Source organism: Myxococcus sp. MISCRS1, assembly GCF_026626605.1.
Lineage (GTDB): Bacteria > Myxococcota > Myxococcia > Myxococcales > Myxococcaceae > Myxococcus > Myxococcus fulvus.
Map to the genome: position 1 here is coordinate 6422735 of NZ_JAPNKB010000001.1, position 229099 is coordinate 6651833.

A 229099-nucleotide genomic window follows, 5' to 3' on the forward strand; every position below is an offset into this window, starting at 1 on the left:
CGCGCCCGTTGGACGTGGGGTGGACCTGGACGAAGATCTTCGACCAGCTCGCCCCGCTGTCCAGGTTGCCCTCGATGCGCCAGGTGGTGTGGACGTAGAGCGGGTCGACGCTCGGGAGCAGCTCGTACTTCTGCTCCGCCAGCAGCTGGCGCGTCGCCTCCAGCAGCGCGTCGGGCGGCAGCTTGTAGACGGCGTTCGCGCTGGTGGTCTCCAGCAACTGCTGTCGAGGGTCCCGGGTGACGGCGCAGCCGCTGGCCCCCACGAGGAGCCAGGCCGTCACCCACGTCGAGAGGCGTGGGCGCATGAGGATGTGTCCGGAGGTGGCCCCGTACGTGGAGTGACGTGAAGCACGGTCCGACGCCCGGGGCGATGGCGTGGGCTTCACGTGCTGGAACGCACGGGGCGTGGTCCCCATATCGCCAGGGCCCGGGAACGGATTTGGCATCCACCCCGCAGGGGCGCAGACTTGGCTCCACCGTGCTCCGATTCCTCGTGCCGTTGTTCGTGCTGCTCCTCGCCCGCGACGCCTTCGCCCAGTGCCTGGGGGACGGCGTGCAGGTCTTCCCCACGCCGGGCGCCATCGTCCCCATCAACAGCCGCTTCCTCCTGGAGGGCGTGGGCACGGCCCGCGAGCCGGTGGTGGCGCTGGTGGGCAAGAAGCTGCGGCTGGTGGCGGACGGCCACGAGGCGGAGGTGAAGGCGCAGCGCGGTTGGGAGAGCAGCCTGGGCCGGGCCACCATCATCCTCAAGGTGGTGGGCAAGCTGGAGGCGGACAAGCGCTACACGCTGCGCATCGACGAGGCGCTGCCCAACGTGGCGCTGCTCAACGGCCGCGGCGGCGCGGTGCTGCCCGAGTGGCACACCGGCAAGGGCGCCGACACCCAGCCGCCGCGCTGGCTCAAGCGCCCCGCCGTCTCCGAGGGCTTCCTGCGTCGCACCGCCCAGGGCACCGCCCGCTTCGTGCGCTTGAACCTGTCCCTGCGCGAGGAGAGCCCCGCCTACCTGGTGGTCAAGCTGGAGCCCCGGCGCCCGGGCCCCAGCGTGCAGCAGTACGTGGTGCCGGTGACGAACAACGCGGCCTTCATCGGCCATGAGGCGTGCAGCGGGACGTTCGCCATGGAGGACGGCCGCAGCTACCGCGCCCGCATCGAGGCGTTCGATGCCGCCGGGCACAACGCGCCCCCCGTTCCTCCTGTGGACTTCGAGGCGCCGGCCGACTACTCCGCGCAGTGAGTGGGCATCGCCGGGAGCCGAGCATGACGAAGGTGGACGTGGAGAGTCTCAAGGAGCGGATGGCCGCCTTCACCCAGTCCCTGCAGGATGAAATCTGTCAGGCGCTGGAGACGCTGGATGGCTCGGCCCGCTTCCGCGAGGACCCGTGGCAGCGCCCCGGCGGCGGCGGCGGGCGCACCCGCGTGCTGGAGGACGGCGCCGTGCTGGAGAAGGCGGGCGTCAACACCTCGGTGGTCTTCGGCGAGCTGGAGGACCAGTTCGCCAAGAAGCTCCAGGGCGAGGGGCGCAGCTTCTGGGCCGGCGGCATCTCCCTGGTGCTCCACCCGCGCAACCCCCACGTGCCCACCGTGCACGCCAACTACCGCTTCATCCACCAGGGCGGCAAGGCGTGGTTCGGCGGCGGCGCGGACCTGACGCCGTACTACCTCTACGAAGAGGACGCGGCGCACTTCCACCGCGTGCACAAGGCCGCGTGCGACAAGCACGACGCCGCCTACTACCCGCGCTTCAAGGCGGCGTGCGACCAGTACTTCTTCCTGCGCCACCGCGACGAGACGCGCGGCGTGGGCGGCGTCTTCTTCGAGAACATGGGGGGGGAGCTGGAGCGCGAGTTCGACTTCGTGCGCGACTGCGGCCGGGCCTTCGTGGACGCGTACCTGCCCATCGCCCAGAAGCGCAAGGACACGCCCTACACCCCCGAGCAGCGCGTCTGGCAGGAGGTGCGGCGCGGCCGGTACGTGGAGTTCAACCTCGTGTACGACCGGGGCACCGTCTTCGGCCTGGAGACGCGCGGGCGCACCGAGTCCATCCTCATGTCCCTGCCGCCCCAGACGCGCTGGCGCTACGACTTCCACCCGGAGCCCGGCACCTGGGAGGCCCGGCTGGTGGACGTGCTGCGCAGCCCGCGCGACTGGGCCGCGTGGACGAAGGAGGGCTGAGCGCCATGGCGAAGACACCCGCACCGAGCGGTATGGGCAGGAAGTGGCCCTTCGCCGTCGTCGGGCTCGTGCTCGCGACCGGGGCCGCCTTCGTGTTCGCGTACCGGCTGTCGCCCGCGCCCGCCGAGTCGCTGACGGACCGCGAGGCGCGCCTCAACGTGCTGGCCTTGTGTGACGCGGTGCAGGCCTACCGCGACGAGCACGGCAACTACCAGCTCGCCGGGCCCACGCCGCGGGAGGTGCCCCGGGGCGGCCGCGCGGTGCCCTTCCCGGAGGACGAGGCCTTCCACCGGCTGGGCTTCGAGCCCCAGGACGGCGTGCGCTTCCAGTACGAGGTGGTGCTGCAGGAGAGCCCCGTGGGCGAGCCGGAGGTGTCGTGCCTGGCGCGCGGCGACTTCGACGCGGACGGGCTCAACTCCGTCTACCGCGTGCGCCTGGACTCCAATGGCATGACGACGCCCATCGAGGTCGAGCGCGAGGGCGAGTAGCCCCCGGGCGCAACCCGCCCCGCTCCTGGCGCGAGAATCCGGGAGATGGGCCACGTCGGAGACATCCGGGCGCCTCGCGAGGGCCCCCGCTCGGGCAGGGGAGGTGGGCGCCCGGGCTCGGGGACACCACCCGCCGGCCTGCCTGTGCTCCCTGGGGACGGCGTGGCGCACGGCACCGAGCCTGGCCGCCCGCCGCGCGCGTCGGTGGCGGACACTTCGTTCAACCCCCGGAACGGTCCTCCGGAGCGACCCGCGCTAGGCTCCGACCCTCTCGAGCAGCCGCCGTCCCACTCCACGGCCGATGAGGAACCCGCCATGTCTTCTTCCTCGCGCGTCCCCTCTGCCTTCGCCCGGCTGGCCCAGCACATCCTCAAGTCGCCGGCGGGCCCCATCCCCCGCGTGGGCCCCAAGGCGCCGGAGCGCGGCGGCCTCCCGGGGGGCAACAAGGACGGCTTCAAGAGCCAGGTGCCCACCACGGGCCAGCCGACGCTGGGGGGCCAGGAGCGCGCCCCGCTGCGCAAGGTGGCGGAGCTGGTGCCCCCTGGACTGGAGAAGCTGGTGGGCAAGCAGGAGCTGGGCGTGCGCTTCGGCTCGGACGCGGCGCTCCTGTCCGCGCACCTGCAGCCCTCGGGCATGTCCGGCTCCGAGCGCGCCACCCGGCTGTGGGCCTTCTTTGCCGCGTACGCGGAGACGGCCGCCGCCCAGCCGCCCCAGAAGGAGGGCCAGGAGGCCTTCCGGGAGTCGCTGGAGGGCCACGGCTTCGCGGAGCTGCGCGACGCGAACACGGGGAAGGACGGCGTGACGCAGGGGCTGTGGGTGCTGGAGGCCCGCACGCCCGACGAGGCCCGCGAGCGCGTGGCCAGCGTCCGGCTGGAGCCGCCCCCGGAGGTCCGCCACTCGGAGGCCGCGGTGCGCGCCGAGGGGACCGTCGACCCGGGGCTCGCGGCCCAGGCCCGGGGCCCGGACTCGCTGCGAGGCGCGCCCGCGCCCATCGCGATGCGGCCGGCGGAGTCCCATGAGCGGGACGAGGGCGAGCCGGACGACGAGGGCCTCCCGCGCCGCACGACGAACAAGAAGCTGGGCGCGATGATGCTCTGGAACGTGCTGCACCGCTTCCGCGACGACGCCGAGGACGGCTCGGTGGCGCAGGGGCAGTGGGACCGGGTGGCCTTCGGGGCGGTGCTGGCCCTGGTGGGAATCGCGCTCGTCGTGCTGGCGCTCGTCAGCCTCTAGGGCGGGCGAGGGGGACTCTTCCGGTCCGCGTGCGAAAAGTCTCGGCCCCCGCCGGCTTGTGGTACGTTGCCGCACCCATTGGCAACCGACGACCTCACACTCGTCAAGCGCGTCCGGAGCGGCGACCAACGCGCCTTCAAGCTCCTCGTCGAGCGTTACCAGCGCAAGGTGTACGCAGTCGCGCTCGGCATGCTCAAGGACAAGGAGGAGGCGATGGACGTCTCCCAGGAGGCGTTCGTCAAGGTCTACAAGTACCTGGACCACTTCAAGGGCGACTCGTCCTTCTACACGTGGCTCTACCGCATCACCGTGAACATCTGCATCGACGTGCTGCGAAAGCGAGGCGGTGGAGGCGAGGCGGTGGAGTTCGACGAGAGCCAGGCCATGGACCTGTCCGAGGCGCGCATCGGCGCTTTGGGCAGCCGCCTGGGCACCAACCCCCAGAAGAGCGCGCTGAGGCGGGAGCTGGCGGAGAAGATTCAGGAGGCCCTGAGCACGGTGCCGGAGAAGCACCGCGCCATCCTGCTGCTCCGGGAGATCGAAGGCATGTCCTACGAGGACCTGGCCCGCACGCTCGATATTCCCAAGGGCACCGTGATGAGCCGGCTGTTCCATGCCCGGGCCAAGGTCCAGAAAATCCTGAGTGAATACCTGGAGTTGGACGAAGCGAAGAGCGGCGTGGGGAACGAATGAAGGGCCCTCGAATATCTGAGGGGACCCGGCGTCACAGCCACAGCATTCGCAGCTTCCACCACCGAGCAGGGTGAAGGTTATGGCCGGAAATCCCGCATGTGAGCGTTTCGTCCCCATGCTCTCTCCGTACGTCGACGGAGAGCTGACGCCCGCGGAGCGGGTGAACGTGGAGCGGCATCTCACCGCCTGCCGAGACTGCACCGGGCGCGCGGCGGACCTGCGCGCCGAGTCGGGCCTTCTCCGGGTCGGTCTGGACATGGCGGTGGACGACGTCGACTTCAAGGACTTCGCCCAGAAGGTCATGGCGCGGGTGACGCCGGAGAAGCCGCCCCTGTTGGAGCGGCTCAAGCTGGCCCTGTCGGAGATGTTCCTCTACCAGCGCACGGCGATGGTCTCCTCGCTGGCCACCGCGGCGGTGCTGGTGGCGGTGGGCCTGCCGCTGCTGCTCAGCGACAGGGCCCCGGTGGGCTACGGCGCCGAGCGCATGACGGTGAAGTCCATCCAGCCCTACCAGGACGCGCGCGTGGCGCCCGTGGTGATGGAGACGGACAATGGTGGCACCATCATCTGGCTGGTCGACGAGGAGACGCAGGACGACCCGTCCCAGGAGGATGAGGAGCAGGGCGAGGACATTGGGGGCGGCCTTCGTGGCGGCAAGGGAGTAAAACCCCTGGGCAAGCCGAAGTCGGAAGTGGAGCGGCCCTCGGGAGGTCCCCTGTGATGAGACACATGTCGTCCGGCCGGGTGTTGCTGGCCGTGCTGGGCCTGGGCGTGCTCATGCCGCTGGTGAGCCAGGCCCAGGAGGAGCAGAAGGTCCGCGTCCAGGTGGAGGTGGTGCTCGCCTCCAAGAAGGGCACGGAGGTGGACCCTCCGGAGCTGGCGAAGATGAAGGAGCAGTTCCAGAAGCAGAACTTCAACTTCACCTCCTTCAAGCGGCTGTCCAACGACACGCTGGACGTCACCGCGAAGCAGTCCACCGAGGTGAAGCTGCCCAACGGCAGCAACGCGTCGCTGCAACTGGTGGGCATGAAGGACGGCACCGCCACCGTGCGCGTGGCCATCCCCCGCCAGCCCACGCTGGACGTGGAGCTGGGCCGTCAGGGCGCCGTCTACCAGAAGGCCGGCAAGCACGTGGGCGGAGAGCTCATCCTGGTGCTCTCCCCGCCCTCGAAGTAACCCCGGGCCGGCCGCGTCACGCTTTGGCCGGCCAAGGTCTTCTCGGGACTTCAGGCGGCCCGGTCCACCGCGAGCGCCACGTCGCTGAAGTCCGTCTCGTCCACCTCGAAGGGCTCCTCGACGCGCGAGGGCGCCGGGGCCACCGTCGCCTGGCGGGGCTCGGCCTGGTCGGCGCGCTCGTGCTCCAGGTGGATGCGCAGCCCGTCGAACATGGTGTCGAACGCGCGGTAGACGCGGTCCACCATGGCCAGGGCATCGCGGCGCACCTCGGGCTCCAGCACCATGGCCTCCAGCTCCGCCGCCAGCTCCTGCTCGAACATGGCGTGCTGCGCCTCGGCCTGCATGTGGTGGTCGGAGAAGTACTTGAGCCGCTCATCGGCGCCCTGCGCCGCGCTGACGATGGCGGTGCGGCTGAAGAACACGTGGCTGGTGGACTCCAGCGCCCACAAGAGGACGATGCGCAGCCGGTCGTCCACCGGCCGGTACACCTCGCTGATGATGGCGTAGGCGGCGTCGCGCGTCTTCGCGTGCGCCTTGCCGTAGAGCGCGCCGATGCTCAGCGAGCCCCCGGTGAGTTGGGCGATGTCGTCCTCGAACCACTGGTCATGGCCGCCCTCCTCCGCGTGGTGGCGCGTGGCGAGCATCTTGAGATGAGCGTCCTGGATGAAGTGCGCGTTGAGGCGCAGCACGTCCTGGAACGTCATCACCCAGAACGTCAGGCGCGGCGCGAACGCCATCACCTGCTCAATCGGGCGGTCCTGCTTCAGGTCCGAGAAGAAGGGGTGTGAGGCGAACCGCTCCTCGCACACCGCGATGTGTTGGAGCACGGCCTTCATGGATGTCCCTCCCAGATGCGGATGCTTGGACTCCGCTCGGCCCTGGCGGAGTGTCTTGTCGAAGCGCCCAGGCCCACGCAGGGGAGATGTGTGGGCTTGGAGGCCAGCGGTGTGCGCTACCAACTGATGTTGTACGTACAGGCCCCATCTCCCCGGCGACGGCAACTCTTGGGGTCATGTTCAATACGCACCCAAAGAGAATCCTTGGGGCGGAATTTGTCCGTGATGGCCTCCAGGAGGCCGTAGTCCAGGTCGCACGGATAGGGATTGTCGCAGCGCATCCTCGCGTTGCGCTTGTCCACGGGCTCGAAGTGGTAGCCGCCGATGTTGCCCTTGCCGCGGTGGTTCATGCCGTAGGCCATGTTCACGCCGCGCAGCCCCTTCTCCAGCGTGTCGATGTCCGGCGGGAAGTGCGCGCTGTCCGGAATCTTCCGGCCAATCGTTCGCACAGTGCTGGGGCCAATCTTGTCGAACACCAGGCTGAAGGACTTCAGCAGCGCGGACATCGGGTACCAGGTCTTGGCCTCCAGCGGGGTGATGCCATTCTCCGCGAGGATGCGCAGCGCCCGCGCCTGGGCCAGCTCCATCCCGTTGACGATGGCGAGGATGGACTGACCGATGACCTCGATGCCCTGGTAGGACGCGAAGGCCGGCGGGGTGGGATGGACGGAGGGGGTCTTCAATTCCATACGTGGCTGACCTCGCGATTCGATGCCACGCATTGAACCGGGTTTCGCGGGTATTTTCAAATTGACTGATATGTTCAAACTTTTCCGTTGCCGTGGATGTTTTGGATTGGGGCGGGGCTGACCCATGTCTCACTGTCTCGTGTCTGATTCCAGACAGTCATGTGTGGCGTGGGACGTGGGGGTGGGTGTGCCCATGCGGGGCTGGGAACATTGGGTGCGGAGATCGCCGCACGGACTGAAAAAATGGCAGTCCTTCCAGCCCTCCGGGAGGGGGCGAGTGGTGCAAACCCGCGAGAGGACAGGGGGACGGGGCTCGGCACGTGGGTTGCTCAAGGGCAGGGGGCAGTCGGGCGGCGGCGGTGGCGGCGGGAAGACGCGGTAACCCTCATCCTTGGAGAAGAACCATGGCGAAGACTCAGCGGCGTGGAGCGGTCATCCGGAAGGCTCGGCAGGTCAAGGCGACGACGGCCCGTGCGGTGTCGGGGGCTGGCAAGAGCGCTCGCAAGGTGCAGGTGACGCTGGGGGACCTCATCGCGGCCGCGTTCGACACGGTGGGCGGCGAGGTGAAGAAGGTGAAGCAGGTGATGTCCTCGCAGGACATGGTGCTGGCCACCGGCAAGCACATCGTCTTCGTGGGCTGAAGGCCGAGGCCTTGGCGGTGAGGGCGCCACGAGCGCGTGGCGCCAGGGGAGGGCGGCGAGGGGGTTGGGTGTGTGAAGCGCATCATCATTCCCGGACGCAACTGCTGGACGGTGGAGGAGACGAGCGACGCGGGCGTTCTCGTGGATGGACGCGCCTACTACCGTGAGCTGTACCGGGCCGCGAAGAAGGCCCGGCGCTACATCGCGATGACGGGCTGGCAGTTCGACAGCGACGTGTCGCTCCTGAGAGGCGAGGACCTGGAGGAGGCGCGCGGCGGCGAGGTCCGCCTGCTGCCCATGCTGGACGCGCTGTGTCGGGCCAACCCCGAGCTGCACGTGTACATCCTCGCGTGGGACTTCAGCCTGCTGCTCGCGATGGAGCGCGAGTGGATGCAGCACCTGCTGTTCAACTGGACGACGAACGAGCGCGTGCGCTTCCGCTTCGACCCGTCCAGTCCCTTGTATGGCGCGCACCACCAGAAGCTGGTGGTCATCGACGGTGTGCAGGCCTTCAGCGGCGGCATGGATGTCTGTGATTGTCGTTGGGACGACCGCGACCACCGGCTGAGCTCGTCGCTGCGCTGCGACAGCGGCAGGGACCCGCATGGGCCCTACCACGACGTGCAGGCCGTGTTCACCGGACCGGTGGTGGGCCGGCTGACGGAGCTGTTCGAGGCGAGATGGGCGCACTCGGGCGGCGGCGAGCTGCACCTGCCGACGGTGGCGCGCGACGACGTGACGTTCAGCTCGAGCGTGCCGGCGCCGCCGGGGCCGGTGGCCATCAGCCGCACGTTCGGCAAGACGCTGCTGCCGCCCCAGGAGGCCGTGCAGGAGGTGCGCGCGCTGTTCCTGGACGCCATCGAGGCGGCCGACCGGTTCATCTACATCGAGAACCAGTACTTCTCCTCCCGCGCCATCTTCCAGGCGCTGGTGCGCCGCTTCCGCGAGTCCGGGCGTCCACCCATCCAGGTGGTGCTGGTGTTGCCCAAGCAGCCCGAGGCGCTGCGCGAGCAACTGGCCATGGGCATCGCGCAGGTGCGGCTGCTGCGCGCGCTGGAGCGGGTGGCGCGCGAGACGGGCAACACCTTCCGCGTGTACTGCTCGGCGGCGCGCGACGAGCAGACGGGCGAGGACGTCTATACCTACATCCACTCGAAGGTGATGGTGGTGGACGACCGCTTCCTCACGCTGGGCTCGGCCAACACCACCAACCGCAGCCTGGGGTTGGACTCGGAGCTGAACCTGAGCTGGGAGGCGGAGGCCGACGGCGACGCGGTGTCGCGCGCCATCCGCCGCGTGCGGGTGTCGTTGATGGCCGAGCACGCGGGGCTGTCCGGCGCGGAGACGCTGGCGCCGCTGATGCGCGCGGACGCGGGGCTGGTGGACTGGCTGGACGCGGTGGCGAGCGCGGGGCTGCACCGGCTGCGCCCGCACCCCATGGAGACGGTGTTCGACCAGAGCCCGCTGCTCAAGTCGCTGGAGCCCGAGGACCTGGTCATCGACCCGGAGGACTCCGTGCTGGACGAGTCCCTCTTCGAGGCGCTGCGCGGCGGCGAGGACGGGCTGTTCGCCTCCGGCATCCGCCTGCTGTCGCGCTGGCTGGTGGGCGCGGCCGAGGAGCGGCCCCACCGGGCCATCCTCCCCGCGGACGCGGACTCCGAGGGGGGCGGCCAGTACGGCGGAGGGTGACGCACCCGTCACTCCCGGGGTGTCACCCGTCGGGTGGGTGTGCCGAGGCTCGGCAGTGTCACCCACACCCGGGCGGCGGCCGGGCGCTTCGCGGGAGGGCGGGGCCGGGTAGACTCGGGAGACGATGACTGGCGCCCCCCTCCTCGTCCTGTTCGCCCTCGTTACCCACCAGAGCTCCACCATCTCCGAGGAGGGGCCCTCGGATGAGAGCTCCATCTCCTCCGGCCAGCAGACGCCCGTGTCCAAGGCGCGCCTGGACGAGCCCGCGCCCCCGGGCAGCCGCAAGGGCGGTGACGGCTTCGGCTTCGGCGGGCAGCTGGAGGTGGGCGGGCTGAGCCTGCCGTCCGGCACACCGGGGGGCGGGCAGGACCTGTTCATCCGCGTCTACCCGTCGCTGGGGCTGACGAAGGGAGACTCCTTCGTGCTGCGGCTGGGGGCGAACCTCCGGATGCGCATGGTGGACGAGGAGCCGAAGCAGGCGGACGGGGACTACGGCGCGCGCCTGCGCCGCGAGGACTGGGATGAGCTGAGCGACATGGGGCAGGTGGTGCGCATGCTGCGCATCGGCCAGGAGGGCCGGCCGTTCTTCCTGCGCGTGGAGCCCTTCGTCGAGGAGTCGCTGGGCCGGGGCTACCTGATGGGCCGCTACAGCAACGTGCTGTCGCCCGACTACCACCCGGCCGGCGGCTCGCTGACGGTGGTGAAGGGGCCGGTGCGCGCGGAGGTCATCGCGAGCGACGTGCTCGCCGCGCGCATCTTCGCCGCGGAGGTGATGTTGGACCTGGGCCGCGCGGCCAGCGACGACGCGAACCGCTTCGACCGCTACCTGCTCCGCCTGTCCGCCGCGCACGACGCGGGCAAGGCCGGCGGCGAGTCCCCCAACATGACGCTCACCTCGCTGGGCGGCGACATCGCGCTGTACAAGGGCGAGCGGCTGCGCGCGTGGGCGCTCCTGGGCGGCGGCGCGCGCTTCGCCGAGTCGCACTCTCCGGCGGTGGGCGGCCTGTTGGGCGTGGCCTTCGAGGGGCAGCTGGCCAGCGGCACGCAGCTGAGCGTGACGGTGCAGGGCCGCCGTCAGGGCGGGCGCTTCCGCTTCGGCATGTTCGGCCCGGACTACGAGCTGGGGCGCTTCTCCGGCACGGGCCTGGCGGAGCAGCCCATCGCGGAGGAGGTGCTGCCCACGGGCTTCTCCGGCTACCTGGAGGCCTCCATCGCCAAGGGCAGCGCGGACACCACGCTGCTGCTGGGCAGCGTGGCCGCGCAGTACCACGGCTTCGGCCGCACGGACCTGGACGTGTCCGCGGGCTTCGAGCTTCCCGGCGGGCGCACCCGCGTGCTGGGCCGCGCGGTGCTGACGGCGCTGGGAGACCGGCCGCGCTACTCGGTGGGCGCGGAGGTGCGCCAGCGCCTGGTGAACCACCTGTATGCCTGGGGCTCCGGCGGCACGGTGCACTTCCCCCAGGCGGACAACGTGCTGGTGCGCGGCGTGACGGTGGGCGCGGGCGTGGGTGTGGACTTCCAGCGCTGAAGCGCGCGCGTGCCTCAGGGGGCCAGCGGCAGGGTGAAGTGGAAGGTGGAGCCGTGGCCCACGCGGGTGTCCACCCAGATGTGGCCGCCGTGGCGCTCGACGATGTCGCGGCAGATGTAGAGCCCCAGGCCCAGCCCGCCGAAGCCGGAGATGGGCGCGTTGCGCGCGCGGAAGAAGCGCTGGAACAGGTGCTCGCGCTGGTCCTCGGGGATGCCGATGCCGGAGTCGCGCACGGACACGTGGGCGCAGCTCCCGTCGCGCTCCAGCTTCAGCCGCACGCAGCCCCCGGTGGGGCTGTACTTGAAGGCGTTCTCCAGCAGGTTCGACAGCACCTGCGCGAGCCTGCCCCGGTCCCCCAGCACGACGAGCGGCTCGGGCGGGACCACGCGCTCCAGGGTGTGCTGTCCCGTGAGCGGGCGCGTCTCCGCGAGCACCTCGTCGATGAGCGCCTGGAGCTCCACGGTGCCCCGGTGCAGCTCCAGCCTTCCCGCCTCGATGCGCGTGGCGTCCAGCAGGTCGTGGATGAGCAGCGACAGGCGCGACACCTGGGAGAGCGCCTTGTCCACGTGGTGGGGCTTGGGGGCGTGGCCCTGGGTGGCCTGCTGCTTCATCATCTGCAGGTGCAGCTTGAGCGGCGTCAGCGGCGTCTTCAGCTCGTGGGCGGCGATGGACAGGAAGTCGTCGCGGACGCGGATGGCCTCCTGGGCCTCCTTGAGCAGCCGCTCGCGCTCCTGTCGGGCGCGGTGCTCCTCGGTCACCTCCACGACGACGGCGCCCAGGCCGACGATGCCCGCGCTGGGCGTGCTCACCGGGTAGTAGCTGACGCGCCAGTGGCGCAATTCCTCCGGCGTCGCGGGCACGTTGCCGGACATCTCCATGTCGCTCATGGGGATGCCCGTCTCCATCACCTGGAGCATCAGCGGCGCGAAGTGCGGCGCCATGAGCGGGTTGGCCTCCCACACGGTCCGCCCCAGCTCCCACTCGCGCGAGTGGCCGTGCAGTGACGCGAGCGCGGTGTTGATGCGCAGGTAGCGCAGGTCCCGGCCGATGAACGCGAGCCCCACGGGCGCGTGGTCGAGGAAGGTGTCGAGCAGCGCGAAGGACTCCTCGGTCCGCTCGCGCGCGTTCTGCTCCGCGACCAGCAGCCGCTCCCGCTCCACCTTCGCGCGGCGCTCCTGCGTCACGTCCCGGTAGCTCCACACCCGGCCGATGACGGCGTCGCCCATCCGCTGTGGCAGCGACGTGCCCTCCAGCACGCGGCCGTCCTTCATCTCGATGACGTCCACGTGGACGGCGTCGGAGGGGATGTACTGCTCCTGGATGCTGGTGAGGAACGCCTCCGGGTCCATCGTCTGGGGCGCTGCGTGGCGGAGGGCCGCCTCCGCGATGCGCGGGCGCAGCAGCGCGTCGCTCAGGTCCCACATGTCCTGGAAGCGCTTGTTGAAGGCGATGATGCGCCGCTCCGCGTCCACCACGATGACGCCGTCCGCGATGGAGTCGAACGTCGCGCGCAGCACGGAGTGGGTGTGCTCCAGGCGCTCGCGCGCGCGGCGCTGCTCGGTGACATCCACCAGCAACCCGCGCAGCCTCACCGGCTGGCCCTCCTCCGCGGTGGCGGTGACCTGCGTCCGCATCCACACGGCCTGGTCGCTGTCGGTCATCATGCGGAACTCCAGCTCGTGGGTGCGCCCCTGGCGCAGCGCGCCCAGGCAGGTGGCCATGACGCGGCTCCAATCCTCCGGATGGACATGGCGCGCCCAGAAGTCGGGCTCGCTCACCCAGCGCCGCGCTTGCAGCCCCAGCAGCCGCTCCGCCTGGTTGCTGACGAAGGTGAAGCGGAACTCCGCGTCCGCCTCCCACACGATGCCGTCGATGCTGTCGATGAGGCTCTCGTAGTGCTCGCGCACGTGCTCCGCGCTCGGGGCGGCGTGCGCTGTTCGCGGGGCCTGGCGCGGCTGGAGCCGGGCGCATGCGCCCACGAGCGAGCCGTCGTCCCCGTACACGGGGAGCACCACGGCGAAGAGACGCTGTCCCTGCCCGCTGCCCTCACCCAGCCCTTGCTCGCCCGCCAGCGCTGCCCGCACGGCGGTAAAGAGCCAGGGCATGCGCGCGAGGACCTCGCGGCAGGAGCGGCCCTGCTCTCCACCGCCCTCCCAGCCGGCCGCCAGCGCGAGCACCGGGTCCATCCAGATGACGCCTCCCTGGGCGTCGACGACGAGCGCGGCGCGCAGGTCGCGGCCCACCTGGAGCAGCCGCTCGTGGGGCGTCACGGGGCGCGAGGCGGCCTGGGCACCCGGGCCCGCCTGCCATCGTCGCATGTCGCCCTTCGCCATGCGCTCCACCTTCCGTGCCCATGTCGCCTGCTCCCGTCCCGGACCTGGGAGGGCGCTGTTTCAAACATGGGACGCGCTCCGGGCCCGCGAAAGGGCGCCGCTCCCCTGGAGCCTCGCGCTTGACTACGTTTGTAGTCACGCGTACCTTCTTCGTGACTACAGTTGTCGTCACGGGATGCGCCATGAAGAAGCCGGTGGGTGAGCAGGAGCTGTCGGTGCTGCGGTACGTGGCCGAGCATGGGCCGGCCACGGTGGGCGAGGTGGCGGAGCGCTTCGGCGAGGCGCAGGGCCTGGCGCGCTCCACCATCCTGACGGTGATGGAGCGGCTGCGGCAGAAGGGGTACCTCACGCGGCGCAAGGTGGACGGCGTGTTCCAGTACGCCTCGCCGGTGCCGGAGGGGGAGCTGCTGCGGGGCGTGGTGGACGACTTCGTGCAGAGGACGTTGTCCGGCTCGCTGTCGCCGTTCGCCGCGTATCTGTCGGAGGCGGAGGATGTCTCCGACGCGGAGCTGGCGCAGCTGCAGGACGTGGTGGCTCGGCTTCGCTCGAAGAAGAAGAAGGACTAGCCCATGCGAACGGAATGGCTCGTGGATGTGGCCGCGTGGCTGTCGTCATGGCCGGAGGGACTGTGGCGCGCGTCGTGGCAGGGCGCGCTGTGCGCGGGGCTGGTGTGGGCGCTGACGCGGCTGTGGACGCGGATGCCGGCCGCGGTGCGCGCGGGGCTGTGGTGGCTGGTGGCGCTCAAGTTCGTGGTGTCGCTGGTGGGGCCTCATCCGCTGTCGCTGCCGGTGTTGCCCGCGTCGCTCTCGTTCCTGGGCGGCGCGTCGGCGGAGCCGGTGGCCTCGCTGGCGCAGGTCGAGCCCTCGACGCCGGTGGTGCATGGGGCGTACGTGGAGGCGCCGGTGTACCGCGGGGTGGGCACGCGGGAGGTGCACGTGGAGAAGCGCGAGGTCGCGTCGGAGGGGCTCGTCGTGTCGCCGGTCGCGCCTCGCGGTGAGGTGGCGGGGTGGACGCGGGTGCTGGCGTCCCATGGGAAGGCGCTCCTCTTGTGGGCGGTGCTCGCGGCGTGGCTCGGGGGCGTGGTGTGGCGGGTGCGGGCGCAGGCTCGCAACTGGGTGACGATGGCGCGGCTGCGTCGGGATGCGCGGTGCTTGAATCATCCGGACCTGGAGGAGGAGGTCCGCGAGCTGGCCGCCAGCGCGGGGCTGCGGCGCGTGCCGGCGCTGCTCGTGTCGGACCAGGTGACGAGCCCGCTGGCCACGGGGTTGTGGAAGCCCGTGGTGGTGCTGCCGACGAAGGCGGTGCGACGGCTGCCGCTGGCGGGGCTGCGCATGGCGCTGGCGCACGAGGTGGCGCACCTGAAGCGCGGCGACTTGTGGCTCGGCTGGGTGCCGGCGCTCACGGAGGCGCTGCTGTTCTTCCATCCGCTCGCGCGGCGCGCGGTGAAGGAATACGCGCTGGCTCGCGAGGAGGCGTGTGACGCGGAGGCCCTGCGTCTCACCGGCGCGGAGCCCGCGGATTACGGCGAGCTGCTGCTCGCCTTCGGGGTCGCCCGTCCCCATGGAAGCGCCGCGGCGCTCGGCGCCTCGGACCACGTTCACGCGTTGCACAGGAGGTTGAGCATGCTGGAGCACGTCGACATCGGTTCCTCCCATTCCCGTCGCTGGTTGAAGGTGACGCTGTCCGTGCTGGGCCTCGTGGCCCTGGTGCCCTTCCAGGTCGTCGCCCGGCCGGAAGGACAGGACACGTCGAAGGCACCGGCGCCCGCCGCCGCGCCTTCTCCGGCGCCCGCCGCCGAGACGCCGGCCTCGCCGTCCCAGAAGCAGGGCACGACGCGCACCGGCGTGATGCCCGCGCCGACGCCGGCCTCGCCCGCCGCTCCGCGAACGCCGGTGTCGCCCACGGCCCCGGCTGCAGTGACGCCGCCGACGCTCGTGACGCCGCTGACGCCCTCGATGCGCGTGATGCCGCCGACGCCGCCGACGCCGATGATGGGGAGCGCGCCGCGTCCTCCCACGCCGCCGACGCCGATGATGGCCATGGCGGGTGGGCCCCCGGCGCCGAAGCCGCCGCGTCCTCCCGAGCCGCTCGATGACGACTCCGGCTACGTGCTGCTGTCCGGCGACAGCGCGACGATGAACGGCAGCATGGTGGACCTGCAGCTCGCCAAGATGTTCAAGGACAAGAAGGGCGGCGAGCTGCTCTACGTCCGCCGCAAGGGCGAGACCTTCCTCATCCGCGACGCGGCCACGCTGAAGACGGTGCGCGAGGCGCTCAACGACGTGCGGACCGCGGGCGAGGCGCAGGGCAAGGTCGGCGAGCGCCAGGGCGCGCTGGGCCGCGAGCAGGGCGCGCTCGGCATGAAGCAGGGCGCGCTGGGCATCAAGCAGAGCGAGCTCGGCCTGCGGCACGCGGAGCTGGCCCACAAGCGCGCCGGGCTGCGCTTCGAGTCGAACCGCGCGGACGCCCTGCCCGAGGCCGAGCGGGAGCGCCGCCAGGCGGAGCTCGACAAGCAGGAGGTGGAGCTGGACAAGCAGATCGACGCGCTCGACGAGCAGCAGGAAGCGTTGAGCCGTGAGCAGGAGGCGCTCGGCCGCGAGCAGGAGAAGCTCGGCGAGCGTCAGGAAGCGCTCGGTCGCGAACAGGAGAAGGTCAGCGAGAAGGCCGAAGCCCTGCGACGCGAGGCCGAGCGCAAGGTCCAGTCCCTCATCGACGAGGCCCTGAGGAAGGGCCTGGGCCAGCCGCTGCCCACCTGATGACGGTTGCCGGCGGGCACCTGGGACGCGGGGATGAGCGCTCCTCTACCGTGAGAGGAGCCACCCGTCCTCTCACAGGAGGCCCCGTCCGATGAGTCTCGCCGCAAGTCCGCAGGGAACCCCCGCCGGAGCGCTCGAGTCCGCCATCCAGCGCGTGAAGTCGGGCTCGCTCTCCTGGGTGAAGCTCACGCTGCCGGAGCGAATCTCCCTCCTGGAGGAGCTGGGGCGGGGCTATGTCGCCATCGCGGAGCCGAGCGTGCGCGCGGCGTGCGAGGCGAAGGGCATCAAACCCGACAGTCCGCTGGCCGGTGAGGAGTGGCTGTCGGGCCCCATGGTGGTGGTGCGCAACCTGCGCCTGTTGGCCGCCTCGCTCCGGGACATCCAGCACCACGGGGTCCCCCGCATCCCCGCCTCCCGCCTGCGCACGCTCGAGGACGGGAGGCTCGCGGCGCGCATCTTCCCCATGGACTCGCTGGAGGGGATGTTGCTGCCGCGCAACGAGGGCGAGGTCCACTTCCAGCCCGGCGTCACCGCCGCCAACCTGCGCGAGCACCAGGCCGCGTTCTACCGGGAGCCGCACGGCGGCCGGCTGTGCGCGGTGTTGGGCGCGGGCAACGTCAACTCCATCCCCCCGGCGGACTGTCTCTACAAGCTGTTCGTCGAGGGCACCGCCTGCGTGCTCAAGATGAACCCGGTGAACGCCTACCTGGGGCCCTTCCTGGAGCAGGCGTTCGCCCCGCTGGTGCGCCGGGGCTTCTTCGCGGTGGTGTACGGCGGAGCGGCGGAGGGCGCGGCGCTGGTGTCACATCCCGCGGTGGACGAGGTCCACATCACCGGCAGCGACAAGACGCATGACGCGCTGGTGTGGGGACCGCCGGGGCCCGAGTCGGACGCGCGGCGGGCCCGGAACGAGCCGCTCCTGAAGAAGCCCTTCACCAGCGAGCTGGGCAACATCTCCCCGGTGGTGGTGGTGCCGGGGCCGTACTCGGACGGCGAGCTGCGCTTCCAGGCGGACAACATCGCCGGCATGGTGGCCAACAACGCGTCCTTCAACTGCAACTCGGCGAAGCTGCTGGTACAGCCGAAGTCGTGGAGCGCGCGCTCGCGCGTGGTCGACGCGGTGGAGGCGAGCCTGGGCAAGGCGGCCGTGCGGCGCGCGTACTACCCGGGCGCGGACCAGCGCTGGCGTCAGTTCACCGAAGGCCGCGCGCACCTGCGCCAGGTGGGCCGGGCCGCGGAGGGTGAGCTGCCCTACGCGCTGATTGCCGACGTGGACCCGCTCCAGACGCAGGACCGCGCCTTCCGCCACGAGCCGTGGTGCACGGTGTTGTCGGAGACGGGGCTGGAGGGGACGGACGACCCGGTGGCCTTCCTGGCGCGCGCGGTGGCGTTCCTGAACGAGAAGGTGTGGGGCACGCTGAACGCCACGCTCATCGTGCATCCGGGCTCGCTGAAGGACGCGGAGGTCTGCCGCGCGGTGGAGCAGGCGGTGCGCGAGCTGCGCTACGGCACGGTGGCGGTGAACACGTGGCCCGCGGCGGCGTACGCGCTGGTGTCGCTGCCGTGGGGCGGGCATCCGTCCTCGACGCCGCGAGACATCCAGAGCGGGCTGGGCTGGGTGCACAACACGTTGATGCTGGAGGGGGTGGAGAAGTCGGTCCTCCGCGCGCCGCTGACGAACCTGCCGGCGCCTCCGTGGGTGCCGGGGCACCGTGGGGTGGGTGAGCTGGGACAGCGGCTGGTCCAGTTCGAGAAATCGCCCTCGTGGCTCAAGGTGCCGGGCATCGCGGCGGCGGCCCTGCGTCGCTGAGTGTCACGACCCGCTCTCCCAGCGCAGGGCGGGGGGCCTCGGGGTGTCGGGGCGCCAGCGCCGTGATAAACCCGGCGCATGTCATCGACGCATGCTCGGGAAGGCGGACGGCTGCTCCAGGTGGGGCAGCCGCAGGAGGCGGTGAAGAGTTTCCAGAAGGGGCTCGCCATCGACCCGGACGACGTGGAGTGCCTGCTGGGGCTCGTCCGGACGTACCTGAGCACGGGCGCGGCGGCGGACGCGGAGACGGCGGCGCTGCGGCTGTTGAAGGTGAAGCCGGACCACGCGGAGGGCCAGGCGCACCTGGCCATGCTGCGGGCGCAGGCGGGGAACGCCGAGGCGCTGGAGGCGCTCAAGGCGTTGGCCTCGGCGCCGACGGCGGGCTACTTCGAGCGCTTCAACCTGGGCGGGCTGCTGCTGGACCGGGGGGACCTGGAGGGCGCGAAGGCCGCGTACGAGTCCGCGCTCCAGGTGGCGCCGGGCAGCGCGCACGTGCACTTCGAGCTGGGCCGCATCGGCCTGGCGCAGGGGCAGGCGGGCGCGGCGGTGACGCACTTCCAGAAGGCGTCCGAGGCCGCGCCGCAGGAGGCGATGCCGCTGCTGATGCTGTCGCGCGCGCACGCGGCGCAGGGCTCGCTGGGGCTGGGCATCCAGGCGGGCACGCAGGCGCTGGAGAAGGCGCAGGGCGGGCTGCGGCGCGCGGTGCTGGAGGATTTGTTCAAGCTGTACCTGTCCGGGGGCAGCCCCGAGGGGGCGAAGCGCACGGCGCAGGAGCTGCGCCAGTTCGACCCGTCGCACGTCAACTACGTCTACATGCACGGCCTCGCGATGATGAGCGCGGCGCAGTTCCCGGAGGCGAAGGCGCTCTTCGAGGAGGCGCTGCGGCTGGCGCCGCGAAGCTGGCAGACGCTCCAGGCGCTGGCGCAGATGCATGGCGCGCTGGGGGAGCGCGCGGAGATGCGCCGACGGATGGAGGAGGCGGTGGCGCTGGTCCCCACGGAGCTGGGGCCCGTGAATGACCTGGCGTTGCTGCTGATGCAGGACGACCAGCACGCCGCCGCGAAGCCCCTGCTGGAGCGCGCGCTGGCGGCGCATCCCGAGGATGCGACCACGCACCTGAACATGGCGGTGGCCACGTTCCTGACGGACCGTCAGGCGTGCATCCACCACGCGCAGAAGGCGCTCGCGCTGGGCGAAGGCGTGGTGCGCGAGCAGGCCGAGCGGTTGTTGAAGGCGCTCAACGCCGGCTGAGGTGTCCGAGCGACGGGGCGCATCGGTGCCCCGTCCGCTCCGGTCCTCGATTCGTGCGCTCGCGCTGGGTGAGCGCATCGTGCGCGAGCAGAGAAGACGCTGTCCGAGGGGGCGGGGCATCGCAGTGCCTCGTCCGCTCCGGTCCTCGATTCATGCGCGGTGCCCGTGCCGCCCGGAGACGCGAGCCTCGCGATGCCGCCGGTTCAGCGCCATCGCCTCGCGCTCAGGGCCGAGCCCTTACCGTCCGAAGAGCCCCCAACGCTTGCTGGGCGCCTTGCCACCCTGGGCCCGTGACAGCCGCTCGCCCAGGATGCGGCTCATCTCCAGCGCCACGCCGGGGTTGGCCATGACGACGCTGCGGAAGTCCTCGCGGCCCACCGCGGCCAGCTCGCACGCCGTCGCGGTCACCGCGGTGGCCGTGCGCGGCTCGCCCGTGAGCAACGCCAGCTCACCGAAGAACCCCCCGGGCTTCACCGTGGCCACGGCCTGTCCACCCGTGTCCTTGAGCTGCACCTCGCCGGAGAGCACCACGTAGAAGCTCTCGCCCGCGTCACCCTGGCGGAACAGCTCCGTGCCCGCCGGCCGCTGGAGGTGCTCCGCGCCGCGCGCCACCGTCTCCAGCTCCTCCGGATTCAACGGCGCCAGGAAGTCCACCTTGCGCAGCGTGGCCGCCAGCGCCGCCGCGCCCGTGGTGCCCACCGGCTCCGCCGTGAGGAACGTCACCGCGTCCGCCAGGTGCGCCCGCCGCGCCACGAGGATGATGGTGTGCCCCGCGCGCAGCACCGTGCTCCCGTCCGGCAGCGTCGCCCGCCCCTGCGGGTCCACCATGCCGATGAACACGCACTCGCGCGGGAAGCCCTCCATCGCCCGCACCTGCGCCACCGTCTGCCCCGCCACCCGCGCGCGCAAGGGCAGCTCCAGCTCGAACAGCACCGTGTCGCCGTCACCCAGCGGCAGCGAGCCCGCCACCTGCGGGAAGTCGATGGCCGTGGTCATCTTCGCGACCACCACCTCGGCCTCGGCCACCAGCTCCTTCACGCCCGCGAGCCGGTACGCCTCGCGATAGCTGGTGTCCAGCATGCGCACCATGATGCGCGCCGGCGACATGCTGCGCACCAGCATGGCGAACGCCAGGTTCTCCGGGTCTCTCGCAAGCACGCCCGCGGCCACGTCCGCCGAGGAGATACCCGCCGCCTCCAGCACCTGGGGACTCGTCGCGTCCCCGCACACGGCCACCACGCCCACCTCGTCGAACAGGCGCGCGCAGATGCCCGCGTCCCGCTCGATGACCGTCACCGTGTGCTGCTCGGCCACCAGCCGCGCCGCCAGCACGCTGCCCACCCGGCCCCCTCCCGCGATGATGATTTTCACGACGCCTTCCTCCCGTGCTCCGCCGTCGGCTCCTCGCCGTGCGCGCCGTGCAGCATCTTCTCCAGGTTCAACGTGCGCTCATCCAGCTGCGCCAGCATGTGCTCCGCCGTCGTCTCGGGGATGAGCCCGCTCCTGCGCGCGTTCTGCAACGCCGTGCGCTCCGCGTCGATGAGCCGCCGCCGCATGGCGATGAGGTCCTTCGCGCCCTGCGCCAGATGGTGCTCGTTGAGCCGGCGCAGCTCCCGCTCCGCGCGCGCGATGCTCACCTGGTACTCGCTGCGCAGGTGCTCATACGCCGCCCGGGGCACCAGCCCCTGCTCGTGCAGCGTCGCCAGCTCCTGATGCGCCGCCCGGCTGGCGATGAGCCGGCCGCGCTGCTCGGACATGGACAGCGCCACCTCGTCCTGCTGGAACAAGCCCAACCACTTCAACGCGCGCGTGAGCGCCATGCCCTGTCCCACGAGCGACACCAGCGTCACGCCGAACGCGATGGCCACCAGCTTCTCGCGCCCCGGCGTCGTCGCCGGCAGACCCAGCGCGAGCCCGATGGAGAGCGCGCCCTTGATGTTCCCCACGATGAAGACGTGCTGCCACCGGGGCGGCACCGCCTCCGCCGGACGCGCGAGCTTGAGCAGCAGGAAGGGCAGGTAGATGGCCACCGCGCGCCCGGCGAGCACACAGCCCACCGCGATGAGCGTCTCCGGCACGTAGTCGCGCAGCGTCTGCGGCTTCGTGGTGAGCCCCACCGCGAGGAACAGGAAGGTGTTCACCCCGAAGGTGGCGTACTCCCAGAAGGAGTGGATGGCCACCTGGCTCTGCGGCGACGCCTCCCTGCGCAGGCTGACACCCACGGCGAGCCCCGCGACGACGGCGGCGATGGCGCCCGACAGGTGGAGCTGCTCGGCGACCACGAACGACGCGAGCGCCACGGCCGTCGTCACCATGATTTCGGCGAGCGGGTCCTCGGTGCGACGGATGACGAAGCCGCCGAGCATGCCCACCGCCAGCCCCACCACCGCGCCGCCCGCGGAGGCCAGCAGCACGCGCGCGGCGAGCATGGGGATGGACGGCGCCGCCGCTCCCGCCACCACGCTGGCGATGGCCGCGTAGGCCACCAGCGCGGTGCCGTCGTTGAAGAGGCTCTCCCCCTGGATGATGCCCGACAGCCGCGAGGGTACCGGCGCGCGGCGGAACGCGTAGAGGATGGAGACGGTGTCCGTCACGGCGAGCAGCGCGCCCAGCAGCAGCGCGGGCCAGATGGGCAGGTCCACCAGCACGTGCAGGAGCGAGCCCGTGGCGCCGATGGCCAGCACCATGCCCAACGTGGACAGGATGAGGATGGGCAGGGCATTGGCGCGGATGCCATTGAGGTCCGCGGTAATGCCTCCCTCGAAGAGCAGCGCCGGGAGGCAGACGAGGAACACCACCTCCGGGTTGAGGGGCGGCACGCCGGGGAGCAGGTTGCCCACCGAGATGAGCAGCCCTCCCACCACGAGCGCCACGTTGTAGGGCATGTTCGCCCGTTTGGCCGCGATGGCCAGGACGATGGCTGCCACCATCAATCCAATGACGAGGGGCATCTCCAAGTGCACGGCGCGCAGTCTTCCAGAACGCGCGAGCGCCCGTAAGGCCCCCGTGCGTCAACGCCGCAAGCGCAGGATGAGGTCCTTGCGAGGCCCGCAGTCGCCTCGGCCGTCGCAGTTGCTGGTGGTGACGTACAGGTGGCCGTCCGGCCCCATGCTCACCTCCCGCAGCCGGCCATGCGTGTCGCGCAGGTACACCTCGTGCCGGGCCACCCGGGCGGGGTTGCCCTGGTCGAACTCCACCCGGTGCAGGTGCTTTGAGCCCAACGTTCCGATGAGCAGCGAGCCCGTCCACTCGGGGATGGCGGTGCCGGTGTAGAGCGCGGCGCCGCCGGGAGGCATGGCGTCCGCGAAGGTGAGCGACGGCGTCACCCAGCCTTCGTGCACCTCGCACGAGTAGATGCCGGGCCAGCCCAGGTTGCCGCCGGGGCGCGCGAGGCTGACCTCGTCATGTCCTCGGCGCATCGTCTCGCCGCTCGGGCCGTGGTCGGTGACGTACAGCGTGGTGGCATCCTTCCAGTCCCAGCCCTGGAGGTTGCGCAGGCCGGTGAGGAAGGCAGGCGAGTGGGGGAAGGGGTTGTCCTGGGGCACCTGGCCGTCGGGGGTGAGGCGCAGGAGCTTGCCGGCGGGGTCGTTCACATCCTGGGAGCGGTCGGGTGAGCGGGCGTCGCCGGTGCCCGCGTAGAGCATGCCGTCCGGGCCGAAGCGCAGGCGTCCGCCGTCGTGGTACGTGGCGGAGGGGATGTTTCCGAAGACGACGCGGTCGAAGGTGGCGGTGGTGTGGTCCTCGGAGAGCGTCCACCGCTCGATGCGGTTCTCGTCCTGTCCGCCGGCGTCGGTGGTGACGTAGACGTAGAACTGGCGGTTCGTGGTGAAGTCCGGGTGCGCGGCGATGCCGAGCAGTCCGCCCTCCGCGGCGCGGGTGATGCGCACGGTGGCCACGGGTTGGGGTTGGAGGGCGCCGGCCTTGAGCAGGCGGATGCGGCCGGGGCGCTCGGTGACGAGCGCGTCACCGCCGGGCAGCCAGGCGATGCCCCAGGGCACCTCGAGTCCCTCGGCGACGACGTCCACGGTGATGGGGACGGTGCCATCCGGGCCCCAGTCGTCGGCGACGCGCACGCAGTCCTGGGAGTTGGCGGTGCCCTGGGACTGGCTCTTGCGGCAGGCGGAGGCCGACAGGGCGAGCACGACGAGGCTCGGGGCGAGCAGGCGAGAGACGCGCATGGGGCGATTAATGTCCGGCGGTGAGCGCTCACGCCAGCGCCGAGGGTGCTCGGGTGCGGAGGGGTGGACGGTTCATCGGGTGAGAGGGTCCCTGAGGGCAGGGCGGGCAGGCGGACGGGCTGGGGCTGCGATCACTCCTTTTTCGCGGTGGGGCGCGTGGGCACCTTCAGCGCACGGGACAACCCACCCAGGTGAAGCAAGGAGACGTCCTATGGCGCGCATCGCGTTCATCCTCGCCGACGACTTCGAGGATGCGGAGTTTCGTGTGCCCTACGACCGCGTGAAGCAGGCGGGGCACGAGGCGGTCATCATCGGCCTGGAGGCTGGCGAGCCGGTGAAGGGGAAGAAGGGGGAGGAGGTCATCACGCCGGAGAAGGCCGTGAGGAACGTGTCCTCGCGGGAGTTCGACGCGTTGGTGATTCCTGGCGGTTATTCGCCGGACCACCTGCGCATGGACATCGACATGGTGGGCTTCGTTCGGGACTTCTTCCGGGCGGACAAGCCGCTGGCGGCCATCTGCCATGCGCCGTGGATGTTCGTGGAGGCGGACATCGCGGATGGGCGGACGCTCACCTCGTGGCCGTCGTTGAAGACGGACCTCATCAACGCGGGCGCGCGCTGGGTGGACCGTGAGGTGGTGGAGGACGGCAACGTCATCACCTCGCGCAACCCGGGGGACCTGCTGGCGTTCAGCGAGGCGCTGCTGCGTCAGGTGGAGCACGGGATTGCGCAGCCACTGAAGGCCCCGCTCGCGCCCGAGGCCGTGTCGGAGCAGCCTCCGACGATGCACTGAGCCACGGACCTGGGCTCAGAGGCGTTGTGTCTGCATGAACGCGCGCAACGACTCGGCACAGGCCGCGCAGCGCTCGCGGAAGTGGGCGCTGAGCGTGAGTTCCTGGGTGAGTCGCTCCCAGTAGGCGAGGGCCCGACGGGCGGCGTCAGGCCAGACGTCCAGCGTGGTCGCGTTGGGAGGCTGGGGTGTGTACTCGCGCTCGACGAGGTTCGTGCCCACGGGCGCGAACATCATCGGCAGCATGTCGTACGCGGGTGCGAGCCGGAACCGCTTCGGTCCTTCCGTGAAGAAGGCGAGGTTGCCGAAGTGTCGGTCGGTGTTGCCAATGAGTTGGCCGAAGACGTCGAGCCACCGCGCCTGGCGCGCGTCCTCCTCGGAGATGAAGCGGGCCTCGCACAGCTTCAGCGTGGCCTGGGTCCAGGTGCCACGCACGCCGAGGTACTCATTGTCGATGGCGCCGAGTGAGAGCAGGCCGCGTCTGCCACGGAGGCCGACGCGGTCGAAGCGCTCGACTTCGAGGAAGCGATAGTCCTCCGCATCGAGCCAGCGTGTCGCCGCCGCCGCGTGCCCCGCGTCACGGATGGCTTCGAGCGCGAGGTGCTCGGTGACGAGCAGGTCCTTCCATCGGGACACTGCCGCGCCTTCGTCATTGCCCGCGAACTTCACGATGACGTGCCGGTCCTTCACGCGCGTCGCGAACTTGAGATGCTCGCCTCCCACGGAGGAGCCAGGATGTCCCTGTCCCGAGGCCCGAGCGAGCCGGGGATAGTCGTCGGGAGTGGCGTGTGTATCGGGCGTCGCGAGATACCGGTCGAGTGATTCATCGCCGAGGATGAAATCTCCGACGCAGTCCTCGCCTCGCAGCGCGAGCGCGACCAGACAGTCATCATCGGTCCAGTCCGTCACACGCTGGGGCAGGGCGAGCTCGGGACATCGCAGGGAGAAGGTCCGACCGATGTAGCCCTGGGGACTCATGTCCGCCGCGAAGGGTGGCAGTCCCTCGAACAGCTCGGATTCTCCCTTCACGCGTTCGAGCCAGTGACGTCCCTCCGCGAGCAGGTGGAGCTCTCCGTCCCGATGGATGGTACCTGTCTCGTCGATGCGATGGAGGCTCAGCCGCGTGCCGAGTGAAGGCAGTGAGCGTGTCCGCGCATAGCGCGTCGCGGGGCCTTTCCCCATGCGGCACAGCCGGTCTCCCGCGGCCGCGAGCAAGCGTGTCACCGTGGGCCGAGAGACCTGGAGCCACGTGGCGAGCTCGCTCGCCTGCGCATCGCCGCGACGGCCGAGCGCCGCGAGAAGCTGTTCCACCGTGGCCATGCCCGTGCCTCCGCATACTCCCGAAGTCCTCCTCCGTGAGCAGAAGAGTGATTCGATTCGTGAGCAGAACACAGGACGCGCGCGCGCCGCGTTCTGAGGCTTCCATCTCTTTGGAATCACGATGGAAAATGAACGGGCCGGCCCGCGATGGATGCGGAGCCGGCCCGTGGGATGAGTCGATTATTGTTCGTGGCTCAGTGGTCGCCGTACCGCTTCTCACCGGCCTCCACGCGCAGGGCCAGGCGGTTGCCGCGCGGGGGCAGGGGGCAGGTGGCGAAGCGGGTGAACGCGCAGGGCGGGTTGTAGGCGCGGTTGAAGTCGAGCACCACCTGGCCGTCCTTCGGCATGTCCGCGTACAGGAAGCGGCCCGCGCCGTACGTCGAATCGCGGTTGGTCTCGTCCGCGAAGATGACGAAGAGCTGGTTGGAGCCGTCCTCCACCGGCGTCAGGCGGTACTCCTTGCCCGCCACCGTGAAGACGAGCGTGCCCGGGGCCTTCATCTCCTCCGTGGTGCCCAGCACGTTGGGGACCTGGAGCATGCGCGGCGTCTCGGCGGGCTCGAAGCGCGCGGTGACGCGCCAGGCGTTGCTCGCGGGGTACGTGGGGATGCCGTGGAACCCCGTGCGCGCGGGCGACTGCGAGTCCTTCACCCGCACGCCCACCTTGTCGCCGCGCTGGATGACGTGGAAGTTGAGGCTGCCGAGCTTCAGCACATCCGGCGAGCCCTGCTCGTCCGTCTTCAACGCGCCGCCGGTGAAGGGCTCGCCGTTGCGCGTGAACTGCACGCCCTTCTCGGGCTGGAAGGAGACCTCCTTCCCCTTGCGCGTGAAGGTGCCGAGCTTCGGCGGCGTGCCGTCCGGGAAGTCCAGCTTGTTGTCCGGCGCGGAGCCGGCGGTCTGCGCGCCCTCCTCCAGCCAGAACAGACCCACGAGGGACAGCCAGCCGTCCTCGGACTGGAGTCGCTGGAGGCGCTGCTCGTGCCACGTGCGGGTGGCGGCGGTGATGTCTTCGGGCGTCGTGGGGGCGGGCACGTTCTTGGCGGGGGCGGCGGGTTTCGGGGTCGCGGCCTTGGGGGCCGGCGCGGCGTGAAGGGCGAGGGACAGGGCCAGGGCGATGGGCGTCATGTCAGGGGCCTCGGTGGAGGGCTGGCTGCGGACGACCTGTCTAACAGGGTGCCCTCCGCCGCGCAGGGTGGGGTTGCAGGAGCGTTGGACTCCATGCGAAGCCCGGGCTCTTCGTGGACCTCGACCTGAAGCCGGCGCCACCACCAGGTGCCTTCCGCAAGCTCGCCCTGGGGGCCTGGGGCGCGCCTCGGGACCCGACCTCCTATGCCGCACTCGAGGTGCGCATGGAGCGCGCGCTCGCGTTCCTGGAGGCGTGGCGCGAGCGGACGGGGCAGCGGCTCACCGTGACACACCTGGTGGCCAAGGCCGCCGCGGACGCGCTGCGGCTGTACCCCGAGGCCAACGTGCTCATGCGCTGGGGCAGCCCGTCCCCGCGCGTCGACGTGGGCGTGTGCGTGCTCGTGGTGCAGCCCGAGCCGTCGGGGCGCGTGGACCTGACGACGGCCACGGTGCACCGCGCGGACACGCTGTCGCTCGCGGACTTCGTGCGGGCGATGGAGGGCGTGGTGGGGCGGGTGCGCTCGCGGGAGGACGCGGTCATCGAGCGGGGCAAGCGCCGCTCGTATCGCATCCCGGGGATGTTCATGGGGTGGGCGCTGCGGCTGTTGTCCTTCGTGTGGTTCACGCTGAACGTGGACCTGCGCTGGGTGGGGATGCCGAGGGACCCGTTCGGCTCGGTGGTGGTGACGAGCCTGGGCACGCTGGGGCTCGAACGGGGCTACGTGGCGACCGTGCCGTACACGCGGGTGCCGTTGGTGCTGGCGCCGTGCTCCGTGCGGACCGAGCCGGTGGTGGAGGCGGGGGAGCTGGTGCCGGGGAAGGTGATGACGCTGACGTGTACGTGGGATGCGCGGGCGCTGGATGTGGAGGTGGTGGCGCGGGTGCTCCGGCATGTCGGGGAGGTGCTGGAGTCGCCCGAGGAGACCCTGGGGGCTGCGAGCGGGACGCAGGTGGGGTAGAACGGGGCGTCGTCACCGCTGGAGGTCTGGTCATGCCCGTGGATACGAACCGCCGTGTTGCTTCCGCTCGTCCCGTGGGACGCGCGCTCGGAGGGCAGGACCGCTACGAGAAGGAGGCCCTCGAGGGCCCCGCGGAGGGAGGTCTGGCGATGGCTCGGCGGCAGCGGCTGGCGGGCGGTCCCAACCGGGTAGAGGGGGAGAGCCCCTTCGCCGCGAAGATGCGTCAGCTCGCCGAGGGCAAGTCGTCGAAGGACGGCGGACGCTGACTCGCCTGGGGTGACGCGGTGAGAGTGTATCTGGATGACGAGCGGCCCACGCCCGAGGGCTGGGTGGCTGTCCGTTGGCCGGAAGAGGCTATCGCGTTGCTCGAGGGAGGACAGGTGGTCGAGCTCAGCCTCGACCATGACCTCGGGGATGACGAGCACGGCACCGGGTATGACGTGCTGCTGTGGCTGGAGGAAGCGGTGGCCACGCGAGGCTTCGTTCCTCCGCGAGTCCGCGTGCACTCGGCGAACAGCTCGGCGCGCCAGAAGATGGAGCTGGCGATTGTGCGCATCGAGCGGTTCGCGTGTGAGCGGTGAAGCTCCTTCGCACATGAGCTGGTGACACGAGGCGCGCAGGCCGCGCGCCGAGGCACCCGCGCGGGCAGGACGCGGACCCAGCTTATGGTTCGCGCGTGAGCGAGAGGTGCTTGCGCCGGGGCCTGACGTGAGCGCCTCCGCCGGGAATCAGCGCGAGCGCGGTGTCACCTGGATTCGGGTCGCGTCGGAGGTGCCATCCGCGATGAGGTTGTAGGCGGCCTGGACGGCGGTGCCCTGTCGCAGGCCCTGCGTCGAGATGCGCTGCCCGTTGCGGACGATGCGGGTGTTCTCGCCGACGCGCAGGTCGTAGAGGTCCCCGGTCTCCGAGTCCTTGATGACAATCCGGTCCTGGGTGGCCGAGGTCACCTGTCCGCGCATGACGACGTTCGCGACGATGGTCTTCTCGGGGTCGGCGTTCACGTCGCCGGTGTCATTGGCGGAGGCGTCCTGTCGAGGCGCGCTCGCTGGGCCCGAGCCTCCCGTGCCGTCCTGCTGCTTCCCCGAGTCATCGTCATTGGCATGTCCGCCTCGGAGCGCGTTGACCTGTCGCTGGAGTCGCAGGACATCGTTGCGAAGCATGGCGACCTCTCGGGTCAGGTCTCTCTGGCTCAGGTCCTCTCCGGACGCGGCTGCCTCCGCGCTGCCGCCTCGTGCATCGCCCGCCGCATCTCGCGGCTCGGTGCCCTGGCGCGTGGGCTCGGGGCGACCGGCGGGCACGGAGTCCTTGTTGCCAGAGCCGCCCGTTCCGTGCGCATCCGACGCATTGTTGCCTGTGTCCGTGCCGCCAGCGTTGGTGTTCGAGGTGTTGCCAGAGCCACCGGTCGCCTGCGTGGTGGTGGTCGTGCTGGAGATGTCTTCAGCGCCCGTGGACCCATAGGGAACGACGGAGAAGGTCCCGGACGGATAGGTGCCAGGTGCCTGGTTGGCGCCGACGCCCGACTGGGATTGAGAGGACGTCCCTGCGCCCGCTCCGCTGCCCGCTGATTGGGCGAGGGCGACAGGAGACAAGAGGAAGCTGAACGTCAGGGCCGCGGTGCAGAGCGCTCGTCGCATGGGTGGGGTCCTTTCCTCGTGCTCAAACTTGAGGCGAGGACGGCCAGCGACAAGCGAGCCTCACGGAGGGCTCGGCCCCGTGGCTACTCGGGGAGCGGCGTGGTGACCCGAGACTCCAGCACGCGTGTCAGCGCGGGTTGTCCACAAGTTCCCCAGTCGATGGGGCGCACCGTGAGGAACAGCGGTGCGCGGAGGGCCGTCGCCAGCGCCGTCTCATCGAGCCCCTCGCGGTCATGCAGCGTCCACAGCAGCGCATCACGGACCGCATGGAGTTGTTCCTGCTCGCACCACGGGTCCACGCGCCAGGAGAGCTGCCCCAGGGCCATGAGCAGCGCCAGGTCCTCGACGGGGAGCTGGGTCCAGCTTCGCGCGAGGAACACGGGGACGCCGCGCCTCACGCTCGACGCGTGCCAACGTGACTCGATGGCGGCGACCCGCCAGTCCGCCTCATCCCAGTGGCGCGTGAGCCAGATGGCCAGGGCGACCCGCTCGAGTCCCCGATATCGAACCGAGTCGCGAGCCTTCAACACGCGGAGCCAGCGGTCCGCCGCGTCCCGCGCGTGCTCGAAGCCCTCGGGCATGAGCCCCTCTCCGAGCGAGGGTGGGGAGAGCGCGACGCGAAGCAGCCCCTGCACCACGGTCCAGGACCACACGGGCTGCACGCGCTCCGTGTCAGGAGAGAAATCCCTCCACCACGTCACCCGCTGACGCGCGGAGGGCGTGAGCCCTTGGGTGGGCGAAGGAGGCAGCTCCGGGAGGCGCGTGAGCGCGTACCGATAGACACACTCCACCGTGGCCAGCGGCGCCACGAGGATGAGGCCCAGCAGCCACAGTCGTGCCCGCGCGGGGAGGATGCGACGCATGGCCGGCCCGCTGTGCAACGCGCGGACCAGTCCTGCCCCAATCATCCGTTGCTCCGCATGAAGCAAGCAGGCACCCGAATCCATTCCGTGATGTGCTGGGATGCACCTCGGGGGGAGTGGCCTGGAGACAGGCCGGGCGCTATGCGTAGGGCCGGGCGGCGCGAGGCAGCGAGGAGTCACCTTGAGCGGACGCGAGAGCGCGGTGACCACGGGAAGGAAGAACGCGCGTGCTCCCGCCAGGAACACCCGCGCGCGCAGCCTCAGGCCCTGGCCCCTCACCCTCGCCTCCGCCGTCTCCCTGGGCCTGCTCCTCTACGTCGCCACCACCAGCCTGCCCTACCTCGTGTCCTCCCCCACGACGGACCCGAACTTCGGCGCCCTCAACCACTGTCTCTTCAAGGCCCACCCCGAGGCCCGGCTCGGCTGGGCCGTCTCGCCCGATGCCTCCCGCGCCGCCGTCTTCGGCGCCCACTCCGTCGCCACCTGCGGCCCCGCCAACGCCACCACGCGCCATGACCTCACCGGCGCGCTCGCCATCGCCTTCGATGCGGACAACCACCTGTGGCTCTCCGCCGGAAACCGCCTCCTGCGCGAGGACGGCGCCACCCTCGTCCCCATGGGCGACTTCCAGCCCATCGCCCTTGCCGGACACGCGCACGGCATGCTCGCCCTCGATGCCTCGGGGCAGCTCGTCTCCGTCTCCTCCAACGGCTCCGTGCTCGCGCAGACCCAGGTCCCCGCCTCCACCGCCCGGCTCTCCGTGGGCGCCGGCGGCGTGCTGGCCGCCGTGCTCTCCGACGGACACCTCCGCGTCTACGACACCCGCTCCCTCTCCCACCGCCCCCTCGATGTCCCCTGTCAGGTGGAAACGATGTGGTGGCTGGACGCACCCGAGCAGTTGATGATCGGCTGTTCCCCGACCGGGGCGCCGTCGTTCTCGCTCGATGTGCGGACGGGGGAGCGGACTCCCGTGCCCGAGGGCCGCGCGTTGGCTCCTGCTCGCCGGCTCTTCGGTCGGCCGCTCTATGTCCAGGGCTGCGACGGTTTTCCCTGCACGGCGCCGCCGCCCTGACATGTTGGACAGAGGCTGTGGGTTCCGCATGTTTCACGCGCGGTATCCATCGCCCGGGCTCGAAGTTCAGTAAGCGACAAATCACCTGGAGGACCGGGGCTTTGATTCGACAAGCCCGCGAACTCACAGGAGATTCGCTCCTGCCCGTCCGCTGCGAGGTCTCGGCTCGCGGCGTTCATCCCGATCAGAAGGGTTCTCCTCGTGGACGACACCAAGGTTCCCAGCTCCAACGGCAATGGCAGGAAGCGCGCCTCGACGCGCAAGCCTCGGAGCGAAGCGGCGTCCAGCCCGCAGCTCGCGGCCAACCGCGTCGAGTCCGAGCGCACGCGCGGCCGTGCCGCCGAGGACGGCGGCAGACAGACGGGCGGCCGAGGCGGCGGCGCGAGGACGCCGGGCGCGCGCATCCGCGGGGATGACCCCATGCAGACGCTGCTCGCCGCGCTGCGGGCCGTGCAAGGCGGCGACTTCTCCGTGCGCCTGCCGGACTTCACCTCCGTGCCGGTGATGGACGACATCTCCCGCGCCTTCAACGCGGTGGTGACCCTCAACTCCGCCATGACGCACGAGATGGTGCGCGTGGCGCGAGTCGTCGGCCGCGAAGGCCGCATGGCCGAGCGCGTGTCCTTGGGCGACGGGCGCGGAGACTGGGCCACGAGCATCAACTCCATCAACGCGCTCATCGGCGACCTGGTGCAGCCGACCACGGAAGTCGCGCGCGTGCTGGTGGCCGTGGCCGAGGGCGACCTCACCCAGAAGATGGCCCTGGAAATCGACGGCCAGCCGGTGAAGGGCGAGTTCCTGCGCATCGGCACCACCGTGAACGCGATGCTCGACCAGCTCAACTCGTTCGCCGCCGAGGTGACGCGCGTCGCGCGCGAGGTCGGCAGCGATGGCAAGCTGGGCGGTCAGGCCGAGGTGAAGGGCGTCTCCGGCGTCTGGAAGGACCTCACCGACAACGTGAACCTGATGGCCAACAACCTCACGGCCCAGGTGCGCAACATCGCCGAGGTGTCCACCGCCGTCGCCAACGGCGACCTGTCCAAGAAGATCACCGTGGACGCGCGCGGCGAGGTGCTCGAGCTCAAGAGCACCATCAACACGATGGTGGACCAGCTCAACGGCTTCGCCTCCGAAGTGACGCGCGTGGCGCGCGAGGTGGGCACGGAAGGAAAGCTGGGCGGTCAGGCCGCGGTGCCCGGTGTCTCCGGCACGTGGAAGGACCTCACCGACAACGTGAACTTCATGGCGTCCAACCTCACGACGCAGGTGCGCGGCATCGTGAAGGTGGTGACGGCCGTCGCCAACGGCGACCTCACCCAGAAGCTGATGGTGCCGTCGCAGGGCGAAATCGCCGCGTTGGGCTCCACGCTCAACAACATGACGGACACGCTCAACGTCTTCGCGCAGCAGGTGACGAGCGTGGCGCGCACGGTGGGCGTCGAGGGCAAGCTGGGCGCCCAGGCCCAGGTGCCCGGCGCCGCCGGCACGTGGAAGGACCTCACCGACAACGTCAACCTGATGGCCAACAACCTCACGGCCCAGGTGCGCAACATCGCCGACGTGACGACGGCCGTCGCCAAGGGGGACCTCTCCAAGAAGATCACCGTGGACGTGAAGGGCGAGGTGATGGAGCTCAAGGACACCATCAACACGATGGTGGACCAGCTCCGCGCCTTCGCCTCCGAGGTGACGCGCGTCGCTCGCGAGGTGGGCACCGACGGCAAGCTGGGCGGACAGGCCGACGTGAAGGGCGTTGCCGGCGTGTGGAAGGACCTCACCGACAACGTGAACTCGATGGCCTCCAACCTCACCACCCAGGTGCGCAACATCGCCCTGGTGACGACGTCGGTGGCCAACGGCGACCTGTCCAAGAAGATCACCGTGGACGCGCGCGGCGAGATTCTGGAGCTCAAGAACACCATCAACACGATGGTGGACCAGCTCAACTCGTTCGCCTCCGAGGTGACGCGCGTGGCGCGCGAGGTCGGCACCCACGGCAAGCTGGGCGGTCAGGCCGAGGTGAAGGGCGTCTCCGGCACCTGGAAGGACCTCACCGACAACGTGAACGTGATGGCCGTGAACCTCACGACCCAGGTGCGCGGCATCGCCAAGGTCGTGACGGCGGTCGCCAACGGCGACCTCACGCAGCGCCTGAAGATGGAGGCCAAGGGCGAGGTCGCCGAGCTGGCCGACACCATCAACGCGATGACGCAGACCCTGTCCATCTTCGCGCAGCAGGTGACGGACGTCGCGCGCACGGTGGGCGTGGAGGGGAAGCTGGGCGCCCAGGCCGTGGTGCCGGGCGTCGCGGGCACGTGGAAGGACCTCACCAACAACGTGAACCTGCTCGCGAACAACCTCACCGACCAGGTCCGCAACATCGCCGAAGTCACCACGGCCGTCGCCAATGGTGACCTGTCCAAGAAGATCACCGTCGACGCCAAGGGCGAGGTGCTGGAGCTCAAGAGCACCATCAACACGATGGTGGACCAGCTCCGAGGCTTCGCGTCCGAGGTGACCCGCGTCGCCAAGGAGGTCGGCACCGAGGGAAAGCTGGGCGGTCAGGCCGAGGTGCGCGGGGTGTCCGGCGTCTGGAAGGACCTCACGGACAACGTGAACTTCATGGCGTCCAACCTCACCAGCCAGGTGCGCGGAATCGTCCGCGTGGTGACGGCGGTCGCCAACGGTGACCTCACCCAGAAGCTGATGATGGACGCGAAGGGCGAGATCGCCGCGCTCGCGGACACCATCAACGCGATGACGCAGACCCTGTCCATCTTCGCGCAGCAGGTGACGGACGTCGCGCGCACGGTGGGCGTGGAAGGCAAGCTGGGCGCCCAGGCCGAGGTGCCGGGCGTCGCGGGCACGTGGAAGGACCTCACCAACAACGTGAACCTGCTGGCCAACAACCTCACGGCCCAGGTGCGCAACATCGCCGAGGTGACGACGGCGGTCGCGAATGGCGACCTGTCGAAGAAGATCACCGTCGACGCGAAGGGCGAGGTGCTGGAGCTCAAGAGCACCATCAACACGATGGTGGACCAGCTCCGCGCGTTCGCCGCCGAGGTGACCCGCGTCGCCAAGGAGGTCGGCACCGAAGGAAAGCTGGGCGGACAGGCCGACGTGAAGGGCGTGTCCGGCGTGTGGAAGGACCTCACCGACAACGTGAACGTCCTCGCCGGCAACCTCACCGACCAGGTGCGAAACATCGCCAAGGTCACGACGGCCGTCGCCAATGGCGACCTGTCCCAGAAGATCACCGTCTCCGTGAAGGGCGAGGTGCTGGAGCTGAAGAACACCATCAACACGATGGTGGACCAGCTCCGCGGCTTCGCGTCGGAAGTGACTCGCGTCGCCAAGGAGGTCGGCACCGAGGGCAAGCTGGGCGGTCAGGCCGCGGTGCCCGGGGTCGCCGGCGTGTGGAAGGACCTCACCGACAACGTGAACGTGCTGGCCGGCAACCTCACCGACCAGGTGCGAAACATCGCCAAGGTCACGACGGCGGTCGCGAATGGCGACCTGTCGCAGAAGATCTCCGTCGAGGCCCGGGGCGAGATCCTCGAGCTCAAGAGCACCATCAACACGATGGTGGACCAGCTCCGCGCGTTCGCCGCCGAGGTGACCCGCGTCGCCAAGGAGGTCGGCACGGACGGCAAGCTCGGTGGTCAGGCCGCGGTGCCCGGGGTCGCCGGCACGTGGAAGGACCTCACCGACAACGTGAACTCGATGGCCTCCAACCTCACCGCGCAGGTGCGAAACATCGCGCTGGTGACCACCGCGGTGGCCAACGGAGACCTGTCCAAGAAGATCACCGTCGACGCCAAGGGTGAGATCCTCGAGCTGAAGGACACCATCAACATCATGGTGGACCAGCTCAACTCGTTCGCCTCGGAAGTGACGCGCGTCGCGCGCGAGGTCGGCACCGAAGGAAAGCTGGGCGGTCAGGCGGAAGTGCGCGGGGTGTCCGGCGTCTGGAAGGACCTCACGGACAACGTGAACTTCATGGCCCGCAACCTCACCACGCAGGTGCGCGGCATCGTCAAGGTCGTGACGGCCGTCGCCAACGGCGACCTCAAGCAGAAGCTGGTGGTCGAGGCGAAGGGCGAGGTCGCCGCGCTCGCGGAGACCATCAACAACATGACGGACACGCTGGGCACCTTCGCCGAGCAGGTGTCCACCGTGGCCCGCGAAGTGGGTGTCGAGGGGAAGCTGGGCGGTCAGGCCCGCGTGCCCGGTGTGGCCGGCACGTGGAAGGACCTCACGGACAACGTGAACTTCATGGCCTCCAACCTCACCACGCAGGTGCGCGGCATCGTGCGCGTGGTGACGGCGGTGGCGAACGGTGACCTCACCCAGAAGCTCATCGTCGACGCGAAGGGCGAGGTGGCCGCGCTCGCGGACACCATCAACAACATGACGGACACGCTGGGCACCTTCGCCGAGCAGGTGTCCACCGTGGCCCGCGAGGTCGGTATCGAAGGAAAGCTGGGCGGCCAGGCCCGCGTGCCCGGCGCTCGCGGCACGTGGCGGCAGCTGACCGACAACGTGAACCAGCTGGCCGGGACGCTGACCAGCCAGCTGCGCGCCATCTCCGACGTGGCCACCGCGGTGACGAAGGGTGACCTCACCCGCAGCATCACCGTCGTCGCCGAGGGCGAGGTCGCCGCGCTGAAGGACAACATCAATCAGATGATCGTCAACCTGCGTGAGACCACGCAGAAGAACCAGGAGCAGGACTGGCTCAAGACGAACCTGGCGAAGTTCAGCGGCATGATGCAGGGCCAGAAGAGCCTGGACGCCGTCAGCCGCCTCATCATGAGCGAGCTGACGCCGCTGGTCTCCGCCCACCACGGCGCCTTCTTCCTGATGGACACCGACTCCGGGACGCCGGTGCTCAAGCTGACCAGCACCTACGCCTACCGGGAGCGCAAGCACATCGCCAACCGCTTCCGCCTGGGCGAGGGGCTCGTCGGTCAGTGCGCCCTGGAGCGCAAGACCATCCTCCTCACCCACGTCCCGCCGGACTACATCACCATCTCCTCCGGCCTGGGTGAGTCCGCCCCGCTCAACATCATCGTCCTGCCCGTCCTCTTCGAGGGCGAGGTGAAGGCGGTCATCGAGCTGGCCTCGTTCCACACCTTCAGCGCCATCCATCAAATCTTCCTGGACCAGCTCACCGAGAGCATCGGCGTGGTCCTGAACATGATCATGGCGAACATGCGCACCGAGCAGCTCCTGCAGCAGTCGCAGGGGCTCACTCAGGAGCTGCAGAGCCAGTCGCGCGAGCTCACCCAGCAGCAGGACGCGCTCAAGCGCAGCAACAGCGAGCTGGAGGAGAAGGCGAAGCTGCTCGAGGAGCAGAACCGCCGCGTCGAGGAGAAGAACAACGAGGTCGAGCGCGCCCGCGTCAGCCTGGAGGAGAAGGCCGAGCAGCTCACCGTCATCTCCAAGTACAAGAGCGAGTTCCTGGCCAACATGAGCCACGAGCTGCGCACGCCGCTCAACAGCCTGCTCATCCTGGCCAAGCTCCTGTCGGACAACAAGGACGGCAACCTCTCCACCAAGCAGGTGGAGTACGCCAACACCATCTACGCGTCCGGCGGAGACCTGCTCAGCCTCATCAACGAAATCCTCGACCTGTCCAAGGTGGAGGCCGGCAAGATGCAGGTGGAGCCCCGGGACATCGTCCTCACGGAGCTCAACCAGTTCATCGACCGCGGCTTCCGCCCGGTGGCCGAGCAGAAGAACCTGGCCTTCACCGTGGAGGTCGCGCAGGGCACCCCGCGCGCCATCCGCACCGACCCGCAGCGGCTGCAGCAGGTGCTCAAGAACCTGCTCTCCAACGCCTTCAAGTTCACCGACGAAGGCAGCGTGAAGCTGACGGTGAAGCTGGCCGAGCCCGGCGCGCGGCTGGAGCACGAGGTGCTCAAGCGCTCGCGCTACGTCATCGCCTTCGCGGTGACGGACACGGGCATCGGCATCGCCAAGGACAAGCAGCGCCTCATCTTCGAGGCCTTCCAGCAGGCGGATGGTTCCACCGCCCGCAAGTACGGCGGCACCGGCCTGGGCCTGTCCATCAGCCGCGAAATCGCCAAGCTGCTGGGCGGCGAAATCCACGTCAGCAGCGAGCCGCGCAAGGGCAGCACCTTCACGCTGTACCTGCCGCCCGAGTACGTGGGCCCCGACGACGACGGCCTGCCGGCCCTGCCCGCCATGCCCGCGCCGCTCGAGCCCCTGATGCCCCGCGGCAGCAACGTGGTGCCGGAGGCCCCGCTGCCTCCCGCGCCGGCGCCGGTGCCTCCCGCCGTGGCGGAGAGCGGCCACGTGCTGGACGCCGCGCTGCCGCCCCCGGTGGACTCGCTCCTGCCGCCGCTCGCGGTGGAGGATGACCGCGACCACATCCGCGAGGGTGACCGCGTCCTGCTCATCATCGAGGACGACCTGAAGTTCGCCCGCATCATGGTGCAGCTGGCGCGCGAGAAGGGCTTCAAGGCCCTGGTCGCCACCCGCGGCGACACCGGCCTGTCCATGGCCAACGAGTTCCAGCCGCACGCGGTGACGCTCGACATCCAGCTGCCCGTGGTGGACGGCTGGAGCGTGCTCGACAGGCTCAAGCGCAACCCGCGCACGCGCCACATCCCCGTCCACATCATCAGCGTCATGGACAAGCACCTGGGCAACGCCCAGGGCGCGTTCGGCTACCTCACCAAGCCCGTCAGCAAGGAAGGGCTGGAGCGGGTGTTCAACCAGCTGGCGCGCTTCCTGGAGCGCAAGGAGCGCCGGCTGCTGCTCGTCGAGGACGACGACGTGCAGCGCAGCAGCCTGGTCAGCCTGCTCGCCGAGGGAGGTGACGTCGTCGTCACGGCCGTGGCCACCGGCCAGGAGGTCCTCCAGAAGCTGGAGGAGGGTGAGTACGACTGCCTGGTCATCGACCTGCTGCTGCCCGACATGGACGGCATCAAGCTGGTGGAGGAGGTCAAGACCCAGCAGCGCTTCCGGGATTTGCCCATCGTCATCTACACGGGCAAGGAGCTCACGCCCAAGGACGAGGCCCGCCTGCGCCGCTACACCGGCAGTGTCATCCTCAAGAGCGGAACGAAGAGTCCCGAACAGTTGCTCAGCGACACCGCGCTGTTCCTGCACCGGCTGGACCAGAATCTGCCTCCCCGGGCGCGGGCGGCGCTGGCCCAGCGCAACGAGGAGGAGTCCGAGCTTGTTGGCAAGAAGGTGCTCGTCGTCGATGACGACATGCGCAACATCTTCGCCCTCACCAGCGTGCTGGAGAACCACGGCATGCAGGTGGTCTTCGCGGAGAACGGGCGGGCGGCCATCGAGACGCTCGAGCAGCACCGCGACGTGGATGTCGTCCTGATGGACGTGATGATGCCGGAGATGGACGGGTACGAGACCATGCGGGCCATCCGCAAGGACCTCCGGTACGCCAGCCTCCCCATCATCGCCGTGACGGCCAAGGCGCTGAAGGACGACCGGGAGAAGTGCATGGCCGCAGGGGCCAGCGACTACCTGCCCAAGCCGGTGGATACGGACAAGCTTCTGGAGCTCATCCGTCTGTGGGTATCGGCATGACGAAGAGAGGGTCCGATTGATGGCTAGCGCACGACTCGTCTTTGCCGGGCTTTTGACCGGCGGAGGCCGCGCCTAGCCTGTCCGGCCAGTAAACGGTCGGGGCATACCTTGCTCCTATTTCAATGACGCCTAGCGAACACATCTCCGCCGAACGCCCGCAGGACAGCAGCACCCGTTCCAGGGCGAGCATCTTGATGGTGGACGACCACCCGTCCAACCTGCTGGCGCTGGAGGCCATCCTCGAGCCGTTGGGGCAGGAGCTCGTCAAGGCGACGAGCGGCGAGGAGGCGCTCAAGTTCCTCCTGCAGCGCGACTTCGCCGTCATCCTGATGGACGTGCAGATGCCGGGGCTGGATGGCTTCCAGACGGCCACGCTCATCAAGCAGCGCGAGCGCACCCGCACCATCCCCATCATCTTCCTCACCGCGCTCAGCCGCGACGCGGCCCACATCTTCAAGGGCTACGCGCACGGCGCGGTGGACTACCTGCTCAAGCCCTTCGACCCGGAAATCCTCCGCTCGAAGGTCAGCGTCTTCGTGGACCTGTTCCTCAAGGAGCAGCAAATCCAGCGGCAGGCGGCCTTGCTGCGTCAGCGCGAGCGCGAGGCGATGGAGCGGCAGAGCGAGCTGCGCTACCGGCGGCTCACCGAGTCGCTGCCGGAGGTGATGTGGGCGGCGCGCGCGGACGGCTCGTTCACGTACGCGAACCGCGCGGGGCGTGACTACACGGGCATCCACGAGGAGCAGCCGCTGTCCTTGAGCACCTTCCTGGAGTTCGTGCACCCGGTGGACCGCGAGGAGATGCGGCAGGCGTGGGAGACGGCCATCCGCTCCAGTCAGCGGGTGGAGCGCGAGTTCCGCCTGCGCCGGTTCGACGGGGTGTATCGCTGGCACCTGGCGCGCGCGGTGCCGGAGCGGGACGAGACGGGCCACGTGGTGGGATGGATTGCGGTGGCCACGGACATCGACGACAAGCGCCGCGCCGAGGAGGCGCTGGGGCGCTTCAAGATGACGCTGGACGCGACGCTGGACTGCGTCCTGATGTTCTCGCCGGACTCGCTGACGTTGACGTACGCGAACGCGGGCGCGGCGAAGCAGCTGGCGAGCACCACGGATGAGCTGGTGGGGCTGTCGGTGCTGGAGGTGGAGGGGGCGTTCGACGAGGCGGGCTTCCGCAAGCTGCTGGCGCCGCTGGTGAGTGGGACGCTGCCCAGCCAGACGTACTCCACGACGCACCGGCGGCGGGATGGCAGCGAGGTGCCGGTGGAGGTGGTGCTCCAGTTCGTGTCGGCGGCGGAGGGGCCCGGGCGGTTCATCTCCGTGGCGCGCGACATCACCGAGCGGCAGCGCGCGGAGACGGCGCTGCGGCTGGCGAGCGAGGCGAAGGACGCGTTCCTGGCGGCGGCGAGCCACGAGCTGCGCACGCCGCTGGCGGCGGCCAAGGGGCACGCGCACCTGGCGCTCCTGAAGCTGGGGGGCGAGACGGAGGCGGGGCCGGGCAAGTCGCTGAAAATCATCAACCGTCAGATTGACCGGATGGCAAAGCTGGTCGAGGACCTGCTGGACATCAGCCGGCTGCAGGCGGGCAGGTTGTCGCTGGAGCTGGAGCGGTTCGACTTCAGCCAGCTGGTGCACGAGACGCGCGACCGGATGGCGGTGCTGTCGCAGGGGCATGAAATCCAGGTGGAGACGCCGGAGCACCTGGAGGGCATCTGGGACCGCGGGCGGCTGGACCAGGTGCTGACGAACCTCTTGTCCAATGCCATCCGTTACTCGCCGGAGGGCGGGGCGGTGCTGGTGCGGCTGACGGGGGAGGGGAGCGAGGGCGTGCACCTGTCCGTGAAGGACAGCGGCGTGGGGATTCCCAAGGACAAGCAGGCGCTCATCTTCGAGCGCTTCGGCCGCGCGCACGGCAGCAAGTACGGCGGACTGGGCCTGGGGCTCACCATCAGCCAGGGCATCGTCGAGCAGCACGGCGGCCGCATCTGGGTGGAGTCCCCGGGAGTGCCGGGACAGGGCTCCACCTTCAACGTGTGGCTGCCGCGCGAGACGGAGGTGCCGGGCGTGCACCACACGCAGCCCGGCCCGCGCACGGCGAGCTGACGAGGGGCGCGAGGGCGCCCCCCTCGCGTCACAGGTTGAAGCCCACGTTGCCCACGGAGATGCTGGGTCCGAAGATGAAGGACCAGCGGCTCGAGTCGACGACGGAGCCGTCCGAGCGGCGGGTGATGTCGTCGCGGAACTCCCGCGCCACCCACGCCTGCGCGCCCACCGCGGCGCCCGGGCCGATGGGCACCCGCAAGCTCAGCCCCATCACCACCGCCAACGTCGGCGGGAACTCGATGTCGCCGGACTGGGGAATCAATCCCATGCCCATCAGCCCCATCTCGAAGCCGAGCAGCCGCTCCTGGCCTTCGTCATTCAAGAGCGCCAGGCGCGACACCACGCCGAAGTTGAGGATGAGCTGACCGCTGGGCTCCGTGGCTCGGTAGAGACCCGCCGGAATCGTCGCCGTCGTGTACAGCCGCAGCCGCCCGCCGCTGACGATGGCCGTCCACTGCGCCGACGGCAGCCCCGAGCGGTCCGCCGTGCTCAGCGCATAGCGCGACTCGTCCGCCACCAGCGACACCTGCACGAGAATCCGGTCGAACTGGCCCAGCTGCCCCGGCACCGGAATCGTGCGCGTCTCCCCCTGCGGCCGCAGCAACATGCGCTGCTCCACCTGGCTCTCCCCGCGCGCCGAACCATCCGGCTTGGTGACGCCGATGCGCAGCACCACCTCCTGCGCGCCCTGCTCGGGCTTGAGCCGCTCGCGGTGGATGACCACCCGACAGGAGTTGCGCATGGCGTAGTCGATGCGGTGCGGACGGCTGGGCTCCAGCACCCGGTCCTTGCCGTCCTTGTCCGCGCACACCAGCTCCACCACGCTCTCCACCCGGATGGGCACGCTCGCCTCGCGCACCGAGCGCTGCACCCGCTCCGTGACGACCACCAGGTCCGTGGTGGCCAGCTCCCCCGGCAGCGTGGAGAGCTGATAGCCGAAGCGCAGCGACACGAAGCCGCCCGCGGTGGGCTCGCCCTGCACGTACGTCGTCCCGTCGCGCGTCGTGACGGTGTACGCGCCCGCCACGGGGCGCGGCACGAAGCGCCCCTGCTCGCCGCTGGCCGCCACGTGCAGCTCCGCGGGCCGGTTGATGGGGATGAAGTCGATGGTGCCCTGGTCGCCCAGCTCCAGCGACGCCCTGGGCACCGGCAACGGCTGCGTCCTCGTCGTGTCCGACGCCACCACCGAGCCCTCCACCCGCGACGTCTGCGCGCTCACTGTCACTTGCTGCTCGGACGTGCCGCCGGTGCGCAGGAGCACGTAGGTGCCGTCGGAGGCCTTCACCACGCGCTCCACGCGGGCGCGCTGGTCGTTCATGGCCCAGAGCAGCTTGCGCGGGTCGTGCTGACAGGACACGTCCAGGCGGACCACCATCGCGGAGTTCTCCGCGTCGCGCAGCACCGTACCGTCCACCGCCGTCAGCGGACACGCGAGCACCGGCAGCGTCTCCACCAGCACCTGGTCCAGCGCCTCGCCGCGCGCGAAGTAGATGCGCGGCGCGAGCCTCAGCCGCAGCGTCACGCTGACGTCCACGCCCGGCACGTTGCGCAACGACACCGAGCCCTCGTTCACCTCGCAGCGCACCGGACCGCAGTCCACCGACGCCAGCGCCTCCGAGTGGCTCAGCGCCACGAAGCCCGGCCCGCGCGACACGTCCACGCCCGCAGACTGGATGAGCGGCTGGGTGAGCACCACGCGCCCGGGACGCAGACGGAAGGTCTCCGGGTCCACCACGTTGCCGGACGCATCGAACGTGGTGACGTCCTTGCCCCAGCGCCCATGCGGCGGCGTCCAGTACAGCGCCGCGTCCGTGGGCAGCCCGCGCGCCACCGGCACCGTGCAGTTGCCCGGGCCTCGCTCCACGGAGGGCGTCAGGCACACGTCCTGACCCTCCATCAACGTCGGCTCGGCCACCGTGCGCGGCGTGCCGCTCCAGGCGACGCCCACGTGCGACAGCCCCGTGCCGCGCAGCTCCACCCGGCCCTCGTCGGGGAAGAAGTTGGTGCCCGCCGCGTCCACGCGCGGGAAGGCGCCGGTGGCGATGACGGTGACGCGCTCCTCCGTCGTCTCGCACTGGCCACCCGTGGGCGCGACCTTCAGCTCGAGGATGCGCGCGTCATCCTGCTCCACGCGCGCGGGGGGCTTGAGCGAGCGTCCGTCCGGCGACAGCGTCCAGCCGGCCCTCACGGGGCCACACAGCGTGCCCTTGGCGGTGACGGGGACGCTCGGGCCTCCCTCGGGGACCTGGATGACGGGAGCGGCGGTGGACACGCCCGTCACGAGCAGGCAGGCGAGGCAGAGCGCGCGAAGGGATTCCATCCCTCCGTTAAACAGCCCGAGACACAACCCACGTCAAGCGCCGTCTGCCCTCGCCGCCCCGGGTTGACACCGCACGTGTGTCCCCCCGGGCACGGCGGGTCCGCGAACGTCGTCCCTCAGCGCTTGCGTGTCAGCAGCACCACGGCGCCAAGAATCGCGGCCATGGCCACCCACGCCAGGGGACTCAGGGATTCGCCGGCGAACACCGCGCCCAGCAGCACCGCCACCACCGGGTTGACGTACGCGTAGCTGGTGGCGAGCGAGGGGCTCGCGTGCCGCATCATGTACGCATACGCGCTGTAGCCCACCAGCGAGCCGAACGTCACCAGGTACGCGAAGGCCGCCCACGCGCGCGGCTCCGGCATCACGTCGAACGATTCGCCGCGCAACAGCCCGAAGAGCAGCATCAGCGCGCCTCCGCACAGCATCTGCGCCGCGGGCGCCATCAGCCCCGTGGGCATGGGCATGCGCCGGCCCAGCACCGAGCCCAGCGCCCAGCTCGCCGGCGACACCAGCAACACCAGCGTGGGCAGCAGGCTTCCGCCCAGCTCACCTCCCAGGTTGAGCAGCACGATGCCGCCGAAGCCCACCGCCAGCCCCCATCGCTCCAGCTTCCCGGGCCACTGTCCGAAGAGCCCACCGAACAGCGCCGACCACATGGGCAGGCTGCCCACCACCAGCGCCGCCACGCCCGAGGGCACCCACTGCTGCGCGAAGACGAGCCCGCCGTTGCCCACGCCCAGAAGCAGTGTGCCCACCACCGCGCTCGCGCCCCACTGTCGCCCGGTGGGCACGGGTGTGCCCTTGAGCCACAGCGCCGCGAACATCAGCGTCCCCGCCAGCAGGAACCGCGTCCCTGACGCGAGGAACGGCGGCATGCCTCCCTGGAGCACCCAGCGGATGGCCAGATAGGTGGACCCCCAAACGAGGTACAGCGTCACCAGGCACAAGAGGAGGCGGCCGCGCGGGGCGCTCGGGGTGGGCGTGTCCGCGAGGGAGACGGAGGTGAGGGTGGGGGCGGGAGGCGTGGACAGGGATGACGCGGCGGATGAGGCGGTCACGGTGGCGCGGCTTGTAGCGTCGGCGCACCCCGTCGGCCATGTGAGCATTGCCATACCCCACAGTCGGTCGTTCTCCCGGGCGATACAGTGCGAGTGCACGCCCGCTCGGACGCTGGCGGACGGGGCGCGGTGGGGGCCCGCTGTCGGCCGCTCGGCGGATGGGGCGTGGATTGAACCCGCGGACGCGCTTTCTTACACTTGGGTGTTGGAGCGGTGGCCGCGAGGTGGTGGGCCACGGGCTCCCAAGTGAGAGCGCCTGGATGTCCGAAGAGCTGGGTGAACGCGAGAAGGAAGTCCTGCGAGCCGTGGTGCAGGAGTACATCTCCACGGGCGGGCCGGTGGGCAGCCAGCAGCTCACCCGGCGCCCTGGGTTCGAGGTCTCCTCGGCGACCATGCGCAACGTGCTGGCCGACCTGGAGGAGCTGGGCTTCCTGGAGAAGCCGCACACGTCGGCCGGCCGGGTCCCCACGGATGCGGGCTACCGCTTCTACGTGGACACGCTCGTCAAGCTGAAGGACCCGACGCCCAGGGACCGGGAGCTCATCCACGCGGGCCTGTTCCATGAGGCGAACCTGGAGGAGATGCTGGGCGAGGCGAGCCGCATCCTCCACTCGCTGACGCGGCATGCGGGCGTGGTGGTGACGCCTCGGCCCGACTCGGCGGTGTTCCGGCGCATCGAGTTCGTCCGGCTGCGCGAGGACCGGGTGCTGGCCATCCTCGTCGGGCAGAGCGGGCAGGTGGTCAACAAGGCCATCACGGTGGACTTCCCCATCACCTCGGACGAGCTGATGCGGGCGAGCAACTTCCTGTCGGAGCTGCTGCACGAGGTGCCGCTCGAGGAGGCGCGCGAGCGCATCCGCGCGGTGATGGACCAGGAGCAGGCGCTCTACAACGCGCTGACGGCGAAGGCGCTCAAGCTGGGCGCGGCCGCCACGGACCTGCCGACGACGGAGCGCGTGCTCATCCAGGGCACCGGCTCCTTCCTGGAGCAGCCGGAGTTCGCGGACGTGGAGCGGATGCGAGCGCTGTTCAAGGCGCTCGATGAGAAGCACCGGTTGCTGTCGCTGCTGGACCGGGTGCAGCGCGCGAACGAGATGCAGATCTTCATCGGCGCGGAGAGCGACTTCTCGGCCGCGGGTGACGTGACGGTCATCGCCAGCCCCTACGGGAACCAGGAGCAGGTGCTGGGCACGGTGGGCGTCATCGGCCCGACGCGCATGGACTACCGGCGCGTGATTCCGCTGGTGAACTTCACCGCGCAGGTGCTCTCGCGCGTGCTGGAGAAGGTGTAGCCCGACGCAGGGACGGGCGCGTGCCGCGCGGCCTATTCCGCGCGGGTGGCGAACAGCTCGCGCTCCTGACCTTCGCGTCGCACCTGGAGCCGCACGGGTGAGCCCGGCGTGCCCCGTGTCCTGGCCTCCGCCTCCGCGCGGTCCCTCACCACGAGGCCATCCACGGAGACCAGCCGGTCTCCCACCACCACGCCCGCGCGCGCGGCGGGACCGTCCGGCGTCAGCCACGCGACCTCCACCGAGCCGCGCGCCTCGCTGAAGCCCGCCCCCACCGTGCCCGGCTGCGCGCGGCGCGGAGACACCGTCACGTCGCCCACGTCCGTCGTCTCGCCCGGCTTCACCTTCACCGCGCGCGTCTCCACGCGGCCCTCGAACGGCATCAGGCGCACCGTGTGCGGCCCGGGGCGCACGTCCGGGAGCTGGAAGCGCCCATCCGGACCGGTGTGCGTGTCGGGCTTCGCGGACACGGGCTGGTCCAGGAACACCGCCACGCCCGCGGCCGGTCCCCCATTGCGGGCCCACACCGCGCGCCCCGCGATTCCCGCGGCGCCCGTCCCCTCGAGCTCCACCTCCACCTCGCTCGCGCCGCCCGGCGTCAGCGCCACCTGCGCGGAGCCCGTGCGCCCGTCTCTCGCGCGCACGTGCACCTTCAGCGCCTGTCCCGGCGCGTCGAGCAGCTCGAACGTGTCACCCGTGAAGTGCCGCGTCGACGGCGCCTCCGCCTCCCAGGGCAGCTCCTCGCCGCTCGCCTCCGTCAGCGTCAACGTGAAGCCATCCGGGGGGGTACCCCCTTTCGCGACCAGTTTCCCGCGCAGGCGCGCCGCCGGCTTCAGCCGCAGCTCCACCAGACCCTGACCCTCGCTCACCGAGGGCACCCTCACCGTGCGTCCCGCGTTGTACGCCGCCAGCTCCGCGAGCGGCGGCGCGCCCTGGGGACGCGTGGGGACCTCGAACGTGCCCTCCTCGTTTGCCTGCACGCGCAGGATGAAGGGCATGTCACCGCCCTGCACCGCCGCGACGATGGCGAAGGGACTGGGGGCGCCGGAGGGCTCGCGCACCGTGCCGGAGATGCCGCGCTCCTCGAGCAGCACCAGGTCCTGCTGCACCGCGCTCCCCGCATGGACCGTGACGCTGGGGTCATCGTCCTGGAAGTAGATGAAGCGCGCGCGCGGCAGCACCGCGGTGAGCTGGTACACGCCCGCGGGCAGCTCCATCGAGTACACGCCCTGCGCGTCCGTCTCCGCGTAGCTGATGTTCGCCGCGCCGCCGCCCGTCGACGTGCGGGCCACGGCGCGCACCAGCGCGGGCTCGGACGGAGGCTTGCCGGACGCCTGCGTCACGCGGCCCTGCACCATGCCGGTGTCCGCCAGCACCAGCGTCGTCCAGACAGACCGCTTCGGCAGCAGCGTCTCCACCTTCTCCGTCCATCCCTGGACGCCCTCGCGCCGCGCGCGCACGTGCACCTGTCCGGGGACCAGCTCCCGGAACGCGAACGCGCCCCTCGCGTCGGTGTGCGTGGTGCGCGCCGCCACACCCGAGCGGCGGCCCGCGTCCAGGCGCACCTCCGCGCCCTCCACGGGCGTGCCGCGCGCGTCCTGGACGATGCCCTGCAGGCTGGCGCTCGCGGGCTCCAGCTCGAAGTCCAGCTGCGTGAAGACGCCGGTGCCGACCTCCACGTTCGCCTTCATGCCTCGCGAGAAGCCCGGCGACTGGACCACCACGTCGTAGCTGCCTGGAGGCAGTCCCAGCCGGTAGATGCCGCCACCGCCGAGCGTCGTGCGCGCGAGCTCCCCCTGGCTGTCCGCGGGGTGCACCACCAGCTCCGCGGAGCGCACCGGGAAGGCGACGTCGGTGGAGCGCACCTCGCCCGTCAGGCCACCCTCGGCGCCCAGCGTGAGGGTGAGGCCGCGCAGCGTCTGGCCGGGGCCCACGAACAACGTCCCGGGCGCGCGACCGACCGCGTCGCCACGCTGCGCGGTCAGCACCCAGTTGCCCATGCCCACTTCCAGCGCGAACCCGCCGCCCTCGCTCGAAGTCGTCTCCAGGGGCGTCAGGCCTCCCGTGGCCCGCACCCGCGCGCCAGGGGCGGGCTGCCCCTTCGCGTCCACGACATACCCCTCCAGCGTGCCCGCGCCCCACAGCCCCACCACCAGCTCCCCCTGCTGGGGGACGTGGAGGAAGAGCAGCTCGCGGCGACTGAAGCCGGGCGCCTGCGCGGTGAGCCGGTAGCGGCCGGGCGCGAGGCCTGACAGCTCGAACTGGCCACGGCCGTCGCTCGTCGCCGTGGCCGCCTCCTCCGCGAGCTCCACGGGCTGGGCCCAGGAGAAGGCCGTGCCCGGGTAGGGATGGAGCGTCACCTCGGCCAGGGGCACCGGCTCACCGCCGCCCTCCTCCACCGTGCGGCCTCGCAAAGTCACGCCCTCGGTCAGCGTCAGCTCGACCACCGTCTGGGGCAGGTCCTCCGGGCGGGTGGCCTCGCGGCGCGCGGGGGCGTGGCCCGGGGCTTGCGCCGTGACGAGATAGTCACCGGGGCGCGCGGGGAGCTGGACGGTGCCGTCCGGGCCCGTGGTCCCCTCGCTGGTGAGTCGCCACGTGGGCTCGCGGCGTTCATCGGGAGGCCGGCGGAAGGCGCGCACCTTCGCGCCCGCCAGGGGCCCCTGGGGCCCGGTGACGCGCACGAGGAAGGTGCCCTCGTCGGGCGTCACCGGCGTGTCACGCGGCGTGGCGGGCGCGGAGCTTCCAGGGGCGGGCCGCGTCGTCTCGCCGTTGAGGGGGCGAGGCGGGGTGGGCTCCTTCGCGGGGGCGGCCTCGCCCTGATGCGGGACTCGGAGCCAGAGCAGGAGCACGGCGCAGAGGGCCAGGAAGGCGGCGATGATGAAGGGACGGTGGAAACGCTGTCGCATGGCTCGTCCTCGCGGAAAGGCCAGCGTAAGCCACCCTGAAACAATTCGGAATTCAGGAGGGCGCGGGGGCGTAGACGCGCAGCGCCGCGGGGGCCACCTCGAAGCGCATGGGCGTCATCCCGATGAGCTCCCCGTCCGCGTTGATCTCCTGGGCGGGCGTGGCCTCGACGTAGAGGCGCGCGGCGCGCAGCGAGGTGACGGCGGGGTGGTCCACATGCTCTCCGCTGCGGAGCGACAGGGCCACGCGCGCCAGGGTGGCCAGGTCCTGGAGCTGGCCCAGGCCCGTGCCGTCGCGGCCCGAGCTCGCCGACGGGGCCTCGATGGCGTAGACGTGCAGCCGTCGGTCGTCCAGTCGCGCGTCCGGCGCCACCATGATGCCCGCGCCGTGGTAGCGGCCATTGCCCACCACGAGCTGGAGCACGTCCATCTCCACCTCCTGTTCGTCCGCCTTGAGCCGGATGCGGAAGGGCTTGAGGTCCATCACCTCGGCGGCGGCGGCCACGGGATAGGCGAGCACGCCGGCGCGCTGCTTGAGTCGCTTCGTCAGGCGCTTGGCGATGGCGGTGGCCAGGCCCAGGCTCGCCGCGTTGAGGAAGGGGCGACCATTGGCGAGGCCCACGTCCACGCGCGCCGCGTAGCCCCGGGCGATGACGTCGCACGCGGCCTCCACGTCGGCGGGGATTCCCAGCGAGCGCGCGAAGTCGTTGCCCGTGCCCAGCGGCAGCACGCCGAGCGTCACGTCGCGACCCAGCAGGTGGCCCACAGCGCCGCTCAGCGTCCCGTCTCCACCTCCGACGAGGATGCGGCGCGTGCCCCGCTCGAGCAGCTGTTCCAGCACGCGGCGCAGTCGTCCGCTTCTGGACAACGCATGGCTCTCCGCCAGCACGACACCCCGGGAGGCGAGGGCGCTCCTGGCGAGCGCATAGGCTTCCCGGCCCGAGCGGGACTGCGTGTTCACGACCAAAGCCGCGGGGCCCTCGTCGAGAGGCAGCCGGCGGGGAGGCTCGATGAGCGCGGGTTCCAGGGACCTTCTCCTTGTCGCGTGGTCGGCAAGATGTGCACGCCCCGTCCGCGAGGCCAGCGGGCCCCGGAGGACGAGGCTCGCGGCGAGCGCGGGGCCGGGAGCCTCCTCCTGGGGCCAGGCCCTCCATCCGGAGGGTGAAGGGCTCGGTGTGGGCCTGCGAGCCCGCCCGACACGACGGAGGACGTCATGGCTCCATGCGTGGGGCCGGGCTCCTGGGGATCTCCCGTAGGGCGGAGCCTCGGGTGGACGCAGCGGCTTCGTATCGGTGGGGCACCACGGGCCTGGCGGCCGCAGCGGGTGGACGCAGCGGCTTCGTGTCGGTGGAGGCGTTCGAGCGACCCTGTCCGCCGCACCGGGTGGTCCCCGCAGCTTCGTGCCGGTTCGGCGGCGCGCGGACGCAGCGGCTCAGCGCTCCGCGTCGTGGCCTTCGGTGATGCGCTGCTGAAGGGCTTCTCTCAGCGGTAAGGCCTCCGCGGTGCTCAGCACGCCGTCCGCGTCGGTGTCGTACGTGGTGAGCACCTCCGCGCGCCGCTTCCAGGCCGCCTCCACGCGCGCCTTGCGCAGCGTCGCGCGCTCCGATGCATCGAGCACACCATCGCGATTCACATCGTACGTCTCGAGCCGCTCCCGTCGCAGGAGCTCCCAGCGGGCGCGCCGCGTCTCTCGCACGGCCCGTCGCTCGGCCTCATCCAGGACGCCATCGCCGTTCGTGTCGTACTGCTCCAGTCGCTGCGCACGCAGGCGCTGGCAACGTGCCTCCATGGCATCCCCCAGCGCGGCGCGCTCCTCGGGCGACAGCGCGCCGTCCGCGTCCTGGTCGAAGACCCAGCGCACACGCCAGAAGGCCTGCGGTCGGACACGCCGGCCCTCGTGCACCCGTCGGGAGTCGAGGCTGTCGCGTCGCTCGCCCAGGTCCACGCGCAGCGCGCGAAGCTCTCGCCGTCCCAGCACACCATCCGCGTTCTCGTCATGGCGGGCCACGACTCGAGCGCGGTGCGCCTCGAAGTCGCACACGTCACCGGTGTCCGTGGGCTCGGTCCGCCCGTCCTCCAATTCCTCCTCCACCATGGCCTCCAGCCGTGGCGTGTCCGCGTCCACCACCGCGTCCTCGCCGAGCCCGCCCTCTTCCTCGGCGAGCGCGAGGTAGGACGCGGCCTCGCGGACATGGGGCGCGGCGGCTTCGTCCGAATCGGGGCCGCAGGCGGTCAGTCCCCACGCGAGGGCGAGGCGCAGCGTGGCGGCGAGGATGCGGGTGCGTCGGTTCATCGGATGCGCTCCGGGTGAGGGGCCGCGGTGTCCGGCCTCGCACGGCTCGAACCTCTTGGGTGGGAAGAAGTTGCCGCGCCCCTTCCCTGTGCATGGGCGGCTGCGCACCTTCCAGGCAAGGCCGGCCCTGTGCCGGTGGAGCACACAGCCCGGAGGGCGACGCATGGCACGAGGAAGCAAGGCGAAGTACACGGCGAAACAGAAGCGGATGGCCGAGCACATCGAGAAGGGCTACGAGGACAAGGGCACTTCGGAGAAGACCGCGGAGGCTCGGGCCTGGGCCACGGTGAACAAGCTCACCGGTGGCGGCATGAAGGGCGGCTCCGGCAGCAAGGCGAAGGCGGCGCGCCGTCGTCCCAAGGCCCGCGCCAACGCGCGCAAGGCCGGAAGCAAGGGAGGCCGCCGGACGGCCACCAAGCGCGCCACGTCCAGCCGGAAGTCCACCGCGCGCAAGCCCACGCGCGCTACGCGCTCCGGCAGCAAGTCCACCGCGCGCCGCACGGCCGCCAGGCGCGCCACGGCCCGTCGCTCATCCACGAGCAGCCGCTCTCGCGGCGGCACGGCGCGCAAGACCACCAGCCGTCGCGGCACCACCGCCCGGCGGACCTCGCGCGGTGGGCGCTCGCGCAAGTAGCAGTCCCCAGGTCAGGCGCCTCCATCTCGAGTGAGGCGGTGCGCCTGGCCTGTCATGCGTTTCGAGCCAGGCTCGACGAGGTGCCTGACGCGCGCCAGCGGGAGAGCAGGACCCGATGCGCCGTCCGGAGTCCGGCGGCGCATCGGCGCACGCGCTCAGCGCGGCTCTTCATCCTTGGCGGCGGGCGACGCGCCCGGCCCGTTCCACGGCCACTCCACCGAGGACTCCTCGGCCAGCCGCAGCAGCTCCCCCGCGTCCTTCACCAGCGTGCGGCAGCCCGCCGCGCGCAGGTCCTCGGCCAGGAAGCCCCCGGCCAGCACACCCACCGTGGGCAGGCCCAGCTTGCCGGCGGCGAGCGCGTCGTAGGGCGTGTCCCCCACGACCACCGCGGTGCTCACGTCCGGGCGGCCCAGCCGCGCCAGCGCGCTCTCGAAGATGTCCGGGTGGGGCTTGCTCTTGTCCACCTCGTCCTTGCTGGCCTTGGCCTCGTACAGGCCCTCGATGCCGCACAGCCGCACGTAGTGCTTGAGCTCCTCGTCCTTCGCGCTGGACGCCAGCGCCAGCCGCCGCCCCTGCTGACGCAGCCGCTGGAACAGCTCCCGCACGCGCGGGAAGGGCCGCACCTTGGGCAGGAACTCGTCCAGGAACAGCTTGGAGCGGTACTCCTCGATCTCCTTGCCGAAGCGCTCCAGCTCCTCGTCGTTGAAGAACACGGGGATGAGCTGGTCGGCGCCCTTGCCAATCTGGCTGCGCACGTGCGCGAAGGGGACATCCCGTCCGAAATGCAGGAACGAGCGTCGCCACGCCTCGGCGTGCTCGTCCACCGAGTCCACCAGCGTTCCATCCACGTCGAAGATGACGTTCTCCACCATCACTCGCCTCCCGGGCGAAAGTGGGGACGCACCTGTCGAGGGTCAACCGCCCGAGGGAGGGTTCTCCTCCGTGGCCTCCACGAGTGTCCGCGTCTTCACATCGTAGCCCTCGGGCGCCACGAGGGTGAAGGCGTCGTTGGGCGGCGGCTTCGTCAGCTCCAGCTGGATGAGCATCGTCGCGCCCACCTTGCGGCCTCCCAACCAGCGGGTCAGCCGCTTCGGCACGCACAGGCCCAGCTGGGGGTCGCAGTGCTCCTCCTCCATCCGCACCTCCGCCTCCGTCCCGTCCGGCGAGCGCGAGCGCTTGGTCAGGAAGTCGAGCTGCGGCCAGCGCAGCACGTACACCAGCTCCACTCCCTGGGCCTCGCCGCCGAGCGACAACGAGAGCTCCACGGCCTCCTCGGCGCGCGCGTGCTTCACCCGGCGCAGCGTGGCCCCGTGCGACACCAGCGGCGCGCGGAAGCCCTCGGGGATGAAGGCGCTGAAGGTCTGCGTGAGGAAGCCCGCGAGCTTCGCCGGAGGCAGCTCCGACTTGAACGTGGTGAAGCGCTTCTCCCCGTCGAGCTGCTCGAACAGGTGCGTGCCGTCCCACGAGAAGATGCGCGCGGGGGGCTCGCCCAGCGTGCCGCGCATGCGGTCCGGCGCGCGGTGCTCGAAGGTGAAGGGCACCGCGTCCTGGCCCTCGTCCTTCACAATCCCGATGATGCCGTAGCCGGACAGCTTCTGGTCACGCTCGACCAGCCGCGTCTTCACCTGCGAGGCCAGCGCCGCGACGTCGTCCGACTTCCGAGAGCAGCCCGCGAGGACGAGCACGACACAGCACACGAAGAGGCGAGGGGACATGGGGCGCGAGTGGGGCAGGAGGAGGGCTGAAAAGCAAGGAGGCCCGCCTGTCGCCAGGGGGCCTCCCGAGGTCGCCGAACCCTGAAGGGCCGGCTGCCTGACTACTTCACCGCCACGCCGGTGGCCGTGGAGGAGGTCACGCCGATGATGGTGCCGAACAGGGCGTAGATGCCGTGGCGGGGCGTGGTGCTGGCCGACTTCAGGTCGACCTTGGAGGCGCCCATGGCCTTCGCCTCGGCGATGAGGAGCTTGTTGACGACGGTGTCCAGGTCGCTCTGGACGATGTCGATGATGTGGAAGATGGCGGTCAGGCCCAGCGCGTTCGTCTGGATGACGGCCACGGCCTCACCGTTGGCGGCGATTTCGGTCCCGGAGACAACGGCGCTCTCGACGCTGGTGCAGCCGATGAGGCTGGACGCGGCAACGGCCGACAGGATGAGCTTCTTCATGGTTTTCCCCTCTAGTGAGTGTCGCTTGTCCGGTGGACGAGCACCCACGAGGGCGCACGTCCGTTTGAAAGTGACCTTCAAGCGGGCGCGGTCGTACCAGATGTCGACCCCATGTCAAGGTCCGTCCGGACACACTGTATGGCCATGGTGGATGCGCGCCCGCGTTGTAATGCGCACCTCGCCTTGCTAGCCCAGAACCCGAGGCTCCCTGAATGGACTCCGTCCCCGTCGCACGTCCCGCGCCCAGGTACTGGCTGCACCTCTTGCTGCTGCTGCTGACGGTGGCGACGACCTTCACGTCCTACCTGCTCTACTTCCACTTCCAGCGGCCGTACTCGCCCGACGAGGTCTCCACCGAGGCCGCCACGCGCGCGCTGTCGTTCAGCCTTTCTCTGCTCGCGATTCTCGGTTCTCACGAGATGGGTCACTACGTGCTGGCGCGCCTGCACCGGGTGGACACGTCGCTGCCGTACTTCATCCCGCTGCCGGTGTTGGGGGTGGGCACGCTGGGCGCGGTCATCCGCATCCGCGACCGAATCCCCCACCGCAACGCGCTGGTGGACATCGGCGCGGCGGGGCCGCTGGCGGGGCTGGTCGTCGCGCTGCCCATCCTCTACTGGGGGCTGTCTCACTCGGCGGTGGTGGACGCGCCGAAGGTCGCCTCGCAGTTCCCCGGCGAGTCCTCGCTGTGGGTGTACGGCAAGGAGCTGTTCACCTGGGTGATGGCGAAGGTGACCCACGCGCCGCCCGCGCCGGAGCAAGCCTTCCATGGCGTGCAGACCCTGTTTGGTGACAGCCTGTTGATGCAGGGGCTGACGTGGCTGGCATTGGGCCCCCTGCCGGAGGGGAAGGACGTGCTGGTGCATCCGGTGGTCATCGCGGGCTGGTTCGGTCTGCTCGTCACGTTGCTCAACCTGATGCCCATGGGGCAACTGGATGGGGGGCACCTGGCGTTCGCGGTGCTGGGGCGTCACGCGCACTGGGTGGGGCGGCTGATGGCCGCCGTGCTGCTGTTCCTCACGCTCTTCGTCACCGCGTCCTGGGGGCTGTGGCTCCTGGTGACGAGCAAGGTGGTGGGCTTCGGGCATCCGGAGGTCGTGTACCCGCAGGAGCCGCTCAGCCCCACGCGCAAGCTCATCTGCGCGCTGTGCCTGCTGGCCCTCATCGGCTGCGCGATGCCCGTGCCCCTGCGTCAGGTGGTGTCATGAAGTTCCAGTGCGAGGCGTGCGAGCGGCTCATCCCCCTGGAGTCCTACCGGCTGGAGTCCGGAGGGCTGGTGGTGTCGTGTCAGCGGTGCGGCGCGGAGAGTCGCGCTCGGGCCGCGCAGCCGCTGGCGGTGACGCCGTCGGTGGGCGGCGAGCCGCTCGCCAGCGCGAGGCCCGCGGAGGAGCCCGTGTTGGAGTCCGCCGCGCGCGCCGGTGCTCCGGCCCTGCGGGTGGTGCGGGGCGCGGTGGCCGCGGCGCCGCCGCTGGACGACGAAGCGCTCTTCGTGCCGCCGCCCGGTCACTGCCCCAAGTGTGTGTCGACGCGGCGCGAGGTGGACACGTCCTGCTCGCAGTGCGGGTTGGTGTACGCCAACTTCGTGGAGTCGGAGCACCAGCCCTCGGAGGCGCTGCGCGAGGAGTGGCGCCGGCTGGCGGGGGAGTGGGGACAGTGGGAGGCGCATGACCGGCTGCTGACCCTGGCCATGGGGCGCGGGGAGCTGGCGACGGCGGGCCGGCTGTACCGCGTGCGGCTGGCGCGGGCGCCGGACGACGCGGTGGCGCAGCGGGCGCGGGAGGAAATCGTGCGCCGCGCCACGGTGGTGGTGCCCACGGAGGTGGAGGGCGCAGGGGCGTCGCTGCTGTCGCGGCGGATGCGCGGGGTGGCCATCGCGGTGCTCTTCCTGGTGGTGCTGCTGATGTCCGCCTTCATCATCCAGCGCGTCGGCGTGCTCCTGTCCGGCGACGTGCCCTGACGAATCCTCCGGCGCGAAACGCCCCGTCGCCAGGCGGCCGGCCGTGCGGGCCGTGGCGCTCGCGGGTGGTCGGAAACGGGCTCCGGACGCGGGTGGCTGCTATCGTGTCGGGCCGCTTGCGCGAGGCTGGCCACTCCCGATGACGCTCCCCGTCTCTCCCACTCTGTCCGTCGATAGCCTGCTCGGTCCGGGGGGCGCGCTCCAGGTGGCGCTGCCGGCGTACGAGCACCGCCCGGAGCAGCTCCAGATGGCGCGCGCCGTGGAGCGGGCCTTCGCCGAGCGCAGCTACCTGTTGGCGGAGGCCGGCACGGGCACGGGCAAGACGCTCGCCTACCTGGTGCCCGCGCTCTTGTCGGGCCGGCGCGTCGTCGTGTCCACGGCGACGAAGACCTTGCAGGACCAGATCTTCTTCAAGGACCTGCCGCTGTTGCGCGAGAAGATGGGCCTCACCTTCGAGGCGGCCTACCTCAAGGGGCGCAACAACTACCTCTGCCTGCACCGCTACGAGGCGTTCTCCAAGGACCCGCAGTTCGCCACGCGCGAGGAGTCGCGCTACTGGCCCAAGCTGAAGGCCTGGGCGGAGGACACGCAGACGGGCGACCGCGGCGAGTTGGATTTGCCCGAGTCCTTCAGCGCCTGGCCCCGGCTGTCCACCACGTCCGAGACGTGCGTGGGCACGCGCTGCCCGCTGTACGAGACGTGCTTCGTCACGCGCATGCGGAAGCGCGCGGAGGGCGCGGACCTGCTGGTGGTCAACCACCACCTGTTCTTCGCGGACCTGTCCCTGCGCAGCTCCGGCAAGCGCACCGAGGGCGTGCTGCCCTTCTACGAGGCGGTCATCTTCGACGAGGCGCACGCGCTCGAGGACGCGGCGAGCGGGCACTTCGGCGTGGGTGTCTCCAACTACCGGTTGGAGGAGCTGGCGCGCGACGCGGTGGCGGCGCTGAAGGAGGAGGACTCGCGGCACGCGATGCTGCGCGCGCTGGCGGCCCGGCTGCGCACCGGCGCGGACGCCTTCTTCGCGCAGGCACCCCGCGCGCTGGGGCTGTCCGGCCACGAGGCGTCGGTGACGCTCCAGGCGGAGGGCATGGCGAAGCTCACCAGCGCGCTGGGCGGCGTGCGCGAGGGGCTGGGCGCGCTGTCCGCCTTCACCGCGGGCGAGCGCGAGCCGGAGCTGGCGGCCATCACGCGCCGCGCGGACGAACTGGAGGAGCAGCTCACCTTCCTGGAGAAGGCGGAGTCGACGGACCACGTGTACTGGGCGGAGCAGCGCGGCAAGGGCCTGTTCCTGCGCGCCAGTCCCATCGACGTGGCGAAGGAGCTGCGCGAGCGGATGTACGGCGCGCTCGACACCGTGGTGTACACGTCCGCGACGCTGGCGGCGGAGAGCCGCTTCGACTTCTTCGCCCGGCGCATGGGGCTGTACGGCGAGGACGGCCAGACGGTGACGCGCGTGCGGACGCTGGCGGTGCCCAGCCCCTTCGACTATCCGCGCCAGGCCGCGCTGTACCTGCCCACGCACCTGCCGGACCCCACCGCGCCGGGCTTCATCGAGGCGGCGGCGGAAGAAATCATCCGGCTGTGCGAGGTGACGGGCGGGCGCGCCTTCGTGCTCTTCACGTCGCTGCGCAACATGGTGCGCGCGTACGAGCTGACGGCGGGGCGGCTGCCGTATCAAGCCCTGCTGCAGGGTGAGCGTCCCAAGGCGCAGCTCCTGGAGGCGTTCCGCGACACGCCCAGCGTGCTCTTCGCGGCGCACAGCTTCTGGGAGGGCGTGGACGTGCCCGGGGACGCGCTGAGCCTGGTCATCATCGACCGGCTCCCGTTCGCCTCGCCGGGAGACCCGCTGGTGGCCGCGCGCATCAAGCAGCTGCAGTCCCGGGGTGAGGAGCCCTTCGAGCAGTACCAGCTGCCCCAGGCGGCGCTGGCCTTGCGCCAGGGCTTCGGCCGGCTGATTCGCACACAGTCCGACAAGGGCATCGTCACGATGCTGGACCGGCGCATCCGCACCAAGGCGTACGGGCAGGTGTTCCTGGACAGCCTCCCGGACGCGCGCCGGGTGGATGACCTGGTGGAGCTGAGCCGCTGGTTCAACGGCCCGGTGCGCCCCCTGCGCATCCTGCGGCCGGTGGACTGAGCGGCGGATTTTCCGGGCGGAAATGGCCCGGATAAATCGCCCGCTGCGTATGCCCCTGGCGGGGTGTGTCCCCTCCTGTCGTCCCCGCTCCCAGGGTGTTTCGTGGATTGGGCTGTCCTGCTCCGCTCGAGAGTGCTCCTGCTCGCCGCCGTGGCGGGGGTGGTGGCGTGTGAGCCCATCGTCCTGTCGCCCTGGGCCATCGCGAAGCCGCCCGACGCGGGCGCCGTGGATGACGACCCGGATGTCGATGACGCCGGAGCGGACGGCGGCGAGCCCACGCCGGGTGAGGACGCGGGGGAGGACGGCGGCGAGCCCACGCCGGGCGAGGACGGTGGCGCCGATGGCGGCCCCGGTGACGCGGGGGACGCGGGAGGTGGCGTCGGGAACGACGGCCCGGTGCTGGGAGACGGCGGCGTCGACGTGCGGATGAGCGAGTGGAGCGGGTGCGACGCGGGCTGGCAGCAGCGCACCGTGCTGCCCACGGGCACCAAGGGGTACGGCAGCTTCGCGCTCGACGCGGACGGCGACGCGTACTTCATCGAGCACACCGACGACATCCTGCGCGTGGGGACGACGAAGCCCTGGCGCACGTTCCCGAGGACGGGGTGGTTGGGGCCGCAGCCCTACGTGGTCGGCGTGCGCGTGGGTCCGACGGGAGAGGTCCACGTGGCGTTGAGCCCGCGCTACCTCGAGGGCGACACGGACGTCCCCGTCCACTTCCTGCGCTACACCGCGGGCCGGTGGGTCCACACCGTGAAGCCTGGCGGGTTGCTGTGGGACCTGGAGGTGGACTCGCGCGGACACCTGCACGCGATGTCCACGTGGATCGGCCCGGAGAACCGCCTCCTGTACACACATGGACCGCCGGACGCGCTGGTGGTCGAGGAGACGGGGCTCGTGCTCGATGACGACATCTACCGGGCGAGCCTCCAGCTGGATGCCCGGGGACACGCGCATGTGGCCTTCATCCCGAGGAAGCCCCGGGGCATCCACTACGCCACGAACGCGTCCGGCGCCTGGGTGGAGGAGCCCGTCTCCACGCAGGGGGACGATGGCTACCTCGCGCTGTCGCCCTCGGGGACGCCGTACATCGCCTGGATGGACAGCACCCACATCATGCTGGCCTCGCGGGACGCGCAGACGGGATGGACCGCGGTGTCCGTCGGCGACGAAAGGGCCTCGATGGAGGCGCTGGCCGTGAGCCCGACGGGTGTTGTGCACCTGTTGTTGACGGTGTGGGACGGCTCGCCGCTGCACCTGAGCAACGCGAGTGGTGGCTGGGTGCGGACGAGGCTCGGCCCCGAGCCCCTCGGCTTTCCTCCTTCCGCGACGGGGTCGTCGATGGAGCTGGATTCACAGGGCCGCGCGCACGTGATGCACACGTGGCTGAAGCCCGACGAGGTGAGCGGCAGGCCGCTGCGAACCATGGACTCCTATCGGCAATGTCAGTGAATGGGCCCGCCTGGGCCCCCGCGTGATTTCGGATACAGTTCCCTCTCGCTTCCTTCATCACCGACGTGGCCCTCGGGTCCGTCTCCGCTCCCCAGGTTGCTCGTGGACCGCTCGCCCTCTCTCCGACTGCGTCTCGTCCTGCTGTGTGTCTCGGTGGGGCTGTGCGCGTGTGAGCCCATCATCGACCCCAAGAAGTGGATCGGGCTCCAGGAGGACGCTGGCGGCAAGAGCCGGGACGCGGGGAGGGATGATGGCGGCGAGCCGGAGACGGGCCTCGACGCCGGAGACGACGCGGGACCTCCGCCCATGATGCGGGACGCCGGGCCGGATGCAGGGGAGGACGGCGGGCAGGGGGATGGCGGTGAGCTGCTCCCTCCGGCGGACGGCGGGGTGGATGAGGATGGCGGGACGCCGGACGCGGGAGGGTGGCCGCACAACCCGGATGGCCCCGTGCTGAGTGACGCGGGCGTCGACGCGCGCATGTCGGCCTGGAGCGCGTGCGAGCAGGGCTGGCAGAAGCGCAACCTGCTGCCCGAGGGCACCAAGGGCTACGCGCACTTCGCGCTCGACGCGGACGGTGACGCGTACCTCATCGAGTTCACCGACGACATCGTGCGGGTGCCGACGACGAAGCCCTGGCGTACGTTTCCGAGGACGGGCTTCATGGGGCCGCCGCCCTGGCCGGGTGGCATCCGAGTGGACGCCTCGGGCGAGGTCCACGTGGCCCTGAGTCCGCAGTTCGCGCAGGGCGCCACGGACGTCCCCACGCACTTCTTCCGCTACACGTCGGGCCGCTGGGTCGAGACGCGGATGGCGAGCGGTCTGGTGAAGAGCCTTGAATTGGACGCGCAAGGCCAACTCCATGCGCTGTCCACGTGGATCGGCGCGGAGCACCACCTCATGTACACGCATGGGCCTCCGGGGGCGCTCGTGGTGGAGGACACGGGCCTGCGGGCCCTGGACCGGTCTGCTTTCACCTCGCTGAAGGTGGACGGGCAAGGCAAGGCCCACCTGGTCTACGAGGGGTATCCGCAGAAGCGCCTCCACTACGCCACGAACGCCTCGGGCACCTGGGTGTCGGAGGTCGTCGCCGAGGCGTGGGGAGCCCCCTACCTTGCGCTGTCGCCCTCCGGCGTCCCGCATGTCGGATGGAGCTCGGGCGGAGGGACCTGGCTGAGCGTCCGTGACGGGCAGGGCGTCTGGTCCACGACGCTCGTCACGCAGGAGAGCACCCAGCTCGACGGGCTGAGCGTGGGGCCCGCTGAGACGGTGCACGCGGTGACGATAGGGACCGACGGTCCCCTGGATTATTGGACCCGCACGCAGGATGGCTGGGCGAAGACGACCCTCGATGCCCACGAAGGGCCGGGCACGCGCTCCTTCATGGATGCCGCCCTGGAGCTGGACGCGTGGCAGCGCGTGCACGTGATGCTCACCTCGGTGTTCGTGCCGGAGGTCGGGGCCAGGCCGCTGCGGCGCGTGGACTATTTCCGCCAGTGTCCGTGAGGCTCACGGCGCATCCCTGAGGCGCAGGCCCACGCGCGCGAGCACGGGCGGGCCCAGGGTGTCCACGCCGGCGCGGCCGGCCAGGTACTCGCGGTCGAAGAGGTTCTCCACGGCGGCGAACAGGTCCACCTTCCAGAAGAGCCGTCGACTGACGGCGGCGTCCACCACGAGCGCGCCGCCCATGCCGCGCTCGTTCAGGTCGTCCTCGAACTGGGGGCCGATGACGCGAAGCTGCACGGTGGTGGTGAACAGGCGCGGGTCCTCGAAGGTGAGGCTGGCGGCGCCGCGGTGCCTGGGGTCCTGCGCGAGCTGGCGGCCCACCAGCTCGGGTTGACCGGGGGCCTCGGTGACAGTGGGGTCCACGAAGGTGTACGCGAGCAGCGCGGTCCAGCGGCGTGACAGTCGCCAGTCGACGCTGGCCTCCACGCCGCGCACGCGGGCGCGCCCCAGGTTCTGCCGCTGTCGGCCCGCGTTGCCCGGCAGGGTGACGTTGGTGATGGGGTCCTCGAGCACGTTCCAGAAGCCGGTGACGCGCGCGGTGAGGGCCCGCAGGGGTTCGACCTCGACGCCGGCCTCGGCGCCCCACAGGCGCTCGGCGGAGAGGTCCGCGTTGGCGGCGGTGAGGACGGTGCCGACCTGGAAGGGGCGATAGAGCTCGTTGAGGGTGGGGGCTCGGAACGCGCGATAGCCGGAGGCGCGGAAGGTGACGGGGTCCCACGGGCGCACGCGCAGGCCCAGCCGTGGGCTGAGCTGGTGCTCGGTGCGGTCGTCGTACCGGGTGGTGTCCGTGGCGCCGTTGACGCGCTCCACGCGCTGCTGGCCGCGGGTGTTGCGCCACGCATCCAGGCGGAGCGCGGCGGACAGCTCCACGGCGGGGATGGGGGCGTAGAGGTCCTGCAGGAAGAGGCCGCCGCTCCACTGGGTGCCGCCGGCCTCGCGGGCGACGAGCGCCTCGGGGGCCTGGGTGGCGGGGAAGAGCTGCTCCTGCGAGGTGCCGGCCATGCGGCGGGCGTCGAGCCCCGCGGAGAGTTGATGGGCGCCGCCCGCGCTCCAGGCGGGCGCGGTCCACACGAGGGAGGCGCCCTGGTCGTTGGCGGGGACGTCCTGGGAGGCGGCGCGGACCTCGGTGGCGCGGTCCTGCGCCACGCGGGCGCGGTCCTGTTCGAAGCGGAGCGCGCGGCCGAAGAGGTCGAGGGTGAAGGTGCCGCGGGCCTCGGTCTGGAGGCGCGCGCTCGCGCCGAACTGCGCGAGCTCCACGCGGGCGGTGGTGAAGCGGGTGCCTCCGTTCTGGTTCTCGCGGAAGAGGTTGGCGCGGGCGGAGAGGGTGAGCGTGTCGGTGGGCTGGGCCTCGACGCGGCCGTTGAGCACGACGTGGTTGCTGGGCGTGTCGCCGTCGATGGCGCCGCGCTGGCCGGGGCTGACGATGCGGTAGCCGTCGCTGGTGAGCAGCTCGGTCTCCAGGGCGGCGGCGACGGGGCCCCAGCGCTGGGCGCCGCGCGCGGCGACGAGGCCGGTGCCGCGGTTGCCATAGGAGACGTCGGCGTCGAGGGCGGGGCCGGTGATGGGACGGGAGATGAGCTGCACGACGCCGCCGAGCGCGGAGCTGCCGTAGAGGGCGGAGCCGCCGCCGGGGACGACCTCGATGCGCTCCAGGCCCAGTCGTGGAAGCGAGCGCCAGAAGACCCAGCCTCCGAGCGGGTCGTTGACGGGGACACCGTCGAGGAGGACGAGCGTGCGCGCGACGCCGGAGGGCGCGAGGCCGCGCAGGTTGAGTCCCTGCGCGGTGGGGTCGGAGACGAGGCTCGGGGTCCGACGGAAGGTGGCGACGGACGGCAGCGAGCGGACCAGGGTGTCCTGGGTCAGCGTGGGGCTGCGGTCGATCTCCTCGCGAGGCAGCACCACGGTGGTGGCGGGCACGTCGCGGATGGGACGCGGCAGCCGCGTGCCCGTGACGACGGTGCGCGAGGTCGAGTCGGGTTCCGCGGGCTCAGGTGTGTCGTCGACGGGTGTCTTGCTCGTGGACGCGGGTTGCGCGACGACATGGCCAGGGAGGTGAGGACCTTCGTGCGCCGTCGGGGTCGTGCGAGTCGACGCGGCGGTGACAACGTCAAGCGGCGGGGGATTCGTCTCGGGGTCGGCGGACTGGGCCCAGGTCGCGGACGCGAGCAGCGCACCTGGAAGCAGGAGGCACCCACGGAGCTTCGACGAGGTGAGGCGAGACGACCTGCGAGGCATGTTCGGGTGGTCCCTTCCGGTGGGAGGCGAGGTGCCTCAGTATGCGCGGGGCGCGCACCGAGTCATGGCTTGACCATGGCGAGCGGTCCTGGTCCCGTGTGACTTCGTCCGATGGGCGACGCGAGGCGGAGAGAAGCACCCGATGTCCACGTCAGAAGAGACGCAGCGGGGAGGGCACGGCACGGGGGGCGTCCTGCGGATCCTCGAGGTCCGGAGACTCGACGCGCTGGACTGTGCGCTCGTCATCGAAGTGGCGGGGCTCCGCCATGAGCTGCGCGCCGAGCGCGTGGGGCAGAGCCCCTTGCTCGACATGTCGGTGGGTGACTTCTCTCCGTACCGGCTCTTCCGCGAGCTGCCGCTCAGCGCCCACCAGGTGCGGCAATTGGTTCGAGCCGCGGCCCTCGTTCACCGAGGAGAGACCCTGTCGCTGCCCTTGGAAGTCGCGGGCGAGACATCACCCGTCTGATTCACGCGGCGCGAGCCCGCGCACCGTGAGCACCGCCGTGTCCACCTCCGCGAGGATGCGGCGCGCGTGGTGCAGGAAGACCTCGCCAGCCGGCAGCAGGCGCATGCCCTGGCGCGTGCGCTCGAACAGCCGGGTGCCCAGCTCATCCTCCAGCGCGAGGATGTGCCGGCTGAGCGGCGGCTGCGTCAGGTGGAGCCGACGCGCGGCACGGCCCACGTGCTTCTCCTCGGCCACGGCGACGAAGGACTGGAGGTGCGTGATGCTCACGACCCCCACGTTATCGAGACCTCCCCCCGACGTGCACCCCCCATCCCCCGCCCCTGTTCCGAATCCAGCAGGAGGGCGACCGGCCGCCCGCTGATATCCTCGAATCCCTCATGTCGGACGGCAGGAACTGGAGCATGCGCGGGTGGATAGGGGGAACGCTCCTGATTCTGGGAGCGATGGCGCTCCTCTCATGGAAGCTGCTGGGCCCCGAGCAGTCCCAGCCCGAGGGCAACACCCGAACCCGCTCGGGCGGCACGCTCCCTCGCACCGCGCCCCCCAGGCCCCCCGCCGCCGCGGGGCTGCGCATCCAGGGCACCGTCGTGGACGCGTGGGGACAGCCCGTCACCGGCGCCCGGGTCTCCGCCTCCTGGCCCATCGAGGGCGAGACGATTTCAGCGCTGCCGTGCCCCGAGGACACGCCGCCTCCCGGGCCGGGGGACCCGGCTGAAGAGGTGGTGTCCGTCTTCCCGCGCACGCGGAGCCTGCCGTGGTGTCTGCCGTGGACGGAGGACCTCATCGTGCAGCGGCTCCTCGCGCGCGAGGGCGAGGCGCCCGTCTTCGCGCAGGCGGTGTCGGCGCAAGACGGCACCTTCGTCCTGGAGGGGCTTCCCGAGGGCCCTCAGTCGCTCTGGGTCCTCTCCGGGAGCGGCGCGACCGTGCACCCGGGCATTCCAGCAGGGAGCCGGGGTGTGCAACTGGTGCTCGAGGCGAGCACGCAGCGACAAGGAAAGGTCACGAGCGAAGGCGCACCGCTGCCCGACGTCTCCATCACCGTGGTGAGCCGCGGGCACACGCGCTTCTTCGACACGCGCACCGACAACGCGGGGCGCTTCCAGCTCGGTCCCCTGCCACGCGAAGACTATCTCGTGCTCGCGTCGAAAGAGGGCTGGTCCCCGGCGGTGACGACGGGGACCTCGGGATGGGACCTGGAGCTGCGTCCGGTGCGCGCTGTCTCCGGACGCGTGATGTCCCGCGGTGTGCCCGTGAAGGACGTGGAGGTCCGCGCCCTCAGGACCAGCGCCCCCGAGAATCCGAAGGCCACGAAGACAAGGACGGACGCCCGAGGCGCCTTCACCTTCGAGCTCTCGACGGGGCACCACACCCTCACCGCGGAGCACGAAGGTCTCTACGCCCTCACCCGACTGGACCTCGGTGCGTCCTCCCTTCGCGACGTGACGCTGGAGCTGGGCAGCGCGCTCCACGTCGAGGGCACGGTGTTCGACGACGCCTCACAGCCGCTGGAGGGCGTGAGCGTGAAGCTGGCCTCCTCGGCGCAGCAGGGCGAGCCGCTGACGGCCGTCACCGACGCGCAGGGGCGCTATCGCCTGGGCCCCGTGGAACCCGGAGCCTGGGACTTCACCCTCCGGGCGAAGGGCTGGCTCGAGCCGTCAAAGGCCGAGCAGCGCCTCGTGTCCGCGGACACGGGCACGCAGGACTTCACGCTGGCGCGCGCGTACTCCCTCACCGGACGGGTCACGGATGGGGCGGGACATCCCGTCACCCACGTCCCCGTCGGGCTCCGCTGGGTCGGGGAGGGGAGTCGTCCGGAGCAGACCGAGGACGACACCACGGACGCCGAGGGCCGCTTCACGCTGGATGCCTCCGAGCCTGGTGACTACGAGGTCGACGTCGACACACCGGACTTCCTCGACGCGCCCGTCCTCGTCAAGGTGCCAGCGCGCGACGTGCACATCATCGTGCGCGTCGGTGCGACGGTGGAGGGACACGTGGTGGATGGGCGTGGACATCCGCTCGTCGGGGGCGCCGTGGTGTTGAAGCTCTTCACGGATGAGCTCAGGCTGAACGCGACGAGGACGGATACCCAGGGGCGGTTCACGCGCCGGGGACTCGCTCCGGGACGCTACCGGGTGGTCGTGGAGCGGACGACGGACAGCGTGGACCAGCGGGCCTGGAGCGACGTGGAGGTCGCGGCCGATGCGGTGACGCGCGTGGAGCTGCGCCTCGACGAGGGGCAGACGCGAGAGGGCCTTGTCGTCGACGCCGAGGGAGCCCCCCTCGAAGGGGTCCTCGTCCGCGCCGAACCGCGCGATGCGCTGCCCCCGGGGGGGCCCGCCATCCTCAAGATGGTGGAGCGCTTCGACCGGGGCGTTCCCACCGACGCGAGCGGCCGCTTCGTGCTGCGAGGGCTTGGCCCCAGCGCGCACGCCATCACGGCCTTCAAGCCCGGCTACGCGCTGCGCCTGGATGCCGCCACGCAGGCGGTGCTCAAGACCCACGGCGGTGTCCACCGCAGCCTCATCATCCAGGACACGCTCTACGAGCCCGCGCTCCGTGTGCCCTCCGGCACGACGCCGCTGCGGCTGGTGATGGACCGCCAGGCCTGGGTCCGGGGACGCGTCGTCGGCCCCGACGGAAGTCCCCTTCGTCGCTTCATGGCGGGAGGCGAGCTGGTGGAGTCCGAGAATGGGACGTTCTCGTTCCCCCGGAATCCTCACGTCTCCTCCAGGCGGTACTTCTTCGCGGCCGAGGGACTGCGCTCCGCGGAGCGCCTCATCGACGGGGGCCCGCAGGAGCCGGACCTCGACCTGGGAGACATCAGGCTGGAGCGAGGCCGTCGTCTCCGAGGCCGCGTCGTGGATGCCCTGACGGACCAGCCGTTGGCGGGAGTCACCGTCTCCGCGCGCGCGCAGGCCACGGCTCCGGAGTCGAGGGAGCCGGAGACGCTCTCGGATGCGCAAGGCCTGTTCCTCTTCAAGGAACATGAGCTGGCGCCGGGGCCGCTCACCCTGACGCTCCGTGAGCCGGCAGGCCACCATGTGCTGCGATTGTCGGTGGGCGAGGGCCAGGATGAGGTGACGGCGAGACTGGAGCCCACGGCGCTCGTGAGCGTGACGGCGAAGGATGCCCGCGGCCGCCCCCTGGACGGCTACGTGGCGTACTTCAGTGCCCCGGATGGAGACTGGGCCACGAGTCCTCTCGAACGGGGACAGGCCTGGAAGGGTGGGCTGGCCCCGGGCACCTGGGTCGTCTCGGTGCTTCCCGCGCGGTACACGGAGCAGGAGTCCCCCACGTTCCTGCCCCAGCGCGTGGTGGTCCCCGAGCGCGGCCGGGCCTCCGTCTCCTTCCAGGCCCTGACGGCGGGTGCCACCGTGAAGCTGGTGGTGCCCTACCACGAAGACCTCAGCGTCGCGTTGGTGCCGGGAGGCGTCGCGCATCCGACGAAGGAGGAGGAGCTGGGGACGTGCATGGCCCCGGGCCTGAGCGCGCAGTGGGGGGAGGACGCGCTGTATTTCCGACACGTCCCCGCGGGCCGGGCCACGCTCCTGCTCACGAGCAAGGCGCTGCCACGCTTCCACGTCAGCGACGTGGACGTGCCCCGGGAAGGCACGCTGGTGCTCACGCCTCGACTCGATTGGGAATCGCTCGCCGACGAGGCCGAGTAGGACTCACGCCAGGCCGCTGTCACTGGGCGCCCTGGCGTGGGTTTCCACGATGGAGGCCCGGAGGGTCCGCTCGCGAGCCTCGCTCGGATGACGCGACACAGCTGGCGTCTGGGGATGTCTCTGATGCTTCCTCTCGTGGCCGCGTGCAACGGAGGAGACCCGGGTGAGGAGGACTTCGTCCCGGAGACGGCGGAGGCTTCGCAGGCGCTCGCTTGCGGCACCTCGCTGCACGGCACCATGGGGGACGGCTCTGGCTTCTCCTGGGCGGGGGCCTATACCACCGCGCGTATCGAAGCCCGGGTGAAGGCCAATGCCATCTGTCCCCAGGGTTTCTGCAACGTCGTCGAGACCCGGGGTGACTGCCGGGAGATCGACGACAGGGAGTTCTGGGCGGTCTACACCATGCAGTTCAACTGCTACACGCCCTGACGTCCGGGGACGATGCTGAAACAGCATTGGACGCTCCCGGGCGGGACAGTCACCTTGTCTCGCCATGGGAACTCCACTCTTCAAGGACGCGGAGGTCGAGCGTCTGCGGCTGGCGGGCGCGGCGGCCGCCGGCACGCTCGCCTGGGTCGCGCGGCGGCTGGCGCCGGGCATCTCCACCGAGGACATCAACCAGTGGGTGCGCGAGGACACGGCGCGGCGGGGCGGCATCCCCAGCCAGCTGGGCTACCACGGCTTCCCGGCCACGGTCTGCACCAGCCGCAACCACGTCGTCTGTCACGGCGTGCCGGACCCGAACGAGCGGCTGGCGCCCGGTGACATCATCAACGTGGATGTCACCACGAACCTGAATGGCTATCACGGGGACACCTCCGCCACGTTCTGCATTGGCGAGGTGTCCGCGGACGCGAGGCACGTGGTGGACGTGGCCCGCAGGTGTCGGGACATCGGCATCTCCGTGGTGCGCCATGGCGCGAAGCTGGGCGACATCGGCGCGGCCATCCAGGAGCTGGCGGAGAAGGAGGGGTGCAGCATCGTGCGCGAGTTCGGCGGGCACGGCATCGGCCGCTCGATGCACGGGCCTCCTCACGTCGCGCACTTCGGCAAGAAGGGCACGGGCATCACCCTGCGCTCGGGCATGGTCATCACCATCGAGCCGATGGTGAACCTGGGGCGTCCCGACATCCGCATCCTGGAGGACGAGTGGACGGTGGTGACGGTGGACGGCAGCCTCTCCGCGCAGTTCGAGCACACCGTGCTGGTGACGCGCGAGGGCTGCGAGATTCTCACGCCCAATCCGGGCCTCCCGCTCTCAGTGGGTCCGATGCCGGCGTCCGCCGGGGCGCACCCGTGAGCGGGGCTTCGACGCGTCTTCGTTGAGCAGGACGCCTGTCGAGCCCCACCAGCTGAAGGGCCTCGTCGCATGTCTTCGCGCCGGCCTCTTGCGGCTCCAGGGAGGGGAGGTGCCGGAAGGGGGACGTCAAGCTCGCGGACAACAAGCTCCACACGGTAGCGGGTGTCCGTTGAGCGAGAGGGCCGCTCCTGGTCACGGGCGACCGAAGCTTTCCCGCCAGGCGCGTTGAGGTCCCGTCGGCCATGGGGCCGGAGGGCATGTGTCGGGTGAGAGAGGATTCATCCCGTGAGGGCATGTCCTGGCATGAGCACGGGGTGTTGGAGACCGGGCGGAGGTGGCCCTGCCGCCGCGTGGCCTGGGACGGGTGCTAGCATCAGGCCCGAGGGGGGCGGATGCGCGCACGAGCAGGCTTGAGTGGAGTGATATTGGGCGCGGTGCTCGTCACCCTGGGCATCTGCGTGTCGGTGCCACCCGGGCGGCGTGAGGCGCCAGCCGCAGAGCCTCTTGCGGTGGCCACGTCCCCGTCATCCGTGACGAAGGACCCTCCGAAGGCGATGCCGGAGCCCGTGCTCCGTGTGGAGCAGGTGAAGGGCGCGGGTGGAGCGACGGTCCAGGTCGCGGGCCTCGTGCCCCCGGACTCCGCGCTGGCGCGCTTCGCGAAAGACGCGCTGGTGCCGCTGACGGCGGAGGAGCAGGCGTTGCTGCGCGAGGAGTCGGTGGATGACCTGTCCGCGCTCGTGGCGCGCACGGAGCGGGCCTTCATGGACGCCACCCCCGAGACGCGCGCACGGCTGGAGCGGCGCTACCACGCGGCACTCGACCTGGTCGCGAAGCTCTCCGCCCCCCTCGCGGAGGATGCGCGGGCACGCGAGGTGGATGCCCGCTACCGGCAGGCGCTCGCGCGGGAGCAGGAGAAGTGGCGGGAGCTCTCGCCCGAGGACCGAGCCCGGGCGCAGGACACGTTCAAGGAATGGTTCTTCCAGGGGGAGCAGACGCGATGAAGGGTTTCATGGGAGCGCTGCGCGCGGTCGTGCTGCTGGCACCGATGTTGGCGTGGGCAGGGCCGCACTACGTGGCCCCGAGGGACTGGGGCAGCTTCATCTGGCTGAGCACCTGGCTGGAGGCCGGACAGAGCTACACGTTCGAGACGCGGGAACTCTCGGGCTCGGCGCCGGACACGGTGCTGCACGTGTTGCGGGACAGGAGCGGCTGGAGCCAGGTGGCGGTGAGCGATGACTGCCTGGGCGGGACGCGCTCGTGCGTGACCTTCGTGGCGCCGGACACGGGCTACTACCGCGCCTGGGTTCGCGCCTACGCGGACGGGCGCGGCGGCACGGCGAGCGTGTACCGCAACAACGAGCGCATCCTGACGAATCAGCCCTTCGGGGGCGTGCCGGTGCTCTTCGCGTGGAATGCGAAGGACACCTTCCGGGCCTCGGCGGCCACGCCGGGAGGTGGAGACCACCTGCTCTTCCTGCTGCGCTCGAACACCGAGTACCTGCAGCACGATGACGACAGCGGCCCCAAGTACTACCCGCTCGTCACCGCGGCGAGCACGCAGAACGTGGGCACGCAGCGCGTGGTGGTGGGCCGCTTCCCCGGGAGCACGGGCACGGCGAGCTTCATCCACGACGAGGAGCTCTGGTCCACCATCTTCGACGACAATGATGATGACGAGGACGGCCTGTCGGACGCGCTGGAGCCGCTCCTCGGGCTGCAGGTCGACGAGGAGGACTCGGATGGGGATGGCATCCCGGACACGCTGGAGGTGTTCGGCAACGACGGCTTCTCCTTCTCCGAGTGGGGGAGTCCCACGAAGCGGGACATCTTCGTGGAGGTGGACTGGATGCAGCACCCGACGAACCCGTACCTCACCCGGCAGCCATACGCGGGCCTGGTGGCGGACGCGGCGGCGGTGTTCGCGCAGGACTCGGGCGGGAGCGTGCGGCTGCATGCCTTCATCGACAACCCGCTGCCGTGGAGTGAGGTGGTCTGCTACGGGAGCTGCACGGGCGGCGTGGACTTCTATTCGCTGAAGGGCAGCCACTTCTCGTCGACGAACCCGGAGCGCCGGCCGTACTTCCACTATGCGATGTGGGCGTACCGGCACACGAGCCTCAGCACGTGCTCCTCGGGCAAGGCGGAGATGCTGGGCAATGACCTCATCATCAGCATGGGCTGCTTCAGCAGCCCGAGCATCCAGGAGCAGCGAGGCACCTTCATCCACGAGCTGGGGCACAACCTGGACCTGGACCACAACGGCAACGACGTGGGGGGACAGTACAGCGTGGTGCACGACAGCGTGATGAACTACCGCTACCAGTTCACGGGCGTGAGCCACTCTGGCTGGCACTCCTACTCGTTCGGCGACAACGGCTGCGCGACGTGTGGCTCCTCGCCGAAGTACGAGTGTGTCTCCTGTCGGGACGGGTTCCTCGGATGCAGCTTCCCGGGGTGTGGCTCGTGTGACTGCGACGTGGGGGAGTGGGGCTCGCTGGAGGTCGACTTCACCGACGATGGGGACGCGGATGACGGCGCGGAGCGCGGCGTGAAGCGCTCGCTGCTCACGCGGTACGCGCCGGATGACAAGGGCGGGCCCGCGCGGTTCCAGCCTCGGGTTCCGCACGAGGAGCGCTCGGTGAGCCGCAGGCGTGAGGACGTCCGCCGCAAGCGGGAGCGATTGCTGGCGCGGGGGCGGGTGGAGGGTCGGGACTTCCACGTGTCCGCGGACGGGACGCTGCTGTACGCGGAGTGTCTCTGATGGGCCCGGACCGGAGGCCAGGCGGGACGACGAGACGCGTGCCTCGCGAGGCCCCTCGAAGTGGCTCCGCGCTCATGTTGCGCGCGGAACCGTCCGGGCGATGAAAGGGCATCCGCGATGATGAGGCGAGAGGTCGCATGTGACGGTTGGGGGCGGCCGAGGTGGCGCGCGACGTCGCGCGTGCTCGTCGCGAGTGGGGGACTGATGTTGGCGCTCGCCCACACAGCGTGCCTGTCCCGGACAGAGCCCGCGCGGTCGGACGCTGGCGAGTCGTCCACGACAGCGTCAGGTGGGTCCTCGCCTTCTTCGAACGATGGCGGTCGCGCGCCTGTCTCTCGGGAAGCGGGCGCCATGGTCATGGCGTCGCCGGAGGTCCGAACGCCCAGGGCCGCGTCGCCCGCTTGGGGCTCCTCCGCGACGACCGACTCGCATCGGGCCTGTGACAAGCTGTGGCCGGAGGCGAGGGTGGAGGTGGCCTTCAAGGAGGAGCCGGAGACGCTGGCGCTCGAGCGCAAGGGGCCTCGTTTGGAGCGTCAGTTCCAGGTGGCCCGACAGCTGCGAGGCGCCTACCGCCACGCGGACCAGTGGGCTTCGGTCCTCCAGTACGCGAAAGGCGAAGTGCACGGAGGCGTGAGCTACGGGCTCACGGTGCCGGAGGTTTTGGCGGACCTGACCGGGCGCATCTTGACGTGGGCCAGTCATCGCGAGCCCGCGAGCTGTCTGTCCGGTGATGGCGACCAACCCGCGCTCCTCGCGGGTGACACGCTCCGAGACGAACAGGGGCGCTTGCTGTTGCTCACGGTGCCGAGCGCGCCCACGACGCCGGACGGAGAGGTCCTGTTGCCTCCGGGGCTCGTGCCGGAGCTGAAGGTGCACTGGGAGCTGGCGGGCTGTGAAGCGAAGCCGGGCGAGCGGACCCGTGGCGCGAGGCTGCGCTTCGAGGGACCACGGGGACGCGACTCGGCGCCTGTCACGGTCTCCGTGGGAGAGACGAAGCAGTTGCTGTTGAAGGGCCTCCGCTACGAGGTCCGCGTGGCCAGGGCCCGCGCGGATGCCTCCGACCGCTGCGGCCAGGCCGTGTTCACGCTGTTCCGCGAGGGGCTGCGCGAGCGTCTGTAGAAGGCGCTTCGATGGGACTTCACCCCACCACGTACAGCCGGTGGGGAACGTCTCCCGTCCCGTAGGGGATGATGCGCTCGAAGCGCAGCCCCAGTCGCTCCGCCACGCGCACGGAGGGCACATTGTCGGGATGGATGATGGCGACCAGCGGAACCTCCGGCAGGTGCAGCCGCGCCTTCTCCATCGCCACCCGGCTCACCTCGGTCGCGAACCCCGAGCCCCACGTGGACGGGAAGAACCGATAGGCCAGGTTCAACACCGTCCGCCCCTCGAGCGGCTTGTGCCGCACACCCCCGACTCCCACGACGACGCCGGGCGCCTCGCGCCGCTCCACCGCCCAGTACCCCACGCCCCGCTCGGCCCAATCCCCCAGCCACCGCGACAGCAGCTCCCGCGCTTCTTCCCGCGTACTCATCGCGGCGGAGGCATCGACCAGGTTCGTCCTCGGGTCGCTGTGCAGCTCGAACATCGCCTCCACGTCGCTCTCGCGGAAGGCGCGCAGCCGCAGCCGCTCGGTGTCCACCTGCTCCAGACCGTGAATCATGCGCCCATCCTGGTTCAGGGACCTGTCGCCCACCACCGACTTCGCACGCGCACCAGGAGTCTCAGGGCGGCAGGTTCGTCAGCTTGGGGACCGGGAGGCTCGCGAGCGTGCTGGCCAGGTCCTGCTTGTGGCGGTGGAACGCCTTCAGGAAGTCGAGCGCGGGCCCGCGGGTCGCCGTGTGCATGTGTGAGGACGCCCACGAGCGCGGCTCCCCGGCACACACGTCGATGGCGTCCAGGAACGGCAGCACATCGTGAACGCCCATCAACAGTCGCACCGGGCGCCTGCCATTCATCACCACGTGGACCTGGCCATCGAAGCCCCGCCGCTTTCCCCAGCCCTGCGCGCACGCGCGCTTGAGGTATGCGTTGAACACCTTCTGTCCCTCCGGCAGGAGCAGCAGCTCGCGGAGCAACCGGGCCAACAACCCCCGCTCGGGGAGATGCCTGCGCTTCGTGCGCAAGCGCCACGCGGGCTGGTGCGCCAGCTCCGCGGTGCTCATGAAGTGCTCCTCGCGGCGAAGGTGCCCGAGCGCATGGGCGCCGATGACACCCTCCGGCACCGTGCCGCGGATCCGACTCAGGCGGGAGTCCCTCGGCTCCTCGGCGGTGCGGTGCTTCGCCCAGCGGATGAACGGGTTCACCTTGTCGGACCGGCGTCGACGGTGCACCACCCAGCCCATCTTCGACGCGGCATCCTCGTCGAGGTCGGCGCAGTCCTCGAAGAGGTCCGGCTCCAGCGCCAGCCGGGAGACGCGGACCCGGACGGCGCGCCGCGTGCTCCGGCTCTGGCTGGCCCGATACCAACGGGCCTGCTCCCTCCACTGCGAGGGCAACAGGCTGCGCGCCATCTGCAAGGACTTCTCGTCGCCGTAGAGCATGTCGCCCCTCCCGCGGGCGCGAGGGACGAAATGCCACGGCATTCCTGACACGGGCGCTACGCCTTCATCGACTCCGGCAGCACCCAGTCCGGCTTGAGCCGCTGGATGACCTTGGCCAGGTTCTCCTTGTCCTGGGCCTTCTCCAGCGCCGCGTCGGGCGTGATGACGTTGTCGCGCACCAGGCGCTCCAGGTGCATGTCCAGCGTCTGCATGCCCTGGCCCTGGCCCGCCTGCATCTTGGACGCAATCTGGAAGACCTTGCCCTCGCGAATCATCGCCGCGATGGCCGCGCCGCCCACCAGGATTTCCAGCGCCGCCACGCGGCCCTTGCCGTCCGCCGTCTTGATGAGCTGCTGGGCGACGATGCCAGCAAGGCTCTCCGCGAGCATGCCGCGCACCTGCGCCTGCTCGTCCGCGGGGAACGAGTTGATGATGCGGTCGATGGTCGCCGGCGCGCTGTTGGTGTGCACCGTGGCGAACACCAGCACGCCGAAGCTCGCCAGCTGGAGCGCCAGCTTCATCGTCTCGTTGGTGCGCAGCTCGCCGATGAGGATGACGTTGGGGTCCTCGCGGCCCGCCGAGCGGATGGCCGTGGCGAAGCTCGACGCGTGCGGGCCCACCTCGCGGTGCGTCACCTGCGCCTTCGCGGACTCGTGGACGAACTCCACCGGGTCCTCGATGGTGAGGATGTGCGCCGGGCGCGTCTGGTTGATGTGGTTCACCATGCCCGCGAGCGTGGTGGACTTGCCGCTGCCCGTCGGTCCCGTCACCAGCACCAGGCCGCTGCGGCGCTCGGCCAGCTTGCGCACGATGTCGGGCGTCTTCAGGTCGTCGAGCGTGAGCACCTTGCTCGGAATGGTGCGGAACACCGCGCCCAGGCCCGTCTGCTTGTAGAAGTAGTTCGCGCGAAAGCGCGCCTTCGTCCCGTAGCCGTAGGCGAAGTCGAGGTCCAGCTCCTCGACAATCTGTCGCTTCTGCGCCGGGTTGACGATTTCGAAGAGCAGCCCCTCCAGCTCCTGCGTCGTCAGCGCCGCCTCGCGCAGGGGCGTGAGCTCCCCGCGGATGCGGCCCATGGGGGGATAGCCGACGCTCAGGTGCAGGTCGCTGCCCTTCTGCTCCAAGAGGATGTCGAAGAACTGGGCGATGCGTGGCGTGTTCATCTCAGCCCCCCTTCCTTCCCATCAGCGAGCCCATCTTGCTGAGCAGCCGCGCGCTGTCCTGCGGCGTCTCCGGCGCGGCCACCGCCGTGCCCGGCCTGCGTCCCGTCACCACCGCCTCCAGCTCGTCCGGGTTGTCCACGAAGCCCTTGGCCACCTCCAGCTTCACCTTGCCCGCGCGCACCAGGTCCGCCATCGAGTCCTCGAAGCGGACGATGCCCAGGCTCTTGCCGCGCTGCTGCAGCGAGGGAATCTGGTACGTCTTGTTGTCGCGGATGAGGTTGCCCAGCGCGACGGAGCCCGGCAGCACCTCCGCCGCGGCCACCATGCTCTTGCCGTCCGCGCTCGCCATCAGCCGCTGGCTGACGATGAGGCGCAGGCCGCTCGACAGCGACAGGCGCACCTGCTGCTGGTCCGCGGGCGGGAACAGGTCGATGAGCCGGTCGATGGTCTTCGCCGCGCTCGGCGTGTTCATGGTGCTGATGAGCAGGTGGCCCGTCTCCGCGGCCGCCAGCGCCATGCGCACCGTCTCCGTGTCGCGCAGCTCGCCCACGACGATGACGTCAGGGTCCTCGCGGAGGCTGCCCTTGAGCGCGCTGGCGAAGGTGCGCGTGTGCGCGCCCACCTCGCGCTGGCTGATGAGCGCCTTCTTGCGCGGGTGCACGAACTCGACCGGGTCCTCCACGGTGAGGATGTGGTGGGACGTGTGGCTGTTGATGAGGTCCACCAGCGCCGCCAGGGTGCTCGTCTTGCCATGGCCGGAGGGGCCGGTGATGACGATGAGGCCCTGGTGGTGGTGCGTGGCCTTCGCGATGTCCTGGGGCAGGCCGAGCGACTCGAGCGTGGGGATGTCGCGGGCGATGACGCGGAAGGTGCCCTTGAGGCCCGTGCGGTGCCGCGAGACGTTGACGCGGAAGCGCCCCATCTCCGGCGAGTCGAGCGAGAAGTCGCAGCTGCCGTCGCGCTCCAGCACGGCGCGCAGCCGCTCCGGCACCACGGGCAGCAGCATGCCCTCCACGCGCGCGGCGTCGAGCACGCCGCCCTGGGGGACCAGGTCCCCGGCGAGGCGGAAGAGCACGGGGCGCTCGGCCACCACGTGCACGTCGCTGGCGCGCACGCTGCGGCCCTGCTCCAGCACCACCGCCAGGTCCCGGGCCCCACCCGTCAGCCGCGACGCCGCGAGGTTCCGCGCGGCCTCCTGCGTGCCCGCGCTCGAATACCCGCCCTGCGAGGGGGCATACCCGGTCGCGGTGTTCTGCGCCGCCGCACCCTGTGCGCCGTAGCCCGCCGATGCGCCCGGTGACGAGGCCTGTCCCGCGTCGTGTGCGCCGTATCCCGCCGAAGCGGGCTGCGCGCCGTAACCCGCTGAAGCGCCCGGCGACGTGGCCTGTCCCGTGGTGCCCTGCGCACCGTAACCGGCCGCCGCGCCCGGTGACGCGGCCTGCGCGCCGTGGCCCCCGGTGGCCACGTTCCTCGCAGCCGACTGTGCGCCGTACCCGGCTGCCGCGCTCGTGGCCTGTCCCGCACCTTGTGCGGCGTAGCCCGCCGAAGCGCCTTGTCCGCCGTACCCTGCCGCGCCCTGTCCCGCGCCTTGCGCGGAGGCGCCCGCCGAAGCAGCGGCTTGTCCGCCGTACCCTGCCGCGCCCTGCACGGCCGCGGCGGGAGCTCGCGCGGTCGCCGGAGCCGCCGCGGTCGATGCGGCCGGAGCCGCCGCCGTGGCGCCCGCCTCCGCCGCGCGCGACAGCCTCAGGTGCATGAGGTCGCCCCGGCGCTGGGCGGCGATGGACAGCGCGCCCAACCCGTTGGCGTTGACGGACCACTGCGACGGTGAATCCGACACGGTGGAGGCCCGGGCCACGCCCACCATGGCCTGCAGCGCGCGCACGACGTCCTCCGTCGTCACCGCCGCCGGGTCCACCGGCTCATAACCACTGCTCCCCCGAATCATCGGCGGTCGGCCCGTGGCCAGGGTCAGCTCCGTCACTCCAGGCCGCGACAGATGGCGCAACAGCTCAGCAAGGGGTCTCATGCGGAAGTCGACTCGGGCTGGGGCGAAGCGCGAAGCGCGGGGATGGTCCGCAGGATAGTCGACAACGCGTCGAATGCGCCCACCCCCCGGTCCATCCTGGCGCTTCTTCCCCCGCGCCACGCCCGCCTGCCGTCGCCACGCGCAGTGGGCCCCACACCCACCTGTCAGCGGTGGACGGAGTCGATTCGCCAGGGTGGGGGAGGGGGCTCCGGGGCCCCTGAGGGCCCGCTCGGAGCGAGGGCGGGAGGCAAGCGGCCTCCCGCCAGGTGCGCCACGGCGCGGGACTACAGCTCGCGCGACATCAGGAGCCGCAGCTTGCCGGACTTCTTGGACACCACCGTGGCCACGGTGGTGAAGCCCGCCTTGCGGTAGAAGCCCACCGCGGGCGCGTTGGACGGGTCCACGCGCAGGGCAATGGTCTTGCGGTACATGTCCCGCGCGGCCCGGAGCGCCTGCTCCAGCACCACCATCCCCAGACCCTTCTTGCGCAGCTCCGGCTTCACCACGATGTTGCGCAGGTAGGCGGCGCCGGGCACCGGGCCGTCGCGCTCCACCGTGACGTAGCCGACGATCTGGCTCTGCAGCCGGGCCACGTGGATGAAGGGCTTGAGCTGGGTCAGGGCCTTGAGGCTGTCCTCCTGCGTCTCACCCCGGCTCTTCCAGGGTTCGGAGCTGGCGCGCAGGGCCGCCACCGCCGTCATGTCCTCGTCGGTGGGCAGGGTGAACTTCACCGCCGCCATCAGGTCGTTGGGGAGGCCCACCACATCCAGCACCGGGGCTGGGGCCATCTCCACGCCCGGGTCCACCTGCTTCATCGTCATCGCCATCTCCTCCGTCGCGCTGCGATCCTAACCGCACCCCCGCCACCGGTGCACGCGGTGATTCCGCGCACATTGTCTTCTCAAGTGAGGAGTTTGCCTCCCCCTGGCACGAGAGGGTCGGATTCGGGTCAACCCCATCTTCGCCGGCGCCATTCCAGGGCAGAGGCCCCGCTTCCACGGCCGCCATCCGGCCGGCCTTCCGCGAAGCAGGCGTTCCCACTATAAAAACCCTGGTCGTCACCGGAGGGCTGGCCTCTCCTCCCCTCGACTCCGCCTGCCCGAGCACCCCTTGCAACTGAACCACGCCCAGCGCGAGCTGACGCTCAAGATCGTCTACTACGGTCCCGGACTCAGCGGGAAGACGACGAACCTGCGTCAGCTCCACGCCCGCGCGTACCCGGAGGTCCGGGGGCGGTTGCTGACGGTGGACACACACGACGACCGGACGCTGTTCTTCGATCTGCTGCCTGTCTTCTTCTCCACGTCCTCGGGCTTCAAGGTGAAGGTGAAGCTCTTCACGGTGCCCGGGCAGGTCATCCACAACGCGACCCGGCGCATCGTGCTGCAGGGGGCCGACGCGGTGGTGTTCATCGCGGACAGCCGGCACAGCGCGACGGCGGAGAACAACGCCTACTGGCGCAACCTGCAGGACAACATGAAGGAGAACGGGCTGGACCCCGCGCAGGTGCCCGTCGTCATCCAGTTCAACAAGCGGGACCTGCCCGACGCGCGCACGGACGCGGAGCTGGAGGAGGCGCGCAAGCGCGGCGGCGAGGCCGTGGTGGGCGCGGTGGCCCTCAAGGGCGAGGGCGTGCTGGAGACCTTCCACGCCGTGGCGCAGGCGGCCTACCGGCGGCTGGACGCGCGCGCGCACCTGGCGCGCAACGTGGGCCTCACCGAGGCGGAGTTCCTGTCCCAGGTCTTCGGCCGCATGGACCTGTCGGGCACCGCGCTGGCCGGGCGCTACGCCGCCGTCACCCGCGACGAGCAGGTGGGGGGCGGGCGATGAGCGGCTATCAGGGCAGCGTGCCCCCGGAGGGCTCGCGCCGCGAGTCCGTGCTCCAGCGCCGGCTGTCCCTGGGAGAGATGCTGGACCTCCCGTCGTTCTCGGAGGTGGTGAAGAGCTTCAGCGAGCTGTACCGCGTGGGCATCAAGGTGCTCGACGCGCGCGGCACCAAGCTGGCCGACGTGAAGGTGGGCCACGGCGACTTCTGCGCGTACGTCTTCTCCTTCCCGGACGGCCGCTCGCGCTGCACCGCCACCGTGGCGCGCGTGAAGGACGGCCCCGTCGTCCCGCTCAACGGCGCGCGCGTGGCCCAGGGCGACGGCGCGGAGGAGGCGGGCCTCATCGCGCTGCCGTGCTTCACCGGCCTGCGCTACCTGGTGATGCCCGTGCGCTGGGAAGGCGACTTCCTGGGCCGCGTCATCCTGGGGCCCTTCACCCCCGAGGAGCTGGGCGACTTCCCGGACACGCTCACGGACATCCCCGCGCTGGAGCTCACGCGCGCCCAGGAGCTGGTGTCCAAGGTGCGCCGCGCGCCCGAGCGCACCGTGGTGCAGGTGCTGACGCACTTCGGCCAGGTGCTCGCCGCGCTCGTCGCCAGCGGCCACCGCACCTACCTGACGACGCAGCTGCACATCGAGGCGATGCTGGAGACGCACCGCGAGCTGGAGGCGCAGAACTCGCGTCTGGCGCAGGTGAACACGCGCCTCAAGGAGCTGGACCGGCTCAAATCCACCTTCCTGGGCACGGTGAGCCACGAGCTGCGCACGCCCCTGGCGTCCATCATCGGCTACTCGGAGATGCTCGCCGAGGGCCTGGCCGGCGTGCTCAACCCCGAGCAGCTGCTCTACGTGCGCACCATCGTCGAGAAGGGCGAGTCGCTGCTCAACCTCATCTCGTCCATCCTCGACCTGAGCCAGATTGAAGCCGGCAAGCTGCGGCTGTCGGTGGGGCCGGTGGACCTGGCCAGCGTCATCCAGACGGCGGTCTCCAGCGTGCTGCCCCAGGCGCAGAGAAAGGGCGTGGAGCTGGAGGTGCGCCTGCCGCCCGTGCCCAGGCCCCGGCTGGCGGGCGACGCGGACAAGCTGCGCCAGGTGCTGGTGAACCTGCTCGCCAACGCGCTGAAGTTCACGTCGTCCGGAGGGCGGGTGTCGGTGGTGATGTCGGAGGCGGGCGTCCAGGACGCGCTGGGCCTCACCGGCTACCGCGTCTGCGTGGAGGACACCGGCGTGGGCATCCGCGAGGACCAGTTCGAGCGCATCTTCCAGAGCTTCTATCAGGTGGACGGCAGCTCCACGCGCGAGCACGGCGGCGCGGGGCTGGGCCTGGCCATCGTGAAGAGCCTGGTGGAGGGCCACGGCGGCAAGGTGTTCGTGGAGAGCGAGTTCGGGCGCGGCTCGCGCTTCACGGTGGTGCTGCCCATGCAGCCGCCCATCCCCGAGCACGGCCTGCTGGCCGCCCCCGCGCCCGTGCCCGAGCTGCCCCCGGGGCCCGACCGCTTCTGACGCGGGAGGTCGACCGGGACCGTGCCTTCCCGGGCGCGGGACGTGGCGCGTCGTGGACGTGTCACACGCAATCCCCCCGGAAGGCATCGCCCGGGCGTATTGTCCGCGCCCATGCTCACCGGACGTCCTTCCGCCGCTTCCTACGTGCTCATCGATGCGGAGAACATCGACTGGGCCGTCTCCAACGTCGTCGGCCGTAAACCCGAGTCGCAGGACCGCGTGCAGTTCGACCGTCTGGTCGCCTTCTGCGAGACGTACTTCCCCGCGCCCGTGCGCTGCGTGGTGGTGCTCAACGCGCGCGGCGAGCAGCTGCCCGACGTGATGATTGGCTTCATCCGCGCGCTGAAGTCCGCCGGCTGCGAGGTGGCGCTGCTCTACGGACGGCCGGACCAGAAGGTGGTGGACCTGGGCATCCTCAAGCTCCTGGAGACCATCCGCACCCAGCGGCCCAAGGCGGCCGTGGGTCTGGCCAGCCACGACGGCGGTGACTTCGCCGAGGCCCTCAAGCCCATGCTCGAGGAGAAGCGCCAGGTGGCCGTGCTCGGCCTGCGCGAGTACGTCAGCCAGCGCTTCCGGGACCTGGTCCCCGCGGGCCTCAAGATTGTCGACCTGGAGCTCAACGCGAAGGTGTTCCAGCGCCCGCTGCCCCGGCTCCTGCCGGTCAACGTGGACGAGTTCGACCCGATGCTGTTCGTCTAGCGCGCCGCTCCCCGCGCACCGCCGGCCGGAGCCCCACCGAGGGCCCGGCCGACTTTCCACACGCTTCGCGAGCCGCGCCCCTCGCCGTGCGCGTCGCGCTTGCGGATGGTTAACGACGGCGTTAAATATTGCCCCAGCGGTTAACGACTCGTTCGCCAAGGAGACACGCCATGAAGCCGGTTCCCGAGGGGTTCTCACGCATCAGTCCCGGGCTGTTCTACGAGGACGCGCCCAAGGCCATCGACTGGTTGGAGAAGGCCTTCGGCTTCCAGACGCGGCTGAAGGTGGAGGGCGCGCCGGGCGTCATCGTCCACTCGGAGCTGGTGTATGGCGAGGCCGTCATCCTGGTGAACTCGGTCTCCCCCAAGTTCCCGGGCCGCACGACGGGGAGCACGAGCGCGTGCTACCTGATGGTGTACGTGGATGACGTGGACGCGCACTGCGCGCGGGCCAAGGCCGCGGGCGCCCGGATCACCCAGGAGCCGAAGACCACGGACTACGGCGAGGACTACTGGACGGACCGGGGCTACGGCGCCGAGGACCTGGAGGGCCACTCCTGGTGGTTCGCCCAGCGGATGTCCTCCAAGGGCTGACGCCATGGGAGCCGCCCGTCGCCTGGATGAGACCTTCGCCGCGCTGGCCGACCCCACCCGTCGAGGGGTCATCGACCTGCTCTGCGAGGAGCCCCGGCGCGCGGGCGAGCTGGCCGCCGCCTTCGACATGTCCGCGCCCGCCATGTCCCGTCACCTGCGCGTGCTGCGCAAGACGGGGCTGGTGGAGGAGGAGGCCCTCGAGGACGACGCCCGGGTGAAGGTGTACCGGCTGCGCCCCGAGCGCTTCGGGGAGCTGCGCGCGTGGCTCGACGAGGTGGAGTCCTTCTGGAGCGACCAGCTCTCCGCCTTCAAGGCCCACGCCGAACGCACCCGCAAGAAGACCTGAGCCTCGAGGCCCCGAGATGACGACGCCGCAGACCGCCCGCGTGACGACCTTCCTCCGCCTGGAGCCCCAGGTGGCCTTCGAAATCTTCACCGAGGAGACCAACCTCTGGTGGCGCAAGGGGCCCCGCTTCCGGGGCTCCCGCTCGCCCGACAGCGTGGTGCGCTTCGAGGGCGGCGCCGGAGGCCGGCTGGTGGAGGAGGACGCCGAGGGCGTCTTCGAGATTGGCCGCGTGCTGGCGTGGGAGCCGGGCCTCCACCTGCGCTTCGAGTGGCGCGGCAGGAACTTCGCGCCCGGCGAGCTCACCGAGGTGGAGGTGCGCTTCGAGTCCGCCGAGGGCGGCACCCGCGTCGTCCTGGAGCACCGCGGCTGGGAGTCGCTGCGCCCCGACCACCCCGTGCGTCATGGCCAGGACGTCGCCGCCTTCCTCGCGATGATGGGCCTGTGGTGGGCGGGCCTCACCACCGCGCTGCGCACCGTGGCCTCCCGCCCGACGCCACGCGTTGAATGACTGTCAGCGATTAGCCCTGTCATAAAATTCCAGATGCCGCCCTCGCGGGCATGTATGCTGTTGGCGTCCGAACGTGTGGCCCCGAGCCCCGTCGCGCGCGCCTGCCCGCGGACAACCCTCTGACACATGTCTCGCGTACTCACCGGACGCGCCCTCGCGTGCGTCCGGGACGCGGGCGCGCGTGTCCGCTCGGGACCCGGCGCGTCCGCTCCTGACGCCGCGTGCGTCCCATTGGGTGCGCCTGCGCGTGCAGTCTTGACGCACCCAGGGTCAAGTCCTCACATGTCGTGGGAATTCCGTAGAGCACCCGCATGGATGGCTGGGTGGGATTTGTGGTGAATCCGATTCTGTCTTGTAAATATTTGTTGAATGCTTCATAAGGGCGCGCGTTGGACAGACGTGGTGAAACCAGTTGTGTCAATCCGAAGAGGGGGAGCATATGGACAAGCGCATCCGGCGCTCGTGTCTTGCTTTGGCATCGATTCTGGCTCTCGCCGGCTGTAGCACGCAGGAGGACGTGGTGGAGGCCGAGGCCCCACCCGCCGCGCGGCCCGCGCCGTTGCACTCCGAGCGCGGCGGCATCGGCCTCTTGCTCGCCTCCGGCGACAAGTCGGCGATGAACACGGTGACGGTCAACACGTTCCGCTCGCTCATCGTCACCGAGACGGCCATCGTCAACAACTTCTCCCTGCGCGAGGTCATGGACCAGCTCGCCGTGCAGAGCGGCGTGGCGGGGATGACGGGCCTCAAGCTCTACCGCCAGCTCTGGGACACGCAGAACCCGACGCCGGGGCAGATCAACCCGAACCAGCACTGCAACGACCAGATGTCGGGCTCGCAGTCCGTCTTCAACAGCTTCCCGTACCAGTGCCGCAACGCGGAGGGCGCCCAGGCCGGCCAGGACCCGTTCAACGTCGCGACGCAGGGCTACCGGGCGGTGGGCCTGTTCAACCGCTTCGACCTGGCGCCCGCGGACGGCTCCAACTGCGGCGAGTACCGCATCGTCTTCGCGCGCAGGTCCGGAGAGACCAACGCCGGCCAGCGCAACTTCATGATCTTCGAGGCCGTGCTGCCCAACCCCCACCAGGACGAGGGGCTGGACGGGTGCCTGCCGGTGGCGGAGTTCTGGCAGCGGCTGACGACCAACCCGGACGTGGCCTCGCGCACCCAGCAGCTGCGGGCGTTCTATCTGCAGGGCCTGCCGGGCTTCCGGCCGGTGGTGCACATCGACAACTACGGCGCGGACCCGGCGACCGTCGCGGGCCAGATTCGCACCAACCAGTTCATGCAGGCCAACTGGCTCTTGCGTGAGTTCAAGCTGCAGAAGACGTGTCTGGCCGGCACGTGCACGTCGCTGAGGGCCATCCTCTCCACGGACAAGGTGAACCCGTTCGGCCCGCTGTTCAGCCCGACGTCCACGCACGCCCGGGCCGAGGACTTCCGCTTCTTCTTCGCCAGCCAGGTGGAGGCGCTGGCGCGCAACGACGTCAACCTCTTCAACATGGACGTGCAGGACCAGTTCAACGCGGGCCAGTCCGACGCGCAGGGCACGGAGAACAACTACACCTTCCACTTCGGCAACAACGCCTCCGCGCTGCGCACGCTCATCCAGAACGAGCTCACCCGCATCGGCAGCACGCTGACGCCCAACCAGATTGTGTCCCGCGCCAAGGCGCTGTCGTGCGCGGGCTGCCACGACCTGAGCAACGGCAACAACCTGGGCGGCGGCGTGGTGTGGCCCGCCTCGCTGGGCTTCACCCACGTGAGCGAGCTGACGGAGGAGGGGCCCGAGGGCACGCGCTTCCGCATCTCCCCGGCGCTCACCAACGTCTTCCTGCCGCACAGGAAGGCCGTCCTGGAGGAGTACCTGAGCCGCCCGCGCCCGTGCCACAACGTGTGCAACCCGGGCAACCCCATCGCCACCCACTGCTCGCCGTGCGCGGCGGCGGTGTGCGAGGGCGACCCGTTCTGCTGCTCGGGCTCCTGGGACGTCATCTGCGTGGAGGCGGCGCAGGACGTCTGCGGCCTGGCCTGCAACGCGCAGTAGTCAGCGACTCCAGGTGTCCCGGCGGGCGGTCGTCGCACCCCCGCGCCCGTCGGGACGCCTGGCCGTAGCGGTCATGCGCGGGCCTTTCGGCAGACAGGCCCGCCCTGGGGGGGCAGCGGTCCACACGCAGGTCTGAGTGTCGTCGGTGTGGTTGTCGTCGGCAGTCCACTGCAGCAGAGGGGGTTACACATGAAGCCGTGCTCGCGTTTCTCGGTGCCCGTTACCGCGGCCCTGCCGCTCGTCGCGCTCGCGACGTCCGCCTGGGCTGGCCCGTTGCGCTCCCCGGACCGGGGGTTGGACGGGGCCACGCTGGTGGAGGACTCGCAGTACATGCGCCGCGTCTTCGAGGAGAAGACCCGGGGCGCCGGTGGCGAGAGCATCGCCATCGACCTGGCCGACCCGGCCCAGTACCGCTTCGTGATGAACCGCCTGCGCGGCTCCGGGAAGACGGTGGCCAACGCGCCCCGGCTCTTCGAGCGGCTGGCGCTGGCGCAGAGGAAGGCCCTGGCGCACAAGGCCGCGGGCACGCAGGCGGCGCCCCTGGCCAACAACTGGGGCTGTGACCACTTCCTCAACCTGACCCGCGGCGTCACCAGCGGCTCGGTGCGCGTCTACGAGAGCAACCCCTGGGCGGCGTGCCTCAACGGCGCCAGCTACGTGTACACGGACATCGTCGCCTTCAACGCGAACAACGCGGAGACGCAGACGACGGTGGTGGACTCGGCCTCCGGCGAGGAGTACGCGGCCGGCCAGAGCTTCGACGACGTCATCGTGCGGCCGGCCATCCCGGTGAACCAGGACCGGCAGGTCATCCTCGACTCGATGATGATCGCCATGAACGAGAACACGGGTGAGGAGGTCGTCACCTTCGTGCGCGGCCAGTCGAGCACGACGACGGGCGGCGCGGACCTGGCGCTCGAGCACCCGCGCCTGTCGGTGCCCAACAGCGGCAAGCTGAACACGGAGCTGTGCCAGATGCGCGGCGGCATCGACTGTGACTACGCCGCTGTGGGCGCCACGCTGGCGCCCTCGGGGGCCAACACCCCGACGAGCATCGCGCTGCGCAACCCCGCCGTGACGGCCTCGTGGGTGGGGGATGCCAGCAACAACTTCCCCCTGACGCGCCCGTGGGACTGGAGCCACGTCTACGTGCCCACCAAGTTCACCTTCAACGCGGGCAGCAAGAACGGCATCGCCTGCGTCATCAAGGAGATCCTCCCGGGCTCGAAGGTGCGCCTGGTCAAGCCCATCACGGGCGGCACCTGCATGAGCCAGGCGGACCTGACGCCCTTCCTCGCCGGCTCCATCAACAGCCAGACGGCGAACGTGACGCTGCTGGCGGACCTGACGCGGGAGACGTCCATCGCGGGCACGGGCGTCGAGAACTGCGCGATGCAGACCATCATCAACCAGCCGGTGGAGTACGTCATCACGGTGAGCACCAAGGTGAACTGCGGCACGGCGGCGAACACGCCGGCCTCGGTGACGGTGCGCATGCTGTCCGACTCGCGCTATCGCTATGGTGTGCAGGTGTGGAACTCCTGCATGGCGGAGGGCACGCAGGTGGTGCTGGCCGATGGCAGCGTCGTCCCGGTGGAGTCGGTGAAGCGCGGCCAGCGCATCGTGACGAACGCGAAGGGTGACACGCTCACCGTGCGCGACGTCCAGGTGGGTGGCGAGCGCGACGCGATGGTGAACCTGCGTGACGACAAGGGCCACGCGGTCAGCCTCACCGACAAGCACCCGGTCATCATGGCGGATGGCAGGCCGCTGGCGGCCGGCAAGCTGAAGGTGGCGGACCAGGTCAGCACCCGCGAGGGCGTGGCCACGCTGACCTCCGTCACGCGCGAGAAGTACACGGGCAAGGTCTACAACTTCAGCCTGGGGACGACCGAGGAGCTGGCGCGCGCGGGGAAGCACGCGAACACGATGTTCGCCAACGGCTTCCGCGTGGGTGACAACGCGATGCAGGGCGAGCTGACGGCGCCCGTGGCGGACTCGCGCGAGACGCTCGAGCGTCTGCCGGCCTCGTGGCACAAGGACTACGCCCTGGCCCCGGCGTTCGTGGCGGGGCAGCGCTAGTTCGCGGTTTCGAGGAACGAAGCACCAGCGCCCCACCGACGCAGCTTGCGCCGGTGGGGCGTTCTGGCTGGGTGGGCACGAGAGACAACCTGGTGACGACAGGAGCACGGATGCGGAACACGGTGGTGATGAGCGTGCTGGTGATGGGCCTGCTGGCCTGCGGCGACGGGCCGCCCCGGCCACCGCCACCGGGCTTCTGTCCGGAGCGTCCCGCCGCCGTGGAGCCCGGGAGGCCAGGGCAGGTGCCGCTGCGGGTGCGCTCGCCCGAGCGACTCGAGGCGTGGAGGGCCCGCGTGGGGCTCGCGCGCACGTCGTCGTCGGCGGGGGCGCGAGCGCCCGAGCGGCTCGAGGCGGGGAGCGCCCGCGTGGGGCTCGCGCGCACGTCGTCGTCGGTGGGGGCGCGAGCGCCCGAGCGGCTCGAGGCGGGGAGCGCCCGAGCGGGGCTTGCGCGCACGTCGTCGTCGGTGGGGGCGCGAGCGCCCGAGCGGCTCGAGGCGGGGAGCGCCCGAGCGGGGCTTGCGCGGGGATGGTCGTCGGGGTCGCCCGAGACGTGGCGGGCTGGCGAGGGGCGCGCGCGCGCGTTGTCTGTGGAGGCGCCCGAGCACTTCGCTTCGTGGCGAACTCACGCGGAGCTCTCGCGGGCGGGGACTTCCGAGCGGCTCGAGGCGTGGAGTGCTCGTACGGGGCTCTCGTCCGTGGCGCCATCGGCGCGGGCCGCGGTGGACCTGACGGGCCGCTCGTGGTGGGCCACGCCGTGTCTCGTGGGGACTCCGGGCCTGGAGGTGGCGACGCCCCGGGTGGCCGTGACGGAGTCCGGCCGCGCGATGGCGGTGTGGACCGAGAACGACGGACTCGACGCGTGGCTGTGGGCCAGCGAGTACACGCCGACCACGGGATGGTCTTCCGCGCGCAAGGTGGACCTCTTCCGCGAGCTCCCGGACGACGAGCTCCGGGTGCGGCAGCCGCAGGTCGTCGCCGACGGCGAGGGCCGCGTGCTGTTGATGTGGCTCCAGAGCGAGGGCTCGACGGCGACGCAGCTGTGGTCCGCGCGGCACGTGCCGGGCGAGGGATGGAGCAAGGCGGACCGCGTGCTGGCGCATCCCCTGGGAGACGCGACGCACCTGGAGCTCGCGCGCGACGCGGCGGGCGGCTTCACCGTCATCTGGACGCAGTTCGACGGCGACACGTTCAGCGAGAACGTCTGGACCACCCGCGGCTCGCCCTCGACGGGCTGGGAGCCCGCGCGCCGCATCGACACGCCCGCGCCGGGCTTCTCCCTGGCGCCTCGGGTGTCGGTGAGCTCGGACGGCCACGTGGTGGTGGGGTGGGACCGCTTCGACGAGCTGGAGGGCATCCCCGTGGCGTGGTTCAGCCGGTGGACCCCCTCCGAGGGCTGGAGCGCCGCGGAGCGCCTGAGCCCTCCAGGCGTGGACGGCTTCTACGCGGAGCCCGTGGCGGGGCCGGGCGGCACGGCGCTCGCGCTGTGGAGCGGCCTGGGCGCGGTGGAGGTGGAGCTGTGGGCGCGGCGCTTCGTGCCCGGCTCGGGCTGGTCCACGCCCGAGCGCCTGGAGGAGGTCCTCGGCAGCTCCGGCGCGGCCCAGGCCACGGCGGAGCGGGAGGGACGCACCCTGGTGGTCTGGCCCCGCGCGCGCGACGGCGTCACCCGCTTGTCCAGCCGGCCCTTCGACTTCACCCGCGGCTTCCGTCCGCGCGAGGACGTGGCCCCGCCGCCGAAGGGGCTCGTCGCCCTGGACCCGCGGGTGGTGTCGGTGAGCGCGTGGGAGTCGCTCGCCGTCTGGACCCAGGAGGTCGAGGGCGGCCGGCGCATCGCCGCCAGTCGCTACGTCCTCGGCCGAGGCTGGGGACCCGCGACCTGGCTCGACACGGAGACCTCCGCACAGACGGGCTTTGCGCACGTGGCCGTGGGCGCGAGGGGCGACGCCGTGGCCACCTGGCTGCACGGGGGCGAGGTGCCCGGCGTGGGCCTCAGCGTCTTCCAATAGACGCGCCCTTGGTCTTTGCTGTCGGACGATGCCTGGTGAGTTCGACTTCATCCGCCGCTTCCTCGGCCACTTCCCCAAGGCCCGGGTGCCGGTGGGCCCCGGGGACGACTGCGCGGTGCTCGCGCCCTCGCGCGGGGCGCTGTGCGTCACCACCGACGCCGTGGTGGAGGACGTGCACTTCACCCGCGCGTCCTTCTCCCCCGCGGACATCGGCCACAAGGCGCTCGCGGTGAACCTCTCGGACGTGGCCTCCATGGGCGCCACGCCGCGCTGGTTCGTCTGCGCGCTCGCGCTGCCCAGGGACTTCCCTCCCGCGCACCTGTCGGGCATCGCCCGGGGCATGGCGGCGCTCGCCCGCGAGCACCGCGTGGCGCTGGTGGGCGGCAACTTCACCTCCGCGCGCGAGCTGTCCATCACCATCACCGCCACCGGCGAGCTCTCCCGCCCTCCGCTCACCCGCGCGGGGGCCCGGCCCGGTGACTGGCTCTACGTGTCCGGCACGCTCGGCGACGCGAGGCTGGGGCTCGCCCACCTGCGCGCCGGGGTGAAGCGCGGCGCCAGCGTCCAACGCCAACGCCGACCCCGACCTCGCGTCGCCCTGGGCCAGCTCGCCGCGCGCTTCGCATCCGCGGCACTGGATGTTTCCGATGGTCTTGCACAGGACCTGGGTCACCTGTGCACCGCGTCCGGGGTGCGCGCGGTGGTGGAGCTGGCGAAGCTGCCGATGTCGGCCGCGGTGCGGCGGGAGCTGGGCCCCGAGGGGGCGCTGGCGGGCGGGGAGGACTACGAGCTGCTCATGGCCGTCCCCTCGGCGCGGGGGCGTGCCTTCGAGCGGGCGTGTGCTCGGGGCGGCCATCCGGTGACGCGCGTGGGGGCGCTCTCGGAGGGGGTGGGGTGGGTGATCCACGACGAGTCCGGACGCGACGTGCGCCGGCCGGGCGGGTTCGACCACTTCCGACAAGCCTCCCGGGTGGATTGACCCTGCCCGACAGCAAGGCTAAACCCAGGGCGCTTCCGCCCCTCCCCCGAAAGCATCCCGTGCGCCGTCCCCTACGTGACGACACTGCCCCCGGATTGACGCCTCGCCGCGAGCCCCTGCAGCGCCTGGTGCGCGCCGCGGTGGACGGGCGTCGTACGACCAAGGTGGTCTCCCTCCAGTCCAGCATCACCAAGGGTTACGTGGTGCTGGGACTGGCGCTCACCATCTGGATGGTCGCCTCGGAGCCGCTGGCGCAAGGGCTGGTCGAGATGCTGGGCCTGGACCAGGTGGCGGAGTGGAAGGTGGCCATCCGGATGCTCGGGGCCATCGGAATCACGGGCTTGGCCGCCTTCGCGCTGCCGTCGCTGCTGGCGCGCGTCACGCGCGTGAAGGTGCTGAGCAACTCCGCGTACGAGATTTCGCAGGGCGACCTGTCCAAGCCCGTGGCCGCCGAGGGCGGCAGCACGCGCGACGAAATCGACGAGCTGACGGGCGCCATCATCCGCATGCAGGAGAACCTGCGCGAGCTGGTGGGCAAGATCCAAGAGACGGCCAAGAGCGTGGCCGACACGGCCATCGACCTGCAGCGCTCGGCGGAGAACGTCAACGGCTCCACGGAGGAAGTGGGCTCGTCGATGAACATCATCGCGGGCGGCGCGGAGACGCAGTCGCAGCTGGTGTCCAAGGCCTCCAAGGTCATCACGGAGATGGCCAGCAGCATCCAGCGCACGACGGGCAGCGCGGAGGACGCGGCGCGCACGACGGCGGAGACGAGCAGCGCGGCGGAGGATGGCTCCAAGGCGGCGCGGCTGGCCGGCGACAAGGTGAAGAAGGTCTTCAACCGCATCGAGTCCGCCAGCCAGCAGGTGTTCGCCTTCGGCGAGAAGACGCAGGAGATCTCGAAGATCGTCGACGCCATCACCCAGGTGGCGCAGCAGACGAACCTGCTGGCGCTCAACGCGACGATTGAAGCGGCGCGCGCGGGTGAGTACGGCCGAGGCTTCGCGGTGGTGGCCGACGAGGTGCGCAAGCTGGCGGAGAGCGCGGGCCGTTCCGCCGAGCAGATCTCCAAGCTGGCGCGGGACATCTCCGGTCAGTCGACGTCCGTGGTGAGCGCCATGAAGGAGGGCATCGCGGAGCTGGCGGAGGGCCGCGAGGACCTCACCAACATCGTGCGCTCCATGGGCGCCATCACCGACACCATCCGCAAGGGCTCCGAGAAGGTGCACCTCATCTCCGAGAGCACCCGCGAGCAGCACAAGGGCAGCGAGGAGATGGTGAAGGCCATCGAGGAGATCAAGCTGGTGGCGCGCAACAACGCCGCCTCCACCGAGGCCATCCAGTCCGTCATCCAGGAGCAGACGGCCGCCGTGTCGCGGATGACGTCGCTGGCGAGCGAGCTGACCAACCTCTCCGTCGAGCTGCAGAGCGTGGTGCGCAGCTTCCGTCTGGGGCCATGAGCCAGGGCGCCACCGTCGTGTTGGGCGCCGCGGAGGCGCGGCTGCGCGAGGTGATGCTCGCCCTGCCGGACGTCACCGAGGAGTTCCCCTGGGGACACCGCACCGCGAAGGTGCGCGGGAAGATGTTCGCCATCCTCGTGCTCGACGAGGAGGGGCTGCGCGTCACGACCAAGCTGCCCACGTCCAACGAGGCGGCGCTGATGCTCCCGTTCGCCGAGCCCACGGGCTACGGCCTGGGCAAGAGCGGCTGGGTGACGGCGCGCTTCTCCCCCGGACAGGAGGTCCCGGTGGAGCTGATGGCCCTGTGGATCCAGGAGAGCTTCCGCGCCGTGGCGCCCAAGTCCCTGGGGGACGGTGCGTCCGTGGTGAAGAAGTCCGCCGCGAGCAAGACGAAGGCGGTGGGCGCGGAGTCGACGGTGTCGGGCGCGAAGTCGTCGGGCACGAAGGTGAAGCCCGCCGCCGCGAAGCTGACGACGGCGAGCGCGAAGGTGAAGTCGACGGGCGCGAAGCTGAAGCCCGCCGCCGCGAAGCCGAAGACGGTGAGCGCGAAGGCGAAGTCGACGGGCGCGAAGGTGAAGCCAGCCGCCACGAAGCCGAAGACCGCGAGCGCGAAGGTGAAGTCGTCGGACGCGAAGCTGAAGCCAGCCGCCACGAAGCCGAAGACGGTGAGCGCGAACGTGAAGTCGACGGGCGTGGAGGCGAAGGCCGTGGGGGTGAAGGCGGCACCCGCAGGCTCGAAGACCTCGGGCGCGCAGGTGAAGCGTCCTGGCAAGAAGGTGGCTGCGGCGGCAGACAAACCGTCCGCGAGGAAAGTGGCGTCCGGGGTGAAGCGGCCCCGCACGGCGCGACGCGCCACGGCGTCCCGCTCAATGCAAAGCTGATACAACACGACCTCTGTGCGGCACGTCATCTTCCGGGTGGAGAAGGAGCGCTACGGACTGCCCTTGTCGGCGGTGCGGGAGGTCGTCGTGCCTCCGGAGCGCTTCACCCGGGTGCCGCGTGCACCGGCTGCGATTACCGGGGTGATGAACCTGCGGGGCCGGGTGGTGACGGTGGTGGAGCTGCGCCAGCTGTTGGGGCTCCCGGATGGGGCCTCGCCGCCGTCCCGCGTGGTTCTTCTGGACCGCGGCCGGAGGGATCTGGGACTGTTGGTGACGGATGTGGATGGAATCGAGGCAGTCGAGCGGGTGAGCACGGCGCCGGGGAAGTCGACACCGGCCATCCGTGGCGTCGCCCGGCTGGGTGGGCTGGGAGTGACCGTGCTGGACCCGGAGGGACTGGACGCCGCGGTGGTTGCCTTGTTCACCCATTCCAAGTGAGTAGCCCCCTGGAAAGCGCGGGTGCTAGTGTGCGCGCTCCTCTAGGCTAGGCGATTCGGAGGCGGAGTTCTTCACATGGCTAAGCGGGTCCTGGTCGTCGACGATGCCATCTTCATGCGCAACATGATCAAGGACATCTTCGCGTCTGGAGGGTTCGAGGTCGTCGGCGAAGCGGCCAATGGCCTGGAGGCCGTGGAGAAGTACAAGGAGCTCAAGCCCGACCTCACGACGATGGACATCGTCATGCCGTTCAAGAGCGGCATCGAGGCGACGCGGGAGATCATCAAGCACGACAGCAGCGCGGTGGTCATCATGTGCTCCGCGCTCGGTCAGGAGAGCCTGGTGATGGAGGCCATCGAGGCGGGCGCCTCGGACTTCATCGTCAAGCCGTTCCGCGCCGAGGACGTGCTGGGTGTGGTGAAGAAGGTCCTGGGAGTGGGAGGGGCGTGAGCGACGTCGCCCGCGGGCGGTCACTCGGCGCTTTCTGAACGAGGTCGGGCATGACGATGGACATGTCCCGTTACCTGGGCCTCTTCATCTCGGAGGCCACCGAGCACCTCGAGGCGCTCGGCAGGGACCTGGTACAGCTGGAGCGCGAGGGGTCCTCGAGCGCGGTGGACTCGATGTTCCGCCACGCCCACTCCGTGAAGGGCATGGCGTCGTCGATGGGCTTCGAGCCCATCGCGATTCTGGCGCACCGGGTGGAGGACCTGGTGGACGCCGTGCGGCAGGACCGCAGCCGGCTGGACCGGGACCTGGTGGACCTGCTGCTGAGTGCCTCGGACACGCTGCTGGCGCAGGTGCGCGCCGTGGCCGAGGGCCATCCTCCGGATGAAGCCGCCCCGCTCCTGGCGCAGCTCGCCGCCCGCGTCACCACGATGACGGGCCACGCCCCCACCGCCACGCGCGTCGCCAAGGTGACCGTGCTCAAGCCGGAGGGCTCCGACGGCGGAGATTCCTCGGGCGGCTCCGGGGGCGGCACGGGCACGGCGGGTGGTGGCTCTGGCGCGAGTGGTTCGGGCGCGACGGGTGGTGATTCCGGGACGGGTGGTTCGGGCACGACTGGCGGCTCGGGCGCGACGGGTGGTGGCTCCGGCGCGAGTGGTTCGGGCGCGGGCTCGACGGGTGGCTCCGGCGCGAGTGGTTCGGGCGCGGGCTCGACGGGTGGCTCCGGCGCGAGTGGTTCGGGCGCGGGCTCGACGGGTGGCTCCGGCGCAGGCGGTGGTGGCGCCTCTGGCGCGGGCTCGACGGGTGGTTCGGGTGCGACGGGTGGTGGTTCCTCCGGCGCGGGCTCGACGGATGGTGGTGCTGGCGCGGGTGGCTCGGGCGCGACCGGCGGCCCGGGGGCGGGCAGCAGGGGCGCGACGGGCGAGTCAGGTGGTGCGGGCTCGTCTGGCGGCGCGAGTGACGGTGCAGGCTCGACGAGCGGCGTGAGCTCGACGGGCGGCAACGGTTCACCGGGTGGCACGGCCAGTGGTCCCGCGTCTGCGTCCGGTGCCGCTCCCAGCACGTCCTCCCCGTTGAACGGCTCCACGGGCACGAGCGGCGCGGACCTCGGTCCCCAGTCGCCGGTCCCCCCCCGACTGACCTCATTGGACCCGGGGGTCGGCGGTGTGCGCGAGGTGCTCGGCATCGGCGCGCCCGCATCCTCTCCGCACGGCAACGCGTCCACGGGAGCCCCGCTCGGACTCGGTGACGTGGCGTTGAACGACCTGGGCACGGCGCTCAAGGCGGCCTCCACGGCGCCGCTGCCCGGCGAGCGCCCCGAAGGCGGCACGCAGCGCTGGGCGGTGCGGCTGCGCATCTCCCCCACGTGCCAGGTGCCCGGCGTGCGCGCCTTCCTGGTGCACAAGCGGCTCACCACGCTGGGCACGCTGGTGGACCTGCGGCCCGCGCTCGAGGAGCTCAAGGCCGGTCGCATCCCGGACGGCTACATCCAGCTGGAGCTGGAGACGTCCGTGGGCGAGGCGGGCATCCAGCAGTCGCTCAAGAACGTGGCCGAGGTGGACGTCGTCTCGGTGAAGCCCGCCGTGGCGGTCCCCATCCCCGTGGTCGCCCCGGCGTCGGCGGCGGAGGCGGGGCGCGGCGTGGGCGCGGACTCCTCGTCGCGCACGGTGCGCGTGCGCACGGAGCTGCTCGACTACTTCCTCGACACCGTGGGTGAGCTGATGCTCGCCACGGCGCGCCTGCGCGAGGTGGGCAAGGTGCTGCCGGAGAACGTGCGCCCCGCGCTGGAGGAGGGCGTCTACCGGCTGCACACGCTGGTGAAGGACCTGCACGACAAGGTGATGACGGCGCGCATGACGCCGCTGTCGCTCATCACCGACCGGCTCCCCCGCGCCGCGCGCGACATCGCCCGGCGCAAGGAGCGCGAGGTCGACCTGGTCATCACCGGCGCCGAAATCGAGCTGGACCGCGCCATCCTCGACGAGCTGGCGGACCCGCTGCTGCACCTGCTGCGCAACTGCATCGACCACGGCCTGGAGTCGCCCGAGGAGCGCGTCGCCGCGAAGAAGGGCCCGCGCGGGCGCGTGCTCGTGGCGTCAAGCGCGCCAGGGACCGCGTCATCATCGAGCTGGAGGACGACGGCCGCGGAATGAACCCCGCGAAGCTGAAGTCCGCCGCGGTGGCGCGCGGCCTGCTCACCCCGGAGGCTGCCGCGCGGATGACGGACCGCGAGGCCTTCATGCTGTCGTGCCTGCCGGGCGTGTCCACGGCCAAGGACGTGACGGACATCTCCGGCCGAGGCGTGGGCATGGACGCCGTCAAGCGCGTGGTGGAGAGCGTGGGTGGCACGCTCGAAATCGACAGCGAGACGGGCCGGGGCACGCGCTTCACGCTGCGGCTGCCGCTGACGGTGGCGGTGGTGCACCTGCTGCTCGTGGAGGTGGGCGAGGAGGTCTTCGGTCTGCCCATCGCCAAGGTGGTGGGCGCCACGGAGGCGGACAGCGACGCGCTCAGCCGCAGCCGCGAGACGGCGCTCCTGCCGCATGGCAACTCGCTGCTGCCCGTGCACGCGCTGGACTCGCTCGTCGGTGTGCCGGCGCCCGGCCTGCGCGGGGTGCGGCCCTTCGTGGTGATGGAGGGGGACTCCGGACGGGTGGCGCTGGGCGTGGACCGGCTGCTCGGCCAGGAGGAAGTGGTGCTCAAGCCGCTGTCGCGCCCGCTGGACCTGTTGCCCGGCCTCTCCGGGGTGACCATCCTCGGCAGCGGCCGTCCGGTCTTCATCCTGGATGTTCCGAGGTTACTGTCCGCGTGAGCCTGCCTCTTCCCAGCGATGCGCAGCTCGATGCCCTGCGCGAGGTGGCCAACATCGGCTGCGGCCATGCGGCCAACGCGCTCTCCCGGCTCATGGGCGGACGTCAGGTGGACCTGTCCGTCCCCCGCGTGGTGCTCACCGGCCCCGAGGACGCCGCGGGGCTGTTGGGCGGCGACGCGTCCGCGGTGGCGGCCTGGCTCGCCATCACGGGCGCCTTGAGGGGCGTGCTGATGCTGGCCCTGCCGGCCTCGGATGCGCAGGCGCTGGAGACGCTGCTGCTGGGCGCGCAGGAGTGCGGGCAGGCCGAGCGCGACAGCGCGGTGTCGGAGGCGGCGAACATCGTCGCGAGCGCGTGCCTGTCCGCCATCGGCAAGCTGACGTCCTGGCGGCTGATGCCGTCGGTGCCCACGCTGCGGCGGGCGAGCGCTCGCGAGCTGGTGGGCGCGGCGGTGGGGCAGGTGGAGGGCGACCCTGGCCGCGTGGTGGTGCTGGAGGCGCGCTTCATGGCGGCGGCCACGCCCCCGGTGAGCGGGCAGCTGTTGCTGGTGCTGGAGCGCGACAGCTCCCGGGCGCTCCTGGCGCGGCTGGGCGTGTAGCCCGTTTCGGGGTACAGGGGCGCCATGGATGAGAAGGCGCTGAAGCAGCTCCTGGGGAGCGTGAAGTCGGGCCGCGTCTCGGTGGATGACGCCGTGGGCAAGCTCAAGGACCTCCCCTTCGCGGAGCTGGGGTACGCGACGCTCGACACCCACCGCAACCTGCGCTTCGGCTTCCCGGAGGTGGTGCTGGGCGAGCCCAAGACGGTGGAGCAACTGCTGGGCATCGTCGGCGCGCTGGTGGAGCGCAAGCAGACGGTGCTGGTGACGCGGCTGCAGCCGGACAAGGCGGAGGCGCTGGTGGCCCGCTTCCCCAAGGGCCTGTACCACCCGGTGGCGCGCATCTTCCATCTCAAGCAGGGCAAGGTGCGCGCGGGCCGCGTGGCCATCGTCACCGCGGGCACCAGCGACATCCCCGTGGCGGAGGAGGCCGCGGTGACGGCCGAGGCCATGGGCGCGGAGGTGCGCCGCGTCTACGACGTGGGCGTGGCGGGCATCCACCGGCTCTTGCGGCGCCGGGAGGAGATTCAGGAGTGCCACGCCGCGGTGGTGGTGGCGGGCATGGAGGGCGCGCTGGCGAGCGCGTTGGGCGGGCTCGTCGGCATCCCCATCGTCGCGGTGCCCACGTCGGTGGGCTACGGCGCCAACTTCAAGGGCGTGTCCGCGCTGCTGGCGATGGTGAACTCGTGTGCCTCCAACGTGGCGACGGTGAACATCGACAACGGCTTCGGTGGGGGCTTCTACGCCGCGCTCGTCTCGCGCACGAAGGGGCGGCGGTGAGCGGCATGCGACGCATCCTCTACCTGGAGCCGGTGGGCGGCATCGCCGGGGACATGTTCCTGGCGGCGGGCATCGACCTGGGATTGGAGCCCGCGGCGATTGAGGCGGCGCTGCGAGGGCTGAGCGTCCCGGGCTGGAAGCTGGCGGTGAGCCGCGCGGTGCGCCACGCCATCAGCGGCACGCACCTGGACGTGGTGCTGGACGCGCGCGAGGCCCATCCGCACCGCGCCTACGCGGACATCCGCCGCCTCATCGAGTCCGCGTCCACGCTGCCGCCCCGCGCGAAGGAGCGGGCGCTCGCGGTGTTCCGCGCGATTGGCGAGGCCGAGGCGAAGGTGCACGGCGTCTCCATCGACGACATCCACTTCCACGAGGTGGGCGCGGTGGACTCCATCGTCGACATCTGCGGCGCGGCGGTGGTGCTGGAGCTCTTGGGCGACCCGGAGGTCCACGCGGCGCCGCCGCCGTTGGGCAGCGGCTCCATCCGCGTGGCGCACGGCATGATGCCCATCCCCGTGCCGGCCACGCTGGAGCTCTTGCGCGATGTCCCCGTGCGCTTCGAGGGCGTGGGCGAGCTGACCACGCCCACCGGAGCGGCGCTGCTCAAGGTGCTCGCGAAGATTGGCCACCCGCCCGACTTCATTGTCGAGAAGGTGGGCTACGGCGTGGGCACGAAGGACTTCCGCGACCGGCCCAACGTGCTGCGCGCGTCGCTGGGGCGGCTGGAGGACTCGCGCACCGAGGGCCTGTGGGTGGTGGAGGCCAACCTGGACGACGCCACGCCGCAGCTCTTGGGGCACCTGGTGGAGCGGCTGCTCGCGGTGGGCGCGCTGGACGCGTGGGTGGCGCCCGTCGTGATGAAGAAGGGCCGCCCGGGCCACCTCTTGAGCGCGCTGGTGGAGGGCGGCCTGCGCGACACCACGGTGGACCTGCTCCTGCGCGAGTCCACGTCCCTGGGCGTGCGCTACCACCGCGTCGAGCGTCAGGCCCTGGCGCGCGACTGGGTGGAGGTGGAGACGCCCTGGGGCCGCGTCCGCGTGAAGCGGGGCCTGCGTGACGGCGCCGTCCTCAACGCGCATCCGGAGTTCGAGGACTGCCGCCGCGTCGCCGAGGCCGCCGGTATCCCCGTGAAGCAGGTGGTGGCCGCCGCGCTGGTGGCGCTCGGCCTGCCCTCCTGACGTGACTCACCCCGCGTCCAGATGACGGATGAACGCCGGGCCCTGGTCATGCGAAAACATTTCGAGTAGAATGTTTTCAGCAGAGGGGGAAATTACATGACTGATGCAATTCGTAGGGGTCTCGGTCCTATCATCCGCACCGTGGCGAACGCCACTGTCCAGCAGGCGGTGCCGCCCGCGATGCAGCCGGCGGCCAAGGCGGTGGTGGACTTCGCGGTGTCCTCGTTCGAGCAGGGCAAGCCCGCCCGGGCTCCGGTGGCCTTGAACGTCATGCCGCCGCCGACGGTGATTCTCAGCAGCCCCACCGTCATCCCGCCTCCCGCCACCCCCGTCACCGCCGCCCCGGTCTCCGCGAACCAGGGGGATGGGCAGGTGCAACCGGGGGACAAGCGGACGGTGACCACGGGGGATGACACGCTGAACCTCCGCCCCGAGGCGGGGACGTCCCAGAAGCCCACGGGCAGCTTCCCCTCGGGCGCGCGGCTGGAGGTGGCCACGCCGCCGGATGGCGGGTCGTCGGAGAAGAACGGCTTCATCTACGTGCGCGGGCCCGGCGGGGAGACGGGCTGGGTGAGCGCGGAGTTCACGCGGGAGCTGACGGCGGAGGAGGCCGCGCAGCCCGCCGCCACGGGTGGCATCACCACGCCGGCCGCCGCCGCGTACCAGAGCGTCTTCGTCAACCAGTTCGCCGCCGAGAAGGAGGTGGGCGGCGACGCCAGCAACGCCAACTGCGGACCTTCCTCCACGCTGACGGCGCTGCTCAACGAGGGGCTGGAGATTCCGGCCATCCCAGGCATCGAGCACAACGGCACCACGGGCGCGGACGTGCAGGCGGTGCGCTACTGGGGCAACCAGGCGGACGACACGGACAGCGACGGTGTCTACACGAAGGAGGACGGCACGCTGGCGTACTCGCTGGATGGGACCGGCAACGAGAACTCCACGTTCACCGGCTTCAAGGACGTGGAGAACGCGGTGGCCGCGGCGGGTGGGACGACGTCGAGCGTGGCCGCGAACTCGACGGCCATCATGACGGCCATCGACAACGGCAGCACCGTGGTCATCTCCGGCACCTTCGTGGAGAAGAAGCCGGCCCCGGAGGGGACGCCCGAGGCGCTGGTGAGCCCCGAGGGGAACCTCTACGTCGACAGCGACAATGACGGCGCGCCGGACCTGCGGAATGGCGTGCCCGACGAGTGGCACCAGAAGGCGGACACGTGGAAGGGCCAGCACGGCTCCACCCAGCACCTGGTCGCCGTGGTGGGCAGGACGCCCGAGGGCAACTTCATCGTCTGCGACCCCGCGCACACGAAGCCGACGGCGGCTCCCATCGAGCTGTCTCCCGCGGAGCTGGATGCCTTCATGCGCGGCAACGCCGGCGCCATCGCCGTCAACGGGGCGAGCACCCCGGAGACCGAGACCACCGGCGGGTAGTGCCCGTGTGAGCGCGACCGCTTCCTCGGTGCGAAGGGGGAGCGGTCAGCGCGAGCATCGCGAGGACCCGTGCGCACGCGGTGCCTCGCTGGCTCGACGGAGGCGCCAGCGGCGGCAGCAGTCGCGAGCGCGCTCCTTCTCCGGCTCGAAGAGGGCGGCGGTCAGCGCAGGCGCCAGCGGTGGCGCAACGCCGACCTGGGCACGAACAGCAGCACGAAGACGATGAGCAGCCACGCGCCCACCACGCGGGTGTTTCCCGTCCCGAAGCGCATCAGGCCCGCGCACACGCCGACGCAGCCCGCCACCGTGAGGCACCGCGTGAGCGTGTTGGGCAGCAGCGCCAGGAGCCCCGTGCCCACGGTGGAGTGCCGCGCGAAGATGCGCCAGCCCCGGTAGGACTGCTCCTCGGCGCGCAGCTTCTCCAAGAGATACGCGTAGCGCTCCGAGTCCGCGCGGCGCTCCTGCTCCAGCCGTTCGAGCGCGCCCTGTCGCTCCTCGCCCAGTTCACGGGCGCGCGCCTCTCGCCGCTCCGCCGCGAGCCTGGCCCGATGCTCCATTTGCTGCGGTGTCCCCAGGTCCGCGCCGCACTGCTGACAGAGCTTCGCGAAGCGACCGTTGTCGGAGTCGCAGATGGCGCAGCGCGGGAAATCCCAGGCCTCTTCCAGGCTCGCGGCGCGCGGCTCCAGCACCACGGGGGCCTCCGCCTTGAAGCGCTCCAGGTGGGCCTCGGGGACGTCGCCCTGGGGCATCGCGCCGCGCTCGGCGATGTCCTCGAAGCGGCGGCCACCGTCCTGCAACTGGGAGGGTTGCTCGCGCTTCGAGCGCTCGCTCCGGTCCTTCTCCAGGTGCAGGAAGCGCGACAGCTTGGGACTCATGGCGCCCTCTCGACCAGCGCGCCCGAGGACGAGGCCGGACGCGTGCGCCCCTTGGCCCAGTCGCGCAGGCGGCGAATCTCATCCCGCATCGTCACCGACAGCGGGAAGGTGTCCCGCAGGGTGCGCACCAGGTGCTGCTGCGCCAGCTCGGAGTTCTCCGCGAAGGCTTCATACAGACCGGCCACCACCACCTGCTCGATTTCGGCGCCGCTGAAGCCCTGGGTGAGCGTGGCCAGCTCCGCCACGTCGAAGTCCGAGGGCTCGCGCTTCCGGCGTCGCAGGTGGATGCGGAAGATGTCCTCGCGCTCGGCCTGCTCGGGCAGGTCGATGAAGAAGATCTCGTCGAAGCGGCCCTTGCGCAGCACCTCCGGGGGCAGGCCCTCGATGCGGTTGGCGGTGGCGACGACGAACACTGGCGCTGTCTTCTCCTGGAGCCACGTGAGCAGCGTGCCGAAGACGCGCGCGGACACGCCGCTGTCCGCGGTGCTCGAGGAGGCCACGCCCGACAGCCCCTTCTCGATTTCATCCACCCACAGCACCACCGGCGCCACGCCCTCGGCCACGCGGATGGCCTTGCGCAGGTTCTCCTCGGACGAGCCGATGAGCCCGCTGAAGATGCGGCCCATGTCCAGGCGCAGGAGCGGCAGGTTCCAGTGCGCGCTGATGGCCTTCGCGGTGAGGCTCTTGCCGCAGCCCTGCACGCCGAGCAGCAGCAGCCCCCGAGGCTCGGGGAGGCCGAATTGTCGGGCCCGCTCGCCGAAGGCCGCGGTGCGCTGGCTCAGCCAGGCCTTGAGGTACTCCAGGCCGCCCACGTTCCCCAGGGACTCCTCGGGGGGGTAGTACTCGAGCAGCCCGCTCTTGCGAATCACCTGGCGCTTCTCGTCCTGGATGCGCTTGATGTCCTCGGGGCCCAGCTTGCCGTCATGGGCGATGGCCTTGGCGAAGGCGTTCTCCGCCTCCGACATCGTCAGCCCGAGCGCGGCCTTGATGAGCTGGTCGGCGTGCTCGCGCGACAGCTCGATGGTCGCCTTGTTCGTGCGGCGCACCACCGCGACGATTTCCCTCAGGAGCTTGAGCAAGTCGTTGTACCCGGGCATGGGCACGTCGATGACGGAGACCTCCTTCTCCAGCTCCACGGGGATGAGCAGCGTGGGCGACAGGAGGATGAGGGTGGTGAAGGTGCTCTTGAGGAAGTGCGCCAGCTCCCGCAGGGCGCGCACCACGCCCTTCTCCTCCAGGTAGGGATGGAAGTCCTTGAGGACCACCAGCGCGGGCTCGCCCAGCTTCTCGATGGCGGCCAGCGCGTCGAGGGGGTTGCGCGTGTCGTCGGGCAGCGGCGCGGCGCGCGTGGTGCCGGAGGCGCGCAGGCCCTTGGTGATGGACCACTGGAACAGCGCCTTGCCATGCGCGCGCGCCAGCTCCGCGAGGATGGCGTCCACGCGGTGCTCCTCCCACGACACCAGGTAGAGCAGCGGGTAGCGGGCCCGCACGAGGATGTCGAGCTCCTCGAGCCACGGCTCGGCGGGACGGTGGGCGTTGGCGCTGCCAGGGGTGGGGGACGACATTCCCCCGCTACTCTAGTGGGCCCCCTCGCCAGACGAAAACGAGGGCCCCCTGCAATGGCTTGCGCCCGACAGGGGAGCGAGCGCGAGGGTGGGGGTCACCCGTGCTTGGAGGTGTGCGTCATGGGGACTCGACGCCCCTCGGAGTCGGAGCGGAGCGCCGCCGCGAGGACCTCCTGGACGAGGGCACCATCCTCCACGGTGGCGAGCCCGTCGCAAGGCGCGTGACCTCGCAGGCCGAGGAACCGGCGCGCGGTCTCCACGTGGGCCTGGGCCCAGGGTTCGAGCTGTCCGGGGTGGGGCTCGGCGCCGGGGGCGACGTCGCTCCAACCGCCGTGCTCGAAGCCTCGGATGGGGGAGATGCACCAGCCCTCGCGCGCGGGCACATAGCCCGCGGAGAAGCCCACCTCCCAGTCCTGGCCGAGCAGGCTCCAGCCTCCGTGGATGCCGGGCTCCGCGCAGGCGGCGTGGGTGAGGACGAGCACCACGCCGTTGGAGAGCCCGACGTGCAGCGCGGCGGTGTGGACGGGGCGACCGGAGAGCGTGGCCTGTACCCACAGCGGCGTCGCGTCCGTCAGCCACAGCGCGGCATCGAGGACGTGGGACAGGCCACCCCAGTCTCCCGAGGCGTCCTCGACGTTGGATTCATGGCGCGGGACGAAGCCGGTGCGCAGCGTGACGACGAGGTGCTGCACCTTGCGTCCCGAGAGCCAGGACTTCAGCGCGCGGAGGGGTGGCAGCATGCGGTAGGGGAAGTTGACGGCGCTGGGGCTCGACAGGGCACGGGCGCGGAGGACGACGCGCCGCGCGTCCTCGACGGTGCGCGTGAGGGGCTTCTCGCACAGCACCGCGCGCCCGGCTTCGAGGGCCGTGAGCAGGTGCGTCGCGTGCTGTGCATCGGGGCTCGCGACCACGACAGCGTCCACGGCGGCACACAGCTCATGGACGTCCGTGGTGGCGAGGGGAATGCCCTCATGCTCGGCCACCGCGCGCGTGGACTCCGGGGAGCGGCCGCACAGCGCCACCACCTGCGCGCCCGCCGCGCGGAACGCGCCCACGTGCATGAGTCCCCACCGGGTGCCGATGATGCCGATGCGCGTCGTCATGTGGCGCAGCCTGCCAGAGATGCCCCGCGTGCGTGCTCGCGCGCGACCCGGCGACGCCCGTTCCATCTCCGTGCCATGCTGCGCGGCGCCCGTCCTCCCCGAGTCCGGACATGACCGAGCAAAGGCCCGCCATGCAGCCCGCAGTCCCGCTCGACGCTCCCGCCGTCGACAGCGTCGCGCCGTTCTATCCGCCCGTGCGAGGGTCCCGTGAGGAGGCGCGCACCCCGCTGCTGCTCGCGGCCGTGCTCGCGCCCATCCTCATCGCCACGTTCTTCCTCAGCCCCGCCGGCAAGCTCAACTGGTTGCTGGAGGTGGGCCCCGGTCTCGCCGGCATGATGGCGCTGGCCGCCACGTTCCGCCGCTTCCCGATGTCGCGCTGGGTCTACGTCTGCGTCTTCCTGCACATCCTCGTGCTGACCTACGGCGGCTACTACACCTACGCGCTCACGCCCCTGGGAAACTGGGTGCGCGACGCGCTGGAGCTGTCCCGCAATCCCTACGACCGGCTGGGGCACTTCGTGCAGGGCTTCTTCCCCGCGTTCATCATCCGCGAGGTGCTGCTGCGCTCCACGCCGCTGCGTCGGGGCGGGTGGCTCAACTTCCTCACCGGCTCGGTGGCGCTCGCCATCAGCGCCTTCTACGAGCTGCTCGAGTGGTGGGCCGCGCTCGCGCTGGACCCGGCCGGCGGTGACGCGTTCCTCGGCACCCAGGGCGACATCTGGGATGCGCAGTGGGACATGTTCCTCGCCCTCTGCGGCGCCGTGCTGGCCATGCTCCTCTTCGGCCGCGCCCACCTGAGGAGCGTGGAGCGCCTGGTGACCCGCGCCCGCGTCACATCCACTTGAGCGAGTAGCGCTGCATCCCCATGCGAGGCGTCGTCTTCGCCTCGGTGACAATCTTCCCGAAGCCCATCAGGAAGCCCCGGAACGTCCCCAACAGCAGCGGGGCCGGCAGCCGCGAGCCGCTCTCCAGCTCCGCCGCCAGCGGCATGAAGGCCACCGTGCGCGCGCTGTCCGTCGAGGGCAGCCCCTTCACCAGTGAGCGCAGCACCGAGTCGAAGTCTCCGAACACCTTCTCCACCGAGTCGAAGCCCCTGGCCCGCGCCAGCGGCAACGTGCGCATCCCCGAGCGCTGGGCGATGGCCTCCACCGCCCGGTCTCCCAGCGACTTGTGCAGCTCGCGCATGATGTGCACGTAGTCCTCCCACGCGTACCACGTGTCGTCGCGCATGCCGTTGATGGTGCGCTGGTGCGTGGGAAAACGCGACGCCGCCGCCGTCATCGAGCCGAGGATGGCCTTGAACCAGGCGCCCTGGATTTCGCCGGACATGGAGTGCTCCCCCTGACGTGGACACACTCCACCTTCATGCCGCGCCCGGAGCCAGTCTGGGGCCTCCGCCTGCGTGCACGGCTCGACGCTCGCCGCGCGCTTCCGTCACCCGGTGGATGCTCCGCGCGTGCGCCGGATGACAGCCGCCCTCACGCCGGCAGCCGCACCTGCACCCGCGTGTGCCCCGGCGCGGAGAGCACGCGCACGTCCCCGCCATGCCGCTCGATGATGCGCCGGCTGATGTCCAACCCCAGCCCCGCCGCGTTCGGCTTCGTGCTGAAGAAGGGCTCGAAGATGCGCGGCATCAAGTCCTTCGGGATGCCGGGCCCGTCGTCCGCCACCTCCACCACCAGCCCCCGCGCCTCCGTCCACGTGCGCAGCCGCAGCGTGCCGCCCCGCTCCCCCAGCGCCTCCAGCGCGTTGAGCACCAGCTGCGTCCACACCTCGTCGAGCGCGTGGGCCTCCGCCTGGAGCTTCGGCGCGTCCGAGGCGAACTGCCGCTCGATGCGGACGTGGTCTCCCTCCAGCCGGTGACGCAGCGCCGACAGCGCGTTCTCCAGGCCTTCGTGGACGTCCACCTCGGAGGGTTGCGCCCGGTCCATGAAGCTGTAGGCCTTCACGCCCTCCACCAGCGCGTGCACCCGCGCGCTGCCGCGCTCCACCTCCGCCAGCAGCACGTCACCGCTCACCGCGGCCACCAACCAGGACAGCGTGTCGCGCAGCAGCGCCTCACCCACGCGGCGCGCCACCGAGTCCAGCCAGGCCACATCCAGCCCGGAGGCCACCAGCGCGGGCGCCACGTCCCACGCGTCCGTCATCCCGCGAAGCTCCAGCCACGAGCCGATCTCCTCCTCGCGCTGCGTGCGCGCGAGCGGCTCCAGCGCCGGCGTGGCCCGCGCGCGGTCGGCGGCCTCGCGGGGCAGGGCCAAGAGCGCCCCGCGCTGCGCGGAGGACAGCCCGTGCTGCCCGAGCGCCATCGCCCGCGCGGACACCAGCCGCAGCGTGTCCCGCAGCCGCGACGCGCTCCGGTTCGCCGACGCCGCGGGGTTGCCCAGCTCCGGCGCGAGCCCCGCCACCATCTGCCCCGGCTTCAACGCCAGCGGCTGCTGCGTGGACACCACCTCCTGCGGCTGGGTGCGCTGGGCCGCGACCTCCATCAGCCCCCGGCTCAAGGACGGCGCCAGTCGCAAGAGCTCCCAGAAGGCGGCGGGCTCCAACCTCAGCAGGCGCACGTCCGTGTGCGCGTGCCCGGTGGTGGGGTAGGGCGAGTTCAGGAAGAGGATGAGCTCCCCGAAGATGTCGCCTGCCTCCAGCGCGCCGGTGGGCGTGTCCTGCTCGCCCACGCGGCGGGCCCACACCGTGCGGCCCTCGAGGATGATGGAGAGCCCGTCCGCCGGGTCGCCCTGCGCGGCGACGCGGGCCCCCGCTGGGAAGTGGAGCTGCCGCCCATGGCTGGCCACCCAGTGCAGTTGCTCGTCGCCCAGCCGGGAGAACAGCGGTACCCGGCGCAGCGCTGTGACGATGTCCTCGCTTCCCATGTCGCCTGGATGCTGCCTGGGTGGACGGAAGGGTGTCCATCTCCACCTGCACCCGAGGCCCGGAATCGTCCGAACGTCCGGTGCGCGCATCGCCCACCCACATCCGGACAGGGCAGGCAGCCGCCGCCCGAGGGCTCCTCCGGGAGGCGGACAGCGGAGCGCGGAGGACGGCGGGCACGGAGGGCGGGGCGCACTGTTCGGGGGAACCCCGTCGAAAAGGAGCCTCCGCATGGAGCCGCATGTCGCTCCCCCGCCACGCCCCGACGCCCCGGGTCCGGTGCCGCGTCCCACCCTGGCGAGCGCGGAGGACGGAGACGCGGCGGAGCGCTTCCTCGCGGAGCTGCGAAGCAGCACCCTCTTCTCGGAAGTGGACGAGGAGGAGGCCGAGCGCCTGCGCGCCGAGTCCACCCACCTGGAGCTCCAACCCCAGGAGTGGCTGGGCCACGAGGGCGAGCCCGCCTCCTTCTACCTCATCCTCGAGGGCGAGATTCGCATCACCAAGACCGTGGGCGGCGTGGAGACGCTCATCTCCGTGTTCCGCGCGGGCGACTTCTTCGGCGAGGTGCCGCTGCTGCTCGGCCAGTGCTTCCTCGCCAGCAGCCGCGCGCTCACGCACTGTCGGCTCCTGCGGCTGTCGCACCCGTCCTTCTGGCGGATGCTCGCGGACTGTCCCACGGCCAATCAGCGCATCCTGAGCAAGATGGCCGAGCGCATGAAGGCGCTCCAGTCCATCTCGCTCCAGCAGGAGAAGCTCGCCTCGCTGGGCACGCTCGCGGCGGGGCTGGCCCACGAGCTGAACAACCCCGTGTCCGCCGTGATGCGCGGTGTGCGCGCGCTGGGCGACCGTCTGCGCGAACTGCCCTCGCTGGCCCTGTCCCTGGACTGCCGCACGCTGTCCGAGCCCCAGGTGCGCGCGCTGGAGGCCCGCGGCTCGGTGTCACCCGAGACGCTCAACCCGCTGGACAAGGGCGACGCGGAGGACGCGCTCGCGCGCTGGTTGGATGCGCGCGGCGTGGAGGAGGCCTGGGTGATGGCGCCGGACCTGGTGGAGTCGGGGCTGTCGCTCGAGAAGCTGGAGCACGAGCTGGCGTCGCTGTCGGGCGAGGTGCTGAAGGGCACGCTGCGCTGGGTGGCCGCCACGCGAGGCATCTCCGTGCTGCTCGACGAGGTGGGGCAGGCCGGAGGTCGCATCGCCTCGCTGGTGAACGCGGCCCGCGCGTACACGTACCTGGACGAGGCCCCGCTGCAGCGCGTGGACGTCCATGACGGACTGGAGAGCACGCTGGCGGTGCTGGGCCACCGGCTGCGCGGCGTCCATGTGGTGCGCGAGTACGACCGGAGCCTGCCGCCCATCACCGCGTACGGCACGGAGCTCAACCAGGTGTGGACCAGCCTCATCGAGAACGCGACCGACGCCATCAAGGAGCACGGCGGCGGCACGCTGCGGCTGCGCACGCACCGGGACACGGACCACGTCGTGGTCGAGGTGGTGGACGACGGGCCCGGCATTCCGCCCGAGGTGCTGCCGCGCATCTTCGACCCGTTCTTCACCACGAAGGGCGTGGGCGAGGGCACGGGCCTGGGGCTGAGCATCACCCACCGCGTGGTGTCGCTGCTCCACCAGGGCGAGGTCATCGTCACCTCGCGCCCCGGCGAGACGTGCTTCCAGGTCCGTCTGCCCTTCGAGCTCGATGGTGCCTTCATCCCCGAGCCCGCGCGTCCGCGCGTGCCCTCGCCGCGTCAGCGTCCGGAGCCCGAGGAGCTGCGCGGCGCGTGAGCCTCACTTCAGGGGCAGGCGTATCTGGAAGGCGGTGCGGCCCGGCCTCGACTCCACGCGAACGTCGCCGTGATGCCGGTCCACGATGACGCGGCGGATGATGTCCAGGCCCAGGCCGGTGCCCTGGCCCATGGGCTTGGTGGTGAAGAAGGGCTCCCAGATGCGCGGCAGCAGCTCGGGCGGAATGCCGGGCCCATCGTCCACCACCTCCACGAGGAGGGAGTCTTCGTCCTTCGCGGTGCGCACCGTGAGGTGGCCCTTGCCGCCCATGGCGTCGATGGCGTTGTCGACCAGGTTGGTCCACACGTGGTTCAGCATCCCGGGCAGCGCCTGCACGCGCGGGAGGCTCCGGTCGTACTCGCGCTTCACCTCGACGCCGTGCTTCAGCTTGTAGTTGAGCAGGAGCAGCGTGTTCTCCAGCCCCTCGTGCACGTCCACGGGCTCGGGCTGCTCCTTGCCCGCGTGGGTATAGGACTTCACCGCGCCCGCCAGCTCCGACAGCCGCGTGGTGCTCTGCCGCACCTCCGCCAGCAGCGCGCGCGTGCGCACCAGGGCCTCCAGCCACGCGAGCGCGTCCGGCAGCGCCTGGGCGGGCAGGGCCTGGGTGAGCGGCTCCAGTTGCGCCTCGCCGATGCCCGCGTCCAGCAACGTGGGGGACAGGTCCCACGCGTTCACCACGCCCTTCGCGTCCATCCACGTGGCCAGCGCATCCTCGGCGTCTCCGCGCGTGAGCGGGTCCATGTCGCGGGTCGCGCCCCGGCCCTGGCTCTGGCGACAGGTGCGCAGCAGCAGCTGTCGCTGGGCCTGTGTCAGTCGCCACTGGTCCAACGCAACGGACAGGTCCTCCTGCGCGTCCATGGCCTGGGTGAGCTGCTCGGTGGCGCGTCGGCCCGCGGAGGCCGGGTTGTTCATCTCGTGCGCGAGCCCCGCCGCGTGACGCCCCAGCGCGGCCAGCTTCTCCTGGCGCAGCACGGTGTGCTCCAGGCACCGCAGTCGCTCCTGGGGCTGCTTCGGGTCCACGGACACGTCACACCTCGCTCAGGTACTGGTGGATGAAGGAGATGGCGATGGAGCCCTCGCCCACGCCGGAGGCCACGCGCTTGATGGAGGCGTGGCGCACGTCGCCCGCGGCGAAGATGCCCGGCACGCTCGTCTCCAGCAGGAAGGGCGCCCGCTCCGGCTTCCACCCCTTGGGCCGCTGTCCGGCCGGCATCAGGTCCGGGCCGGTGAGGATGTAGCCGCGCTCGTCGCGCGCCACCAGCCCGTCCAGCCACTCCGTCCGCGGCACCGCGCCAATCATCACGAACAGCGTGCTCGCGGGCACGGTGCGCTCGGGCTGTCCGCGCGTGGCCAACGTGACGGACTCCAGATGCGCGCCGCCCTCCACGCGCGTCACCTCCGTGTCGAGCAGCACCGTGACGTTGGCGAGCGAGCGCACCTGCTCGACCAGATAATGGGACATGCCCTTCTCCAGCGAGTCCCCGCGCACCACCAGCGTCACCCGACGGGCGAACTGCGCGAAGTAGAGCGCGGCCTGTCCGGCGGAGTTGGCGCCGCCGATGATGTAGACCTCCTCGTCCTTGCACGACAGCGCCTCCGTGCGCGACGAGCCGTAGTAGACGCCCGCCCCGGTGAGCGCCTCCATGCCGGGCGTGGAGAGCTTCTTCCACTGCACGCCCATGGCGAGCAGCAGCGCGTGGCAGCTGAGCTCCGTGCCGTCCGCGAGCGTGACGATGCGGTACGGGTCCTCCACGCGCAGGTGGCTCACCTCCTGCGGCGTCAGTATCTCCACCCCGAACCGCGCCGCCTGCGCCACCGCGCGCCGCGCCAGGTCCGAGCCGCTCAGCCCCGCGGGGAAGCCCAGGTAGTTCTCGATGCGCGAGCTGGTGCCCGCCTGTCCTCCCGGCGCGCTGCGCTCCACCATCACCGTGCCCAGCCCCTCGGACGCGCCATACACCGCGGCCGCCAGCCCCGCGGGGCCTCCGCCGATGATGACCAAATCGTAGAAGGGCTTGGTCGCGCGCACCTTCAGGCCGATGCGCTCCGCGACCTCCAGCGTGGACGGGCCCATCAGCCGCGTGCCGTCCGGGAAGAGCACCAGCGGCAGCTTCTCCACCGCGGCGCCTCCGGCCTGCGCAAGCAGCAGGCGCCCCTCGTCGCTGGCCTCCACGTCGAGCCACTGGTAGGGCACCTGGTTGCTGCCCAGGAAGTCGCGCAGCGCATGTGAGCGAGGGGCCCAGCGGTTGCCCAGCACGCGGAGGCCCTCGAACGTCGGAGGGTGGTGCGCCCACCACTCCTCCAGCAGGTCCGTCAGCACCGGATACAGGCGCTCCTCGGGCGGCTCCCACGGCTTGAGCAGGTAGTGGTCCAGCCGCACCTCGTTGATGGCGTGGATGGCCGCCTGCGTGTCCGCGTACGCGGTGAGCAGCACGCGCCGGGCCTCGTCGTAGAGCGTCTTCGCCTGCTCCAGGAACTCCACGCCGGACATGCCCGGCATGCGCTGGTCCACGAGGAAGAGCGCCACCGGGTCACCCCGCAGCCGCAGCTGGCGCACCGTCTCCAGCGCGGCCTCTCCCCGGTCCGCGCTGAGCACCCGGTACTCGCGGCCGTACTGGCGCCGCAAGTCGCGCTCCACCGCGCGAAGCACCTCCGTGTCGTCGTCCACCGCGAGGATGACGGGCTTGGCCATGCGCACGCTCCTCCGGGAAGGAGCGCATCGGCGCGGCTTCATGCCCCAGGCGACGGGACGGGCGACCCGTGGCGCGCTCGGGGGGCGGGCGTCAGCGCGGGGGATTCAAGGGGCCGTGCACACCGCCGTCGTGTCGTGGCCATGGATGGAGCGCTCGTCCTCGGCGCCGGTGAAGACGGCGTCCGCTCTCGCGGCGACGTGGCATTGGGACCGTCGGGGTTGTCGCGCACCACGAAGGAGCCCTCGCCTTCAGGGACAGGTGGCCGCGTCGTTGTTGCCCGCCACCAGGTAGACGTTCCCCGGACCGGTGTAGACGCGCTCGCCGAAGGCCCTCACCCGGCACGTGGGGAGCTGGGGATTGCGCTGGATGGAGAAGTACCGCGACACCTGCTGCACCGCGGGCAGCCCCAGCTCCGTCAGGAGGGGGTTGTCCAGCAGCATCAGCGACTCCAGGGTGCGCAGACCCTTGAGGTCCGCGAGGCTGGTCAGCGCGCCGTTCTGCTCCGAGGCCAGCCCCGTCAGCCGCTCCACGCCCGCGAGCCCCGTCAGCGTCGTCAGCGACGGGTTGTTGTAGAGGCTCAGCCACGACAGCATCCGCAGCGACTCCATGCCGCGCACGTCCACCAGGAGCGCGTGCGCCTCCAGCGAGAGGGTGCCTCGCAGGCCCTGCAGCCGGGGCATGTTCCCCCACCACGCCAGCGCGTCGTTGCGCGAGAAGAAGATGCTCTCCACCTGCGCGAGCGAGCCCAGCCCGTTGCTGTCGACGAGCGCCGCGTTGAGCCGGACCTCCAGCGTCACCCCGATGGTGTGCAGCGCCCCCAGCCCCGTCAGCGTGCGCAGCGCGGGGTTGTTCGTCACCTCCAGGTTCTTGCCGATGTGCTCCAGCCGCGTGCCCTCCAGGGTGGTGAGGCGGGCGTTGTTCTCGATGAGCACGCTCTGCGCCACGCTCGTCAGGTTGGGCAGCGGCAGGAGCTCCAGCGCGGGGTTGTCCTTGATGCGCAGCGAGCCCGTCAGCGTCTGGATGGCGCGCAGTCCCAGGCCCTGGGACGTGTGGGCGAGCCGCGCGTTGTCCTCGATGAGCACGCCGCCCCGCGGCACCACCGACTGGAGCCCGTCCAGGCTCTGGAGCTGGGGGTTGTGCGCCACCTCCAGATGGGTTCCCGCCCAGGTGGACTGTCCCGTCGCGCCGCCCACCGTCACCGTCTCCAGCGCGGCGTTGTTCAGCACGCTCAGCCCCTGGCCGATGAAGCGCAGCCCGGGCAGCTCCAGCCGCGTGAGGGACGCGTTGTCCTGCACGTACAGCGTGCCGTCGACGACCTCCAGCGCGGTGAGCCGGAGTTCGGCGACCGGCGTGTTGCCCGTCCTCACCTCCAGGTTGCCCCGGATGCGGGAGATGCCCTTCAGCACGGCCACGTCCACCGGCCCCCGGATGACGAAGGTGCCGTCGAACGTGTTCAGGTCCTCGCAGATGGGATTCGAGGCGAGCACCTCCTCGTCGTCGAGCACCCCGTCCGCGTCCAGGTCCATGCCCGCGCTGACGCGGGTGCCCCCGGCCGCGCACGTCGGCTCCCAGGCGCGCGTGACGAGCAGGCGGGAGGTCTCCACGCAGACCTCCAGGCGGGTGCGTACCTCGTCGTCGCCGAGCACCTCGTCGCCGTCCTCGTCGTGGCCCGCCTCGACGACGGTGAGCGTGGTGGGCTCCAGGCAGACGCGGGAGGAGGGCGTGGCCGCTCGCGTGCGTGTGAGCAGCTGGGCCTCGGCGATGTCGCGGCACGAATACACCTCGCGGGCGACCTCGGGCGTGTCCAGCACGCCGTCCTGATTGAAGTCGTGGCCGGCGCGGGTGACCCACCCCCCGCCCGGACACCGCTCGCCCGGAGGCACCGGCTGCTGGTCCACCCGCATCTGCGTCTCGGCGATGGCGCAGACGAGCGTCGAGCCCGTGACCTCCTCGTCGTCGAGCACGCCGTTGCGGTTGTCGTCCGTGCCCACCAGCACGTCGCGGCCTCCCAGCTCACACCTCTCGCCGGGCAGCTCCACCACCTCCCGGCTGAGCGCTGTCGGGTGGTCCATCAGGTCGCGGATGCGCAGGGAGTCACACCCCGCCGCGAGCGGCAGCAGGGCCAGCCAGGTCCATCTCATGGTGCGTCTTCTCCAGCGGCGGCCCCGCGGGCCGCGACCGGCTCTCCGGGGAGGAGCAGGGGCGAGGAGCAGGACGTCTGCTCGTCGTTGTCCTGGACCGTGCGCGTCCCGCCCCGGAGGGCGCGGTCCGCCAGCTGGTTCGCCAGACAGGAGGGCAGCGACGGGTTGCGCTGGATGGTCAGCGTGGCGCCGACCTCCGTCAGCCCGTCCAGGTCCAACGTCAGCAGCCGGGGGTTGTCCTGGATGGTCAGGTCCGACACGGACAGGAGCTTTCGCAGGCCCGCCAGGCCTTGCAGGGAGGCGTTGTCCCGCACCACGAGCGAGCGCAGGCTCCGGACGCGGTCCAGGCCCGAGACATCCCACAGCAAGGCGTTGTCCAGGAGCTCCAGGCCGGCGACCGACTCCAGGCGCGGGAAGGCGCCCAGGCTCGCCAGCTTCGGACAGTAGGCCACCACGAGCTGGCCGCGGATGGACTGGAGGTTCGTGAAGTCGAACGCCTCCAGCCGAGGGCTGTTCATCAGCATCAGCGAGCCCACGTGGTTGAGCCCCGGCATCGCGTCGATGGAGTGCAGGGACTCGTTGTTGCTCACCATGAAGACGTCATGGACCGCGCGCAGGGACGACAGCCCCGACAGGCGGCTGAGCGAGGCGTTGTTGCCGATGTCGATGGACTGCCCCACCTCCAGCAGGTCGGGGAAGCTCATCGTGGTCAACACCGGGTTGTTGTGGATGGCGAGCGAGCCGCCCACCGTCCGGAGGTTCTGGAACGGCAGCCGGCTGAGGCTCTTGTGGTCGGCGACGGAGAGCGTCCCCCCCAGGTCCGTGAGGTCCCACGACACCAGGCTCTGCGCCGAGTCGTTGTAGGCGAGGAAGAGGTCCTGACGGACGCGCACGCTGCGCAGCCCGTCCAGGCTCTCCAGCCGGGGGTTGTTCCAGACCGAGAGGTTGTTCTCCAGCCACACCGGCTGGGGCTGCGTCGCCGCGCCGAAGCGCAGCACCGTGAGCTCCAGGTTGACGAAGATCTGCACCTCGTTGCCCACGAAGCGCAGCGCGTCCAGCTCCAGGCGCGTCAGCGCGGCGTTCTCCGACACGATCAACCCGCCGGAGATCTCCGCCAATCGCGGCAGCACGAGCTGCTCCAGCGGCGTGCGGAAGAGCACGAGCGAGCCCTCGATGCGGACGAGCGTCTTGAGCAGCGCGAAGTCCTCCGCGGTGGTCGCGAAGAGGTCTCCGTCGAGGATGGGCGCTCCCTGGCACACCCGCCTGCGCTGGGTGACCTCCTGCTCCTGGAGGACGCCGTCGGCGTTCTGGTCCGCTCCGGAGTCCACCCGGTGGCCGCCCATCGCGCAGCGCGCCCCGACGGGCTCGCTCTCCAGCCGCGCCAGGATTCGCGAGGGGGCTTCGCCACAGTGCACCGCCAGGGTCCTCCGCTCGATGGCCCCGAGCTGGCCGTCGCCATCCAGGTCGGGCCCCGCTTCCACCAGCGTGCCTTCTCCTTCGCACGCGGGATATCCCTCCGCGACGCCCCGCACCTGGACGTTCACCGGATACACGCCCGTGCAGTCGAGCCGCTCGTGGGTGACCTCCGCGTCGCTCAGCTCGCCGTCGCGGTTCTGGTCCAGTCCGGAGCGCGTGCTCACGCCGCCCAGGGGGCACGAATCGGTGGGCTCCACGGGGCGCGCCTGCGTCACCCAGTCCAGCGGCTGGCCGTCGCAGTCGTAGTGCTCCGACATGACCTCGGTGCCGGTCAGCAGCCCGTCCTCGTTCTGGTCGATGCCGGTGAGCACCCGGTCCCCACCGAACGGGCACCGGCCTCCGGGAGGCTCGACCTCGAAGCGGGTCAGCGGCGGGTAGCGCCAGGTGAGCTGCGACAGGTTGATTCCGTCGCAGCCGGCGAGCAGCAGGCCCAGCAGCGTCACTCCCAGACGTCGCATCATGAGGCCCCCTGAGGCCGCTCGGCGCTTCAGCGTCGGAACGCGAGCTCGAGACCGAACATCGTGTCCCACGCGTCGTCGCCATCCAGCGTGACGCGGTCCGCGGAGGCCGTGGCGGCCAACCGCAGGTGCATGCCCAGGAGCCGTCCCGACGCCCCCGCCGCGAGGTGGCCCGTGGAGACGGTGAGGTCTCCCATGCGCTTGTTCGGCGACGACACCCCGAGCATGCCCCAGCCCGCTCCGGCCTCCACGAACAGCGGGGTGCGCCGCACGTCCCGGGTACCCACCAGCGCCAGCACCGTGGCGCGGTGCGTGCGCACGTTCTCGAACCGCTTGGGCATCACCGTGTAGCTGGCGCGCCCGCCGTAATAGAAGTTCGAGTCGCCCTGGCTGCGCCACGACAGGCTGGGGCCGGTGGCGTACGCGTCGAGCCCCAGCGGCGCCTGCTGGCCCACCAGCCCCACCTCCAGGCCGGAGAAGAACGGGTGGGGGGCCGTCAACACGAGCGAGCGGGGCACGAAGCCGCCGCCCTCGGCCGGCGGGAAGGCGCGGGAGAAGTCCACCGGCACCAGGCCCGCGGCGGCCACGTACTGGTCATAGAAGTTCTTGTCGAGCGGCACCGCGAACAGGCCCCGGCGCAGGGCCTCCTCGGCGGGGCCACGCTCCTGGAGCTCGCGCGGCTTCAAGTCCAGCACCCCCTGGCTCAGCTCCGCCAGGGTGATGCGCGCCTCGCTGGTGGGGGTGCGCAGCCAGTACACGTCGCGCTCGGGCAGCCGCAGCATCACGTACTGGTCCTCCGCGCGCCGCACGTCCGCGAGCCGCCGGCCCTCCGCGTCCTCCACGGACACGCGCGACTGGCCGAAGTTCGAGCTCAGCACCAGGCTGGGGCCCGCGGGCGCGGCGCCGACGAGCGGACGGCGCGGCTCGCCGGTGGGCGCGAAGGCGTGGATGCTCAGCCGCGCGGGCAGGCCCTTGACGCCCTGCAGTGACGCGGACACGAAGGCGCCCAGCTCGCTGTACTCCACCTGCCCGTCGCCGTTGATGTCGGCGGCGCCCAAGAGGCCCGAGCGCGCCACGTGGCTGAAGACGCCGGCGCGGATGCGCGACCACTCGTGCGTCTCGCCGTCGTCGCTCTCCGCGAACACGGCGCCCACCATGGGGCGCGTGGCCAGCTGCTCGCGCGCGAGCATGCCGCGCAGCTCCGCCAGCACCGCCGCCTCCGTCTGGCCGCCGCGGCTGCCGACGACACCCGAGGCGCGGCACGCGTCCACGATGAGGTGCACGTAGTCGGCGGCGAGCGGGTCCACCACGTCCGCGTAGAGGCTCGACTTGTCCAGCCGGCCCCCGGCCAGCGTGAAGTAGGCGCGGCCCGCCTCGTCCGTGTTGCCGTGGCCCACGTACACCACGAGCACGTCCGTGGCGCGGCCCGCCTCGTCATCGGCCAGGCTGGCGGCGCGCAGCCGGGCCACCTCGCGCTTCACTTCTTCCGGCGTGGGCGGCCGCGCGCCCGCGAGCACGGGCCGTCCCCCCGCGCGCGTCGCCGCGTCGGGGTCCACCAGCAGCGTCGTCTCCACGCCCAGCCGTTGCAGCGTCTCCGCCCACAGCACGCCGTCATCGTCGGCGAAGCGCAGCGCGGGCAGCGACGGGTCGTCGCTCCCGTTGTGGGCAATCACGAGGGCACGTCGGACCAGGGCATCCGCCGAGGCGTCGCGGGCTGCGAAGAGCGCGGCGACCCCGAGGAGCACTCCCAGCTTGTTCATGGACCTTCCTCTACCCTCAGTGTCTGCTTGAGCACCACTGCCCCCCCCTGCTCCTCCCCTCGCAAGGCCGCCAGGGCCGCGGACGGGCTGCCGGCGAACGCGGCGGTCACCTCCGCCTCGCCCACCGTCTCCGGCAGGGGCACCGTCAGCTCCAGCGGTGCCTCCTGACCCGGGGTGCCCGTCAGCACGAAGGGCCCGGCCATCAGCTCCGCGCGCTGGGTGCCGCGGACCTGGAGGGCCACGTGGGTGTAGGGCGCCTGTCCTCCAGCGGCGAAGGCGAGCATGGCGCCGGCGGGGCAGGCCTCGCTCGCGTGGAGCTCCTTGAGCGGCTGGCCGGGCGTGGCGCAGAAGATGCGCAGCGCGACGCCGGGTGGGGGCGTGCCCAGGCCCCGCGAGCGGAACTCGTCCCGGGGCAGCGACGTGAGCACCACCGCGAGCACCACCGCCGCCAGCGCGCCGCCCAGGGCCGTCAGCGAGGGCCAGCGCGCGGGCGCCTCCAGGGGCGCGGCCGCCGCGAGCGCGGCCTCCAGGCCGCCTTCCGTCAGCGCGTGCCGCTCCACGGAGGAGGGCGCCTCCAGCGAGCCTTCCAGGGCGCGCTGCGCCCAGGCCCAGCGTTCATAGAGCGGGCCACATCGGTGACACAGATGCGCATGGCGCAGCAGGCGGGCGGCCTGGGGCGAGGGCAGCTCACCCTGGGCCTGTCGCGTCAGTCCCGCGTCGATGTGTCGCTCGTACCACCTCATGATGGGATGCTCCCTATGGCGCACAGGGCGAGGGTCGCCAGGAGCACACCCAGCTCCATGCGCCCGGGCTCCGCCGCCGTCTCCAACCAGCCGGAGGTCTTCAGGTACTCGGTGAACTGCGTGCGCAGCCGCCGCTCGCGCACCCGGACCTCTCCGCGGGTGAGCTGGAGCTGCTCGGCGGCGCTCTCCTGGGACAGCCCGTCCACGAAGCGAAGCTGGGCGAGCGCGCGGGCCTCCTCGGGCTGGGACTCCAGGAAGCGGCGCACCAGCTCGCGCACCTCGGTGCCCAGCGCCTCCTCCTCCGGGCTGCGTCCCTCGTTGGGGAGCTGACCGAGCTCCGGCGCCTCGTCCAGGGACACCGCTTCCCGGGACACCCGCCCCGATGCGCGCATCAGGTCGATGGCCGTGGAGCGCGCCACCGTCAGCAGGAAGCCCAGGTAGGGGCGGACCCCGTCGTAGGCCTGTCGCATGTTGGGGCGGAACGCGCGCACGAACGTCTCCTGGTGGGCCGCGTCCAGGTCCAGCGCGGACAGGGAGATGGTGCGGCTGGCTCCTCCCTCCGCGCCCACCGCGAACCGTCGTGAGAGGTAGCGCAGCACCTCCGGCGAATAGGCGCGGTACACCTGGGTGAGGACGGTGGTGTCCCCACGACGGAAGGACTCCAGGACGGAGCGGTCATTGCCTGGCAGCACGGTGTCTCCGACCCACGCGAGCCGAGTCCGAGCCCAATGCCCGGCCAGCCGTCATCCTCGAAAAAGGATACGGAGCGTGCCCTCGAAATGGGTCGTCCACCTCAACGAAGAGGGGTCGATTTCCTTGCGTGGCGGGTCGGAAATAGTTGCCGGGAGGGGGCCATCCCTCCCGGCGGCACTTCAGGCTGGACGGCTCCGGGCCCTTCGGCTCAGCGCGCCGGGCGGGGGACGGCGTGCTGGTGCTCGGCGGGCACCCAGGGGATGGCGGGGCCCTGGTAGTCCGGGCCGAACCAGCCCTCGAGGAAGCGGATGGGGCCCACGAGGTGGGCGTTGAACGTCTCCAGCTCCTCGGCGGGGACCCACAGCTCCTGGTGGAGCCTGGCGCCCACCGTGCGGACGGGGTAGCGGGCCAGGAAGGGCGCGTCCACGTCGAAGGCGGTGACGAAGCCCGCGTGGCCGCTGCCCGCGTCCGGCGCGTTCCAGTCGCGGGCAATCTGCCGGGCGTAGTCCACGTTCATGACGGGGTAGAAGAAGGGCTGGTCCGGCAGCCGGGGAGGGAAGCCCCGGAGGTCGAGCGCCCGGACGAGCTGCGCCTCCTTGAGCCCCACCGGGCGGTACAGCGTGAGCGTCTGCGGCATGGGCGTCTCCTCGAGGAAGGGGCGGGGCCATGCCGGGGGGCATGGCGTGCCGTCGACGCATGCTGGCGTGACGCCCTGACCGCTCCCGCGCCCGAGGGCTACGGCTCCTGGCGGTAGAACACCCACGCCCGGTCCTTGGGAATCAGGGCCGGGGGGTCCAGGCGGATCAACTCGTGGGAGATCTCGTGGTCGTCGGGAAAGTCGGCGATGAGCTGGGTCTCCACCTCGGACATCGTCTCGCGGTCCTCGTCGCGAATCGCGCCCTCGTAGAACGCCTCGAAGTGCAGCTTCTTGTCCTCGAAGCGGACGGTGACGGCGCGCAGCCGGGAGGGAATGGCTCCCAGCAGCGCCCGCTGCAGCGACAGGTGGACCAGGCTGCTTCGGTTGGGGGTGCTCATGGATTGGCGGGGACGATATGCGCGCCCTGACTCGAGTAGTGGATGATTCCGCGCGTCGTCGGCTGGCCGTTGACCTGACCGATGACCTCGCCGAAGTCCACCCGCTCCCGGAAACCCGGCTGACCGCGCGCGACGTTACCCACCGGCTGGCCCTGGCCGGAGAAGCGGTCCAGCAGGCCCTGCGGGTTGGGGTGCGTGAAGGGGCTGCGGCCCGGGATGTAGTTCTGGTGCCCGACGATGTGCTTGCCCTGCTTGGCCTCCTCCAGCAGCACCCTCGCCGCGGCGGGCGCGGCCACACCCTCCACACCCGCGGCCGCCGCCGCTCCACCCACGCGGGGGGCGATGGCACCCGCCGCGGCGCGGGCCGCCCCGACGCCTCCCAGCAGCATCGAGGAGAGGCTCACGGCGTTCTGCGCGGCGGCCTCCGCCTGCGAGCGGGGCTGGATGGCCAGGTCGGTGCGGAAGCGGAAGTCGATGCCGGCGGCCCCCAGGCCCCGGTTGACGCCGGCGTTCACCAGGCTGGCCGAGTCCAGCACGAGGTTCGCGGCGCCCGTGGCGTAGCCCCGCGCCGTGTCCGCCGCCCAGCTGCCCACCCGCTGGGCCCAGCTCGCGCGCGGCGCCTCGGCGGGAGCGCCCGGCGCGGCGCCCGTCACCGCCTGCGCGACCTGTCGACGCTCCCCCGCCGGAGCGGGGTCGAAGCTGGAGACGCCGCGGAACTCCGCGGGAGGCTGCGCCCGAGGCGCAATCGCTGGCGCGGTGGGCTCCGTCCGGGGCTGCTCACGCGGGGCCTCCTCTCGCGAGGTGACAGGCGTGGGAGGACGACGCGTTGACAAGGGAGGGAGGGACATCGGTCTTCTCCGGCTCGACTGGCTTTGAGGAGATTATCCCTCACACCTGACCTTGAGTTGCGTTTGAGGAAAGGCCAGTTGATTCAGGGGTTTGCCCTGATTCCTTTCAAAGACTTCCATCGTGGGATGGGAAGACCCGCCTGGGTCGATGTTGAAGCGGGAGCGCTCCGACCCACCCCGCGCCGAGGTGGCGCGGACGAGGTCGAAGGCTCCCGCCGTCGATGCTGGGCGTCCGGGCTTGCGAGAGCCCGTCGCCCGTGTGGCCTTCAGCGTGGCTCAGAAGGCCGAGCCGTCCACGCGGCGCCCCGGGGAGGCGAGCGAGGAGGACAGCGTGTCGTGGAGCACCCATTCGCCCGCGCCCGTGCCGTCCGGGTTTCGGTTGAAGGAGACGCCCAGCGTGGTGCTGCCGTAGGAGGCATGGTCCTGCTCGGAGCCGTCCGGACGGACCAGGTAGGCGGAGTCGTTCGAGCGGTTGAAGCGAAGTCCGTCGCCACCGTTGGCGCCCGCGGTGTTGGGCACGCCCATGGGCACGGCCGAGGCGTCGCCATACACGGTGTAGACGGCGCCCGGCTGCAGCATCGTCCCCGCGGGGAAGACGTGGCGCGCGGGCTTGTCGCCGCGCCGGGACTCGTCGTCATGCAGCGAGTAGCCGCCCAGGTTCACCGCGGCAGTGCCGGTGTTGCGCACCTCCACGAACATCTTGTCGTAGTCCGGCGGGCCGCCCTCGCTCACCGGCAGCGGCTGGGGCAGGTACTCGTTGATGAAAAGGGTGGGCACGGGCCGGTTGAGGGTGAAGGGGGCATCGCTGATGTCCGCCAGGGTGGAGTCCGCCGCGTCGTTGATGCGCACCCGCGCGGTGGAGGAGCCCTCCGAGGGCACCGTCCACGTGAAGCTGCCCGAGGCCGCGGGCACGGAGGTGGCGATGTCGCTCCACACCACGCCGTTGTCGAGCGAGTACTGCAGCCGCACGTTCTGCACGCCGGAGGCCGTCCAGGTGACGTCGAACGTGCTGCCCGCGGCGAGCACCTCGCCCCCGTTGGGCGCGGTGACCTTCAGCGTGCGCGCCGTCACCTGCCCGAAGTTGTAGCGGCTGATGATGGGGTAGTGGTCGGACGTGGTGGTGCCATAGCGGGTGATGCTCGGGCGCAGCACCGCGGCGGACCCCGGGACGTAGGACTCCAGCATCTCGTTGCTGACCAGCTGGTGGTCGATGAACGTGTTGCGGCTCACCGTGGAGCCGATGCCGGACACGGACATCTCCTGGGTGACGAAGCGGTAGTTGTCGGCGTCGTCCACGAAGTTCCGATAGGGCGTGTCGCGGTTGTTGACGGTGGAGACGTCCACGTCGTCGTTCCAGTCGCCCACCACCATCACCCGCTGCGTGGGCATGCTGCTGTCCAGGTAGCCCTTGAGCAGCTGCCCCGCCTCGAGCCGCCGCTCGTAGTCCGCCGACTCGGTGCCGTTGCTCGTGGCCTTCATGTGCAGCATCAGCACGGACAGGTCCACGTTCGTGCCGGACCGGGTGACGCGCAGGTCCACCCGCAGCGGCGGCCGGCCCGCGAAGTAGTAGTCGCTCGAACCCAGCACGATGCGCGCCTCGCGCACCTGCACCAGGCCCTTCTTGTAGAGGATGCCCAGCTTCTGCTCGTCCGCGTCGTAATAGAAGGAGCCGGACGGCACGAGCGGGTCGCTGGCCAGGAAGCCGTCGTACTCGGGCAGCTGGGCCTTGAGCGCCTCGAAGTGCGCCGCGTCGACCACCTCCGCCAGGCCCCAGACGTCCACGACCGCGCCGGCAATCACCGTCTTCACGTTGGCCAGCTGGAGCGCCTCATCCGACGGCCCCTGTCCCGTGTGGCCGAACCACTCGATGTTCCAGTTGCCCACCGACAGGGGGAAGCTCGTCGAGGGGCCGCCATCCGTCCCGCCTCCGTCCGGCGTGCCCGTGCCCGGCTTCACCTCCAGCGAGTAGCGCGCCTGCGCGGCGATGCCGCTGGCGTCCTCCACCTTCACCGTGAAGCTGGTCGTGCCCGCGAGCGTCGCGACGCCGGTCACCTCGCCGTCCTGCGACAGCGACAGGCCCTCCGGCAGCGCGCCCTCCACCACGGAGAACGTCACCGGGGGCCGCCCGCCCACGCCACCGAAGGTGTACGTGTAGCCATTGCCCGCCACGGCCGCCGTGAGCGTCGCGCCCACGAGCGCCGGCGCCGGCCACACCTTGAGGGTGTACGTCCGCGAGTCCTCGCTCTTCTCCACGTCCACCACGTCGACCTGGAGGGAGTAGTCCCCCGCGGCGCTCGCCGGGCCCGTCAGCCGCCCGTCCGTCGAGTAGAACGAGAAGCCCGGGGGCACCTCCGACTTCAGCGTGTAGCGCAGGGGCGCCGTCCCCCCCGTGGCGGTGATCCGCGTGTCGTAGGGCGCGCCCACCGTGGTGTCGGTCAGCGCGGAGATGTTGGGCAGCTTCGGGCCGCTGCCGGGGTTCGGGTCGTCCCCGCCGGAGCAGGCGCCCAGGAAGGTCAGGATGAGCAGCATCCCGACCGCGCGTTGGATGGACATGAAGGTGGTCTCCCCGAGAAGCGGTGGGGGCTCGGCCGTTCCCCCTATATGGAATCAGACACTCTAGCCGTATCCCGTGGGGGGATGCTCGCGGGACGTGTCCCCTCGGGGAACTGCAATGGCGCCGGGGGATGTCCGTGACATATTCGAGGGCCGCGAAACCCACGGGGGGCGCCGCCGCCCGGACGAGAGGACCTGCGCAATGGCCGAGAAGTGGGACAAGCACCTGATGGAGTTCCTCAAGCGCACCGGCGACGAGCTCAAGCGCACCACCGATGACCTGCGCGGCGAGGCCCAGCGCCTCCTCAAGGAAGTGAAGGACCCGGACAAGCAGGCCAAGGTGAAGGAGGGCCTGGTGCAGCTGCGCACCTGGGCCGCCAGCACCACCAAGGTCGCCGCGGAGAAGATTGAAACCGCCGTGCGCCAGGTCGAGGGCGCCGTGGAGCGCGCCTTCCGTCCCGAGGAGGGCGAGGCGGGCGCGCCGGGCACCACGAAGTCCGAGGCCGCCGACGCCGAGGCCCCCCGGGCCCCGCGCCCCAAGCCCGAACCCAAGGCCGCGAAGAAGGCCGCCCCCGGCACCAAGTCCATCGGCCGCAAGAAGGCCAGCGGGCGCCCGGCCGCCAAGAAGGCCGCTCCAACTTCCAAGAAGACCGTCGGCCGCGCGAAGAAGCCCACCGCCGGAGCGTGAAGTTCCGCCCGGCCTTGAATCAGACAGGTCCGGACTTCCGGTTCCGGTTCCGTCAGTCATTGCCGCCAGTTGGAACGGTTTGCGGCGCGTGAGATAGTGCGCGCCGTGGCCGGCTCCAGTGAAAAGGACAGCATCCAGGCGGAAATCGGGCAGGACGTCATCGACGCGGCGGTCCGCAGCGTCGAGCGTCGCATGGAGGATGAAGAGGTGACCGTCATCGAGGTGGAGGCCCCCCAGGCCGCTGCTTCCGAGGACGCGGCCGCCTCCGTCGCCCCCGAGGATTCCGTGCCTCCCCAGGACTCCCCAGCGCCCTCCGCGACCGCGGAAGAGGTCGCGCAGCTGCGTCAGGAGGTGGAGTCGCTCAAGGCGCAGGTCGAGTTCAGCCAGGCCAAGGGTCGCGAGACCATGGAGCGGCTGCGCGAGGCGCACGAGCGCGCCAAGGAGGCGCAGGACCGCATGGTCCGCGCCGCCGCGGACCTGGAGAACTACCGCAAGCGCGCGCAGAAGGAGAAGGAGGAGGTCCAGCGCTTCGGCTCGGAGAAGCTGCTCAAGGACCTGCTCCCGGTGATGGACAACCTGGACCGCGCGCTCGAGGCCGCGACCAAGTCGCCCGACATCGAGAGCTTCCAGAAGGGCGTGGCCATGACGCGCAAGTCCTTCGAGGACGCGCTCGGCCGCCACGGCGTGAAGTCCTTCAGCGCCAAGGGCCAGCCGTTCGACCCGCGCATGCACGAGGCCATCCAGCAGGTGGAGACGGCCGACACGCCCGCGGGCCACGTGGTCTACGAGGTGGTGCGCGGCTTCTTCCTCAACGAGCGCCTGGTGCGCCCGGCCATGGTCGTCGTCGCGCGCGCGCCCGAGGCCGTCGCCGCGCCCGTCGTGGACGCCGCCGCCTCATCCACCCCCGCGCCCGCCGAGGACTCACCTCCGGCGGAAGCCGAGCCGCGGGCCGAAGCACCCGAGCAGCACACGGACAGCACTTCCGGGGGGAGTCAGTAAGCATCATGGGCAAGGTGATTGGAATCGACCTGGGGACCACCAACTCCTGCGTCGCCGTCATGGAAGGCGGCGAGCCGGTGGTCATCCCCAACAGCGAGGGCAGCCGCACCACGCCCTCCATGGTGGGCTTCACGGACTCCGGTGAGCGGCTGGTGGGCCAGATTGCCAAGCGGCAGGCCATCACCAACCCGGAGAACACCGTGTTCGCCGTGAAGCGGCTCATCGGTCGGAAGTTCGACTCGCCGGAGGCCAAGAAGGCCATCGGCGTGAGCGCCTTCAAGGTGGCCGCGAGCCCCAACGGCGACGCCTGGGTGGAGATCCGCGGCAAGGGCCACAGCCCGCCGGAGGTCTCCGCCATCGTCCTGATGAAGATGAAGCAGACGGCGGAGGACTACCTCGGCGAGCCCGTCACCGAGGCGGTCATCACCGTCCCCGCGTACTTCAACGACAGCCAGCGTCAGGCCACCAAGGACGCCGGCCGCATCGCGGGCCTCAACGTCCTGCGCATCATCAACGAGCCCACCGCCGCGGCGCTCGCGTACGGCCTGGACAAGGTCAAGGACGGCGGCACCGAGCGCGTGGCCGTGTACGATTTGGGCGGCGGCACGTTCGATATCTCCATCCTGGAGCTGACCGCCGGCGTCTTCGAGGTGAAGAGCACCAACGGCGACACGTTCCTGGGCGGCGAGGACTTCGACCAGCGGCTCATCGACTACCTGGCCAAGCGCTTCGCCGAGCAGAACAACGGCCTGGACCTGCGCCGCGACCGCATGGCGCTGCAGCGCCTGAAGGAGGCCGCCGAGCGCGCCAAGCACGAGCTGTCCAGCGCGCCCGAGACGGAGGTGAACCTGCCGTTCATCACCGCGGATGCCTCCGGCCCCAAGCACCTGACGGAGACGGTGGACCGCTCCACCTTCGAGGCGCTGGTGGCGGACCTCATCGACCGCACCATCGAGCCCTGCAAGATCGCCCTCAAGGACGCGGGCCTGACCGCGCAGCACGTCAACCAGGTGCTCCTGGTGGGCGGCATGACGCGCATGCCCCGCGTGCAGCAGAAGGTGCGCGAGTTCTTCGGCAAGGAGCCGCACAAGGGCATCAACCCGGATGAGGTCGTCGCCGTGGGCGCGGCCATCCAGGGCGGCGTGCTCAAGGGCGAGGTGAAGGACGTCCTCCTGCTGGACGTGACGCCGCTGTCCCTGGGCGTCGAGACGGCCGGCGGCGTCTTCACGAAGATCATCGACAAGAACACCACCATCCCCTGCAAGAAGAGCCAGGTGTTCTCCACCGCGGTGGACAACCAGCCGCTGGTGAGCGTGCACGTGCTCCAGGGCGAGCGCGAGATGGCGGCGGACAACAAGACGCTGGCCCGCTTCGAGCTGGTGGGCATCCCGCCGGCGCCGCGTGGCGTGCCGCAGATTGAGGTGTCGTTCGACATCGACGCCAACGGCATCGTGCACGTCAGCGCCAAGGACCTGGGCACCGGCAAGGTCCAGCAGGTGCGCGTGGTGAGCAACTCCGGCCTGTCGGAGGCCGAAATCCAGGCGATGATCAACGACGCCCAGTCGCACGCCGCCGACGACAAGAAGAAGAAGGAGCTGGCGGAGCTGCGCAACAACGCGGACGGCCTCATCTACACCACCGAGAAGAGCCTGGAGGAGTACGCCAGCCTCCTGTCGGAGAAGGACCGCGAGGAGATCAAGTCGGACCTGGAGCGGCTCAAGGGCCTGCTCAACACCTCCGACCCGGTCGCCCTCAAGGAGGCCTTCCAGCGCCTGGAGGGCAGCGCCTACCGCATCGCCGACGCCATCTACACGGGCCAGGCGAGCTGAAGCACCCGCCTCACGGGCGGGGGGATGCAATCGCCGGAACCCTTCCGGCGTAGAGTCAGTCACCCCCTGTCCGTTCCGAGGTCTCAGTCATGGATCCAGTCGAAGGCGTCGTCATGGTGCTCGTGGTGGCGATGACGTGCGGCATCCCCCTGTTGGGGTTGACGCTGCGTTTCTCGCTCAAGCCCGTGCTGGAGGCCTTCATCCGCCTGCGCGAGGCCCAGCTGGGCTCCCACCCGGAGAACGCCCTGCTGCGCGAGCGCGTGGCCTACCTGGAGCGCGTGCTGGAGGCCCACGGCCTCATCGAGGACCGCCGCGTGGTGCTCCCCACCAGCCCCTCCGAGCGCCTGCCGCCCGGCGCCACGGCCCTGAAGGACCGCGAGCGCGTCTAGCCCACGCGGTGTCGTTGACCCACGCACGCTGTTCTTGGTCCCTGGCTTCCCGGGGAATCCCTCCCAGGTTGTAATAGGGGGGTGGAATTCCCTTCCTTGGAGACAGAGGTCGCGTTCCTGCGTGGGCTGGTGGCCGTGCAGCGGATGGCGGACGACATCCTGGAGGACTGCCTCCAGCGCGGCCTGACGCTGGACGCGGGCCTGGACGTCTTCCTCACGCAGTGCGCGCGCATGGTGCATGCGCCCGCGGGCTTCGTCTCCCTGCGCGGCACCCGGGGGCCCGTGCTGACGCGGGTGCTGGGCGAATTGGGCGCGGACGTGTTCGAGGCGGCGCTGTGGCGCGGCCCCCGCCGGCTGCCCAACGGGCGGATGCTGTTCTGCACCCGGCTGAAGCTGGGCACGCTGGAGCTGGGCGGGATGGGGCTCGCGGTGGAGGGCGCCTTCCCGGACGGCGGCGGGCTGGTGATGAAGCTGGTGGAGGCCATCGGCGAGCAGCTCGACACGTCGGTGCTGGCCTTCCTGGCGCTGACGGACGGGCAGGGCCCGCTGGAGCGGCTGGACGACCTGGCCATGGACGACACGCCGGTGCCGCGCGGGCGCATCGGCAAGTACGAGGTCCTCACGCCCCTGGGCACCGGCGGCATGGCCCAGGTGCTGGTGGCGCGGGCCCGGGGCCCGGAGGGGCTGGGCCGGCTGGTGGCCCTCAAGCGCATCCTCCCGCACCTGACGGCGGACCCGGCCATCGTCCAGCAGTTCCTGGACGAGGCGCGCATCGGCCTGCGGCTGGCGCACCCCAACCTGGTGCACGTGTACGACTTCGGCGAGGCGCAGGGGGCGTACTTCATCGCCATGGAGCTGGTGCGGGGCGTGGACTTGGACCGGCTCCTGCGCGCGCGCCGGGGGCCCCTGATGCCCGAGCAGGCGGTGGCGGTGGTGGTGCAGGCGCTGCACGGCCTGCAGGCGGCGCACTCGCTCAAGGGCGAGGACGGCAAGCCGCTGCACCTGGTGCACCGGGATTTGTCCCCGCACAACCTGATGGTGGGCTTCGACGGGCGGGTGAAGATTCTCGACTTCGGGGTGGCCAAGGCGCGCGCCCAGCGGACCATGACGCTGCCGGGCATCGTGAAGGGCAAGCCCCTGTACATGTCCCCGGAGCAGGCGCGGGGGCAGCGGTTGGACGCGCGCAGTGATTTGTTCGCGATGGGGCTCATCCTCTACGAGGCGCTCACCGGCAAGCGGGCGTTCGACCGGGGCGACGAACTGCGCTCCATGCAGGCCATCTGCGACGAGCGGCTGACGCGCCCGGACTCCATCTCCCAGCCGCTGTGGGACGTGCTGGAGATGGCCCTGGCCAAGTCGCCCACGGCGCGCTTCTCCGACGCCCTGGAGATGGCGGAGCGGCTGCAGGACGCCCTCACGCCGGTGAAGGACGCGGAGCTGGCGCGGCTGATGGCCCGGCACTTCCCGGACCGGCTGCGCGAGTTGCAGCAGCTGGACCGCACCGAGGCGCAGCAGGGCCGCCTGGGCGTGTCACCGCCCGCGGTGGCGCAGGACATCGAGGACGTGGACACCGAGCCGCGCCCGCGTCCCTCGCCCCAGCCCCAGAAGAAGGCCGCGCGCTGACCCCGGCACCGCCCCCGTGCTGTCGGGGAGCGGTGGCCGGGTGCCATGCCTTCACTTCACGCGACCGAGGCCTCAGGAGCGGCGCAGCGACGGGTCGTCGGACGTCGCGTTGAGGGTGCGCGGCGCGTCGACCTCGCCCTCGGTGCGGATGTCCACGTTCTCGTGGCGCACCCGCTCGGTGAAGCGGCGCTCCTCCTCGACGACGTCCTTGTGGATGACGACCTCCTCGTCGAGCACCTGGCGCTTGATGACCTCCGCCTCCTCGGCGTGCAGGGGGACGACGATGGTCTCGTCCTTGAACGCGCCCGTCACCGGCGTGTCCGACGTCACCGCCCGCCGCTCCACGCGGACCCGCTCGTGGCGCAGGGGGACCTTCACCACCTCCTCCTCCTCCACGATCTCCTTGTGCACGCGCAGCTCTCCGGCCTGCATGTCGTGCTTCTCCACGCTCAGCCGCTCCCGGTGGACGGGGATGGAGATGTCACGGTTGTCGTTCCACTCCGTCTTGGCGCGCCGCAGCTCCGTGTCCGCCTTCATGTTGGCCTGGTAGCCGACGTCCTCCTTCAAGCCCGTGGTGGGCAGCGGCGTCACCGAGGCCCGGCCCGCGTTCAGGTCCGTCTCCCGCACGCGCGTCTCCGTCACCGTGCGCTCGGACGCCAGCCCCATGGCGCCGGCGGTGCCCAGGTCCGCGCCGCTCCGGGTGCGCTCCGCCTCGGAGACCTGCTGCAGGGCCTCCTTGCCGCGGTTGAGGATGACCTCCCCGTTGCGAATCTCGCTCACCTCGGTGAAGGAGACCCGGTAGTCCTTGGGGAAGAACAGGCCTCTCTCGATGTGGAACGCGTCGTCGCCGATGGCGAAGACCTTGCCGAGCTTCTCGTCGTCGATGCTGCGGACAACCATCCCTTCGCGTACGTCCTTCTTGTTCTTGAGCATGGCTGGCTCCTCCTGAATGCCTCCTGCTGCATCACCGGGAAGGTGGGAGCGGGTCCGCGGATGAACAGTGTCTCGCCAACATGCGTGCTCAGGGCTCGCCCCCGTGGTCGCCGTCGCGCCCATGCCCGCCTGCCCTCGCGAACGCGGCCCTGTCCACTTTCCGGGCACCCCCGGCGAAGCGGGTGGGAGGACGCCGGAGCCTGGGATTCGAGCGCTCCGCCCTCGATGGGGGCTCGCGTGACGCGCCGCACGGAGGGTACGTGGGGGGAGGGCCTGTCTGGCAGCGCGCTTGACCCATGGAGAGGGCTCCCCTAGAAAACCGGGGCTTTGACTCGCAGCACCCCCTGTTGAGGAGGATTGCTCCGCATGCGACGCCTTGCCCCGATGCTGCTCGCCGCGCTCGCCGTCTTGGCGGCCGCCTGCGAGAAGAAGACGCAGCCCACCCCTTCCGGTGAGGCCGGCACGCAGGCCGCGCAGGGACAGGCCCCAAGCCCCGGCGGCGGCACGCCCGCGGGCGCGGACACCATCCTGCTGGGCCAGGTGGGCGCGCTCACCGGAGGCCAGGCGACGTTCGGCATCTCCACGCGCAACGGCATCGAGCTGGCGCTCAAGGAGGCCAACGCCGCGGGCGGCGTGAACGGCAAGAAGCTGGCGATCCGCGTCTACGACAACCAGAGCAAGCCGGAGGAGGCCGCGCAGGCCGCCACCCGCCTGATTACGCAGGACAAGGTGGTGCTCATCCTGGGCGACGTGGCCTCGTCCAACTCGCTGGCCATGGCGGAGAAGGCGCAGGCGGCGGGCGTGCCCATGATTACCCCTTCGTCCACCAACACCACGGTGACGGAGAAGGGCGACTACATCTTCCGCGTGTGCTTCATCGACCCGTTCCAGGGCTTCGTGATGGCGAAGTTCGCCCGCGACGACCTGAAGCTCGGCAAGGTGGCGGTGCTGCAGGACAACAAGAGCGCCTACTCCATCGACCTGTCGGGCGTGTTCACGCGCAAGTTCACGGAGATGGGCGGGAAGATCGCCACCACGGAGAGCTACAGCCAGGGCGACACCGACTACCGCGCGCAGCTGACCGCCATCAAGAAGACGCAGCCGGACGGCATCTACGTGCCGGGCTACTACAGCGAGGTGGGCGTCATCGCCCGCCAGGCGCGCGAGGTGGGCCTCAAGGTGCCGCTGATGGGCGGCGACGGCTGGGACTCCGAGAAGCTCTTCGAGCTGGGCGGCAGCGCCATCACCGGCAGCTACTTCTCCAACCACTACTCGCCGGACAACCCGGACCCCCGCGTGCAGAAGTTCATCGCGGACTACAAGGCGGCCTACGGCGGCGTCCCGGACGCGCTCGCGGCGCTGGGCTACGACGCGGCCCGCGTGGCGATTGAAGCGCTCAAGCGCGCCAAGGATTTGAGCGGCCCGTCCGTGCGCGACGCGATTGCCCAGACCAAGGACTTCCCGGGCGTGGCGGGCACCGTCACCCTGGATGAGAAGCGCAACGCCGTGAAGTCCGCCGTCGTCCTCAAGGTCGGGGATGGCAAGACGCAGTACGTGACGACCATCAATCCCTAAATGGCGCAGCTCCTCCAGCACCTCATCAACGGCCTGGCCGCCGGCACCATCTACGCGCTCGTCGCGCTCGGCTACACGATGGTGTACGGCGTCCTCAAGCTCATCAACTTCGCCCACGGCGACGTCATGATGGTCGGCGTCTACATGGGCTACGCCACCGCGTTCGCGATCGGACGCGAGGCGCGCGGCTCGTTCCTGGGCATCGCCGCCGTCTTCGCGGTGGCCATGCTGGGCTGCGCGCTCATGGGCTTCCTCATCGAGCGCTTCGCCTACCGGCCCCTGCGCGAGAAGCCCCGGCTGACGGCGCTCATCACCGCCATCGGCATCTCCTTCGCCCTGTCCTACGGCTTCCAGCTGGACATCGGCTTCCTGCCGGGCGCCAGCCCCCGCGCGTTCCCCGAAATCATCGAGCCCACCGAGTGGCTCATCATCGGAGACCGCGACGTCGTGGTGTGGAACTGGCAGGTCATCAGCTTCCTCATCGCCGTGGGGTTGATGGTGGGCCTGCAGTACCTGGTGTTCGGCACGCGCTTCGGCCGGGCCATGCGCGCGGTGTCCTGGGACCACCGGGTGGCGGCGCTGATGGGCATCCCCACCGACCGGGTCATCGCGCTGACGTTCATGCTCAGCAGCGGCCTGGCCGCGGGCGCGGGCCTGCTCTACGCCATCAAGGACACGTCGGTGAGCCCGCTGATGGGCCTGTACGTGGGCCTCAAGGCCTTCGTCGCGGCGGTGATTGGCGGCATCGGCCACGTGCCGGGCGCGGTGGTGGGCGCGCTGGTGCTGGGGCTGGTGGAGGAGTTCGTCGTCGGCTACGCGGCCAGCACCTGGCGCGACGCGGTGGCCTTCGGCTTCCTCATCCTGGTGCTGCTCGTGAAGCCCGGTGGCCTGTTCGGCCGGGTCGCCGCGGAGAAGGTCTGATGGAGACCCCCGCGCTTCCCATCCCCGAGGCCCGCACGCTCGTGCCGCCCTCGCTGCGTGGCGTGCTGCCGTTGCTCGTCGCCATCCCCACGCTGGTGCTGTTCCAGTGGGCGCTGAGCGGCTCCGACTTCGCCACGTACCTGTTGTCCGTCGTCGGCGTGAACATCATCCTCGCGGTGAGCCTCAACATCGTGAACGGGATGACGGGGCAGTTCTCCATCGGCCACGCGGGCTTCATGGCCGTGGGCGCGTACATCGCCGGGTACTGCTCGCTGCAGCTCAAGGAGGTGGCGCTGTCCTTCCTCCCCGTGGCGGCCAGCGACCAGGTGCTCTTCACCGTGGCGCTGCTCGCGGGCGGCGTCGCGGCGGCGGCGTGCGGCTTCCTGGTGGGCCTGCCGTCCCTGCGCCTGCGCGGTGACTACCTGGCCATCGTCACGCTGGGCTTCGGCGAAATCATCCGCGTCGTGGTGCAGAACACGGACGCGTTCGGCCGCGCGCTGGGCCTGTCGGGCATCCCCCAGTACTCGAGCCCCGGCATGGTGTTCTTCTGGGTGTTCCTGGTGGTGCTGGCCGCGCGCCGCATCGCCGGCTCCAGCCACGGCCGCAGCCTGTGGGCCATCCGCGAGGACGAGGTGGCCGCCGAGGCCATGGGCGTGGACACCACCGGCTACAAGGTGCGCGCGTTCGTCTTCTCGTCGTTCTTCGCGGGCATCGCCGGCGGCCTGTTCGCCCACTTCGTGCCCATCATCAACCCCGGCTCCTTCACCTTCGTGCGCTCGATGGAAATCGTCGTCATGGTGGTGCTGGGCGGCCTGGGCTCCACCACGGGCGCCTTCGTCGCGGCCATCTTCCTGACGCTGCTGCCCGAAGGCATGCGCTCCCTGTTCGGCGCGCTGGGCACCGAGGGCAGCCTGGCGCAGCGGGTGGACCAGATTCGCATGCCCATCTACGGCCTGTTGCTCGTCGTCTTGATGCTCGCCAGGCCCCAGGGCCTGTTCGGCACGAAGGAGATCTGGGACGTGCTGCCACGGTGGCTGCCCCGCAAGCGCCGGGGGCTGGCGTGAGCGCGAACGTGACGGCCCTCTCCTCCACGTCCCCCGAGCCCGTGCTGGTGGCGGACGGCGTGAGCATCCAGTTCGGCGGCCTCAAGGCGCTCACCGACTTCCACCTGTCCATCCGGCAGGGGGACTTGCTGGGCCTCATCGGCCCCAACGGCGCGGGCAAGTCCACCGCGTTCAACGTGCTGACGGGCGTCTACCAGCCCACCCAGGGCGTGGTGCGCGTGGGCGGCACGCAGGTCAACGGGCGCAAGCCGCATCAAATCAACCTGCTGGGCGTGGCGCGCACCTTCCAGAACATCCGCCTGTTCCGCGCGCTCTCCGCGCTGGACAACGTGAAGGTGGCCTGCCGCGCTCAGACGGCGCTGCACCAGTCCAGCCTCAGCGTGGGCTCCAAGCTGCGCAACGCGGCCCACAACTACGCGGACTGGTGGCGCTCGCTCCTGCTCACCCCGGGCTTCCAGCGCGAGGAGCGGCGGCTGACCGAGCAGGCCGAGCACCTGCTGGAGGTCATGGGCCTGTCGCACCGCCGCGACGAGGAGGCGCGAAACCTCCCCTACGGTGAGCAGCGCCGGCTGGAGATTGCCCGCGCCCTGGGCAGCCAGCCCCGGGTGCTGCTGCTCGACGAGCCCGCCGCCGGCATGAACACGCGCGAGAAGGCGGACCTGATGGTGCTCATCCGCAAGCTGCGCGACGACTTCAAGCTGGGTGTGCTGGTCATCGAGCACGACATGAAGCTGGTGATGGGCATCTGCGAGCGCATCACCGTGCTGGACCACGGCGAGACCATCGCGCGCGGGGCGCCCGCCGAGGTGCGCAGCGACCGCAAGGTCATCGAGGCGTACCTGGGCGACAGCTACCTGGAGAGTCACGGAGGCGCGGCGTGAGCGAGGCGCAGGTGAAGACGCTGGGTGAGCGCCAGGCCTTCGCGCCGCTCCTGACGGTGGAGGGCATCAAGGTCCACTACGGCGCCATCCAGGCCCTGAAGGGCGTGTCGCTGACGGTGGGCAAGGGTGAAGTCGTCGCCCTCATCGGCGCCAACGGCGCGGGCAAGACGAGCACCCTGCGCGCGGTGAGCGGCATGCTCAAGGCCAGCGCCGGGAAGATTCGCTTCGGCGGCCAGGACACCACCCACCTCAAGGCGCACCAGCTGGTGCCCCGGGGCATGGCGCACGCGCCGGAGGGGCGGGGCATCTTCCCCAACATGTCCGTGCTGGAGAACCTGGAGCTGGGCGCCTACCTGCGCCGCGACACCGCGGAGGTGAAGGCGGACATGGAGAAGAGCTTCACGCTCTTCCCCGTGCTCAAGGAGCGGCGCACCCAGATGGCGGGCACGCTGTCCGGCGGCGAGCAGCAGATGCTGGCCATCGCCCGCGCGCTGCTCAGCCGGCCCCAGCTGCTCTTGTTGGACGAGCCCTCGCTGGGCCTCGCCCCGCAGGTGACGGAGACCATCTTCCGCACCCTGCGCGAGGTGAACCAGACGGGTGTCAGCGTGCTGCTGGTGGAGCAGAACGCCCACCTGGCGCTCAACTGCGCCCACTACGGCTACGTGCTGGAGACGGGCGAGGTGGCGATGGCGGGCCCCGGCAAGGCGCTCCTGGAGAGCGCGGAGGTGCGCCGGGCCTACCTGGGTGAATAGCTTCCGGAGGCCGATTTTCAGCCTCCGAAGCGCCCGCTTCCGTCCGGCCGCGGACGCTTCTGGGGTGTGCGTGACACCTGGAAACTGGCGGCCGTCCCAATCTCGGGTAGTCAGAAGTCGAGCAGTTCTATTAGCGTCGTCCGACGCACCGCGTTCATCTCCCACACCAAATTTCAGGAAGCGCGCCCATGCCTTCGTTGTCTCGCCTCCTTGCCGCCCTTGCCACCCTGTCGCTGATTTCACTCGCGTGCGTCAGCGCCCAGAAGACCGACCCCAACCAGCAGGCGACCTCCACCGTCGAGGAGCTGCCGAACGAGGGCGGTGAGTCGGGGGGCCAGCCGGCCGCCGCCGCGGGCCCGCAGCTGACCGAGGTGACGGCCGAAGAGGGCTTCACCGTGAAGATGCCGGGCCAGCCCCAGGTCCAGCGCCAGAAGGTGAACATCCCCGCGGGCGAGGTCTCCACGGCGGCGTACTCGCTGCAGACCGCCGAGGGCGTCATCTACTCCATCAGCACCGCGGACTACCCGGAGAAGGTCGTCGCGAGCCGTCCTCCCGAGGCGTTCCTCAACGAGGGCCGCGACGGCCTCACCAACCAGCTCAAGGGCACCGTCAGCAACGAGCAGGAGCTCACGCTGGATGGCTACCCCGGCAAGTCCTACACGGTGTCCTCGCCCAACGGCGAGGTGCGCGCGCGCAACTACCTGGTGGGCCCGCGCCTCTACACCATGCTGGTCCTCTACAACCCGAGCATCGGCGCGCCGGGCGCGGAGGACTTCCTGGGCTCGCTGGGGCTGGTGAATCCTCCTCCGGCCATTCCGCGCGCGGGCGCGGCGGGCGCGGATGGTGGCGTGGGTGACGGTGGCACGGACCCGGACGCGGGTGCTGTCGAGGCCACGGCTCCGGACGCAGGTGCCCCGGATGCGGGCGCTCCCGCCCCCGCGAAGCGTCGTCGCGCCAAGTAGTCGGAGGGCTCGCCCCGGGCCGCGCTCCCTTCACCGGGGAGCGTGCAGCCGGCGACACGGGCCCCGTTGCTGTTCAACGGATGGGGGCCCGCACGCTGCGGGGTGACTTCCCTCGGTAGGTGTTCGCCCACATTCTCTCCTCGGATGTCCGGGGAGGGGATTCATGACAGGGCTTGCAGGGGCCTTGCTCGCCGCGGTGCTCGCGGCGGGCGGGACGGCGTTGGTACCGGTGAGCGGAGGGAATGCCCTCACGCTCCCGGCGCAGCGCCACATCGTTCGAGTCGAGACAGGCGGTGGTCGTCCCGCGAGCCTGCTGGTGGCCATCCAGCACGGCAACGTGGAGTCGAAGGGGCTGGTGCTCTACCGCTCCGAGGACGCGCTGCGCACGGTGCGGCGGGTGGGCGACATCCAGCCGGATGCCACGCACGCGGACCGGGCGGAGCTGCTCGCGGTGGGGCGGGACGTGGCGCTCGTGTATTCCTACGAGGGGCCACAGCTGGAGCCCTCCAGCCGGCATGACGTCTGGTTCCAGTGGTGGCGCTACCAGTCCGGCGCGGACACGTGGACGCCGGAGCCGGCGGTGCGGGTGATGAACGCGGACGCGAGCACGGGCTACTCGCGGGCGCTGCTCGCGCGGGACTCGAAGGGGCGGCTGTGGGTGCAGGCCTTCCGGCTGGAGTCGGACGGCGGCTCCACGGCGGTGGTGGCGGTGTCCACGGACGGGGGGCAGAGCTTCGGTGGGCACCAGGCGCTGGACAAGGTGAGAAGGCGCGGCGGAGGACGGCTGCTGAGCGTGGGGACGCGGCTGGTCTTCGTCTACGCCATGCATGACGGCTTCGTGCCCACGCGGATGCGCGTGCGTGACGACGAGGACCCGACGGGCACCTGGGCGCCCGTGCGCGAGGCGTTCTCCGACGGCATCTACCATGGCGCGGCGCTGAGCGCGGTGGCGGACGGCCGGGGCGGCATGCACCTGGTCTACAAGGACGAGCAGGAGCGGCTGTACTACCGGCGCTTCGACGGGACGTCCTTCGGTCCGCGCACGCTGGTGGAGGGCACGTCGGACTGGGCGATTCAGGCCGCCGTCACCCGCGTGGGGGACTCGCTCTACATCTTCTACAACCGCATGCGCGTGCTCAACGCGCACTACGAGCTGCGCGCGAGGGTGCTCTCGCCGGAGGGCACGCTGGGCAGCGCGGTGACGTTGGATGGGGACGCGACGTTCAAGGGCTACCCCAACGCGGTGGACGTGCTGCCCGCGGACAGCGCGGAGATACCGTGTCTGTATGGCGAGGCGCCGGACGCGAGCTCGCGGGGCACGGTGTCGCGGGTGGCGTGGGTGCGGGACGAGGAGCCGCAGGGGGAGGGGCCGTTCTCGCTCGACGTGGTGCGCTCCTCCTCCAGTCACGAGCTGCTCGCGGTGGATGGGGCCGGCACGCTGTACGGGCTCGCGGTGGGGGGCGAGCGCTCGCGGCTGATGGCGAGCACGGATGGGGGCGTGAGCTTCTCCGCGCGGAGCCAGGACAGCGGCAACCTGTGGACGATGGCGGCGATGTCGAACGGGACGCTGCTGGCGGTGGTGAGTCACAGCGGCGCGTACTTCCTGAAGCGCTCGACGGACGGCGGGCGCACGTGGCGGGACGAGGTGAGCCTGGGCAGCTACCGGGCGATGGGGCCGCGCAGCTTCGCGCAGCTGGGGAGCACCTGGTTCTTCCTCGAGTACCAGACGTTCACCTCGTCCGCGGTGCCGGTGCGGCTGTGGGCGAGCACGGACAGCGGGGCGAGCTGGAGCGTGCGCTCGACGCTGACGGCGCACCGGCATGGCCATGCGCTGGTGGCGGACCCGGCGACGGGCGCGCTGTGGGCGATGATGGGCAGCAACAAGACGCAGGCGGCGGTGCTGCGCTCGACGGATGGCGGGCGGACGTGGACGTCGATGCTGCAGGGCTACGCGGCCAACGGCGTGGCGGGCGGGGTGCTGGCGGACGGCACGCTGCTGCTCGGCCAGTCGACGCTCTTCGAGCCCGAGCATCCGAAGCTGCTGCGGGTGTCGCGCACGGGGCAGGTGAGCACGGTGTTCGAGCTGCCGGGGCCGGCGTACTCGCTGGCGGCGGCGCCCGGGGGTGGCTGGGTGCTGGGCACGGCGTGGTCCAGCGCCGGGGATGTGCACGCGGCGGGGGATGTCTTCGTGCGGCTGTTCACCAGCGGCGATGGGGCGACGTGGAGCGAGGCGCGGCGGTATGAGCGGCTGGGTGGCGCGGACCTGGCGCGCGCCGACGTGTGGGGCGTGCTGCCCTCCGGGGACCTGGTGGTGCGGATGGAGAACGTGAGCGGCTTCGGGAGCGCGGGGACGGGCTTCCAGGTGCTGCGCATCCGACGCTGAGCGTGAGGCGTGAGGTGGGGCCCGAGTGCTCCACCTCACGGGGCTCCTCACGGCGCGCTCCGGGCGGGCTGCTGGGGCGTATCGAATCGCGCGGAAGCGCGGCACGGTGCACGTCGACGGTCTGTGTCACGCACCGAGAGGGTGTCGTCGGTGCGAGCCTCGACTGCTGTCCGGGATTGCTCACTCCGGTGCACGTCGGTGTGCGAGCACGGGCCCTCGTCGTGGGTTACATCCTCCGGTGCGCGGCGTGGGCGCGTCACCGGGAGGACAGGCATGTGGGACCCGACGCAGTACACGCGCTTCCGTGATGAGCGGAAGCGTCCGTTCTTCGAGCTGCTGTCGCGCGTGGACGCGGAGTCTCCCTCGCACGTGGCGGACCTGGGCTGCGGGACGGGGGACCTCACGCGCGTGCTGTCGGAGCGCTGGCCCCAGGCCCGGGTGGTGGGCGTGGACTCCTCGGTGGAGATGGTCGAGGAGGCGCGCCGCCGCCCGGCCTCGGCCGCCGTGCGCTTCCAGGTCGGTGACCTGGCGGACTGGCGCCCGGAGCAGCCGCTGGACGTGCTCGTGTCGAACGCGGCGCTGCACTGGCTGCCGGACCACGCGACGTTGATGGGGCGCCTGGTGGCGAAGCTGGCCCCGAGCGCCGTGCTTGCCTTCCAGGTCCCCGCCAACTTCGAGGCGCCCTCACATCGGCTCGTCGACGAGGTGCGCGGCCTGCCGCGCTTCGCCTCGAAGCTCGCGCCCGTGCGACGCAGGCCCGTGGAGACGCTGGAGCGCTATGAGTCCCTGCTCTCCGACGCGGGCCTGTCCGTGGACGCGTGGGAGACCACGTACCTGCACCTGCTGCCGGGCGAGGACGCGGTGCTCCAGTGGCTGCTGGGCACGACGCTGCGCCCCGTGCTGGCGGCGCTGGGGGGCGAGGAGGGCCAGGCCTTCGTGGAGGAGCTGCGGCCCCGGCTGCGTCAGGCGTACCCCGCGCATGCGCGGGGCACTCCGTTCCTTTTCACCCGCCGCTTCGTGGTGGCGCGACGGGGCGGGTGACTCAAGCGGCTACGGCCACGCCGGCCAGCGGACGATGCGCCCGTCGTTGCCGACCACCCACAGGTCATCGGGACCCGTTCCGGTGATGTCGTTGTAGCGCCTGTCTCCCGAGTAGACATTCGTCCACGACTGCCCGTCGTACCGGTAGATGTGCTGGTTGGCGCAGGTGGCGTACGCCGAGCCAGCGCCGAAGGCGATGACAGACGTCAGTTGATGGTTGTTGGGGAAGGTCTGCCGGGTCCACGTCGTGCCGTTGACCTTCCTCAACACCGTTCCACCGTCGCCCACGGCGAAGGCCACCCGCTCGTTGACCACCCAGACGCCTCGCAGGCGCTGGGCTCCAATCGTGTCCTGCTCGGCGTTCTCCGACTCCCAGCGGCTGTTGCCCGGGTTGAACCGGAAGACCCGCGGGCCCCCCGACTGCCCGCCCACCAGCAGCAGGTGCGCATGGGAGATGCCATGCACGTCCTCGACCTTGGGGAGCGGGTTGTTGGCGGCATTGTAGTCGAGCGTGCCGCCGCCATCCCATGCGAAAGCCTGGCCCGTCGTCGCTGAGTCGGTGTCATTGGGCGACGCGGCGCCGTGAATCGTGAGCACCCCGCCGTTCCTCACGCCCGTCAGGCCGAAGATCCACTTGTCATCGTCCGACACCTGGGTGCAACCCGAGGCGTTGACGTCCTGGTGCGCCTTCTTGCCGCCCTCTGAGCCGAGCCACACCCGGCCATTGTTGCCAGGGTCGGCCCAGACGGCGCGCCACTGCGTGTCGGACGCGCCGCAGCCCGTGTCCGAGGTGACGGAGAAGTTGGTGGCGCTCGGCACCAGCTTCGCGAGCCGGTCGTCGTGGCCGCCCACCCACACGCCGCCCTTCGTCCACGAGGAGGCGGAGTACCAGTGCTTCTGTCCTCCACTGGTGACGGTCCGGCTGCTCCATGCCGGAGCCGCGCCACCCGGGCACACCGCCTGCGCGTTCTCGGGCTGATCATCGCAGTCGTTGTCCAGCCCGTCGCAAATCTCCGGAGCGCCCGGATACGTGCGCGCGTTGCCGTCGTTGCAGTCCGTGTTGTTGGTGACCCAGACGCCCGCGGGCTTCACGCAGGAGCGCACCTCTCCGGAGGCCGCGCCGAAGCCATCGCCGTCCTCGTCCGGGTACCAGGCCGTCGGCGTCACCGTGGACACACAGGTGACCCCCAGCTTGTCCTCCGCGCAGGCATGCGCGCCCGCGCACTGGAACGCGTCCGTGCACGCCTGGGTGAGCTGAGGGAAGTCCTCGTCCAGCCGGCCGTCGCAGTTGGTGTCCTCGCCGTCGCAGCGGTCCTGGCTGCCCGGGTGCACGCTGAAGGCGTTGTCGTTGCAGTCGTCCGGCGGCCCCGACGTGTAGCCCTCGGGCGTGGCGTTGCAGACGAGGAGCGGCTCGGAGCCCAGCTGTCCGTGACCGTCCCTGTCGTTGTCCGGATACACGCTGCGGCTCGGTGGCGTCTCACAGTACTGGACGAAGTCCGTCAGGTCGCAGCGGTAGACACCGTGACAGTCATCCGACGTCGAGCAGCTCGCGCCCAGCTGGAAGTGCTCCGCGTCACCGACGCCGTCGCAGTTGTCGTCCCGGTCGTTGCACCGCTCCTCGACGCCCGGGTTGATGTCGGCCACGTCGTCCCGACAGTCGGTGCCGTTGCTGCTCACGTCGACATAGCCGTCCTGGTCCGCGTCCACCGCCTGCAACGTCAGCGTGGTGTCCTGGATGGCATCCATCACCAGCGTCACGCGCTGCGAGTCGGTGACCACGCCGTCACCCACGCAGGCCTGCTCGAAGGCCGTGGCGCGCACCTCCACCGTCTTTCCCCAGTCCGTCGGAGGCGCCACGCCCACCGTCATCGTGCCGCCCTGGGCCCGCGTCCCGCGCACCTCCGTCACGTCCTGGGTGAGCTCCTTGCCGCTCTCCACGTCGCGCGCTTGCACGCGCAGGCAGCCGGGCAGGAAACGGGTGTAGTTCACCGTGACCTTCACCGCGCCCTGGGTGACGTCCTTCTTGCAGCCGACGATGAGGACCAAGGGGAGTACGAGCAGGAGGCGTCTCATGAGACGGAGTCTACCTGCTCCGGGCCCTGTCTCACGCGTTCGCGTGACGGGGTTGAATACACCCCGGATATGCGGAAGGCCCTGCTACGGCACTTCCGGAAAATCCGAGTGAACCACAGACAGGCGGGTATCCCGGGCCAGGCTCGCCGGCGTTATCAGGGTCAGCTCGAGGGGCACCTTGGCGCCGTAGCGCTCACGCATCTGTTTGCGCAGGCCCTCGACATCGAGCGAGCCCAGCGTCTCCAGCTCGCCGTACTCCACGCCCGCGCCCTGGGCGTACGCCTTGCGCACCAGCTCCGAGCAGTACATCGCGTCGTCGCCCCACTCGAAGCGCCAGTCGTACGGCTTGCCCAGATGGGCCTTGGCCGCCGCGAGCACGCGCTGCTTCGTCTTCGCGTCGACGTCCTCCGCGCGCAGCACCAGGATGCGGTCCTTCACGCCGCGCGCCTTCCACTTCGCGAAGGGGACGCGCTGCACGGGCTGCACGGCCTCCACCACGAAGGCGCCCTTTTCGGTGACCTCCACCAGGCCCACGTGGGACAGCGGGCTGTGCGTGGCCACCTGGATGGCCTGCGACTGCCGCGAGCGCGAGGTGTGCAGGACGATGTCCCCCGTCCGCAGCTTCGCCTCCAGCGCATCGCGTGGCGCCGCGACCGCGCTGAGTCCCCACAGCCACAGCGCCCACCCCATCATCCACCGCATGTGCCCGTCCTTTCCGGCGCTTGCGTGCGCTCGGCTGGGTGGATTGCAGGGGTGGTGCCAGCGCGCGTCCGGGGGAGGTCGTCCTGACACCGTGGGAGTCTGCCCTCGTCGTGGCTCGGACGAGTGGGCGCCGCGTCGGCGCGGTGCGTGGGCTCGGACGAGTGGGCGCAGCGTCGGCGCGGTGCGTGGGCTCGTCTGGGGCACGCGCCATCAGTCCGCGCGTGAGCGGGTGAGCTGGCACCGCGTTGGCGCGGTGTGTGGGCTCGTTTGTGGCACACGCCATCAGTCCGCGCGTGAGCGGGTGAGCTGGCACCGCGTTGGAGCGGGGCGCGACCACGCGCCATCAGCTCGCGCGCGTGAGCGGTACCTCCACCACGGGGACGTAGTCGGGCCCTCGGCTCTCGAACAACACGAGCCGGTCCACGCGCCCCTCGCCCAGCTCGACGCTCGCCAGGGCCTGCGCGCACGCGAGCAGCGCGGGGTCGCCCCTGGGCGCCTTGGCCCGGGCCAGCGTCAGGTGGGGCGCGTAGTCGCGGTGCTCGGGCTCGAAGCCGAGCGGGAGCAGCTGTGCGGCCGTGTCCGTCTGCAGCGCCTCGAGCGCCTCGACGTCTCCGCGCACGTGGGACCAGAGCACGCGCGGATGTGACGGCGTGCCGAACGTGCCGCCGCCTCCCACGGACAAGGTGAACGGCGCGTGGCGCGGGCCCACCGACGCGAGGGCCTCACGGATGGCGGGCAGCCGCGAGGACTCCACCTCCCCCAGGAACACCAACGTGAGGTGCACCCCCTCGGCGCGCACGAAGCGGGCCGTGGGCGCCAGCGCGCGCAGTCGCGACAGCTCCCCGGCGGCGCGCGCCTCGATGACATCGCCCAGCGTGACGGCGGTGAACAGTCGCATGGCTCAGCTCCTCCTCGCGGACCGGCGCGGCCAGAGCGCATAGGCCCAGAGGGGGATGAACGCGAGCAGCTCCGCGCCGACGACGTACATCCCTCGCGGCGACAGCATGCCCGCGCCGATGGGGGACACGGGCAGCGGACGCACGGGCGCGAACATGCGCGCGTTGGAGAAGGGCCACAGGAGCGCCGCGCCCAGCCCGCCGTCGGTGAGCGCGTCCAGGAGCCCGTGGCTCGCCACCGCGAGGAACGCGAGCCCTCCCCATCTCGTGGCGGAGGCGCCTCGCCACCTCGCCACCAGGGCCACCAGCAGCGCGATGCCCGCGGCGAAGGCGAACGAGTGCGACGCGCCGCGGTGTCCCCAGGGCGCCGAGTAGGGGATGCGGAACACGAAGGCCACCACGTCCGCGTCGGGCAAGAGCGCCAGCGCGGAGAACAGCGCCATGGAGGCGAGCAGCCGCCTCGTCGCCCTGCCGTTCGCTTCGTACCGCCCCAACGCCAGCCCCACCGCCACGTGACCGATGCTCGCCATGGATGTCTCCGGCCCGCGAGGATAGCCGTCCGCGAGGACCCAGGCTCGTGTCTCGGACCTCCCTGGAGGGGCGAGGGGAGGGTGGGCTAGCGTGACAGGGGCATGCGGAGGCTCTCCCAGGTCGAGGATACGCTGCGGCGGAGGTTGGCCGGGTGGCGCGCGCAGGTCGGCGAGTGGCTCAACCGTGTCCGCGCCGTCGGCGTGGTGTGCTGGCTGGGGATGGCGCTCCAGCTCGAGTGGCGCGTGCCGCCCTCCGTGCTCGTCGCCTACCTGGTGCTGGCCGTGGCGCTGTGGGCCGGCGCGCGCAGGTGGCCCTCGCTGGGACGCCGTCCGGCGCTCGGGCTCGCGTTCCTGGACATGCCCGCCATCTTCGTCCTCCAGTCGCTTGCCATCGGCGCGGTGGACAACGACAACGCGGTGTCGATTTCACTGCTGACGTTGGGCGTGTACATCGTGCTGGTGGTGCTCGTGTCGCTGGTGACGCTCTCGCCCGTCATCGTCGTGCTGGCCACCGCGCTCGCCATCGGCCTGGAGGCCGCGCTGGTGTTCCAGGCGGGCCTCGCGTGGGAGGCGTTCCTGCCGGGGCTGGTGCTGGTGCTGTCCTTGGGCGCGGCGGCCGCGTCCTTCATCGGCCGGCAGGTGCTGGGGCTGGTGACGCAGGTGGCGCGCGAGGAGATGCGCCTGGAGCGGCTGGGGCGCTACTTCTCGCCGGAGGTCGCGCGGCAGATTGCCCAGCACGGCTCCGAGGCCGGGGGCGGTGAGCACCGCGAGGTGACGCTGCTGTTCTCCGACATCCGCGGCTTCACCTCCATGTCCGAGCGCATGGAGAGCCCCCAGGTGGTGGCGCTGCTCAACGAGTACCTGTCGCGCATGGTGGACGTGGTGTTCCGCCACGGCGGGACGCTCGACAAGTTCATCGGCGACGGCATCCTCGCGTACTTCGGCGCGCCGCTGGATTTGCCCGGGCACCCGCGCTCCGCGGTGGCGTGTGGACTGGCGATGCTGGAGGCGCTGGAGACGCTCAACGCCGAGCGCGTGGCGCGCGGAGAGGAGCCGCTGCGCATCGGCATCGGCATCCACACCGGGCGCGTGGTGGTGGGGGACGTGGGCAGCGCGCAGCGGCGCGAGTACACGGTGATTGGCGACGCGGTGAACCTGGCCAGCCGCATCGAGGGCCTGACGAAGAAGGTCGGCGTGCCCATGCTGGTGTCGGAGGCCACGTGCCGCGCGAGCGAGGCGGACCCCTCGCTGTCGTTCGAGCCGGCCACGACGCTGCCCGTCGCGGGCAAGACGGAGCCGGTGGCGACGTTCGTCCCGGGACGGCGGGCGCTGCGCGAGGTGGGCTGAGAAAGCGCGAGGGCCGCGAGGGGAGCGACACGGCTCCTCCCACGGCCCTCGGTGTCTACAAGGGACGGCTCAGTACGCCTTGGAGAACACGATGCGGCCCGGCGAGTCCTCACCGGTGACGATGCACTTGCCCGGCTCCTGCTTGAGGGCGAAGGGCCGGTTGCGCGTGGTCAGGCCGGTCTCCTCCTTGATGCGCGCCTCCACCTTGGGGTCCAGGTTCCAGTGGGCGAGCAGGAAGCCCGCGTCCGCCTTCTCCTTCATCTCCTCGTAGGAGTTGACCTCGAAGGTGTGCGCCTCGCGGAAGTCCTTGGCCTTCTGGAACAGGTCCTTCTGCATGCTGTCCAGCATGGACTGGGCCTTGGCGGCGGCCTCGCCGAGCGGGATGAACTCCTTCACCTTCAGGTCGCGGCGCACCATGACGCAGGTGCCCTTGGCCAGGTCCTTGGGCCCGATTTCGATGCGCACGCAGGTGCCGGTGAGCTCGTGCTCGAAGTACTTGAAGCCCGGGCCCTTGCTGTCGTCGTCGTCCACCACGACGCCCAGGCCCGCCTTGCGCAGGTCGGCGGCGAGTCCGTGGCTCTTCTCCAGGACCTGGGCCTTCTCCGCGTCGGTGGCCTTGCCGAAGATGGGGATGATGACGACGTGGTTGGAGGCGAGCTTCGGCGGGACGATGAGACCCGAGTCATCCGAGTGGGTCATGATGAGGCCGCCGATGAGGCGCGTGGAGACGCCCCAGGACGTCTGCCAGACGAAGTGCTCGCGGCCGTCGCGGCCCTGGAACTTGGTCTCGAAGGCCTTGGCGAAGTTCTGGCCCAGGTTGTGGCTGGTGCCGGCCTGCAGGGCCTTCTTGTCCTGCATCATGGCTTCGATGCTGTAGGTGCGCAGGGCGCCGGCGAAGCGCTCGGACTCGGACTTGCGGCCCGTCATGACGGGCATGGCCATGTAGTCCTCGGCGAAGGTCCGGTAGACCTCCAGCATCTGGAGGGTCTCCTTCTCCGCGTCCTCCTCGGTCTCATGACAGGTGTGGCCTTCCTGCCAGAGGAACTCGGTGGTGCGCAGGAACAGGCGGGTGCGCATCTCCCAGCGCATGACGTTGGCCCACTGGTTGAGCAGCAGGGGGAGGTCGCGGTAGCTCTGGATCCACTTGGCGAAGCTGCGGTTGATGATGGTCTCGGAGGTGGGCCGGATGACGTAGGGCTCCTCGAGCTTGGCGCCGCCCGCGTGGGTGACGACGGCGAGCTGGGGGTTGAAGCCCTCGACGTGCTCGGCCTCCTTCTTGAGGTAGCTCTCGGGGATGAGCAGCGGGAAGTAGGCGTTCTTGTGGCCCAGGTCCTTGAACATCTTGTCCAGGACGCGCTGCATGTTCTCCCAGATGGCGTAGCCGTTGGGCCGGATGACCATGCAGCCCTTCACGTCCGAGTAGTCGGCGAGCTTCGCCTTCTGGACCACGTCGACGTACCACTCGGAAAAGCCCTTCTCGCGGGGCGTGAGCTTCTCGGCCATGTGCGGAGCACCCTTCTAAAGTCGTGGAAAGAGGACGGTTGCCTACGATGGGGCCACCCAGAAATCAACGGCCCCGTCGCTCCGGACCTCCCCCGTGTGTCACCCTGACGGGCACGGCCCACCGGATGTGAGGGTCCTGTTTGAGGGAGGTCTTGGTGAGTTGGGGGACGTGGTGTGGTGTGCTCGCCTACCTGCTGTTGCTCGGGGGCACTCCCGGATACGCGGGAGGACGTCGCTACTACCTGCACTCCGAACTGCCAAAGCAGGATGGCGAGGACGGTCTGGCCATTGCTCCAGGTCCCTGTCCCGAGGCTCCCTCCGTCGCATTTTCGAACTGAAGAGTCATTATTAGCGCTTGTTCGAGAGGCATGCCTGCGGGAGCGTGAACAGTAGATAATTTACGAACAGGTGATTTCGCGAATCCGAATATGTTTGGGAGGGATCTCTCCCGTAAGTAATGCTGTCTTTATTACGCCAAGAGGATAGCCTGTGATGGGTTTTAGCTGATTGAGAAAACGGATAGGGACCGGGTCCGTGTTGCGATCCAGAGGCCAAGTGCGACTGTGCTTGAATTTCACAATATAGTGGCTGGAGCCTTTTGGCGGGGAGACCTCGGTAGCTCCGATGGCGAAAATGTTCTTGTGCGCCAAGGTAAAGCTCACCTCCTTTTGATGAATGTCTGAGGGAATATCCCAGTCGTATATGTCGTCGAGAGTCTCTAGATCGCTTGGTCCCACTAAAGGAAAGGGCTCGCAGGCAGAAGTGTCTTCATCTGCGTAGCCGTCCTTTGGTTGGTTTGAGAACGCCAGTGCGCAAGCAATGCCTATACAGGGCTTGGTGGGTTGCGCTTGGTTGTTGTGTGCCCTCAGGATCGCACCGACCTCTCGCGACCAATCCGATGAAAAGCCTGCCCGACTGCATGAGTTTGGCAGTGGATGGAGAGAGGCTTCTTGAATATTGGTTGAGCTAAAGGTGAATAATTGTTCGGAGGGTTGAAGTAGAAGGAGGCTTAAGAATCGATAGATTTCACTTAGGAGTGGATATGGCTCAGTCCTGTTCCAGTCGAAAAACTCGACAAAATCACGAAGGGACTGAGTGGACAAAAGACCGCAGTCTCCTTTGTCTGAGAGGTCTAGGATGCTGGCTAGTGAGGTTGCTATCGAGACTAGTTCGCTTTCGCTTCGAGGAAAACTCTGATCTATAATAGTCGGAGATGGGAGAAGAAGGGGAGGCATGTGCTTAGGCCTCCGTCGTAGTGCGCTTACGACGCTGTGCTGCGAGCAGTCGTGCGCTTAGGGTTAATGCCTCCCCAAAGAAGTGACGAGGCCATCGAGGAACTGTGCCATCATTTTGAATGGATAGATCGTGGATAACTGGGGTGCTTGCCTGATTGTCGAGGAAGTATATTGAGGAACTGGCTGCAATATGATTGGAGGCTTCTTCGGCGGCGTGGAGTCTAATGGAATTGACGATGTGTTCGCTGTGGGTCTCTAGTATGACCTGTTTTCCGGATTTCATCATTGCAACAAAGAAGGCCGCTAGTCTTGTTTGAAGAGCTGGATTGAGATGCAGCTCGGGTTGTTCGATTATGAGGGTGCTTCCTACGGGAGCTAGGAGTCCGCGTACGATTATAGGGAGAATTTGAGAGTACCCGAATCCCGAGTCTGCAAGTGAGTGGCGGCTGTCTCCTTGTGGGGCTTTGAGTTCAAATTCGACGAGTACGCCCTTTAGGTGGGAGACACGGATCTCGTGTTCGGCTGGATGAATGGTGGTTTCTCCGGTGCGGAGATATTGAAGCCAGTGATTGAGCGCCGCGGTTAGTGATGTTTGGAGTACTGTCCAGTCCTGAGGCAATGCTGTGGTTATGGCTGTGTTGGCGTTTTCGCGTAGGACATAGGGTAAAAACTCGCCGCTTGAATCGAGCCCTGGAGGCGATTCGAGGTTTGCGACGTAGTAGCGTTTGGCCGGAGCTCTTAATGGACCTATGTAGTGGATGGCGGCAAGCTTTTGTCGCAGATCATATAGTGTGCGATTTATTACGCTTGGGAGGGGGACTTGCACGAGACGCGAGGATTCTCGTGGTCGCGTGGTTCGCTTGTTGTTGGGAGGTTCGCGGATTTGTGCGGTCATTCCTCCAGGGATTAGTCCTTTGAGGATGACCTGGGTTATGTTGTTCTTTTTGTCGGCAGATTCGCCTAGTTCGACAATGGACTGGATGCCACTCTGTTTGGTGACCAGTGTGGGTATGTGGATTATGTGGGTGAGATCTGTTGGTGAGGAGCCTTTTCCTGAAGGCTCGATGCGCCAAGGAATTGAAGTCTGTGGTGTTAGAAATAAGTTGAATTCGGCAGTGTGAAGATTCCCGTTGTTCGTGTTTTGTTCGCCCCCCTGTTCTTGTCTTGAGGTTGGGGGTGGTGTGAAGGTGAATTTCGAGTTGAGTTTATAGGGGTGGGGACTGTTTTCTGTGGTTTTGACGTCGCCAAGTCCTTCTATGAATGGGCCTGGGATGGTGCCGCTGAATTCGATGGATATGGTGATGTCTTTTGTGGTGTCGTTGTCGGAGACGAGGGACTTGTAGCTGCCCATGTCGACTAGAGGTCCGGCAAAGCGCAATTTGCTGGGACTGGATAGGTCAGTCTCATGGACTGCTTGACTTTGTTGAAGTAGAAGGAGGGATTTGATTATTGTTGACTTTCCTGCGCTGTTGGTGCCGCAGAGAATTGTTATTGGCTTGAGGGGGAACTCCCACTCTTTGTCTCTGAATGTCCTGATGTTTTCTAGGGAGAGTCTGGTCAGCATAGGCCGTGGCGAGGGTTGTTGGTGGTTTGGGTTTCACGATGCGTGGGTAGTTGCGAGGGGCTGCTTGTTGCTCCGCTTGGCAATTATCGCGTAGGGGAGTGACATTCTCGTAAGGAAGACGCCCTGTTTCTATGGGTCGGTCTAGACCTCTTTGAATGAAACGCTCGAACCCTCCATCGCGTCCATAGAGGTGCTCCATGCCGAAGCCACAGATCTACCTCCTGCTCGCCACCTGGCTGGCGCAAGGCGGTGCCCTTCCGGCGCCGGGTGGGGTGGGCGCGCGCGATGCGGGTGTCGCTTCTTCCGGACCACCCGTGTCCCAGGTGGACGCGGGCCCTCGGGACGCGGGACCTTCAGCCGGCGTGCGCATCCCCTGGCCCCAGGAGGAACTGGCTCCTCTGGCCACGCTCGATGGCCCCGCCGTCCTGGCCGCGCACGCCGTGTTGGAGCAGGTCCTGAAACAACGCTTCGCGAAGGACGCGGGACGCTCCTGTGTCTTCTCTCCCCGTGCCCTCGATGTCCTCATCACCCAGAAGGACGGCTGGTACTTCGTCCGGGTCAACCGGCGCGTGGACAGGTGCCCTGGCTTCGGCCCCGGTGTCTCACTCGAGACCGATTGGTTCGAGCTGTACGCCGTGTCTCCCGATGGGCGCGTGGAGCGGTATCCGTATCACCCGTGACGTGCGCCCAGGACAGAACGCCGCACCCCTTTCGAGGTGTCAACCGGGACCTCTGATACCGAGTGACTGGAGTCCTCGCGCCAGAGCGAAACCCTCGACGAAACCGTCACGCGGACCCGCCCGGGCGAGTGCTGGGAAGCGTTGGCGCGTCGCGGTATGAAGTCTTCCCCCTTCCTTCTCGGGTTCCTCAACCTGGAGGCTTCATGCAGTCGTTCCTTCCGTCCCTCAAGGTCGCCGCCACCCTGGCCGCGTGCCTCGTCTCCGGCTCTGCCTTCGCCTACGCCACGGGCCAGAGCAACTACAGCGGCAAGAGCGGGCAGACCTGCTCCTCCGGCTGCCACTCGCGCTCGGGCACCGCGCCCACGGTGACCATCGACGGCCCCACGACGCTCAACCCGGGCCAGACGGGCAACTACACCCTCATCATCACCGGCGGCCCCGGCGTGCGCGGTGGCTACAACGTCGCCGTGGACGGAGAGGCCACCCTCACCGCCGGCGGCTCCGACTCCAAGAAGCTCTCCGGTGAGCTGACCCACTCCCAGCCCAAGGCCTTCACCGACGGCTCGGTGCGCTTCGCCTTCACCCTCGTCGCCCCGTCCACCGGCACCACCCTCACCCTGTTCGGCGCCGGCAACTCCACCAACGGCAACGGCGAGGACACTGGTGACGCGTCCGCCGCCACCCAGGTCAAGATCAAGGTCGGCGACGGCGGCGGCAACAACGGTGGCGGCGAGGACGACGGCGGTGGCTGCACCGCCGCTGGCGGCGCGCCCCTGCTCGGCGCGGCGCTGATGCTGCTCGGCGCGCGTCTGCGCCGCCGCGACGAGTAGCCCGCCCGCCTGCCCATCGGACAGGCCCCGGAGGGCGAGGCGACAACGGACGACGGCGCGACGTAGCATCGCGCCTTCGCCCCATGCACCTCCGCCTCCTCCCCATGCTGCTCATGCTGGGGCCGCTCGCGTGTGCGACCGGCCCCGGTCTGCTCCCCCCCGAAGTCCCCGTGGCCGCCGTGCACCGCGAGCCGGGGACGCTGCGGGTGATGACCTTCAACATCCAGTCCGGCGCCCGCGGCCTCGACGGCGTGGCCCGCGTCATCCGCGCCTCCGTGCCGGATGTCGTCGCGCTCCAGGAGGTCGACGTCGGCTCCGCCCGCGCCGGCGGTGTGGACCAGGTGGAAGCCCTCGCGCGCCTCACTGGCCTGCCCCACCGCGCGCACTTCCGCACCACGGACCTCCACGGCGGCGCGTACGGCATCGCGCTCTTGTCCCGCTTCCCGCTCGAGGCGCTCGCGCAATACCCGCTGCCCAATCCGGTGGGCGCCGAGCCGCGCACGCTCGCCCACGCGGTGATGGACGTGGATGGCCGCGAGGTGAGCGTCTACCTCACGCACCTCATCCGCCGGCCCTTCAACGCCCGCGCGCGCCTGCGCCAGAGCGCGTTCGTGGCGAACCTGCTCGCCCGCGACACGCGTCCCCACCTGCTCATGGGGGACCTCAACGACGACCCGGACTCGAACCCGCTGCGGCTCTTGCGCCGGCAGATGAAGGACGTCGTCGCCGCCACGGGCGGAGCACGGGGCACCTACCCCATGCCCCTGTTCCTGCCCACGCTGCGCATCGACTACGTGCTGGCCTGTGACGCCTTCACGCCCGTGGCCAGCCGCGTGCTGCGCGTGGACGCGTCCGACCACTACCCGGTGGTGGCGGACCTGCGCCTGGACGTGCCCGATTCCACCGCCGAGGCGGACGCCGCGCTCAGCTCACGTTGAAGCGGTAGACCACCTCGGAGTCCTTGCGCGAGAAGCCCTTGAGCACCTCGTGCTTCAGGTTCTTCGCGCCCAGGAACGTCAGGCCGCCCGCCGCGAAGCCCATCACCGACAGCTCGAAGTACACGTGCGGCTTGGGCACCTTGAAGATGTGCAGGTCCGTGTAGCCCTGACCCGGCAGCACCTCCATCTCGCCCTCGGTGAAGTAGCCCTTCCAGATGCCGGGCGTGAAGAAGAGGAAGCGGCGGAAGTCGCCGGGGCTGAACATCGCCTTGAGCTGCCCCTGCCCCAGCGCGTACTCGGCGGACTTCACGCCGAACTGCCACCACACGCCCTGGTCCCCGCCGTAGAAGCGCTGGACCATCTCCTCGTTGAAGCGGAGGAACGCATCCACCGGGATGCGCGTCACCGGGAGGATGGGCATGGAGAAGACGGGCTCGCGTCTCTTGATGTCCGTCAGGAAGTCCCGCCACGCCTGCTCACCGTGCGCCTGCACCGCCATCTGCTGTCGTGCCAGGAACGCCACGCCTTTGACTTCCATCCGTGTGCCTCCACTGCTGCCCCGCGCGGGGCCGCGCTCGGGGAGTCCGTCCCGGTCATCTCCGGGAAGGTTAGGGTGCTCGGGCTCGCGCCGCAGGCGCTGCCCGGTTGCTACTCGAGCTGAAGACCACAGTCGGCGCACGCCCCCTCCACCAGGGGGGCGACGGTGCCGCAGGCGGGACAGGGGGGCTCGCCCTCCTCGGACGCGGGCAGCACGAAGGGCGCGGCGCCCTCCGCCAGCACGCCCTCGCGTTGGATGCTGTCCATCCAGCGCTGCTGAAGCAGCGTAGCCACGCGCACGCCGTCCTCGGGGCGCACCAGCACCTGGAACTTCGGGCTGCATCCAGGCTTCGCGCACGCCTCGCGGTGCACCAGCGCCGGGACGTCCGCTTCGAGACATGCGTCCACCAGACGTCGCGCGTCCGCCAGCGCCATCTCCGCGCACGGCACCAGCTCCACGTCCGAGAGCACCTTCGCCACTTCATCCTGGGTCATCACCCGACGGATTGGAGCCCACGCGCGGGGCCCACGTCCAGATGCGGTTCGTCATCTCGCACCCGGGGGCCCCTCGACCGGACAGCTGGCGGTCCCCACCCTGCCCGACGCTTCCTCGGAATTTCATGGGCCTACGCAGGTGGGTTGGGGCACGACGCAATGCTTCATGGTGGACGGGGCTGGAGGGTGGGCTGGGTGGTGGTGGTGCTCGCCCTGTCCTGCGAGCGGCATGAGCTGACGGCCGCGGAGAAAAGCTCCAGCGTCGAGCGTGTCACCCGGGGCCCGCGTCCGACGGGCGCGACACGGTGGGTGCGGCCGTTGACGGGCCCGGGGCGCGAGTCGGCCGCGGGGCTCGCGCACGACGCGCGGGGCGAGGTGGTGGTGGCGCTCAACTCGGACGCCGCGGTGGCGGACTTCTTCGGTCCGCTGCTCAACCCTCGCACGGGGCCGGTGACACCGGAGACCTTCGCGGTGGCGCGCTACGGCACGGGGGGTGAGCGACAGTGGTCGCTGTCGTTGCCCGGGTTCGCGGAGGTGCTCGCGGTGAGCGCTCGCGGGCGCGTCTTCGTGGTGGGGCGCAACGTGGCGGGGGCGGACCTGGGAGGCGGGCCGTTGCCGGCGGGTCGGTTCCTGTTGGAGCTGGGACGTGACGGTGTGTTCATCCGGGCGCGGAGCCTGGAGGCGCTCGGGGTGCCGGACACGCTGGTTCCTCGGCATGCGGACGTGGATGGGTTGGGCAACCTGGTGCTGGTGGGCTCTGTGTTTGATGCGAAGCGGGGTCGGGTTCCCGCCGCGGTGAAGCTGGACGCGAAGGGCGCGCTGCTCTGGACGTATGTGCACGAAGGGCAGGGCGAGGCGGTGTCAGCGGCGGTGGACGCGGAGGGGCAGGTCTACGTCGCGGGGGCGCTCCAGGCTTCGCGTGTGCGTGGGGCCCTGGACTCGCAGCCGTTCCTGGTGAAGCTGGATGCGCGAGGGCGGGCGCGGTGGGAGCGGCGGCTCGACACGCGCTCGGGCCGGGCCACGAGCGTGGCGGTGCGGGGGCAGCGGGTGCTGGTGACGGGAGGCTTCACCGCGCCGCTCACGTTTTTGGAGCGGACCTGCGCGGTGGAGCCTGGAGGCGGCAGGGGTTTCGTGGCGGCGTTCGACCCGGAGGGTGCGCCTCGCTGGCTGCGTGACTTCGGTTTCATGGGGACGGGGCTCGCGTTGGACGAGCAGGAGGGGGCGCTCGTCGTCGGCCGATACGAGGAGGGCGATGACCTGGGCACGGGCCCCATGGCGGGGGTGGCGGAGAGCCGCATGAACCTGTTCCTGGTGAAGCTGGACCGCGTGGATGGGGTGGTGCAGTGGGCGCGAGGCTTTCCCCGGGAGGCGCTCGGTGACGCGGACGCGGTGAGGGACTTCGTGTCGCTGTCGACGAAGGGGCCGGGCGCGGTGTTGGGCACGCAGCTGGGGCCGGTGGACCTGGGCACGGGTCGGCTGGCGGGCGCGTGGGAGTTGTTCCTCGGTGGCTTCGAGCCCTGAGGTAAACGCGTCGTCTCGCGGATAGTGTGGGGTGCGTGCCTCCCGCTTCGCTGCGCTCCCGTCCTGGTCGTCTCCGCCGGCTGCTCGTCGTGTCCATCGGCGTGGCGACGTGTGGTGTGTTCGGCCTCGCGTTCTGGGTGGACCGCTTCGGTCAGCGCGAGCGCGCCGAGTCCTCGGATGCGGTGGTGGTGCTGGGCGCGCGGGTGCTGGCGGGCGGTGTCCCTTCCGGTGCGCTGAGAGCACGCACGGAGCAGGCCGTGTCGCTGTACCAGCGCGGCGTGGCGTCGAGGCTCGTGTTCTCCGGAGGCGTGGGCGTGCATCCTCCCTCGGAGGCACGCGCGATGCTGGCGCTGGCGACCCGACTGGGCGTGCCCCCGGGGGCGTGCGTGCTGGAGGAGGAGAGTCACTCCACCGACGACAACGCGCGCCTGACGTCGGCCCTGCTGCGAGAGCTGGGGGCGCGGCGCGTGGTGGTGGTGTCGGACCCGTATCACCTGCTGCGCGCGCGGCAGTACTTCCGACTCAACGGCTTCGAGGTGCTCACCAGCCCCGCGCTCCAGACGGAGCGCAACCTGAGCTGGGTGGACCGCTGCTACTGGACGATGCGCGAGGCCCTCGCCCTGCTGCTGCACCCACGCGTGCTGCTCGCGCGAGCGCCCGCGGACGTCACGACTCCGGCGCCTTGAGCGCGCGCAGCACGCTGTCGCCGCCAGGCATCGCCACGCGCAGCAGCACGGACTCACCGGGCTCGGCCTCGCGCAGGGCCTGCGCCAAATCCGAGGCGCGGCGCACGGCCCGACCCGACGCCTCCACCACCACCATGCCGGGCACCAGTCCCGCGCGCTCGGCGCTGGAGCCCGGGACGACGTCCGTCACCAGCGCGCCCGCGCGAGGCAGCTCCTGCGCCCGCGCCAGCCTCGGGTCCATGTCCGACAGCGTGAGCCCCACGCGTTGATGCGCCGGTGCCTCGGGCTCCTCGGCGGGACGTCGCGCGGCCACGCCCTCCAGGTCCGGCCGGGTGCCCAGCGTCACGTTCACCTCGGTCTTCTTCCCATCGCGATACACGGTGAGCGGCAGCGTGCTGCCCGGCGCCTTCAGCGCCACGGTGCGCGTGAGCGCGCGTCCCGAGGCGATGGGCCGTCCCCCCGCCTCGACGATGAGGTCATCCGGACGCAGCCCCGCCTCAGCCGCCGGAGTGCCCTGGGTCACATCGGTGACGAGCGCGCCATCGCGCACCGGCACCCCCAGCGCGGCGCCCAGATCCGGCGTCACGTCCTGAACCGCCACGCCCAGCCATCCCCGGGTGACGGTGCCCTCCTTCTCCAACTGGGGCAGCAGCTGCTTCACCAGCGTGCTGGGCACGGCGAAGCCGATGCCGGAGCCCTGGCCCGCGATGGCGGTGTTGATGCCCACCACCTCGCCCTGGAGGTTGAACAGCGGCCCGCCGGAGTTGCCCGGGTTGATGGCGGCGTCCGTCTGGAGGAAGTCGTCGAAGGGGCCTGCCTGGATGTCGCGCGCCTTGGCGGAGACGATGCCCAGGCTGACGCTCGAGTCCAGGCCGAAGGGATTGCCGATGGCCACCACCCAGTCACCCACGCGCAGCGCGTCCGAGTCGCCCAGCTTCACCACGGGCAGCTTCTCCACCTTCCCCTGGAGCTGGAGCACCGCCACGTCCGTGAGCGGGTCCGTGCCCACGACCTTCGCGTCCTGCTGTCGCCCGTCGGAGAAGTGCACCTGGATGGACCTGGCGCCCTGCACCACGTGGTTGTTGGTGAGCACCAGCCCACGCGCATCCACCACGAAGCCGGAGCCGAGGCCCTGGCGTGGCCCCTCTTCACGAGGGTCCTCGAAGGGTGAGCCGAACGGGAGCGCGCCACCGAACGTCCCACCCCGTCCCTCGTCACCCCACGGCGAGCCCGGACGCGAGCGACGGGTGGGCGCCGCGTCCCGCACCTCCACCTTGACGACCGCGGGCTGCACCGACGCGACCAGCGGCGCGACGGACGCGAGCGCCGCGTTCATGTCCGGCGGCATGACCTGCTTCGCGGGCGCGGACTCAGCGCTCGGGGACCCGGTGGAGGCAGGCGGAGGAGCGGGCGCCTCCTCCTGGCCGCGTCGGCAGGCCGACAGCATCAGGACCAGGGCCAGGACTCCCGTGCTTCTGCATCCCTTCATCACGTTCCTCCCTCGGGCCCACGCGACGTCACGGGAGTGAGTTGGGGCGCCTCGCTGCTGGCGGCACGCAAGAGCGGGTGTTGCTCGCCCGCTCGGGGGACATCAGGCCGAGCGCTCGCGGGAGGGCGTGGCCGCGGCCGCACCCAGCGTGTCCATGCGGCGCAGGAGCTTCTCCAGGATGCGGAAGAGTGCCTTGCGGTCGCCCGCGTCGAGGATGTGGAGCAACTGCCCCATGCCCTGCATCACGAAGCGCTCGAGCCGCTGGTAGGTCTGCAGGCCATCGGTGGTGAGCCGACAGCGCACGACGCGGCGGTCCTCGGCGGTGCGCTCGCGCACCAGGTGTCCCTCGCGCTCCAGCCGGTCGACGAGCCCCGTGACGGTCTTCTCGGTGACCCCCAGCCGGCGGGCGAGCTCACCCATCGTGAGCGCGCCGTCCTGGCCGAGCCACAGCAGCGCATGGACCTGGGGCGCGGTGAACTGGAGCTGCTCGCACGTGGCGGCGATGGGGTCGCGGAGCGAACGGCGCCGGCCCATGGCGAGCAGCAGGTGCTGGAGCCTCAGCACGTCCGCCGACAGGTCCTCATCCTCTTTAGAATGGATATTCCGGGACACGGAGTATGGCTTAGCGGGCATGGCCCCACGGGTCAACCCGTTGTCACGGCGTGGGCTGCCGTGCGGACAATGCGCTCCTTCGCCGACGGTGGTGAGAGGAGCGTGCAGGAGTGCGTACCATGTTTCGGCTGTACGTGACGTCCCTGTTCCTCGTGTCCTTGTTGGCGCGGGCGGAGGAGGGGCTCGTCTTCGCGGCGGCCAGCACCACGGACGTGCTCGAGGAGCTGCGGCCGGCCTTCACGAAGGCCACGGGCCACACGGTGGTGCTGGCGCTGGGCTCGTCGGGAGATTTGGCCCGCCAGGCGATGGCGGGCGCGCCGGCGGATGCGTTCCTGTCGGCGGACGTGGCTCGGATGGAGGCCGTGCAGGCGGCGGGCCTGGTGCGGCGTGGCTCGCGGGTGGAGCTGCTGTCGAACCGGCTGGTGGTGGTGGTGCCGGTGGGCGCGAAGGTGGCGCCGGGCAGGGCGGAGGACCTGAAGGGGCTGAAGCGGCTGGTGCTGGCGGACCCGGGCATCGTGCCCGCGGGGGTGTACGCGAAGGCGTGGTTGGAGAAGGTCGGGGTGTGGAAGGACGTGGAGGGGAAGGTGGTGCCGGCGTTGGACGTGCGGGGTGCGTTGGCGGCGGTGGAGGCGGGGCGGGTGGAGGCGGGGGTGGTGTACGCGACGGACGCGGCGCAGTCGAAGAAGGTGCGGGTGGCGTTCGAGGTGCCGTCGTCGGATGCGCCGCGCATCGTCTATCCGGTGGCGGCGCTGGTGAAGGGCAAGGCGCCGGAGGTCGGCGTCGCCTTCGTGAAGTTCCTCCAGACGGAGCCCGCGCGAGCGGCCTTCCAGCGCCATGGCTTCGTCGTGCTTTCGGCCGACGCGGGGACGAAGGCGCGGTGACAGCCGACACGGTGGGGTTGGTGGGGTTCACGGTGACGGTGGCGGCGGTGGCCACGCTGGTCATCCTTCCGCCGGGCGTCGCGGTGGCCTACGCGTTGTCGCGCTGGCGAGGGCCGGGGCGGGGCGTGGTGGACACGGTGCTGGCGCTGCCGCTGGTGCTGCCGCCGACGGCGGTGGGGTTGGTGTTGTTGGAGCTGCTCGGGCGCGAGGGGCCGCTGGGGCGCGTGTTGGACGCGATGGGCGTGGAGGTGGTGTTCACGCCGGGGGCGGTGGTGCTGGCGAGCGCGGTGATGGCGTTCCCGTTGCTCGTGCGCTCGGCGCGCTCGGGGTTCGAGGAGGTGGACCCTCGGCTGGTGGCGGTGGCGCGCACGTTGGGGGACTCGCGGGCGCGAGCGTTCTTCCGGGTGACGTTGCCGCTGGCGTGGCGCGGGGTGGTGGTGGGGGCGCTGCTGGCGTTCTCGCGAGCGCTCGGCGAGTTCGGCGCGACGGTGTTGGTGGCGGGGAACATCCCGGGGCGGACGCAGACGTTGTCGCTGGCCATCTTCCAGTACACGCAGTTGGGGCAGGACGCCCAGGCGCTGCGATTGGCGGGCATCGCGGCGCTGCTGGCGTTCGTCGCGGTGTACGCCACGGAAGGGCTGACACGGTGGCGGGGACGGCGGGTGCGCGCGTGAGCCTGGACCTCTCGGTTCGATTGCCGCTGGCGCGCTTCGTGTTGGAGGTGGACGCGCGGCTGGAGGGCGCGTCGGTGGCGGTGCTGGGGCGCTCGGGTTCGGGGAAGACGTCGTTGTTGGAGGTGCTGGCGGGGCTGCGGTCCGGTGCGCGAGGGCGCGTCGTCGTGGGTGGGCGCGTGCTGTTGGACAGTGGGGCGCGCGTGGAGGTGCCGCCGGAGGCGCGGCGCATGGGCTACGTGCCGCAGGACGCGCTGTTGTTCCCGCACCTCACGGCGGAAGAGAACGTGCGTTACGGCGCGCGGAAGGGGAGGCCGTCGCGCTTCGACGAGGCGGTGGGGTTGCTCGAGCTGGGGCCGTTGCTGCATCGCTATCCGGCGACGCTGTCGGGAGGCGAGAAGCAACGCGTGGCCTTGGCGCGAGCGTTGGCGACGGACCCGGCGTTGTTGCTGCTCGATGAGCCGTTGGCCGCGCTGGACGTGACGCTGAAGGAGCGGGTGCTGCCGTATCTGCTGCGCGTTCGCGACGAGGCGCGGGTGCCGATGTTGTACGTGACGCACCAACTGGGTGAGGCGCGGGTATTGGCGAAGGAGGCGGTGCTCCTGGACGAAGGGCGCGTGCGTGCGGCGGGGCCGGCGTCCCAGGTGTTGGGAGCGTCGGCGCGGGGGCTGCTGGCGTCGGAGGCGGAGGGTGAGGAGAACATCCTCGAGGGCGTGTTGGAGCGTCCCGACGAGGGCGGCACGCGCCTGCGGGTGACGCAGGGCTTGGGGCTCTGGGTGCCGGACGCGCCGGAGCTGGCGGTGGGCGCGCGAGCGGCCTACGCGGTGCCGGCGAGCGACATCCTGCTCTCCATGGGCGTGCTGTCCGGAGTGTCCGCTCGCAACGTGCTCGCGGGCACGGTGGTGGGTGTGGAGAGCGCGGGAGCAGGAGAGGCCGCAGCCACCGTGGACGTCGAAGGCGTGCGCTGGGTGGTGCGGCTCACCGAGGCCTCCGTGCGCGAGCTGGGCGTGAGCACGGGCGCCCGTGTGTACCTCGCGGTGAAGACCGCGGCGTGCCGCCGTCTGCGGTGAGCCGCTCGCTCTTCACCTCCGGCCCCAGCAGTCCCAGGGGCCGGAGGCAATCCACGGACGCCGCCTACTCGAAGACGGCCGAGACCAGGGAGTTGATGCCCGCGCCCGTGTCCCGCCGCGTCCAGATGACGGCCGCGCCTCCGAGTGGGCTGGTGGCCACCTCGAGAGAGCCGAGGTAGCCCTTCACGGTGGCGAAATCGAGCCGCTGGGGGGCGGTCCAGCCCGTACCCGGCACGAAGCGTCGAGCCCAGACGGCCGTGGCCGCTCCCTCGTCGACGCCATAGACGACCATGGCCGAGCCCGAGGGGGAGACGTGGAGGTCATTGCCCCCGCCGTAGTCCGATGCGAGCAGTTGGGCCGGCTGCCAGCCAGAGCCCTTCACGTAACGAGCACACCACAGCCCCGCGTCGGAGCTGGCGTCCGACTGACTCCAGACGACGAATGTATTGCCGGCCGCATCCGCGGCCACCGTTGGCTCTCCAAGGGACGTTCCCTGCGTGTGGAGGGTTACCGACTGGTCGTCGAAGCCGGAGTTGACATGGAAGGAGTTCGCGTACAGCTGGTTCACGCCGAGGTACGTGCGAATCCAGACGGCGAAGCCCGTCCCATCCGCGCTCAGGGCGATTTGCGGATAGCGGCCTCCGATGCTTGCGCCACGCGTCGGCGCGCTCCAGCTCCAGAAGCCCTGGCGCGAGTACTGGAGCGGGCCGGTGGGCTCGGACCAGACCAGCACCCCGTTGCCACGCGAGTCCACTCCGACATCATGTCCGTCCCACAGATAGGACCAGGTCGCGTTGTCCATGGTGCGCACGAGGACTGGCGTTCCCCAGCCCGAGCTCCCGGCGTACGGCTGTACCCACAGGAAGGTCTGCGTGGAGCTCTCCTCGACCCAGGAGGCGAGGGCCGCCTGGTTGGGCGCCGCCGCCAGGCGGGTGGCCACCGCATTGCGCCCCGTGTTCTCGCCGAGCACCTGCGGCACGCTCCAGCTCTGGACGCTGCTGTCGGCGCCCGAGGCGAGGACACTGTAGGCCCTGCGGATGCTGGAGCTCCCCTCCGGCCACGCCTCCACGACGGCGAGCGGGGTGCCGTCGGACAGGGTCGTGAGCGCGGCCGGGTTGGGAAGTGACGTGGAGAGGCTCCCCGCGCCCACGGCCTGGTCCGTCTCCCAGGCCGCGCCTGGCTTGTGTCGTCGCGCGCGGAGCCCGTCGTTGACGTACAGGGACGTCGCCACACCAGAGGCGTCCATCGTGAGCACCGCGGCGGTCGCGTGGTCGCTCGGGTTGCTCGAGAGGACCTGGGGGGCGCTCCACTGGGCCGCGCGGACCGAGTAGCCCCAGCTGTGTGAAGAGGTCATCGCGTTGCCAGCGAGGTCCTTCACCCCGTCGAGGACCACGCCCACCTGCGCGCCGAACGCCGGCCCCGGCTTCAGCGTGAGCGTGCACTTGCCCGCCGCGCAGGTCACCGCGCTTCCGGTCAACGCCTTGCCGTCCGCCGTGAGCTGGAACGAGGCCGGTGTCACGCTGGTGGTGTCGAGCGTCGTCTCGCTGAACGACACCTCGATGACGGTCCAGGGAGCGGCCGTGGCCGAGGACGCGGCGGGCGTGGCGGACACCACGCGCGGCGGCGTGACGTCCACGATGAACCCATCCGACCTCTTCCAGCCCGACGTGTTCCCGGCCGCGTCCACCGCGCGCACGCAGCTGTAATAGCGCTGCTCGGCCAGGGTGAGCACCGTGAGCTCCGCGGACGACGTGGCGCCGACATCCTGGATGCTGCTCGCGTTGCCGGGGCACGCCGGGGTGGACGTCACGGCGAGCTCGTAGCGCTGGATGCCCACCGCGTCGCTGAAGCCGGACCAGCGCGCCGCCGCGTGTGTGGTGCTGTTCTGATAGGCGAGCTCCGGTCCGGTGAGACCATCCATCACCGTGGCGGCCAGCTCCGAGGGTGCCGTGCTGTCCTCCACGAAGGTCAGCGCCGCGGAGCAGGCCGAGACGTTCCCGACCGAGTCCGTCGCCTGGGCCACGTAGCTCGACGTGCTGTTGTCGCCCACGGCGAGTGGCAGGGTGGCCAGACCCTGATGGTCGGCGGTCCGCGAGGCGAGCGCTCCTCCCACACACGTCGCGCCCGCGAAGACGCGCACCTGGGCTCCCGGCTCGGTGGTGACATGGAGGACCGGCGCGTTGTGGTTGGCGGGGCTGACGGGGGTGGTGGCGAGAGCTGGCGTCGCGGGCGGCGTGCTGTCCTCGCGGTACACGGGGCCCACGGTGCAGGCCGAGGTGTTGCCCGCCGCATCGGTGGTGGACACGTACGTGCCCGTGACGCTGTCGTCCGCGACGGACATGCGGAGCGAGAACGTGCCGGCCGCGTCCGCCACCTGGGTGTCGACCGGTGTCCCGGAGCAGGTCTCGTCCAGGTAGAGCCGGGCGGTGGCCGCCGACTCCGTGCTGCCGATGAGGCGCGGGGCGTTGTCGTTGGCGACCGCCGAGGGCGACAGCCGGAGGTTCGAGAGTGTCGGCGGCGTGCTGTCCTCGCGGTAGTTCACTCCCTGGGACGAGCACGCGGAGACGTTCCCGGCCAGGTCGATGGCCAGCCCGTGGAAGGAGACCCACGCGTCGTCGGACACCGTCACGGGGATGGAGACCTGGCCCGTGGTGTCCGCGGTGCCCTCGCCGGCGATGGCGCCGGAGCAGCCCGCGACGGTGTAGAGGCGCACGCGCGCGCCGGGCTCGGTCCTGGCCAGGATGCGAGGAGCGTTGTCATTGGCGGGGGAGACGGGCGTGGTCCCCACGAGCGTCGGCGCGTCGGGAGGCGTGGTGTCCTCCGGAGTCCCAGCATCCGGGGTGCCCGCGTCAGGTGTCCCCGAGTCGGGTGTGCCCGAGTCGGGTGTCCCCGCGTCCGCGAGGCCCGCGTCGGGTGCTCCCGCGTCCGGAGTGCCCGAGTCTGGCACCGGCGTACCGGAATCCGTCCCGGAGTCCGTCTGCGTCGAGCCATCAGGTGTTCCGTTCCCACTTCCCCCACAAGCAGCCAGCAGCCAACCACTCACGACTGCGACCACGAGCCCCCTCGGCATCGCTCTGCTTTTCATACGCCCCTTTGTCTGGCGAGACGCCTTCTCGCAGGCGCCATCTAACACGAGGCGTGGTGGCGCGGAGCAAGCGGGTCGAGGGACATCTCCCGCGAAGCCAGACCGCCCGCATGGGCGCGGTTGCACGCGGAGGCGGAGCCGAGACCCAGGCTCCGCCCCCCGTGCTTCACCGGCTTCAGCGCAGTCGCTGGTACAGCGTGTCGAGCAGCGTGCCGTCGTCGCCGCTCAGCTCCCAGAACATCGCGCCGCCCAGGTTCTTGTTCAGGATGTAGTCCGACTTCGCGTTCAGCGTGGACGGGTCGTCGTACGCAATCCACACCTTCGTCGTCGGGCTGTAGACGTAGGCCTCCTTCGCCTCGGGGTGGGTGAACTTGGTGTAGCCCGAGCCCGCGCGCTCGTAGTTGGCCTTGATGTCCTTGTAGTCGAACACGCCCGTCAGGCCCGACTGGCCGTCATCCCACGTGCCCTTGGTGGGCACGCCGCTCTGGAACAGGCCGTTGTTCACGTTCGGCACGCCGCCCCAGCCTCGGCCGTAGAACGGGACGCCCACGACAATCTTGTCCGGCGCCACGCCCAGCTCGAGCATCTTCGCCACCGAGCCGTCCGTGTAGAAGCCCGTCCCCGCCGCCGGGTCGCCCGTCACGCGGTAGAGCGCCGAGTGGAAGTTCACCGTGCTCTCGAATGAGCCGTGGTAGTCGTAGCTCATCACGTTGATCCAATCGAGGATGTTGGACAGGTTCTTCGTCTCCTGCTTGTTCGTCAGCAGGTCCGGCGACGCGCCCGTGGCGATGGTGAGCAGGTACGGCTTGCCCGTCTGCGCCGTCACCGCGTTGAGCTGGTTGCGGAACTCGGCCATCAGCAGCGTGTAGTTCTGCTTGTCCGCGGGGCTGTTGGTGTTGCCCGGCAGGCCGCCACCCACCGGGTACTCCCAGTCGATGTCGATGCCGTCGAACACACCCACGCCGTTCGCCGGGTCCACGCCGGGGTACTGGCCCTTGATGAACAGGTCGATGCAGGACTTCACGAACGCGGCCCGCGAGGCCTGCGTCGCCGCCACCTGCGAGAAGTACGTCGACCACGTCCAGCCGCCCACCGAGATGAGCACCTTCAGGTGCGACTGCGTCTTCTTCAGCTCCTGGAACGCGCGGAAGTTGCCGCGCAGCGCACCCGGGTTCCACTCGCCCGGCCAGCCGCCGCCCTTGTCGATGTCCGCGAACGAGTCACCGAGGACGCACCGCCCGTCCGCCGAGATGTTCGAGAAGGCGTAGTTGATGTGCGTCAGCTTCGCCGCGGGGATGTTCGCGACCTGGTAATTGCGCGAGTAGATGCCCCACTGGGTGAAGTAGCCCACGATGCGCTTGCCGCCACCCGGCTGTCCCGGAATCGCGACCTGCACGGTGACCTGCTTCGTGCCCACGTTGCCGGCCTGGTCGTACGCCCGCAGCGTGTACGAGTACGAGCCGTTCTGCGCCGGGCCGGAGAAGGTCCGCGAGTAGCTCAGCGCCGTGGACACCACGGCGCCGTTCTCCAAAATCTCCACCCGGTCCACGCCCACGTTGTCCGTCGCGGTGGCGCTGAGGGTCAGCGTCCCCGCCGCGGTGATGTTCGTCGAGCTGGCGTTCAGCGTGACGGTGGGCGCGGTGGTGTCACCGGGGACGGAGATGGCCACCTGCACGGTGACCTGCCGCGTGCCCACGTTGCCGGCCTGGTCGAAGGCGCGGAAGGTGTACGTGTACGAGCCGTTCTGCGCGGAGCTGGAGAAGTTGCGCGAGTAGCTCAGGCTCGTGGAGACCACGGTGCCGTTCTCGAGAATCTCCACGCGGTCCACGCCCACGTTGTCCGTCGCCGTGGCGGTGAGGGTCAGCGTCCCCGGCGCGGTGACGTTCGTCGAGCTGGCGTTCAGCGTGACGGTGGGCGCGGTGGTGTCCCCGCCGCCCGCGGGTCCCAAATCCAGCCACAGCGCGGCCACCGCCACGGGCGTCCAGTCCGCCTGCGAGGTGTGCGCCTGACGGCATTGATAGAGCCGTCCACCGTAGGTGACCTGCGCGCCCGTCGCGTAGGCGACGCCCGCCGCCCACTCGGCGACGAGCGGCGCGCGCATCACACTGCCCTGGCCCTCGCCGTGTGACGGGGAGACCTCTCCGCACCCGCTCGCGGACAGGGCCGAGACCATCAGTCCAATGAACCACTTGCTGCGACGCATGCTTGCTCTCCTCGCTTCGTTGGACGCGAGTCCGTAACCGCTCGGGAACTCGTTTCCAGGAAGGAGGCGTGGACCGGATTTTCCGGGTCAAAGCCTCACGCAATGAATGGTGTGAGTGGAAGAACACGCGGCCACCGGAAGTGACGCGAGCGTCACCTGCTCAGTGCCACTGTTCGTTTCCATCCACCCAGGTGGCGAGCACGCTGACGTCGTCACGCAGCAGCGCGAGGTTCGCGCGTTGGCCAGGCGCGAGCCCGCCCAGCTGCGACTCCAGACCGAGCAACCGGGCGGGGTAGAGCGAGGCCATGCGCAGCGCCTCCTCGAGAGGCACGCCCAGGAGTCGAACGGTGTTGCGCACCGCCGACGCCAGGTCGATGTCCGCGCCGGCCAGCGTGCCGTCCTCCGTGACCAGCCGTCCGTCGCGCCGCAGGATGCTCTGTCCATACAGCGTGAAGGTCGTCTCCTGCGTGCCCACGGGAGGCATCGCGTCCGTGACGAGGAAGACCTTGCCGCGAGGCTTGGCCTTCAGGAGCTGGCGCAGGTTCGCCGGGTGCACGTGGACGCCGTCCACGATGACGCCGCACCACGCGTCATCGGACTCGAAGCCCGCGACCACGGGGCCGGGCTGTCGCCCCTGCACCGGAGGCATCGCGTTGAACAGGTGCGTGAAGCCGCGCACACCCGACGCAAGTGATTGCACGGTCCGCTCGTAGCTCGCCGCCGTGTGGCCCGCGAACAACACCGCGCCCGATGCGCTGAGCTTCTGGAGGAACAGGTCCTCCACGCGCTCCGGCGCGAGCGTCATCAACAGCCTGCCCCCAGCCCGAACCAGTCGCCCGCTGAGCGCGACGAGGGACACGAGGTCCTCGGCTCCGGGCTGACGGATGTGGTGCGGCGCATGGACACCCGGGCGCTCGGGGCTGATGAACGGGCCTTCCAGGTGGACGCCGAGCACGCCGCTCCCGGGCTGCTCCAGCGCGCGCGCCGCGGCGTCACAGGCGAGCCGCGTGCGCTCGGGTGCATCGGTGATGAACGTGGGCAGCAGGCTCGTGGTGCCCGAGCGGCGCAGCGTGGACGCGATGGTGAGCGCCGCGTCGACCGTGGGCGAGTCGTTGAACAGCACCCCGCCCGCGCCGTTCACCTGGAGGTCGATGAAGCCGGGGGCGAGCAGGGTGTCTGCGGGCAGCTCGCGGGTGGAGAGCCCCACGGGCGCCTCGTGGCGCGGCACCACGGCGGCGACGCGTCCGGCGTCGAGCACCACCGAGTGGCTCTCGAGGATGCGCTCGCCGGTGAACACGCGCGAGCCCGTGAGGATGTGTCTGGTCACACCGTCTCCGTCACCTTGCGAAGGTTCGCGGGGGCATCCGGGTCCAGCCCGCGCGCCGTGGCGAGCCGGTGGACCGCCAGGTAGAAGCTCTGCACCTGGCACAGTGGCGCAATCGCCAGGGGAACACCAGGAACGGTGGGCAGCGTCGCGGCGCCGGGGACGGGGAGCACCGTGCGCACCTCCGCGCCCAGCTCCATCATCCGGCGCACCACCGCGCGCGTGCCCTCGGCGGAGCCGTCCTCCTGTCCCAGCGCGATGACGGGGAAGCCCGGCTGCACCAGGCCGAGCGGGCCGTGGGCCACCTCGGCCGCGCTGAAGGCCTCGGCGTGCAGGCGGCAGGTCTCCTTGAGCTTCAGCGCCAGCTCGAGCGCCGCGCCCAGGCCGCTGCCCCGGCCGACGACATACAGGCTCTGCGCGTCGACGAGCGTCTGCAGCGCGGGCCACCAGTCGAGCGCGCACGCCGAGGCGAGGGCCTCCGGGAGCGCGGCGACGGCCTCGTGCAGCGCGGGGCTTGCGGACCAGTGCGCCGCCAGCCGCAGGAACGCGAGGCCGGAGAGCAGATACGACTTGGTCGCGGCGACGGCGCGCTCGGGGCCCGCGTCCAGGGGGATGCTCACGTCACACAAGGCGCCGAGCGGCGCGGAGGCGTCATTGACGAACCCCACGACGAGCGCGCCCGAGGCCTTCGCCGCCTCCGTCAGCCGCAGCAGGTCGGGGCTCTGCCCGGACTGCGAGACGGCGATGAAGAGCGAGTCGCGCAGGTCCAGCGCGTGCGCGCCGTAGATGGACGCCACGCTGGGGCCCACCGAGGCCACCGCGCGGCCGAGCGTCGTCTCGATGAGGTACTTCCCGTAGACCGCCGCGTGGTCCGAGCTGCCCCGCGCGCAGGTGACGACGAAGCGAGGAGGCTGGCGCCGCAGCCGCTCCCCCAGCGCCACGAACATGTCCTCGCTCCGTGCCAGCTGGAGCCGGGCGACCCCGGGAGCCTCCGCGGCCTCGCGCGCCATGATGGGCAATCGACTCGACTCCTGACTCCATGTCCCGCTCACGCTCGACTCCACGAAGACACCTGGGCCTCGCTCAAGAGATAGGGCGCGACGCGGACCTGCTCCACTTCCTCGTGGCCGGCTGCTCGACAGTGAGCCATCCGCCTTGGACCGAGTGTCCGTCGATGGACGGCCCTCCAGGCGTCGCTCCAGGCGGGAGTCCGGCCCCGTTGACGCACGCGGACATCCCGAGCCCGCGCGCCGCGAAAACGGACAACCTCCCTGGGCCCCCTATACTACGGCGCCAGGGAGGCAACACCTCGACATGGGCACGCGAATCCTGGGCATGGTGCTGGCCGGAGGCCAGGGAACCCGGCTGGCGCCGCTGACGCTGCGACGCTCGAAGCCGGCGGTGCCCTTCGGCTCGAAGTTCCGCATCATCGACTTCGCGCTCAACAACTTCATCAACTCCGGCATCTACTCCATCTACGTCCTGACGCAGTTCAAGGCGCAGTCGTTGACGGAGCACATCCAGCGCGGCTGGCGCTTCGGCTCGGTGTTGTTGTCGGACTACTTCATCACCCTGGTCCCCGCGCAGATGTACCTGTACGAGGAGCTGGGGCCCGTCTGGTACCGGGGCACCGCGGACGCCATCTACCAGAACATGCACCTGGTGGAGAACCACCGCCCCGAGCACCTGGCCATCTTCTCCGGCGACCACATCTACAAGATGAACGTGGCGCACATGCTGGAGCAGCACGAGGCCCAGCGCGCCGACATCACCATCGCCGCGTACCCCACGCCGCTCGCCGACGCGCACCGCTTCGGCGTCATGCAGGTGGACGAGCGCGGCCGCGTGACGGAGTTCCAGGAGAAGCCCAAGAACCCCAAGCCCATCCCCGGCCGGCCCGACACCGCGCTCGCCAGCATGGGCAACTACATCTTCCGCAGCAAGGTGCTCGCGGAGCTGCTGGAGATCGACGCGAAGTCGGAGGGCTCGCAGCACGACTTCGGCAAGGACGTGCTGCCGCGCGCGCTCAAGGACGGCTATCACATCCACGCGTACGACTTCGCCAGGAACCCCATCCCCGGCCAGACGGGGCCCAACACCTACTGGCGCGACGTGGGCACGCTGGACGCGTACCACGAGGCGTCCATGGACCTGGTGTCGGTGAACCCGGAGTTCGACATCTTCAACGCCGAGTGGCCGCTGCGCACCGCCAGCGAGTACAGCCCGCCCGCCAAGTTCGTCCACGAATCCGGTGACCGCGTGGGCCGCGCGCTCAACTCCATGGTGGCCGGCGGCTGCATCATCTCCGGCGGCGTGGTGCGCGAGAGCATCCTCTTCCGCCGCGCGCGCGTGAACAGCTACGCCAGCGTGCAGCGCTCCGTCATCTTCGACGAGGTCGACATCGGCCGGCATGCCCAGGTGAAGAACGCCATCATCGACAAGGGCGTGCGCGTGCCGCCCAACGCGAAGGTGGGCTACGACCTGGATGCCGACCGCGCCCGGGGCTTCACCGTCACCGAGAGCGGCATTGTCGTGGTGCCCAAGGGCTACCGCTTCGAGTAGCCCCCGCCGCCTCCGCTCCCCGTCCTCCCAGGAGGCCTCCCGAGGCCTTCGCGGGGCTTGTCCTGTCTTCATCCGGGTTTCCGGGGTTTAAAATCCAATATTGAATATGAGAATCGTTATCAAGTAGGGTGCCGCCCTGTCGAGTGAGGTGGAGCCCTCGGGGCGTGCGGTGTACGCGTGCGTGAAGGGGGGGCCCTCGACGAGGAAGGCCGGGGCCCCCGCTCCGGTGGGCACGTCACGCAGTCCGTTCAGGGAAGAGGGATACGAAGATGAGTCATACCGAGCAGGCGTTGCCGAGGCGCGCCGGACAGCAGGGCCTGTGGGTCCTGGTCGCCGTGGTCATGTCGTTGGCGTTGCTGGCGAGCTGCGGAGATGACGACAAGGACCCCACGCCCAACCCCACGCCGGACGCGGGCCAGCAGGACGACGCGGGCACGCCGGACTCGGGCACGCCGGATTCAGGGACGCCGGACGCGGGGCCGCAGGTGTGTGGCCCGACGACGGTGAACTGCGCCGAGCAGACCATCGACACGTTGTCGCTGCGCACGGTGGTGAACACGGGCGTGGTGCGTGAGGAGGGGACGACGTCGGGCGAGTTCCTGACGTTCGTGGACTCCACCGCGGGCGGTCTCAACCCGACGATGTCCTATACGTACCTGCGGTTCACGGCGACGGGCGCCGAGCAGGTCCAGATTCACGACCACCAGGCGCTGGTGTCGCAGGACTGGGACATCGCGGTGCGTCGCTACACGATGCGCGTCAACAGCGGCACGTCGGGTCCGTCGTGCGTGTCGGTGGCGAAGGTCGCCGAGGGCACCACGTTCGCGCAGGTGGCGGCGGTGGACTCGTCCTGGACGTTCGAGACGGAGAAGTGGTGGGACGACTCCTCGGGCACCTGCACGCTCATCCCGGATGACTCGGGCCTGAACGGTCCGAAGACGGCGCTGGGCGCGTTCTGGGAGTACCCGGTGCGCTGCGTGCAGATGACGGGGCAGGTGTTCGCGGTGCGCCTGGCGGATGGTCGTCACGTGAAGCTGGAGGTGATGGGCTACTACGAGCCCGCCGCGCAGCAGACGTGCAACGAGACGGGCGCGGCGCCGACGCCGAGCGGCTCGGGTTCCATCCGCATCAAGTGGGCGTTCCTGCCGTGAGGCTCGGGGCGTGGCTTCTGCTGCTTGCCCTGGGATGTGGCCCCGTGGAGTCGACGCGGGCGCCGCACGAGCGTCCGGAGACGTTGACCGCGGGGCGACAGGGGCAGCAGGCGGGAGCGCGCCCCACCTCGCCCCTGGCGGTGCCGCCGAGCTTCGGCGCGGGTGAGCAGGTGGAGTCGGTGGTGTCCCCGAAGGGGCGCTTCCGCATCCACTTCTCCCGCGTCGGGCTCAACGCGGTGCCGGCGGGGGACGCCGATGGCAGTGGCGTGCCCGACGCCGTCGAGGTCGTCGGGCGCGCGTATGAGCGCGTCGCGGACTTCTACGTGAGCCTGGGCTTCGTGTTGCCGGGCAGCGACGCGGCGGTGGCGGACAACGGCGGGGACGGCCTGTTCGACGTGTACCTGGTGGACTTCGCCGGCGTCGCGGACGGGGCGTTCCGGCTGGACGACTGCGAGACGGAGTCGGGCCTGCGGTGCGTGGGGCACATGCTCCAGGAGAACGACTTCGCGGGGTACGACTACCCCTCGTACGAGACGGCGGTGGACATCCTCGCCAGCCACGAGTTCTTCCATGCGGTGCAGTCCGCGTACAGGACGGGCATGGGCGGCGTGGTGACGGAGGGCACGGCGGTGTGGGCGAGCGAGCGGTTCGACGCGTCGCTGGAGGACCTGGAGCACTTCTCCGCGTCGTACCTGTCGCGCACGGACTCCAGTCTGGTGCAGGACCCCACGGGGCCGGCGGTGTCCTTCAGCTATGGCGCGAGCCTGTTCTTCCAGTACCTGGGCGAGCGCGTGGGTGACGCGGCCATCCTGCGCTTGTGGGAGGAGAGCGTCACGTCGCCGGAGGCGCGCTGGCCGGTGTTGGTGGACCGCCTCCTGAGCCGCGACTGGAGCTTGAGCTTCGACGCCGCGTTCACGGAGTTCTCGACGTGGAACCTGTCCACGGGCGCGCGGGCGAATGCGTCACAGGGCTACGCGCGGGGCGGGGGGTATGTCGGGCTCAAGCCCATGGCCAAGACGCTGCCCTATCAGGAGGAGGGCGTCCGGCTGACGACCGCGTCGGCGCGCTACTTCGAGGTGCCGGGTGGCTCGGAGCGGGTGTGGGCTCGGTATGTGCCTCGGGACGTCGCGAACTCGTCGCAGCAGCACCTGCTGGTGGCGGCGGTGACGGACACCGCGGTCCTGCGGGTGACGCGCGTGGATGGGCCGGGGCCGCTGACCGCGAACGTGACGGCGTTGGATGCGAGCCGGGTCATCATCGCGGTGGTGGACGGTCGCCACGAGGGCACGGGCCGCTACGGCACGCTGTGCCTCACGGGTGAGACGTCCGGCGCGCCGTGTGTCGAGGTGACACCGGAGCCCGAGCCCGAGGTGCCCCAGACTCCCGACGATGACGACAGTGGCTGCGCGGCCGCGCCCGGTGCGCTGGGGTGGGCGGCGCTGGTGTTCGTGGGGTTGGGACGGCGACGGCGGTCGTAGCGGCGGTGAGGCGCCTCCTCGTGGGGCGCCTCTCGAATGCGATGGGCGGCCGCGTCAGTGGCTCGCGGGCGTGGGTGCGGTCTCGCACTGGCGCTGGTAGTCGGTGAGCACGCGCTGGAAGCGCTCCTGCTCCTCGCGAGGCCACTTGGCGGGCAGCTTCGCGACGGCCTGCTGCTGCTCCTGGACGGCCTGCTGGCAGCGGCCCTGGTGGAAGGCGACCAGGGCGCTCGTCTCCAGTGCATAGGGATTGTGGGACGCCATCTTCCGACCCACGCGTGCCAGCGGCGCGGCCTCGTCGTAACGCCCCGCGCGCGCATGCAGCCACGCGAGCTCCGTCGCGGCCCACCAGTAATGGGGGGACAGGATGGTGAGCTTCCTCAAGGCGCGCTCGTATTGAGGGTCCTCGGGCAGGTCGCGTGCGTAGGCGCGCGCCACATGTGCCCAGGCCGCCGGGCTGGTCGGGAAGTGCGCCGCCCGCGTGCGCCCCCATTCCAGCTCCTCCTGGGGCGTGAGCTCGCCCCGGGGAACCGCGTGTTCATCTGGAGTTGATACGGAATCTCGATGGGATGCCCCGCCAGCATCGCGGGCTGGAACCGCATCCCCTTCACCGACGTCAGCATCGCCTCAGTGAGCCCATACGGCGCCGACTCCAGCACCTGCACATGGCGGGGGAGGCCGTCCACGCCCAGCTGGAAGGTGACAATGACCACCGCCATGGCCCGCTCCCGCATCGCCTCCTCGGGGAACCCTGGCGGCTCACCCGCGATTCGCCTGGGCGGCTGGAAGTTCGTGCGCAGGTAGTCACACGCTTGTGTCAGCGCCGCGTCGCACGCAGCGGACAGGTCCGCGGAGGCCTGCCGCACATGCTCCTCCGTGGGCTTGCCCGAAAGCACCTGCATGGCCTCGGCGAAGATGGCCGGTGCCTCGGCGGGCTCCACCACGACGCTCGTCTCGACGCTGTGCGAGGGAACCCCCAGCGCGGCCTGGACCTCCAGGCCTTCCGTCTTCGGATCCAGGTACTGGGCCATGGTCCGGGACAGATGGCCGTGGCTCGCGGGCAGAGTGGGACCCAGCCGGGAGTGACTGCACGCGCAGAGCCCCGACAGCACGGCGCCCAGGACGACGGTTGCGAATCTCATCGCGCCGCACGCTAGCGTGTCCCGCCCTCACGCAGGAAGGTGTGCCCAAGGCGTGTCGAAGGTCGTCCCGGCGCACGCGGTCCGCTGTCCTCCGCGAGACACGGGCAGCCCGGTGCCTTCACGCGCGCGAGCCCGCCGTCTACCGTGTGACACTGAAAGGCGCCGCGGCGTCGGGACTCGTTCAGTCGGGGGGACAGGTGTCGCGTCCTCCACGCGTTTCCGACTAAGCGTACCCCTGAGCGCCGCACGGACCCGAGACCTTCATGCACAGCGCAACCGGCCAGGACAGCAGCTCGCCCTTCATCCGCTCCGTGGGAAGAGCACTTCCTCCTCACTACGCCTCGCAGGAACAGCTCATCGCCGCCTTCCGCGAGCTGTGGGCCACGCGCCACTTCAACCTGGAGCGCCTGGAGGACCTGCACCGCGCCGTCCAGGTCGGAGGCCGCTACCTGGCGCTCCCCATCGACGCGTACCGCGAGCTCGTCACCTTCCAGCAACGCAACGACGCCTGGATTCGCGAGGCCACCGCCCTCAGCGAGTCGGTGGTGCGCAAGACACTCGAGCAGGCGGAGCTGACGCCCACGGACGTGGACCACGTCTTCTTCGTCACCGTGACGGGCATCTCCACCCCCAGCGTCGAGGCGCGGCTCGCCAACCGGCTGCGCTTCCGCGAGGACTTCAAGCGCACGCCCATCTTCGGGCTCGGCTGCGTCGCGGGCGCGGCCGGCATGGCACGCGCCGCCGACTACCTGCGCGCCTTCCCCACGCACACCGCCCTGCTGGTGTCCGCGGAGCTGTGCTCGCTGACGCTGCAGCGCGAGGACCTGTCCATCCCCAACATCATCGCCTCCGGCCTCTTCGGCGACGGCGCCGCGTGCGCGGTGCTCCGGGGTGCCCAGGCCCCCGGCGCCCGAGGTCCCCGCGTGGTGGCCTCGCGCTCCGTCTTCTACCCGGACACCGAGCGCACCATGGGCTGGGACGTGGTGGACTCGGGCTTCAAGGTCGTGCTGTCCGCGAAGGTGCCCCACCTGGTCAAGGACCACATCCGCGGCAACGTGGACGCCTTCCTCGCGAGCCACGGCTTGAAGCGCGATGACATCCGTCACTGGGTGGCGCATACCGGCGGGCCCAAGGTGCTCGAGTCCTTCGAGCAGGCCCTGGAGCTGCCGCAGGAGGCGCTCACGCGCTCGTGGGCGTCGCTGCGCGAGGTGGGCAACCTGTCCTCCTCGTCGGTGCTCTTCGTGCTGGGTGAGACGCTGGAGAAGGCGGACGCGAAGCCGGGGGACTGGGGCCTGATGATGGCGATGGGGCCGGGCTTCTGCGCGGAGATGGTGCTCTTGCGATGGTGACGCTCACGCAAGGGGTGTTCTTGGGGTACATGGGCGCGCTCGTGCTGGAGCGGCTCGTGGAGCTGGTGCTCTCCAAGCGCAACGCGGCGTGGGCCTTCGCGCGGGGTGGGGTGGAGACGGGGCAGCGTCACTACCGCTTCATGGTGGTGTTCCACACGCTGTTCCTCGTCGCGTGCGTGGCGGAGGTGTTCCTCCTGCACCGGTCCTTCCCGGGCGTGCTGGGCTGGGCGGCGCTCGGCGGCGCGCTCGTGGCGCAGGGGCTTCGCTACTGGGCCATCTCCACGCTGGGCTCGCGGTGGAACTCGCGCATCATCGTCGTGCCGGGCCTGCCCCCCGTGGAGGGGGGGCCGTACCGCTTCCTGCGCCACCCCAACTACGTCGCGGTGGTGCTGGAGCTGGCGTGTGTGCCGCTCATCCATGGCGCGTGGTGGACGGCCGTGTGCTTCTCGGTGGGGAACCTGGGGTTGCTCTTCGTGCGCATCCGCGCGGAGGAGGCGGCCCTGGGGGACGTGTACGCGAAGGCGTTCTCCCATCGTCCCCGTTTCCTTCCGGAGGTGCCCCGTGGCTGAGCTCGAACTGGAGGTCCTGGCGGAGATTCGTCGCATCGCCGCCGAGGAGCTGGAGTGGAAGGGCGAGGTGGAGCCCGGGCTCGACCTCCTCAAGGACCTGCAGCTCGACAGCCTGGGGCTGACGGTGCTGGCGGTGGGGTTGGAGAACCGCTTCCGCATCCGCTTGTCGGAGGAGGACGCGCAGGGGGTACGCACGGTGGGGGACCTGACGAAGCTGGTGGAGCGGCGCGTGCTGTCCACCGCGCGCGTGGCGACGGAGGTCCGTTCGTGAGGGGACCCACGCTGCCCGCGGTGCGGTTCCCCACGGTGAACGCGATGCTCGCGTCGACGGCCGAAACGGACTTCCGGCTGACGTTCGTGGACGCGGCCGAGAAGGAGACCTCGCTGTCCTGGGCGGAGGTGTACCGACGCGCGCGGCGCACGGCGGCGGGGCTGTCGCGCCTGGGCGTGCGCGAGGGGGAGCGGGTGGCGCTGCTCTTGCCCACCTCGCCGGCCTTCATGGATGCCTACTTCGGCGCGTTGCTCGCGGGCGCGGTGCCGGTGCCCCTGTATCCGCCGGTGCGGCTGGGGCGACTGGAGGAGTACCACCGGACGACGGCGCGGATGCTCCAGGTGACGGAGGCGTGCCTGGTGCTGACGGACTCGCGGGTGCGGCTGCTGTTGGGCCCGAGCGTGGAGAAGTCCCGTCCCCGCCTGGGCTGCCACACGGTGGAGGACGTCTCGCGCGACGACGAGGGGCGCGAGGTGGAGGTGGGCGCCAACGCGCTGGGCCTCGTCCAGTTCTCCTCCGGCTCCACGGTGGACCCCAAGCCGGTGGCGCTGACGCACGGGGCGCTGCTGGCGCAGCTGAGGGCGCTGGAGGTGGCGATGCCGGTGCCGCCCGACAGTCCCCGGGTGGGCGTGAGCTGGCTGCCGCTGTACCACGACATGGGGCTCATCGGCTGTCTGCTCTCGGCGCTGCACTATCCGGGGAACCTGGTGCTGATTCCGCCCGAGGCCTTCCTGGCGCGCCCCGCGCTGTGGCTTCGCGCGGTGTCCAGGCACCGGGGCTTCATCTCGCCGGCGCCGAACTTCGCGTATGGCCTGTGTTTGAAGCGGGTGAAGGACGCGGAGCTGGAGGACGTGGACCTGTCGTCGTGGAAGCACGCGCTCAACGGCGCGGAGCCGGTGTCCGCGGAGACGCTGCAGCGCTTCGTGGAGCGCTTCGAGCGGTGGGGCTTCTCCGCGCGCGCGCTGCGCCCGGTGTACGGGCTGTCCGAGGCGTCGCTGGCAGTGACGTTCCCTCCGGAGGGCCGGGGTCCCCGCTCGCTGGGCGTGGACCCGGGGCTGCTCGCGAGCGAGGGCCGGGTGGAGGAGGGGGCGCGGAGGCTGGTGAGCGTGGGCTCGCCGGTGGCGGGCTTCGAGGTGGAGGTTCGCGACGAGCAGGGCGGGGTGTTGCCGGACAAGCGCGTGGGGAAGGTCTTCACGCGTGGGCCGTCGCTGATGAGCAGCTACTTCGGGGATGCGCTGTCCACGCGGCGCGCGCTGACGCTGGACGGGTGGCTGGACACGGGAGACCTGGGCTTCATCGCGGAGGGGGAGCTGTACCTGACGGGGCGCGCGAAGGACGTGGTCATCATCCGCGGGGCGAACCACGCGCCGCAGTCCTTCGAGGAGCCGCTCCAGTCGGTGGAGGGCGTGCGCACGGGGTGCGCGGTGGCGCTCGGCTTCACGCCCGAGGGTGGACAGGACGAGGCGCTGCTCATCCTCGCGGAGCGGGGTGGGACGGACGCCGACGAGGTGGTGGAGGAGCGCATCCGCGCGGCGGTGGTGGAGGCCACGGGCGTGCGTCCGCACACGGTGAAGTTGCTGGAGCCGGGGACGCTGCCGCGCACGTCGAGCGGGAAGCTGCGTCGGATGGAGGCGCTGCGTCGGCACCTCTCCGGAGAGCTGTCGCCGCCGAAGAAGGTGGGCATGGTGGGCATGGCGGTGGAGATGGCGCGCAGCGCACTCGCCATGGCGCGGGCGGAGCACGACACGTGAGCCGTCGACACTCCGGAGAACCGCCGTCGCCGAAGGTGGGCATGGCGGTGGAGATGGCGCGCAGCGCGCTCGCCATGGCGCGGGCGGAGCACGACACGTGAGTCGTCGACACTCCAGAGAACCGCCGTCGCCGAAGGTGGGCATGGCGGCGGAGATGGCGCGCGGCGCGCTCGCCATGGCGCGGGCGGAGCACGACACGTGAGTCGTCGAAACTCCGGAGAGGGTGGGCAAGGAGCTTCGTTCGTGAGATGCCGCGCCGCGCGGGTCCTGGCGGGAGACGTCCCCTGCGCGACAGGTGGCGAGAGGCCGAGCGCCACGCGGGGCCGAGCACCGCGCGGCTCCCGGATGTGGCGCCATTGCGCGGAGGCGAGGTCTCTGGCGGAGTCCGCGCCATGAGTCGGTATGACGTCGCGGTGGTGGGAGGAGGCCCGGCCGGGCTCGCCGTGGCCATCCACGCCGCGACGCGGGGACTGAACACCGTGGTCCTGGAGCGCGCCTCCTTCCCGGCCGACAAGGCCTGCGGCGAGGGGCTCATGCCCGCGGGGCTCGCGGCCCTGGAGCGGCTGGGCGCGCTCACGCACCTGGACCGCTCGCAGAGCGCGCCGTTCGTGGGCATCCGCTACGTGCAGGAGGATGGCAGCACGGCGGAGGGGCTCCTCCCCGCGCCAGGAGGGCTCGGCGTGCGTCGGGTGGCGCTCGCCGAGGCGCTCGTCACCCGCGCGCGCGAAGCGGGCGCCGAGCTCCGTGAGCGCACCCACGTGGTGTCGCATCGCCGCGTCGGCGACGGCGTGACGCTGGAGCTGGTCGACGGAGAGGTCCAGGCGCGGATGCTGGTGGCCGCGGACGGGCTCGCCTCACCCCTGCGGCGCGCGGAGGGACTCGAACTGGACGCGGAGGGGCCTCGGCGCTTCGGCCTGCGCCGCCACTTCCAGCTCGAACCCTGGACCCCCTACGTCGAGGTGCACTTCGCGAACGGCGTGGAGGCCTACGTCACGCCCGCGGGCGCCCGGCGCGTGGGGCTCGCCTTCCTCTGGGAGGACGGAGGCGTGGAGGGGCGCGTGGGCTTCGAGACGCTGCTCTCCCGCTTCCCGAAGCTCGAGGCGAGACTGTCCGCCGCGACACCGGACTCGCAGGTGCGAGGCGCGGGTCCGCTGGCGCGCGTGGCCCGCGTGCGCGTGGCGGACCGCTTCGCCCTGGTGGGCGACGCCGCGGGCTACGTGGACGCGCTCACCGGAGAAGGCCTCTCCCTCGCCTTCTCCTGCGCGGAGTCGCTGGGCGCGCTCCTTCCGGACGCGCTCGCGAGAGGAGCGACGCGCGACGTGCTCCAGCCCTACGAGGCGCGCTTCCAGCAGGTGTTCCGCAAGTACGCCTGGGCCACGCGCTCACTCCTGATGCTGGCGCGCCGTCCCTGGCTGCGACGCCCCATCGTCCGGATGCTCGGCCACAGCCCGTGGCTCTTCGAGCGCATCCTCCACTCCGTCGTCGGGTGAGCCGAGCCTCACGGCCCCTTGCCCACCACCCATCCGACGAACATCTCCGACGAGCGCTCCAGCAGCGGCTCGATGGAGTCACTCTGGCTCTTCTTGCGCAGCGGCCCCTCGTTCCACAGCGACGCGAGCCCGTGCACCCAGGACCAGATGGTGAAGGCCAGGATGTCCATCTCCACCTTGCCCCCCGAGGCCGCGCGGACCTCCTGCGCCAGCTCCTGCAGCCGCGCGTAGGCGCGCATGCCTTCGGTGTGGATGCCCGCGTACTTCTCCACGTCGCTCCACTCCTGCCGGAACATCACCCGGTAGTGCGCCGGGTGCTCCACCGCGAAGCGCACGTAGCACCGCGCGAGCGCCTTGAGCTGGCCGTCGATGCGCGGCGCCCGGGCCTTCGTCATCGCCTCGTCCATCCGCGCGTTGAGCGCCCGATACCCCTCCTCCGCCACCGCCGCCAGCAGCGCGTCCTTGTCCCGGAAGTGGTGATACGGCGCCGCCGCCGTGACGCCCGCGCGCCGCGCCACCTCCCGCAGCGACACCGCGCCCACGTCCTCCGTCGCGATGAGCTTCAACGTCGCGTCCACCAGCGCCTGCCGCAAATCCCCGTGGTGGTACGTGCGCCGCTTGGGCGCCGCCGCCTTCTTCGCCCGGGTCGTCATTGCCCCAGCCTCCTTGCCCACCCGTTCATCTTGACAGTGTTTAGACCGGCCTTTATTTGAACATTGTTCACATTAACGGGGAGCCGCTGGATGCGCGCATTCGTCACGGGCAGCACGGGGCTGTTGGGCAACAACGTGGTGCGGGCGTTGGTGGCGGGGGGGCACACGGTGCGGGCGCTGGCGCGCTCGCCGGCGAAGGCGCGCCAGGTGCTCGGTGGGCTGTCCGGCGTGGAGGTGGTGGAAGGGGACATGTTGGACGTGAAGGGCTTCGCGGCCGCGCTGGAGGGTTGTGACGTGGTCATCCACACGGCGGCGTACTTCCGCGAATACTACGCGGCGGGAGACCACTGGCCGAAGCTGTATGCCATCAACGTGACGGCCACGGTGGCGCTGGCGGAGGAGGCCCAGCAGCGCGGGGTGAAGCGCTTCGTGGACATCAGCTCCTCGGGCACGGTGGGCGCCAAGGCGGACGGCTCGCCCGGGGACGAGTCGACGCCGCCCGCGGCGCTGCTCGCCGGCAACCTCTACTTCAAGAGCAAGGTGGAGTCGGAGCGGGAGCTCAACGCCTTCAGCGCGCGCACGGGCATGGACGTGGTCTACATCCTGCCGGGGTGGATGTTCGGTCCCGGGGACGCGGGGCCCACCGCCGCGGGGCAGCTCATCCTGGACCTGGCCGCGGGGAAGATGCCGGCCCTGCTCGAGGGGGGCTCGTGCCTGGTGGACGCGCGCGACGTGGCCGAGGCCACCGTGGTGGCGGCCCAGAAGGGACGCTCGGGGGAGCGCTACCTGGTGGGCGGCGAGTTCGTGGACCTGGGCACGCTGACGCGGACGATTGAGGCGGTGTCGGGCATCCCCGCGCCGCGCAGGGTGCTGCCCCACGCGCTGGCGCTGCTGTTGGGCGCGCTGGGGCAGACGTGGGCCCGGCTGACGGGGGGCGAGACGGCGCTGACGGTGGAGGGGGTGCGCGTGATGCACGCGAAGCTGCGGGTGGACTCGTCCAAGGCGAAGCGGGAGCTGGGGGTGCGCTTCCGCCCGCTGGAGCAGACGCTGCGCGACACGGTGGACTGGCTGCGTGAGCACAAGCCCCAGATGGCGTCCGCCGCGAAGCGTCCTCGGGTGGCCACGTCCTCCTGAAGAGTCCTGCGCGGCCGCGTGCCCGCCATTACGATGGAGACCCGCCCTCGCCCTGACCGGAGGGCGTGGCCGTTGGCTTCGATGGAGCGTCGCCCCCATGCCCCAGGCGTCCCTGGCCCGTTGGTTTTCCGCATCGACCGCCCTGTGGGGCCTGCTCGCGTGCGCGCCGCTCGTGGGCGGCTGCCTCTTCGCGGGCCCCAGCCACCGGGGGCCGCCGATGGCGCACTTCGACGGGGAGAAGTTCCAGAACATCGGTGACGCGCCGATGCTGTCGGCGTCCGAGCTGATTGGCGCGGCGCTGAAGGAGCCTCGCGGCGCGTGGCGCGAGTACGAGGACCTTCCCCCCGGCAGGCCCCCGCCCGAGCGCGTGGGCCCGGGCAAGCTCAAGGTCACGCTCATCAACCACGCCACCGTGCTCATCCAGGCGGACGGGGTGAATGTGCTGACGGACCCCATCTACTCGGAGCGGCCCAGCCCGGTGCCGTGGGTGGGGCCCAAGCGGGTGCACCCGCCGGGCATCCGCTTCGAGGACCTGCCGCCCATCGACGTGGTGGTGGTGAGCCACAACCACTACGACCACATGGACCTGCCCACGCTGCGCAGGCTGGAGGCGGCGCACCAGCCGCGCTTCATCGTTGGACTGGGCAACAAGGCGCTCCTGGATGACGAGGGGTTTCGTCACGTGGAGGAGCTGGACTGGTGGCAGGCCACGCGGGTGACGCCCGAGGTGTCGGTGACGGCGGTGCCCGCGCAGCACCGCTCGAACCGGGGGCTCACGGACCAGGCGGAGACGCTGTGGGCCGGGTACGTGGTGTCGACCACGGGCGGGCCGGCGTTCTTCGCGGGGGACACGGGCTTCGGTCCGCACTTCGCGATGATGGCCGCGCGCTTCGGGCCCATGCGGCTGTCGGTGTTGCCGATTGGGGCCTACCGGCCGCGCGTGCTCCACACGGTGCACATGGGGCCGCGCGAGGCGCTGGATGCGCACAAGGTGCTCGGCTCCTCGACGTCGGTGGCCATGCACCACAACACCTTCCCCATGGCCTTCGACGGGCAGGACGAGGCGAAGTTCCTGCTGCTGCGGCTGCTCGCGCGCGAGGAGGTGCGCCCGCGCTTCTGGGCGCTGGGCTTCGGCGAGGGGCGCTTCGTGGAGCCCCTGCCCCAGACGCCCGCCGCGGTGGCGAGCGTGTGCGCGGCGGAGCGGTAGGCGCTGGGCGTCAGCGGTTGTAGGGCTTCTCCTGCACCCAGTGGAAGCCGCGTCCGCGCAGCTCGAAGTTCGAGATGTCCACCTGATTCAGTCGAACGTGGACCTTCGCGCCGTCGACCTCGCCCTCGAGCACGAAGTGCTCCGCATCCGGCGTCTCGCGCTGGAGGGTGGCCACGGGCTTGGCGTCGTCGCCCCGTCCCGACATGAGGAGGATGGACTTGCCGGCCTCGCCCTCCTTCACGGGGAAGTAGCGGCGCACGTCATTCATCAGCCGGGCGGCCACCACATTGCGGCCGACGGACACGGCGCGCCAGCGATGCGGGTCCGTCAGCAGGGGCGGGAGCTCCTGGCCGTCCCGGGTGAAGGACTCGACCTTGTAGAGGCCTCCGAAGGGCGGCGGGGGCGCGCCGTCACCCCACTGGGTGTAGCGCTCGTGGCCCCTGGTGATGTTGTTGTGGAGCAGCCAGCCGATGAAGAGGACCTTCACGGCTCGGGAGGCCCAGAGGACGCGCGGGGAGAGGGTGAAGGGGAGCTCGAGGGACGCGGGCTGGGTGGCGCGGTTGAGGACGAAGACGTTGGCGAGCCGGCGCAGGTCCGGCAGCGTGAGGAAGACGGCGAAGAGCAGGAGCTGGGTGGAGTAGAGCTTGACGGGGACGTCGTAGAAGAAGTTCAGCGCGACGACGTTGGACATGACGCCGATGACCACCAGCGCTCCGAGCGTGGTGGTGCGACGGGCGAGCAGCAGCAGGCCGCCCAGCACCTCGGCGCCTCCGGTGAAGAGGTTGTAGCCGGGGGAGTGGCCCATGAAGGTCCACAACAGGCCCATGGGGGAGAAGTCGCCGAGGGACTGGGTGAGCCGCTCGACGGACGCCATGGGGAACTGCGACTTGAAGACCTTGGAGAAGCCGTAGCCCAGCATGGGGACGGCCAGCAGGTAGCGCACGTAGAGGTGCAGCAGGGCGTGGGCCTTCTCGTAGCGCGGACGTCGCCGGTCGACGAGGGACCACACGCCGGTCGCGACGAGGGCGAGCGCGAGGAAGACGGCGGTCTGGGCATAGTCGATGGCCTTGTCGCCGCTGCCCGTCTGCGCGAGAGAGAGCTCGCCCTGGTAGCCGGCCACGTTGCGGGTGACCCAGGGGACCACGAGGTTCCAGAAGTCGGAGATGGCCTCGGAGATGGGCTCGCCGATGACGGGGACGACGTACACCGGGAAGGGGAAGGCGTAGAGGAGGACGTAGGCGCAGACGAAGCGGAAGCCGAGCCGCTTCGCCAGGCTCCACGGAGGAAGGGACGGCTCGGGCGCGACGGTGGGCGTCACGGGCGCGACAGGCTCGGGCGCGGAAGGGATGGGGGCGGCGGTGGTCATGGCGTCCTCGGGCCGCCGAGCGTAGCCAGGGGCGTCGCGCGGACTCAAAAGGTGGTTGTCCGGTGGGGTGACGCGACGCGTGGTGAACGAGCGGTTGCGGGGGCTGGGGCGTCGGCGGTCACGCGCGTTTGGGGGGGCTGGGGCGGCGGTCGCGTGCGTTCGGAGACAGGGGAGCGTCGACGCTCACGAGTGTTTGTATCGGTATCAGGTGGTGCGTCATCGACGCGGCTTGTCCGAGGTGCCTTGTGAACCCCGCGCGTGAGGCTTCGTCGTCGAGAGCGAGCGGTGCGTTGGCGCGATGCGGCGGGGCGTCTCGCCAGAGACCGCCGTCCCTGCTCGGTCGGACCCCTTCAGCGAGCGGAGCGTCGTGTGGGGCGGCGACGCGGCTGGCTTCGAGGCGCGGCGGTCAGGGGCTTCTCGCCCTCGGTGCGCAGGGCGTCGATGAGCCGGAGCGCCGAGGGGTTCTCGGGCGCGTTCGCCCGTTGCACGGAGTAGATGAGGTTGGTGACCTGCTTGCGGCCGGGCGCGGGGGCGATGACGACAGTGCCCTGGCGCGCGGCCTGGGCGACGCAGTGGTCGGGGAGGATGGACCAGCCGTGGCCGGCGGCCACCGTGCCCACCACCTCCTCCAGCTCCTCGAAGTGGTACGTGCCGCGCATCGAGCGGGGCTGTCGTCCGTAGTGTCCCTCGAACCACTTGCCGAAGACGTACTCGCACTCGTCATAGGTGACGAAGGTCAGGTCCTCGAAGGCCTCGAGCCGCGGGAAGGTCTTCCCCTTGGCGCCAGGGGGCCCGACGAGCACGAGCTGTTCTCGCCACACGGGCGCGGTGAGCAGGCGGCTGGACACATGGGGCAGGTAGACGAAACCCACGTCACAGGCGCCGTCCTCCAGGGACTCGAAGACCTGTTCGGCCGTGGGGAAGCGCAGGGAGTATGGGGCCGCGAGTCGCTGACGGGCGAGCAGGGGATAGAGCACGTAGCGACCGAAGCCGCTCACGGAGGCGATGCGCAGGGGCTCGGCGGGTGCGTCACCGGTCCGCAGTCCGCGCGCGAGTCGGCCGAACTCGTCGAAGAAGCGCTCGCACAGGGCATGCAGCTTCGCGCCCGCGTCGGTGAGGGTGAGCGTGCGCGTGGTGCGGTCGAAGAGCACGGTGCCGAGCTGCTCCTCGAGCTGACGCACCTGGTAGCTCACCGCGGGCTGGGTACGGTGGAGCACGGTCGCCGCGCGACTGAAGCCGCGCTCCCGGCTCACGACGAAGAAGGTCTGGAGATAGCGAGGGTCCAGGTCCATCCAACCATTCTATGGGATTCATCCAGTCTATCCATTGGATGGATGAGGGCCGTGGCTCGCAGGATGCCTTCCACGCCGCGGTGCTCGCGGTGGTGGAGGCGGAACCATGGCGGCTTCGTTGAGTCGGGTGCTCATGTCGGTCGGCTGTCTGCTGGGGGCGCTGGGCTCCGGAGCGGGGCAGGCGCGGGAGTCGGAGCTGTCCTCGGGCAGGGTGGGGAGGCGGCAGGTGGCGCCGCCGCGGGGTGGCTCGCGGCCGGTGGTGTCGCCGGGCGAGGAGGTGGGGGCGAGGCCGTCGCTGGTGGTGTTCCTGGTGTTCGATGGACTTCGCTACGACGACCTGGAGCGCTGGCGTCACCGCATGGGGCCGGACGGTTTCCGTCGGCTCCTGGAGGGTGGCACCGTCTTCGATGCCGCGCGCTATCCGTACGCGACGACGAAGACGTGTCCGGGGCACGCGACGCTCGCGACAGGGGCGCTCCCCGGAGCGCACGGCATCATCTCGAACGAGTGGTACGAGCGGGAGACGGGCGCGGACGTGAGCTGTGTTCGGGACCCGGCCAGCCCGCCGCTCGATGACCCGAAGGGGAAGGGGGTGTCGCCCTGGCGGCTGCGGGTGGCGACGTTGGGAGACCGCTTGCTGGAGACGCACGGTGGCTCCTCGCGCGTGGTGTCGGTGTCACTGAAGGACCGCGCGGCCATCATGCTGGGCGGGCAGCGCGGGCAGGCGTACTGGTGGGGCGCGAAGGGCTTCACCACGAGCCGTCACCATGCGCGCGAGCTGCCGACCTGGGTGTCCGAGTTCAATCAGGCCCTGGGCTCGCGGAGGGGAGGCGCGTGGGCACGGAGTGCGGAGGCGTCCGTGTATGGCTCGCTGGGCCCGGATGATGACGCGCGCGAGCGCCCGCCCGAGGGACTGGGGCGGACGTTCCCCCATCCGCTGACCACGGAGGAGGCGTTCCTGTACACGCCGCTGGGGGCGGAGACGTTGTTCGAGCTCGCGCTCGCGGGAGTGAAGGCGGAGCAGCTGGGCAAGCGCCCCGGTGCGAGGGACTTGCTGGCCATCGGCATGTCGAGCGTGGACGTGGTGAGCCACAGCTTCGGGCCGGAGAGTCACGAGACGGTGGACATGCTCCTTCGGTTGGACCGGGCGCTGGCCGTGTTCCTGGAGGCGATGGACCGCGAGGTGGGGTTGTCGAAGGTGTTGGTCGCGATGAGCGCGGACCACGGGATGGCACCCGCGCCGGCGCGAGCCGAGCAGCGGTTGCCGGCGGAGACGGTGACGCGCGCGGTGGACGCGGCGATGGATGGGGCCTTCGGCGCGGAGGACTGGGTGGAGGCGTTCATCGCGCCGCACCTGTATCTGCGACAGGCGCGGTTGAAGGCGCGGGGAGTGTCGCTGGAGAAGGCGGCCGAGGTGGCGAAGAAGGCGGCGCGCGCCGTGCCGGGAATCGCGGAGGTGGTGTCCGCGGCGGATGTGCGCGCGGACCGGGCGGAGGGGTTCGCCCGGAGGGTGCGACAGGAGTACGTGCCCGCGCGCTCGGGAGAGCTGGTGCTCATCGCGGACCCGCATGTGCTGCTCGCGCCGGATGACGACCATGCGAGCACGCACGGGACGCCCTACGAGTACGACACGCACGTGCCGCTCATCCTCTACGGCCAGGGGCTGCCCGCCGTGCGACATGGGCGCGCCGTGACGCCACTGGACCTGGCGCCCACGCTGGCCTCCTGGCTGGGCGTGACGCTGCCGGAGGCCTCGGGGCTGCCGCTCTGTGAGGCGCTGCCCCCACGCGCAGGCACGCCCGCTTCGTGCTCGGAGCCTGCGGCTACACGGTGATGCGAGGGGCTCGCGGTGATGCTGAAGCCACCGTGAGGCGCTGCCCCCACGAATCGGCACGCCTGCTTCATGTTCGTAGCGCGCGGCCAGGCCGTGATGCGGGGAGTGTTCGCGGCGGTGCTCCAGGCCCTGTGACTCCGCAGGCCCGCTCTCCCGCTGATGCTCCACGCCAGGTGGAAGAAAGAGGGCTTGTGGTGGTGGTGCTCGAGGGGCAGTGACTTCGCGGGTCCGCCAGGAGGCCCGCCCTCCTGCGATGGCGCGCTGGGGCTCGGGAGCCGCCATCACGCGTCCTCGGCCGTGGAGGGGCGGACGGGGGCCTGCTCGTCCGCCCGCCCTCGTTTCGCTGGGGGTATCACCCGAGCGGCGTCTTCGTCGGACCGCCCTGATAGATAGGGCGGCGTGGAAGACGACCGGACCGGACAGGACAGCAGGCCCCCGAGGAAGCAGAAGCGACCCCGGAAGGTGTCCGCTCGCTACCTGGAGAACGCGGCGCTGCACTACTTGAAGCGCTACGCCTCCACGGTGAGCCAGCTCAAGCGCGTGCTGGTGCGCCGCGTGGACCGCTCGGTGAAGGAGCACGGCGGGGACCGCGCGGAGGCGCTCGGGTGGATTGACGCGCTCACGCAGAAGCTCATCCGCAACGGCCTCATCAACGATGACGCCTACGCGGGCATGAAGGCGCAGTCGCTGCGCGCGGCCGGGCGCAGCACGCGGGTGATTGCGCAGAAGCTGCGGATGAAGGGCGTGGCCGCGGACCTGGTGCAGCGCAAGCTGGCGCAGGCCACCGCGGAGGTCTCCGACGAGGACGCCGCGCGCATCTGGGCCCGGAAGAAGCGCCTGGGCCCCTTTCGCAAGAACCTGGCGACGCGCGAGGAGAACCGTCAGAGGGATTTGGCCTCCCTGGCGCGCGCGGGCTTCTCGTTCGGGATTGCGAAGAAGATCATCGACGGGTCGCTCGACTGAGCATGGCCGTGCGCGGCCCGTGATGCCGTGAAGCAGTTTTGCGCGAAAGAACGAAGCTATCAAGTCGCGCCGCGTTCCCGTACGTCCCCGCGCGACCGGAATGTCTCCGGTCACGCACGGGGGCATGGGATGAACGCGACGCGAGAGACGCGCACAGTCACGCTGGAGGACCTGCGGCTGCACTGCACGCTGCTGGGCGAGGGGCCTCCGTTGCTCCTCCTTCACGGCTTCACCGGTGCGGGCGAGGACTGGGGCCACGTGTTCGACCTGGACGCGCTGGCCCGTGAGTACCGGCTCGTCATCCCCGACCTGCGAGGCCACGGCCGGAGCCACAATCCCTCGGAGGACTTCACCACGCGCCAGTGCGCGACGGATGTCCTCGCGCTCCTGGACGCGCTGGGCATCGAGCGGTGCCGAGCCATCGGGATGAGCCTGGGTGGCAACACGCTGCTTCACGTCGCCACGCGAGCACCCGCGCGCGTGGAGCGGATGGTGCTGGTCTCCAGCACGCCGTACTACCCCGCGTCGGCCCGCCGCATCATGGCGACCTACACGGAGGCGTCGCGCTCGGAGGCGGAGTGGGCGGACCTGCGCTCGAAGCACGTCCACGGAGACGCGCAGATTCGAGCCCTGTGGCGACATGTCCGAGGCTTCGCGGACAGCTTCGATGACATGAGCTTCACGCCGCCGCACCTGGGAACGGTGCGCGCGCCGACGCTGCTCGTCCAGGGAGACCAGGACCCGCTCTATCCGGTGGAGCTGACGGTGGAGCTGCACCGCTCCATTCCGGAGTCCCGCTTGTGGGTCGTCCCCGGTGAAGGCCATGTCCCGCTCTTCGGGGCGTGGCGTGAGGTCTTCGTCCGCACGGCGCTGGCGTTCCTTTCGGGGCCGACGCCCACGGGGTGAGCCTCAGGCGCGTGTGGGCGTGGGAAGCATCTTCCGCGCGAGCGCGACGAAGGCCTTCAGCGCGGGTGAGGCGCGAGCCCGGTGGGGGTAGTACAGGAAGAGGCCCGGGACGGAGGGTGCCCAGTCCTCCAGCACGGCCCGCAGCGTCCCCTCGCGTAACGCCGGGGTGAGCTCCGGCTCGGCGAGGTACGCCAGGCCCACGCCCGCCACGGCCATGCGCCGCGTGAACTGCGAGTCGTCCGTGACGAGCGGCCCCTTCACCGCGATGCGCAGCTGCTTGCGCCCGCGCTCCAGCTCCCAGTGGTACGGCAGGCCCGTGGTGGGGGCGCGGTAGCCGATGCACTCGTGCTGCGCCAGGTCCGCGGGGCGCGTCGGCGTCCCATGCTTCTTCAGGTAGGCCGGCGAGCCGACGATGAGGAAGCGGAAGGAGGGCGACAGGCGCAACTGCACCATGTCGCGCTCCACGGACTCCGTCAGCCGCAGTCCCGCGTCGAGCCCCTCCGTCACGATGTTCACGAACCGGTCCGTGACCCGGACGTCGACGCGGACATGGGGGTGCTCCTGGATGAAGCGGGGGATGACAGGCTCGATGACGGTGGCGAGCCCCATCACGGGCACCGTGAGCCGGAGCGTGCCGCTGATTTCGGACACGTCCGCGGACAGGTGCTCCAGCGCGCCCAGCGCCGACTCCAGTCCTGGCCCCGCGCGCTCCAGCAGGCGCTGCCCCATGTCCGTGAGCGACACGCTGCGCGTGGTGCGGGAGAGCAGGGCGCCGCCCACGCGCTCCTCCAGCATGCGCACCGTCTGGCTCACCGCGGACGTGGAGACGCGAAGCTCCTTGCCCGCGCGCGTGAAGCTCTTGTGCCGGGCGACGGCGACGAACACGGCGAGCTCGTTCAGGGGTGTCAGGGCCATTGTGAAGCCATCCTAAACAGTGTTTGCGATTCCAGTCTCTTCTCGAAAAAGCCCGTGGGCGGCAGTTTGAGGTCAGCCACGGAGGCACGCATGACGACGACGAACCGCATCGACACGCTGTCGAGGTACCACCTGCTGGGCCGCTCGGGCCTGCGGGTGAGCCCGCTCGCGCTGGGGGCCATGACATTCGGCACGGAGTGGGGTTGGGGCAGCCCCAAGGACACGGCGCACCGGCTGCTGGCCCGCTACCTGGAGGCGGGCGGCAACTTCATCGACACGGCGGATGGGTACACGGGCGGCACGAGCGAGGCGTTCATCGGGGACTACTTCGCGGAGCACGGCGGACGGGACAGCGCCGTCATCGCGACGAAGTTCACCGTGAACACGATTCCCGGGGACCCGAACGCGGGCGGCAATGGGCGCAAGAACCTCCGGCGCTCGCTGGAGGCGTCGCTGCGTCGGTTGAAGACGGACTACGTGGACCTGTACTGGCTGCACGCGTGGGACGGAATCACGCCGCTCGAGGAGGTGATGTCCACGATGACGGACCTCGTGCGCTCGGGGAAGGTCCGCTACATCGGGCTCTCGGACGTGCCGGCCTGGTACTTCGCGCGGGCGCAGACGCTGGCGGAGAAGGAGGGGTGGGAGCGGGTGGCCGCGTTGCAGCTCGAGTACTCGCTGGTGGAGCGCAACATCGAGCGCGAGCACATCCCGGCCGCGTTGCAGCTGGGCGCGAGCATCACGCCGTGGAGTCCGCTGGCCTCGGGGTTGTTGTCGGGCAAGTACACGCGGGAGCGCGGCGTGGTGAAGGGGGATGGGCGCGTGGCGGCCATCCAGGGGGGAGGGAACCCGGGCTTCGAGAAGCTCTTCACGGAGCGCAACTGGGGCATCGTGGAGGCGCTGCTGGAGGTGGCGCGGGAGCTGGACAGGCCGCCGGCGCAGGTGGCGCTGGCGTGGGTGACGCGGCGGCCGGGCGTGGCGTCGACCATCATCGGGGCGACGAAGCCGGAGCAGCTGGAGGCGAACCTGCGCGCGCTGGACGTGGTGATTCCGGAGGCGCAGGCGGCGAAGCTGGAGGCGGCGAGCCGTCCGGAGCTCGTCCACCCGTACCACTTCTTCGAGAACGAGTTCTTCACCAGCGGCATGTTCACGGGAGGCACGTCCGTGCGAGCGGAGCCCACGTGGTTCCGCCCGGCGGCGCGCTGAGCCTCAAGGCATGGGACGCTGGAGCGAGCGCCACAGCCAGCTCCAGCGCAGCGGCAGGTCCTCGAAGGGCGGGACGCGGATGAGGTCCTCGTGCTCGTGATGGACGGCCACCTCGCTCCAGTGGCCCTCGCGCAGCTCGCTCACGGTGAGCGTGCGCGCCTCCAGGTCGATGAGCCACAGGTGGCGGATTCCGAGCCTCGCGTAGAACGGACGCTTGATGCGCACGTCGTACGAGCGGGTGGACGGCGACAGGATCTCACAGACCCAGTCGGGCACGGTGGTCCACTGTCGCTCGGGGAGCGTGGGGACGCGCTCGCGTCGCCAGCCGGCGAGGTCGGGGATGAACTCGGGAGAGCCCTCGGCCTGGATGCCGGGCTCGACCATGAGCCACCAGCCGCCCGGGCCGGGATTGCCGAGCTGGAAGGGACCATCCAGCTCGCCGAAGAGTCTCAAGCCCAGATACACATGTCCGCCCCCGGGGCGGGCATGCGTGTACAGCGCACCATCGATGATCTCGCCCACGACGCCCTCGGGCAGCGCCTCGATGTCGGCGAGGGTCGCGACCCCCTCTGTTTCGCGTTTGCCGTAGGCCATGCCCCGAGTGTGGAGATAGCAGAGTCGTCTGACAAGCCGACGTGGGAGGCTATGTCCCGGAGGTGGGCTCCAGGAGCGGCCAGAGCTCGCCGAGCCTCAACTCGAGGTCCTCGAACGGAGGCACTCGGATGACGTCCTCATCGCAGTAGGTCCCGACCTCCACCCACTGTCCCTCGCGCAGCTCGCTCACCAGCAAGGTGCGTGCGTCCAGGTCGATGAACCACAGATGCTTGATGCCTATCCGCGCGTAGAAGGGGCGCTTGATGCGCAGGTCGTAGGCGCGCGTCGATGGCGACAGGACTTCACAGGCCCAGTCGGGCGCGACGAGCCACGAGCCCGTCGGAATCCTCGCCACCCGGTCCTTCCTCCACCCCGCGACATCCGGAATGAACTCAGGAGAGCCCTCCAGTCGGATACCGGGCTCCACTTGAATCCACCAACCTCCAGGCCCACCTCGCCCCTGCTGGAAGGCCCTCGGAGTGCGGCAAACAGGCCGCCCAGCGTGTCCATATGCCCAGCACGCGGCTGGGCATGCACATACAACGTTCCCTCGATGATCTCGCCCACGACGCCCTCGGGCAGAGCCTCGATGTCGGCGAGGGTCGCGACACCCTCTGTTTCGCGTTTGCCGTAGGCCATGCCCCGAGTGTGGAGATAGCAAAGCCGTCTGACAAGCAGCGCCGCTCCCGGCGTCCGTTTACAGCTAGAGCTTCAACTTCTTGAACACGGATTCCGGGATGCTCTTGATGATGAGCATGATGAGCGCCCAGATGCCGGGGACGTAGACCTCGTTCTTGCGCCCGTCCGCCGCGCTCAGGAGTCCGCGCGCCACCTTCTCCGGCGAGGCGAACAGCTTGTTCTTCGGGATGTGCGCCGTCATCGGCGTGTCCACGAAGCCGGGCTTCACCGTCACCACCGCCACGTTGGACTTCGCCAGCCGGTTGCGCAGGCCCTGGAGGAACACGTTCAGCGCGCCCTTCGACGCGCCGTACACGTAGTTGCTCTGCCGGCCGCGGTCTCCCGCCACCGACGAAATCACCACCAGCGTGCCCGCCTTCTGCGCCTCGAAGCGGTTCGCCAGCGCCGTCAGGAGCGACACCGCGCTCAGGAAGTTGGTGCGCAGCACCGCCTCCGTCGCCGCCCACGAGCGCTGCGCCTCCGTCTGGTCTCCCAGCACCCCGTGCGCCAGCACCACGCCGTCCAGCCCGCCCAGCGCCTGGAACGCCCCGTCCACCAGCGCCTCGTGCGCGCTGAAGTCATTCAGGTCGAGCGCCTTCGACTCCACCTTCGCGGCGCCCCGCGTGGCGGCATCCTTCGCCACCGCGTCCAGGTTCTCCACGTTGCGGCCCACCAGGTACAGCGAGGCACCGCGCGCGGCGAGCAGTCTCACCGTCGCCTGGGCAATGGCGCTGGTGGCGCCGAGGACGAGCACTTTCTTCATGGGGCTTGGAATCTCGAAGAGGGGTCAGCGAAGCGCAAGCAGGGATTGCGGCGCGGCGGCTCCGCCCTTCCGCTCCGACTCCAGCGAGAAGGGCAGGGCCACCGGGTTCATCCGCCGCCAGAAGGACGAGGAGAAGGCCGGGTCGATGTAGCCCGCGAACTCCGCGCGGCGCGGGAAGTACGCCGCGAAGCTCTCCGGGCTCATCCGCGCGTCCTTCGCCGGATACACCGCGCCGCCCGCCTCGCGCGTGAGCTTGTCCAGGTCCTCCACCAACCGGTACGTCTTCTCCCCCCGGTTGGCGAAGTCCATGGCCAGCGTCACGCCCTGGCGCGGGAAGGACAGCCACCCCGGCGAGGGGATGTCTCCGAAGGTCTTCAACACCGACAGGAAGCTGGGCAGCGCGCCGCGCGAGCTGCGCTCCAGGATCTCCTTCAGCGCGTCGCGCGCCGTCGCGTACGGCACCACGCACTGGAACTGGAGGAAGCCGCGCCGGCCGTAGATGCGATTCCAGCCGTAGATGGCGTCCAGCGGATAGAAGAACGGGTCGTAGTGCGTCAGCCGCTGCTTCGGCTTGCCGTTCTGCCGGTGGAAGTACAGCCAGTTGAACGCCGACACCGACAGCCGGTTGAGGCAGAACGCCGGCATGTCCATGGGCACCGCCAGCCCCATGCCGTGCGACAGGTGGCTCTTCGCCAACGGCAGCCGGTCGAACTGCGGCGGCGCGAAGTTGCCCCGGTAGAGCAGCCCGCGCCCCAGCTTCCGGCCCCGCGCCAGGCAGTCCACCCACGCCATGGTGAACTCGTGGTCCGCCTCGGACTCGCGCGCCACGACCAGGAACTCATCCAGGTTCCCGAAGGGCACCGTCTCCTGCAACACGAACGGGTTGCTGATGGGCTTGAGCTGCACCTCCGCCCAGGTGACGAGCCCGGTGAGCCCCAGGCCCCCAATCGTCGCCCCGTACCAGTCCGGGTTCTCGTCCGGCGCGCACACCCGACGGCTGCCATCCGAGCGCAAGAGCTCGAAGCGGCGCACGTACCGGCCGAACGTCCCGCCACGGTGGTGGTTCTTGCCGTGCACGTCGTTGGCGATGGCGCCGCCCACCGTCACGTACTTGGTGCCCGGCGTCACCGGCAGGAACCAGCCGCGCGGCACCGCCAGACGCAAGAGCGTGTCCAGCGACACGCCCGCCTCGCAGCGCACCACGCCCGTCGCCGCGTCGAACGCGATGAGCCGGTCCAGCCCGGAGGTGAGCAGCAGCGTGCCGCCCCCGTTCAGACACGAGTCGCCATAGCTGCGCCCCAGCCCGTGCGGCAGCACCGCGCCGGACACCTCGGGCAGCGCGTCCGAGCGCCACGTCAGCGCGTGCGTGCGCTGCTCGACTCGGGGATAGCGTCCCCAGGACTCCAGTGCCTTCATCGCGCAAGCCCTCTCACGTGGCCGCCCACAGCACCAGGGCCGCGACCAGCCCCACCGCGTAGCTCACCCGGTCCCTCAGCGCGAAGACGAGCGGGTCCTCGTTCACCTGCCCGCGATGCGCCAGCACCCAGATGCGGCCCACCCAGTACAGCATCACCGGGCACAAGAGCCACAGCCGCTCGGGGTGGTCGTAGTACACCGTCACCTCCTTCGAGGTGATGTACAGCGCCAGCACCAGCACCGACACCTGGCCCGCCGCCGCGCCCAGGCTGGCCAACTGCTCGTAGTCCTGCGCCAGGTAGCCTCGCCCGTGCGCGGAGGTCTCGTTGGACAGCCGGAGCCTGCGCACCTCGGAAAGCCGCTTCACCAGCGCCAGCGACAGGAACAGGAACATGCTGAACATCAACAGCCAGCTCGACGTGGGCACGCCCACCGCCAGCGAGCCGCCGAAGATGCGCACCGTGTACAGGCCCGCCAGCACCAGCACGTCCAGCATCACCACCTGCTTGAGCCTCAGCGAGTACGCCAGGGTCAGCGCGTAGTACGTCGCCAGGAGCGCCGCGAAGGCGGGCGGCAACAACAGACACACCGCCGCGCCCGCCAGCAGCAGGAGGGGCGCCATCACCACCCCCACGCTCACCGGCAGCGTGCACGCCGCGAACGGACGGTTCTTCTTCGTCGGGTGCCGCCGGTCGGAGTCCAAATCCAACAGGTCATTGAGCACGTACACGCTGGACGCACACAGGCTGAACGCCACGAAGCCCAGCACCGCCTTGAGCAGCAGGTCTGGTGACGCGGCCTTGTGCGCGGCGAGCAGCGGCACGAACACCAGCGCGTTCTTCGCCCACTGGTGCACGCGCAGCGCCTTCACCCAGACGCGGGGGCTCGTCTTCGGCTTCTCGAAGACCTTGTGCACGGCGCGTCCCAGCCCGTGCGCCTGCTTCAGCACGCCCGAGGGCGCGTGCACCACCACCACCTGCCGCGACTCGCGCCACAAGGGCACGTCCACCGCGTCGTTGCCCGCGTAGTCGAACGTGCCGAGCGACGCCTTCAGCTTCGCGAGCTTGCGCGCCCCGGACAGGTTCTCCTGGCCGTCGCTCGCGTGCACCTCGGCGAACAGCCCCAGGTGCGAGGCCACGGCCTGCGCGATGCGCTGGTCCGCCGCGGTGGCGAGCACCAGCCTGCGCCCGCGCGCCTTCTCCTCCTGGAGGAAGCCGAGCAGCTCCTCGTTGTACGGCAGGAGCGAGGCGTCCAGCGCGGCGCGCCGGGCCACCTCCGCCTTGAAGTACGCCTTGCCCTTGAGGACCCACAGGGGAAGGAGCAGCACCAGCCAGGGCGCGCGCTTGAAGAGGACGAGCAGGTTCTCGTGCAGCGTATCGGTGCGCACCAGCGTCCCGTCGAGGTCGACGGCGAGCGCCACGTCTGGCGAATCAGCGGAGAGGGGAGTCTCGGGAACCATGGGCAACGGGAGGCGCAGGGTAGCCCATCGGCGCCTCCTCCAGGGGGCGGAAGGACGTGCCCGCCCGGACGAGACTCAGTCGAGCCGCGCCACGTGCAGCGTCTGCAGGGGCAGGTGGCGGATGGGCCGGCTGCTCTCGATGCGATAGCCCGCGTCGTCCAGGAAGCCCTCCACCTCGGCCGGCGTGTACGCCGCCGCACCCGACGTCACGAAGTAGTGCAGGCCGATGAGCGGCGCGGAGCTGGAGGGGTCCTGGATGTCCTCGCGCAGGTACTCGAGCACCGCCAGCGTCCCCTTGGGCGCCAGCGCCCCCCGGATGCGGCGCAGGAGCGCCACGTTCTGCGCGGGCGTCAGGTGGTGCATCACCTGGAACAGCAGCACCCCGTCATACGGGCCGCCCAGGTCCGCGGTGAGGATGTCCCCGGCCTGGTGGGTGACCAGGTGGCTCAGCCCCGCGCAGGCGATGATGTCCCGCCCCACTCGCACGCTGCCCTCCAGGTCCAGCACCGTCGCCTTCAGGCCCCGGTTGCGCCGGCACATCTCCGCCGCGAACCAGCCGTGCGCCCCGCCCAAGTCCAGGAGCGTCTTCGCGCCCCGGGGCAGGGGGATGGCGCTCGTCACTTCGGGGGCCGCCAGCCGGGCGAGCTGGTGCATGGCGTGGATGTAGTCGCGCCAGCGCGGGTCCTCGGGGGCGAAGCCGTGGATGTCCACCGCCTCGCCCGTGCGCACCACGCCCTCCACCTGGCTCCACCAGTCCCACTGCGCGTAGTTGAACTCCAGGAACGCCCCCACGTACTGGGGCGAGCGCGGGTCCAGCCACCGCTTCGAGCGGGGCGCCAGCCGGTAGCGGCCGTCGCGCTGACGCTCCACCGCCTCACAGGCGATGAGGGCCTCCAGCAGCGAGCGCATCCCCTCGGGGGACAGCTTCAGCCGGGCGGCCAGCGCCTCGGAGGTCGCCGCGCCGTCCGCCAGCGCGCCGTACACCCCCAGCCGCACCCCCGCCATCAGCGTGCGCGAGGCCATCATCCCGAAGAAGGCATGGGCCAGGGGCTTGGGGGCCAGGTTGAGCCAGTCCGCCACGCGCTCCAGCAGGTTGTCCGCCTTGAGGCCCAGCCGCATGCACGCGTCCCCTATCCTCGGTTGCGCCGGGGCCGGGCCAGTCCGACCAGACCCACCAGCACCAGCGCACCCTCCGCGCCCATCAGACAGCCTACCTGCTCCGCCTTGCGCACACCCGTGTAACGGCACTTCCCGTCATCACAGGTGAAGCGCGCCGAACAGTCGCCGCTGTGGCGGCAGACGGTGTTCACCCGCCCGGTGCCGTCCTCGCCCTCCGGGTTGTCGCGGTCCGGCCCGCCCTCGCCGGAGGAGGCGTCCGGCAGGGGGATGATGATGCCCCCGTCGGCGCCCGCGTCGTCGGCGGACCAGGCCCACGCGAGCGCGGGGGACACGAGGGACAGGCACGCCAGCAGACCGAGGGTCCGGGCACGGAACAGGTGACGGAGAGAGGCCATGACGGGGTCGTCACCCTAACCGCCCGGCGGCACAGATGCATCCACCGTGGAAAGGGGAGGCCGGGGGTAGATTGTCCCACCCCCTGGCTGGCATCTGGTAGCGTACGGCCCGCGATGGCCGCCCCCAGAATCCTCGTCGTCGATGACAACCCGGAGCTTCTCTCCCTCCTCACGCAGCTCTTCGAGGACGCGGGCTACGAGGTCGTCGGCGCCAGCCGCGGCAAGCAGGCCATCGAGGTGGCCAAGGCGAATCCCCCCGGCGCGGCCGTCTTGGACATCCTGCTGCCGGACATGATGGGCTATCCGCTGGCGGACGCGCTGCGCAAGGACAACCCGCAGCTGCCGCTGCTCTTCATCACCGGCGTCTTCAAGGGCGGCAAGCACGCGCTGGAGGCGCGCCAGAAGTACCAGGCGGCCGGCTACTTCGAGAAACCCTTCGAGGCGCAGAAGCTCCTGGAGGCCGTCACCAAGGTCCTCGCCCCCGAGAAGAAGGCCCCGCCCCCAGGCTCGCTCCAGGACGCCTTCGAGGTGGAGCTGGACATCGACGTGGAGGAGGAGGGCCCCCAGGACGTCATGGAGCTGACGGGCCGCATCAAGGTGACGGGCGGCGGCAACATCACCGCGGAGATTCGCGGCGCCAACCTCACCGCCAGCCCCATGCAGAAGGTGCCGGCCACCCAGGTGCGGCCGCCCACGCCGGGCCGTCCGCCGGACCAGCCGCCCCCGGGCTCGGGCGCGCCGGGCAGCCGTCGGGGCGAGCTGAAGGACAACCTGCCCTCGCTGCTCACCGCCTACTACCTGTCCCGGGAGACGGGCGAGCTGGGCATCCAGAAGGGCAAGGTGAAGAAGGTCGTCTACTTCGAGAAGGGCATGCCGGTGTTCGCCCTCTCCAACCTGCTCGCGGACCGCTTCGGCCAGTTCCTGGTCCGCGTGGGGAAGATCAAGCCCGAGCAGCTCCAGGACGCCTCCGCCGTGGCGGGACAGACCAACCGCCGCACCGGCGACGTGCTGGTGGAGCGCGGGCTGCTCAAGGACACCGAGCGGCTGTACTACGTGGGCCAGCAGGTGAAGGCGGTCATCTACTCGCTCTTCGCCTGGGATGAAGCCACGTACGTGATGAGCTTCCGGGAGAAGGCCAGCGCGGAGTCCATCAAGCTGGACGTGCACCCCGGCAACCTCATCGTCCGCGGCATCAAGAAGCTCTACAAGCCGGAGCGCCTGCGCAGGCTCCTGCAGCCCGAGGACCGGCTCATCCCGGCGGTGGCCCCCGCGTACCAGTTCAACGAGGTGGAGCTGGAGCGGTGGGAGGCGGAGCTGCTGCCCAAGATTGACGGCATCCGCACGGTGGCGGAGCTGCTCGCGTTCGCCAACCGCCCCGAGCACGTCGTCTACGGGTTCCTGGTGGCGATGATGTCGCTGGGCATCCTGGAGAAGCGCTCGTAGGCCTGGTGGGCCCGGGCGTCGTCCTCGACGAGAGGGGACGCCCGTGGAGCCCCGAGGGAGCTCCGGGAGGTGCTCAGCCGCCCGTCAGGCGGGAGCCGATCCAGAACAGGCCGAGCGCGCCGGAGGCCAGCGCCACCGCGCGCTGCACCCAGGCGGTGATGCGCGCGTTGAGGCGGGTGAGGCCCTCGGCGAACAGCAGGCCCACCGCGCCCATGCCGATGAGGATGCCCAGGGCGAAGCCGGGCAGGTAGGTCCACGCGGCCAGGCTCATGCTGCCGCCGACGAGCAGCGGGGGCAGGGCGAGCAGCAGCGAGCGCACGCCGCTGACGGCCATCAGCGCGCCGGCGGCGGTGCTGACGGTGTGCACGTGCTGGTGGGGCTCCTTCGCGTGGCCGGGCAGGTGGGGGTGGCCGTGGTCCAGGCTGCTGGGGAAGAGCAGGGCGGCGACGGCGAGCGCCACCAGCACGGCGCCGCCGAAGATTTCGGCCCAGCGCTCGAAGGTCTCCGAAAGGCCCACGCCGGCCAGCAGGCACACCGCGGCGATGCCGCCCAGCATGGCCGCGTGCCCCAGCGCGAAGCGGAAGGCGGTGATGATGGCCGCCTTGCGCCGGCCGCCGTTCAGGGTTCCGAGCGTCGCCACGGCGGCGCAATGGTCCGGCCCCACGGCATGGAGCAGGCCCTGGAACAGACCGAGCAGGAAGGCGAGGAGGATGGGCGGCACGGCCCGTCACCCTAGCCGCGCTTCCCTCCAGAGGCCAGCAGGAGGTACCTACGCAGCATGTGGACTGCCTTCCAGCGGCCTGCCGCCGCGCTCCCAATCCTGCTGTGCCTGGTGTTCTCCACCGGGTGTGACTCCGGCCCCGAGAAGCTGCGCGAGGCCGACGTGAAGTACCAGGCCCTGGTGGACCAGGGCGTGCGCCCCACGGACCCGGCCTGGGACGAGGTCGTCGCCGCGCTGGAGGCGGTGCCCAAGGACTCGCGCTCCCGTCCGGAAGCCGACAAGCGGCTGGCGGCCATCCGGGGCCTGCGGGGCAAGCTGCCCCCGCGTCCGCTGGCGACCCCGGGCGCGACGGGCCCCGGCACCGACGACTCCGACGCCAAGCGCGCCGCGTGCGAGGCGCTGGCGAAGAAGCTGGGCGTGGCGGATGAAGCCGCGCGCGAGCCGCTGCAGGCGGCGTTGACGCAGTGTCAGAAGGAGCTGGTGCGCATCGAGTCGCACAGCCACCCGCCGGGGGAGCATGGCCACGAGCACGGCCATGAGGCGCCCGCGACGAAGTAGCGCGCGTGGGGGAGATTGAGAACGTGCCCTGTTTGTGGCTATGGAACGCGCATGCCCATGCCCCAAGCAGGTGACGCGGCTCCCGACTTCCAACTGCAGGACCAGGACGGCAACACCGTGACGCTCTCGCGGTTCGCGGGGAAGAACGTCGTCCTCTATTTCTATCCGAAGGATGACACTCCCGGGTGCACCGTGGAGGCGTGCAGCTTCCGCGACGAGCACTCGACGCTGGAGGCCGCGGGCGCCGTGGTGCTCGGCGTGTCCGCGGACAGCACCGCGAGCCACCGGAAGTTCGCGACCAAGTTCAGCCTGCCCTTCCCGCTGCTGGCGGACACCGAGCACCAGATGTCGGAGGCGTACGGCGTCTGGGGCGAGAAGTCGCTGTACGGGCGCAAGTTCCTGGGCATCACCCGCGCGACGTTCCTCATCGGGCCGGATGGCAAGGTGAAGCAGGTGTGGCCGAAGGTGAAGGTGACGGGGCACGTGGTGGAGGTGCTCGCCGCGCTGGGCGCGAAGCCCACGAGCCTTCCCACGGGGGAGTTACCGGCGCCGGGCTCGAGCCCGAGCGTGGAGGAGTCGAGCGCGGGTGACGAGGACGCGCGCGAGGCTCCGGTCGCGAGCGCTCCGGTGCCCGCTCCGGCGCGAGTGCCGGTGACGCGGTTCGATGCGCCGAAGCGCAAGGCGCCGCGTGACACGGGGACGGGTGCCACGGCCCAGGTGGAGGCTCCCGAGGCTCGCCCGGCGAAGGCCGCGCCCGTGACGAAGGCCGCGCCCGCGAAGAAGGCGGCTCCGGCGAAGAAGTCGGCCGCGCCCGTGAAGAAGAGTGCCGCGAAGAAGGCGGCTCCGGCGAAGAAGACCGCGCCCGTGAAGAAGGGGGCTCCGGCGAAGAAGTCGGCCGCGAAGAAGGCCGTGCCCGCCAAGAAGGGTGCCGCGAAGAAGTCGGCTCCGGTGAAGAAGGGGGCTGCGAAGAAGAGCGCTCCCGCGAAGAAGGCAGCTCGCGCGAAGAAGAAGTGAAGCCACTTCGCTGAGTGGCGGGCTCGTCGAGACACGCAAATCTTGCGTGTTCCGGGCCCGCCCTCGCAAACCCTTCGCATCCGCCCGAATACACCTTCTGTCTGGAAGAAGCGTGGATGGTCACGCGGACCTTCCCGCCTGACGAAGTCATGAAGAGGACTGTTCGCACGCGCTCACGAGGGTTTAATTGAGCAAGCGGCCGAGGGCCGCCATGTACCTGTTTCGTGGGTGGACGCCGTCGAGTGTCCACCTTCGATGAACGGGAACCTCAAAGGGAGTGGACATGCGCGAGCTGAATCTTCGACGGTGGACCCAGGTGGCGGCGCTGACGATGGGCGCGCTGTGGACCGTGGGTTGTGGTGCGCTTCCCGAGACGGGAGGCAAGCAGCCGGACGAGCCGCGAGGCGGCGCGTTCGCGCAGCGTGGCATCCAGCCGAGCGCCCTGCTGGACATGGAGGGCAACGTGCACCCCGAGAAGTCTCCGCCGTGGTTGATGACCGCGGACCGGGGCCATAACGGCACCATCAAGGAGATTGGCTCCAGCATCGACCCGCGCACGCCCAAGCTCGACGGTCAGCAGAACAAGTCCCTCTGGGATGACTCGGGCAAGATGATGCAGGACCGCTACGGCAGCGCCACCTACTCCCCCACGGCGCAGGGCCTGGGCGGCGAGGACGGCGCCATGACGGGGACCGTCACGGACCACCACCGCTCCTGGGGCTACCGCCCGCTCGGCTGGCAGGACCGCAACGCCCACTCGCGCCGCTAGGCGCCCGGCGTGCCCTCGCCCATCCCCCCGCCGCCGTGGACGGGGGGATGCGTATCCATCCTTCTGGAGCCTCGGATGGCTCGCCGGAGGGATTGCACATGAACCACCGAACCGCGCGCCGTTGGCTCCTGCCTGGGGCCCTGGTCGTCATCACCTCGCTGGGCACCGCCTGCGGGGATTGGGGTGGCTCCTGGTACCAGGGCAACTCCAACGAGGCCCAGCCCTTGAGCAGCTTCGGTCCCGGTACGGGGGGCTCGGGCCCGAACATCGCCCCGGTGCAGGACCGCGTGGGCGAGAATCTTCCGCCCACCGCCGTGAACAACGTGCCGCCTCGCGTGCAGCCCGGAATCGCCCAAGGCGCCCCGGACGCCATCCGCCGTGAGGAGGAGAAGGAGGCCCGGCAGGACCGCGAGGAGGCGAAGGACTCCGCTCCGGCGCGAGCGCCCGCCCAGACTCCACCTCCCGACAACACACACTGAGCCGCTGCCTCCAGGCCCGGGCGCCCCCTGGGCCCGGGAGCCGGGTCCACCCCCGGTCGCCGCCCTGCGCGAGCAGGGTCGCATCACTCCGCCCGTGAGCATTCATCCGAAGGACAGCGCCCCTCGGACGTGGCCTCGCAAGAAGGCTTCGTCCGCGAGCGCCCTGGGCGAAATGGCCGCACGAGCTGGACGTGGCCTCACGGGGCTTCCCCGTGCGCCCTCGTCGGCACGTGCGTGGCGCGACGGCCCGCGGGGGCGAGCCGAGCGGGCTCCACCCGCGAGCCCTCAGCGCGACGCGAGCATGACCTCGGTCGGGTCCTTGCCCGCGAAGGCGCTGTCGAGCCCCTGGGCGAGCGCCAGATGCTCGGCCCCGCCGAGCGTGGCGAGCCGGTCCTCCGCCGGGTGTGCGAAGCGCGCGGCGAGCACATCCAGCCGGCGATGCGCCTCGGTGATGCGCTCGCGCGGAATCCGTCCGGACTCCACCGCCTTCACCACCGCCTCGATGGCGCGCCGCTGCACGTCCACCTGATGGCACACGAGGAACAGGTCCACGCCCGCGAGCGTGCCTCTCACCGCGGCCTCCTCCACGGAGTAGTGCGCCGCGATGGCCTTCATCTCCAGGTCGTCGCTGACGAGCACCCCGTCGAAGCCCAGCTCCTGGCGCAGCACGCCCGTCAGCACGCGCTCGCTCATCGTCGCGGGCATCTCCTTGTCCAGCGCGTCGAACATGACATGCGCCGTCATCAGCGACGCCAGCCGCGCCTGCGCGAAGGCCCGGAAGGGCACCAGCTCCACGCGCCGCAGCCGCTCCAGATCATGCGGCAGCCGGGGCAGCGTCAGGTGGCTGTCCGTCATCGTGTCGCCGTGCCCGGGGAAGTGCTTGCCGCAGGACGCGACCCCTCCGGCCTCGAGCCCGCGAGCGAGCGCCACGCCCAGCCGCCCCACCTCCTCCGCGTCCCGGCTGAAGCTCCGGTCGCCGATGACGGGATTGGCCGGATTGGTGTCCACGTCCAGCACCGGCGCGAAGTCCCAGTCGAAGCCCACCGCGCGCAGCTCGTGTGCGAGCAGCCGTCCCACGCGCTCCACGACGCCCGCGTCCCCGCGCTGTCCCAGCTCCCGCATCGGGGGCAGGGTGGTGAACGGCGCGCCGCGCAGCCGGGCCACGCGTCCACCCTCCTGGTCCACCGAGAGGATGAACGGCCGGCCCGCGCGCACCTTGAGCGCGTGGCACAGCGCCGCCGTCTCCTGGGCCGTGCCCACGTTGCGCTTGAACAGGATGGCGCCGTAGATGCCGTCATCCATCAGCGACGCCAGGTCAGCGTCGACGCGGGTTCCAGGAAAGCCCACCATGAACAGGCGGGCACAGTCGCGGTAGAGGGCGGAGACAGTCACCCGCGCAGTGTCGCACTACCCGGGGAGGGCTGGGGGAGCGGAATGCGACGCGCCGCCCCGGGCGTCGTCTGCTCGTCAACTCCCGAGGCGTCCGAGGCCAGCACCTCCCCGCCGCCCGCCGACTCAGCTGTCGGGGAAGAGGTCGTCGAGGGCCTGTTGGGCCAGCGCGTCCTCCTGGGCCACGGCGTTCACGAAGGCCGAGGCCTTGTAGACGAACCGCGAGGAGATGTTCTGCTCGAAGCTGCGCTGCTTGAGCAACGCCACGCGACGGCGCTCCCTCGCCTGCAGGTCCAGGATGCCCGAGACCTCGTCGTCGACGAGCTCCTTGACGACCTGGAGCGTGCCGACGTCCGACAGGAACACCCAGGGGAGCTGCTCGGGCGTCAGCGGCACCAACGCGAGCTGGGGGTCCACGACGAAGGCCACCAGCGCTCCGGCCAGGACGACGCCCTGGCTCTGGAAGTACACCAGCGTGTCGTGGAGCGACTTCTTGTCGGGGCGATAGTGGCCGCTGTGGTTGGTGAGCATCTGCAACCGGCCGTTGAGGACGCGAATCTCCCCGGCGGACCGTGTCGGCGCGCCGCGAACGAAGGTCGAGTGGGCGATACGGTCCTCCTTGTCGAGGTGGTTGAAGACATACAGCCGCTGCTCCAGGTCCAGCACATATCCGCCGAAGCACGCCTTGCCATGGGATTCCATGCGGGACGTGTCGAAGAGGGACAGCTTCCCGCTGGAGTGACGTCGATAGAAGAGCCCTCCGCGGATGAACACCTGGAAGGGGCGCGCCTGCCACTCGGCGAACATCCGCGTGCGCTGGCGGCTCGGCCCCAGCCCGTTGTCGATATCCCGCGAGGGCTGGTTCACCGTCAGCATCTTCCGGAACGGGCCCGCCTTCGTCCGCATCGTCTGGCAGATGCTGCGCACGCTCCGGTCATTCAGCAGCCGGGCGAGGATGTTCAGGTAGCGCCCACGCCAATCCGTCAGCGTATCGGCCTCCCCCTCATCGAGTTGGTCCGGTGTCGCCAGGGCCGCCTTCGCTCCCGAGTAGATCTCCCAGGCCAGGGGCACCTGCTCGGACTCCTCGTCGACGAGTTGGTAGAGGCTGTGCACGCTCTGAATCTTCTCGAAGGTCTCGGACATGGATGTGGGGAGCCAAGGGGAAGGTCTCGGAGGTGTGCGGGTCGGAAGGTGGAGCCGTGGCCTGTCCGGACGGCAGAGCAAGCGACGAGCCAGGGCTTGCCCGGCTCGTGTGCCACGGTGTCCGCACCGCGAGCCGGTGTCTGGCGCGTTCTCCGGGGACGCGCGTGCGTTCGGGGCCACGGCCATGACATGGGACGTCATGCCCTGGGCGAGCCGCCAGGGCTTCCGCTACCGGTCCGCGCACGGGCTCTCCATCTTGCCCGAAGAGGCCCGTGAGACAGGGCCACCCATCGACCCAGGGGGCAGGCAGGCCATGATTCAGCTCGCGCGCGTGTATCACCATCTGGAGCCCGGGGACTCGGACGGCGCTCGCTTCCTCGTGGAGCGGCTGTGGCCCCGGGGCATCAAGAAGACCCGGCTCGAGCTCGACGGCTGGCTCAAGGACGTGGCGCCGAGCACGGAGCTGCGCAAGTGGTATGGCCATGAGCCGGCGCGCTGGAAGGAGTTCCAGCGCCGCTATGCCCGGGAGCTCTCCTCTCACGACGAGGCGCTCGCGCCCCTCCTCGAGGCGGCCCGCCAGGGCGACGTGACGCTGCTGTACAGCGCGCGCGACGAGGACCACAACAGCGCCGTCGTCCTGAAGGACTACCTGGAGAAGCAACGGCGGCGTCCGGCCAGGCGGCGCCCACGCCGTCGTCCCACGGTGCACTGACGCGGGGGGCTTGTTCCACCCCGGGCGACTGCTACAAGGGCGCGCTGATGCTCCGAGGCACCTTCCGCGCCTCCGTTCAATCGAGGCCCTGATGGATTTCGCCACGCTCGCGCTGTCTCCTCCGCTGCTCCAGGTCCTGGGGGAGCTCGGCTTCCAGTCCGCCACGCCCATCCAGGCGCAGAGCATCCCCGTGCTGCTCCAGGGCAAGGACCTGGTCGGCCAGGCCCGCACGGGCAGCGGCAAGACCGCCGCCTTCGCGCTGCCCCTCTTGCGTCAGGTGCGGCTCCAGGACCGTCGGGTCCAGTCGCTGGTGCTGTGCCCCACGCGCGAGCTGTGCGCGCAGGTGGCGGGCGAAATCCGCAAGCTGGGCCGCAGGCTCCCGGGGCTCCAGGTGCTGGTGCTCGCGGGTGGCCAGCCCATCCGCCCGCAGCTGGAGGCGCTGGAGAAGGGCGCTCACATCGCGGTGGGCACCCCTGGCCGAATCATCGACGTGCTGGACCGCGACGCGCTGGACACCCGTGGGGTGGCCACGGTGGTGCTGGACGAGGCGGACCGGATGCTCGACATGGGCTTCCGCGAGGACATGGAGCGCATCCTCGGCGCCATGCCGTCGCGCCGGCAGACGGTGCTCTTCTCCGCGACCTTCCCGCCGGACATCGCGGCCCTGAGCCGCGCGTTCCAGAAGGACCCGGTGCGCGTGACGGTGGAGGACACCGAGGCCGCGCCGCCCATCCGCCAGCTTCGCTACAACTCCGCGCCGGAGGACAAGCCGGCGATGCTGCTCAAGGTCCTCCACCGCCACATGCCGGCGTCCGCCATCGTCTTCTGCAACCACAAGGCGACGGTGGTGGAGCTGACGAAGTCGCTCTCCGATGCGGGCGTCAGCGTGGACGGGCTGCAGGGCGACCTGGAGCAGTTCGAGAGAGACCGCGTCATGGCGAAGTTCCGCAACCTCAGCACGCGCGTGCTGGTGGCCACGGACGTGGCGGGGCGAGGCATCGACGTGGAGGCGCTCGACGCCGTCGTCAACTTCGACATGCCCTTCCAGCCCGAGCCGTACGTGCACCGCATCGGCCGCACCGGACGCGCGGGCCGCACGGGCCTCGCCATCGCGCTGGTGACGCCGCGCGACGAGCGCAAGGTGGAGGAGATCGAACAGGCCCTCGGCGTGAAGCTGGAGACGGGCGACCAGGCCGCGCTGGAGGAGACCTTCATGAAGCCCGGCGCGCTCGGCTCCGAGTGGGAGACGCTCTACATCTCTGCCGGTCGCAAGGACAAGATGCGGCCGGGCGACATCCTCGGCGCGCTGACGGGCGAGGCGGGCGGGTTCGCCGCGACGGACGTGGGCAAGATCGAGATCCAGGACCACATCGCCTACGTCGCCGTCGCCCGGCGCGTGTCCCGCATCGCCTTCCAGCGCTTGAGCGAGGGCCGCATCAAGGGCCGCAAGCACAAGATTGAGCGCGTGAAGTAACGGCGCTCAAGCCGGAGGCGGCGGGAGCCTGCGCACCTCGAAGTCGAACTCGCGCAGCTGTCCCCGCAGGAAGTCCGTGATGTACGCCAGGTGCGCGGGGAAGGGCGCCGAGTCCAGGAGCGCGAGGGCCTCGTCCCGCTTCTCCAGCTCGCGAAAGGCCTCCACCCGCAGCAGTCGATTCTCGTCCGAGTCCGAGGTCACGAGGTGGGCCAGTACATGCAGGTTGCTGAGCACCGCCCGCGTGCGCCTCCACGGGCTGCGCCAGGATGCGCCCTGGTGATGGGGCGCGTTGCTCATCCACCACAGGTGCTGGCGCGCCTCCCACTCCCACTCGGGTGGCCGCAGCAGGTTCTCCCGCAGGACGAACTGGAGCTCCGCCTCGGACGGGTGCTCCAACCTGGGCGCCTCCTTCCACTCGCGCGGGAGCAACGAGCGCGTCGACTGCGCTGTCGTGGACTCCAGCGAGACGCGCGCGCCCAGCTCCACCAGGCGCCTGGCCAGTCGTCCCGCCACGTCCTCAGCCCACGCCCCCAGCGGCGCTGGGAGCTTGTCGAGCATCCGCCGGGCCTCGGTCGGAGACTTGCCCAGCTCACGACTCAAGAGGTGCATCACCTCGGCGCGGCGCCCGCCCGCGTGGGCGAGCGTGACGCGGGTGACGGGCTCCTCGTGAGGCACGGTGCGCTCCGTGAGCTCTCCCAGTCGACGTGACCCGGCGGCCCGGAACAGCGCGTGACACGAAGCACAGCGGGAGAAGACCGGGGGGCGCAGCGCCATCGGCGGCTCCTCGCACCAGCCATCCGTCCAGCCCGCGATGCCCAGCGTGTTGCCGGTGGCGAGTGAGCGGAGCAGGTGCGGCGCTCCACAGTGAGGACAGGCGATGACGACTTCGGGGCCGGGCATCATGGCCCCGAAGTCTATTTGCGCAGCAGCGTGCCCTCGAAGAAGAACGCCACGCACGCGGCCAGGATGAGCCACGTCCACAGCGGCACCGAAGGTCGGTCCTCGTCGCCGCTGGACGCCTTCACCGTCTCCTCGCCGAAGTACGCGGTGAGCGTCTCCTGCGGCACGCGCGTCAAGTCGCTCTCGGCCGGGTCCAGCGTCGCCGCGAAGGACAGCGCGGGCACCATCTTCCCCTCCGCGCCCAGCACCGAGTACGCCCCCGGCTCCAGCACCGGCCCCGCCACGACGGAGCCCTCCGTCTGCTCCTTCAGCGGCAGCTCCGAGCCGTCCGGCGCCTTCACCGCCGTCACCTTCTGCGAGCCCTCCGGACGCAAGCTCGCCAGCTCACCCACGCGCACGCGCACCTCCTCGCGCTCCTCCAGCGAGCCGGTGAGGTACGCCGCGAAGCGCTGCATCAGCGGCAGGAAGCTGGTGCGGATGGCGAAGTCGCTCCAGTCGCGGTCCACCGTGCTGGTGAACAGCGCCACGCGGCCCTTGCCCTTGCGCATCACCGCGACCGCGGGAGCTCCGTCCTCGTACGTGGCCAGCACCTGGCTCGCACCAGGAGACGTGGGGTTGTCCGCCTCCAGCAGCATGTAGCGGTAGAAGCGCGCGCCCACGAGGCCCTCCTCGGCGCGCCCGGTGAAGGGCGAGAAGAGCACGTGCTCCTGGTTCACCTGCGCCAGCCGCGCCGCCTTCGTCTCCGCCTCCGGGTCCGTGTCGCGCTCCGCGCTGGTGCGCAGCACGCGCAGCGGCCGGGGCAGCACCGCGCCCAGCTTCTGGTTGTAGTCCTCCGTGTTCACCCGGTCGCCCATGCTGACGAACAGGCCGCCGCCGTTCTCCACGAAGGTGGACAGCCGCGCCGCCTCCTCCGCGTTCGGCGCCGCCACGTTGAGCAGCAGCACCAAATCGTACGTGGAGAAGTCCTCGCGCAGCCCCACCTCCGCGTCGCGCACGGCCACCTCCACCGGAGAGCCCGGCGCCGTCAGCGCCGCGTCCACGAAGAAGGCCTCGTCCCGGTAGCGCGTCGCGTGCGGCGCGCCGTTCACCACCAGCGCCTTGAGCGCGCGGGGCACCGGCAGCACGAACGCCCGTCGGTCATCCTCCGCCAGCGCGTCCGGCGCGAGCGTCACCTGGCCCACCACCGTGCCGCCCTGCGGGAAGCGCACCGTGAGCGCCTTCTGCGTGGTGCCACCGGCGGGCACGTCGACGAAGCCCTTGGCCAGCGTCGTCTCGCCCGTGCGCACCGCGGCCTCCAAATCCTTGACTGCCTCCGTCCCGAAGTTGCGCACCGTGAAGGTGAACTGGAACGCGCGCGGGCCGGCCTGCAGCGCGGGCTCCACCTTGAGGTCGACGATGGCGTGGTTGGCGAGCGTCTCCTTGCCCTCGGCCACGTCGCGCAGCACCACCTCCGGCTTCACCGGCGCGCCCGTGGGCCCCTTCACCGTGGGCGGCGGGGCCTCCAGCCGGAACGCCGTGGCCGCCATGTCGGAGACCACCACCAGCCGCTTGGCCGGCATCGGGTTCTCTTCCAGCGAGCGCGCCGCCAGGTCCATGCAGCGCGACAGGTCCGCCCCGCCGTACGTCGGCTTCGCCTCGTCCACGAGCGCGCGCAGCCGGGCCCGGTCGAACCCCGGAGGCGGCGGCGCCGCGGGCGAGCCCGTGCACACCACCACCGTGGCGGGCTCCTCGGGCAGCAGGTCCCTCAGCGCGTCGCGCGCCTCGTCCCGGCCCCGCTCGAAGAGCGACGTGCCGTCCGACCAGCGCATGGACAGGGACGCGTCCAGGATGATGGCCGTCGCGGCCGGGCCCTTCACCACCTGCGCGGCCTGCGCGTCGCGCGTCAGCTCCGGCCTGGCGAGCGCGATGGGGATGGCCAGCAGGATGAGCGTGCGCAGCACGTACAGGAGCAGGCGCTTCAACTTGAGGCGGCTGGCGGTGCGCTTCTGGCTTCTCAACACGAAGGCCAGCGGACCGAACGGATGGGGACGCGGCCTGCGTCGGTCGAACAGGTGCACCAGCAGGGGGATGAGGGCGCCCAGCGCGCCCAGCAGCATCCACGGATTGCCGAACGTCACCCGCGCCTCCCGCGCCGCGCCAGGTACCGCAGCAGCACGTCGTCCAGCTTCTCGTCCGTGCGCACCAGCTCGTAGTCCACGTCCGCCTCCGCGCACGACGCCTTCACGTTCGCCAGGAAGGCGTGGAACTCCTCCAGGTAGCTCTCCTTGATTTCACGCGGGTTCACCTCGATGCGGCCCTCGCCCTCCATGTCCATGAAGAGCGTGGGGTCATCGAAGGGGAACGTCAGCTCCGCCGGGTCCACGACGTGGAACAGCGACACGTCGTTCTTGCGCTGCCTGAGCGCCAGCACCCGCTTGAGCGCGTCCTGCTTCTCGTCGAGCAAATCCGACAGGACGATGACGGTGGAGCGCCGGGGCAGCACCTCCGCCAGGTGGTCCGCCGCGCTGCCCAGATCCGTGGTGCCGCCGGCCGCCGTCGCATCCAGCGTGTCGAGCAGCACGTTCAGGTGGCCCGCGGACGCGCGCGGGGGCACGTCCTTCCACTTGCCGCCGGTGAGCAGCGCCAGGCCCGCCGCGTCCTGCTGACGCACCAGCAGGTACGACAGCGCGCCCGCGAGCGTCGTCGCCACCTCCAGCTTGGACAGGGCGCCGCTCTGGTAGCCCATGGAGGCGGACGCATCCACCACCATCACCGCGCGCAGGTTCGTCTCGTGCTCGAAGCGCTTGACGTAGTACTTGTCGAACTTGCCGTACGCCTTCCAATCCAGGTGGCGCAGCTCGTCGCCGGGCGCGTACTCCTTGTGCTCGGCGAACTCCACGCTCTGCCCCTGATGGGGGCTCTTGTGGAGGCCGGACAGCACCCCCTCCATCACCGCGCGGGCACGCAGCTTCACGCCCTTGAGGCGGGCCAGCGTCTGGGCATCGAGCAGCACGCGGCGCTAGCCCTTCACCACCGTGAGGAGCTGGTCCACGAGCTTCACGGACGTGATTCCCTCGCTCTCCGCGGTGAAGTTGGGCAGCACGCGGTGGCGCAGCACGGGACGCGCCAGCGCGCGCACGTCCTCCACCGTCGCCACGAAGCGCCCGTGGAGAATCGCGCGCGCCTTGGCCGCGAGCACCAGGTACTGGCTGGCGCGAGGACCCGCGCCCCACGACACGTTCTTCGCCACGAAGTCCGGAACCCCCGCCTCCTTGGGCCGGGTGTTGCGCACCAGCTCCACCGCGAAGCGCACCACGTGGTCCGGCACCGGCACGCGCCGCACCAGGTCCTGGAGCGCGACGATGCGCTCGGGCGACAGAATCTTCTCGAGCGTCGGCTGCTCGCCGCCGGTGGTGCTCTTGACGATTTGAATCTCCTCCTCGGCGGTGGGGTAGCCCACGTCCACCAGGAACATGAACCGATCCAGCTGCGCCTCGGGCAGGGGGTAGGTGCCCTCCTGCTCGATGGGGTTCTGCGTGGCGAAGACGAGGAAGGGCGGGGCCAGCGGATACGTGCGGCCACCGGCGGTGATGCGGTACTCCTGCATGGCCTGCAGCAGCGCGGCCTGCGTCTTGGGCGGCGTGCGGTTCACCTCGTCGGCCAGGATGATGTTGGCGAACAGGGGGCCCTGCACGAAGCGGAAGTTGCGCCGGCCGGTGGTGCGGTCCTCCTCCAGGATGTCCGTGCCGGTGATGTCCGAGGGCATCAGGTCCGGGGTGAACTGGATGCGGTTGAAGGACAGGTTCAGCACGTCCGCCAGCGTGGAGATGAGCAGCGTCTTGGCCAGGCCCGGCACGCCGACGAACAGGCAGTGGCCCCGGCTGAAGAGCGAGATGAGCAGGTGCTCCACCACCTCGCGCTGCCCGACGACGCGCTTCTCGATTTGAGCGACGATGGCGTTACGGGCCTGGGCAAGCTCCTCGACTGCGCGGAGGTCGTCGCTCGAGGCATCGGGCACGGGACGTGGGGCGGGGGCGGCGCTTTCCATGGAAGGAGTCTCTTAATTCGCGGGCGGCGCCCGGACCAACGGTTTCCTCCTTCCGAGCGGCCGAGTCGTGCGGTGGCAACCGTTGGAGTGGGGGCCTATTCCGCTGTCACACACTCGGGGGACGGGGCCCCGAGGCCCCCAGTCGCCTGCAAGCCCCCCGGGCGGGTGTCTCCCCCCGAGGGGCAGGGGGAATGCCACGTCCCGGACACGCTGCTTACCGTCTCCGGAGAGCCGGCTCGCGAAGGACGGCGGCGGCTCGGGGAGCACGCATGCGGTCAGAGCGAGCGGGGCGTTGGTTCCAGGGCTGGAGGTGGCTCGCGCCGCTGGCCCTCCTGTGGGGCGTGGGGCTGGCGTGTGGCTCGGAGCCGGGCAGCCCGGAGCCCCCCGAGGAGGCCGCGCCGGGCATGGACGATGGGGCCAACCCGGGCTCGGGCACGCCGCCGAAGTCGGGCACCCGGCCGCCCTCCGAGGGCGAGGGTGCGCAGGTGCCCTGGGAGGCCCGGGTGGGCGGGCCCCAGGACGACTCCGGGACCGGCGTCGCCGTGGGGCGTGACGGGGACGTGGTGCTGGTGGTGTCGCAGTCGCCCCGGCAGGACGCGGACCGCGAGCCGGTGGCCGGGGAGCGGCTGGGGGTGGTGCTGGGGCGGTACGCGTCGGATGGGACGCCGCGCTGGACGCGGGAGTTCCCCCGCGAGCGCCTGTCGGATTTGCGCGTGGCGGCGTCACCGGGGCCGGACGGCGCGGTGTTCCTCACGGGCAACGCGTTCCTGTACCCGGCGAACTTCGGGCTGGGCCCGGCGCAGGACGGCTTCCTGGTGCGCTTCTCCGAGGACGGCGAGCCGACGTGGCAGCAGCGCGTGGGGCAGAAGGCCCAGTCGGTGGTGGCGGACGCGGACGGCGGCGTGGTGGTGGCGGGCGAGGAGTGGGTGGGGGCGCTGAAGGACCCGGTGCTGACGCACTACGCGGCGGATGGCTCGGTGCGCTGGACGCGGCGCTTCACCGGGACGGGCGAGGAGACGGCGCTGCACGCGGTGGCGCTGGCGCCGTCGGGGCGCGTGGTGCTCGCCGGGCAGTTCGAGGACACGCTGGAGGTGGACGGCGAGTCCTTCGGCGCGAAGGGCCGTCGCGGCTTCGTGGTGCTGGAGTTCGATGAGGCGGGGAAGCTGGTGTGGGGGCGCGAGCTGCCGGGGGCCAAGGGCCGGGTGACGGCGGTGGCGGTGGGGCCGCAGGGCGGCGTCTCGGTGGCGGGCGACTTCGCGGGGCTGCTCGTGTGGGGCGGCACGTCGCTGGGGACGCAGGGGCCGTTCGTGCTCGCCGTGGGCGCGGAGGGCGAGGTTCGCTGGCTGAAGCAGCCCGAGTGCGGCGAGGAGGCCCAGGAGGGCGTGGCCGCGGCGGTGGACGAGACGGGCGCCGTCTCCGTGGCCTGTGGCGACGTGCTCACGCGCTATCCCATGGACGGCTCGGACCAGGCGCGGCGCGTGCTGCGGGCGCGCGAGTGTCCGAGCGGCCAGTGCACGCTCGCGGTGACGGGGCTCGCGGCGATGCCGGGACAGGGGCTGGTCGCCTCGGGCTGGCTGCGCGAGGGCGAAGGGGAGACGTGGAACCAGGAGGCGCTCCTGTGGCGCATCGCGCCCTGGTGACCTGAGCCGGCGCACTTCGGGCATTCGAGGCGATGCGTCGGAAGAAGTTGACGCGTCGGAAGTTTCCGACGTATTGCTTCGCGCATGCAGAAGGTCGATGTCTTCTCCGCGCTCGCCAATCCGGTGAGGCGCGAGATTCTGGTGCAGCTGCGCAAGGGGCCTCGCAAGGTGGGGGACCTGGCGAGTCACTTCGACGTGGGGCGGCCGGCGGTCTCGGAGCACCTTCAGGTCTTGCGCAAGGCGAGCCTCGTGCGTGAGGAGCCTCGGGGGCGCGAGCGCTTCTACCACCTGGACCCGCGTCCGCTGTCCGAGGTCGGCGGCTGGCTGGAGACGTTCGAGCGCTACTGGAAGCAGCGGCTCGGCGACCTGGAACAGCTTCTCGACGAGGAGGACGCTTCATGAAGGAAGCCGGAGTGATTCGGGTCAGCCATGTCTATTCGCAGCCACCGGCGAAGGTGTGGCGCGCGCTCACCGAGCCCGCGCTCGTGGCGCGCTGGTGGGCCCCGGGAGACATCCGCGCCGAGGTGGGCCACCGCTTCGAGATGGACATGGGACAGTGGGGCAAGCAGCGCTGCGAGGTGCTCGACGTGGAGCCCGAGCGGCTGTTCCGCATCCAGTTCGCGCTGAACACCACCATTACCTGGACGCTGGTGTCGGAGGGCACGGGGACGCGGCTGGAGCTGACGCACGAGGGCTTCGACCTGGACTCGCCGATGGGACGGCGCGCCTTCGAGGGGATGAAGCCCGGCTGGCCGGGTGTGCTCGCGCGCATCGCCCCGGTGGCCGAGGCGCTCTGACGCGCATGCGCCCCGCCCGGCGTGTGTCGTCGGACGGGGCGCGGTGTTGTGTCGGGGCTACTGGCGCACGAGCTTGAAGGCGGTGCTGGTGCCGTTGAAGCGGCCGAAGCCGACGATGTCGCCGCGGGTGTTGATGCCCTCGGCGGACAGGAGCGTCCAGCCTCTGTCCGCGGGAATCAGCGTGTTGAGGTCGTGGATGCGCTCGTCGACCCAGAGCACGGCGGCGGCGGTGCCCAGCGACGCGTTGCCGTGGTACTGGCCCACGTAGCCGACAATCCAGCCCGACGCGTTGATGGCCTTCGCCTCGCTGTGGATGGCGGTGGGCTGGCTCGCCAGCGTGCCCAGGCTCCGGACGGTGCCGTCGCTCCAGGTGAAGGCGTTGTAGATGGGCGAGCCGCCCGACGTGGCGCCGATGACGGCGGAGCCCACCACCTGCCGAGACTCGTTCACCGCGTAGGCCTGGCTCGCGAGGCTCACGTCCAGCGCGCCGACGTTGACCAGCTGGCCCTGGGCCGTCCAGAGCGTGGCGCGCGTGACGCCCTGCGCGTTCTTCGAGGACCCCACCACGTCACCCGCGTTGTTGATGTCCCACGCGCGGGCCGGCGTGTTGCCCTGGCCATCCAGCGAGCCCAGCTCCGTCATCGTCCCGTCCACCCAGCGGAACGCGCGGCTGGTGGTGCCGTTGGACGCGCCGCCGACGATGACGCCGCTGTCGTTGATGCCGGTCGCCACCGCGGACGCGCCGCCGAGCGTGCCCAGGTCGGTCATCACGCCGTTCTCCCAGCGGAAGGCGCGGGGCGTGTTGTTGTCGCTCTCGCCCACCACCACGCCGCTCGCGTTGAGGCCGTACGCGCGGCTGAAGTTGTTGCTGCCCGGGAGGATGCCCAGCTCGGTGATGCCCTCCTCGCTCCAGCGGTAGGCGATGAGCGGCGGCGGCGTGCCGGTGATGACCGTCGAGCGCACGTTGCCCACCACCTGCCCCGCGTCGTTCAGCTCCAGCGCGAAGCTGCCGCTGCCCGAGGGGTACATGATGGGGACGATGGTGTACGTGGGCAGCACGGGGGTCGGCTGCTCGGGGACACAGGTGCCGTTCACCTCCACGTAGCCCGCGTCGCAGTGGCAGTGGTCACCGTGGCTGTGGCCGTGCTCGCCGCAGCCGGGCTCCGGCTCCGTCTCCGGGACACAGGTGCCGTTCTGCTCGGTGTAGCCCGCGTCACAGTGGCAGTGGTCGCCGTGGCTGTGCCCGTGCTCGCCGCAGTCGAGGCCCGGCTCCGTCTGGGGCACGCAGGTGCCTTCCTTCTCCTCGTAGCCTTCGTCGCAGTGGCAGTGGTCGCCGTGCGCGTGGCCGTGCTCGCCACAGTCCGGCCCCGTCACGGGGGCCGCGACACACGCGCCCTCCTGCTCGACGTAGCCTTCGTCACAGTGGCAGTGGTCCCCGTGTGCATGGCCGTGCTCGCCGCAGTCGAGGCCCGGCTCGGGGGCGACGACGCAGGTGCCGTTCTGCTCGGTGTAGCCTTCGTCGCAGTGGCAGTGGTCGCCGTGCAGATGGCCGTGGCCTCCGCACTCGATGACGGGCTCCTCGGCGACGACACACGTGAGGCCGTCCGCGACATAGCCCTCGTCGCAGTGACAGTGGTCGCCGTGCAGGTGGCCGTGGCCGCCGCACTCAGTGGTCTCGTCGGGCCCGGGCTCGTCCGAGGAGCCGCAGCTCACCATGAGGACGGCCGTGACGGCCAGGAATGCCAGATGGAGGGGTCTTGGATGCATGACTGTTCCCGGGGAGGTGCGAAGGGCGGAGCGCTCACGCGCCTTCGAGGTGCGGGCGTTATGTCATGCGAGGATTGTTGATGCAACCGTGTTGCATCTATGCCTCGTGTCCGGTTTTGGCCTGTTTGACATCGATGTTTTGATTGACCAGGAATCAAGTCATTGCCTGGGTCAATCGGGTCGAAGAGGCTTTCGAGGAGCAGCGAGTCGTGTTCCTTCGAGAGGAGACATCATGGGTTCATGGAGAGTCGCGGGGGCCTTGGTGCTGGTGGCGGGGCTGTGGGCGTGTGGTGGTGGCGCGCCCGTGGAGCCCGCCGAGACAGCGTCCAGCAAGGCGGCGCTCGACTGCGCCGCGCTGGGTTCGCCCGTGTATCACCGCATCCGGCCGAGCAATGGCGACAGCCTCTACACGCTGAACGCCAATGAGGCGACGAACGCGGGAACGACGTACGGCTACACGGAGGACCGGGGCGTGGCGTTCCGGGCCTCGGGAATCACGGGGACGGGGCTGTCGCCCGTGTATCGCATCTACAGCCCGAGCCGGACCGAGCACTTCTGGACCATCGACGCGGCGGAGAAGCAGCAGCTGGTGACGCAGGGCGGCTTCACCACCGACGAGGGCGTGGGCTTCTTCGCGTCGGCGACGGCCTCGCCGTGCCTGGTGCCCGTCTACCGCTACGCGAACGACACGCTGAGGAAGCACCGCTTCGCCATCACCGCCCAGGAGCGCGCGGCGCTCAGCGCGGCGGGCTGGGTGGACCAGGGCATCCGCTTCCACGTGGCCCCCGCGACGCCGCAGCCGGTGGACACGAAGTTCACGCTGGTCATCGTCCCGGACACCCAGAACGAGGTCGTCTCCAGCTCCACGCTCATCGACCACCGCATGCAGTGGCTCGCGGACAACAAGGCCGCGCTGGACATCCGCTTCGTGGGCCACACGGGCGACATGGCCAACTGGGACACGCCGGACCACATCCAGTACGTCCGCGCGGGCAACGCCTTCCAGAAGCTGGACGCGGCGGGGATTCCCTACGCCATCGCCATCGGCAACCACGACACCGCGGCCACCTGTCCGGGCGGCAGCGCCTGCCCCGGCAACGTGAACGCCAACCTGCGCAACACCACCACGTTCAACACGTACTTCCCGCCGACGCGCTTCACCCGGCTGGGCGGCGTGTTCGAGGCGGGCAAGAGCGACAACTCCTTCCACACCTTCTCGGCGGGCGGGCTGAACTGGCTGGTGCTCAGCCTGGAGCTGTGGGCGCGCACGGACGCGGTGACGTGGGCCCGGAACGTGCTCGCGCAGCACCCGAACCACAACGTCATCGTGCTGACGCACTCCCACCAGAACAGCGGCGGTGGCATCGAGCAGGGCAACGGCGGCTACGGCAACAACAGCCCCCAGTACGTGTTCGACAACGCGCTCAAGCTGTACCCCAACGTGCGGTTCATCTTCTCCGGGCACGTGGGCACGCACGCCTACCGCGCGGTGACGGGCACGCAGGGCAACACCATCCATCAGATGCTGACCACCTACCACGACGGGTCCTCGAACCCGACGCGGCTCATCGAAATCGACACCGCCGCGAACACCTTCTCGTCGCGCGTGTACCTGCCCTACACGAACGTCGAGAAGACGGACGGCTCGAAGTTCACCGTCACCAACGTGTCCTGGGTGCGCTGAGGCACTTCACGCCACCGCTTCCGAGGAATGAGTGCCTCGGAAGCGGCGGCGTCGGGACTCAGAACAGCTCGAGCTGGCAGTACGCGCTGCAGCCGTCCTGGCTGTTCAGGTTGCCGTCGTCGCACTGCTCTCCCGAGGAGAGCTGCACGACGCCGTCCCCGCAGCGAGGCCCGAAGATGCAGCCCGCGGCGCACTGGCCATAGCCGCCGTCGTTGACGCCGTCGTCGCACTGCTCACCCGGGTCCACCGTGCCGTTGCCGCACAGGAGCTGGGGGTGGGGGATGCACGCGGTGTACTGGCGGGGGTAGTGGAAGTTCTGGAGGCCCAGCCGGTAGGAGGAGCCGGTGGTGTGACGCTCCGCCTGGAACACGGCGAGCTGGTAGACGCCGCCCACGTTCAATCCCAGCGGGGTGGCGAGCGCGGCCAGGCTGACGCTGCCCGTCTCGGGGCCATGGATGCCGCCCAGGTCCAGCGCGAGCCGGCCGTTGACGAACACCCAGACGTCGTCATCTCCCCGGAAGCGGATGACCTCGGTGCCGTTGTACTGGAACCAGTGGCGCGTCTCGCTGGTGAAGCTGAAGTTGCGCGGCCGCGCGGGGGCGCCGTAGTCGTTGCGCAGGGGCTCCTGGCCCGCCGCGACCCACCCCGCGTTGTCGAGCGGGAAGAAGAACGCGTTGTCGTAGAGGTACTCGTTGTCAGGCGTCCGCGTGAGCTGCAGGTTGCCGACGAGCGGCAGGTTGACGTTGGGCACGTCACGGAACCACTGGTCGAACGCGTACTGGCCATGCGTCGTCAGCGAGCTCACCCCGACCTTCGCGTAGACGGGCTTGTTGTCGGGGCCCAGGGTGGAGGCCACGATGCCCCGCTCACTGCCGTTCTTGTTCTGGAAGTCGATGTGGCCGCGCGGCAGGCCGCCCGTGGCGGGCAGGTCGTAGCCGCGGAAGTCACGGTAGACGATGGGAAGCTCCAGCGCGGAAGGGGGCGGCGCCTCGAGGACCTGGCAGAGGAAGCCCGGCTCGAGCTGGCACGTCGGCGAGCACCCGTCGTGGGCCACGGTGTTGCCGTCGTCACAGGCCTCGGAGGAGTTGGGCTCGAGCCGGCCGTCGCCGCAGCGGGCCTCGCAGCTGCCGTTGAGGCAGCGGGGCTCGCGCTTGCACAGGGGCGTGCAGCCATCGCCCAGGTTGTAGTTGCCGTCGTCGCACTCCTCGGAGGGGTGCTTGATGGCGTCGCCACAGAGGGCGGAGCCGGCGTCGGGTTCAGGAGGTCCGGCGTCGGGCTCGGAGGGGCCGGCGTCGGTGGCGGGGCCGGCGTCGGCCTCTCCACAGCCGGGCTCCAGCTCCATCCCGGGGGACTGCCACGGGTCCTTCACCGGAGCGAGGCCGGCGTCATCTTCGCGGCCGCAGGCGAACAGCGTGACGACGAGGGAGGCGAGCAACACGCTCGCCAGTCGGGGGGACTGAGGAAGTGTCTGCATTGTCGATGGGATTCCAGGTGGGTGAGGCGTGAGCCGGGGCGCATCCTGCTCCCGCCGTCTGACATTCCGTGGAACGCACCATCAGCTGGCTTGCTTTGGTTTCTGGATTACATGTGTCTCCCGGTGCGGGAGTGTGGTCGCCGGGCGTCGGGTAGATCCGGGCGTCGGGACTGCCCGTGGGGAGGTCGGAAGCCAGGGTGCCACGACAGGGTTTCAACCCGGCGGCACCGGAGGCCGGGGACTTCGTGCGGCAGCGGAAAGGGCGCCGTCCAGCTTCAGGTCCTGGTTCAGCCCCGCATCCTTGCTCACCCGCCAGATGCGCTGGTCCAGGTAGTAGTGGTGCAGGGCGAAGCCCCAGATGAAGCCGGCCATGAAGTCCCGCAGCGTCAGCCCGGTGCCCAGCGCGAGCTTCGCGTCGAACACGCCGCAGCCCGGATGCGCGCCGAAGCCACACCCCAGGCCCCGGTACACCAGGGTGAAGGCGATACCGCACACCGCATAGAAGATGAACCGCTGGCTCACCTTCGGCGCCCAGCCGAAGGACGCCGGGTCCACCCCCGCCGAGTGATAGCGATTGCGGTGATAGAACCAGACGATGCCGTGGTACTGCACGTTGTGGAACGCCGTCACCGCCACCGCGAACATGATGAAGTCCATCCGCGCGGACACCGACGGCCAGAACACCACCGCCGACAGCCCCACCGCGGCCCCCATCATCAACAACTTGGGCCCGTTCACCGGCTGCCCCTTCCGCCAGCGCCACACCTGACGCCCCGCGCTCAAGAGCACCACCGCCGCCACCAGCGTGAAGCACGCCGCGGCGACCACCGGCTCCCAGCTCGGCGTGCCCGTCAGCCCCAATTGCTTGCGCGCCCCCGGATGCGTCACCGCGAACGCCACGAACGGCGCGATGAGCCCCACGTAGAGCGTCACGCTGTCCAGCCGCTGGTCCACCCGCGACGTCTCCCCCGACTTGCGCTGGTACAACCGCATCAGCCCGTAGTGCTGCCGCACCACGTGCCAGTACGCCCACAGCGCGGCGAAGGTGAGGAACAACACGAACGGCAGCTTGCTGCCGACGAGCAACGACACCCCGAAGCACACCGGCCCCAGCGCGAACCAGCCCAGGCTCCCCAGCAGCAGCCGCCTGCGCGTCTTCCACTCGCGCGCGTCCAGGTACGTGCGCGACACCGTCGCGAACAGGTGCGGCCCATCCAGCACCAACACCCACGCCCACCACAACGCCAGGCTGCTCACCCCCGCCCCGGCATGAAGTCCGACAAGGATGAGGCTCGCGCAGGCGCCGCCCACCGTGGAAATCAAGTCGTGGCGCCGGTCGACCAGCCAGCCGGTGCGCGGCGCCACCGCGACGGTGAGAGGGATGGTGCTCATGGACGCCTCCTCGCGGCGCACGACATTACAGGAAGGTGCAGGTAGGCCGCAGGCCCACCTGTCCTGGTTCCTCGGCCTGCCAACCAACCGAGGCCCCAAAACCCTCTTGAGAAGGGGGCGGTGTACCGCGATGGTGGTGCGTTATGGATCAAGGCAGGCGCACCACGGACCGGAAGGCAGTCGGTCTGTTGGTGAAGCTCAAGCATGAAAGCGTGGGGAGCTTCGCGGAGGAGTTCGCCACCAACCTGAGCCCGGGCGGGATGTTCATCCGCTCGCGCACCCCGCAGCCCGTGGGGACACCCGTCAAGTTCGAGGTGCAGATCGCCGGAGGCGTGCGCGTGCTGCGCGGCACCGCCGACGTGCGCTGGGTCCGTGAAGTGGGAGACCCCGCGGGGCCTCCCGGCATGGGGCTCCAGTTCCACGAGCTGGACCCGGCCAGCCGCGCGCTGGTGGACATGATGCTCCTGCAGCGCAAGCCGGAGGCCCCCGCGGCCGCCGTCTCGCCGCTGCCCGCCATCGCCCCGTCCGTCGCGCCGCTGGCCCCCTCCATCGCGCCGGCTGTCGCGCCCGTGCAGGCCCGGCCCGCACCCGCGCCCGTGGCGAAGCCCGCCGCGGCGCCTCGTGGGCCCGCGCTGGACTCGCTGTTCGATGACCTGGACGCGCCGGCGTCTCCGGGGCTCGACGAGCCCTTCGACTTCTCCCCGCCGCCCGCCGCGCCCGCTGATGACGTGGACATCCCGCTCGAGGAGCTCATCGCGAGCACGCCGCCCCCGCCCGCCGCGCCGCTGATGGACGAGCCGCTGCCCGGGTTCGAGCTGTCGCTCGACGAGGCGCCGCTCGCGCAGGGCGAGATGCTCGATGAGGCGCCCATCGAGGTCGGCCTCTCCGTGGAGGACGAGTCGTCCTCGCCGGCGAGCTCCAGCGGCCCGATGGAGTTCGACCTCGACATGTCCGAGGCCACCGGGGCCCCCGCGCCTTCCGCCGCGAAGCCCAAGGGGGGCGCACCCGAGTTCGACCTGGACTTCAGTGACGCGGTGGAAGAGACGCCCGCGCGTCCCACCGCCACCGCGAAGCCCGCGGGTGGCGCGTTCGAGTTCGACCTCGATTTCAGTGACGTGGTGGAGGAGACGCCCGCGCCGCCGCCTCCGCGCCCCAGTGCGCCGCCTCCGCCCGCCGCCGCGAAGCCCGCGGGTGGCGCGTTCGAGTTCGACCTCGATTTCAGTGATGCGATGGAGGAGACGCCCGCGCCGCCGCCTCCGCGCCCCAGTGCGCCGCCTCCGCCCGCCGCCGCGAAGCCCGCAGGAGGTGCGTTCGAGTTCGACATGGACCTGAGCGACGCGATGGAGGAGGCCCCCGTCGCGCCGCCGCCTCCTCGTGCCAGCGCGCCGCCTCCGGCGCGTCCCGCCGCCGCAGCGAAGCCCGCGGGGGGCGCGTTCGAGTTCGACCTGGACCTGAGCGATGCGGTGGAAGAGGCCCCGGTCTCTCCGCCTCCGCCTCCTCGTCCCAGCGCTCCGCCTCCCGCCGCCGCGAAGCCCGCCGGAGGTGCGTTCGAGTTCGACCTGGACCTGAGCGACGCGGAGGAGGAGGCCCCGGCCGCGCCGCCCCCGCGCCCCGTCGCGCCGCCGCCTCCTCCCGCGGCCGCGAAGCCTCGCAGTGGTGGCAGCCTGGAGTTCGACCTGGACTTCAGTGACGCGGTGGAGGAGCTGCCTCCCGCCGCGCCGCCTCCGACGCGCACCTCACCGCCGCCGCCTCCCTCCTCGGCTCGCCCGGCGGGCGGCGTCGAGTTCGACCTGGACCTGTCGGGCATGGGCGGCAGCGCGCCTCCGGGCGTGGCCGCTCCCCGCGCGCCCGTGGCCCAGGCCCGGCCGCCTCCGCCCCCGCCCCCGGCCGCGTTCCAGCCGCCGCCTCCCGCGCCCGCGGCTCCGTCACTGCCCAACGTGCGCCGCGAGGCCCCCAGGGCTCCCGAGCCGGTGGGGACTCCCACGGTGCTGACGCCGGCCGCCCCCAAGGCCGCGCCCGTCGCGCCCGCGCTCGACGAGCGGGGTCTGCCCAGGACGGTCTTCCTCCCGCCGCCTCCGCAGATCGCCGGCACGGGCCCCGTCATCGGCATCGACCTGGGCACCACCAACTCGTGCGTGGCGCTCCTGTCCAACGGCCGCCCGGTCGTGCTGCGCTCGCGCGAGGGCTACAACACGATTCCGTCGGTCATCTCGCTCAACGCGCAGAACAAGCTGCTCGTCAGCCACCGCGCGAAGAACCAGCTGGTGCTGCGCCCCCAGCACACCATCTACGGCGCGAAGCGACTGGTGGGCCGGCCCTACGACAGCGCCGTGGTGAACCAGGTCCGCGAGCGCTTCCACTACGACATCGTCCCGGACGCGGCGGGCCGCGCCGCCGTGCGGCTGATGGACAGCGTGCTCTCGCTCGAGGAGGTGCAGGCCATCATCCTCCGCGAGTGCAAGGAGATGGCGGAGGCCCACCTCAACCAGAAGGTGGAGCGCGCGGTGGTGACGGTGCCCGCGTACTACTCCGAGCCGCAGCGTGAGGCCGTGCGCAAGTCCGGCATCCTCGCGGGCCTCAAGGTGGAGCGCATCCTCAACGAGCCCACCTCCGCGGCGCTCGCCTACGGCCTCAACCGCGAGCTCAACAAGCGCGTCCTCGTCTACGACCTGGGCGGCGGTACCTTCGACGCCACCATCCTCAAGATTGAGAAGAACGTCTTCGAGGTGCTCGGCACCGGCGGCGACATCTTCCTGGGCGGTATCGACTTCGACAACCTCATCGTCGACTTCCTGCTCAAGCGCTTCCAGGAGAAGGAGGGCCTGGCGTTCAACGGCGACGGCATCGCGCTGTCCCGCGTGAGCGACGCCGCCGAGCGCGCGAAGATGGCCCTCTCCGAGCGCGCCAGCTTCGAGGTCCACATCCCGATGTTGATGATGGACGACTCGGGGCGGCCTCGGGATTTGCGCGTGGTGATGACGCGGCAGGAACTGGAGAAGATCTGCGACCCGCTGCTCAGCCGCACCGTGGACGTGGTGCGCGACGTGCTCCTGGACGCGAAGCTGAAGGCGGCCGAGGTGGACGACATCATCCTCGTGGGCGGCATGAGCCGCATGCCGCTGGTGCGCGACAAGCTCAAGGGCCTGTTCGGCAAGGGGCCGCAGGCGAGCGTCAACGCGGACGAGGCCGTGGCGCTGGGCGCGGCGCTGTACTCGGGCTCGGTGGACAAGGTGAGCAGCGTGGTGCTCATCGACGTGCTGCCCATGACGGTGGGCATCGCGATGCCCGGTGGCGCCTTCAAGCGCGTCATCGAGCGCAACAGCCCGCTGCCCGCGCAGCGCTCGTTCGCGCTGAGCACGTCGAAGGACAACGAGGAGGTCCTCGAGCTGTCCATCTTCCAGGGCGAGGACAATCACATCTCCGCCAACGAGTACCTGGGCACCGTGCGCATCGAGGGCCTGCCCCGAGGGCCGAAGGGCTCGGTGCGCGTGGCCGTCACCATCAAGCTCGATTCGGAGTGCGTGCTGCACGTCGAGGCGCGCGAGTACTCCACGCGCAAGGAAGTGAAGGCCACGCTGGCCACGCGCTACTCGCCGGAGGAGCTGCAGAAGCAGCTGCAGGTGAGCAAGGAGTCGGTGAAGGCCGCCGAGGAGCGTCGTGGCGCGGACCTGAAGGAGCGCGCGGGCGGATTCTGGGGCTTCGTGAAGAAGGCGCTGGGCCGGAAGTAGCCTGTGAGGAATGGGGAGATGAAAGGACCGTACGTCTCGAATCAGCCCACGCCGGCCCGGCGGCGCTGCTCGTTCTGCGGCGCCCTGGCGCATCAGGTGGGGCGGCTGCAGGCGGGCATGGGGAGCGCCGCCATCTGTGATGCCTGTGTGGTGCGGCTGTTCGCGACGCTGGACCGCGAGGCCTTCTCCGTGACCGCGCCGCCCGTGTCGGGTGACGCGGTGGTGGTGGGGCTGCGGGGCGGCTCGGACGACGCCTGAGCTCGAAAGGTCCATGTCCGCCACGGCTCCCCGGTATCTGACGCGCTTCCAATGTCTGGCGGACACGTGTGAGGACACGTGCTGCGCGGGGCTCGTGGTGCCGGTGAGCGACGCGCGGTGGAAGGTGCTGCGCGACGCGGTGGCGGGAGGACCGGACGCGGCGCGGGTCGAGGCGCTCGTGCTGCCCGACCCGGGCAGCGGCGTGGGCGCGGAGGCCGCGTACATCGCGAAGCGCGAGGACGGGCTGTGCTCGTTCCTCGATGCCCGGAAGTTGTGCTCGTTGCATCGCGCGTATGGCGAGGCGGTGTTGCCGGATGCGTGCGCGGTGTTCCCGCGCGTGGCCACGCGCAGGGCAGGGCGGTTGGAGGTGACGGGCTCGTTCGGTTGCCCGGAGGTCGTGCGCCTGTGCCTGCTCGCGGAGGACGCGCTGGAGCCCGTGCCGGTGGACGCGTCGCTCGCGGCGCGGCCCGAGCTGGCGCGAGCGCTGGGCGGAGAGGACGCGGCCGACGCGTGGACGTGGCATGCGGCGCGGGTGCGCGAAGTGGCGCTGCGCATCCTGGAGCGACGCGAGTACCCGTATGCCTCGCGGCTGTTCATGCTGGGGGAGCTGGCCCGGCGGCTCGGGGCCTTCTACTTCCGGGGGACGGAGGCGTTTCGAGACGAAGCACTGCTCCTCTCGACGCTCTCTGACTTCGAGGCACCGTCGACGCTGGACGCGCTGCACGCGATGGTGTCCTCGGTGCGACTGCCCGGCGGCCCGTGGGCCGGCATCTGCGGCGCGGTGCTGCGCGCGCGCATCGACGGCGTCCGGGGCGCGCGGTTCCAGGCGTGGGCCCGCGCCATCCAGGCGTCCTACGGTGGTCCGAGCGCCGCGCCGGACGACGTCTGGGCCCAGTACTCCGAGCGACGCGCCCGACTGGAGCCCGTGCTCGGCGAGCGCATCGAGCAGTACTTCCGTCACCACGCGGTGAACCACTGGCTGCGCAACCCATTCACCGACAGCCCCTCGGTGATGGACTCCGTCTTCAAGCTGACCCTGCGCGCCGCGATGCTGCGCTGGGCGCTGTTCGGACATCCCGAGGTCGTGGCGCTGTGTGAAGACCCCTCACCGAGCGATGCCCGTGCGCGCCTCGACGCCGCGGCGGTGGAGTGCTTCCAGCTCAGCGCGAAGCACCTGGAACAATCACCCGAGCTGCACGACCTCGCGCAGGGGCTCTCCGGCGGCGCGGGACCTGACTCGCTCCCGCGCATGCTCGTGCTGCTCCAGGGCATGTAGCGAGCGCGAGTCGCCCCGCGCCCACCTCACGTCGTCGTGCGAGGCTTCGCGCCCAGCCGCTCCATCGCCTGCTTGAACACGGCGTAGTCCTGCGCGCCCTGGATGCCGAAGCGCTCACCCAGCACGAACGTGGGCACCGCGCTGACGCCCATCTCCTGCGCCGCGCGCACCGCGTCCTCCACCACCTTCGCGAACTCGCCCCCCTCCACCGCGCGCTGGAGCGCGTCCGCGTCCAGCCCCACCTCCTCGGCCGCGCCCCGGAGCGTCTCCCACTGCCAGAGGTCCTGACCCTCGCTCCAGTACCGGCGCAGGATGGCCGCGTGGTACGGCTCCAGCTTGCCCTGCGTCCTCGCGTACTCCGTGGCCTGGTGCGCCCGCCGCGTGGAAGGAATCACGTCCCGGTCCACCATCTTCAGCCCCGCCTGCGCCGCGCGGAGCTTGAGGGGGTTGTTCGGGTCCTTCATCTTCTCGCGGATGTGCGCGGGCAGGGGCAGCCCCTCCGGCGGCGTCTCCGGGCGCAGGAAGAAGGGCTGCCAGTCCACCTGGATGTCGAACTCCTGCTGGAGCTTCTTGACCTCCTGGAGACCGACGTAGCACCAGGGACACACGAAGTCGGACCAGACACGCACGCTGACGGGTGGGCTCATGCCCCTCTCACTAACCGGACTGGCGCGTCACGTCATGGCTTCCGCTCCCGGGAAGTCCCGACCCCACTTTCCATGACGCGCCGGGCATACGGGCGCCCCTCGCATGTTCCGACGCCCCAAGGTGGACAGCGCCCGGAGGAGCGGGCACGGTCCACCCCCGAAAACCCCGCCCGAGCGCTCGCCTGGATGGACGCGCGCGGGCCCACCCCAGGAGGACACCTTGCCGCTGTCGCTTGTCGCGGCCCTGGCCCTCGCCGCCACCCCGGCGCCGGCCAAGACCCAGCCGTTCAACCACCACGACATGATTTCGATGCGCCGGCTGAGCAACCCGCGCGTCTCTCCCGACGGGACCCAGGTCGCCTACGTCCTGCGCTCCACGGATCTGGAGGCCAACCGCGGCCGCACGGACTTGTGGCTCGTCGGCGTCGACGGGAGCGCCCCGCGCCAGCTCACCTCGCACCCGGACGCGGACTCGGACCCCACCTGGGCCCCGGACGGCAAGAGCCTCTTCTTCCTGTCCTCGCGCGGCGGCTCCTCCCAGGTGTGGCGCCTGCCCATCGACGGCGGCGAGCCCACCCAGGTGACGAAGCTCCCCCTGGACGTCGGCACCTTCCGCCTGTCCCCGGACGGCGCGCGGCTGGCCGTGTCCATGGAGGTGTTCCCCGACTGCGCGGGTCTCGACTGCAACACCCAGCGCGAGGCGGAGCGCTCCAAGCGCAAGGCCACCGGCCGCACCTACGACAAGCTCTTCGCGCGTCACTGGGACACGTGGAAGGACGGCCGCCGCTCGCACATCTTCGTCGTCCCCGTGGCCGGCGGCACGCCCGTGGACCTGATGAAGGGCATGGACGCGGACGGCCCCACCAAGCCCTTCGGCGGACCGGAGGAGTACACCTTCACGCCCGACGGCAAGAGCGTCGTCTTCACCGCGCGCGACGTGGGCCGCACCGAGTCCTGGTCCACGGATTTGGACCTCTTCGTCTCCCCCATCGACGGGAAGGCCAGGCCGCGCAAGCTCACCGAGAAGAACCGCGCCACCGACACCAGCCCCGTCTTCAGCCCGGACGGCAAGTCGCTCGCGTACCTGGCCATGTCCCGCCCCGGCTACGAGGCGGACCGCTACCGCGTCATCGTGCGCGCGTGGCCCGGCGGCCAGGAGCGCGTGCTCGCCGAGGATTGGGATCGCTCCGCTGGCGGCCTCGCCTGGAGCCCCGACAGCAAGACGCTGTTCGCCACCGCGGGCCACATCGGCCAGCAGCCCCTGTTCGCGCTGGACGTGGCCTCGGGCAAGGTGCGGCAGATTACGAAGGACGGCACGGACGACTCGCCGCAGCCGGCCGCCGGCAACCGCCTGGTCTACGTGCACGATGACCTGGACTCGCCCGCGGACCTGTTCGTCATGAACCAGGACGGCACGGGTACCAAGCAGCTCACCCAGGTGAACCAGGACACGCTCGCGCGCGTGCGCTTCGGCGGCTTCGAGCAGTTCGAGTTCCCGGGCTGGAACAACGAGACGGTGCGCGCCTACGTGGTGAAGCCGGTCGACTTCGACCCGAAGCGCCAGTACCCGCTGGCCTTCCTCATCCACGGCGGACCGCAGGGCTCGTTCGGCAACCACTTCCACTACCGATGGAACCCGCAGGTGTACGCGGGCCGCGGCTACGTGGCGGTCATGGTCGACTTCCACGGCTCCACCGGCTACGGGCAGGCCTTCACCGACGCCATCCGCGACGACTGGGGTGGCAAGCCGCTCGAGGATTTGCAGAAGGGCCTGGCCGCCGCGCTGCAGCGCTACCCGTTCATCTCCAAGGAGAAGAAGTGCGCGCTGGGCGCCAGCTACGGCGGGTACATGATCAACTGGATTGCCGGCAACTGGGCGGACGGCTTCAAGTGCCTGGTCAACCACGACGGCATCCTCGATGAGCGCATGGGCTACTTCGACACCGAGGAGCTGTGGTTCCCGGAGTGGGAGCACAAAGGCACGCCCTGGGAGAACCCCGAGGGCTACCGCAAGCACAGCCCCATCGAGCACGTGGGCAAGTGGAAGACGCCGATGATGGTGATTCACGGCGGCCAGGACTTCCGCGTCGTGGAGACGCAGGGCCTGGGCACCTTCACCGCGCTCCAGCGCCGCGGCATCCCCTCCAAGCTGCTCTACTTCCCGGAGGAGAACCACTGGGTGCTGCGCCCCGCCAACAGCCTGCAGTGGCACGACGAGGTGCTCGGCTGGCTGGACCAGTGGACGCGCAACTAGCTCACACCTGAAGCCGTCCCAGGGGCCCTTCGCGCGGAACATCGCGCGAGGGGCCCTTCCATGTCAGGGGTGCTTCAGGGGACGACGAAGCACTCGTCGATGCAGTGCTCCAGGTACTCCGAACAGCTCCGGTCGGAGATGCAGTCGGCACACTCGGCCACGCGCTCGCGCCGCTCGTCGGAGTCCCGGTCGTCGACCCAGTCGTTGATGCGGTCCGCGCACTTGCCCGTGTCGTCGCTGCCCGGGAAGCACTCCTTGCGGAGGTCACAGATGGTGTCGGCGTTGCTGGAGCAGCCGGTGAGCACCGCTCCGAGCGCCACCAGGGTCGTCACTGCGAGGGTTCGGATGGACATGTCGTGGTGTCCTACCGCACCCAGTGACGTCCTGGAATAGCCCTCGGAGCGGCGTGCGGGACTAGTTCTTCTTCGTCCCCATGTCGCCGTGGCCCGCGTGGTCCTTGTTGCCAGCCGGAGCGGGCGAGGCGCCGGAGCCGCCCACGGCCATGCCGTCATCCAGCTTGCCCAGAATCTGCCAGGCCTGCTCGCGGTGGGCGGGGACCTTCTGGGTGAGCTCGGTGAACATCGCCGTCAGCTCGGGACTGGCCGAGGGCATGCCCTGCCGCGCGGCGAGCACCTTGCCGAGCACGGCGTCATGGTCGCCCACCTGGGCCGCCATGTAACAGGAGTCGAAGGGCGCGCCCTGGAGGACGGTCAGCTCCTCCATCGTGGCCTTGTCCTGGGCCATCATCTTCTTCTCCACGTCGTTCATGGCCTTGGGCATGTCCGAGAGCTTCAGGCCCTTGCTCTTCGCATAGGCCATGAGCTTCTCGTCCATGGCGGTGTGGTCCTTGACCATCATCTCGCCAAAGGAGCGCACCTCGGCGTTCTGGGAGTTCTTCTGCGCGAGCTGGCCCGCCTGGATTTCCTGCTGGTTGGCGTAGTGCAGCCGCTCCAGCAGGGCCTTCTCATCGGTGGGGGCCATGAAGCCGCGGTACTCGGCCATGCCCTTCTGCGTCGTCGAGGGCTTCATGGCGGGCGTCGCCGACGCGCCGCTCTGCGCGAGCGCCGCGCCACCGGTGAACAGGGAGACTGCGAGGGCAAGGCCAGGAAGGGTGCGCTTCATGTGGACTGCTCCTTTCACGTCGGGAATCCAGCACTGTCGGGCCGCGGGCACGCACCTTGGGCCAACGCATGGTCCGTGGTGCGCGGAGCGGCGCGCGTCCGTGCGACAGCGCACGAACGCCGATGAGGACGTGGGGCAGTCAACGCTGGGACTGTACGGGTGTCGGACCAGAGGTGTCGGGTGCCTCACTTCCCCGGCGTGAAGCTAGGCACCCCCTGACAGGTCGGCTGCGCGCGCACAGGCCCGCTCGCTCCCCGGCCCGACGGGCGCGAGGGACGTGCGGGGTGGCCCGCGTTCGCGGGCGACAGGCTCCTTCAACAACGGCCTGCGTCGAGGGCGGGCCGCCTTCAGCGGTCGGCGTCGGAAGCGCTCGAGGGCAAGAGCGCCTTCCGCAGCCGGCGTCGGGCGCGCTCGAACGCAGAGCGCCTTCAGCGGCCGGCGTCGGGTGTGCTCGCGGCGGGAGCGGCGGGCGCCTTGGGCTTGTCGTCGCCGGAGGCGGGCACGCTGGTGCCGGACAGCTCCGCCTCCTCCTGGAGGAACCTGCGCGCCAGCTCGTCCACCTCTTCGGGCTTCAATCCCGTGAGCACCGCCGTCGCCGTCTTCGCGCGCGTCGCCAGCTCTGCCTCGCCGAGCGCGCCGTGGATGCGCGTGAGCGCCACGTGGATCTCCGGGTCGAACGGGTCCGACGCGAGCGCCTCCAGGTACGCCGTCTTCGACTTCGGGTAGTCCTTGCGGTGCAGGAGGATGCGGCCCAGGTGCACGTTGGTGGCGGGCGCGCCGGGGTGCACGCGCAGGCTGCCGCGCAGCACGCTCTCCGCCTCGTCCAGGCGCTTGAGCTCCAGGAGCGTCAGCGCGTACTTGTTGGAGACGGACTCGTACTTGTCGCCCACCAGCTTGTGCGCCTTGGCGTACTCCTCGGCGGCGGCCTTCACCCGGTTTCGCTCGCGCAACAGCTCCCCCAGGTGCGCGAACTTGCGCGCGGGGACCTCCTGCACCTCGTTGAAGTCACCGAAGGAGATTTCACGGCCCTTCTTCTCGCCGTCCTCCTTCACCTTGCCCTTGGCGTCCTCCTTCAGCACCACGCGGTCGTCGCGCGGCACCAACTCCATGGGGAAGGGCTGCTTCTTGATGTGGGCGAGCCAGGCCTTCTCGAACAGGCCGAACGGCATGCCCATGGCCGTCTCCACCGCCTTCTTGTCGGACTGGCCGGCCTTGAGCCCCTGCACCACGGCGCGCAGGCCCGCGGCGCCCTTGGACTGGTGCACGTAGTCGATGGCGTAGAACACCTCGGCGAACGCGGTGGCCGCGTCCTCCGCGGTGGGCAAGAGCGCGATGGACGGGTGCATCTTCTCGAACGGGATGAGCTTGTCCGCCTTCACGCGCTTGCCGAGCAGGGCCTGCGTGGAGGGCGTCATCGCCAGGCCCGCCTTGCCGCGCCAGCGCGACTCCAGGAACTTGGCCAGGCCCTCGTGCAACCAGATGGGCACCGTGTTGCGGCTCATCTGGCTGACGACGAGGTGGATGTACTCGTGCGCCAGCGTGTCCTGCCAGTCGTAGCCCTGCGCCACCGCCTTGGGGCTGGTCACCATCAGCTTGTTGAACTTGCAGATGGCGATGGTGCCGGTGGTGCGGATCTGCTTCTCGGTGAGCGTGCTGACCTTGGCCAGCTCGCGCGCGTTGTTCACCACCTCCACGCGAATCTTGCCGCCCGGAGGCGTCCAGCCCAGGTCCTCCGCCATGGCGCGGTGGATGGCCTCCAGCGTCTCCAGCGCGTACGGCACCAGCACCGCCTCCTTGCCCTTGGGGTAGAGGAAGATGAAGTGCTCGCTCTCCGCGCGCTGGTGGTTCTTGACGATGTCGCGCGT

At 70.6% G+C, this 229099-nt stretch carries 190 protein-coding genes and 1 pseudogene (2 of these 191 cut by a window edge); 107 read left to right on the forward strand and 84 right to left on the reverse strand.

Annotated elements, in window-relative coordinates:
• Positions 1-304, reverse strand: the 5' portion of a protein-coding gene (locus tag OWM54_RS25580; RefSeq protein ID WP_267699192.1) for a hypothetical protein. 284 nt of this gene lie to the left of the window's left edge; 304 of the gene's 588 nt are visible here — the first part of the coding sequence; its start codon is at positions 302-304; the stop codon falls past the left edge of the window.
• Between the two features lie 173 nt (positions 305-477).
• Between OWM54_RS25580 and OWM54_RS25585 the strand changes: the two genes are divergently transcribed.
• The 7 genes from OWM54_RS25585 (at position 478) to OWM54_RS25615 (ending at position 5761) form a co-directional block, all read left to right on the forward strand.
• Entirely contained in the window at positions 478-1233 is a 756-nt protein-coding gene (locus OWM54_RS25585) for a hypothetical protein (protein WP_074953978.1), read from the forward strand.
• A gap of 23 nt (positions 1234-1256) precedes the next feature.
• Positions 1257-2171 carry an oxygen-dependent coproporphyrinogen oxidase gene (gene hemF, locus OWM54_RS25590; RefSeq protein WP_141330512.1) on the forward strand — a complete coding sequence of 305 codons (915 nt, stop codon included), beginning with the start codon at positions 1257-1259 and terminating at the stop codon, positions 2169-2171.
• Positions 2172-2176: 5 nt separating this feature from the next.
• Entirely contained in the window at positions 2177-2659 is a 483-nt protein-coding gene (locus OWM54_RS25595) for a hypothetical protein (protein ID WP_267699193.1), read from the forward strand.
• 315 nt (positions 2660-2974) lie between these two features.
• Positions 2975-3892: an Immediate early protein ICP0 gene (locus OWM54_RS25600; protein ID WP_267699194.1), complete on the forward strand. Its 918-nt coding sequence runs from the start codon at positions 2975-2977 to the stop codon at positions 3890-3892.
• Positions 3893-3970: 78 nt separating this feature from the next.
• Complete coding sequence (locus OWM54_RS25605) at positions 3971-4585, forward strand: RNA polymerase sigma factor (protein WP_141330510.1); 615 nt, start codon at positions 3971-3973, stop codon at positions 4583-4585.
• Positions 4586-4664: 79 nt separating this feature from the next.
• Positions 4665-5306: an anti-sigma factor family protein gene (locus tag OWM54_RS25610; protein ID WP_046716569.1), complete on the forward strand. Its 642-nt coding sequence runs from the start codon at positions 4665-4667 to the stop codon at positions 5304-5306.
• Entirely contained in the window at positions 5303-5761 is a 459-nt protein-coding gene (locus OWM54_RS25615) for a hypothetical protein (RefSeq protein WP_420715346.1), read from the forward strand. The genes OWM54_RS25610 and OWM54_RS25615 overlap by 4 nt, the downstream gene beginning before the upstream one ends.
• Positions 5762-5811: 50 nt before the next feature.
• On the opposite strand, the gene OWM54_RS25620 is transcribed toward OWM54_RS25615, so the two are convergent.
• Complete coding sequence (locus OWM54_RS25620; protein WP_223749698.1) at positions 5812-6597, reverse strand: hypothetical protein; 786 nt, start codon at positions 6595-6597, stop codon at positions 5812-5814.
• Between the two features lie 116 nt (positions 6598-6713).
• Complete coding sequence (locus OWM54_RS25625; protein WP_223749699.1) at positions 6714-7286, reverse strand: hypothetical protein; 573 nt, start codon at positions 7284-7286, stop codon at positions 6714-6716.
• Positions 7287-7690: 404 nt separating this feature from the next.
• Between OWM54_RS25625 and OWM54_RS25630 the strand changes: the two genes are divergently transcribed.
• From OWM54_RS25630 to OWM54_RS25640, 3 genes are all read left to right on the forward strand, one after another.
• Entirely contained in the window at positions 7691-7927 is a 237-nt protein-coding gene (locus OWM54_RS25630; RefSeq protein WP_046716565.1) for a hypothetical protein, read from the forward strand.
• Positions 7928-7999: 72 nt separating this feature from the next.
• On the forward strand, positions 8000-9616 hold the full coding sequence (locus OWM54_RS25635; protein ID WP_223749700.1) for a phospholipase D-like domain-containing protein: 1617 nt from the start codon (positions 8000-8002) through the stop codon (positions 9614-9616).
• Positions 9617-9740: 124 nt separating this feature from the next.
• Positions 9741-11144 carry a hypothetical protein gene (locus OWM54_RS25640; protein ID WP_267699196.1) on the forward strand — a complete coding sequence of 468 codons (1404 nt, stop codon included), beginning with the start codon at positions 9741-9743 and terminating at the stop codon, positions 11142-11144.
• 14 nt (positions 11145-11158) lie between these two features.
• On the opposite strand, the gene OWM54_RS25645 is transcribed toward OWM54_RS25640, so the two are convergent.
• Complete coding sequence (locus tag OWM54_RS25645; protein WP_267699197.1) at positions 11159-13462, reverse strand: ATP-binding protein; 2304 nt, start codon at positions 13460-13462, stop codon at positions 11159-11161.
• 197 nt (positions 13463-13659) lie between these two features.
• Here OWM54_RS25645 and OWM54_RS25650 point away from each other — a divergent pair, with 197 nt between their 5' ends.
• From OWM54_RS25650 to OWM54_RS25665, 4 genes are all read left to right on the forward strand, one after another.
• Entirely contained in the window at positions 13660-14043 is a 384-nt protein-coding gene (locus OWM54_RS25650; protein WP_141330281.1) for a BlaI/MecI/CopY family transcriptional regulator, read from the forward strand.
• 3 nt (positions 14044-14046) lie between these two features.
• Positions 14047-16233: a M56 family metallopeptidase gene (locus tag OWM54_RS25655; protein WP_267699198.1), complete on the forward strand. Its 2187-nt coding sequence runs from the start codon at positions 14047-14049 to the stop codon at positions 16231-16233.
• Between the two features lie 91 nt (positions 16234-16324).
• Complete coding sequence (locus OWM54_RS25660) at positions 16325-18043, forward strand: aldehyde dehydrogenase family protein (RefSeq protein ID WP_267699199.1); 1719 nt, start codon at positions 16325-16327, stop codon at positions 18041-18043.
• A gap of 78 nt (positions 18044-18121) precedes the next feature.
• On the forward strand, positions 18122-19294 hold the full coding sequence (locus tag OWM54_RS25665; protein WP_267699200.1) for a tetratricopeptide repeat protein: 1173 nt from the start codon (positions 18122-18124) through the stop codon (positions 19292-19294).
• A gap of 237 nt (positions 19295-19531) precedes the next feature.
• Here OWM54_RS25665 and OWM54_RS25670 read toward each other — a convergent pair whose 3' ends face one another.
• Genes OWM54_RS25670 through OWM54_RS25680 form a run of 3 tightly spaced genes read right to left on the reverse strand, consistent with a single transcriptional unit; the run spans position 19532 to position 23472 of the window.
• Positions 19532-20665: an NAD-binding protein gene (locus OWM54_RS25670; RefSeq protein WP_267699201.1), complete on the reverse strand. Its 1134-nt coding sequence runs from the start codon at positions 20663-20665 to the stop codon at positions 19532-19534.
• On the reverse strand, positions 20662-22257 hold the full coding sequence (locus OWM54_RS25675) for a cation:proton antiporter (protein WP_223749706.1): 1596 nt from the start codon (positions 22255-22257) through the stop codon (positions 20662-20664). The genes OWM54_RS25670 and OWM54_RS25675 overlap by 4 nt, the downstream gene beginning before the upstream one ends.
• Positions 22258-22305: 48 nt before the next feature.
• Positions 22306-23472, reverse strand: a complete 1167-nt coding sequence (locus OWM54_RS25680) for a PQQ-dependent sugar dehydrogenase (RefSeq protein ID WP_267699202.1) — start codon at positions 23470-23472, stop codon at positions 22306-22308.
• 211 nt (positions 23473-23683) lie between these two features.
• Between OWM54_RS25680 and OWM54_RS25685 the strand changes: the two genes are divergently transcribed.
• Complete coding sequence (locus tag OWM54_RS25685) at positions 23684-24265, forward strand: type 1 glutamine amidotransferase domain-containing protein (protein WP_267699203.1); 582 nt, start codon at positions 23684-23686, stop codon at positions 24263-24265.
• A gap of 15 nt (positions 24266-24280) precedes the next feature.
• On the opposite strand, the gene yjjJ is transcribed toward OWM54_RS25685, so the two are convergent.
• Positions 24281-25582: a type II toxin-antitoxin system HipA family toxin YjjJ gene (yjjJ, locus tag OWM54_RS25690; protein ID WP_267699204.1), complete on the reverse strand. Its 1302-nt coding sequence runs from the start codon at positions 25580-25582 to the stop codon at positions 24281-24283.
• A 194-nt stretch (positions 25583-25776) separates the two neighbouring features.
• Positions 25777-26706, reverse strand: a complete 930-nt coding sequence (locus OWM54_RS25695; RefSeq protein ID WP_267699205.1) for a DUF1684 domain-containing protein — start codon at positions 26704-26706, stop codon at positions 25777-25779.
• A 113-nt stretch (positions 26707-26819) separates the two neighbouring features.
• Here OWM54_RS25695 and OWM54_RS25700 point away from each other — a divergent pair, with 113 nt between their 5' ends.
• From OWM54_RS25700 to OWM54_RS25710, 3 genes are read left to right on the forward strand one after another with little or no spacing between them, the layout of a single operon-like run.
• On the forward strand, positions 26820-27665 hold the full coding sequence (locus tag OWM54_RS25700; protein ID WP_267699206.1) for a 2-oxo acid dehydrogenase subunit E2: 846 nt from the start codon (positions 26820-26822) through the stop codon (positions 27663-27665).
• Between the two features lie 32 nt (positions 27666-27697).
• On the forward strand, positions 27698-27931 hold the full coding sequence (locus tag OWM54_RS25705; RefSeq protein WP_141330261.1) for a hypothetical protein: 234 nt from the start codon (positions 27698-27700) through the stop codon (positions 27929-27931).
• An 18-nt stretch (positions 27932-27949) separates the two neighbouring features.
• The gene (locus OWM54_RS25710; RefSeq protein ID WP_267699207.1) at positions 27950-28246 is read left to right on the forward strand and encodes a cyclic-phosphate processing receiver domain-containing protein; all 297 of its coding nucleotides are present in this window, start codon (positions 27950-27952) and stop codon (positions 28244-28246) included.
• 147 nt (positions 28247-28393) lie between these two features.
• Here OWM54_RS25710 and OWM54_RS25715 read toward each other — a convergent pair whose 3' ends face one another.
• Together OWM54_RS25715 and OWM54_RS25720 are read right to left on the reverse strand one after the other, a co-directional pair.
• Positions 28394-29299, reverse strand: a complete 906-nt coding sequence (locus OWM54_RS25715; RefSeq protein WP_267699208.1) for a hypothetical protein — start codon at positions 29297-29299, stop codon at positions 28394-28396.
• An 83-nt stretch (positions 29300-29382) separates the two neighbouring features.
• Positions 29383-30207: a hypothetical protein gene (locus OWM54_RS25720; RefSeq protein WP_267699209.1), complete on the reverse strand. Its 825-nt coding sequence runs from the start codon at positions 30205-30207 to the stop codon at positions 29383-29385.
• A 136-nt stretch (positions 30208-30343) separates the two neighbouring features.
• Between OWM54_RS25720 and OWM54_RS25725 the strand changes: the two genes are divergently transcribed.
• The 3 genes from OWM54_RS25725 (at position 30344) to OWM54_RS25735 (ending at position 40923) form a co-directional block, all read left to right on the forward strand.
• Positions 30344-31234 (forward strand): hypothetical protein, encoded by an 891-nt coding sequence (locus tag OWM54_RS25725; protein ID WP_267699210.1) that lies wholly within the window; start codon positions 30344-30346, stop codon positions 31232-31234.
• Between the two features lie 420 nt (positions 31235-31654).
• Positions 31655-38821, forward strand: a complete 7167-nt coding sequence (locus tag OWM54_RS25730; protein ID WP_420715383.1) for a HAMP domain-containing protein — start codon at positions 31655-31657, stop codon at positions 38819-38821.
• A 122-nt stretch (positions 38822-38943) separates the two neighbouring features.
• Positions 38944-40923 (forward strand): PAS domain S-box protein, encoded by a 1980-nt coding sequence (locus OWM54_RS25735; protein ID WP_324289148.1) that lies wholly within the window; start codon positions 38944-38946, stop codon positions 40921-40923.
• 28 nt (positions 40924-40951) lie between these two features.
• On the opposite strand, the gene OWM54_RS25740 is transcribed toward OWM54_RS25735, so the two are convergent.
• Together OWM54_RS25740 and yedA are read right to left on the reverse strand one after the other, a co-directional pair.
• Entirely contained in the window at positions 40952-43243 is a 2292-nt protein-coding gene (locus tag OWM54_RS25740; protein WP_267699213.1) for a hypothetical protein, read from the reverse strand.
• A gap of 116 nt (positions 43244-43359) precedes the next feature.
• Positions 43360-44304 (reverse strand): drug/metabolite exporter YedA, encoded by a 945-nt coding sequence (gene yedA, locus OWM54_RS25745; RefSeq protein WP_267699214.1) that lies wholly within the window; start codon positions 44302-44304, stop codon positions 43360-43362.
• A gap of 260 nt (positions 44305-44564) precedes the next feature.
• Between yedA and hrcA the strand changes: the two genes are divergently transcribed.
• On the forward strand, positions 44565-45596 hold the full coding sequence (gene hrcA, locus OWM54_RS25750; RefSeq protein WP_267699215.1) for a heat-inducible transcriptional repressor HrcA: 1032 nt from the start codon (positions 44565-44567) through the stop codon (positions 45594-45596).
• Between the two features lie 32 nt (positions 45597-45628).
• On the opposite strand, the gene OWM54_RS25755 is transcribed toward hrcA, so the two are convergent.
• The 3 genes from OWM54_RS25755 to OWM54_RS25765 all read right to left on the reverse strand — a co-directional run bounded on the left by OWM54_RS25755 (position 45629) and on the right by OWM54_RS25765 (position 50789).
• Complete coding sequence (locus tag OWM54_RS25755) at positions 45629-48499, reverse strand: carboxypeptidase regulatory-like domain-containing protein (RefSeq protein WP_267699216.1); 2871 nt, start codon at positions 48497-48499, stop codon at positions 45629-45631.
• Positions 48500-48551: 52 nt separating this feature from the next.
• On the reverse strand, positions 48552-49457 hold the full coding sequence (locus tag OWM54_RS25760; protein WP_324289149.1) for a lipid kinase: 906 nt from the start codon (positions 49455-49457) through the stop codon (positions 48552-48554).
• 471 nt (positions 49458-49928) lie between these two features.
• Positions 49929-50789 carry a calcium-binding protein gene (locus OWM54_RS25765; protein ID WP_267699217.1) on the reverse strand — a complete coding sequence of 287 codons (861 nt, stop codon included), beginning with the start codon at positions 50787-50789 and terminating at the stop codon, positions 49929-49931.
• Positions 50790-50952: 163 nt separating this feature from the next.
• Between OWM54_RS25765 and OWM54_RS25770 the strand changes: the two genes are divergently transcribed.
• Positions 50953-51423, forward strand: coding sequence for a transcriptional regulator (locus OWM54_RS25770; protein ID WP_267699218.1), 471 nt, complete (start codon positions 50953-50955; stop codon positions 51421-51423).
• A 155-nt stretch (positions 51424-51578) separates the two neighbouring features.
• Here OWM54_RS25770 and OWM54_RS25775 read toward each other — a convergent pair whose 3' ends face one another.
• From OWM54_RS25775 to OWM54_RS25785, 3 genes are all read right to left on the reverse strand, one after another.
• Complete coding sequence (locus tag OWM54_RS25775) at positions 51579-52295, reverse strand: HAD family hydrolase (protein WP_141326661.1); 717 nt, start codon at positions 52293-52295, stop codon at positions 51579-51581.
• A 42-nt stretch (positions 52296-52337) separates the two neighbouring features.
• Positions 52338-53138, reverse strand: coding sequence for a hypothetical protein (locus OWM54_RS25780; RefSeq protein ID WP_267699219.1), 801 nt, complete (start codon positions 53136-53138; stop codon positions 52338-52340).
• A gap of 101 nt (positions 53139-53239) precedes the next feature.
• A complete protein-coding gene (locus tag OWM54_RS25785) occupies positions 53240-53587 on the reverse strand; it encodes a hypothetical protein (protein ID WP_223750666.1) in 348 nt (115 codons plus the stop codon).
• 212 nt (positions 53588-53799) lie between these two features.
• Here OWM54_RS25785 and OWM54_RS25790 point away from each other — a divergent pair, with 212 nt between their 5' ends.
• From OWM54_RS25790 to OWM54_RS25810, 5 genes are all read left to right on the forward strand, one after another.
• Positions 53800-54795 carry a site-2 protease family protein gene (locus tag OWM54_RS25790; protein ID WP_267699220.1) on the forward strand — a complete coding sequence of 332 codons (996 nt, stop codon included), beginning with the start codon at positions 53800-53802 and terminating at the stop codon, positions 54793-54795.
• Entirely contained in the window at positions 54792-55544 is a 753-nt protein-coding gene (locus tag OWM54_RS25795; protein ID WP_223750668.1) for a hypothetical protein, read from the forward strand. The genes OWM54_RS25790 and OWM54_RS25795 overlap by 4 nt, the downstream gene beginning before the upstream one ends.
• Positions 55545-55683: 139 nt before the next feature.
• Complete coding sequence (locus tag OWM54_RS25800) at positions 55684-57681, forward strand: ATP-dependent DNA helicase (protein WP_267699221.1); 1998 nt, start codon at positions 55684-55686, stop codon at positions 57679-57681.
• Between the two features lie 102 nt (positions 57682-57783).
• Positions 57784-59133 carry a hypothetical protein gene (locus OWM54_RS25805; RefSeq protein ID WP_267699222.1) on the forward strand — a complete coding sequence of 450 codons (1350 nt, stop codon included), beginning with the start codon at positions 57784-57786 and terminating at the stop codon, positions 59131-59133.
• A gap of 102 nt (positions 59134-59235) precedes the next feature.
• Positions 59236-60639, forward strand: a complete 1404-nt coding sequence (locus OWM54_RS25810) for a hypothetical protein (protein ID WP_267699223.1) — start codon at positions 59236-59238, stop codon at positions 60637-60639.
• A 3-nt stretch (positions 60640-60642) separates the two neighbouring features.
• On the opposite strand, the gene OWM54_RS25815 is transcribed toward OWM54_RS25810, so the two are convergent.
• Positions 60643-62874 carry a TonB-dependent receptor gene (locus OWM54_RS25815; protein WP_267699224.1) on the reverse strand — a complete coding sequence of 744 codons (2232 nt, stop codon included), beginning with the start codon at positions 62872-62874 and terminating at the stop codon, positions 60643-60645.
• Positions 62875-63016: 142 nt separating this feature from the next.
• On the opposite strand from OWM54_RS25815, the gene OWM54_RS25820 reads away from it, so the two are divergent.
• Positions 63017-63340, forward strand: coding sequence for a hypothetical protein (locus OWM54_RS25820; protein ID WP_267699226.1), 324 nt, complete (start codon positions 63017-63019; stop codon positions 63338-63340).
• Here the strand turns inward: OWM54_RS25820 and OWM54_RS25825 are convergent.
• Positions 63329-63607, reverse strand: a complete 279-nt coding sequence (locus tag OWM54_RS25825) for a LysR family transcriptional regulator (protein ID WP_046718573.1) — start codon at positions 63605-63607, stop codon at positions 63329-63331. The genes OWM54_RS25820 and OWM54_RS25825 overlap by 12 nt on opposite strands.
• A gap of 176 nt (positions 63608-63783) precedes the next feature.
• Here OWM54_RS25825 and OWM54_RS25830 point away from each other — a divergent pair, with 176 nt between their 5' ends.
• From OWM54_RS25830 to OWM54_RS25855, 6 genes are all read left to right on the forward strand, one after another.
• Positions 63784-67011 carry a carboxypeptidase-like regulatory domain-containing protein gene (locus OWM54_RS25830; RefSeq protein WP_267699227.1) on the forward strand — a complete coding sequence of 1076 codons (3228 nt, stop codon included), beginning with the start codon at positions 63784-63786 and terminating at the stop codon, positions 67009-67011.
• Positions 67012-67134: 123 nt separating this feature from the next.
• Complete coding sequence (locus OWM54_RS25835; RefSeq protein WP_267699228.1) at positions 67135-67440, forward strand: hypothetical protein; 306 nt, start codon at positions 67135-67137, stop codon at positions 67438-67440.
• 64 nt (positions 67441-67504) lie between these two features.
• Complete coding sequence (gene map, locus OWM54_RS25840) at positions 67505-68311, forward strand: type I methionyl aminopeptidase (RefSeq protein ID WP_223750676.1); 807 nt, start codon at positions 67505-67507, stop codon at positions 68309-68311.
• 392 nt (positions 68312-68703) lie between these two features.
• The gene (locus tag OWM54_RS25845) at positions 68704-69312 is read left to right on the forward strand and encodes a hypothetical protein (RefSeq protein ID WP_267699229.1); all 609 of its coding nucleotides are present in this window, start codon (positions 68704-68706) and stop codon (positions 69310-69312) included.
• Positions 69309-71072: a hypothetical protein gene (locus OWM54_RS25850; protein WP_267699230.1), complete on the forward strand. Its 1764-nt coding sequence runs from the start codon at positions 69309-69311 to the stop codon at positions 71070-71072. Before OWM54_RS25845 ends, OWM54_RS25850 begins: the two co-directional genes overlap by 4 nt.
• Before the next feature lie 351 nt (positions 71073-71423).
• The gene (locus tag OWM54_RS25855) at positions 71424-72191 is read left to right on the forward strand and encodes a hypothetical protein (RefSeq protein ID WP_267699231.1); all 768 of its coding nucleotides are present in this window, start codon (positions 71424-71426) and stop codon (positions 72189-72191) included.
• A gap of 19 nt (positions 72192-72210) precedes the next feature.
• Here OWM54_RS25855 and OWM54_RS25860 read toward each other — a convergent pair whose 3' ends face one another.
• The 5 genes from OWM54_RS25860 to OWM54_RS25880 all read right to left on the reverse strand — a co-directional run bounded on the left by OWM54_RS25860 (position 72211) and on the right by OWM54_RS25880 (position 77622).
• Positions 72211-72735: a GNAT family N-acetyltransferase gene (locus OWM54_RS25860; RefSeq protein ID WP_267699232.1), complete on the reverse strand. Its 525-nt coding sequence runs from the start codon at positions 72733-72735 to the stop codon at positions 72211-72213.
• A 61-nt stretch (positions 72736-72796) separates the two neighbouring features.
• Entirely contained in the window at positions 72797-73615 is an 819-nt protein-coding gene (locus tag OWM54_RS25865; protein ID WP_267699233.1) for a hypothetical protein, read from the reverse strand.
• 56 nt (positions 73616-73671) lie between these two features.
• The gene (locus OWM54_RS25870) at positions 73672-74775 is read right to left on the reverse strand and encodes a type IV pilus twitching motility protein PilT (protein ID WP_141326693.1); all 1104 of its coding nucleotides are present in this window, start codon (positions 74773-74775) and stop codon (positions 73672-73674) included.
• Between the two features lies 1 nt (position 74776).
• The gene (locus tag OWM54_RS25875) at positions 74777-76801 is read right to left on the reverse strand and encodes a type IV pilus twitching motility protein PilT (RefSeq protein ID WP_267699234.1); all 2025 of its coding nucleotides are present in this window, start codon (positions 76799-76801) and stop codon (positions 74777-74779) included.
• Between the two features lie 284 nt (positions 76802-77085).
• Positions 77086-77622 carry a GNAT family N-acetyltransferase gene (locus OWM54_RS25880; protein ID WP_141331932.1) on the reverse strand — a complete coding sequence of 179 codons (537 nt, stop codon included), beginning with the start codon at positions 77620-77622 and terminating at the stop codon, positions 77086-77088.
• 289 nt (positions 77623-77911) lie between these two features.
• Between OWM54_RS25880 and OWM54_RS25885 the strand changes: the two genes are divergently transcribed.
• The 19 genes and pseudogenes from OWM54_RS25885 to OWM54_RS25975 all read left to right on the forward strand — a co-directional run bounded on the left by OWM54_RS25885 (position 77912) and on the right by OWM54_RS25975 (position 99410).
• Positions 77912-78631, forward strand: a complete 720-nt coding sequence (locus OWM54_RS25885) for a GTP-binding protein (protein ID WP_223750683.1) — start codon at positions 77912-77914, stop codon at positions 78629-78631.
• Positions 78628-80130, forward strand: a complete 1503-nt coding sequence (locus OWM54_RS25890; RefSeq protein WP_223750684.1) for an ATP-binding protein — start codon at positions 78628-78630, stop codon at positions 80128-80130. The genes OWM54_RS25885 and OWM54_RS25890 overlap by 4 nt, the downstream gene beginning before the upstream one ends.
• 111 nt (positions 80131-80241) lie before the next feature.
• Positions 80242-80829, forward strand: coding sequence for an NYN domain-containing protein (locus tag OWM54_RS25895; RefSeq protein ID WP_046716512.1), 588 nt, complete (start codon positions 80242-80244; stop codon positions 80827-80829).
• A gap of 170 nt (positions 80830-80999) precedes the next feature.
• Positions 81000-81422 carry a VOC family protein gene (locus OWM54_RS25900; protein ID WP_223750685.1) on the forward strand — a complete coding sequence of 141 codons (423 nt, stop codon included), beginning with the start codon at positions 81000-81002 and terminating at the stop codon, positions 81420-81422.
• 4 nt (positions 81423-81426) lie between these two features.
• Positions 81427-81768 (forward strand): ArsR/SmtB family transcription factor, encoded by a 342-nt coding sequence (locus OWM54_RS25905; RefSeq protein WP_223750686.1) that lies wholly within the window; start codon positions 81427-81429, stop codon positions 81766-81768.
• Positions 81769-81784: 16 nt separating this feature from the next.
• Positions 81785-82276: an SRPBCC domain-containing protein gene (locus tag OWM54_RS25910; RefSeq protein ID WP_267699235.1), complete on the forward strand. Its 492-nt coding sequence runs from the start codon at positions 81785-81787 to the stop codon at positions 82274-82276.
• A gap of 439 nt (positions 82277-82715) precedes the next feature.
• On the forward strand, positions 82716-84323 hold the full coding sequence (locus tag OWM54_RS25915) for a hypothetical protein (RefSeq protein WP_223750688.1): 1608 nt from the start codon (positions 82716-82718) through the stop codon (positions 84321-84323).
• Between the two features lie 189 nt (positions 84324-84512).
• Positions 84513-86405 (forward strand): Hint domain-containing protein, encoded by a 1893-nt coding sequence (locus tag OWM54_RS25920; protein ID WP_267699236.1) that lies wholly within the window; start codon positions 84513-84515, stop codon positions 86403-86405.
• Positions 86406-86515: 110 nt separating this feature from the next.
• Positions 86516-88408, forward strand: a complete 1893-nt coding sequence (locus OWM54_RS25925) for a hypothetical protein (RefSeq protein ID WP_267699237.1) — start codon at positions 86516-86518, stop codon at positions 88406-88408.
• A gap of 28 nt (positions 88409-88436) precedes the next feature.
• On the forward strand, positions 88437-89387 hold the full coding sequence (thiL, locus tag OWM54_RS25930) for a thiamine-phosphate kinase (protein WP_223750691.1): 951 nt from the start codon (positions 88437-88439) through the stop codon (positions 89385-89387).
• Between the two features lie 116 nt (positions 89388-89503).
• A complete protein-coding gene (locus tag OWM54_RS25935) occupies positions 89504-90847 on the forward strand; it encodes a methyl-accepting chemotaxis protein (protein WP_255653669.1) in 1344 nt (447 codons plus the stop codon).
• Positions 90844-91728, forward strand: coding sequence for an MmcQ/YjbR family DNA-binding protein (locus tag OWM54_RS25940; RefSeq protein ID WP_267699238.1), 885 nt, complete (start codon positions 90844-90846; stop codon positions 91726-91728). The genes OWM54_RS25935 and OWM54_RS25940 overlap by 4 nt, the downstream gene beginning before the upstream one ends.
• A 15-nt stretch (positions 91729-91743) precedes the next feature.
• Entirely contained in the window at positions 91744-92166 is a 423-nt protein-coding gene (locus tag OWM54_RS25945; RefSeq protein WP_046716504.1) for a chemotaxis protein CheW, read from the forward strand.
• A 75-nt stretch (positions 92167-92241) separates the two neighbouring features.
• Positions 92242-92616 carry a response regulator gene (locus tag OWM54_RS25950; RefSeq protein WP_046716503.1) on the forward strand — a complete coding sequence of 125 codons (375 nt, stop codon included), beginning with the start codon at positions 92242-92244 and terminating at the stop codon, positions 92614-92616.
• A gap of 50 nt (positions 92617-92666) precedes the next feature.
• Positions 92667-95425 (forward strand): annotated as a pseudogene (locus OWM54_RS25955) (chemotaxis protein CheW).
• On the forward strand, positions 95422-96021 hold the full coding sequence (locus OWM54_RS25960; protein ID WP_223750695.1) for a chemotaxis protein CheC: 600 nt from the start codon (positions 95422-95424) through the stop codon (positions 96019-96021). The pseudogene OWM54_RS25955 and the gene OWM54_RS25960 overlap by 4 nt, the downstream one beginning before the upstream one ends.
• 24 nt (positions 96022-96045) lie before the next feature.
• Positions 96046-96798, forward strand: coding sequence for a nickel pincer cofactor biosynthesis protein LarB (gene larB / locus OWM54_RS25965; protein WP_046716500.1), 753 nt, complete (start codon positions 96046-96048; stop codon positions 96796-96798).
• Between the two features lie 5 nt (positions 96799-96803).
• Positions 96804-97976 (forward strand): nickel pincer cofactor biosynthesis protein LarC, encoded by a 1173-nt coding sequence (gene larC, locus OWM54_RS25970; protein ID WP_267699239.1) that lies wholly within the window; start codon positions 96804-96806, stop codon positions 97974-97976.
• 141 nt (positions 97977-98117) lie between these two features.
• Positions 98118-99410, forward strand: a complete 1293-nt coding sequence (locus tag OWM54_RS25975; protein ID WP_267699240.1) for an SH3 domain-containing protein — start codon at positions 98118-98120, stop codon at positions 99408-99410.
• 161 nt (positions 99411-99571) lie between these two features.
• Here OWM54_RS25975 and OWM54_RS25980 read toward each other — a convergent pair whose 3' ends face one another.
• The 3 genes from OWM54_RS25980 to OWM54_RS25990 form a co-directional block, all read right to left on the reverse strand.
• The gene (locus OWM54_RS25980; RefSeq protein WP_267699241.1) at positions 99572-100285 is read right to left on the reverse strand and encodes a hypothetical protein; all 714 of its coding nucleotides are present in this window, start codon (positions 100283-100285) and stop codon (positions 99572-99574) included.
• The gene (locus OWM54_RS25985) at positions 100282-101850 is read right to left on the reverse strand and encodes an AAA family ATPase (protein WP_223750699.1); all 1569 of its coding nucleotides are present in this window, start codon (positions 101848-101850) and stop codon (positions 100282-100284) included. Before OWM54_RS25985 ends, OWM54_RS25980 begins: the two co-directional genes overlap by 4 nt.
• Before the next feature lie 95 nt (positions 101851-101945).
• On the reverse strand, positions 101946-102953 hold the full coding sequence (locus OWM54_RS25990) for a Gfo/Idh/MocA family protein (protein ID WP_267699242.1): 1008 nt from the start codon (positions 102951-102953) through the stop codon (positions 101946-101948).
• A 131-nt stretch (positions 102954-103084) separates the two neighbouring features.
• Here OWM54_RS25990 and OWM54_RS25995 point away from each other — a divergent pair, with 131 nt between their 5' ends.
• Positions 103085-103798, forward strand: a complete 714-nt coding sequence (locus OWM54_RS25995) for a DUF2238 domain-containing protein (protein ID WP_267699243.1) — start codon at positions 103085-103087, stop codon at positions 103796-103798.
• Here the strand turns inward: OWM54_RS25995 and OWM54_RS26000 are convergent.
• A complete protein-coding gene (locus OWM54_RS26000) occupies positions 103785-104282 on the reverse strand; it encodes a hypothetical protein (protein WP_223782750.1) in 498 nt (165 codons plus the stop codon). The two genes, OWM54_RS25995 and OWM54_RS26000, sit on opposite strands and share 14 nt — an antisense overlap.
• A gap of 149 nt (positions 104283-104431) precedes the next feature.
• On the reverse strand, positions 104432-105820 hold the full coding sequence (locus OWM54_RS26005; RefSeq protein WP_223750702.1) for an ATP-binding protein: 1389 nt from the start codon (positions 105818-105820) through the stop codon (positions 104432-104434).
• 229 nt (positions 105821-106049) lie between these two features.
• Here OWM54_RS26005 and OWM54_RS26010 point away from each other — a divergent pair, with 229 nt between their 5' ends.
• Positions 106050-107597 carry an ATP-binding protein gene (locus tag OWM54_RS26010; protein WP_267699244.1) on the forward strand — a complete coding sequence of 516 codons (1548 nt, stop codon included), beginning with the start codon at positions 106050-106052 and terminating at the stop codon, positions 107595-107597.
• 3 nt (positions 107598-107600) lie between these two features.
• On the opposite strand, the gene OWM54_RS26015 is transcribed toward OWM54_RS26010, so the two are convergent.
• The 11 genes from OWM54_RS26015 to OWM54_RS26065 all read right to left on the reverse strand — a co-directional run bounded on the left by OWM54_RS26015 (position 107601) and on the right by OWM54_RS26065 (position 121994).
• A complete protein-coding gene (locus OWM54_RS26015) occupies positions 107601-108623 on the reverse strand; it encodes a sensor histidine kinase (protein ID WP_267699245.1) in 1023 nt (340 codons plus the stop codon).
• Between the two features lies 1 nt (position 108624).
• Positions 108625-110286: an FAD-dependent oxidoreductase gene (locus tag OWM54_RS26020; RefSeq protein ID WP_267699246.1), complete on the reverse strand. Its 1662-nt coding sequence runs from the start codon at positions 110284-110286 to the stop codon at positions 108625-108627.
• A 249-nt stretch (positions 110287-110535) separates the two neighbouring features.
• Positions 110536-112428: a DUF7151 family protein gene (locus tag OWM54_RS26025; protein WP_267699247.1), complete on the reverse strand. Its 1893-nt coding sequence runs from the start codon at positions 112426-112428 to the stop codon at positions 110536-110538.
• On the reverse strand, positions 112425-114365 hold the full coding sequence (locus tag OWM54_RS26030; protein WP_267699248.1) for a DUF7151 family protein: 1941 nt from the start codon (positions 114363-114365) through the stop codon (positions 112425-112427). Before OWM54_RS26030 ends, OWM54_RS26025 begins: the two co-directional genes overlap by 4 nt.
• A gap of 26 nt (positions 114366-114391) precedes the next feature.
• The gene (locus tag OWM54_RS26035; RefSeq protein ID WP_223750709.1) at positions 114392-116122 is read right to left on the reverse strand and encodes a caspase family protein; all 1731 of its coding nucleotides are present in this window, start codon (positions 116120-116122) and stop codon (positions 114392-114394) included.
• On the reverse strand, positions 116119-116865 hold the full coding sequence (locus tag OWM54_RS26040; protein WP_267699249.1) for a hypothetical protein: 747 nt from the start codon (positions 116863-116865) through the stop codon (positions 116119-116121). The genes OWM54_RS26035 and OWM54_RS26040 overlap by 4 nt, the downstream gene beginning before the upstream one ends.
• A complete protein-coding gene (locus OWM54_RS26045; protein WP_223750710.1) occupies positions 116862-117557 on the reverse strand; it encodes an RNA polymerase sigma factor in 696 nt (231 codons plus the stop codon). Before OWM54_RS26045 ends, OWM54_RS26040 begins: the two co-directional genes overlap by 4 nt.
• Before the next feature lie 209 nt (positions 117558-117766).
• Positions 117767-118195 (reverse strand): ADP-ribosylation/crystallin J1, encoded by a 429-nt coding sequence (locus OWM54_RS26050; RefSeq protein WP_267699250.1) that lies wholly within the window; start codon positions 118193-118195, stop codon positions 117767-117769.
• 98 nt (positions 118196-118293) lie between these two features.
• On the reverse strand, positions 118294-118593 hold the full coding sequence (locus OWM54_RS26055) for a hypothetical protein (RefSeq protein ID WP_267699251.1): 300 nt from the start codon (positions 118591-118593) through the stop codon (positions 118294-118296).
• Positions 118590-119441 (reverse strand): polymorphic toxin type 50 domain-containing protein, encoded by an 852-nt coding sequence (locus OWM54_RS26060; protein WP_267699252.1) that lies wholly within the window; start codon positions 119439-119441, stop codon positions 118590-118592. The genes OWM54_RS26055 and OWM54_RS26060 overlap by 4 nt, the downstream gene beginning before the upstream one ends.
• Positions 119442-119717: 276 nt before the next feature.
• Complete coding sequence (locus OWM54_RS26065; RefSeq protein ID WP_267699253.1) at positions 119718-121994, reverse strand: lamin tail domain-containing protein; 2277 nt, start codon at positions 121992-121994, stop codon at positions 119718-119720.
• A 202-nt stretch (positions 121995-122196) separates the two neighbouring features.
• On the opposite strand from OWM54_RS26065, the gene OWM54_RS26070 reads away from it, so the two are divergent.
• From OWM54_RS26070 to OWM54_RS26090, 5 genes are all read left to right on the forward strand, one after another.
• Positions 122197-122682, forward strand: coding sequence for a transcriptional regulator (locus tag OWM54_RS26070; protein WP_223750715.1), 486 nt, complete (start codon positions 122197-122199; stop codon positions 122680-122682).
• A 96-nt stretch (positions 122683-122778) separates the two neighbouring features.
• Positions 122779-123681 carry a nucleotide exchange factor GrpE gene (gene grpE / locus OWM54_RS26075; RefSeq protein ID WP_223750716.1) on the forward strand — a complete coding sequence of 301 codons (903 nt, stop codon included), beginning with the start codon at positions 122779-122781 and terminating at the stop codon, positions 123679-123681.
• 5 nt (positions 123682-123686) lie between these two features.
• Positions 123687-125510, forward strand: a complete 1824-nt coding sequence (gene dnaK, locus OWM54_RS26080) for a molecular chaperone DnaK (protein ID WP_141326698.1) — start codon at positions 123687-123689, stop codon at positions 125508-125510.
• 89 nt (positions 125511-125599) lie between these two features.
• Complete coding sequence (locus tag OWM54_RS26085; protein WP_223750717.1) at positions 125600-125899, forward strand: hypothetical protein; 300 nt, start codon at positions 125600-125602, stop codon at positions 125897-125899.
• A 144-nt stretch (positions 125900-126043) separates the two neighbouring features.
• Positions 126044-127522 (forward strand): serine/threonine-protein kinase, encoded by a 1479-nt coding sequence (locus OWM54_RS26090; protein ID WP_267701169.1) that lies wholly within the window; start codon positions 126044-126046, stop codon positions 127520-127522.
• Between the two features lie 72 nt (positions 127523-127594).
• Here OWM54_RS26090 and OWM54_RS26095 read toward each other — a convergent pair whose 3' ends face one another.
• The gene (locus tag OWM54_RS26095) at positions 127595-128455 is read right to left on the reverse strand and encodes a YsnF/AvaK domain-containing protein (protein WP_223782741.1); all 861 of its coding nucleotides are present in this window, start codon (positions 128453-128455) and stop codon (positions 127595-127597) included.
• A 366-nt stretch (positions 128456-128821) separates the two neighbouring features.
• Here OWM54_RS26095 and OWM54_RS26100 point away from each other — a divergent pair, with 366 nt between their 5' ends.
• The 8 genes from OWM54_RS26100 (at position 128822) to OWM54_RS26135 (ending at position 138034) form a co-directional block, all read left to right on the forward strand.
• Entirely contained in the window at positions 128822-130030 is a 1209-nt protein-coding gene (locus OWM54_RS26100) for an ABC transporter substrate-binding protein (protein ID WP_141331476.1), read from the forward strand.
• On the forward strand, positions 130031-130951 hold the full coding sequence (locus tag OWM54_RS26105; RefSeq protein WP_046716478.1) for a branched-chain amino acid ABC transporter permease: 921 nt from the start codon (positions 130031-130033) through the stop codon (positions 130949-130951).
• Positions 130951-132015, forward strand: a complete 1065-nt coding sequence (locus tag OWM54_RS26110; RefSeq protein WP_248543065.1) for a branched-chain amino acid ABC transporter permease — start codon at positions 130951-130953, stop codon at positions 132013-132015. Before OWM54_RS26105 ends, OWM54_RS26110 begins: the two co-directional genes overlap by 1 nt.
• Positions 132012-132896 (forward strand): ABC transporter ATP-binding protein, encoded by an 885-nt coding sequence (locus OWM54_RS26115; RefSeq protein WP_267699254.1) that lies wholly within the window; start codon positions 132012-132014, stop codon positions 132894-132896. The genes OWM54_RS26110 and OWM54_RS26115 overlap by 4 nt, the downstream gene beginning before the upstream one ends.
• Positions 132893-133648: an ABC transporter ATP-binding protein gene (locus OWM54_RS26120; RefSeq protein ID WP_267699255.1), complete on the forward strand. Its 756-nt coding sequence runs from the start codon at positions 132893-132895 to the stop codon at positions 133646-133648. The genes OWM54_RS26115 and OWM54_RS26120 overlap by 4 nt, the downstream gene beginning before the upstream one ends.
• A 188-nt stretch (positions 133649-133836) precedes the next feature.
• Positions 133837-134610, forward strand: a complete 774-nt coding sequence (locus OWM54_RS26125) for a hypothetical protein (protein WP_223782740.1) — start codon at positions 133837-133839, stop codon at positions 134608-134610.
• Between the two features lie 163 nt (positions 134611-134773).
• Entirely contained in the window at positions 134774-136993 is a 2220-nt protein-coding gene (locus OWM54_RS26130) for a WD40/YVTN/BNR-like repeat-containing protein (RefSeq protein ID WP_267699256.1), read from the forward strand.
• A 273-nt stretch (positions 136994-137266) separates the two neighbouring features.
• Positions 137267-138034: a methyltransferase domain-containing protein gene (locus OWM54_RS26135; RefSeq protein ID WP_267699257.1), complete on the forward strand. Its 768-nt coding sequence runs from the start codon at positions 137267-137269 to the stop codon at positions 138032-138034.
• Positions 138035-138043: 9 nt separating this feature from the next.
• Here OWM54_RS26135 and OWM54_RS26140 read toward each other — a convergent pair whose 3' ends face one another.
• The 4 genes from OWM54_RS26140 to OWM54_RS26155 all read right to left on the reverse strand — a co-directional run bounded on the left by OWM54_RS26140 (position 138044) and on the right by OWM54_RS26155 (position 142235).
• Positions 138044-140107: a putative metal-binding motif-containing protein gene (locus OWM54_RS26140; RefSeq protein WP_223750725.1), complete on the reverse strand. Its 2064-nt coding sequence runs from the start codon at positions 140105-140107 to the stop codon at positions 138044-138046.
• Between the two features lie 84 nt (positions 140108-140191).
• The gene (locus tag OWM54_RS26145) at positions 140192-140809 is read right to left on the reverse strand and encodes a YiiX family permuted papain-like enzyme (RefSeq protein WP_223750726.1); all 618 of its coding nucleotides are present in this window, start codon (positions 140807-140809) and stop codon (positions 140192-140194) included.
• A 343-nt stretch (positions 140810-141152) separates the two neighbouring features.
• Complete coding sequence (gene thpR, locus OWM54_RS26150) at positions 141153-141707, reverse strand: RNA 2',3'-cyclic phosphodiesterase (protein ID WP_223750727.1); 555 nt, start codon at positions 141705-141707, stop codon at positions 141153-141155.
• 3 nt (positions 141708-141710) lie between these two features.
• Complete coding sequence (locus tag OWM54_RS26155) at positions 141711-142235, reverse strand: metal-dependent hydrolase (RefSeq protein WP_223750728.1); 525 nt, start codon at positions 142233-142235, stop codon at positions 141711-141713.
• Positions 142236-142337: 102 nt separating this feature from the next.
• On the opposite strand from OWM54_RS26155, the gene OWM54_RS26160 reads away from it, so the two are divergent.
• Positions 142338-143582 carry an adenylate/guanylate cyclase domain-containing protein gene (locus OWM54_RS26160; RefSeq protein ID WP_267699258.1) on the forward strand — a complete coding sequence of 415 codons (1245 nt, stop codon included), beginning with the start codon at positions 142338-142340 and terminating at the stop codon, positions 143580-143582.
• A gap of 69 nt (positions 143583-143651) precedes the next feature.
• On the opposite strand, the gene proS is transcribed toward OWM54_RS26160, so the two are convergent.
• Together proS and OWM54_RS26170 are read right to left on the reverse strand one after the other, a co-directional pair.
• Positions 143652-145085, reverse strand: coding sequence for a proline--tRNA ligase (proS, locus tag OWM54_RS26165; protein ID WP_223750730.1), 1434 nt, complete (start codon positions 145083-145085; stop codon positions 143652-143654).
• Positions 145086-146324: 1239 nt separating this feature from the next.
• Positions 146325-147884: an AAA family ATPase gene (locus OWM54_RS26170; RefSeq protein ID WP_267699259.1), complete on the reverse strand. Its 1560-nt coding sequence runs from the start codon at positions 147882-147884 to the stop codon at positions 146325-146327.
• A 197-nt stretch (positions 147885-148081) separates the two neighbouring features.
• On the opposite strand from OWM54_RS26170, the gene OWM54_RS26175 reads away from it, so the two are divergent.
• The 3 genes from OWM54_RS26175 (at position 148082) to OWM54_RS26185 (ending at position 150332) form a co-directional block, all read left to right on the forward strand.
• Positions 148082-148564, forward strand: coding sequence for a hypothetical protein (locus tag OWM54_RS26175; protein WP_267699260.1), 483 nt, complete (start codon positions 148082-148084; stop codon positions 148562-148564).
• A gap of 203 nt (positions 148565-148767) precedes the next feature.
• Complete coding sequence (locus OWM54_RS26180; RefSeq protein ID WP_267699261.1) at positions 148768-149394, forward strand: MXAN_6652 family MXYO-CTERM-anchored protein; 627 nt, start codon at positions 148768-148770, stop codon at positions 149392-149394.
• 83 nt (positions 149395-149477) lie between these two features.
• Positions 149478-150332, forward strand: coding sequence for an endonuclease/exonuclease/phosphatase family protein (locus OWM54_RS26185; protein ID WP_267699262.1), 855 nt, complete (start codon positions 149478-149480; stop codon positions 150330-150332).
• On the opposite strand, the gene OWM54_RS26190 is transcribed toward OWM54_RS26185, so the two are convergent.
• Both OWM54_RS26190 and OWM54_RS26195 read right to left on the reverse strand, forming a co-directional pair.
• On the reverse strand, positions 150319-150870 hold the full coding sequence (locus OWM54_RS26190; RefSeq protein WP_267699263.1) for a hypothetical protein: 552 nt from the start codon (positions 150868-150870) through the stop codon (positions 150319-150321). The genes OWM54_RS26185 and OWM54_RS26190 overlap by 14 nt on opposite strands.
• Positions 150871-150980: 110 nt before the next feature.
• Positions 150981-151364, reverse strand: a complete 384-nt coding sequence (locus tag OWM54_RS26195; protein WP_046716463.1) for a hypothetical protein — start codon at positions 151362-151364, stop codon at positions 150981-150983.
• A gap of 159 nt (positions 151365-151523) precedes the next feature.
• Here OWM54_RS26195 and OWM54_RS26200 point away from each other — a divergent pair, with 159 nt between their 5' ends.
• Both OWM54_RS26200 and OWM54_RS26205 read left to right on the forward strand, forming a co-directional pair.
• The gene (locus OWM54_RS26200; RefSeq protein ID WP_267699264.1) at positions 151524-152885 is read left to right on the forward strand and encodes a hypothetical protein; all 1362 of its coding nucleotides are present in this window, start codon (positions 151524-151526) and stop codon (positions 152883-152885) included.
• A gap of 35 nt (positions 152886-152920) precedes the next feature.
• Positions 152921-153571 (forward strand): YdcF family protein, encoded by a 651-nt coding sequence (locus OWM54_RS26205; RefSeq protein WP_267699265.1) that lies wholly within the window; start codon positions 152921-152923, stop codon positions 153569-153571.
• Here the strand turns inward: OWM54_RS26205 and OWM54_RS26210 are convergent.
• Positions 153552-155060: a trypsin-like peptidase domain-containing protein gene (locus OWM54_RS26210; protein WP_267699266.1), complete on the reverse strand. Its 1509-nt coding sequence runs from the start codon at positions 155058-155060 to the stop codon at positions 153552-153554. The genes OWM54_RS26205 and OWM54_RS26210 overlap by 20 nt on opposite strands.
• 102 nt (positions 155061-155162) lie before the next feature.
• Positions 155163-155672, reverse strand: coding sequence for a MarR family winged helix-turn-helix transcriptional regulator (locus OWM54_RS26215; protein WP_141333126.1), 510 nt, complete (start codon positions 155670-155672; stop codon positions 155163-155165).
• Between the two features lie 119 nt (positions 155673-155791).
• On the opposite strand from OWM54_RS26215, the gene modA reads away from it, so the two are divergent.
• The 3 genes from modA to modC are packed head-to-tail and all read left to right on the forward strand — an operon-like array spanning position 155792 to position 158294.
• Positions 155792-156553, forward strand: coding sequence for a molybdate ABC transporter substrate-binding protein (gene modA, locus OWM54_RS26220; protein ID WP_223782732.1), 762 nt, complete (start codon positions 155792-155794; stop codon positions 156551-156553).
• A complete protein-coding gene (gene modB / locus OWM54_RS26225) occupies positions 156550-157227 on the forward strand; it encodes a molybdate ABC transporter permease subunit (protein WP_074953716.1) in 678 nt (225 codons plus the stop codon). The genes modA and modB overlap by 4 nt, the downstream gene beginning before the upstream one ends.
• Positions 157224-158294: a molybdenum ABC transporter ATP-binding protein gene (gene modC / locus OWM54_RS26230; protein WP_267699268.1), complete on the forward strand. Its 1071-nt coding sequence runs from the start codon at positions 157224-157226 to the stop codon at positions 158292-158294. Before modB ends, modC begins: the two co-directional genes overlap by 4 nt.
• Positions 158295-158358: 64 nt before the next feature.
• On the opposite strand, the gene OWM54_RS26235 is transcribed toward modC, so the two are convergent.
• The 4 genes from OWM54_RS26235 to OWM54_RS26250 form a co-directional block, all read right to left on the reverse strand.
• Complete coding sequence (locus OWM54_RS26235; RefSeq protein WP_267699269.1) at positions 158359-161241, reverse strand: Ig-like domain-containing protein; 2883 nt, start codon at positions 161239-161241, stop codon at positions 158359-158361.
• Between the two features lie 313 nt (positions 161242-161554).
• Positions 161555-163582 (reverse strand): glycosyl hydrolase family 18 protein, encoded by a 2028-nt coding sequence (locus OWM54_RS26240; RefSeq protein ID WP_223782731.1) that lies wholly within the window; start codon positions 163580-163582, stop codon positions 161555-161557.
• A 160-nt stretch (positions 163583-163742) separates the two neighbouring features.
• A complete protein-coding gene (gene nagA, locus OWM54_RS26245) occupies positions 163743-164909 on the reverse strand; it encodes an N-acetylglucosamine-6-phosphate deacetylase (protein WP_267699270.1) in 1167 nt (388 codons plus the stop codon).
• On the reverse strand, positions 164906-165958 hold the full coding sequence (locus tag OWM54_RS26250) for an SIS domain-containing protein (RefSeq protein WP_267699271.1): 1053 nt from the start codon (positions 165956-165958) through the stop codon (positions 164906-164908). Before OWM54_RS26250 ends, nagA begins: the two co-directional genes overlap by 4 nt.
• A gap of 262 nt (positions 165959-166220) precedes the next feature.
• Between OWM54_RS26250 and glgC the strand changes: the two genes are divergently transcribed.
• The 3 genes from glgC to OWM54_RS26265 all read left to right on the forward strand — a co-directional run bounded on the left by glgC (position 166221) and on the right by OWM54_RS26265 (position 170097).
• Positions 166221-167468: a glucose-1-phosphate adenylyltransferase gene (gene glgC / locus OWM54_RS26255; RefSeq protein ID WP_223750743.1), complete on the forward strand. Its 1248-nt coding sequence runs from the start codon at positions 166221-166223 to the stop codon at positions 167466-167468.
• Positions 167469-167737: 269 nt separating this feature from the next.
• Positions 167738-168619, forward strand: a complete 882-nt coding sequence (locus OWM54_RS26260) for an HmuY family protein (protein WP_223750744.1) — start codon at positions 167738-167740, stop codon at positions 168617-168619.
• 44 nt (positions 168620-168663) lie between these two features.
• The gene (locus OWM54_RS26265; protein ID WP_267699272.1) at positions 168664-170097 is read left to right on the forward strand and encodes an MXAN_6640 family putative metalloprotease; all 1434 of its coding nucleotides are present in this window, start codon (positions 168664-168666) and stop codon (positions 170095-170097) included.
• A gap of 54 nt (positions 170098-170151) precedes the next feature.
• Here OWM54_RS26265 and OWM54_RS26270 read toward each other — a convergent pair whose 3' ends face one another.
• Together OWM54_RS26270 and OWM54_RS26275 are read right to left on the reverse strand one after the other, a co-directional pair.
• Positions 170152-170478 carry a tetratricopeptide repeat protein gene (locus OWM54_RS26270; RefSeq protein WP_267699273.1) on the reverse strand — a complete coding sequence of 109 codons (327 nt, stop codon included), beginning with the start codon at positions 170476-170478 and terminating at the stop codon, positions 170152-170154.
• The gene (locus tag OWM54_RS26275) at positions 170475-171236 is read right to left on the reverse strand and encodes a TonB family protein (RefSeq protein WP_267699274.1); all 762 of its coding nucleotides are present in this window, start codon (positions 171234-171236) and stop codon (positions 170475-170477) included. Before OWM54_RS26275 ends, OWM54_RS26270 begins: the two co-directional genes overlap by 4 nt.
• A gap of 263 nt (positions 171237-171499) precedes the next feature.
• On the opposite strand from OWM54_RS26275, the gene OWM54_RS26280 reads away from it, so the two are divergent.
• From OWM54_RS26280 to OWM54_RS26300, 5 genes are all read left to right on the forward strand, one after another.
• The gene (locus tag OWM54_RS26280) at positions 171500-172585 is read left to right on the forward strand and encodes a type III polyketide synthase (protein WP_223750747.1); all 1086 of its coding nucleotides are present in this window, start codon (positions 171500-171502) and stop codon (positions 172583-172585) included.
• Positions 172579-173154 carry an isoprenylcysteine carboxyl methyltransferase family protein gene (locus tag OWM54_RS26285; protein WP_223750748.1) on the forward strand — a complete coding sequence of 192 codons (576 nt, stop codon included), beginning with the start codon at positions 172579-172581 and terminating at the stop codon, positions 173152-173154. The genes OWM54_RS26280 and OWM54_RS26285 overlap by 7 nt, the downstream gene beginning before the upstream one ends.
• Positions 173147-173425 (forward strand): phosphopantetheine-binding protein, encoded by a 279-nt coding sequence (locus OWM54_RS26290; protein ID WP_141332129.1) that lies wholly within the window; start codon positions 173147-173149, stop codon positions 173423-173425. Before OWM54_RS26285 ends, OWM54_RS26290 begins: the two co-directional genes overlap by 8 nt.
• A 44-nt stretch (positions 173426-173469) precedes the next feature.
• Positions 173470-175176, forward strand: coding sequence for a fatty acyl-AMP ligase (locus OWM54_RS26295; protein ID WP_420715384.1), 1707 nt, complete (start codon positions 173470-173472; stop codon positions 175174-175176).
• A gap of 392 nt (positions 175177-175568) precedes the next feature.
• The gene (locus OWM54_RS26300) at positions 175569-176666 is read left to right on the forward strand and encodes an NAD(P)/FAD-dependent oxidoreductase (protein ID WP_267699276.1); all 1098 of its coding nucleotides are present in this window, start codon (positions 175569-175571) and stop codon (positions 176664-176666) included.
• Positions 176667-176674: 8 nt separating this feature from the next.
• On the opposite strand, the gene OWM54_RS26305 is transcribed toward OWM54_RS26300, so the two are convergent.
• A complete protein-coding gene (locus OWM54_RS26305) occupies positions 176675-177319 on the reverse strand; it encodes a TetR/AcrR family transcriptional regulator (protein WP_267699277.1) in 645 nt (214 codons plus the stop codon).
• A 90-nt stretch (positions 177320-177409) separates the two neighbouring features.
• Between OWM54_RS26305 and OWM54_RS26310 the strand changes: the two genes are divergently transcribed.
• Positions 177410-178453: an SDR family oxidoreductase gene (locus tag OWM54_RS26310; protein WP_267699278.1), complete on the forward strand. Its 1044-nt coding sequence runs from the start codon at positions 177410-177412 to the stop codon at positions 178451-178453.
• A 97-nt stretch (positions 178454-178550) separates the two neighbouring features.
• The gene (locus OWM54_RS26315) at positions 178551-179660 is read left to right on the forward strand and encodes an MBL fold metallo-hydrolase (protein WP_267699279.1); all 1110 of its coding nucleotides are present in this window, start codon (positions 178551-178553) and stop codon (positions 179658-179660) included.
• Positions 179661-179670: 10 nt separating this feature from the next.
• Here the strand turns inward: OWM54_RS26315 and OWM54_RS26320 are convergent, their stop codons facing one another.
• Both OWM54_RS26320 and OWM54_RS26325 read right to left on the reverse strand, forming a co-directional pair.
• Positions 179671-181026, reverse strand: coding sequence for a hypothetical protein (locus tag OWM54_RS26320; protein ID WP_267699280.1), 1356 nt, complete (start codon positions 181024-181026; stop codon positions 179671-179673).
• Positions 181027-181376: 350 nt separating this feature from the next.
• Positions 181377-182318, reverse strand: coding sequence for a LysR family transcriptional regulator (locus OWM54_RS26325; protein WP_223750755.1), 942 nt, complete (start codon positions 182316-182318; stop codon positions 181377-181379).
• A gap of 106 nt (positions 182319-182424) precedes the next feature.
• Between OWM54_RS26325 and OWM54_RS26330 the strand changes: the two genes are divergently transcribed.
• The 3 genes from OWM54_RS26330 to OWM54_RS26340 all read left to right on the forward strand — a co-directional run bounded on the left by OWM54_RS26330 (position 182425) and on the right by OWM54_RS26340 (position 186021).
• Positions 182425-184152, forward strand: coding sequence for an alkaline phosphatase family protein (locus OWM54_RS26330; RefSeq protein ID WP_223750756.1), 1728 nt, complete (start codon positions 182425-182427; stop codon positions 184150-184152).
• Positions 184153-184551: 399 nt separating this feature from the next.
• On the forward strand, positions 184552-185115 hold the full coding sequence (locus OWM54_RS26335) for a regulatory protein RecX (RefSeq protein ID WP_046716438.1): 564 nt from the start codon (positions 184552-184554) through the stop codon (positions 185113-185115).
• Between the two features lie 129 nt (positions 185116-185244).
• Positions 185245-186021, forward strand: a complete 777-nt coding sequence (locus tag OWM54_RS26340) for an alpha/beta fold hydrolase (RefSeq protein WP_223782720.1) — start codon at positions 185245-185247, stop codon at positions 186019-186021.
• Positions 186022-186024: 3 nt separating this feature from the next.
• Here OWM54_RS26340 and OWM54_RS26345 read toward each other — a convergent pair whose 3' ends face one another.
• Positions 186025-186936 carry a LysR family transcriptional regulator gene (locus tag OWM54_RS26345; RefSeq protein WP_141326527.1) on the reverse strand — a complete coding sequence of 304 codons (912 nt, stop codon included), beginning with the start codon at positions 186934-186936 and terminating at the stop codon, positions 186025-186027.
• A gap of 90 nt (positions 186937-187026) precedes the next feature.
• Here OWM54_RS26345 and OWM54_RS26350 point away from each other — a divergent pair, with 90 nt between their 5' ends.
• Positions 187027-188142, forward strand: coding sequence for an aldo/keto reductase (locus OWM54_RS26350; RefSeq protein ID WP_223750759.1), 1116 nt, complete (start codon positions 187027-187029; stop codon positions 188140-188142).
• A 3-nt stretch (positions 188143-188145) separates the two neighbouring features.
• Here the strand turns inward: OWM54_RS26350 and OWM54_RS26355 are convergent, their stop codons facing one another.
• The 7 genes from OWM54_RS26355 to OWM54_RS26385 form a co-directional block, all read right to left on the reverse strand.
• Positions 188146-188736, reverse strand: a complete 591-nt coding sequence (locus tag OWM54_RS26355) for a Uma2 family endonuclease (protein ID WP_223750760.1) — start codon at positions 188734-188736, stop codon at positions 188146-188148.
• A 49-nt stretch (positions 188737-188785) separates the two neighbouring features.
• Positions 188786-189163, reverse strand: coding sequence for a Uma2 family endonuclease (locus tag OWM54_RS26360; RefSeq protein WP_267699281.1), 378 nt, complete (start codon positions 189161-189163; stop codon positions 188786-188788).
• A 276-nt stretch (positions 189164-189439) separates the two neighbouring features.
• The gene (locus tag OWM54_RS26365; RefSeq protein ID WP_046716433.1) at positions 189440-190177 is read right to left on the reverse strand and encodes an SDR family oxidoreductase; all 738 of its coding nucleotides are present in this window, start codon (positions 190175-190177) and stop codon (positions 189440-189442) included.
• Between the two features lie 24 nt (positions 190178-190201).
• Positions 190202-191593: an FAD-binding oxidoreductase gene (locus OWM54_RS26370; protein WP_223782717.1), complete on the reverse strand. Its 1392-nt coding sequence runs from the start codon at positions 191591-191593 to the stop codon at positions 190202-190204.
• 13 nt (positions 191594-191606) lie between these two features.
• Complete coding sequence (locus OWM54_RS26375) at positions 191607-193052, reverse strand: UbiA family prenyltransferase (RefSeq protein ID WP_267699282.1); 1446 nt, start codon at positions 193050-193052, stop codon at positions 191607-191609.
• A gap of 75 nt (positions 193053-193127) precedes the next feature.
• On the reverse strand, positions 193128-194171 hold the full coding sequence (locus OWM54_RS26380) for a methyltransferase (protein WP_046716431.1): 1044 nt from the start codon (positions 194169-194171) through the stop codon (positions 193128-193130).
• Between the two features lie 11 nt (positions 194172-194182).
• Positions 194183-194566: an MXAN_6627.5 family MYXO-CTERM protein gene (locus tag OWM54_RS26385; protein ID WP_141326516.1), complete on the reverse strand. Its 384-nt coding sequence runs from the start codon at positions 194564-194566 to the stop codon at positions 194183-194185.
• 114 nt (positions 194567-194680) lie between these two features.
• Here OWM54_RS26385 and OWM54_RS26390 point away from each other — a divergent pair, with 114 nt between their 5' ends.
• On the forward strand, positions 194681-196009 hold the full coding sequence (locus OWM54_RS26390; RefSeq protein WP_141326514.1) for a response regulator: 1329 nt from the start codon (positions 194681-194683) through the stop codon (positions 196007-196009).
• A 73-nt stretch (positions 196010-196082) separates the two neighbouring features.
• Here the strand turns inward: OWM54_RS26390 and OWM54_RS26395 are convergent, their stop codons facing one another.
• Entirely contained in the window at positions 196083-196730 is a 648-nt protein-coding gene (locus tag OWM54_RS26395) for a hypothetical protein (protein WP_267699283.1), read from the reverse strand.
• Positions 196731-196787: 57 nt separating this feature from the next.
• Between OWM54_RS26395 and OWM54_RS26400 the strand changes: the two genes are divergently transcribed.
• From OWM54_RS26400 to OWM54_RS26415, 4 genes are all read left to right on the forward strand, one after another.
• Positions 196788-197288, forward strand: a complete 501-nt coding sequence (locus OWM54_RS26400; protein WP_267699284.1) for a hypothetical protein — start codon at positions 196788-196790, stop codon at positions 197286-197288.
• Positions 197289-197345: 57 nt separating this feature from the next.
• Positions 197346-198302 carry a thioredoxin-dependent thiol peroxidase gene (gene bcp / locus OWM54_RS26405; protein WP_267699285.1) on the forward strand — a complete coding sequence of 319 codons (957 nt, stop codon included), beginning with the start codon at positions 197346-197348 and terminating at the stop codon, positions 198300-198302.
• A 283-nt stretch (positions 198303-198585) separates the two neighbouring features.
• On the forward strand, positions 198586-199071 hold the full coding sequence (locus tag OWM54_RS26410) for a hypothetical protein (protein ID WP_223750769.1): 486 nt from the start codon (positions 198586-198588) through the stop codon (positions 199069-199071).
• A 98-nt stretch (positions 199072-199169) separates the two neighbouring features.
• Positions 199170-199550, forward strand: coding sequence for a hypothetical protein (locus tag OWM54_RS26415; protein ID WP_267699286.1), 381 nt, complete (start codon positions 199170-199172; stop codon positions 199548-199550).
• A 285-nt stretch (positions 199551-199835) separates the two neighbouring features.
• Here the strand turns inward: OWM54_RS26415 and nagZ are convergent, their stop codons facing one another.
• Positions 199836-200900, reverse strand: coding sequence for a beta-N-acetylhexosaminidase (gene nagZ / locus OWM54_RS26420; protein WP_267701170.1), 1065 nt, complete (start codon positions 200898-200900; stop codon positions 199836-199838).
• A 165-nt stretch (positions 200901-201065) separates the two neighbouring features.
• Complete coding sequence (locus OWM54_RS26425; protein ID WP_223782712.1) at positions 201066-202082, reverse strand: hypothetical protein; 1017 nt, start codon at positions 202080-202082, stop codon at positions 201066-201068.
• A 313-nt stretch (positions 202083-202395) separates the two neighbouring features.
• Between OWM54_RS26425 and OWM54_RS26430 the strand changes: the two genes are divergently transcribed.
• Positions 202396-202794, forward strand: a complete 399-nt coding sequence (locus tag OWM54_RS26430; protein ID WP_223782711.1) for a DUF488 domain-containing protein — start codon at positions 202396-202398, stop codon at positions 202792-202794.
• 91 nt (positions 202795-202885) lie between these two features.
• Positions 202886-204268, forward strand: a complete 1383-nt coding sequence (dbpA, locus tag OWM54_RS26435; RefSeq protein WP_223750772.1) for an ATP-dependent RNA helicase DbpA — start codon at positions 202886-202888, stop codon at positions 204266-204268.
• A gap of 6 nt (positions 204269-204274) precedes the next feature.
• Here dbpA and OWM54_RS26440 read toward each other — a convergent pair whose 3' ends face one another.
• The 4 genes from OWM54_RS26440 to OWM54_RS26455 are packed head-to-tail and all read right to left on the reverse strand — an operon-like array spanning position 204275 to position 209195.
• A complete protein-coding gene (locus OWM54_RS26440; protein WP_267699287.1) occupies positions 204275-205171 on the reverse strand; it encodes a hypothetical protein in 897 nt (298 codons plus the stop codon).
• Positions 205172-205182: 11 nt separating this feature from the next.
• Positions 205183-207285: a BatA domain-containing protein gene (locus OWM54_RS26445; RefSeq protein WP_223750774.1), complete on the reverse strand. Its 2103-nt coding sequence runs from the start codon at positions 207283-207285 to the stop codon at positions 205183-205185.
• A complete protein-coding gene (locus OWM54_RS26450) occupies positions 207282-208160 on the reverse strand; it encodes a DUF58 domain-containing protein (RefSeq protein ID WP_046716420.1) in 879 nt (292 codons plus the stop codon). The genes OWM54_RS26445 and OWM54_RS26450 overlap by 4 nt, the downstream gene beginning before the upstream one ends.
• 6 nt (positions 208161-208166) lie before the next feature.
• The gene (locus OWM54_RS26455) at positions 208167-209195 is read right to left on the reverse strand and encodes an AAA family ATPase (RefSeq protein WP_223750775.1); all 1029 of its coding nucleotides are present in this window, start codon (positions 209193-209195) and stop codon (positions 208167-208169) included.
• Positions 209196-209464: 269 nt separating this feature from the next.
• On the opposite strand from OWM54_RS26455, the gene OWM54_RS26460 reads away from it, so the two are divergent.
• The 3 genes from OWM54_RS26460 (at position 209465) to OWM54_RS26470 (ending at position 211632) form a co-directional block, all read left to right on the forward strand.
• Entirely contained in the window at positions 209465-210835 is a 1371-nt protein-coding gene (locus OWM54_RS26460) for a hypothetical protein (protein WP_267699288.1), read from the forward strand.
• 84 nt (positions 210836-210919) lie between these two features.
• Positions 210920-211237 carry an ArsR/SmtB family transcription factor gene (locus OWM54_RS26465; protein ID WP_223782707.1) on the forward strand — a complete coding sequence of 106 codons (318 nt, stop codon included), beginning with the start codon at positions 210920-210922 and terminating at the stop codon, positions 211235-211237.
• A complete protein-coding gene (locus tag OWM54_RS26470) occupies positions 211234-211632 on the forward strand; it encodes an SRPBCC family protein (RefSeq protein ID WP_267699289.1) in 399 nt (132 codons plus the stop codon). The genes OWM54_RS26465 and OWM54_RS26470 overlap by 4 nt, the downstream gene beginning before the upstream one ends.
• 57 nt (positions 211633-211689) lie before the next feature.
• Here OWM54_RS26470 and OWM54_RS26475 read toward each other — a convergent pair whose 3' ends face one another.
• On the reverse strand, positions 211690-213399 hold the full coding sequence (locus OWM54_RS26475; RefSeq protein ID WP_267699290.1) for a DUF3466 family protein: 1710 nt from the start codon (positions 213397-213399) through the stop codon (positions 211690-211692).
• Positions 213400-213631: 232 nt separating this feature from the next.
• On the opposite strand from OWM54_RS26475, the gene OWM54_RS26480 reads away from it, so the two are divergent.
• Entirely contained in the window at positions 213632-215083 is a 1452-nt protein-coding gene (locus OWM54_RS26480) for a metallophosphoesterase (protein ID WP_267699292.1), read from the forward strand.
• A 58-nt stretch (positions 215084-215141) separates the two neighbouring features.
• Here the strand turns inward: OWM54_RS26480 and OWM54_RS26485 are convergent, their stop codons facing one another.
• Positions 215142-216557: a fibro-slime domain-containing protein gene (locus OWM54_RS26485; RefSeq protein WP_267699293.1), complete on the reverse strand. Its 1416-nt coding sequence runs from the start codon at positions 216555-216557 to the stop codon at positions 215142-215144.
• 213 nt (positions 216558-216770) lie between these two features.
• Positions 216771-217949, reverse strand: coding sequence for a hypothetical protein (locus OWM54_RS26490; RefSeq protein WP_267699294.1), 1179 nt, complete (start codon positions 217947-217949; stop codon positions 216771-216773).
• Between the two features lie 143 nt (positions 217950-218092).
• Between OWM54_RS26490 and OWM54_RS26495 the strand changes: the two genes are divergently transcribed.
• From OWM54_RS26495 to fliB, 3 genes are read left to right on the forward strand one after another with little or no spacing between them, the layout of a single operon-like run.
• Positions 218093-221677: a TIGR02266 family protein gene (locus OWM54_RS26495; protein WP_267699295.1), complete on the forward strand. Its 3585-nt coding sequence runs from the start codon at positions 218093-218095 to the stop codon at positions 221675-221677.
• Positions 221678-221695: 18 nt separating this feature from the next.
• Positions 221696-221935, forward strand: a complete 240-nt coding sequence (locus tag OWM54_RS26500; protein WP_223782701.1) for a ClpX C4-type zinc finger protein — start codon at positions 221696-221698, stop codon at positions 221933-221935.
• Between the two features lie 13 nt (positions 221936-221948).
• Entirely contained in the window at positions 221949-223211 is a 1263-nt protein-coding gene (fliB, locus tag OWM54_RS26505; RefSeq protein ID WP_267699296.1) for a flagellin lysine-N-methylase, read from the forward strand.
• A 26-nt stretch (positions 223212-223237) separates the two neighbouring features.
• Here fliB and OWM54_RS26510 read toward each other — a convergent pair whose 3' ends face one another.
• Complete coding sequence (locus tag OWM54_RS26510; RefSeq protein WP_267699297.1) at positions 223238-223858, reverse strand: DsbA family oxidoreductase; 621 nt, start codon at positions 223856-223858, stop codon at positions 223238-223240.
• Between the two features lie 220 nt (positions 223859-224078).
• On the opposite strand from OWM54_RS26510, the gene OWM54_RS26515 reads away from it, so the two are divergent.
• A complete protein-coding gene (locus tag OWM54_RS26515; protein WP_267699298.1) occupies positions 224079-226112 on the forward strand; it encodes an alpha/beta hydrolase family protein in 2034 nt (677 codons plus the stop codon).
• Between the two features lie 74 nt (positions 226113-226186).
• Here the strand turns inward: OWM54_RS26515 and OWM54_RS26520 are convergent, their stop codons facing one another.
• The 3 genes from OWM54_RS26520 to OWM54_RS26530 form a co-directional block, all read right to left on the reverse strand.
• Positions 226187-226465, reverse strand: a complete 279-nt coding sequence (locus OWM54_RS26520) for a hypothetical protein (RefSeq protein ID WP_141332695.1) — start codon at positions 226463-226465, stop codon at positions 226187-226189.
• A 61-nt stretch (positions 226466-226526) separates the two neighbouring features.
• Positions 226527-227234, reverse strand: a complete 708-nt coding sequence (locus OWM54_RS26525) for a DUF4142 domain-containing protein (protein ID WP_267699299.1) — start codon at positions 227232-227234, stop codon at positions 226527-226529.
• A gap of 428 nt (positions 227235-227662) precedes the next feature.
• Positions 227663-229099 carry the 3' portion of a peptidase MA family metallohydrolase gene (locus tag OWM54_RS26530; protein ID WP_267699300.1) on the reverse strand. 318 nt of this gene lie beyond the right edge of the window, so the window shows 1437 of its 1755 coding nt (coding positions 319-1755); its start codon lies beyond the right edge, outside the window; the stop codon is at positions 227663-227665.

Coding starts and splice junctions, on each gene's coding strand:
- OWM54_RS25785 (WP_223750666.1), bottom strand. CDS start 53,587: ATGAAGAAGCTCATCCTGTCGGCCGTTGCCGCGTCCAGCCTCATCGGC.
- OWM54_RS26000 (WP_223782750.1), bottom strand. CDS start 104,282: ATGTCCGGCGAAATCCAGGGCGCCTGGTTCAAGGCCATCCTCGGCTCG.
- OWM54_RS25910 (WP_267699235.1), top strand. CDS start 81,785: ATGACGACGCCGCAGACCGCCCGCGTGACGACCTTCCTCCGCCTGGAG.
- OWM54_RS26460 (WP_267699288.1), top strand. CDS start 209,465: ATGCGGTCAGAGCGAGCGGGGCGTTGGTTCCAGGGCTGGAGGTGGCTC.
- OWM54_RS25815 (WP_267699224.1), bottom strand. CDS start 62,874: ATGCCTCGCAGGTCGTCTCGCCTCACCTCGTCGAAGCTCCGTGGGTGC.
- OWM54_RS25730 (WP_420715383.1), top strand. CDS start 31,655: ATGCAGACGCTGCTCGCCGCGCTGCGGGCCGTGCAAGGCGGCGACTTC.
- OWM54_RS25780 (WP_267699219.1), bottom strand. CDS start 53,138: ATGTCCCCTCGCCTCTTCGTGTGCTGTGTCGTGCTCGTCCTCGCGGGC.
- OWM54_RS26500 (WP_223782701.1), top strand. CDS start 221,696: ATGAAAGGACCGTACGTCTCGAATCAGCCCACGCCGGCCCGGCGGCGC.
- OWM54_RS26285 (WP_223750748.1), top strand. CDS start 172,579: ATGGTGACGCTCACGCAAGGGGTGTTCTTGGGGTACATGGGCGCGCTC.
- OWM54_RS25645 (WP_267699197.1), bottom strand. CDS start 13,462: ATGCGACGATGGCAGGCGGGCCCGGGTGCCCAGGCCGCCTCGCGCCCC.
- OWM54_RS26455 (WP_223750775.1), bottom strand. CDS start 209,195: ATGGAAAGCGCCGCCCCCGCCCCACGTCCCGTGCCCGATGCCTCGAGC.
- OWM54_RS25845 (WP_267699229.1), top strand. CDS start 68,704: ATGCGCGCACGAGCAGGCTTGAGTGGAGTGATATTGGGCGCGGTGCTC.
- OWM54_RS25940 (WP_267699238.1), top strand. CDS start 90,844: ATGAGCCAGGGCGCCACCGTCGTGTTGGGCGCCGCGGAGGCGCGGCTG.
- nagZ (WP_267701170.1), bottom strand. CDS start 200,900: ATGGTGGGCTTTCCTGGAACCCGCGTCGACGCTGACCTGGCGTCGCTG.
- OWM54_RS26020 (WP_267699246.1), bottom strand. CDS start 110,286: ATGGCCAAGCCCGTCATCCTCGCGGTGGACGACGACACGGAGGTGCTT.
- OWM54_RS25865 (WP_267699233.1), bottom strand. CDS start 73,615: ATGCTCTACGGCGACGAGAAGTCCTTGCAGATGGCGCGCAGCCTGTTG.
- OWM54_RS26010 (WP_267699244.1), top strand. CDS start 106,050: ATGGAGCCGCATGTCGCTCCCCCGCCACGCCCCGACGCCCCGGGTCCG.
- OWM54_RS26480 (WP_267699292.1), top strand. CDS start 213,632: ATGGGTTCATGGAGAGTCGCGGGGGCCTTGGTGCTGGTGGCGGGGCTG.
- OWM54_RS25800 (WP_267699221.1), top strand. CDS start 55,684: ATGACGCTCCCCGTCTCTCCCACTCTGTCCGTCGATAGCCTGCTCGGT.
- OWM54_RS25610 (WP_046716569.1), top strand. CDS start 4,665: ATGGCCGGAAATCCCGCATGTGAGCGTTTCGTCCCCATGCTCTCTCCG.
- OWM54_RS26030 (WP_267699248.1), bottom strand. CDS start 114,365: ATGATGCGACGTCTGGGAGTGACGCTGCTGGGCCTGCTGCTCGCCGGC.
- OWM54_RS26105 (WP_046716478.1), top strand. CDS start 130,031: ATGGCGCAGCTCCTCCAGCACCTCATCAACGGCCTGGCCGCCGGCACC.
- OWM54_RS26160 (WP_267699258.1), top strand. CDS start 142,338: ATGCGGAGGCTCTCCCAGGTCGAGGATACGCTGCGGCGGAGGTTGGCC.
- OWM54_RS26365 (WP_046716433.1), bottom strand. CDS start 190,177: ATGAAGAAAGTGCTCGTCCTCGGCGCCACCAGCGCCATTGCCCAGGCG.
- OWM54_RS25620 (WP_223749698.1), bottom strand. CDS start 6,597: ATGAAGGCCGTGCTCCAACACATCGCGGTGTGCGAGGAGCGGTTCGCC.
- thpR (WP_223750727.1), bottom strand. CDS start 141,707: ATGCGACTGTTCACCGCCGTCACGCTGGGCGATGTCATCGAGGCGCGC.
- OWM54_RS26050 (WP_267699250.1), bottom strand. CDS start 118,195: ATGCCGCAGACGCTCACGCTGTACCGCCCGGTGGGGCTCAAGGAGGCG.
- OWM54_RS25660 (WP_267699199.1), top strand. CDS start 16,325: ATGAGTCTCGCCGCAAGTCCGCAGGGAACCCCCGCCGGAGCGCTCGAG.
- OWM54_RS25980 (WP_267699241.1), bottom strand. CDS start 100,285: ATGAGTCCCAAGCTGTCGCGCTTCCTGCACCTGGAGAAGGACCGGAGC.
- OWM54_RS26035 (WP_223750709.1), bottom strand. CDS start 116,122: ATGAACAAGCTGGGAGTGCTCCTCGGGGTCGCCGCGCTCTTCGCAGCC.
- OWM54_RS26440 (WP_267699287.1), bottom strand. CDS start 205,171: ATGATGCCCGGCCCCGAAGTCGTCATCGCCTGTCCTCACTGTGGAGCG.
- proS (WP_223750730.1), bottom strand. CDS start 145,085: ATGGCCGAGAAGCTCACGCCCCGCGAGAAGGGCTTTTCCGAGTGGTAC.
- modA (WP_223782732.1), top strand. CDS start 155,792: ATGTTTCGGCTGTACGTGACGTCCCTGTTCCTCGTGTCCTTGTTGGCG.
- larC (WP_267699239.1), top strand. CDS start 96,804: ATGCGACGCATCCTCTACCTGGAGCCGGTGGGCGGCATCGCCGGGGAC.
- OWM54_RS26130 (WP_267699256.1), top strand. CDS start 134,774: ATGACAGGGCTTGCAGGGGCCTTGCTCGCCGCGGTGCTCGCGGCGGGC.
- bcp (WP_267699285.1), top strand. CDS start 197,346: ATGCCCCAAGCAGGTGACGCGGCTCCCGACTTCCAACTGCAGGACCAG.
- OWM54_RS26310 (WP_267699278.1), top strand. CDS start 177,410: ATGCGCGCATTCGTCACGGGCAGCACGGGGCTGTTGGGCAACAACGTG.
- OWM54_RS26135 (WP_267699257.1), top strand. CDS start 137,267: ATGTGGGACCCGACGCAGTACACGCGCTTCCGTGATGAGCGGAAGCGT.
- OWM54_RS26180 (WP_267699261.1), top strand. CDS start 148,768: ATGCAGTCGTTCCTTCCGTCCCTCAAGGTCGCCGCCACCCTGGCCGCG.
- OWM54_RS26340 (WP_223782720.1), top strand. CDS start 185,245: ATGAACGCGACGCGAGAGACGCGCACAGTCACGCTGGAGGACCTGCGG.
- OWM54_RS25875 (WP_267699234.1), bottom strand. CDS start 76,801: ATGAGACCCCTTGCTGAGCTGTTGCGCCATCTGTCGCGGCCTGGAGTG.
- dbpA (WP_223750772.1), top strand. CDS start 202,886: ATGGATTTCGCCACGCTCGCGCTGTCTCCTCCGCTGCTCCAGGTCCTG.
- OWM54_RS25755 (WP_267699216.1), bottom strand. CDS start 48,499: ATGCGACAGCGTTTCCACCGTCCCTTCATCATCGCCGCCTTCCTGGCC.
- OWM54_RS26070 (WP_223750715.1), top strand. CDS start 122,197: ATGGCCGAGAAGTGGGACAAGCACCTGATGGAGTTCCTCAAGCGCACC.
- OWM54_RS25595 (WP_267699193.1), top strand. CDS start 2,177: ATGGCGAAGACACCCGCACCGAGCGGTATGGGCAGGAAGTGGCCCTTC.
- OWM54_RS25820 (WP_267699226.1), top strand. CDS start 63,017: ATGTCCACGTCAGAAGAGACGCAGCGGGGAGGGCACGGCACGGGGGGC.
- thiL (WP_223750691.1), top strand. CDS start 88,437: ATGCCTGGTGAGTTCGACTTCATCCGCCGCTTCCTCGGCCACTTCCCC.
- OWM54_RS26345 (WP_141326527.1), bottom strand. CDS start 186,936: ATGGCCCTGACACCCCTGAACGAGCTCGCCGTGTTCGTCGCCGTCGCC.
- OWM54_RS26175 (WP_267699260.1), top strand. CDS start 148,082: ATGCCGAAGCCACAGATCTACCTCCTGCTCGCCACCTGGCTGGCGCAA.
- OWM54_RS26195 (WP_046716463.1), bottom strand. CDS start 151,364: ATGACCCAGGATGAAGTGGCGAAGGTGCTCTCGGACGTGGAGCTGGTG.
- OWM54_RS26040 (WP_267699249.1), bottom strand. CDS start 116,865: ATGAGGTGGTACGAGCGACACATCGACGCGGGACTGACGCGACAGGCC.
- OWM54_RS25925 (WP_267699237.1), top strand. CDS start 86,516: ATGCGGAACACGGTGGTGATGAGCGTGCTGGTGATGGGCCTGCTGGCC.
- OWM54_RS25680 (WP_267699202.1), bottom strand. CDS start 23,472: ATGCGCGTCTCTCGCCTGCTCGCCCCGAGCCTCGTCGTGCTCGCCCTG.
- OWM54_RS26110 (WP_248543065.1), top strand. CDS start 130,951: ATGGAGACCCCCGCGCTTCCCATCCCCGAGGCCCGCACGCTCGTGCCG.
- OWM54_RS26510 (WP_267699297.1), bottom strand. CDS start 223,858: ATGAGCCCACCCGTCAGCGTGCGTGTCTGGTCCGACTTCGTGTGTCCC.
- OWM54_RS26170 (WP_267699259.1), bottom strand. CDS start 147,884: ATGCTGACCAGACTCTCCCTAGAAAACATCAGGACATTCAGAGACAAA.
- OWM54_RS26465 (WP_223782707.1), top strand. CDS start 210,920: ATGCAGAAGGTCGATGTCTTCTCCGCGCTCGCCAATCCGGTGAGGCGC.
- OWM54_RS25985 (WP_223750699.1), bottom strand. CDS start 101,850: ATGTCGTCCCCCACCCCTGGCAGCGCCAACGCCCACCGTCCCGCCGAG.
- OWM54_RS25770 (WP_267699218.1), top strand. CDS start 50,953: ATGGCACGAGGAAGCAAGGCGAAGTACACGGCGAAACAGAAGCGGATG.
- OWM54_RS25835 (WP_267699228.1), top strand. CDS start 67,135: ATGCTTCCTCTCGTGGCCGCGTGCAACGGAGGAGACCCGGGTGAGGAG.
- OWM54_RS26355 (WP_223750760.1), bottom strand. CDS start 188,736: ATGGCCTACGGCAAACGCGAAACAGAGGGGGTCGCGACCCTCGCCGAC.
- OWM54_RS25650 (WP_141330281.1), top strand. CDS start 13,660: ATGAAGAAGCCGGTGGGTGAGCAGGAGCTGTCGGTGCTGCGGTACGTG.
- OWM54_RS26470 (WP_267699289.1), top strand. CDS start 211,234: ATGAAGGAAGCCGGAGTGATTCGGGTCAGCCATGTCTATTCGCAGCCA.
- OWM54_RS26410 (WP_223750769.1), top strand. CDS start 198,586: ATGCGCGAGCTGAATCTTCGACGGTGGACCCAGGTGGCGGCGCTGACG.
- OWM54_RS26090 (WP_267701169.1), top strand. CDS start 126,044: ATGGCGGACGACATCCTGGAGGACTGCCTCCAGCGCGGCCTGACGCTG.
- OWM54_RS26005 (WP_223750702.1), bottom strand. CDS start 105,820: ATGGGAAGCGAGGACATCGTCACAGCGCTGCGCCGGGTACCGCTGTTC.
- OWM54_RS26025 (WP_267699247.1), bottom strand. CDS start 112,428: ATGAGATGGACCTGGCTGGCCCTGCTGCCGCTCGCGGCGGGGTGTGAC.
- OWM54_RS26325 (WP_223750755.1), bottom strand. CDS start 182,318: ATGGACCTGGACCCTCGCTATCTCCAGACCTTCTTCGTCGTGAGCCGG.
- OWM54_RS25915 (WP_223750688.1), top strand. CDS start 82,716: ATGGACAAGCGCATCCGGCGCTCGTGTCTTGCTTTGGCATCGATTCTG.
- OWM54_RS26280 (WP_223750747.1), top strand. CDS start 171,500: ATGCACAGCGCAACCGGCCAGGACAGCAGCTCGCCCTTCATCCGCTCC.
- OWM54_RS25790 (WP_267699220.1), top strand. CDS start 53,800: ATGGACTCCGTCCCCGTCGCACGTCCCGCGCCCAGGTACTGGCTGCAC.
- OWM54_RS25600 (WP_267699194.1), top strand. CDS start 2,975: ATGTCTTCTTCCTCGCGCGTCCCCTCTGCCTTCGCCCGGCTGGCCCAG.
- larB (WP_046716500.1), top strand. CDS start 96,046: ATGGATGAGAAGGCGCTGAAGCAGCTCCTGGGGAGCGTGAAGTCGGGC.
- OWM54_RS26305 (WP_267699277.1), bottom strand. CDS start 177,319: ATGACGACCCGGGCGAAGAAGGCGGCGGCGCCCAAGCGGCGCACGTAC.
- OWM54_RS26400 (WP_267699284.1), top strand. CDS start 196,788: ATGTGGACTGCCTTCCAGCGGCCTGCCGCCGCGCTCCCAATCCTGCTG.
- OWM54_RS26295 (WP_420715384.1), top strand. CDS start 173,470: ATGCTCGCGTCGACGGCCGAAACGGACTTCCGGCTGACGTTCGTGGAC.
- OWM54_RS26370 (WP_223782717.1), bottom strand. CDS start 191,593: ATGAAGGCACTGGAGTCCTGGGGACGCTATCCCCGAGTCGAGCAGCGC.
- OWM54_RS26350 (WP_223750759.1), top strand. CDS start 187,027: ATGACGACGACGAACCGCATCGACACGCTGTCGAGGTACCACCTGCTG.
- OWM54_RS25950 (WP_046716503.1), top strand. CDS start 92,242: ATGGCTAAGCGGGTCCTGGTCGTCGACGATGCCATCTTCATGCGCAAC.
- OWM54_RS25625 (WP_223749699.1), bottom strand. CDS start 7,286: ATGGAATTGAAGACCCCCTCCGTCCATCCCACCCCGCCGGCCTTCGCG.
- OWM54_RS26330 (WP_223750756.1), top strand. CDS start 182,425: ATGGCGGCTTCGTTGAGTCGGGTGCTCATGTCGGTCGGCTGTCTGCTG.
- OWM54_RS26260 (WP_223750744.1), top strand. CDS start 167,738: ATGAGTCATACCGAGCAGGCGTTGCCGAGGCGCGCCGGACAGCAGGGC.
- OWM54_RS25905 (WP_223750686.1), top strand. CDS start 81,427: ATGGGAGCCGCCCGTCGCCTGGATGAGACCTTCGCCGCGCTGGCCGAC.
- OWM54_RS26155 (WP_223750728.1), bottom strand. CDS start 142,235: ATGGCGAGCATCGGTCACGTGGCGGTGGGGCTGGCGTTGGGGCGGTAC.
- OWM54_RS26315 (WP_267699279.1), top strand. CDS start 178,551: ATGCCCCAGGCGTCCCTGGCCCGTTGGTTTTCCGCATCGACCGCCCTG.
- OWM54_RS25990 (WP_267699242.1), bottom strand. CDS start 102,953: ATGACGACGCGCATCGGCATCATCGGCACCCGGTGGGGACTCATGCAC.
- OWM54_RS25775 (WP_141326661.1), bottom strand. CDS start 52,295: ATGGTGGAGAACGTCATCTTCGACGTGGATGGAACGCTGGTGGACTCG.
- OWM54_RS26425 (WP_223782712.1), bottom strand. CDS start 202,082: ATGTCCGAGACCTTCGAGAAGATTCAGAGCGTGCACAGCCTCTACCAA.
- yjjJ (WP_267699204.1), bottom strand. CDS start 25,582: ATGGCCACGGTGGAACAGCTTCTCGCGGCGCTCGGCCGTCGCGGCGAT.
- OWM54_RS26060 (WP_267699252.1), bottom strand. CDS start 119,441: ATGTCCCTCCCTCCCTTGTCAACGCGTCGTCCTCCCACGCCTGTCACC.
- OWM54_RS26495 (WP_267699295.1), top strand. CDS start 218,093: ATGGATCAAGGCAGGCGCACCACGGACCGGAAGGCAGTCGGTCTGTTG.
- OWM54_RS26145 (WP_223750726.1), bottom strand. CDS start 140,809: ATGCGGTGGATGATGGGGTGGGCGCTGTGGCTGTGGGGACTCAGCGCG.
- OWM54_RS26200 (WP_267699264.1), top strand. CDS start 151,524: ATGCTTCATGGTGGACGGGGCTGGAGGGTGGGCTGGGTGGTGGTGGTG.
- OWM54_RS26415 (WP_267699286.1), top strand. CDS start 199,170: ATGAACCACCGAACCGCGCGCCGTTGGCTCCTGCCTGGGGCCCTGGTC.
- OWM54_RS25740 (WP_267699213.1), bottom strand. CDS start 43,243: ATGGAATCCCTTCGCGCGCTCTGCCTCGCCTGCCTGCTCGTGACGGGC.
- OWM54_RS26385 (WP_141326516.1), bottom strand. CDS start 194,566: ATGGCCTCTCTCCGTCACCTGTTCCGTGCCCGGACCCTCGGTCTGCTG.
- OWM54_RS25895 (WP_046716512.1), top strand. CDS start 80,242: ATGCTCACCGGACGTCCTTCCGCCGCTTCCTACGTGCTCATCGATGCG.
- OWM54_RS25870 (WP_141326693.1), bottom strand. CDS start 74,775: ATGAACACGCCACGCATCGCCCAGTTCTTCGACATCCTCTTGGAGCAG.
- OWM54_RS25665 (WP_267699200.1), top strand. CDS start 18,122: ATGTCATCGACGCATGCTCGGGAAGGCGGACGGCTGCTCCAGGTGGGG.
- OWM54_RS26125 (WP_223782740.1), top strand. CDS start 133,837: ATGCCTTCGTTGTCTCGCCTCCTTGCCGCCCTTGCCACCCTGTCGCTG.
- OWM54_RS25735 (WP_324289148.1), top strand. CDS start 38,944: ATGACGCCTAGCGAACACATCTCCGCCGAACGCCCGCAGGACAGCAGC.
- OWM54_RS26100 (WP_141331476.1), top strand. CDS start 128,822: ATGCGACGCCTTGCCCCGATGCTGCTCGCCGCGCTCGCCGTCTTGGCG.
- OWM54_RS25860 (WP_267699232.1), bottom strand. CDS start 72,735: ATGATTCACGGTCTGGAGCAGGTGGACACCGAGCGGCTGCGGCTGCGC.
- OWM54_RS26475 (WP_267699290.1), bottom strand. CDS start 213,399: ATGCATCCAAGACCCCTCCATCTGGCATTCCTGGCCGTCACGGCCGTC.
- OWM54_RS25640 (WP_267699196.1), top strand. CDS start 9,741: ATGACTGGCGCCCCCCTCCTCGTCCTGTTCGCCCTCGTTACCCACCAG.
- OWM54_RS26240 (WP_223782731.1), bottom strand. CDS start 163,582: ATGCGTCGCAGCAAGTGGTTCATTGGACTGATGGTCTCGGCCCTGTCC.
- OWM54_RS25920 (WP_267699236.1), top strand. CDS start 84,513: ATGAAGCCGTGCTCGCGTTTCTCGGTGCCCGTTACCGCGGCCCTGCCG.
- OWM54_RS26300 (WP_267699276.1), top strand. CDS start 175,569: ATGAGTCGGTATGACGTCGCGGTGGTGGGAGGAGGCCCGGCCGGGCTC.
- OWM54_RS25900 (WP_223750685.1), top strand. CDS start 81,000: ATGAAGCCGGTTCCCGAGGGGTTCTCACGCATCAGTCCCGGGCTGTTC.
- OWM54_RS25880 (WP_141331932.1), bottom strand. CDS start 77,622: ATGACGATGAAGCAGGTGGACCCGGGCGTGGAGATGGCCCCAGCCCCG.
- OWM54_RS26085 (WP_223750717.1), top strand. CDS start 125,600: ATGGATCCAGTCGAAGGCGTCGTCATGGTGCTCGTGGTGGCGATGACG.
- OWM54_RS26525 (WP_267699299.1), bottom strand. CDS start 227,234: ATGAAGCGCACCCTTCCTGGCCTTGCCCTCGCAGTCTCCCTGTTCACC.
- OWM54_RS26095 (WP_223782741.1), bottom strand. CDS start 128,455: ATGCTCAAGAACAAGAAGGACGTACGCGAAGGGATGGTTGTCCGCAGC.
- glgC (WP_223750743.1), top strand. CDS start 166,221: ATGGGCACGCGAATCCTGGGCATGGTGCTGGCCGGAGGCCAGGGAACC.
- OWM54_RS26490 (WP_267699294.1), bottom strand. CDS start 217,949: ATGAGCACCATCCCTCTCACCGTCGCGGTGGCGCCGCGCACCGGCTGG.
- OWM54_RS25695 (WP_267699205.1), bottom strand. CDS start 26,706: ATGACGCCCATCGCCCTGGCCCTGTCCCTCGCCCTTCACGCCGCGCCG.
- hemF (WP_141330512.1), top strand. CDS start 1,257: ATGACGAAGGTGGACGTGGAGAGTCTCAAGGAGCGGATGGCCGCCTTC.
- OWM54_RS26380 (WP_046716431.1), bottom strand. CDS start 194,171: ATGCGGCTGGGCCTCAAGGCGGACAACCTGCTGGAGCGCGTGGCGGAC.
- OWM54_RS26390 (WP_141326514.1), top strand. CDS start 194,681: ATGGCCGCCCCCAGAATCCTCGTCGTCGATGACAACCCGGAGCTTCTC.
- OWM54_RS25655 (WP_267699198.1), top strand. CDS start 14,047: ATGCGAACGGAATGGCTCGTGGATGTGGCCGCGTGGCTGTCGTCATGG.
- OWM54_RS25630 (WP_046716565.1), top strand. CDS start 7,691: ATGGCGAAGACTCAGCGGCGTGGAGCGGTCATCCGGAAGGCTCGGCAG.
- OWM54_RS26320 (WP_267699280.1), bottom strand. CDS start 181,026: ATGACCACCGCCGCCCCCATCCCTTCCGCGCCCGAGCCTGTCGCGCCC.
- OWM54_RS26210 (WP_267699266.1), bottom strand. CDS start 155,060: ATGAAGGGATGCAGAAGCACGGGAGTCCTGGCCCTGGTCCTGATGCTG.
- OWM54_RS25705 (WP_141330261.1), top strand. CDS start 27,698: ATGCCCGTGGATACGAACCGCCGTGTTGCTTCCGCTCGTCCCGTGGGA.
- OWM54_RS26275 (WP_267699274.1), bottom strand. CDS start 171,236: ATGAGATTCGCAACCGTCGTCCTGGGCGCCGTGCTGTCGGGGCTCTGC.
- OWM54_RS26065 (WP_267699253.1), bottom strand. CDS start 121,994: ATGTCCATCCAACGCGCGGTCGGGATGCTGCTCATCCTGACCTTCCTG.
- map (WP_223750676.1), top strand. CDS start 67,505: ATGGGAACTCCACTCTTCAAGGACGCGGAGGTCGAGCGTCTGCGGCTG.
- OWM54_RS26375 (WP_267699282.1), bottom strand. CDS start 193,052: ATGGTTCCCGAGACTCCCCTCTCCGCTGATTCGCCAGACGTGGCGCTC.
- OWM54_RS25855 (WP_267699231.1), top strand. CDS start 71,424: ATGGTCATGGCGTCGCCGGAGGTCCGAACGCCCAGGGCCGCGTCGCCC.
- hrcA (WP_267699215.1), top strand. CDS start 44,565: ATGTCCGAAGAGCTGGGTGAACGCGAGAAGGAAGTCCTGCGAGCCGTG.
- OWM54_RS26140 (WP_223750725.1), bottom strand. CDS start 140,107: ATGAGACGCCTCCTGCTCGTACTCCCCTTGGTCCTCATCGTCGGCTGC.
- OWM54_RS26190 (WP_267699263.1), bottom strand. CDS start 150,870: ATGGAAGTCAAAGGCGTGGCGTTCCTGGCACGACAGCAGATGGCGGTG.
- OWM54_RS26520 (WP_141332695.1), bottom strand. CDS start 226,465: ATGTCCATCCGAACCCTCGCAGTGACGACCCTGGTGGCGCTCGGAGCG.
- OWM54_RS25995 (WP_267699243.1), top strand. CDS start 103,085: ATGCAGCCCGCAGTCCCGCTCGACGCTCCCGCCGTCGACAGCGTCGCG.
- OWM54_RS25720 (WP_267699209.1), bottom strand. CDS start 30,207: ATGATTGGGGCAGGACTGGTCCGCGCGTTGCACAGCGGGCCGGCCATG.
- OWM54_RS25715 (WP_267699208.1), bottom strand. CDS start 29,299: ATGCGACGAGCGCTCTGCACCGCGGCCCTGACGTTCAGCTTCCTCTTG.
- OWM54_RS25850 (WP_267699230.1), top strand. CDS start 69,309: ATGAAGGGTTTCATGGGAGCGCTGCGCGCGGTCGTGCTGCTGGCACCG.
- OWM54_RS25765 (WP_267699217.1), bottom strand. CDS start 50,789: ATGAACCGACGCACCCGCATCCTCGCCGCCACGCTGCGCCTCGCCCTC.
- OWM54_RS25795 (WP_223750668.1), top strand. CDS start 54,792: ATGAAGTTCCAGTGCGAGGCGTGCGAGCGGCTCATCCCCCTGGAGTCC.
- OWM54_RS25830 (WP_267699227.1), top strand. CDS start 63,784: ATGGCGCTCCTCTCATGGAAGCTGCTGGGCCCCGAGCAGTCCCAGCCC.
- fliB (WP_267699296.1), top strand. CDS start 221,949: ATGTCCGCCACGGCTCCCCGGTATCTGACGCGCTTCCAATGTCTGGCG.
- OWM54_RS26055 (WP_267699251.1), bottom strand. CDS start 118,593: ATGAGCACCCCCAACCGAAGCAGCCTGGTCCACCTGTCGCTGCAGCGG.
- OWM54_RS26485 (WP_267699293.1), bottom strand. CDS start 216,557: ATGCAGACACTTCCTCAGTCCCCCCGACTGGCGAGCGTGTTGCTCGCC.
- OWM54_RS26430 (WP_223782711.1), top strand. CDS start 202,396: ATGATTCAGCTCGCGCGCGTGTATCACCATCTGGAGCCCGGGGACTCG.
- OWM54_RS25685 (WP_267699203.1), top strand. CDS start 23,684: ATGGCGCGCATCGCGTTCATCCTCGCCGACGACTTCGAGGATGCGGAG.
- OWM54_RS26185 (WP_267699262.1), top strand. CDS start 149,478: ATGCACCTCCGCCTCCTCCCCATGCTGCTCATGCTGGGGCCGCTCGCG.
- OWM54_RS25890 (WP_223750684.1), top strand. CDS start 78,628: ATGAGCGGCTATCAGGGCAGCGTGCCCCCGGAGGGCTCGCGCCGCGAG.
- dnaK (WP_141326698.1), top strand. CDS start 123,687: ATGGGCAAGGTGATTGGAATCGACCTGGGGACCACCAACTCCTGCGTC.